This is a genomic window from Rheinheimera texasensis DSM 17496 (genome assembly GCF_000711985.1).
Classification (GTDB): Bacteria; Pseudomonadota; Gammaproteobacteria; order Enterobacterales; family Alteromonadaceae; genus Pararheinheimera; species Pararheinheimera texasensis.
On the sequence record NZ_KL544007.1, the window covers coordinates 57,672 to 219,237 of the forward strand.

A 161,566-nucleotide genomic window follows, 5' to 3' on the forward strand; every position below is an offset into this window, starting at 1 on the left:
CGTGGAAATCATATTGCACTTTGCCGCTGGCGGTTTTCAGCAGCACGTCGGCGATGCCGGCGCCTTCACTGCCCGGCAACCAGGCGGCGACAAAAGCGTCGGACTGATTCAGCTCGGGATTGACCCAAAGCGGCCGGCCACTTAAAAACACACTAACCACCGGAATGCCTTGTTGTTTCAGTGACTTTAATAACGCTAACGCCGTTTTATTACCGCGCTGGAATTCCAGATTATCGATATCGCCATTGCCTTCGGCATAAGGTTCTTCACCAAACACCACCACAGCCACATCAGGTTTTTGCTGGAAACTACCATCTTTGGATAAGTGGATTTGACCGCCGGCGGCTTTTACCTGTGCAGCAAAGCCCTGATAAATCGAGCTGCCGCCGGGGAAGTCGCTGTTCACATTACCAGTGCCTTGCCAGCTGATGGTCCAGCCGCCGCTTTGTAAACCGATGTCATCAGCCGCCGGGCCGGTCAGCAAAATATTTGCCTTGGGGGATATTGGCAGCAATGACTGATTGTTCTTCAGTAATACCAGCGATTTACGCACTGCATCGCGCGCCACAGCGCGGTGTTCAGCGGCGCCAATCAGTTCCAGTTTGCCAGAAAACGCGCGTTTGGCCGGGCCTGGCCGGTCAAATAATCCGGCGCGTAATTTCACCCGTAAAATGCGACGCACTGCATCGTCAATCCGGCTTTGCGCAATTTCGCCACTTTTCAGCTGCGCCAGCAGATTGTGATAGAGCGGCTTCCAGGCGGCTGTCGGCACCATATAAATATCTAAACCAGCGTTGGCAGCCTGGGCGCAGTTTTCGTTAGTGCAGCCCGGAATTTGGCCATGGCCGTTCCAGTCGCCAACCACTAAGCCGTCAAAGCCAAAGCGCTGTTTTAACACTTGCGTCAACAGATATTGGCTGCCGTGGTTTTTCTCGCCGTGCCAGCTGTTAAAAGACGCCATGACTGTTTGCGCGCCGGCCTGCAGACCGCCGACATAACCTTGGGCGTGAATGTCGATCAGCTGTTGTTCGCTGGCGATATTGTCGCCCTGGTCGACACCGCCTTCAGTACCGCCGTCGCCGAGGAAGTGTTTAACTGTGCTGATCACATGATGGTCGGTGAGGAATTTTCCACCCGGTTCGCCCTGTAAGCCACGGACTATGGCCGCGGCATAATCGCGTACCAGCGCCGGATCTTCGGCGTAGCCTTCATAAGTGCGACCCCAACGGTCGTCCTGTGGTACAGCTACAGTAGGTGCAAAAATCCAGTCGATGCCGGTGGCACGTACTTCCACCGCTGTCGCACGGGCGATTTGTTCAATCAGTCTGGCGTCACGCGCGGCGCCAAGGCCGATATTGTGCGGGAAAATGGTCGCGCCGATGACGTTATTGTGGCCATGCACTGCGTCTGTGCCCCACATGGTCGGAATACTGCTGCCGTCCTGACTGGCATCAATGGATGCCTGATACATGGCTTCAGCGAGTTTTATCCAGTCGGCTGGTGTCGCGTGTTTGTTATTGGCCGGGAAAGAGCCGCCACCATTGAGATAGGATCCAAAGCCATATTTGCGCATATCTTCGACGGTGATATCGCGGATCTCCGGCTGGATCATCTGGGCAATTTTTTGTTCAGGCGTCATAGCGGCAAGGATTTTTTCCAAGCGTTGTTCCAGTTTGGCATCTACCGGCACGGCAGAAGTCAGGACCGGCCAGCGCTGGATATCACGCGCTTTAGCCTGGTCTGCAGTTGACGCTGCAGCGCTGACGCTGCCCGCCGTCAAAGCCAGCGTGACCGCCAAAGTTAAAGGCGCCAGACGATGGGTTACAGAGCTCAGAGTAAAAACCGGCAATACTGACAACATAAAATAAAGTCCCCGTATTAGAGTTGGCCCGGCGCGGCGCTGTGGCGCCTGCAATACTGACGTTGCGTGGCCAAATTGATGATTTGAAAGCGCTTACAGATATAGCATCAAATGCGGCGCTGTCAAAGCGCTTTTTCCGCCAGCATGCGGAGTAGGGTGGGCAGAAGCTGTGCAGAAATCGCTGCATATGTAACCGGTTACTGAACTATAAACCTTTATAAAACATATGGATATTATGCATTACATTTTTTGTATTGACGGGTTATAAAAAATCAACTAATGTCCTGAAAGCGCTTTCAAGAGTGTGTCAGGGCAGTATCAACACCAAAGAAAAAGGCGCAACGTCTGCAGTTCAGGCAGACAAACGAAGCCAGATAATAAAAGTCGACAGGGAAACTAAATGAATCCAACTACATTTCACAAAAGCAGACTGGCCACCAGTATTGCACTGGTGCTTGGCGTCGCGATGCCGGGTTATGCAGCTGCTGATGACGCCGCAGCGGCAAAAGAAGATAAAATTGAGGTGATTTCGGTCACTGGTATTCGCGGCAGTCTGATCAAATCGATGGACACCAAACGCGAATCTGAAGGTATTCTCGATGCGATTTCAGCCGAGGATATCGGTAAGTTCCCGGACACCAACCTGGCAGAATCGCTGCAGCGCATCACCGGTGTGTCGATTGACCGCGTCAACGGTGAAGGCAGCAAGGTGACGGTGCGTGGCTTTGGTCCGGATTTTAACCTGGTGACGTTAAATGGTCGTCAGATGCCGGTGACTACAGGCTCGCGCTCATTTGATTTTGCCAACATTTCTTCTGATTCGATCAGCGGTGTGGAAGTACACAAAACCGCACTGGCTTCAAACCCAACCGGTGGTATCGGTTCTACTATCGACGTGCAGACGCTGCGCCCGCTAGATTCACCAGGCCAGAAGGCAACGGCCAGCGTTGCTGCTGTTGATGACCGCTCCACTGATAAAGGCAGTACGACGCCAGAAGTCTCAGCGTTGTATTCCAATACTTTTAACGACAATAAATTCGGTATTTTACTGTCAGGTTCTTACCAGGAACGCGAAAGCGGCAATCAGCAGGCCAACGTCGGCACTGGCTGGCGTAGCTTTTTAGGTAAAGTCGATGATAACTGGGGGGCTGGTACTGCTGAATGGGGTGGTGTACCACAGACCAATCAGGTCAACCGTCCAAGCGCCGATGAAGTCTACTCAGTCCCGCAAACCACCATCTATAAATTTGAAGAACAACAACGTAAACGCACCAACGGCCAGTTAGTGCTGCAATACAGCCCACGCGATGACATCAAAGCGACGCTGGATTACACCTACATGCGTAACGATATCGACACCCAATATAACGACGTGTCGGCCTGGTTTACGTTCGCACCTTCATCCAGCGTCTGGACTGACGGCCCTGTCTCTTCACCATTGGTCTATTCCGAAACCTACGACGCCAAACAAGATTTATCGATGGGCGCGGGTGACTACGGCGTGCGCAATGAAAGCGGTTCTTTAGGCTTTAACCTGGAATGGGAAGTCAACGACAAGCTGAGCCTGTCCTTTGACGCGCACAAATCTGAAGCGGAAAACAAACCGAACAGCCCGAATGGTTCTAACAGCACCTTAAGTACTGCTGGTTTTGTTCGTACTTATGCAGCAACTGATTTCAGCGGTGATTTACCGGTGCTGGCGGTTGGTGGTGGCAATGCCGTGACGCCGCAGGATATGCGTGTGACCGGTTCAGTGTTTGGTAGTGCCCGTAACAAATCTGAGATTGATCAGGTGCAGTTAGACGGCGATTACACGCTGAACGATGAATCGAACATCGATTTTGGTATTGCGCTGACGACAGTGGATAACCATTCACAGTCAGTCAACGTGCAACGCAACGACTGGGGTGGTGTCGGTAAAGCCGGTGATTTAGATCCAAGCTGGTTCCCGGCTGAAACTATTCATGACAAATTCACTGCCAATGGTGGCAATTTCTCGGCGTTTACCGGTAAGAACTTTGATGTGCTGAACAAAATCTTTATGTGGGATTTTGAACGGGTGCGTGCACAGGCAGAAAAACTGTACACACCAGCTGGTTATAAAGGCAAAGGTGATTGTGGCACGGATTTCTGTCCATCGACTGACTACGCCAGTGATACGGACCGTTACACCGAAGAAGAGTCACAATCAGCATACGTGCAGTATAACTACCGCAATGACTGGAAAGGTAAACCGTACGATTTGCATGTCGGTTTACGGTATGAGCAAACCGACGTGACCTCGACTTCTGCAGTGGCTGCCTATGATCGCGCTGACTGGATCGCCGATACTGAGATCGCGCTGCATGCCAGTGGTAAACGGGAATTCCAGACGCAGCAAGGTGACTACGATTACCTGTTACCAAGCATCAACTTCAATATCGAAATCGTTGAAGATGTGATGTTACGGGCCGCTTACAGCGAAACCATTGGTCGTCCGGACTATGTGTCTATCCAGGGCGGTACTGTGGTCGGCACGCTGGCGAACCGTTCAGGTGGCAGCGGCTCATCAGGGAACCCAAGCCTGTTACCACTGGAATCGCAGAACTATGACTTCTCGGCCGAATGGTACTATGCCGAGGCAAGTTACTTGTCTGCCGGTTATTTCCGTAAAAACGTCACCAACTTTATTACCAACGTCAAAGTCGACTCGACCATTTACAACCTGGCGAACCCGGCGGATGGTAAAAAGTACCGCGAAGCTTTAGCGGCGGTGGGCGCGGATGCTGCGGCGATCCGCAACTGGATCTTCGCCAATTATCCGAACGACCCGAGCGTCAACGTAGCGGGTAAAGTCATCAGCGGTAAAACCGGTGAAGACAATACGATGATCTTTAAGATCGACACGCCATCAAACGGTACAGAAGAAGAGACCATCGACGGTTGGGAATTTGCCATCCAGCACGCCTTTGGCGAGACCGGTTTTGGCACTATCCTGAACTACACCATGGTGGATTCAGGCGTTGAATATGACAACTTTATCCTGAAAGATCAGCCGGCGCTGGTCGGTTTAAGTGACACCGCTAACGCCATCCTGTTCTATGAGAACAATGGTCTGCAGGCACGGGTTGCTTATAACTGGCGCGATGAGTTCTTAAATTCACGCGGTCAGGGCACAGGCGCCAACCCGCAATATACCGAAGCTTATTCACAAATTGACGCGTCGGTCAGCTATGACCTGCCACAGGTGAAAGGCTTAACTGTGTATCTGGAAGCGCTAAACATCACTGACGAGTACATCCGTGTGCATGGCCGTGCCAAAGAGCAGGTATTGAATCTGACTGAAGCCGGTTCCCGTTATAGCATCGGTGCCCGCTACAGCTTCTAAGTGAAGCGGTTGTAGGTCAAGACAAACAGCAGGTGCACAGGAAGTGCCCTGCTGAATTGTAAGCGCTCTCTTGTTTGCAACTGTAGTTTGTTGCATGCTGCAGAGCGCTTTTTTTTCGGCTGTATTTAGCGTGATACGCCATTTTCGTTCCAATTCAAGCGGTAAAAGGTCAGGCCGATGCCAAGTTGTCCTCCTGCAAAAACTGAAGTGCTGATTGTTGGTGGTGGTGCTGCCGGCTGGCTGACGGCTGCGGTACTGAGTGCCACGCACAATCTCGATGAAGGTGTCCTGGCGGCGCAGCCGCGGGTACAAGTCATTGTGCTGGAATCGCCCGATGTGCCAACCATTGGCGTCGGCGAAGGCACCTGGCCCTCGATGCGCCAGACGTTAAAGCTGATTGGTCTTTCTGAAACCGAATTCTTCCGTTGCTGCGACGTCAGCGCCAAACAAGGCTCTTTGTTTGTCGACTGGTTAGAACCCGGCAGCCACTATTTGCACCCGTTCATGCTGCCGGCTGGTTGGCCGGAATTTAATCTGGCCGGTTGTTGGTTGCCTTTTGCTGGCGACATCGCTTTTGCCGATGCCGTCACCACGCAATATCAGTTAAGCAAGGCCGGTTTTGCGCCGCGTTTGCCCCAGGCACCGGATTATCAGCCGGTACTCAATTACGGCTACCACTTAAACGCCGGCAAATTTACTGCGTTATTGCAGCGCCATTGTCAGGACAAACTTGGCGTCCGTTATGTGCCGGCACATTTAAAAGAGGTGGTGCTGCGTGCTGACGGCGCTATCGACAAATTGCTGGCGACGCCCGCAGGCAGCGCTGAGCTTGGTGTTTATCAGGCTGACTTATATGTCGATTGCACCGGCATGCAATCTTTGTTGCTCGGAAAAGCACTGCAGACGCCGCTCACCAGCGTCAAAGATATATTATTTAACGATCGCGCTTTGGCGGTGCAGGTGCCCTATCCGGATGCCGACACGCCGATTGCCAGCAATACCATTTCAACTGCACAAGACAGTGGTTGGGTTTGGGATATTGGCCTGCCGACCCGCCGTGGCGTCGGTTTTGTGTATGCCAGCGATTATTGCTCTGACGACGAAGCCGATGCCTGTCTGCGGAATTATCTGAAAAAAACGGCAGGTAGCAGCACACAGGCGGCGCTGTTTTTTGCAGAGCAGGCAGAACCGCGTCAGCTGCAATTCAAGCCGGGCTATCGTAATGGCTGCTGGCAGCACAACTGTGTCGCTGTTGGCATGGCGGCGGGTTTTATCGAACCGCTGGAAGCCTCAGCGCTGGCTCTGGTCGAATGGAGTGCCAAAACCTTGGCCGCCGCGCTACCGCTTGATCCGGCGTTATACAGCCTGGCTGGTGCCAAAATGAACCGGACTTTCCTGCGCCACTGGCAACAAATTATCGAATTTCTGAAGCTGCATTATGTGTTGTCCAAACGCGACACGCCGTATTGGCGCGCGCACCGCGATAGCGCCTCTATTCCGCAGACGTTACAGGACCAGCTACAGCTGTGGCAGCAGCAAGTGCCGCAACCGCTTGATTTTGCTTATCAGGATTTGCTGTTTCCCGCCGCCAGCTATCAATATGTGTTGTACGGCATGGGTGCGCTGACGCAGACGTTAGCGGCCAAACCGTCGCAACAGGCACGTGCCCGCGCGTTGTTTGCGCAAAACTATCAGGATTTAACCAGGCTGCAGCAACTGCTGCCGGATAACCGGCAATTGCTGCAACAGCTGGCGCTGAAAAACCAAAACTAAAAATGAAGAGAGGGATTGCCGCATGACCAACACTGTTTTATTAAATGCCGCCGACCATGTCGATCTGCGTGTGATCACGGCGCGTGGCGCGAAGTACGGCGACAATCAATGGTTTGCCACTACATTCCCGCTGGAATTTCGTAGTTGTGCGGCCTGTTATCCGCTGTTTTTTTTCAAAGATAATCAGAGCCAGCAAACTTATCCGGTCGCGCTGTTTGGCTTTCGCCATGGCGAGAATCTGTTTCTGGCCGACGGTTGGCAGGAGCAATATCTGCCTTTGTCGGTACGTCGACAGCCGTTTTTAATCGGCCGTCAGCAAGTGCGGGAAGACGGCATGGTGCGGGAGCAACGCGTTTTGCATATTGCGTTGGACCATCCACGTGTCAGTAAAGATGAAGGCGAGCCGCTGTTTTTGCCTTATGGCGGCCAGACGCCGTTTCTGCAGGATATGGCGGGTATGCTGGAAACACTGCATTTGGGTATGCAGGATGCAAACAATTTCGTCGCGTTGCTGGAGCAATATCAGCTGCTGGAACCGGTGACGGTCAATGTCACTTTAAAAGACGGCAGCAGCCATCAGCTGGTGGGTTTTTTGACCATCGCTGAAGAGCAGCTGGCAAATCTTGATGGTGCAGCACTGGCGCAATTGCATCAGCATGGTTACCTGCAAGCGATTTATCTGATGATCGCCTCACAAGCGCAGATCCGGCAGCTGGTGACGCTGAAAAACCAACAGTTGGGGTTATAAAACGTGCAGCCGGTCGCGGAACTGAGTCTCACAACTGAGCCAGGCAAGTCGCCGGATGCGGCGCTGCTCACGGCTGTGTTAAAAAACGCCGAAGCGCCGCTGGTACTGCGTGGCCTGTGCCGCGACTGGCCGCTGACGCAGGCCGGTTTAAAAAGTCCGGCGGCCGCGCTGGACTTGTTGCAAAGCTACAGTGCCGGTTTGCCGGTGAGCGCCTGCTATTTGCCGCCTGAAACCCGGGGCCGGGTGTTTTACAACGCGGATTTTTCCGGCTTTAACTATCAGGGCGGCCCGCTGCCTTTTGCTGATTTATGTCAGCGGCTGCTGGACCCGGCGCTAAGCGCCAGCGGCGCCTCGATTTATATGGGTTCAACTGAAGTCGGCCAGTATTTCCCCGGCATCCGCGAACAGCATCAGCTGCCGCTGCAAGGCTTACTTAATGGGGGGCCGGGCGCAGCGCAGGCTTTAGTCAGTATCTGGCTTGGCAGCAAAAGCCGCATCGCGGCGCATTATGATTTCCCGCATAACCTGGCTTGTAATCTGGTTGGCCATCGCCGTTTTACCTTGTTCCCGCCTGAGCAGGTGGTGAATCTGTATCCGGGGCCGATGGAATTTGCGCCGGGAGGGCAGGATGTCAGTCTGGTGGATTTTGCCGCACCGGATTTTGACCGTTTTCCGCGTTTTGCCGACGCTTTGGCCGCTGGTTTTCAGGTGACCTTAGCGCCTGGCGATGTACTTTTTATGCCGTCGATGTGGTGGCACCATGTTGAAGCGCTGGACGACGTAAATTTACTGCTGACGCACTGGTGGCGTGACACACCGGCATATCTCGGTCGGCCAAACAATGCGTTGCTGAGTGCCATGCTCAGCATCCGCCATTTACCCAAAGCGCAGCGCAAAGCCTGGCAGGCGTTATTTGACTATTACATTTTTGCCGACGAACCGGGCGGTGGTACAGAACTGCCACCGGCGGCGCAGGGCTTGTTGCGTCAGCCGCTGGATGAAGCCACGGCGCGGGCGCTTCGAAGCCTGATCATTCAGAAATTACAACGATAAAACAACAGGATTGGACAGATGCAGATGATGAAAAAACAACGGGTGGTGATCGCCGGCGGCGGCACTGCAGGCTGGATGACCGCGGCAGCCCTTGGCAAACTGATGGGCAAACAGCTGGATGTGACGTTGGTCGAGTCTGACGAGATTGGCACTGTCGGCGTTGGCGAAGCGACTATCCCGACTTTGCATCTGTACCATCGCCTGCTCAATATCAACGAAGCCGACATGATGGCCGCGACCAACGCCACTTTTAAGCTCGGCATCATGTTTGAAAATTGGCGCGACGTGGGCAAAGACTATCTGCACTCTTTTGGCTTTTTAGGCAAAGACTGCTGGGCCTGTGGTTTTCAGCATTTCTGGCTCAAAGGCCGTGAAATGGGGTTGGCTTCCGAGATTGGCGATTATTGCGCTGAGCATCTGGCCGCGCGCGAAGGGCGTTTTGCGGCGCTGGCAGGGCAGGATCAGAACCATGCCTACCATTTTGATGCCAGCCTTTATGCCAAATTTCTGCGCGGTATCGCCGAAACCCATGGCGTTAAACGTATCGAGGGCAAAATCGCCGAGGTACAACAGCATGTGTATGAGCAACAGCATGTAAACGGACAGCAGCATCCGCAAAACGGTTTTATTAAAGCGCTGTTGCTAGAATCCGGCCAGCTGCTTGAAGGTGATTTATTTATCGATTGCACCGGTTTCCGTGGCCTGTTGATTGAACAGACGTTGATGACCGGTTACGACGACTGGACGCATTGGTTACCCTGTGACAGCGCTGTGGCCGTACAAACAGTGTCGACCGGTACGCCGGTGCCTTATACCCGCTCGATTTCGCATCCGGCCGGCTGGCAATGGCGCATCCCGCTGCAAAGCCGTGTTGGTAATGGCCTGGTCTATTGCAGCAAATATCTGTCTGATATGGATGCAAAAACCTTATTAAAAGCCAATGTGCAGGGCGAGATGCTGACCGAGCCGCGGCTGATTAAATTCCGTACCGGCACCCGGCGCAAACACTGGAATAAAAACTGTATTGCTATTGGTTTATCGAGCGGGTTTTTGGAGCCGCTGGAATCGACCAGTATCCACCTGATTCAGCGCAGTATTATCCGGCTGTTACAGATGATGCCGGCTGGCGAAGTGATTCAGGCCGATGTCGATGAATTTAACCAGCAGACCAAAATCGAAATGGAGAACATCCGCGATTTTATTATCCTGCACTACAAAGTGACGGAGCGCAGCGACAGTGCCTTCTGGCGCCATTGCGCGGCGATGGAGATCCCGCCATCGTTAGCGCATCGCATCGAGATGTTTGGTGAGGCTGGCAAGGTGTATAAATTTGCTCAGGAACTGTTCGGCGAAAGCTCCTGGATCCAGGTCATGCTGGGGCAGGGTCTGAAACCAAAACAACACCATCCGATTGTTGATTTGATGCCACAGTCGGAGCTCGCCCAGTTCCTTGCCAATATCAAAACCAATGTGGCAAGGCAGGTGCAGGCATGGCCACCGCACTATGATTTTGTGCAGCACTACTGCAAAAGTCGGATGATGTAAGGTGTATGCCTTTAATCCACATGCGCAGGTGCATTGGCTGGAATTAGGCCAAAGCCGCACGCGCGCTTTATTGATTGATGATGCGCTGACGGACCTGTCCCGGATCCGTCAGGATGCTTTAGCGGCCAGCTTTCGCGAAGACACAGCGTCGTATTACCCTGGCATTCGGGCTGAGATGCCACAGGCCTATGCCCGTGCTGTACTGGAAGCCGTGTATCCGTTGTTATTGCAGCTGGTGCAGCCACCGCCGGACTATCGGTTAGTGCCGCAACAGTGGTATTTGTCGTTGCTGACCACTCCTGCTGAAAAGCTGCAGCCGCTGCAGCGCTTGCCGCATTTTGACAAAGCTGAACCGCTGCATCTGGCGATTTTGCATTATTTGGCCGAAGGCCCGCATGGCGGTACCGGTTTTTTCCGCCACGAAGCGACCGGTTTTGACAAGATTTCGCCAGAGCAGCAACAGCAGTACTTCAGCACCTTGCAACAACAGCTCACGGCTCAAGGTGGGGCTGCACCTGGCTTTCCGTCTGCTGAAACGCCGTTTTTCTGCCTTTATCAGCAGCTTGCTTATAAACCTAACCGTTTATTGATTTATCCCGGCCATTTACTGCATTCGGCTTTAGTGGAACCGGCGACAGACTTGTCTGCAGATCCGCTGACCGGCCGGCTGACAGCCAACGTGTTTGTGCAGTTTCAGCCCAAAGCGTCCCAATGATTCTTTGTACCTGGTAATAGCTGTGTTGAAAGCGCTAACAAAGTGACATTTATTGCTGAAAAGCTAAGAAAAAATACGAAATTTCAATCTGCTCTCTTTGTCTGCTTGACCATTCGCTGAGCTGTTGTTACAGTCAATTGAAAGCGCTTACAAAATAAGATCTGTGACCTGCCCAAACCAGGCAGCGTTACAGACGAACCCGGTCAGGGGACATGACAAGACGACCTTGCAGCACAGCAAAGAGACCAGCATGACATTACAATTGCCAGCGGATTCCCGCATTTTAAACACCGATTTTGTATTTGGTGTTGCCACATCTTCCTTTCAGATTGAAGGGGGGCTGGATAGCCGGCTCCCTTGTATCTGGGATACTTTTTGCACCCAGCCCGGCGCTATTCGTGATGGCAGTCACGGTGCTGTGGCTTGTGACCATATCCGTTTATGGCGCGAGGATGTAGAGCTCATTCAGTCTCTTGGTGTGGATGCATATCGGTTGTCGTTGTCCTGGCCGCGGGTAATGCAACAAAATGGCGAACTCAATCCAACCGGCGTGGCGTTTTATCGTGACCTGCTTGGCACGTTAAAAGCGCAAGGCATCCGCACTTTTGTCACTTTGTATCACTGGGATTTACCACAATATCTGGAAGACGAGGGCGGCTGGCGTAATCGCGCCACAGCCTACGCTTTTGCCGATTATGCCGACAAAATCTCCAAAGCGCTGGCGGATCTGGTTGATGCCTGGGCTACTCTGAATGAGCCGTTTTGCAGCTCTTACCTCGGTTATGAAATAGGCGTGCACGCACCGGGTTTAAAGAACAAAGGCTGGGGCCGGCAAAGTGCGCACCATTTGCTGTTGGCGCACGGCCTTGCCATGCCTAAACTCCGGCAAAACGCGCCGCAGGCACAACATGGTATCGTGTTAAATTTCACCCCTTGTTATGCCGAAACGGATGCGCTGGCTGATGTTGCAGCAGCAGATTATGCTGACCAGTACTTTAATCAGTGGTATATCAAACCCTTGTTTGATAAAGCTTATCCGGCATGTTTCAGTCAGCTTTCGGCAGAAGAACAGCCGCAAATTCAGCCCGGTGATTTTGACATTATCGCGGCGCCGCTGGACTATCTGGGCATAAACTTCTACACCCGGCATGTCTATCGCGCCGATGCACAGCAGGGTTTTGTCGTGGTCGATCAGGTCGGCGTTGCCAAAACTGATATTGGCTGGGAAATTTATCCGCAGGCTTTTACTGATCTGCTGCTGGATTTACACCGCCGTTACCCGTTACCACCGCTTTATATCATGGAAAACGGCGCGGCCGGTGCTGATGAGCTGGTGGATGGCAAGGTGCAGGACGATATGCGGCTTGGTTATTATCAGCAACATTTGCTGGCACTGGATAATGCGATGCGGCAAGGTGTGGATGTGCGTGGTTATTTCGCCTGGAGCCTGATGGATAACTTCGAGTGGGCTGAAGGTTATCTGAAACGCTTTGGCATTGTGTATGTCGATTACGCCACGCAGCAGCGCGTGATTAAACAAAGCGGTTTAGCCTTTCGCGACCTGAGCTTAAGCCGCAAAGGCTAAGCACAAATAATAAAAAACGGCGCCAACGCTGCGCCGAATAAAACTACAACAAATCAACAACTTCGACAGGGTGGCTTATGCTCAGCAAGCGGGAGAAGATCGCATACGGTCTTGGTGATACCGCCAGTAATATCGTGTTCCAGACGGTCATGATGTTTCTGACTTATTTTTATACCGATATTTTTGGTTTAGCGCCGGCTTATATTGGTTTTATGTTCCTCGCCGTGCGCATTATTGATGCAGTGACAGACCCGTTGATGGGCGCTATCGCCGACCGCACTCAGAGTAAACACGGCAAGTTCCGGCCTTATATTTTGTGGGGCGCTATTCCTTTTGGCCTTTTAAGTGTGCTGGCTTTCACCACGCCGGATTTGTCCGACCAGGGCAAAATGATTTACGCCTTCGTCACTTACACCTTGCTGATGCTGGTGTATACCGCAGTCAATATTCCGTATTGCGCGTTAGGCGGCGTGTTAACCGCAGATCCGCAGGAGCGGGTATCGGTGCAGTCTTACCGTTTTGTCTGCGCTTTTATCGGTGGTTTATTGGTGTCGGCGCTGACGCTACCGCTGGTGGATTATTTTGGCGCCGGTGATAAAGCCAAAGGTTATCAGCTGACGATTCTGTTGATGAGCGTCGCCGGTGTGGCGATGTTTTTACTTTGTTTTGCCGGCACCAAAGAGCGGGTACAGACCGTTCTTGAACGCAAAACCAATTTCCGTCAGGATTTTAAAGCCTTATGGCAAAATGACCAATGGCGGGTGTTATCTGTGGCCGCGTTGTTTTTGCTGACCGGTAATGTGCTGAAAAACACCATGGCGATTTATTACGTCAAATATTATCTTGGCGCGCCGGATGACATCACTTTATTCATTACTTTGGGCATGTTCGGCAGTATGCTGGGGTGTATCGTTGCCAACCCACTGGCGAAAAAGGTCGAAAAAGTGAAGGCCTACATCGGTTTACAACTGGCAGCCGCGTTTTTCTGTGCACTGAGTTACTGGATTGCTGCGGATCAGCTGAGTCTCGCTTTTGCCGTCTTTATCGCCTGGAACTTCTGCTTTAATGCCGCCACGCCGTTGTTGTGGGCCAAGATGGCTGATACGGTTGATTATGGCGAGTGGAAAACCGGCATCCGCACCACAGGCATGGTGTATTCGTCGATTATTTTCTTTATCAAACTGGGGCTGGCGTTGGGTGGTGCCGCTGCCGGCTGGCTGTTGGCCGGTTATGGCTATCAGGCTGATACCGAGCAAACGGAAACGGCCCGCAATGGCATTTTATTGTCATTCAGCTTGTTCCCGGCCATTGGTTCAGTGATTGTTGCTATCGTGATGCGGCATTATCTGCTGGATACCGCCAAAGTGGCGTCGATTCAGGCGCAGTTGAAGCAAAGCGCCGGTTAAATTGTCAAAGAGGCACAGCTAAAAAGCTGATACTATTGGGTTTATCAAAGCACAGCTTGGGGGCTCATCAGACCGATGGCTACGATTTACGATGTCTCACTGCGCGCCGGCGTGTCGCTGGCGACAGTGTCCCGGGTCATTAACAAAAACAGCAATGTCAGCGAAAAAACCCGGCAAAAAGTGCTGGATGCGATGGCTGAGCTGGATTACCGGCCCAATACCATTGCGCAGTCACTGGCGTCCAATGTGTCAAATAGTGTCGGTGTGCTGGTGTCGCAACTGGACGGTCCGTATTACGGCCCGATGATGGCCGAAATTGAAGCGGCGCTGCGCGCGCAAAATAAACATGTGATCATTGCGGTTGGCCATAGCGACGCAGCAGTGGAGCAAGACAGCGTTGAATTTCTGCTCAGTCGCGGTTGTGATGCGCTCATTCTTGATGTTGAAGCGGTGTCGGATGAATATCTGGTACAGCTGAGTCAGCGTTCAGTGCCGATTGTGCTGATCAACCGCTACATTCAGGCGATGGAACCCAGCTGCATTTACCTTAATAACGAACTGGGCGGTTATCTGGCCACCCGTCATCTGGTGGATTTAGGCCATCGCAGCATTGCGTATATCTCAGGGCCAAAAAACAAACATGACGCGATGGAGCGTTTGGTTGGCCACCAGCGTGCGTTGGCTGAAGGTGGCCTGGTGTATGACCCGGCGCTTTATATCGAAGGTGATTATAAAGAAGAGGGTGGTGAAGCCGGCATGTTGGCGCTGCTACAAACCGGTAAATCGTTTTCGGCGCTGGTCTGCGCCAACGACCAGATGGCGTCCGGTGCTATTGCCGTTTGTCTGCAACGTGGTCTGGTGATCCCAAGGGATCTGTCTGTGATCGGTTACGACAACATTCCTTTTGCCAAATACATTTCACCTAAGCTGACGACCGTCAACAACCCTATCCATGAGATGGGCAAGATGGCAGCCTTGTGGGTGCTGCGTCATGTTTATGCCGACGACCAGACGCAGGTCAATAATGTGTTTGAACCTGAACTGGTGGTGCGTGGCTCTGCCATTCGCGCCCAATAAAACATTTTCGGAGACTGGATTGATGGCTCTGTTCCGCCCTTTGTGTCTGATCACTACGCTGTTGATGCCATTCGCCGGCGTGACTGAAGAACAGGCCGCCGGAGGCTGGCCGGCTGAACTGCCGCAGCAACCGGTTGAAGTGCGGGACGCTGCGCTGCTGCAGGTGATTGATGCAACAGCAAAACTGGAGATTTTGTCGACCGGCCATCAGTGGGCCGAAGGTCCGGTGGCAGAACCCGGCAACGGCGCTGTGTTGTTTTCTGACGTGCCGAAAAACCAAATCTGGCGCTGGTCAGAAGCGACAGGTTCACAGCTGTATATGTCGCCTTCAGGTGCTACCGGCTTTCAGCCATCTGCGCTGAAGCAAGGCAGCAACGGGCTGATCTTCAACAAAAAAGGCGAACTGGTGCTGGCGCAGCACGGTGATCGCCGGTTGGCCATCCGTACCGCACAGCAGGGGCAACAAGCGACGTTTCGCACCCTCATTGGGAACTATCAGGGCAAGGTGCTGAATAGTCCAAACGACCTGATAGAACTCAAAGATGGCCGTTATTTATTTACCGACCCGCCTTATGGTTTAAAAGGGGGCGATCAGGCGGCGGACAAACAACAAACACACAATGGGGTCTATCAGCTCACGCCTGATGGTGTGGTGAGCCTTATCAGTAGTGCTTTGACCCGGCCAAACGGGCTTGCTGTGTCCCCGGATGAACAGTTTTTGTATGTGGCCAATTCAGATCCCAAGGCGGCACAGTGGTGGCGTTTTCAGCGCAGCGCCAATGGCCAATATCAGCAGGGAGTGCTCTGGCTGGATGTGACGGCAGAAGTTGCCAAAGCCGAAGGCTTACCGGATGGGTTAAAAGTGCTGCCGAACGGTATTTTACTGGCGACAGGGCCTGGTGGCGTCTGGGTCATCAATGCGGCTGGGAAAGTGCTGGGACTGATCAACACCGGCGTGGCCGCGGCGAATGTGGCGCTCAGTGAAGATGGGCATTATCTTTATATCACCGCCAGTCAATATCTGCTGCGGATCAAACTCAGGCCTTAACATAAAACGTTGCCGGCCTGATCCGCGTAGTTTTTGCGCAGTAACTCTGGCATAGTGCTTTTAAGCTCCGCGGTTGTCAGGGTTTTCGCCAATGTGTCGTTTGTTCTGCACTGTTCTGTTTTTTATCGCAGGTCCGATATATGCGGCTGCCTCGCTGCAGCTGCTGACTGAACATTTTCCGCCATACAACTATCAGGATGGCGACCGAATCACCGGCATCAACGCCGAAATCATTCATCGCCTCTGTGAAATCACCAATACAGCATGCAGTATGCAGCTGTATCCCTGGTTACGGGCTTATGAATACACCTTACAGAACCCGAAAGGTGGCCTCTTTACCACATCGCGCACGCCAGAGCGTCAGGCTAAGTTTCAGTGGGTGGGGCCTTTGGCTTCATCCCGGGCATTTTTATACCGCTTGAAAAGCCGGCCAGAGGTCAATCCAAAGGATTTGCAACAAGCGCAGCAATTTGGCATCGCTGTGGCACGGGGAGACGTTTACGAAGAATTTCTGCTGCAGAATGGCTTTGTCCGCGGCAAAAACTTGTTGGATTTTCCGTCAAAGTCGGCGCCTATAGCGCTGTTTCTACAAGGAAAAGTCGATTTGATTATCGGCTCTGAACTGGTGATGCCGGCCTGGCTTGCTGCTCACAACAGCAGGGTTGAACTGGTGGAGCCGGTGCTGGAACTGGAAACCAAAGGTGATAACTATCTGGCACTGAATCTGGCGGTGCCGCCGGCGCAAGTGCAGGCGTTACAGCAGGCGCTGGATGAGATGAAACGCAGTGGCGAATATCAGCGCATTGTGGCGCGCTTGTTTGTCGAAGCCATGCCGGAAGTGCGGTCCAATAAAGTTAAAACACCATAAGTGACTAAATCTAATTATATTTTTCTGTTTCGTTGACATTTTTTGTCAGTGAATGCTGACAGTTGTGGTCCAGCCGGTTTTGTTGGTTTGGCAGCGACTTTGATCTATATCAACAATAGGCCTGGCTCTCGCCTTTATCGTGAAGTGGTTATTGAGTTTACAATATTTTCACTTCTTGAGGCCGACATGCAGCACAATCCATTGGGCTTGCGGGGTATCGAATTTACCGAATTCGCCGCCGCCGACAGCAGCTATCTACATCAGGTTTTTCAGGCTTTTGGTTTTTCCAGAACCCGGCAGTTTAAGGGGAAAGCCATTGATTATTATCAGCAAAACGATATCCACATCTTATTAAACCGTGAGCGCAGCGGCTTTTCGGCCGACTTCAGCCGCAGCCATGGCCCGGCTATTTGCGCCATGGGCTGGCGGGTTGATGATGCGGTTGCCGCAAGGCGTATTGCGCTGGAACGCGGTGCCCGCGGTGTAGATCCGGCCGCGACAGACCTGCCATATCCGGCAATTTACGGTATTGGCGACAGCCTGATTTATTTTATTGACCGTTTTCACTGCGCTGATTCGATTTATCAACGCGATTTTGAGCCGCATGATGAACCGGCTATTGTTGAAGATTTAGGCTTCAGCTGTATCGATCATCTGACTAATAACGTGGTCAAAGGCACCATGCAACATTGGGCTGACTTTTACAAAAACGTGTTTGGTTTTACCGAAGTACGCTATTTCGACATCAAAGGCCAGCAAACGGCACTGTTGTCTTATGCACTGCGCTCGCCGGATGGCAGCTTCTGCATTCCAATCAACGAAGGCAAAGGCGACGACCGCAACCAAATCGACGAATTTCTGCGGGAATACAACGGTCCCGGTGTGCAGCACATCGCTTTTCTGACCGACAATATTCTGGATTCACTCGACAAACTGGATCATCAGGTCATCGATACGCTGGACATCCACGAGGATTATTACACCAAAGCCTTTGCCCGCGTGCCGCAGGTTCGCGAAGACAAACTGCGTATTCAGCAACATCAGGTGCTGGTCGATGGCGGCGATGACGGTTATCTGCTGCAAATTTTCACCAAAAACCTGTTTGGGCCGATTTTTGTCGAGATTATCCAGCGTGTTGACAACTTAGGCTTTGGCGAAGGCAACTTTCAGGCGCTGTTTGAATCGATTGAACGCGATCAGCAAAAACGGGGGCTGTTATGACCATGCCTTCAACCAGCAACATAAAAGTCCGGCAAATCCATCATGTGGCCTACCGTTGCCATGATGCAAAAGAGACAGTGCAATTTTATCATGATGTGCTGGGCATGAATTTTATGCTGGCCATTGCCGAAGATCAGGTGCCCTCGACCAAAGCGCCGGACCCTTATATGCATGTGTTTTTAGACGCCGGGCAAGGCAATATTCTGGCGTTTTTTGAATTGCCGAATTCAGCACGAATGGGCAAAGACCCGCATACACCGGAATGGGTGCAGCATATTGCACTGCAGGTCGATGATGAAGCAGCCTTGCTGGCAGCCAAAACTGAGCTGGAGCAACGTGGTATAGCCGTTGTCGGGCCGACCAACCACGAAATTATCCGCTCAATTTATTTCTTTGACCCTAATGGCCATCGTATTGAGCTGACCTGTGTCACTGCAACTGCTGCCATGCTGCGACAGCTTGATGCAGTGAAGTGGCAGATGCTGGAGGAGTGGTCGCAAACCAAAAAGGCGCCGAAACAGGCTGCCTGGCTGCATCAGCAGGAGTTTACCGAACCTGCCTGAAACCTTGTAAAACAAAACCACAGCACCAAGGGTTGAATCCCTGTAACGGCGCGGGATAGTTCTGCTCCCGCGCTTTTCTCGTCAGAAACTGCGCCGGATCAATATTTGCGACGGGCAGAGCTGGCAAAATCATCCATACTGCAGTTCGGTGCGTAAATGTTTTGGATTTGGGCGCAAACCAAATCCCAACTGCAGTTTCTGCCAAATAAAATTCGACAGCAAACAACAAAAAATTGATATCTACCGTGCAACAGGAGCAAGTAATGTCTCAACTTGATCGTCGTTCCTTTTTAAAACTCTCTTCAGCAACTTTAATCGGCGTCACCATGGGCGGCGTCAGCCTCAATGCCGTGGCGCAGGAAGCTGTTAAAGCAGATGATCCGATGGCGGTGGCGATGAAATATGTCGCGAAATCCACCACAGCCGACCAAACCTGTGGCAACTGTATGCATTATGCCAAAGATGCCAAAGGCGAGACCGGCGGCTGTGCCATCTTCAGTGGTAAGCTGGTGGCGAAAGGCGGCTGGTGTGCGGGCTGGATGAAAGCCGCTTAATCATCACTGTGTTCTGACTGAAAAAAGCGCCGCCGGCGCTTTTTTTCTGCCCGGCAGTCAGGCCGCAGCCGATGTTTGACAACAACCACAATGCACCGGCTGATCACTCCGTGCTCTTCCTGCGTATATGCCGCGCAGTTGAATGCAGTCCGCCTCGCCGGAGCAGGTCAACATCTGGCATAATTCAGCGAAAATCTGCTCTGGAGTAACTATGACGGGAATGGTTTTGATCACCGGTGCGGCGCAGCGGGTGGGATTACATTGTGCACTAGGGCTGCAACAGGCCGGTTATCAGGTGATTGCGACTTACCGTCAGCCCAAAGCCGGCGTGGAGCAGTTGCGCCAGGCCGGGGTGGTTTGTCTGGCGCTGGACATTACACCACACAGCGATTTAGCGCTGCAGGTCGCGGACCTGGCCGCAGCCGTCGGTGATTTATGTCAGCAACAGCAATTGCCACTGCGCGCTGTGATCCACAATGCCTCCAGTTGGGCCGGTGAAGTGCAGACCAGCGGCGATCTGCTGGCGCAGCTCAGCGCGGATGCTGCGGTCTTTGATGACATGTTCCGTATTCACACCAAATTACCTTATTTACTCAGTCGCGCGCTGGCGCCGCTGTTAACCACAGAACAGCCACAGGCCGCGGACATTATCGCTATCAGCGATTTTGCCGTGAATACCGGCAGCTGTAACCATATGGCGTACGCAGCCTCCAAGGCCGCACTGGAGAATCTGGTGTTGTCGCTGGCACGCCAGCTGGCGCCACAGGTTAAAGTCAATGCGATAGCGCCGGCGCTGCTGATGTTTAATGAAGGCGACAGCGCCGAGTACCGTGCTTTTACGCTGAAAAAATCTTTGATGGAAATTGAGCCCGGGCCGGCGGAAGTGCTGCAAAGCATTCTCTACCTGTTGCAGAGCCGTTATATCACCGGCCGCGTGTTGGCACTGGACGGTGGCCGGCATCTGAAACTGCCGTGACCGCAAATGCAGCCACATGCGCCGGTGCCGCGAATTCAGCGGCCGTATTTTCGTAATGGTCCGCAGCATCGGGCCGGGGCGGATGTCAGCTTCGGTGATATCGTCAAAATCTTTGATTTTCGCCGGATAAAAATCGGCCGCTGGGTCAACGCGACCGAAACCCAGCTGGCGGCTAATTTATTTTTTGATGCGCTGTCAGACCTGCAATTGCTCTTGCAGGTGCCGCCGCAGGTGATTTCGCTCAATGGCTCATTGGCGCTTAGTTTTGGGATTGGTGGCGAGCCGGGTACTTGCGCCTTTTACCAGCCACAGGGTCGGCTTTTGGCTTTGGCTAAAAACGCCGGCGGTGGCTCGCTGGCACACGAGTGGTTTCATGCCTTTGACCATTATATTTCCAGTCGGCTTTGTATAGATCCCAAACCCGGCGATTTCGCGAGTCGCAGCTGGTTGCATGGCGCTGCTTTACAGCCTCATCCGCTGAATCAATTGCTTGCCGCAGGATTTGCGCATTGTTTACTGGCACCTGATGGCGCTCAGCCGTCGGCGTATTTTCAGCGCAGTGCAGCTGCCGACAGCAGCAAGGGGACTTTGTATTACGCGCTGCCGGAAGAGTTATGCGCCCGGGCATTCGAAAACATGCTGCAGCGCCAGAGTTTGCAAAATAGTTTTTTAGTTAGTGGGACTGTCTGGCGAAGCCAAAAAAGTCTGAAGGTAGAGCAGACCGCAGAACAACAATGGCGTGTTGCGCTTTATCCGGATGCCGCCGAAAGTAGCCGGCTGGCGGAACACTGGCTGGGGTACTTTCAGCGGCTGGGGCAAGCGCTGACCAGACCAAGACTGAATCAGGCCGGCAGCTAAAGCTGCCTGACCAACAAACTGACATAGTTTTTCATTTTATGGTCATCAAGATGTTGCCGTAATGCCGCTTCAGCCTGATCTGCATTACATAACACCTGATCCAGCAGCATCAGCCAGCGCGGCGGATTCAGCTGCAGCTGGTCCAAATCATCAAAGTAATACAGCTGACCGCTATGGCGGTAATCCAGTAGTGGTGGCAGCTTGGGCACTATGTCGCGTTGATTGACATAACGGCGATAGAATGGCAACAGCTGCGCGGTGATGGCCTGACTTAGCTGCGCGTCACCGACTTTAGGCTGGCCAAAAGTCACGACGCCGGCGAGTTTGCTGCCGGGCTTTTGACTAAACTGCAGCGCCAGCAAAATCGCCAGCGCGCCGCCTAAACTATGGCCGGTGATCCACAGCGGTCGCTCCAGTCCTGCCTGCGGCTGTTGTTGGCTCAGGTCAGCCAGAATGACATCGGCTTGTGCGCTAAACCCCTGATGGGCTTTGCTGTTGCTGCCCAAAGGCCAGTTGACCAGCGGGCACTGCGCATCGGTGCGGATATCCGCCAGTTTGCCTTCCGTGCCGCGGCAGATCAGCACATCATAGTCCATGCCACGGGCGTATAAATATTGCGTGTCCTGGCCGACGGAACGTAACTGCCCGCTGAGTAAAAATGTCTGTAATTCCAAATCGAGCTGAGGCCCATTCAGATAAACCAAATCCGATAAACGGGCGAGCTGTAAATCCATTGCTGCCACCGGGTTTGGTTTTTTGCTGATAACTGCAGACGTATTGTTGCTCATCGCAGTCGGTGCGGTCGTTGAATTGCTACTTTGTGTTTCAGCGCTGACTTCGCTGCTGGTTGCTGTGCTGGGCCGGAATTTTTGTTTGACCGCCATCAGCTTCTGCAAAATATCAAACCAGAAGGGGGCACCTAACGACAAGGCAAAACCAGTCAGCAGATAACCGAGCCAGGCAGCGGGCGCTTGCCAGGGCCATGACCAGTCGTCCTGATGGCCCAATAATGGCGCTGTTTGTGTCAGTTGTTGTTTCAGTGCCAGCGTGTCCATACATTGGGTTTTATCTTCCCGGCACAGTTCTGTTGCCAGTTGTGGATTGGCAGCCAGATTTTCTGCCAGTAAGACTGCTTGCTGGCGGGCGATCGGATCTGAGAATAATTTTTGGTACAAGGCGATGGAATCAACATTCATACCGATGGCGACAATAAGGCCAATTAACAGCTGCAGAATGCCCAGTTTGCGCTTAAACCAGCCGACAGCCCGGTCACAGCGGTCATTAAACCAGTCCTGAACTAACAGTTGAAATTGCTGCGGATCGGCGTGGGCTTGTTGCCAGAAATGCAGCAAACTGCTGCGTGTAGCTGAAGCCGGCAGGTGTTCCAGCCGCTGTTGGATCTCCAGCGGCGATTGACTGAGCTGGGACAGCGGTGCGCCGAGTTGTTGCTCCAGCAGCACTTCGGTGGCGATATCCACCGGAATATAAGAGGGCAGGCCAAACCCAAGGTGTAACCAGAGTTTGCGCAAGACATTGCCGGGGACATCATATTGCATCAGCTGGCGGATGCGTGGATGCTGATAAAAGGTTGTGGTGCGGCTTTTGCCGACAAGGCCGATGAACACCTGGCGTAAGTTGCGGCCGCGCATACCGGACGCCTGACTAATACCTTCACCAATGGCGGTAACTAATAAACTTAAGGTCAAATAAATTCCGACCAGCCCGATAAAAGCATCAAGCATTTCCAGACCAGACATAACCCATTCCCTGTGCAGCTGAACCGATGTTCGAGCTTAGCCGGAATTTAGCGGACTGCCCAGTAGGGTTTGCATTGGAGAGCTGACGCGGAGTGACCGCGTCTGTGGCATGTAAAGCCGGATTAGCAGATCCGGCAGCGAAAGTTACGGCCTTTAATGCCGGCACTGATCAGTTTCAGCGCATGTTTGGCCTTGGCCGCCGGCACTGCGACATAAGAGTGGAATTCAGTAACCTGAATTTTGCCAATCTGGTTACCGTCGATTTGCTGGTCCACCGTCAAGGCGCCAACGATGTCGCCGGCACGCAATTTGTGTTTTTTACCACCGTCGATCCAAATCGCGGCCATCGCCGGGGTGCGTGGCGGGCGCTGGCGTAATGACGCGTCCGGCAGCGGCAACAGGTGTTCGGCCTGTGGATACAAATCGGCCAGCAATGCGCGCTTATAGTCATCGGCCGGGGCGACCAGACTGACCGCAAGGCCCGATGCGCCGGCGCGGCCGGTACGACCAATGCGGTGGACATGGGTTTCAGTATCATGCGCCAGCTGCACATTGACCACTAAATCCAGCCCCTGAATATCTAGACCACGCGCGGCGACGTCGGTGGCGACCAGCACGTTGGCGCTTTGGTTGCTGAAGCGGATCAGCGTCAAATCCCGGTCGCGTTGCTCAAGGTCGCCATGCAGCGCCAGGGCAGCAAAACCCTGATCTGCCAGGTACTGCCATAAGTCATGACATTCGCGTTTTTGGTTACAGAATAACACCGCTGACACCGGCTGATGTTGTTTCAGTAACAGCTCTACAGCGGCAAAGCGCTGTTCAGGGCTCACGGCGTGAAATTGTTGTTCGATAGCGGGTTTATTGTCGGCGGTCTCAATCTGTACCCGTGCTGGTTCTCGCAGATACCGGCTGGCCAGTTGTTCAATTTGTTTTGGAAAGGTTGCGCTGAATAACAGCGTCTGCCGGCTCGCCGGTGTTTGCTGCACTATGGCATCTAAACTTGGCGCAAAGCCCATTTCCAGCATGCGGTCGGCTTCGTCCAGCACCAGCATGTTCAGATCCTGCAGTTGTAACGAGCCTTTTTGCAGATGTTCTTCAATCCGGCCCGGCGTACCGACAATGATATGCGCGCCGTGCTCCAGACTACCCAGTTGTGGGCCAAACGGCACACCACCGCATAAGGTCAGTACTTTAATATTGTGAATAGCCCGGCCCAGTTTGCGGATCTCGCTGGCAACCTGATCTGCCAGCTCACGGGTGGGGCACAACACCAGGCTTTGAATACGGAAACGTTTAACGTCGAGTAACTGCAGTATGCCAAGTGCAAAAGCGGCCGTTTTGCCTGAGCCGGTCTGCGCCTGTGCAATCAAATCCTGTCTGGCCAGGATCAGCGGCAAACTGGCCTGCTGCACCGGTGTCAGGGTGGTGAATCCAAGGTCGTTCAGATTTTGTTGCAGTTCAGGTTTCAGCTGGATATCGGTCGGATTCATCGGTCACTCGGCGCAGGGAAAAGAGCGGCGCAGTGTATAGATTTTCACCGGTTGGTCAATGTTTTTCGGTGTTGCAGTCTGCGCTTTTTCCGCTGGACAGGCGATGTGACACCATCCGAGTTGCGTGCGCTGCTAGGAGTTGGCTTTTAAGAAGCGAAAGACCGCGCTGTAATATAAATCTGGCTGATCCAACCAGCCATAATGCGCACACTGAGGCAGCAGTACGAGCTCCGCCTTGGAAAAACTGCCGGCAATAGTTTGAGCGGTCTCAGTGCTGATAATGTCATTTTCTCCCTGCAGTACCAGCACTGGCGCCTTGAACTGCTTAAATTGCGCCTTCAAATCAAAATGGTTTTTTTCCAAATCAGCAAATACCAGCTGATTAATGGTCATGTTGACTACTTTCAGCCGCGCCGCAATCAATGGTGCTTTGGATTTATCCACCACATAAGCGCGGGCGCGCAGCTGCGCTAAGGTGTCCCGGGTGCCTTCAGAATCGTCGCCACTGCGCTGGCGCAGCTGATACATCTGCATACGGATTTGCTCCTGCAGGCTCAGATTGTTAAGCAGCCGTTCGGCAATTTGATCGCGAAACTGCAAATCCAGGCCGCCCGACGATGAGAAAATCAGTTTGCGGATATGTTGTGGGTATTTCGCCGCATAAGCTGCGCCGAGCATGCCGCCAAAAGAATGGCCCAGAATGACCCATTGTTTGATGTGCAGTTGCTGGCGCAGCTGTTCGATGTCCTGCACCATCAGCGCCAGTTGAATGGTGTCGGCGTTAATGCTGCTGAGCTTGGAATGACCGGTGCCGCGCTGGTCAAACAAAATAGTCTGATAGCCTTGCGCTGCGATGGTTTTTGCTACAGCTTCAAAGCCGGCGCTATCCAGACCCGGACCGCCATTGATGATCAATACCGGTGTGCCGCTGCCAAAAGTCTGGTAATAAATGTTGCCGGCATAGCCGGACTCAGCCTGCGCCAAAGCGGCGAAACTGAGCAACACAAACACCAAGCCACGTTGGATGAACCTCACCAGAATGGAAACCACAGGCAGAACCTCAGCACGACCATTATTAAAACCGGCATTAACTTAGCAGGTTCGCCATGCGCTGACAGCGGTTTTGCAGGCACGGCTTTGTAACAGAACTTGTCTGTGAAACCAGCCCTGTTCTGGCGGGTAAAAAAAAAGCCCCCGAAAACGGGGGCAAAGAGCGGGTGTCGAGTTGCTCAAGGGTCTTACTAACGGAACATGAACTGGGAAAAATCCAACAATAAAACTTAGTTACTCATCGCTGTTCATAAAACCCAGCAGCTGCAGCAGGCTGGTGAACAGGTTAAAAATCGAGACAAACAAACTGACAGTCGCCATGATGTAGTTAGTCTCGCCGCCATGCACAATCTCGCTGGTCTGATACAGGATCATGCCGGACATCAGCAATACAAACATTGCAGACACCGCCAGGCTTAACGCCGCAATCTCAAAAAAGACGGCACCCAGGCCGGCCAGGAAAGCGACCAGGATGCCAACGGTTAGGAAACTGCCCATAAAACTGAAATTGGTTTTCTTCACTAACGCGTAGGCTGACAGCGCAAAAAATATTGCCGCAGTACCGGCCATCGCCAGCATTACAATCTCACCGCCGTTTGGCAGTGCCAGGTAGCGATTGATGATTGGACCCAGGGTATAACCCATAAAGCCGGTCAGACCAAAAACACCGACCAGCCCCATGGCGCTGTTGCGGAATTTGGTGGTGAAAAACAACAAACCAAAATAGCCGACCAGCGTGATCAAAATGCCAGGATGCGGCAAATTCATACTGGCACTGATGCCAGCCATCACTGCGCTGAACGTCAGGGTCATCGCCAGCAGGGAATAAGTGTTACGCAGAACTTTGTTGGCCTGTTCGACGCCGAGAGCGCCGCTGTAGGCCTGTTGATGATATGTGGTCATATGCACTCCGGTTTGAATTGAGCTGTTGCCAGCTGGTTTAAACTGACTGCATTAAAACAAAGATTGTGCTATTCGGTAAAATCGAATATACCTAATGTCAAATCAGTTTATAACTTAGATGGTGGTTGTATGACGCCGGTCAATTTTAATCAGCTGTATTATTTTTATCTGGTGGCGAAAGAGGGCAGTATCGCCAGGGTCAGTGAGCAGCTGCATGTGACAGCCCAGACAATCAGTGGGCAGCTGGCTGCATTGGAGCATAGCACCGGTACGGCGTTGTTTGTCCGAAATGGTAAAAAATGGGGCTTGACTGAGCTTGGCCGCGTCACATATCGCTACGCTGAGGATATTTTCCGCTTAGGCGATGAACTGCGTGCCGTGTTAAAAGGCAACCACGGCGTGCAGTGGCAGACATTCACCGTCGGTGTGACGGATGTCCTGCCGAAGGCCTTTATTTATGAAATGTTAAAGCCGGTGTTTACTTTGCCGGAGCAACTGCGGCTGATTTGTGTTGAAGGCGAACAAAGCCAGCTATTGGCAGATTTGGCGTTAAACAAGCTGGATTTAGTGCTGACCGATCAGCCATTGTCGCCGTCCAGCCCACTGAAAGCTTATAGTCATCAAATCGTCGAATCCGGCACCAGCTTTTTTGCCAGTCCGCCGTTGGCTGCCAGCTTAAAAGCCGTCAGTTTTCCCGCTTGTTTACATCAGCAGCCATTATTGCTGCAGAGCAAAAGGTCGATTATCCGTCAGCGGCTGGATGCGTGGTTTGCCCAATGTGCGGTCAGTGGCCAGATTATTGCTGAGTTTGATGACAGCGCGCTGATGAAAGCGTTTGGTCAGCAGGGACTTGGGGTCTTTTCTGCGCCGAGTCTGATTGAAGAGGCCATCTGCCGGCAATATGAAGTAGAAGTGGTTGGTCGTACCGACCAGGTTAAAGAGGTGTTCTATGCGATCTCGCCGGAGCGTAAGCTCACGCATCCGGCGGTGTTACAGTTGGTGCAGGCGCTGGCACAACGATAAACACAGGGCTAATGAGCAAAGCGGCCGAGTTGCTGCTGGGTCTCTGCAGTGGCTTTTAACAGCGTCTGGCCGGCAGTTTCAATCGACGACATCTGCTGATAAGCATCTGTGGTGCCTTGCTCAATGGCGCTCAGATGCTGGTGGGTCTGTTGGTAACTTTGTTCCAGATCCAGCACTGACCCTGTGATCTGCTGCACACCTTGTTTAGCCTGACTCAGCTGTTGTTGCAGCTGGGTAAATTCGCTGGCTGTCATACCGATTGTTTGTTGCGCCTGACCGGCTTGTTCATTCAGCCGTTCCGATTCGGCGCGGGTATCGCGCACCAGCCGCTCCATATCATTGAGAAAGCCGGAAATTTGCCGGGTCGCCTCATTGACCTTCGCTGCCAGAGTGCGGACTTCGTCAGCAACGACGGCAAAACCGCGGCCTGCGTCGCCGGCCCGTGCCGCTTCGATTGCCGCATTAAGCGCCAGCAAGTTGGTTTGATCTGAGAAGTTCTCTACCATTTGCAGAATTTGCCGCACATTTTCAGAATTTTTCTGCAGACCCTCGACTGTCGCGCCAAAGGTTTCCAGCAGCTGAACGATGCCGGACAACTGGGTTGAAATGGCTTGCATGCCGCTGCTGGCGTCTGCTGCTTTGGTGACTGTGGTCTGGGCAATCTGATTCATCTGGTCACCGGTGCTGACAATGGCGGCCAGCTGGTCCAGCACATGGTCACTTTCACTGCGGATTTTTTCGCTGCGTTGTTCTGTCGCCTGCAAATGGCTGCGGGTAGTTTTCACCGCACTGCTGACTTGTTCGTTGATTTGATGAGTGTGTTGGGCCTGATGATGCAACTGAGTCAGTAATTCAGCGAGCTGACTGACAAACTGGTTGTATTCTTCTGACAGAGTGCGGAATTCGTCATAAGTAAAAGCTGGTAACCGGTGATTTAAGTCTGTGCCTTTTTGATTGGCTTTTTGCAGCGCCTGCACCAGCGCCTGCACGGGTCTGACTATCAGGTAAATCAGATAGCCGATGGTAAAGAAAAATGCAGCAGTGCCGAGCAGCAACGTGGTCCACCAGGCACTGCTGGCGCCGCCGGTATCCGGATAAGCAAAATACAGTGCCAGCCAAAAAATGATGGTCAGGAAACCGATATTCCCGATGATTTTTTTGCTGAGGCTGTCAAAAAAGGTGCGCTCTACCGTGGTATACAGACTTGAAAACCAACCCATGCCGGACTCCCGCTAACTGATTGTGACTGTTGCAGAATCTACCATAGCAAAGTTTCAGCAGTTTGCGGTAAATCAGCCTTCGCTATGATTGGTCATAAATTTGCGACAAAAAAGGCTGCCCGGTGGCAGCCTTGTTCAGTTGACTCGTATTGAGCTGATGATTGCTCAGAGGCGCTCCAGCACCGCCTGAGTGAAATCTGTAGTGCCGTGTGTACCGCCAAGGTCGCGCGTGGTGCGGTCGCCGCTGGCGATCACATCAGTCACAGCCGCCAGAATACGCTGCGCTTTGTCCTTCATACCGAGGTACTCCAGCATTTGGATCGACGCCAGGATCACTGAACTTGGGTTGGCCAGATTTTTACCGGCGATATCCGGTGCACTGCCATGGACAGCTTCAAAAATCGCACAATCTTTACCAATATTGGCGCCAGGCGCCATGCCAAGACCGCCAACCAGGCCGGCACAGAGGTCGGACAGAATGTCGCCAAACAGGTTAGTAGTGACAATCACATCAAACTGCTGCGGGTTCATTACCAACTGCATACATGCGTTATCCACGATCATTTCGACGGCCTGAATATCCGGGTACCGGGCCGCGACTTCACGGGCTGTCTTCAGAAACAAACCAGAGGTTGATTTCAGGATATTGGCTTTGTGCACAATAGTGACTTTTTTGCGCTGCTCACGACGGGCCAGTTCAAAGGCAAATTCGACGATCCGTTCTGAGCCTTCGCGGGTCACAATACTCATGGCTTCGGCCAATTCACCTTCGTTTTTGACTACCTGACCAGCACCTGAGTACATGCCTTCGGTGTTTTCGCGCACTGTGATGATATCGATATTCTCGTAACGCGCTTTGGTTCCTTTAAAGGAGATCACCGGACGCACGTTGGAATACAGATTAAATTTCTTGCGTAAGGTCACGTTAATAGAGGTGAAACCTTCGCCAACCGGCGTGGTCAGTGGGCCTTTTAAGGTGATTTTGTTACGGGCAATAGCGTCCAGCGTGGCTTGTGGCAGCAGCTCGCCTGTTTTCTCCAGGGCTGTCAGGCCGGCATCGACATACTCATACTGAAAATCGCATCCGGCTTTGTCCAGAATCGCAATAGCGGCGTCGACAATACTTGGACCAATACCGTCGCCTTTGATAACAGTAATAACTTGTGCGCTCATAGCTAACCTTTGTGGTGGATTTGGCTGAAACAAATGCAGGAGTCTTGGGCTCTGCTGAGCCTCTGGTCTGAGGTCTGGACTCCGGCGGAACGACTCGACTATAGCATTTTTCGTTATTCGTTACCAGAATGGCAGCATGCCTGTGCTATAAGCGCTGTTTATAATGGATATAGCGGAAAATGATGAAAGAAAACTACAGTTTAGGTTGCAGTGGCCAGGATGCAGCACAGTGCTGGGTTAGCTGCAACAACCATTCACTTAGCGGAATCGCTGGTAAATCAAGGGCATGGCGAGCATTTTTATAGAGTGTTTCCAGCTGTGCCGGTGTTGTTGTACTGCCAAAGAAATACAGTTCAGTCAGAGTCCAGCCAAACTGGATGAACAGCTGGGCGCTCTGTTGCTGGCTGTAGTCGGCCTGCATACCCACAGGGCTGCGAAACTGCAGCACTGCGTCCTGCCAAAGCAAGCCAAAGCCGGTTGCCGCCAACAGTTGAGCGATTTGTTGCAGACAATCAGGCTGTTGCCACAACAGCTTACGGCATTCGGTGGACAGCGCTTGTGCCGGTCGCGCGTCGCGGTGCAACGGTTGATGCCGGAGTTCGTCATGCTGTTGCAATGTCAGGCTGACGCAGGCTGCGAGCAGACGGGTCTGCGCTATCGAGATCTCTAGTTTTTTCGTCTGTTGTGCCAACAGGCCCAGTGCTTGTTGGAATACCTGTTCGAGCTCATTGAACCATTCCCGCCACGGCTGTGCGCATAAAGCGATTTGTTGCGCCAGCCACGATTGTCGCAGCAGTGCCGGGAGTTGCTCTGTGCCAATCAAAGCCAGTGCATGCCGCACATCGGTAATGGCCGTCTGCTGGCGACTCAGTTGCGACGCGGCCTGACATAATAACTGGCAAAAGGCCGGATGCGTTTGCAGAAAACTGACCTGGCGACTGACTGACCAGTCGGGGTTCAGTTGCTGGATCAGCGCCAGAGACATAGGTTCCGGATCTGCGGTTTCCAGCACATCCCGTGCCTGGCGGACCAACAGCGTCAACCAGCCCGGGTCATGGCATACTTTTGGTGGTAACAACTGCAGACCGGAACCAGCCAGCTCAGTCGGCGTGGCACTGAGGCTTTTTAAATTCAAATCAAACAAATAACCGGTTAACTCCGGCTCTGCTGCCGTGATAAAGGCCACCACCCCGATGCTGTCACTGCAAAAACGCCCAAGCTGATGCAAGGCGGCGCCACTACGACTCAGTAAAGTCAATAGCTGTTGATTGACCGGATTTGCCTGTCGCCACTGCTGGCGAAACAAGGTTTCAAAGCCGACTTTCCCGGCAGTGGCAGGCTGAACCAGCGGATAGCTCAGCTGGTAGACCAGCACTAACACAGTTGCCAGCGGATTTTGTTGCCAGATAGCAGCCTGCTGGCGTAACCGGCAACAACTGGCAAAGAGTTGCAGCCAAACGGCAGGTAACTGCTGCTGATGACGCCGCACTGTCAGCAGCCAGGGATCCTGTAACAACTGCGGTTGGGCAAAATCTTTGCTGAACATATCTGGTGTCAGGCCGCTTAACGCCGCAAAACTGGCACTGAGCAACTGTTCCTGCGCCAGCATGGGCCAGCGGCTATGTTCCGCCAGTGTCAGGATCAGGACAGCTTGTTTCATTGCTAAATTCGCCAATGGCGGGTGGTCAGAAGACGATAGTGCTAATTGAGCATGCAATAATGCGGGTTGCTGTTGATAAAGCTGACAGAACTTCGGAGCAATTTGTTCACAAGCCAGCTGAAAACGGCCTGCGCTGAGCAGTGCCGGCGCTTGTGAATACAAACGCTGCAGGTACTGATACAGACTATTCAGCTGCTCGACGGCCTGACTCATAGGGGTCAGGGCCTGGCTGGGCGGGCTTGCCGAAACTGCTGCACTGCGTTCTCGCCAACCGCAATCAGCCGGCGATTCAGGTACAGCAGCGCAGTACATTCGGTTTTTGTCGTGATACCGTCGGAAATATCGCGTTGGGTGCGGTAATAGACCAGTTGATAAAGATCTGTACCGGCCTGATAAGCTTCTGTGATATCGGGCCCACCCAGTTTTTGCCGGATTTGGTCCTGAGTGACGGTTGCACTCAGTTGCAAGGCATTGATGAACTTACGATTGTAAGCTTCCCGATCGGTCCAGGCCATCGCATCGGGGTCGTCCTGATAGACATTCAATGCCAGCCAGGTTGCCAGTGGATAGACGGCAATCAAGGCCGCGGCAAGTAATAACCAACGCAGATATTTTTTCATCGCAGTGCCACCGCGAGAGGGGAACCAATAATCAGAAGCAAACATTTTTCTGTAGTTTCAGCTGTCATCTGTAGACCTTTTATACAAAAAATCTGCCAAGTTGGTTGGCTGCAGGTCAATACGCCGGCAATGGAGCCATCAGGCGAACCCAGACGGCCCCGATATCAGGCAATATACAGAACCGATGCCCCTCCGGCACCTGAACGCGCCGGAGAGGGAGCTGCAAACGATGGGCGTCTGTTTAGCGGCTGATTTGATAGCAGGGGATATACTTACTGCCGGGCAGTTTCATCCTGCCCTGCGCAACAAAAGCTTCCAGCAGGTTGTCCATCAGTTCCATCAACCCCGGCTCACCAGACAGAATAAATGGCCCCTGGCTGCTGATCGCTCTGATGCCTTCGTCTTTGACGTTACCTGCGACAATACCAGAAAACGCCCGGCGCAGATTCGCAGCCAACCGGGCTTTGTCCTGCTCCAGGTGCAGGTTCAGGCTTGCCATATTCTGGTGGGTTGGTGCGAACGGATGCTGGAAATCTTCGTCAATTTGCAAAGTCCAGTTGAAATGATAAGCGTCACCAACCGATTTACGGTACTGCCGGACGTCCTGACAACCTTGTTTCAGTTTTTGCGCAACCGCCACCGGATCATCAATGATCACTTCGAACAAATCCAGGGCGGCTTTGCCCAGGGTTTTTTCTATAAAGTTTTGTAATTCAGTGAAATAGGCTGCGCTTTGCTTCGGACCTGTCAGGATCACCGGCAAGACCTGCTGGCGGTTTTGCTCGTGCAGCATAATCCCCAAAAGATACAACAGCTCTTCGGCAGTACCTGCGCCCCCCGGGAAAATAATAATACCGTGGGCCGTGCGGATAAAGGCTTCCAGGCGTTTTTCAATATCCGGCAGGATCACCAGTTCATTGACGATTGGGTTTGGCGGCTCAGCGGCGATAATGCTCGGCTCTGTCAGCCCCAGATAACGGCCGTTACTGATGCGTTGTTTGGCATGCCCAATTGTGGCGCCTTTCATCGGGCCTTTCATCGCGCCCGGGCCACAACCAGTACAAATATCCAACCCGCGCAGGCCAAGCTGATATCCGACCTCTTTGGTGTACTTATATTCGGTTTCGTTGATAGAGTGACCACCCCAGCACACAATCATGTTCGGTGTGGCGCCTGGCGCTATAACCTGAGCATTGCGCAGAATATCAAACACCGTATGGGTGATGTGTTCGCTGTTGTGCAGATCCAGCCGTTTTTCATCAGCGCCAAGGCGAGTGTGATAAAACAGGATGTCGCGTAGCACGGCAAACAAATGTTCGTGAATGCCTTTAATCAGTTCGCCATCAACAAAAGCACCGGCCGGGGGGTTAAACAGCTCGATTTTGATACCGCGCTCTCTGGCAATTAAATTCACCGCAAAGTCTTTAAACTGGTCATAAATTTCTGCGGAGCTGTCGGTATGGCTGCCGACGTTCAGCACGGCCAGGCAACAATTACGGAATAGTTTAAAAGTTTCACTGTGCGCATGTTGCTTCAGCTGATCAACTTCCAGCTGTGACAACAAATCCATCGCGCCTAACGGGTTTAACTGTACATGCATCTTGCTCTCCTTGGACGGCACGGGGACCAGAATGGCGGGCTCAGGGTTTCAGAATCACCAGATCGCGTCCCTGACGTTTGGCGTCATATAACGCCTCGTCGGCCCGGTCAAAGGCTTCACGACCCTCATCTGTTGGTTTGAGTTGGGTGGCCCCGAATGATATTGAGATCACAACGTTGGTGTCTTTGAATTTAAACGGGATACGTTTAATTTTCTCCCGTATCGTATTCAGTGGTGTTTCCAGTTGTTCCAGCGGCGTTTCCGGAAACAGTAAAATAAATTCCTCACCGCCGTAGCGGGCGATAAAGTCAGCTTCGCGCATGCTTTGTTTCAGTGCTTTTGCAATCACTTTCAGCGTTTTATCACCGGCGCTGTGACCATAAGTGTCATTAATAACCTTAAAGTGATCCACATCTGCCAACACTATCGACAGTGGCGTGTTGTAACGTCTGCTGCGCTTGAGTTCCAGTTCGTAACGTTCGTCAAAAGCTGCGCGGTTGGGCAGCTCTGTTAATGCGTCCTGCAGGCTGCGGAACTTTTGTTCGGCCAGGCGTTTTTTAAATTGCCGCGCTTCTTCTTCGAGTTCTTTTAAGCGGCTATCCATTTCTTTGACCGAACCGAGCAGGATTTCGCGCTCTTGCTTTTCCAGTTGTTCTTTATCTTTCAGAGAATTGCTTAACGTAGTTAGTTTGTCGGTGACCAGCGACTGTAATTGCTCCAGCGACGTAGCGGACTGGGTGTCATGGCTTAACACACTGATTTGTTGCTCAATCTGTTGATTCAGCAGCGCCATTTTTTCGCGGATGTTATTGGTCGATTTCAGCGACGACACCAGCGAATTCTGCACGCTGTTCAGTGCGTCATTGAGTTTCAGCAGGAAATGCTGCGCCGACTGGCGCTCTTCATTGATGCTGGAGATGATAATTTCGATCGTACGCAAACAGGCTTCGAGCAGTTTTTCGATACTGAGCTCGCCAAGCAGGCTCACCCGGATGGTGTTAATCGCGTTGGCGTAGCTGCCTTCAAATGCCAGTTCACTGAGCAGATTAGTCAGCTCTACAGAGATCTGCCGACAAATGCCGTCATACCTGGTACTGTCGCTGATCTCCTGCAAATCCAGACTTTGCTTGGCATTTAACGCCAGCTGGTATAGCTCGGTCAGATGGGTTAAATGGGGGATATACGCATGGATGGTCGGAGCCGGCTCTTCGACACGTGATAATAAATCACGTAAGTCCCGTCTGAGCTGATTGGGTAAACCCCGTTGTTTCTGCAGTAGTTTTCCGGCTTCGCTGATGGTGACCTGCGCTTTGCGGACTTCTTGTTGTTGCCGGCTTTCCAGTGTTTTCAGATGCTCTGTTGTTGCATCAATTTGCGGTAGCAGTTTTTCCAAATCTGTACCATTGCTGAGTTGTTGCCGCAAACGTGCCAGCCGGTTGTCCAGCTCAACGTCAATGCCTTTACATACCAGCGACAGTCTTGCGACAAACTGCGTCAGGATCACGAACTGACTTTCGTAGGTATCTTCCAGCTGCTTACGGGCTTTTAAGGCACTGGCCAGTTGTTGTTTCAGAGCTTGTTCGGAATCCACGACTCAGATGTTCCCGTCGGTATCGGCAAAGGAGGCTGGGCTAAGTATATCGCTTGTGCGTAAAAAGCATAGTCAAAAATAAGCCGTGAATTTGCTGGTTCGACCGGCTGTTTTTTTCGCAGATTCAATGTGTTGTTCTATCAACTTCGATTAAACGCTGTTTTATTGATGACATCTTTCGAAACGAAAGATGAGGTAGGCATAAATAAATAAAGCCGGGACTTTACAGTCACCGGCTTTATTTATCTCGGCTGTTCAATGACAGCACGAATTATTTTTTTGTCAGGTAGTAGGGTAACCAGGTTTGCTCTTCAGCAGCGGTAAGCATGTTCATAACAACTTTCCTGTATCAGCATTAAGTCAAGCATTCGGTTGGGTTGATGTGTCTGGCACCAACGGATTGCATTTAATCATATTTCGATTCGAAAGTAAAAGTTATTTTGTAATGTTACATGTTGGGTTACAAAATTTTTGGCAGTGAAATTTGCCACCTTCAACGCAAAGGGCTGGTTTCGCGCTGTTTTATTGCTTAGGCTGGGCAAAAAAACGGAGTCTTTATGCGCTATTTTGCTTTTTTAGTATTGTTGTGCCCTTTATTCGCCAGTGCTGCTGTCGATTATCAGATCAGTATTACAGAGCCAGATCAACATCTGGCCGACGTCACTATCCGCTTGCCTGCAACACAAGCCGGGCCTTTTGAGCTGAAACTACCGGCCTGGCGCAGCGGCAAATATCAAATCCTCGATTTGGCCAACGGCGTGCGGCGGTTTGAAGCGCGTTTAGTGGATGGCGCACCGCTTCAGGTAGAAAAAACCGAAAAAAGTACCTGGCAACTGCAGGTGCCGGCGGTCGGGACTATCGAGGTGCGCTATCAGGTGTACGCCAACGAACTTAATCAGCGAACCCGGCATATTGACGATACGCATGCCTATATCAATGCGTCGGCTTACCTGATGTACCACGAGGCGCAGCGTAAAGAACCGGTGACTGTCAGTTTGCAGGTGCCGGCACAGTGGCGCAGCACATCCGGTATGATACGGACCGGTGCGCACAGCTTTAAAGCGGCGGATTATGACGTGTTAGCCGATTCACCAATTGAAACCGGCATCCATCAGAGTTTCAATTTTAAAGCCGATGGTCGTGATTACGAAGTGGTGTTCTGGGGACAGGGCAATTTTGACACGGCGCAAACAGTGAAAGATCTGCAGAAAATCGTGTTACAGGCCAGCAGTATCTGGCAGGGTTATCCATATCAAAATTACCTGTTTATCATCCATGCCGCCACTGGCGCACGCGGCGCCACAGAACACCTGAACTCGACCGTGATCCAGCGAGACCGCTTCAGCTTCCGTAAACGTGAACATTATCTGGAGTTCCTGTCGACTGCGGCACACGAGCTGGTGCACACCTGGAATGTAAAAGCCTACCGGCCCGCAGAGTTAGTGCCATACGACTACTTGCAGCCGAACTACAGCAAACTGCTGTGGATCTCGGAAGGTTCAACCAGCTATTTCCAGAATCAGTTGCTGTTACGGGCCGGCCTGATGACGCCCGAGGAGTTTTACACCGATCTCGCCAAACGGTTAAAACGTTTTGCCCGCACACCAGGACGTGAAATTCAGTCCGTGGCGCAAAGCAGTTTTGATAACTGGATAAGCCTGGGTGGCGACCACGCGGATAATTTCAGTGTGAACATTTACAGCGAAGGTTATTTGGTCAGCTGGATGCTGGACCATTTCCTGTTGAGTAACAGCGGTTTAAAGGCTAATTACCGCACTTTACACAATGAGTTGTATCAGCGGTTTGGTAAAACTACTGCTTTTACCGCTGCGGACGTGCAGCAGATTGCGCTGGATTTAACCGGCAAGTCGCTGCAGGAGTTCTGGGCTGGGCAGGTGGAAAGTCCGCTGGAACTGGATGCTGACACCATATTGAAAGCGGCAGGCTTGCAGCTGAGCAAACCCAAAGCCACAGAGCCGTTCACTGGCCTGACGGTACAGGCGCAGAAAGACCTGGCTGAAGTGATGAAGGTGGAACGCGGCTCACCGGCCTGGCAGGCTGATTTGTCAGTCGGCGACCAGATCATCGCGGTGAACGGCTTGCAGCTGCAGACTGAATTGGCGGAACGGTTAAAAGATTTCCCGGCTGACAGCGCTGTGACCCTGACGCTGTTCCGCGATGGCCGCCTGCTGGAGCGGATGCTGACGCCACAAACACAGCCGGCAGGTAACTGGCAAATCTTGCCAGTGGCTAAACCCAGCCGCCAACAGAAGGCTTATTATCAGGCCTGGCTTGGTATGGAACTGCCGGCAGCCAAATAATCTTCTTGTTGCAGTAAAAAGCCCGCAGTGCGGGCTTTTTACTTTTGAGCGTCAGAACTGTTATTGCCGGGTCAGACGAATATTCGGCGGCGTGTAGGGCACACTACTGCGCAGCGGATTAATATCCAGGCCACCACGGCGTGTATAGCAGGCATACACCGCCAGAAACTCAGGGGCCGCCAGGCGCCAGATATCAGTATAAATACGCTCAACACATTGTTCGTGAAATTCATTGTGCTGGCGGAAACTGATCAGATATTTAAGCAGGCTTTCGTGGCAAAGCGCCGGCCCTTTGTAGTGGATAAACACGCTGGCCCAGTCCGGTTGCGAGGTGATCAGGCAATTTGACTTCAGCAGGTGAGAATGTAACTTTTCTTCGACAATATTACCGGGCTCAGCCAGCTGCAATAAGTCGCCGTCGTACTGATACTGGTTGATTTCAATATCCAGCTCGTCGATACAACGCCCCGGGATCCAGGTCGGCTGAAACGCTACCAGTTCGTTAACATGATGAATAGTGACCACTACAGCTTTGCCGGCGCAGGCGGATAAATCCTGCTGCATGGTCTGATAGACCTGACTGATATCCCGAAACCGGGTCTGGTTAAAGCTATTTAAGTAAAGCTTAAAAGATTTGGATTCAATCAGGTTGGCGGAGTCATAAGGTACTGTCACCGTCAGCAAGGCTACCATGGGTTTGCCTTTGCTGTTAAGCCAGGACAACTCATACCCGTGCCAGATATCATGACCGACAAATGGCAGCGCAGCATCCGCCGGCAGGCCTATCGCATCCCGCGCCAGCTGGCGCGGCACCGGCTGTAACAAGCCGGCATCATATTGATCGGCATAAGCCGTCACTTTGCCAAGGCTCAGATGGGCCAGGGCGGCTTCAGTTTGTTTTGTCATGACAGATCCGAAAAGCATAAAATGATCAGAAGGCAACTTTGCCCAGTTTATCACAGGAAGCGTATATCGATGTCCGAGTTACAGCAGCAGTTACTGCAATTGGCACAACAATCCGAGGCTTTGGCACGGCAACGCGGCGAACAATGGCGGGCCTGGGCTGATCCAGCCGAATTATCACCGGCACAGTTCGGTGAAGTCATCGACGAACAAGTCGCCTGGTGGCCGGTCGTGCAAACGCAGCCTCTTGATTTTGCCGGCATTGAACAAGGCCTGGACCTGCCGCTACACCCGTCTATCAAAGAGTTCTACGCCGCTTTGTGGGGCGCGGATCTGCCGGTAGCCCATCCTCGTGGCCCCGCCAGTCTGTTATTACTCTGGCATTCCGGCGATTTTGTCCGCCTGCAACAGAATTTAATCGCCCATGTGTTGATGAAGCGCCGGCTGAAACAGCGCGAGACGTTGTTTTTTGCTGTGACGGACGAGGAAGATACAATGTTGTCCGTACTTAACAGCACAGGTGAAGTTTATCTGGAGCATACCGGGCAGGAGGTTAAGCAGCTGGTGGCCCCCGATTTACTGAGCTTTCTGCGCCAGCTGCAGCCGGTTTGACGCAGCAATTATCCCTGACACTGCCAGGCGATGTTGCTGACCAGCAAACAGCGGTCACAGCGAAAATCAAAACGGTGATGCCAGGGCTCAGGCAGTAACCATTCACCGCCACACCCCGGACAGCGACGCTGAGTCTCCGTGTCGCAGTCGGTGCTGCTGCCACGGTACAAGGCGTAATACACCGGTTTAGCGATGCGCCGGCTGATGCTGCGCGCAAAGGCACGGCCCTGACGGTTGAGCTTGCTGCCAAAGTTTTGTAACGCGCGTTCTGCGGGTTGCAGCAATATACTGTTTTGCTGCATCTGCACTTCATCCAGCGCCTGGTATTGTAACTGCCAGCGGATTAAATCCTCAAAGCCGGTGTCCACGCCAAAACGGTACAAGGGTACAGGAGCAAAGTGCTCTGCGCAGTAAAGCACCGAGTTCATTTGCGCAAAGCGGCAATACAGGATGTATTGCTCTGCACTCGGGCAGGGATCTGTATGATTCGACATCAAATCTACGCCGGCGATTTCTGCTTTGGGATACGACAGCCCGGCTTGCTGCAAGGCGTGCAGGGCTTGTCGGCCAGCATCGCTGTGATGGGCCATCAACAGGGCATCCTGAGCAGGCAGCACAACGCGGCTGACAAAATGCTCCTGCTGCAGCACAGTTGGAAATTCCCTGCCAAGGATCTGGCCCTGAAAAATCAGTGCTTCCAGATAATGACGAATGGCCGCTTCAGCGGCGTCATAGCTGGTATCTCCGATGACTCTGAAATATAAATCCGCGGCGAACATCAGTGTTTGCTCTGTAACAGCTGCAGGATTAAATCCAGCTTTTGTTCAAGCCTGGCGATATCGGCCTGCAAATCTGGTGGGGTGGCGACCACAGCTTGTTCAGCAGGGGAGTCTGCAGGTTGCGGCTGTTGTTGCATTGGGCTACCTTGCGCGCGCCAACTTTGGTAAGCGCTGAACAGTTCAGTTGGGTTGATCCCTCCACCCAGGCGGGCTCTGACCAGTGCCAGACTGGGGGATTTGCCTTCCTGCTGCAGTTGGCTGGCGATGGCACTGATTCTGCTCAGTAATGTGTTCATCAGGTTTCGTTACATTGGCTAAATATTGGTTTAATTTACCACTTTTAATTTTACGTATGCGAGTGTGCTGATTTAAGTTGTTGATATGAAATGATTTAAATGTTGGCATTCCCCTTGCTGTCCGGTTTTATCAATTCAGCTACCGAATTGTTTGTTCAAAATATAAGGAAAATATATGCACGCATTTATCAAATTAGTCACCGCAGTTGCAGTGATCAGCAGTTTATCCGGGTGTGTTGTTGCTGTGGGTAATGACGATTTTGACGATGATGACGATGGTAATAACTGGCGTAAAACTCAGCAATACAACCAGAACTACGTCAGCACGTTAAAAACCGGCACTGATATTGGTGCGGTGAGACAAAACCTCGGCACGCCGGCATTCAGCGAGTCTTTTAACAAACAAGGCGAAACCGTAGAAGTGCTGTTCTATCGCACCCACCACAGTCACAGTGATGGCATGACCAGCAAAGATGAATGTACTGCATTGATCTTTAAACGCGGCTTATTAGTTGGTTGGGGCGATAAAGCCTACCAGAATCTGTAAGCAGCAAAGTCCGTATCAAAGCCGGGCGAGTGAACAAAACCTTGCCCGGCTTTTCACATTGCGCTGATGCCGATACAAACTTGCAGTTCTGTTTTGCCCTGCTATCGTCAGTGAATTGATCACAAGGGGCGTGGCATGACTAGTAACATTTCGTTGGACCTCTCTAAGTGTCGTATTGAACAACTTAACGCCGAACAGCTGCGGCAGGCCAGTTCGATTTTATACAGTGCCTATCATGACGACCCGCTTTTTATGCAGATTTTTCAGGCCGATAAGCCTGATTTTGAAGCTCGTTTACGCGCTGCTATCCGGGAAGAAATTGCCACATTCTGGGATAAACAACAGCCGGTGCTCGGTATGTTTTTCGAGGAGCAGTTACTCGGCGTCGCCTGTCTGACTAAACCGGATGCCGGTTTCCAGGGCGAGCGTTTGTGGCATTGGCGACTGAAAATGTTGTTAACTGCAGGGTATTTATCCAGCCGCCAAATGCTGGAAAAAGAGAAAAAAGTCCACGAAGCCATGCCGGCAGCTTCTTACCATATGCTGGCGTTTATTGCGCGTAACCCCGCTTATTATCATCCTGACGCCATGAGTCACTTCCTGAACGCTATTGACTACTGGGTTGACCAGCACCCGCTTTCTGAAGGCGTTGGTGTTTTTGTCACGCTGGACAAATACCTGCCTTTTTTCCATCAGGACCAATATCAGGTAGTCGGACAACTTGACTTCCAAAAGGTCAGCGGTAAATTGCTGTTTAGAAAACGGCAACAATTGCAGGAATCCTGATGACAGGGCAATCATTCAAAACTTTTAAAGAGTTCTACCCTTATTACCTGCAGGAACATCAGCAGCCACTATGCCGTGCTTTGCACTATTGTGGCAGTACGCTGGTGTTATTGATCCTGACCTACGCCATTGTTACCGCACAGTTTCAGTGGTTGTGGCTGATGCCTGTTGCCGGATATGGCTTTGCCTGGGTTGGGCATTTTTTTGTTGAACACAACAAACCTGCGACTTTCCGTTATCCGTTTTACAGTCTGTTGGGGGACTGGGTCATGTACGCAGAGTTTCTCAGTGGCCGGCTAGCGTCCAGCCTGGCGGCGTCAGACCCGGAACGGCGGTAGTTTAAAGTCGGCCAGGCGTAAGCCCTTCATCCACAGCTCTGCCTGATAACGGCTTTCACCATCACCGCTGAAATCAATCAGATATAAAGTCCGTAAACCTTTGCGCTCATTGAGTTTTACCCAACGATGACCATCTCTGGCACAGTCCAGAAACTGTACTTGCTGCTGCTGACAAAGCTGCCGGGCCAGCGCTGTGGCGCGCTCGTCCTGTCGGCGTTGGATTAAAAACAGATAAGTGACCAGCATCAGCGCCAGTAACACAAGAATTGAACTCATAGTGGTTCCTCCTGGCTCCGATCATGTGGCTGATGACCTGCAAAAGCAAGCCTTGTGCTAAAATCCGCCGCCTTTCTTGCTGGGAGTTTCAGATGAAGTATCAACAAACTCAACACTTATTACTGGCGATCGAACGCGAACTACGCCAGTTGCAATGGTGGACGTCAACACCGCCCAGTGCCGATGCACTGGCCAGCCAGGCGCCTTTTTGTTGCGATACTATGCCACTGCAGCAATGGCTGCAGTATGTGCTGCTGCCACGAATGCAGGCACTGATTGATGCACAGTTACCGCTGCCGGCTCAAATCAGCATTTGCCCGATTGCCGAAATCGCTTTTGCCGAGTCAGGCGCTGCGGCCTGGCCATTAATTAATCTGCTTGGTGAATTGGATGAATTGCTCAGCGGCAAAAGGGAGCAAAGCATTGCAAGAGTCTGAAGCGAAGCCGCCGCTGGAGATCCTCTATCAGGATGAGTGGCTGGTTGCTGTGAATAAACCGGCCGGCATGCTGGTGCATCGTTCTTTTTTGGATAAACATGAAACCGAGTTTGTCATGTTGCGCCTACGTGACCAGATTGGAAAGCATGTGTTTCCGCTGCATCGGCTGGACAGACCCACTTCTGGGGTGCTGTTGTTTGGGTTGTCTTCTGATATCGCCAGGCAAATGGGCGAACAACAACATCTATGGCAAAAGACTTATCTGGCAGTTGTGCGCGGCCATCTGAAAGAGGCGCTGCTGCTGGACTATGCACTGAAAGAGCAATTGGATGCCATTGGCGATAAATTTTCACGTACAGATAAAGCAGCGCAATCCGCACAATCGGCCATCTGGCCGCTCGAGCATATCGAATTGCCCTACGCGGTAGGGCGTTATGCCACTGCCCGCTACAGCCTGTTAGCCTTACAACCCTTAACCGGGCGTAAACATCAACTGCGCCGGCACTGTGAACACCTGTTTCATCCGATTATTGGCGACACCACGCACGGTGACGGCAAACACAATCAGCTGTTCCGGCAGCAGTTTGACTGCAAGCGCTTAATGTTGCACGCGGCCCATTTGTGTTTTCGTCATCCGGTCACAGGGCAAGATGTAGTGATCCATGCCGGACTGCGCGATTTTGCCATGGTGTTGTCGCAACTTGGCTTTGCGTTTGATGAAGTTGCCGCAGCCAACAGTTTGACTGCGCTTAATGCCCGGTCATTGGCCATCAGGAGTGATCCGCCCTGTGATGCTGCGACATCAGGGCGCTGAATGAGGGGTTTTATCAGTTTCAGACTGAGTTTATGTTCGTTCAAACCGAATATCGCATATTTTTGTTAATTGGTCTCAGTCTGTTAACCTGAATTATGTTAATTAATGATAAATAAATGAGAAATTTAATATAAATCAATTTTTTTGTTTCACCACAGGTTATGTGTATTGGTTTATTTAAAAGCAATTTAAATACAATGACTTAATTTGGCTTTTCATGTGGGGGAAAGGTCGGATTTAAACAATTTAACGTGGCAATTTCTTACCTTATTTGTGAATCATTGTCATTTGAATGAAAATTTTACGCAGAATTTTCATTTTTTTTGCCCATTTCAGTACCTTTAAAGGGTAATTTGTTGATGTACAGAATCAGTCTGTTCGTGGTAATAGTAAAAAAGGAACGGAAAGTTCCTGGATAACAACAAATTGGAGAATAAGAAATAATGAAATCCAACAATGGAACATGGCGCTTCAAGCGCTCGCTGGCGGCCCTGGCGGTCTCTGCGATCCTGGGTGTGGCCGGTTCAGCCTACGCTGCTGATACCTCAAATTTAACTGGTAGCGTGACGGGTGCCGCTCCTGGTTACAAAGTCAAAGCTTCAGACCCAAAAACTGGCTTTAGCCGTGAAATTCAACTGGATGGCACTGGTACTTTCCGTTTCAGTCAGCTGCCGGTTGGTAGCTATGTGGTCACTATCGAAAAAGACGGCAAAGTCGTCGCACAAGATAATATCCGCTTAGCGCTGGGTTCTAACTCTGTCGCCCGTTTCGAATTAAATCGCCCGACTGACGGTACTGAAGTGATTCAGGTCACCGGCGCCCGCGTTGTCGCAGTGGATTTAAGCTCTACTGACTCAGGCCTGGTATTAGGCGAAGTTGAAATCGATAAACTGCCGGTTGCCCGCAACTTAACTGCCATTCAGCTGTTAGCGCCTGGTGCAGTGAAAGGTGATTCACGCTTTGGTAACACTGCATCATTTGCAGGTTCTTCAGTTGCAGAGAACTCCTGTTATATCAACGGCCTGGAAGTAACTAACACCCGTCAGGGTTTAGGTTGCGGTTCTGTGCCATTTGAATTCTACAAAGAATTCCAGGTGAAGACCGGTGGTTACTCGGCTATGTATGGTCGCACCACAGGTGGTGTGACTAACGCCATTACCAAAAGCGGTACTAACGATTGGGAATTTGGCTTCACAGCCTACCATCAGCCTGGCAGCTTAGCGGGCGAAGGTAAAAAATCTTACGCGCAACAAGGCAGCAGCGAAGTTTTCTACGATTCAACCCAAGACGAGCTGACGCAAACCGATTACTCGTTGTCTGCTGGCGGTGCGTTAATCGAAGATAAACTGTTTTTCTACGGCATTATTAACCCGCGTTCGACTGACGACCGCTTCACCACAGGCAATTCACGTTTTGCTGTTACAAACGGTGTGCGTGAACAGAAAGCCAGCGGCGGTGATAACCTGTTCTGGGGCAGTAAAATTGACTGGGACATCGTCGATGGCCATCGTTTGAGCCTGTTTGGTTATTCAGACCGTCGTGATGTCAGTGAGCGCAACTGGCGTTATAACGCGCAAACCGGTGTTCAGGGCGTCGAAACCGGTGCTTTCACTCGGTCTCGCGGTGGCGATATTATGAGCGCCAGCTATGTTGGTAACATCACTGACGACCTGACAGTATCTGCATTGTGGGGCAATATCGAAACGCAATATACCGATACTCCTGCTGTGACTGATTGTCCGACCATCACCGATAACCGCACTACAGGCCAACCTAAAGCTGTGCAGTGTGGTTCTGGCGGTACTATTGGCGTGAACTACGACGACAACACGCAAATTCGTTTTGACGTTGAATACAACCTGGAATTCTACGGCAACCACACGCTGAAAGTCGGTTTAGATAAACAAGACCGTCAGTCTAAACAAACTACTGCGCCAGTCGGCGGCCATGCGTATACCTATGTAACAATTGCGCCAAATGGTGCGGTGCAGGGGAATAATGGTGTGTTATTCCGTAACACCTCAGGTGCACCAAAAGATTATGTACGTGACCGGATCTTCGCTGGTGGCGGTGAGTTCTCTTCTGACTTATCTGCGTACTATCTGGAAGACAACTATCAGGTCAATGACCAGCTGATGTTAAGCATTGGTCTGCGTCAGGACCACTTTATCAATACCGGTGTGACCGGCGTTGATTTTGCTGATATTAAAACAGACTGGGCACCACGTTTAGGCTTTACCTATGACCCAACAGGCGAAGGCACTTCCAAAATCTTCGCAACCTGGGGCCGCTATTATCTGCCTATTCCAAACAACACCAACTACCGCGCGGCTGGTGGTATTTCTGACTCAACCACTTATTACACCTTCACTGGCGTAAACGCTTCCAATGGTGCGCCAACGGGCTTAACACCGGTCAATGGTACTGCTGAGAATTCGCGTGTAGTGAATAGTTTCCCGGTAGAACTGCGTAAAGAAGCCTTCCAGGCTGAAGAAGCAGAACCATTTGCCAAAGATGAGTTGATTGTGGGCTATGAAACGCAAATCAATGACGATTTGACCGGTTCAGTCCGTGGTATTTTCCGTGAAGTCAGTACAGCTCTTGATGACTTCTGTGGTCCTACAGCTCCAGCATGCGTGATTTTAAACCCTGGTAAAGGTGGTACCTGGTGGCAGGATGCGGATCACGACGGCGTACCTGATCCAGGTTCTCGCAAATACTATACTGCTGCGGAAATTGCGTTGCCTGAAGCGAAAAACGAATATTTAGGCTTACAAACTGAGCTGAAATATCGTGGCGAAAAATTCAGTGGCTCAGTGATTTATACCTGGTCACGCAGCTATGGTAACTTCGAAGGTGCAGTGAAATCAGATATCGCGCAAGCTGATGCTGGTATCACCCAAGACTTCGACTTCCCGGCTGTAATGGATGGTTCAGATGGTTACCAGCCAAATGACCGTCGCCATGTACTGAAAATGTTCGGTAGCTACGCAGTGACTGAAGACCTGGATGTTGGTTTTAACGCCACATTGTCCAGCGGCAAGCCAGTCAGCGCCTTTGGTCAGGGTTACCCAAGTGATGACCCACTGCTGTACGGTAGCTACGGTGATACCTTCTACCACTACACCAACCAATGTCCTGATGCCAATGGCAATGGCAAGTGTGAACAGTCTGAAAAAGTGTATACCTTCCATCCACGGGGTTCAGCAGGCCGTACGCCATGGACTTTCAACGTGGATATGAGTGTTGGTTATAACTTCAATGTCTCTGGCGTGGACATGCGTGCTTCTGTTGATGTGTTTAACATCCTTGATATCCAGGAAGTGACAGCAGTCAACGAGCACTATGAAAACTCCAGTTCTGAAGGTACTTTTAACCGTTTCTACGGTCAGGCGATGGGCTGGCAAGCACCACGTACTGTACGTTTTGGAATTACCGGCAATTTCTAAACGTAGTTAAAAAAATCTCCCTGAATAAAAAACCCGGCAATTGCCGGGTTTTTCTTTTCCAACATTTTTATCAATCAATACTGCGCAGCAGGGCATTAATGCCTACTTTGGCGCGGGTTTGAGCATCAACTTTTTTCACGATAATAGCCGCATACAGGCTGTGGGTGCCGTCTTTGGACGGGATTGAACCCGGCACAACAACAGCACCAGCTGGTACACGTCCATAAGTGATTTCGCCGGTTTCGCGGTCGAAAATCCGGGTGGACTGGCTGATGTAAACGCCCATCGACAACACTGCACCTTCTTCAACGATCACGCCTTCAACAACTTCAGAGCGGGCACCGATAAAGCAGTTGTCTTCGATAATGGTTGGGTTGGCTTGCAGTGGTTCTAACACACCGCCGATACCAACACCGCCGGACAAATGCACGTTTTTACCGATTTGCGCGCACGAACCAACAGTCGCCCAGGTATCGACCATAGTGCCTTCGCCGACATAAGCGCCGATATTGACGTAGGATGGCATCAACACCACGTTTTTCGCGATATAACTGCCTTTACGCACAGCAGCAGGCGGCACCACACGCACGCCTTCAGCGACAAACTGTTCATGGCTGTAGCTGGCGTATTTCATCGGTACTTTGTCAAAAAAACGGTTTTCAGCACCGTCCATCACCTGATTGTCGTTGATACGAAACGACAGCAAGACCGCTTTTTTCAGCCATTGGTGAGTCACCCATTCGCCGGAAATTTTTTCGGCAACGCGCGCCTGACCAGCATCGAGCAGGGCGATAGCGTTGTTGACGGCCTGGCGGACTTCGTCACTGACGGTGGATGGAGTGATCGACAAGCGGTCTTCAAATGCTTGTTCGATAATGCTTTTTAAATCAGACATGGTGGTTCTTCAGCCTTCTGTAACATCTGTGAGTTGTTCCACCAGCACCCGGCGTAAAATTGCCTGCTCATCGGCTGACAACGCCTGGTCCTCGCGGGTTGAAATCATAAAAAAGTCTTCGGCACGTTCGCCGATGGTGGTGATTTTTGCAGCGTGAATATTGATCTCACACTGCGCAAACACCTGACCAATAGTGGCCAGCAAACCCGGCATATCGAGTGCAGCCAATTCCAGCATCGTCCGGTGCTTGTTTTTACCCGGTAAAAACACCACTTTGGGCGGCACATGGAAGGCTTTGAGCTGTTTGTTCACGCGAACTTTGGCACTGAGTACCAAATCAGGTTGGCCAATTGCCTGTTCCAGCGCTTTTTTGATGCTTTGAATACGTGAGGTGGAGGTCACCGCATTGCCGTTTTGCTCCAGCACGACAAAAGTATCCATGGCATAACCATCTTTGTTGGTCATGATTTGTGCATCAAAGATACTGACTTTTTTACTGTCGAGTGCCGCCACCATCCGGGCGAACAGCTTTGGCTGGTCAGCGGTATACACAAAGATCTGCGTGCCGCCGCGCATTGCTGTGGGGCTGACTAATACCATCGGCTTGCTGAGATCTGTGTGCGCCAGCAGGTTTTCGCTGTGCCAGGCAATCAGTTTTGGATTATACCGGGCAAAATAATCGGCTTTAAATTTGGCCCACAGCGGCGAAACTTGCTGCTCGCTGATGCCGCTTTCGGCTAGCAGCCTTAAAGCTTCAGTCTGGTGTTCGCGGATTTGATCGCGCAGATCCATCGGTTTTTCCAGACCGCGGCGGAAGGCTTTTTGGGTGCCGAGATAAAGTTCACGCAGCAACGAGCCTTTCCAGTCGTTCCACAAGTTGTCATTGGTGGCGCGGATGTCGGCCAGTGTCAGGCAATACAGGTAATTCAGCCGGGTTTCGTCGCGGACTTTGTCGGCGAATTCGGCGATCACGGCAGGATCGTGAATATCGCGGCGCTGCGCTGTGACCGACATCAGCAGGTGCTGCTCGACCAGCCAGACAATCAGTTTGGTATCAAATTCGCTGAGTTTGTGCATCTTGCCAAACTCGCGGGCGTCGATGGCGCCGAGTTCTGAGTGGTCACCACCGCGGCCTTTAGCGATATCGTGGAAAATACCGGCTAAATACAGTAGTTCCGGTTTTTCCAGCCGTTTGACGATATCAGTGCAAAGCGGAAACTCATTGGCGAATTCCGGTTCAGTGTAACGATGCAGATTCTTCAGCAAACGGTGCGTATGCTCATCGACTGTGTAAGCGTGGAACAAATCAAACTGCATCTGGCCGACAATATTACGCCAGGCTGGAAGATATGCCGCCAGAATGCCATGGCGGTGCATCAGCGTAATAGCACGGTCCATGCCCTGCGGGTGTCGAATGATCGCCATAAACAAATCACGGCAACCCTGATAATCCTGCAAATCGCCCATCAGCCGGCGCCGCACCTGGCGCAGCAGCCGCAGCGTTTCGGAGTGGATGCCCTGGATATTCGGTTGTTCGGCGATATGCCAGAATAGTTTCAGAATGTTTTCACGCCGGGCGAATACCGCTTTATCCGAGGCATAGATTAAGTGGCCATGTTGCTCGAACACTTCATCGAGCTTTTGCACTTTAAATTTGCTGTGGCTTTTCAGGATGTTGCCTTCAAAATGCTGCAACAGCATTTCGTTCAGTTCGCTGACGCGCTGCACAGTACGGAAAAATCGTTTCATCATCCGTTCGACTGAGGCTTTGCCGTCATCGCCAAAACCGAGCCAACGGGCCACGGCCGGCTGATAATCAAACAAAATACGGTTTTCATTGCGGCCGGCTTCCAGATGCAAAGCAAAGCGCATCTGCCATAAATAAGCCTCACACTCCATCAGTTCCTGATATTCATCTTCAGTCAAATAATGGTGCGCAACCAGTTCACGCATGGTGCGGGTACGGAAGTGTTTTTTTGCCACCCAGCCAACAGTCTGAATATCACGCAGGCCACCCGGGTTGGCTTTTAAATTCGGTTCAAGGTTGTAGGCAGTACCGTGATATTGCGCATGACGGCCTTGTTGCTCGTGGCGTTTGGCCTGGAAGAAATCTTTGCTTGGCCAGAAACTGTCTTTGCTGACTTCCAGCGCCAGCTGTTCAAACAACTGTTGATTGCCGCTGAGGAAACGCATTTCCATCAGGTTAGTTGCAATAGTGATGTCTTCGCGGCCGAGCGTTAGCGTCTCTTTAATAGTGCGCACGCTGTGACCGACTTCGAGGCGTAAATCCCAAAGAATGGTGACGAACTGACCGATTTGCTCCTGCTGCTCACGGCTCAAGCGTGATTCAGTCAGGATCAGCAAATCAATGTCGGAGTAGGGGTGGAGTTCGCCACGGCCGTAACCGCCAACGGCGATTAAGGTCAGGCCTTTATGCTGCTGCAACTGATAATGGCGCCACAGCTGCTGCAGCACCTCGTCGATAAAACGGGCGCGGGCCCGCACCAGTGTCGCCACACTTTGCGTGGCAGAAGCGACTTTCAGCCAGTCGAGAAAGTCACTGAAATGTTTTTTATAACCGTCGAGGGTAAACTGGCCCGGGACTGTTTTTTCAAAGACCATAGCCGTTGTCATGCGCTGTTACCCTGTGCTGACAGGGCGCGCGCTCAGGCGTCCGCTGTCAGGATCCGCTCAATAGTGTCATCTGATCGCAACGTCAGAATTTCACAACCCGTGTCCGTCACCACGATAGTGTGCTCGAACTGCGCAGATAAACTACGATCTTTCGTTACAACCGTCCAGCCGTCTTTCAGTAATTTACTGTGGCGTTCACCAGCGTTGACCATAGGTTCAACGGTCAGGCACATGCCGGTTTTTAACACGTCGCCGGTACCAGGCCGGCCGTAGTGCAGTACTTGTGGATCTTCATGGAAGATTTCGCCGATTCCGTGACCGCAATATTCACGCACGATGGAGTAGTTGTGTTTTTCCGCATGCACCTGAATCACGTGGCCGATATCGCCAAGGCGCGCGCCATTTTTCACTTTCTTCAGGCCCAGATACAGACATTCTTGCGTCACGCGGATCAGCCGCTCCGCCAGAATACTTGGCTTGCCAACTACAAACATTTTTGACGTGTCGCCATGAAAGCCATCTTTAATCACCGTGATGTCGATATTGACGATGTCGCCGTCTTTGAGCACTTTGTCATCCGCCGGAATGCCGTGACAAATCACATGGTTGACTGAGGTGCAAATCGATTTGGGGAAACCGTGGTAGTTCAGCGGTGCCGGGATGGTTTTTTGCACATTGACCATATAGTCGTGGCAAATGCGGTCCAACTCGCCAGTCGTCACGCCCGGCTTGACATAAGGCTCGATCATTTCCAGCACTTCTGCGGCCAGACGGCCTGCAATTCGCATTTTTTCGATTTGTTCCGGGGTTTTGATCGTGGCGGCCATCAGGTTCTCTCTGCTGTAAAACTACACAATTCATTGTGTTTGCGGGGCGCCTATGGTATAAAGCGCGCCGCAATTTGGCAAATAAAGCCGACGAAATTCTGCAAAGATCAGTCAGCGTCACAATTGCACAACCAAACTTAAGTTAAACAACACACATACATCGTCACATAAACCGGGGTGCTGAAGCATGCTTCAGTCGGATTTATGGGGTGTATGGAGGCCTAACCCCTTACTAAGGAATTACTCAAATGGCTAAAGTTTCAATGCGCGATATGCTCCAGGCGGGCGTACATTTCGGTCACCAAACCCGTTACTGGAACCCAAAAATGAAGCCTTTCATTTTCGGCGCCCGTAACCGCGTTCATATCATCAACCTGGAAAAAACTGTTCCAATGATGAACGACGCACTGACTTTCATCCAGTCAGTGGCTGCGAAGAAAGGCAAAATCCTGTTCGTAGGTACCAAACGCGCTGCTTCTGAAGCAATCAAAGACGCTGCAAAACAAGCTGATCAGTACTACGTCAACCACCGCTGGTTAGGCGGTATGCTGACTAACTGGAAAACTGTGCGTCAGTCCATCAAACGTTTAAAAGACCTGGAAGCTCAGAGCCAGGACGGTACTTTCGACAAGCTGACCAAAAAAGAAGCTCTGGACCGTACCCGTGAAATGGACAAACTGGAGAAGAGCTTAGGCGGTATCAAAGATATGGGCGGTCTGCCAGACGCTCTGTTCGTTATCGATGCTGACCATGAACACATCGCGATCAAAGAAGCTAACAACCTGGGTATTCCAGTAGTTTCTATCGTTGATACCAACTCTGATCCTAAAGGTGTTGATTTTGTTATCCCAGGTAACGATGACGCGATCCGCGCTATCCAGCTGTACCTGAGCGCCGTAAACGCTGCTATCGCAGAAGGCCGTGATAAAAACATCGAAGTTCAGGCAGAAGCCGACAACTTCGTTGCAGCTGAGTAATACAGCTGTATGGGGTCTGTCATCTGATTGACCCCATTCACCTTTTAATCTGACAGGGGCATTGCCCCTGTTTGTCTAACCCGATTGAAACGAGGAATTCCCCATGGCCGTAACTGCCGGTATGGTTAAAGAATTACGCGAGCGCACTGGCGCTGGCATGATGGACTGCAAAAAAGCCTTAGAAGAGACCAACGGTGATATCGAAGGCGCAATCGAATTAATGCGTAAAAACGGTCAGGCCAAAGCTGCCAAGAAAGCAGGCCGGATCGCTGCTGAAGGTACTGTACTGACTCGCGTTGGTAACGGTTACGCAGTTGCAATCGAATTTAACTGTGAAACAGATTTCGTTGGCCGTGACGCCAACTTCCTGGCATTTGCTAATGCCGCTGCTGATCTGGCTCACGCCAACAAGCTGTTCACTGTAGAAGCCTTAAGTGCTGCTTCTCTGGGCGACGCTACTGTTGAAGAAGCGCGTGCGACGCTGGTTGCTAAGATCGGTGAAAACATCGCTATCCGCCGTATCTCTGTTGCCCAGGGCGACGTGATCGGTCAGTACACACACTCAGGCCGTATCGGCGTGTTAGTGGTACTGGAAGGTGGTAATGAAGAAGTGGCCAAAGACGTTGCAATGCACGTTGCTGCAAACAACCCTTCATTCCTGACTCCAGATTCAGTTCCGGCTGAAGTTGTAGCAAAAGAGCAGGAAATCCAGATCGAAATCGCTATCAACAGCGGTAAGCCAAAAGAAATCGCTGAGAAGATGGTTGCTGGCCGGATGACTAAGTTCACTGGCGAAGTATCTCTGACTGGTCAGCCATTCGTGAAAGACCCAGCCATCACTACTGGTGACTTCCTGAAGCAACACGGCGCGAAAGCTGTCAGCTTCATTCGTCTGGAAGTAGGCGAAGGCATCGAGAAGCAGGAAACTGACTTCGCAGCTGAAGTTGCTGCTCAAATCGCTGCAGCGAAGAAATAATCGCGCTTCAGCATGCTGCTGAAACCGACTACACTAACCGCGACTGGCTTGCCAGCCGCGGTTTTTTTTAAGTGAAACCTGTGCAAACTTCGGTGAATCCGTTAGTCCCGCCACAGCTGTTTCATTGCATTCTAAGTATTTAACTGACCAGCACAATGGGGATCCTATGAGCATCAATCCAAAACCTACCTACAGAAGAATCCTGTTAAAACTCAGTGGTGAGGCCCTGATGGGCGATGAAGGCTTTGGTATTGATCCCAAAGTGCTGGACCGGATGGCTGCTGAAATCAAAGAGCTGGTTGAACTGGGCATTCAGGTTGGTATCGTGATTGGCGGTGGCAACATTTTCCGCGGTGAAGGCTTAGCCAAAGCTGGTATGAACCGCGTGGTCGGCGACCATATGGGCATGTTGGCGACCGTGATGAACGGCCTGGCGATGCGCGATGCGCTGCACCGTGCTTTTGTCAACGCCCGTCTGATGAGTGCATTTCCACTGAATGGCGTGTGTGACAACTACAGCTGGGCTGAAGCTATCAGCCTGCTCAAATCCGGTCGTGTGGTGATTTTCTCTGCCGGTACCGGCAATCCATTTTTTACGACAGATTCTGCAGCCTGTTTACGCGGCATTGAAATTGAAGCCGACGCGGTATTAAAGGCAACTAAAGTAGACGGCGTCTATTCTGCAGATCCGGTGAAAGACCCTACAGCGACACTGTACAGTAGTCTGACTTATGACGAAGTATTGTCAAAAGAGTTAAAAGTCATGGACTTAGCGGCATTCACTCTGGCGCGCGACCACAACCTGCAAATCCGCGTGTTTAACATGAACAAACCAGGCGCACTGAAGCGCGTGACGATGGGTGAAGCTGAAGGTACAGTGATCGACCACGCTGAAAATTTACAGTAAACTACCGGCACTTTTTCGAGCCGAAAGTACGCGAAGGAACAACCAAGTGATCAACGATATTCTGCAAGACAGCAAAACCCGGATGGAAAAAAGCGTTGAAGCGCTGAAAAGCCAACTGTCAAAAATCCGCACCGGCCGTGCTCATCCGAGCCTGCTTGATGGTATTCAGGTTTCTTATTACGGTGTGGATACACCACTGCGTCAATGCGCCAACGTATCTGCTGAAGACTCCCGCACCCTGATGATCACGGTCTTTGATCGTTCTATGATTCAGGCGGTGGAAAAAGCCATTATGCAATCTGACCTGGGGTTAAACCCGATTGGTGCCGGCACCAGTATCCGTGTGCCGTTACCAGCACTGACGGAAGAGCGTCGCCGTGACCTTGTCAAAGTGGTGCGTGGTGAAGCTGAAGGCGCCCGCGTTGCGGTGCGCAACATCCGTCGTGATGCCAACGCCGACTTTAAAGCGTTACAAAAAGACAAGGAAATCAGTGAAGACGATGAACGCCGCGCAGTGGATGAAGCGCAGAAGCTGACAGACTTGTTCATCAAGAAAATTGATGAAGTTCTGGCAGCAAAAGAAAAGGAACTCATGGAAGTCTGATGACTGTCCATGGCTGATGGAAAGCGCCGTGCAGACCCCTTCGCGGCGCTTTTTTGTTGATAAAAACAGCATTTAATGCGGAAATCTCGACGGATGACAATTTCAAGCACGACGATGGATCAGGCGCTGCCCCGACATGTTGGCATCATTATGGATGGCAACGGTCGCTGGGCTGAACGGCAAGGCAAACCACGGGTTTGGGGCCACAAAAAAGGTGTCGACGCTGTGCGTCGTGCTGTCAGTTTTTGCCGCCGGCTGAATATTCCTTCGTTAACTCTGTTTGCTTTTAGCAGCGAAAACTGGCGCCGGCCGGAAGATGAAGTCAGCAGTCTGATGGAACTCTTTATGTTTGTGCTGCAAAAAGAAATCAAACTGCTGCATAAAAATCAGGTCCGATTAAAAATCATCGGTGATTTATCGCGTTTCAGCACCAAGTTACAAATAAAAATCGCTGAAGCTGAGTCTTTGACCGCTGGCAATACCGGGCTAACTCTGAACGTAGCCGCCAACTATGGTGGGCGCTGGGATATTGCTCAGGCCGCGCAACAACTTGCCCGTCAGGTCGCAGCCGGTACTTTGCAGGCCGATGACATCGACGAAAAATTACTCGCCAGCCATATCCAAATGCACGACCAACCGGAACTGGACCTGATGATCCGTACCGGTGGTGATATCCGCATCAGCAATTTTTTGCTGTGGCAGGCTGCCTATGCGGAGTTGCTTTTTATTGATACCTTATGGCCAGATTTTGACGATCAGGTGTTTGCTGACGCTATTGCCAGTTTTGTCAGCCGCGAACGTCGTTTTGGCTGCACCGGTGCGCAAATTCGCGAGCTGGCCGCAGCAACTGTACAAGGATAACGATTTTGTTTAAACAACGGGTGATCACAGCGTTAGTGCTGGCACCGCTGGCGCTTGGCGCGGTGTTTTATTTACCGCCAGTCGGCTTTGCTATTTTTCTTGCAACTGCTTTTTCAGTCGCAGCCTGGGAGTGGGCCGGCTTTTGTGGCTGGCATACCCTGAGCAGTAAAACCGCTTTTACTACATTAATCGCTGTGTTGTATGGCGTGGTATACCTCGCAACACCGGCCGCTTTGCACTGGCCGGTTCAAAGTAATTACACCGTTGAGGCGCTGTTGTGGCTTGGTGTGATCTGGTGGTTAGTTGCCGTCTTGTTGGTTTTGAGCTTTCGCAAGTCCCAACAGCTGTGGGCGCAGTCCCGATTGATTAAAATCTTCATGGGCGTGTTAACCCTCGTGCCCAGTTTCACAGCAATCTGGCTGGTGCGTCAGGTCAATTACGAACAGTCGAGTTTTACCGGTGCCTGGCTGATTTGCCTAATGTTAGGCCTGGTCTGGGCTGCGGATATTGGCGGTTATGTCATTGGTAAACCTTTTGGCAAACACAAATTAATGCCGGACGTGAGTCCAGGCAAGACGCTGGAAGGTTTTGCCGGCGGTCTGGTTTTTGTGCTGTTGTTGGTAACCGCCGTCGCCGCCAGTCAGCAATGGCCAGAGCAAACCATGCTGTGGTTCGGTGCTGCAGTGATCCTGACTATTTTGTCAGTGTTTGGTGATTTATCGGAAAGTATGTTTAAACGCGTTGCCGGTCTTAAAGACAGCGGCAGTATTTTCCCAGGCCACGGCGGCATGTTAGACCGCATCGACAGTCTGACCGCGACTGCACCGTTGTTTGCCATTTTTGTCGCGCTGTTTGGTGGCTTCTGATGCCTAAGCAGGTGGTCATTTTAGGTGCGACCGGTTCTATTGGTTGTAGCACGCTGGATGTTGTCGCGCAGCATCCTGAGTTGTATCAGGTATTGGCGCTGACCGGCGGAAAACGCGTCGATGTGCTGCTGCAGCAATGTATTCAGTTCAGACCGCGTTTTGCAGCCTTAACAGATGCAGCAGATGCCGCTGAATTGCGCCGGCAACTGCAACAAGCTGGTGTTAAGACCGAAGTGTTTAGTGGTGCTCAGGCGCTGGCTGATCTCGCAGCGCATCCGGATGCTGATATCGTCATGGCCGCTATTGTCGGTGCAGCCGGTTTGTTACCAACCCTTGCTGCCGTCAAAGCCGGCAAAACAGTGTTGCTGGCCAATAAAGAAGCGCTGGTGATGAGCGGCGAGTTGTTTATCCGTGCGGTACAACAACATGGCGCTACCTTGCTGCCCATCGACAGTGAGCACAATGCCATTTTCCAGTGTCTGCCAGCGACCTTGCAGCAACATTGTTATCAAAGCCAACTGGCGGGCGCAGGGATTGCCAAAATCCTTCTGACTGGCAGTGGTGGTCCATTCCGACAGAAGCCCCTCACTGAATTTGACCTCATCACGCCGGAACAGGCGGTTGCGCATCCAAACTGGAGCATGGGCAAAAAGATTTCGGTCGACAGTGCGACCATGATGAACAAAGGCCTGGAATTTATCGAAGCGCGCTGGTTGTTTAATTGCGCGGTCAGCGATATTCAGGTGGTTATCCATCCGCAAAGTATTATCCATTCGATGGTGCAATATACCGACGGCTCTGTGCTGGCACAGCTTGGTAATCCGGATATGCGCACACCTATCGCCCATGCCCTGGCGTTCCCCGAGCGCATCGCGTCCAACGTTAAACCGCTGAACTTCTTTGATGTGCCGGCTTTTACCTTTGAAGCGCCGGATTATGGTCGTTATCCTTGTTTATTGTTGGCGCAGCAGGCCTGTGCCGCCGGGCAGGGCGCAACCACGGCGTTAAACGCCGCGAACGAAATTGCGGTTGAAGCTTTTCTAAACCGCCAAATCCGTTTTCCGGAAATCGCTGCGCTCAACGCGCGGGTACTGGCGCATTTTTCCGCCAGTAAAGTGGCCGAACTCGAAGAGATTCTGGCGCTGGATGCGCAGGCCCGTACTTATTCGCAGTTGTTGTTGAAGGATTTCGTCTGATGCCTGATTTTCTGTGGAATTTGCTTAGTTTTGTGGTTGCGCTGGGTTTGCTGGTGACAGTGCACGAATTTGGCCATTTTTGGGTAGCGCGTAAAAACGGCATTCTGGTGAAGCGTTTTTCGATTGGTTTTGGCAAGACGTTGTTCAGCTGGCGCGATAAACAAGGCACTGAATTTGTCATTGCTGCTATTCCGCTTGGCGGTTATGTACGGATGCTGGATGGCCGCGTCGACCCGGTGTTACCGCAGTTTGCCGACTTAGCCTTTGACAGCAAAACAGTGCCGCAGCGCATGGCAGTGATAGCTGCCGGCCCTGTCGCCAATTTCCTGTTTGCCATTTTTGCGCTGATGCTGATGTATCTGATTGGTGTGCCGAGTTTGCGTCCGGTGGTGGCGGAAGTCGCCCCGGATTCGATTGCGGCCAGAGCTTATGTACCGAACCAGCAGATCATTGCGGTCAATGGCGAAACAGTACAGGACTGGCAGGGTGTGCAGCTGCTATTACTCGAACAGATTGGACGCGACAGCGTGACGCTGACGCTGGCGGATGATATCGACAGCCCTGGTGCTGATGTACAGCTGGATTTAACCGGCTGGAAGTTTGACCCTGAACATGATTCGGTGTTCGGTAGTCTTGGCATAGTGCCTGTGCAAGCCCGACCTTTGCTGGAAGTGGGGCAGGTGCAGCCGAACAGCCCTGCAGCAGCAGCCGGATTGCAATTAGACGACAAACTGCGGGTACTCGAAGGTGTTGCGTTGACCGACTGGGCCAGTATGGTCAAAGTGATCCAAAACAGCCCGGGCAAGACGCTGACGCTGCTGATTGAGCGGGGCGGTCAGCCGATGACGCTGAGCGTCACGCCGGCCTCACAACAAACCGCTGATGGTTTCCATCAGGGCTTTTTGGGGGTGTCACCGAAAGTAAAACCGGTCGACCCTCAATATATCCGCACGCTGCAATACGGCCCGTTCGAAGCAGTCTGGCAGGGCGTGCAAAAAACCTGGCAACTAGTGCGCTTAAGTTTTTCGATGGTTGGCAAACTGATTTTCGGCGATGTATCGGTGAAACATTTAAGCGGGCCAATTTCGATTGCGCAGGGCGCCGGTAGCAGTGCCGACCTCGGTTTGATTGCGTTCTTGTCCTTTCTGGCCTTAATCAGCGTTAATCTCGGCGTGGTAAATTTACTGCCGCTGCCTATTTTGGACGGCGGCCATTTAATGTATCTTGTCGTGGAACTAATACGCGGCAGGCCGGTCTCTGAGAAAGCGCAGGAGACAGGTTTTAAAATCGGAGCCTTCGTTCTGCTGATGTTAATGGGAATTGCGCTGCTCAACGATATTTCTCGTTTGTAATAACTAATCATAAGTAGTCCAAAACAATGACAATTAAACGATTAGTAGCAGCGATGTGGCTGGCCTCTGCCAGCGCGTCGGTGCTCGCTGAACAATCTTTTACTGTACAAGACATTCAGGTGGAAGGCTTACAACGCGTCGCTTTAGGTGCAGCCCTGAATAATTTACCGTTTAACATCGGTGACACAGTTACAGAATATACCTTATCTAAAAGTATCAAGACCTTATATGCAGCTGGCCATTTTGATGAAATCACAGTGCTGCGTGATGGCAATGCCATCATCTACCGGGTGAAAGAACGTCCGACCATCAATGCCGTAGAATTTGACGGCAACAAAGACATCAAAGAAGAGCAGTTACAGGAAAGTTTGACCAACCAGAAGATCATCGTCGGTGAGCAGCTGGACAAAACCATTATCCGTGAACTGGAAAATGGCCTGACCGAATTCTTCCACGGTGTTGGTAAATACAACGCCAAAGTCGAAATCAAACTGACTTATTTGCCGCGTAACCGCGTCAATCTGAAACTCGAATTTAAAGAAGGCGACGCAGCCTCGGTCCGTCAAATCAACATCGTTGGTAATGAGCTGTTCAGTGATGAAGAGATCATGAAAGACATCGAGTCGATGGTCGATTTGCCGTGGTGGCGTTTTATGTCTTCTGACCGCTATCAGAAAGATACGCTGAAGGGCGATCTGGAAAAGATCCGGAGTTTCTACCTTGACCGTGGTTACCTGCGTTTTGATATCGAAGCCAACACTGTTGCGGTCAGCCCGGACAAAAATTCGGTGTATGTCACCCTGCAGGTCAAAGAAGGCGTGCAATACACTATCAAAGGTATTGAGTTTGTTGGCGACCTGATTGGTCAGGATGAGCTGATTAAGGCCATGCTGCCGTTAAAAGACGGCCAGCTCTACAATGGCGCCCTGGTGACATATACCGAAGAAAGTATTGCCAAATTCCTGGCGAGCTTCGGTTATGCCAACTCGAAAGTCCGCACCAGCACTAACATCAATGACGACACCAAAGAAGTGGCCTTGTCGATTAACGTCGCACCGGGTAAGCGCGTCTACGTCAACCGTATTTCGGTGACGGGGAACGCGTCAACTAAAGACGAAGTCATCCGTCGGGAAATGCGCCAGATGGAAGGTTCCTGGTTATCGAACGACCGTTTGGAGATGTCCAAACTCTTTATTCAGCGTCTGCCATATATCGAAAAAGTAGAGTTTGAGACCAAAGATGTGCCGGGCGTCGATGACAAAGTCGACGTGACTTTTAAAATAAAAGAACGGCCGTCAGGCAGTTTCAACGCTGGTGTGTCATTTGGTAGCTACCAGGGTCTGGCATTCCAGTTCGGTGTTGAACAGCAAAGCTTCCTCGGCAGCGGTAACTCGGCTGGTATTAGTTTTAATACCAACAAGTACCAGAAGTCCGTCAATTTATCTTTCACTGACCCGTATTTCACGCTGGATGGCGTGAGTCTGGGTGGCTCGGTGTTCTATTCCGACTTTGACGGCAGCCGCGCTGGTCTTGAAGCATACAACCAGAAAAGCTACGGCACAGGGGTTAACTTCGGTTATCCGTTGAACGACTTTAACCGGCTGAATTTTGGCGCCAACGTGGTGTGGAACGATATCAATTCCATTCAGGAATTTGATCAAATTCGCCATTTCCGCGGTGTGTTAATTGACAACACCAATCCTGATGCGGCTTACAAGTTCACTAACTACGAACTGTTGGCCGGCTGGGTGATGAGTACCTTAAACCGCGGGACTTTCCCGACAGACGGGACTTACCTGGGTGCGAACATTAAAGTCACCACGCCAAACTCGGATTTAACCTACTTCAAAACCAATTTTGAAGCGCGTCATTATATTCCATTGAGCAGCGACCATGGCTGGTCGTTCCTCAGTAAGCTTGAACTTGGCTACGGTAACGGTTATGGCGACAACAACGGCTATGACCATACGCTGCCATTTAACGATAGTTTCTATGCCGGTGGTCAGAACTTCCGTGGTTTTGAAAACCGCGTGATAGGACCTCGCGCGGTATATCGCCAAATCAGCGCGATTCCGGGTTTACCTGATCCATTCAGTGGTACCAGTTCCGGCGGACTGCCAAACTCAGCCAATTATGACCGTTATAGTATCTCGCGGCGTTCATTTGGTGGTAATGCGATGGCGATCGGTACGCTCGAGCTCATTACGCCGACACCTTTCCTGAAAGAGGATTATGCCAACTCAGTACGGACCAGCTTGTTTGTTGATGCCGGTAACGTCTGGGATACTGAATTCGATATCAGTCGCTACAGCAAGCTGGTCCAGGTACTGGATTCGGAAGTCGGTTATGACCAGCCGGGTTTGCTGGATTATTCAGATGCAGGTATGATGCGCGTTTCGGCCGGTTTAACAGTGCAATGGATCTCTCCGATGGGCCCATTAACCTTTAGTCTCGCGAAGATCATCCGCAAATATGAAGGTGATGAGCAAGAGAACTTTAGCTTCAACATCGGTACTACATTCTAAAAAATATTATTTGAGGTAATAGGAAACATGTTCAAGTCAGCTTTTTCTAAAACAGCATTGTTAGTGGCCGGTGTGATGATGGCGGGTGCCGTCTCTGCCAAAGAAATGAAAGTCGGTTTTGTTGATGTACGTGAAGTGTTTTCGCAACTGCCACAAGCAGCAAAACTGCAGGAAACCATGAAAGCCGAATTCGGTGGCAAAATTGCTGAAGTACAAAAACTGGAAAAAGATATCGCCTTCAACGTTGAAAAATTCAAACGTGACGGTTCAACGATGAGCGAAGACCAGAAGAAAAAACTGCAGGAAGATATCGGCAAACAACAACAGCAGTATGAGCAACTGGCTCGTCCGCTGTCTGAACAAATCCGTGCCCGTGAAACTGAAGAGCGCAATAAATTACAGGCGCTGATCAAATCAGCCATCGACCAAATCGCTGCAAAAGAACAGTACGACGTCGTTCTGAATGCTGAAGCTGCGGTGTATGCCAAGCCAGAGTACAACATCTCTTCAGCTGTGGTTGCACAGGTTAGCAAAGCGAAATAATGCCAGCTTTTACCCTGCTTGAATTAGCTCAGCTGTTATCAGCTGAGCTGCACGGAGACGGCGCTGAAACCATCAGCGCCGTTGCCACTTTAGAAAATGCTGCCGCCGGGCAGATCACTTTTCTGTCTAATAGTAAATATCGCAAATATTTGCAGCAGACTAAGGCGTCTGTGGTCCTGCTGACGGCTGCGGATGTTGAATTTTGTCCGGTTGCCGCATTAGTGGTGTCTGATCCTTATGTGGCATTTGCCAAAGTAGCGCAGCTGCTGGACAACACGCCGCGTGCTGCGACCGGAATAGCACCAACAGCGCAGGTCGCTGCTGATGTGGCGCTTGGACGCGATGTCGCTATTGGCCACAATGTAGTGATTAGCGCCGGCGCAGTGATTGGTGATAACGTCCAGATTGGCCCAGGCTGTTTTATCGGCGAAGGCGCAATAATTGGTGCCGGCTGTAAAATCTGGGCCAATGTCAGTATTTATCATCGGGTACGGCTGGGCGCAGATTGCATTGTGCACAGCGGTGCGGTGCTGGGTGCTGATGGTTTTGGCTTTGCCAACCAGCGTGGCAACTGGCTGAAGATCCCACAAGTGGGCACCGTCGTCATTGGCGATCGCTGTGAAATCGGCGCCAGCACCACTATTGACCGGGGCGCGTTAGAAGACACCGTCATCGGGACTAATTGCATCATCGACAATCAGGTGCAAATCGCCCACAACGTACAAATCGGCGACCATACCGCCATCGCCGGCTGTACTGTAGTGGCTGGCAGTACTAAGATTGGCAAATATTGCATCATCGGTGGCGCCTGTGCCATCAATGGCCACATGGAGATCTGCGACGGCGTGCAGATCACCGGCATGTCGATGATCATAAAATCCATCACCGAAAAAGGGATTTACTCGTCGGGGATGCCAGCTGCGACCAACCTGGAGTGGCGCAAAAACAGTGCCCGTTACCGGCAGCTGGATCAGATGTATCAGCGTTTGCGTGAACTGGAGCAGCAAGTCGCTGCTCTGACACCTGCCGCCGGCCCGGCCGCCGAATAAGCACCGGGCGGCAACGCTTCTTTTCAGACAGAGGAATCATTTTGGCTACTGCATTAAACACACTGGAAGTCCAGGAAATCATGGCATTGCTGCCACACCGTTATCCGTTTCTGCTGATTGACCGCGTGCTGGACTATGTCCCCGGTGAAAGCCTGACGGCGGTGAAGAATGTCACGATTAACGAACCGATTTTCACTGGCCATTTCCCGAATCTGCCGATTTTTCCAGGCGTGTTGATCCTGGAAGCCATGGCTCAGGCCACCGGTTTGCTTGGCTTCAAAACAGTCAGCGAGCGCAAAGAAAACGAATTGTATTTGTTTGCCGGTATCGACGAAGCCCGTTTCAAAAAACCAGTAGTGCCTGGTGACCAGTTAATTCTCGAAGTGAAGTTCCTGGTAGAAAAACGCAATATCTGGAAGTTTTCTGCCGAAGCCAAAGTCGACGGGCAGGTGGTTTGTTCCGCCCAGATTATGTGTGCCAGAAGAGAGCTTTAATATGATCCATCCAAGTGCAGTGATTGAAGCCGGCGCCAAAATTGGCGCAAATGTCCGGATCGGACCTTTTTGTTATATCGGCGCCAATGTTGAGCTCGGTGACAACTGTATTCTGGAATCTCACGTGGTGATCAAAGGCCCAAGCCGCATTGGCACGGGCAACCATTTTTTCCAGTTCTGCAGTATCGGTGAAGCCTGTCAGGATAAAAAATACCGCAACGAACCGACCCAGCTAATCATCGGCAATGACAATGTGTTCCGCGAAAACTGCACTGTGCACCGCGGTACTATTCAGGACAAAGGCATTACGCAAATTGGCAGCCGTGGCCTGTATATGAACAGTAGCCATGTGGCGCACGATTGTGTCATTGGTGACGATGTGATTTTCGCCAGCGGTGCTCAGGCTGCCGGCCACGTCCATGTTGGTGATTGGGCTATTCTCGGTGGCATGAGCGGTATCCACCAGTTCTGCCATATCGGCGCCCATGCCTTTATTGGCGGTGGCTCTATTGTGGTGAAAGATGTCCCCCCTTATGTGATGGCGCACGGCTCCCATGCCGTGCCACATGGCATCAACAGTGAAGGCTTAAAACGCCGTGGTTTTACTTCCGAAGTGATTCTGGAAATTCGCCGCGCGTATAAAGTGTTGTACCGTCAGGGCCTGACAGTACCTGAAGCGTTGGCTGAGCTGTCGGTTAAAGCGGCTGAACTGCCACAGTTAAAAGCTTTCACTGATTTTATCGAAAACGCATCACGCGGCATTGTTCGTTAGCTGTGCAGTTCGCTGACTGAATAGTTCGCTAGCCCAGCTAAAAGTGGCGCCGGTCTGCCCCTCGGCAGTTCCGGCATTTACCTGCTGCTTGTTTCAGGATGAACTCCGTGCACAATACTCCAATTCGAATTGGCCTGATCGCCGGTGAACACTCCGGTGATATCCTCGGGGCCGACCTTATCCGCGCCTTAAAACAACGGTTCCCAGACGCGGAGTTTTATGGCATTGGCGGTGAACGCATGCGCGCACAAGGCTTCCATGCTGTTTTTGACATGGAAGAGCTGGCGGTGATGGGCATTGTTGAAGTGCTGGGTCGGCTGCCGCGTCTGCTGCAGGTGCGCCGTGAGATCCTGGCGCATTTTCAACAACATAAACCCGATGTGTTTATTGGCATTGATGCACCGGATTTTAATCTGCCGGTCGAGTTGAAACTGAAGCAAGCCGGCATTAAGACCATTCAATATGTCAGCCCGTCGGTCTGGGCCTGGCGGCAAAAACGTATTTTTAAAATCGAAAAGGCCACCAATTTAGTGCTGGCGTTGTTGCCGTTTGAAAAAGCTTTTTACGACAAATTTGCGGTGCCTTGTGCCTTTGTCGGTCATACGCTGGCAGATCAAATGCCAGTCGAGCCGGATAAAATGGCTGCAAAAACAGCTTTAGGATTTAGTGCAGAACAGCCGTTGTTGGGACTGATGCCTGGCAGTCGCACCAACGAAATTAAATTACTGGCGCCGGATTTTTTCCGTGCAGCAGCAGCGTTACAGCAACAGATGCCCGGTTTACAGCTGGTCTGTAATATGGTGACCACCCAAAAAGCTGAGTTATATCAGCAGATTAAGGCGCAGGTTGCGCCAGATTTAAATGTGAAGTTGCTCATCGGTCAGGCACGTGAGGTGCTGACAGCCGCCGATGCGGTCTATATCGCCTCCGGTACTGCGACGCTTGAAGCCATGCTGGCAAAAACGCCGATGGTGGTGGCCTATAAAACTAACTGGCTGACTTATCAGATAGCCAGACGCATGGTCAAACTCAAGCACTTCAGCTTACCGAATTTATTGGCCGAAAAAGCGCTGGTGCCTGAGTTGCTGCAGGATGCGGTCACAGTGGAAGCCTTAGTTGTACAGATGCAGCCGCTGCTCGGCAGCAAAGGGCGGGACACTTATCAGGATTTTGTCGCCATCCATCAGCAAATTCGTTGTGATGCCAGCGCCACAGCGGCCAAAGAAGTCGCTTTGTTATTAAACCGCACAGCCCCCGGAGATGTCGCATGACTTTAGAATTTAACCGGCCGCCATTTAGTCTCATTGCCGGCGTGGACGAAGTCGGGCGCGGGCCTTTAGTCGGCGCAGTAGTCACTGCTGCAGTGATCCTGGATCCGGCGAATCCGATCAGCGGCCTGAATGATTCAAAAAAACTCAGTGAAAAGAAACGTTTATTATTAGTTGATGAAATCAAAGCCAAAGCATTAAGCTGGAGCCTCGGCCGCGCCGAAGTGCATGAAATTGATCAGCTGAATATTCTGCACGCCACTATGCTGGCGATGGAGCGGGCGGTGGCGGGGCTGCTGATCCAGCCGGAATGGGTGTTGATTGACGGCAATCGCGTTCCTGATGGGCTAAAAGGCCGGGCTACTGCGGTGGTTAAAGGTGACAGTCTGGTGCCGGAGATCAGTGCCGCTTCGATTCTGGCGAAAGTGGCGCGCGATGCCGAGATGACAGCCTTGCATCAGCTGCATCCGCAGTATAATTTTGCCGGGCACAAAGGTTATCCGACAGCCGAACATCTGGCAGCAATCCAGCAATATGGCATTTTAGCGGAGCATCGCCGCAGTTTCCGGCCGGTGCGCGAGCTGTTATAACCACGGCCTTGGTTACATGGCGGAGCATTGATGGAACCGATTTTTGTCCACCTGCGGGTGCACAGCGACTTTTCGATGATCGACGGCTTGTCGAAAATCAAACCTATTGTCAGTGCCGCGAAAAAACAGGTGATGCCAGCATTGGCGTTGACCGATCAGATGAACATGTGTGGGCTGGTGCGGTTTTATTCGACGGCGCACGACGCTGGCATTAAACCGATAATCGGCTCCGACTTGTGGGCGCAGCACCCGTTGTTCCCCGGCGAAGCATGCCGTTTGTTAGTGCTGGCCGCCGATAACGACGGTTATCAGAACCTGACCATGTTGTTGTCCAAAGCCTATTTACGTGGGCATGTCGACAACAAACCGCAAATTGATCACGACTGGCTGGCCGAACACCACAAAGGCCTGATTGTGATTTCCGGCGGCAAAGACGGTCCGCTTGGCAAGGCCCTGATCAAAGGCAATCAGGCCAGTACTGATGCGCTGGTGCAGTTTTACCAGCAGTATTTCCCCGACAGCTTTTTCCTTGAGCTCATTCGCACCGGCCGACCGGACGAAGAGTTATACATTCAACATGCCGTCACGCTGGCAGAAAATACCGGCTTGCCGGTGGTGGCGACCAATGAAGTGGTGTTTTTAACACCGGACGATTTCTCTGCACACGAAATTCGCGTCGCCATTCACGATGGTTATACGCTGGAAGACAAACGCCGGCCAAAAAATTACAGTGAATCCCAGTATTTACGTTCAAGTGATGAAATGGCTGCGTTGTTTCACGACATTCCTGAGGCGCTCGCCAACTCAGTCGAAATCGCCAAACGCTGCAATGTGACTATCCGGCTTGGCGAATATTTTTTACCAGCTTTTCCGACCGGCGGCATGACCGATGCCGACTTCCTGGTGCTGAAATCACGCGAAGGCCTGGAAGATCGAATGAAAATTCTGTTTCCGGACGAAGCAGAGCGGGCGGAAAAACGTGTTCCGTATGATGAACGTCTGCAGATTGAACTCGACGTCATTAATCAGATGGGTTTCCCGGGTTACTTCCTGGTCGTGATGGAGTTTATCCAGTGGTCGAAGGATAACGATATTCCCGTAGGCCCGGGGCGGGGCTCAGGAGCAGGCTCGCTGGTGGCGTATGCGCTTAAAATCACCGACCTGGACCCACTCGAATTTGACCTGCTGTTTGAACGTTTCTTAAACCCGGAACGGGTGTCGATGCCGGACTTCGACGTCGACTTCTGTATGGACAGGCGCGACGAAGTGATTGAGCACGTCTCGGACATGTATGGCCGCGAAGCGGTGTCGCAGATCATCACCTTCGGTACTATGGCGGCCAAGGCCGTTATCCGCGACGTCGGTCGGGTACTGGGCCATCCTTATGGTTTTGTTGACCGCATTTCGAAGCTGATCCCGCCAACGCCGGGCATGACACTGGAACAGGCTTTTGTAGAAGAGCCACGGCTGCCGGAGCTGTATGCGTCGGACAGCGAAGTCAAAGATCTCATCGATATGGCGCGCCGGCTCGAAGGCGTGACCCGTAACGCCGGTAAACACGCTGGTGGTGTGGTGATAGCGCCGACCAAAATCACCGATTTTGCGCCGGTGTACTGTGACGCGGAAGGTAATAACCCGGTCACCCAGTTTGATAAAAACGATGTGGAATATGCCGGTTTAGTCAAATTCGACTTCCTCGGTTTGCGCACCCTGACTATCCTGCAGTGGGCGGTCAACATGGTGAATGCGCGCCATAAAAAGACCAACAAGCCGCTGGTGGATATCAATCATATTCCACTGGATGACCGCAAAAGCTACGACATGCTGATGAAGGCGGAAACCACTGCGGTGTTCCAGCTTGAATCGCGTGGCATGAAGGACTTGATCCGCCGTCTGCAGCCGGACTGTTTCGAAGACATGATTGCGTTGGTAGCCCTGTTCCGGCCCGGTCCGCTGCAATCGGGTATGGTGGACAACTTCATCGACCGTAAACGTGGCCGCGAAGAAATTTCTTATCCGGATGCGACCTGGCAGCATGAGTCGCTGAAACCCATTCTGGAACCAACTTACGGCATCATTCTTTATCAAGAGCAGGTGATGCAAATCGCCCAGGTGTTGTCGGGGTATTCGCTCGGTGGCGCTGACTTATTACGCCGCGCTATGGGTAAAAAGAAACCCGAAGAGATGGCGAAGCAGCGTGACACTTTCCAGAACGGCGCCGCAGCGAACGGCGTAGATCCGGAACTGGCGATGAAGATCTTCGATTTAGTGGAGAAATTCGCCGGTTACGGTTTTAACAAATCGCACTCTGCTGCTTATGCCTTAGTGTCGTATCAGACGCTGTGGATGAAAGCGCATTATCCGGCCGAATTTATGGCCGCGGTAATGTCGGCGGATATGGACAATACCGACAAAATCGTCACACTGGTCGACGAATGCGAAAACATGAAACTGAAGTTGCTGCCGCCGGATGTGAATTCCGGTCAGCACAAGTTTACCGTCAACAATGACGGCCATATTGTCTACGGCATCGGCGCCATTAAAGGTGTCGGTGAAGGCCCGATTGAAGCCATTATTGAAGCCCGCGACGCCGGTGGGCCTTTCCACGATTTATTTGATTTCTGCCATCGTGTTGACATCAAACGGCTGAATAAGCGCGTGATTGAGAAGCTGATTCTGGCCGGCGCCATGGACAAACTGGGGCCGCACCGGGCAGCGATGATGGCGAGCCTCGAAGAGGCGATGAAAGCGTCGGAACAACAAGCCAAAGCGCAGGCGATGGGGCAGGACGATTTGTTTGGTTCTTTAGCGCCTGAGCCGGAAAACTCTGCCAAAGCTTTTAAAGTGGTGCCGCCCTGGCCGGACGAAGTCTGGCTGGAAGGGGAACGGGAAACGCTTGGGCTTTATCTAACGGGACACCCGATAAATCGGTATCTCGCCGAAATCCACCATTATGCCACGGCGCGGTTAGTCGACTTTACGCCGACCCGGCGCGACCAGACGGTGCACGCCTGTGGTCTGGTTGTTAATGTGCGGGTATTGGTCAACAAAAAGGGCCGGCGCTGGGCATTAGTACAGCTGGATGATAAATCGGCGCGCTTAGATGTACGTTTTTTCCCCGAACAGTTCGAGAACTTCGAGCATCTGCTGCAAAAAGACAAAGTTTTGGTGGTATCTGGACAGGTCAGCTTTGATGATTTCAGTGGCGGCCTTACAATGACCGGCCGCGAGGTGGTTGAGATCACCCAGGCCAGGGAAAAATGCCTGAAACATTTGTTTGTCAGTATTGATGCTGACAAACTCAGTCAGGACCGGCTGCAGCAATTGCGGCAGGTACTGAACGAATTTAAAGCCGGGACAGTGCCGGTTAAATTACGTTACCAGCGCGCGGAAGGCGCGGTGACGCTGGCACTGGGCACCGATTGGTGGATCACACCCACAGACGCTTTGTTGCATCAGTTAAAACAATTAGCAACAATACAACTTGAATTTAATTAGGTAGGTAGTGACAGTCGATGATGCTGAATTATTTAGAGTTTGAGCAACCGATTGCGGAACTTGAAGCAAAAATAGAAGAACTGCGCAAAGTCAGCCGTAACGGTGAGTTTGACCTGGGCCTCGAAGAGGAGGTCAACAAGCTCAAAGAGAAAAGTCTGACGCTGACCAAAAAGATTTTTGCTGAGTTAGGTCCATGGCAGGTCGCCCAGTTAGCCCGCCATCCGCTGCGTCCTTATACGCTGGACTATATCAAACATATTTTTACCGATTTTGACGAGCTGGCCGGTGACCGGGCTTTTGCCAATGACCCGGCGATTGTCTGTGGCACCGCCCGTTTAGGCGACCGTCCGGTGATGGTGATTGGCCACCAGAAAGGCCGTGACACCGCAGAAAAAATCAAACGTAATTTCGGCATGCCAAAACCTGAAGGCTACCGCAAAGCACTGCGCATGTATGAAATGGCAGAACGCTTTAACATGCCGATCATCACTTTTATCGACACGCCGGGCGCTTATCCTGGCATCGGTGCGGAAGAACGCGGTCAGAGTGAAGCCATTGCCCGTAACCTTAAGGTGATGGCTGGCCTGAAAGTACCAGTTCTGTGTACAGTGATCGGTGAAGGTGGTTCTGGTGGCGCTTTGGCCATTGGTGTCGGCGATCAGGTTAACATGCTGCAATACAGCACCTATTCGGTGATTTCACCGGAAGGTTGTGCGTCTATTCTGTGGAAAAGCGCGGAAAAAGCGCCGCTCGCTGCCGAGGCGATGGGCGTGACAGCACCACGCATCAAAGAGCTGGGGCTGATTGATGAAATCATCAATGAACCGCTGGGTGGCGCGCATCGTTCTCACGAGCAAATTGCTCAGGGCGTTAAAGCCGCGTTGTTACGCGACTTAGCCAAGCTGGATAAGCTCTCAGTGGCCGAACTGCTGGACCGGCGTTATAAACGTCTGATGTCCTTCGGTTATTGTTGATAAAGCGCAAAGGAAAGCCGCCGTCAGGCGGCTTTTTTATCTCAATGCCACTGAGCCCTGAATTTCACTTCACACCACAATCACTGCAGCAACGGCTGCAGCAGGCGGTGCTGACAGTGTTGAATGCCGCCGCAAAGCCAAGGCTATTGCTGGCGCTCAGTGGCGGGCTGGATTCAATGGTATTGCTGCATGTGCTGGCCGGCTTGCGCGAAACTGCCGACTTTGTGCTGAGTGCTGCATATGTGCATCACGGTTTGCAGAAGCAGGCGGATGAGTGGGCGGCTTTTTGTCAGGTGCAGACCGCTGGATTGCAGGTTGATTTTCAGGTTTGCCATGTTGAGCTCACAGAACCCGGCCGCAATATCGAACAACAAGCCCGGACGTTACGTTATCAGGCGCTGGCGGCTTTGTTGGATGCCGACACTGCACTGCTGACTGCGCATCACGCTGACGATCAGCTGGAAACCATTTTACTGGCACTCAAACGCGGCAGCGGATTAACCGGGCTCAGTGGCATTGCTGCGCAGAAGCCTTTTGCCGGTACTGTGCTATTGCGGCCACTACTGGCTTTTAGCCGCGCTGAGCTTGAGCAATATGCCAGCGCCAACCAGCTGAGTTATGTCACAGATCCAAGCAATCTGGATGACAGCTTTGACCGCAATTTTCTGCGCCAGCATGTATTGCCGTTGTTGCAGCAACGTTTTCCGGCGATCAGTCAGACTACTGCGCGCAGTTGCCAGCTGTTGCAGCAAAGCCTGGACTATCAACGGCAACAGCTGGCCGTTGAATTACCGGCAGTGCTGCGACAACAACAACTGGATTTAGCCCGGCTGGCAGAACGACGGGAGCCACAACGTACATTGTTGCTGCGCAGTTTTCTGCGTCGTTATGACTTAGCGCCATCGGCCGAACAATGCCGCGAGTTTGTGCAGGTGTTCCTTGAGTCTGCGCCAGATGCACAGCCACTACTGCAATGGGGTGACTGGCAATTACGCCGTTTTAATGGTTTGTTGTATCTGCTCGATGCCAGCGAACAACTCGGTTTAAACACAGCGCCGGCATCTGGTATCAGGCTGCTGCCGGAACAACAGCAACAGTGGCAGCACTGGCAGTTCTGCTGGAGTCTGTCCGCTCAGGCACCAGCAGCAGATTGGAGCAGCCTGCCGCTGGCGCTGGATATCTCATCACAGCTGGAAATTCGCACCGGACAGCTGAATCAGCGCTTCAAACCAGCTGGAGCTAGTCACAGTAAAGCGTTAAAAGACTGGTGTAAGTTGTGGGAAGTGCCGCCCTGGCGACGTGGCTCCATGCCGTTTATCATCGCCGGACAGCAAAAACAGATAGTCGCAGTGCCGGAGTTTGCCAGCCACTGCAGCGCAGCCGAAGCGCAAAGCTGGCTGCACTATAAAAAGTAATCAGCCTCAGCCGTTCATCACATCAGCTACAGTCGTAATTTGTTGCGATGCCGTCCGCACCACATTCTTACCGTTTTGTTTTGCGTCATACAAAGCCGCGTCAGCGCGATTAAATATCGCTTTGGCGGATTCATCGTTAAGGTGGGACGCCAAACCGGCACTGGCGGACACGCCGAATTTCACGCAGATATGATGTTGGCTGATCGCCTTCACCAGCCGGTGAGCCACCAGCTCGGCGCTTTGGGCATCTTCGGCCGTTAACAGTACTGCAAATTCGTCACCGCCAAAGCGGAACAGATTATCGCTGGCGCGCAGCGTGCTGCGCATGGCGTCAGCGACTGCCAATAACACATCATCTCCGGCGTGGTGGCCAAAGTTGTCGTTCACCTGTTTAAAGTTGTCCAGATCCAACAGGATCAACACCAGCGGCTGCTGTTTGCGTTCGGTCAGTTGCAAGGCTTTATGGATCGCATCGTCAAAAAAACGACGGTTGCCAAGGCCTGTCAGGGTATCGCGCAGCGCCAGCTGTTGTAGGCGGGTAACAATCAGCGCGTTACGCAACGGAAACAACCATTGCTGCTCCAGTTCCAGCAATTTGCGCTGCTGCATCGGCGTAACAGGATGTTCGCTTTGATAAACCAACTCAGCCAGACATTGCTCATTGAGTACCAGCATGCTGCGGTATTCATGTGGGCCTGTGTAAGAACCGGCAGCCTTATATTCACCGACCGCCGTTAGCAGTGTCAGTGCCGTCACCGGCAATATTTTGCCAACAGCCATCGAAAACATCTGTAGCTGTTGAGCCAGCTCCAGTGTGGTCTGTAATTGCTCCGGCAAAGCCGCGCCCAGTTTGCTGGTCGCACCAGACCAGATTGGAGAACTGGTGATGCCAGCGTAGCTGGGTACATGTTGTAATGACATATCGGAAAAGCTGAAAAGTTCCATCAGCGACTCCCTGAAGCGAATGATAATTCAGCAAAGCAGGTTTTGTGCCATTGATAGTAAGTGATTGTTATAAAATAACTAATGTATCTTTACGTGGGCAGAAAGCTGGGCGAGGGCGGCAGCTTGCTGCCGCATCTGACTATTCTTTGGCGCTCAGAAATGCCATTAAAGAATCCATTTGGACCATTGCATCCTGATAACCCAATTCAATCAGGCGTTTGGTGAAGCTTTTTTCAAATAACAGATAACTGGCCAGACTGGAATCTGAGTGCTGTTTGATGCCAATAGTGCGCAGCAAGGAGCGGATGGCCATCGGCAGGGCCAGAAAATGTTCACTGGCCAGTGCGTTAAAATTGGTGGAGGGGTTAATCAGGTAGCTGTGCACCGGTTTCAGTTCAGAGCTGATTTGATGTTGTTGTAAGGTCTCCAGTGTTTTGTTAACCCGTTGCATCCGCTCTAAGTCGGCATTGAGCGTGTCGGAAAAGATGCTGTCGAGCAAATGGCCGGCGATAGTCGACATATTGGGGTGATGCGGCATTTGCTGCAGATGTTCACGCCGCCTTGGCTGTTCCAGCCCAACGATCAGAATGCGATCGGCACCAAGATGAATGGGGGCGCTGAGCGGTGCCAGCTGATTGACCGAGCCATCGCCGAAATATTGTTGATTGATCCGCACCGAGGGCATCACCAGCGGAATGGCCGCAGAAGCCATTAAGTGATGAATGCCTAATAAAGTTCTTTGGCCGCAGCGACGGGAACGTTGCCATTCTTTTGCCTCACGGCTTTGGAAAAAAGTGATGGAATCGCCGCTGTTGTAGCAGCTGGCGGTCACCGACACGCTGTCGAGATAGCCGCCCATGATATTGCGGTCAAGCCGTTTTAAATCGAGCATTTCGTTCAGCAGATGTTTCAGCGGCTTGCTGTCGAGCATAGACACGGGCTTATGGTTGGCATAGTCAGCCTGAAAGGCGCTCAAAAAACCGCGAACCAAATGCCAGGTGGCGCGAACATAATCGGAATAATAGACCTGGCCGGTATGAAAGTTCTTCCACACCCATTCCAGCTTTTTTACGCCAAGCTGGAAACAACTGGCATAGCAAGCAATGGCAGTGCCGTTGATAGCTCCGGCCGAAGTACCGCAGACAATCTGAAACGGGATCCTGCTATTACGCGGATATTGTTGGGCAATCGCTTTGAGCACACCGACCTGATAAGCAGCACGGGCGCCGCCGCCGGTTAATAAAATCGCTGTTTTGGCGGATTTTGTATTATCTGTCATAGAGATAACAACATACGTCTGAATTGCCTAACTATTAACGATTGATTGCTATCTTGCAATGCCCTGAACAGGCAGCTTTATAGCTTTCGATGAGAAAATTGAAACTTTTCAATATGTCAGCGCACTAAAAACAGCAAGTCTGCGGTAAAGTAAACCAGATCCGACTAAGAAGGAGTCGCCCACACTATGTCTAATCAAGCCTCGCCCAGCTCAACCGGCTGGATTGCCCCAGTCATCGTTTTAGTGATTATTGCTGCTGCAGCCTGGTATTTATTAAAGCCGGCACCACCAGCACCAGCGCCTGTGACTCCGGTGGCGACAGCGCCGGCGGTAGTCGAAACTAAAGCTGCTGAGCCTGCAGACAAACTGCTCCCACCACCAACCGCGGATGACAAGCTGGCCGAAGCTGCTGACGATGCCGGTGTCGATGTTGGTGCCGAAACTGAAGTGACTGCCGCAGCGTCGCTGCCACCATTGGACCAGTCTGATGAAGTGGTACGTGCCGCGTTTTTCGGCTTGAAATGGAAACCGGGTTTGTCGTCGCTGTTTTTAAACGAAGAGATGATCCGCCGTTTTGTCGTGCAGGTCGACAATATTGCTCAGGGCCGGTTGATTGCTGAACAGTCGTTGTTGAAAGGACTGAGAAAAGATTTTGCCGCCAAAACCAAAGGACAGGGCTATCAGCTGGATAATGCGAACTATCAACGCTATCACCCGTATCTGGATTTATTGGAAAGTGTGCCACCGCAGCAGGTCGCCGCTTTGTACAAACAGTTTTATCCGCTGCTGCAAGCGGCTTATCTGGAGCTTGGTTACCCTGACCAGCAGTTCGATGATCGGCTGCAACAGGCGATCAAAGTGTTGTTAAGTGCGCCTGAGATCACCGATGAGCCAGATCTGACGCTTTCTTCAGTGCATTATTCCTTTGCCGATGCTGAGATTGAACAGTTGGGCCTTGCGCAAAAACAAATGATTCGGTTAGGTCAGGCCAATCAGCAACGGCTGAAACTGTTGTTAGTGCAGTATCAGGCTGTGCTAAAACGGTGAGTGCTGCAATCCCGGAATTACCCGGGGCGTTACCACGCCATGATAGCAACCGAGCCCAACGTCTCGGTTGCTGGGTGTTGTTACGCCTCGGCTGGCAAATCCGCGGTGAGTTGCCAGCGGTGCCGAAACTGGTCGCTGCTGTAGCGCCACATACTTCGAACTGGGACTTTATCGTGGCTTTTGCTGCCAGTCTGGCGTTGGGTTTAAAGATTTCATTTCTGGGTAAACACAGCATTTTTGTCTGGCCCATTCGCAATTTTCTGCTGCGCTTTGGCGGTATTCCGGTGGAGCGCAGCCAACGTCACGGCATAGTGCCGCAGCTGGTGGCGACCTTTGCCCGCGAGCCGAAACTATTGCTCGGCATCGCGCCGGAAGGTACCCGCAAAAAAGTCGCGCAGTGGAAATCCGGCTTCTGGCAAATTGCTAAACAGTCAGGCGTGCCTATTCAGTTAATTGGGCTCGATTTTGCCAGCAAATCTATTGTGTTTGGGCCGTTACTGCAGCCTGGTGAGAGTTTCGAAGCCGATTATCCGTTGATGCGAGCCTTTTTTGCGCAAATGCAGCCGCGGATCCCGGAGAATTTTTGACGTTATATCTGGTTGCCTTGTGGCAGTTTGCGCAACTTTTGTCCGCTGGCGCGGCTTTTTAGCGTAGCCGGCTGATTTTCGGTTGCAGGGCATGGCGCTTTTGCGCATAATGCCGCCGCACTCATTGTTGACGCCTGTCAACAACACTATGGTGGCCTTATTGGTCCTCCCGCAATAGTAGTTCGTGAACCCGGTCAGGTCCGGAAGGAAGCAGCCGCAGCGAATGATCTATGTGCCGGGATGTGGCTGGTAAGGCTACCACCCAAATTCTCCCAGCTTTTTATGTGTTCCAAAACCAACCTTTTGCAGACTGGTGTCGGTTTATTGCTGCGCTTGTTGCTGCATTTGCAATTTTCGCTGGAAATCTTTGGTGACTATCGGTAATGCTGCCAGCACAACAGCCGGATCAAGCTGGTGTTGTTCCAGCAGCATAATCAGGTCGACCGCCAGTTTCACTGCTGGCGGTGCCTGATCTAATGGTGGATTTTTAGCATTCATGCTTCGGCAGGGGCGACCGCATCAGCTTTTTTATTATCCGGGCTGTCGAGGAAAGCGCGGGCTTTGGCCACGGCGTCTTTGACCCGGGTCACCATCTCAAAACGTTCGGTTTGTGGCAGGTAAAACGCCATATCTACTTCATAACGAATATATTTACACGGCAACTGATTGAGCACAATGCAGCACAAATCAGCCAGATATTCATTGTCGTGTTCGTCGTCGAGGCCGAGCTCGGTTAAATGGTCCAGCATCAGTTTTTCGTAATAGTTATGGATATCATCATGTAATTTCATCAACTACTCCCGTGTGTTGAGTAAATGCTGCAAAGAGGCAAAGGGTATGCAGCCAGCATAACCATTAGTTGGCAAAAACGCCACCGGACTGACCAGCGCCGCGGTACCGCTGCTACCAGCTGACAGCCGGCGATGTGCACGTTAGACTAGCCCGTCTTCCTCAGGGCCCCGGGCCGGAATTATAACAATGCAAAAAAATACCACTCCCTGCTATTACGGCGATTATCTGCAACTGGACAAAATTCTGGCGGCGCAGGCGCCGGAAAGCGCGCGTTATGGCAACGAAGCGCACGATGAAACCTTGTTTATTGTGGTGCATCAGGTCTATGAACTCTGGTTCAAACAAATCCTACATGAATTAAAAGCGGTACTGATGGTGTTTGCTGAGCCCGTCGTCCACGACCAGCAGCTGACCGGTGTGGTGCATAAACTCAAGCGGGTGATCACGATTCAGCAGTTGCTGAACCAGCAGATTGGCGTGATGGAAACGATGACGCCGCAGGACTTTATGTCGTTTCGCGATTATCTGGTACCGGCGTCCGGTTTTCAGTCGGTGCAGTTTAAAATGCTGGAAATTGGCCTTGGCCTTAAAAGCGAATTCCGCATCGATTTTGATAAAAACTCATTTTATAACCGCCTCAATGACAAAGACCGCGAGTTCCTGCAGAGCTTTGAAACCCTGCCATCGTTATTTGAACGGGTGCAGGCCTGGCTGGAGCGGATGCCATTTTTGGAATTCGGCGATTTCAGTTTCTGGCAGATGTATCAGCAGGTGACGGCGCAAATGCTGGATGAAGATCAGCAGACGGTGTTATCCATCGAAGCGCTGGCCGCCCCCGAACGGCAATTACAGCTTGATGAAATCGAACGCACCCGCGCTAAATTCAGCGCCTTATTAGACGGTGAGAAGTATGCCGAGTTACAGCAGCAGGGTAGTTTCCGCTTAAGCCAGCGCGCGATGCTCGGTGCTTTGTTTATCAGCCTGTATCAGGAAGAGCCGGTGTTTAACCTGCCATTCCAGGTGCTAACCTGCCTGACTGAAATTGATGAGAATCTGACGATCTGGCGTTACAAACACGCGATGATGGTGCAGCGCATGCTTGGAACCAAAATTGGCACCGGCGGCTCCAGCGGCCACGATTATTTAAAACGCACTACGGAAAAAAACCGCATTTTCACTGACTTGTTCCATATGGCCACCTTTTTGGTGCCAAAAGCCAGTTTGCCGGTGTTACCAGCGCCGGTGCGCCGCCAGCTGGGTTTTTACTTCTCCGGTGATCACAACTAACCAGACCAGTTCAGTGCCTGCGCCGGCGAATAAACCGCGCAGGCCGCCTGAAACAGTTGGCTGTGCACTTGTATCAGTTTGCTGATGTCGCGTTGATAACCGCCGCCAATCACTGCCGCGACCGGAGTATGCAGGTCGTGGCAGCGTTTTAAGACAAAAAAGTCACGCTGATACACGCCATCGGTGCTGATTTGCAGCAGGCCTAAATCGTCATCCTGATGAATATCCACGCCGGCGTCATATAGTACTAAGTCGGGCTGATGCAGCCGCAGCAGATAGTCGAAACTGCTGTACAGCGAATCGAGGTAAGCGCTGTCCTGGCATTGGGTTGGCAAGCCAATATCCCAGTCTGAATGCTGTTTGCGTGCCGGGAAATTTTTTTCGCCGTGCAGCGATGCGGTGACTACCCGAGGTTCGTCAGCAAATAACAACGCCGTGCCATCGCCCTGATGCACATCGCAATCAAAGATCAGCACTTTATCGACGCCTTGCTGCAAGGCCACCGCTGCAGCCACGGCCAGGTCGTTAAACAGACAAAATCCGGCCCCCTCGCCGGCAAAGGCATGGTGATAGCCGCCGCTGAGATGCAGTGCTATGCCGTGCTGCAGTGCCAGCTGCATCGTGCGGATTGTACCGCCAACCGATTGCAGGCTGCGCTTGATGAGAAATTCTGACCAGGGAAAACCAATCCGCCGCATCGATTTATCGTCGAGCGCGCCTTGGCACAAAGCTTTGATATATTCGGGTTGATGCACCAGCGCGAGCTGTGCAGTCGTTGCCGGTGCCGCATGGCAGTCGAACCAGTTGTCGGGGATGCCCGCCTGCAATAGATGCTGATACAAAGCGCGATATTTACCGATCGGATAACGATGCCGCTCCGGCAGAACTAAATCGCTGTAACAGTCGTGGTAAACCAGCGGCAGCATCAGGATTTGCGACCCCGCTGTTCATACCATTGGATCTCGGCTTCCAGCGCACTAATCGCTTTGCGGCAGCGGCCCAGACGGGCATGCAAAGCGAGCTGGACCGCCGGCGGTTGTTGCTGCTGTGCTGACTCTTGCACCATGTCCTGCAAACGGCGTTCAAAACCGCGGTACTCGGCCAGCTGCTGATGCATGGCCTGCGCGGTGCCACCGAGCTGTGCCAGCAGCTGACCGGCCTGATGCCGGTTGCTGGTGTCGGCCGGCGTTTTGCTGCGTGAGGTACGCCATTTTGGTGCTTGTTCTTTTTTTCGCACGTCCTGACTGGCAAAGGCTTGCATCAGCGCCTGCAGCTGCGCGGCCAGCTTTTCGCACAATAACTGTTGCGATTGCATGACCTGCGGCTTGCCCTGATAAGATTTAATGCGCTGGCACAGCTGCATACTTTCCTGGACATAATCAAGCAGATGGCGGGAGCGGGTCTGAAACAGTTGCGAAGAAAAACAATCGCGTTGTTGCCAGTCCGGCAGCTGTTGATCCAGCTTACCGGCGCGGGCGGCCAGTGTCAGCAGTTGCTGTTCAAGTTGTTGCAGCAGCTGCTCAGTCGCCATCATGCTGCACTCCATTGTTGCCACAATAAACGGCAGGCGATAGCCATGACCATCAGAATAAACAAGGGTTTGATTAATTTACTGCCAAAGCGAATTGCGGTATGGGCACCCAGATAAGAGCCAGCCATCAGACAGATGCCCATCGCAATGCCGAGTTGATAATGAATGTGGCCGAGCAGACCAAAAGTGACTAACGCCACGCCGTTGGAGATAAAATTCATCGTACGCGCCAAGCCGCTCGTCAGCAGCAGGTTAATTTTGTATAGCGCCATACTGGAAACCATCCAGAACGAGCCGGTGCCGGGTCCGGCGATGCCATCGTAAAAGCCCAGAACAAAACCCTGTGTTCGTTGCGTCCAGATGTGTTTTTGGCTTTGTACCGGCAATTGTTGCTGGTCATCCCGCGGTACTTTGGCAAATAAACTATAAATGGCCGCCAGTAAAATCAGTATCGGTAACACTTTTTCCAATGTCGTTTTACTGATTTGGTCAACGACCAGCACGCCAATACAGGCGCCAACTGCGGTTGCGAATAAGGCATGGCGCCAGAACATCGGGTCAAACAGTTTTTTCTTGTAATAAGTGTAAGAGGCCGTCACAGAGCCAAAAGTCGCGGCCAGTTTGTTAGTCCCAAGGACCAGATGGGGCGGCAGTCCCGCAGTGAGTAGTGCAGGGACTGTAAGCAAACCTCCGCCACCGGCAATCGCATCGATAAAACCTGCGGCAAAAGCGACGGCACACAGCAGCGCCAGTGTGACCGGGTCGAGCAGAACTTCCATAGTTATTGATCTATTTGACGTTGAAAGGGCGGCAACGCATTGAGCATGGCGCTGCCATAAGATTTTGTCACCAGGCGGCGGTCCAGAATAATGATGCGGCCGTGGTCCTGTTCTTGTCGCAGAAGTCTACCACAGGCCTGCACCAGTTTGCGTGCGGTGGCCGGTACCGTCAGTGTCAAAAAAGCGTTGCCGCCACGTTTGGTGATGGCTTCTGCCATCGCCTCTTCAAACGGCGAGGTTGGCACGGCAAAAGGCAGTTTGGTGATCACCAGGTTAGTCAGTAACTTGCCGGGTAAATCCAAACCTTCGGAAAAACTCTGGGTACCAAACAAAATGCTGCCGTTGCCACCGTCGATTTTGCTTTTATGTAAATCCAGTAGTGCCTGACGACTGGCTTCACCCTGCACCAGCAAACTATGGCCTTGTTGCCGCAGTGCTGCGGCGACCTGTTCCATTTGCCAGTACGAGGCAAATAACACCAGATTACCTTCAGACGGCCGCAGAAAATCAGCCAAGCGCCGGCACAGTTCGTCGGTAAAAGCGTCGTCAGTCGGTTCTGTTTTTAGTTTCGGAATGTGAATAAGCCCGCGTTCCCGATAGGCAAATGGCGAGGCCACTTCGAGCCGGCGTAAACCCGGGTGTTCGGTCAGACCTAAATCGCGGCTGATGTGGTCAAAACTGCCCAGCGTTTTTAACGTCGCAGAACAGAGCAACACTGCATGCGCCTGACTGAATAATAGATCTTCCAGCTGAAAGCTCACTGACAACGGGCTGGCGTGACCGGAAATATGCGGGCCGTCGGCTTCCAGCCAGCGCGCCTGACTGACATGTTGCTGACTCTGCGACCAACAGGCCCAAAGCTCTGCCTGGTTGCTGAATTTCTGCTGCAGCTGACTCAGTTCCTGCTGCAGACCAGCTAGTTGTGTGGTGCTGAGTTTGCCGTCGTTGGCGCTTTCCAATAGCAGCTGAAACAGTTTATCAATACAGTTCAGGACTTTTTGACTGCTGTCGCGCAGCGGTTCGCTCTGGCGTTGTAACAGTTCCGGCAGTACCGCGTCGGCGAAACGCAAATGCCCTTCACCTTTACTCTGCTGGCGGAACAGCTCAGCAATTTGGCGTTGCACCGGCTGAAACTGGCTGAAAAATTCGTCGGTGGCGTCGGCCAGTCTTAATAATTCACTGATGGCGGCATGTTGCGATAAGGCCTTATTTAACAATTGTTTCAGCTTTTGCACTTTGTCCTGCCACAGGCTCGCCTCGCTGGTGAGCAAAGCGCGGGCAGAGAAATAATCCCGGCCGACATCGGCCAGATGGTGCGCTTCATCAATCACATAAATGCAGTCTTCCGGTGACGGCAACACACTGCTGCCGGCGTCTAAGTCGGCGAGCAACAGTGCATGATTGACGACCAGCACCTGACTGTCATCAATTTCCGCGCGGGCCAGATGAAAAGGGCAGTTCCGGTGGGCGGCGTGCTGACGCGGGCAATGATAGGCATCCGCCTGGATCAGCTGCCAGCTTTGTTCTGGTAAGGCTTCTGACAGAGAATCGCGATCGCCGAGCCATTTGCGGCTCTTCCATTGTTCCTGCATGGCAGCAAACTGACTCACCTGAGCCTGCGCAAACAACTCCGGTTGCTGAATTTGCTGGGTCAGGCGTTGGATACAGGCATAGCGTTGGCGGCCTTTTACCAGACTGAATTGAAAGTCGAGCCCGCTATGGGTCTGAAAAAACGGTAAGTCTTTGTTCACCAGCTGTTCCTGCAACGCCACTGTTGCTGTGGCTATCACCAGCGTCTTTTTCTGCGCCAGCGCGAGTGGGATAGCCGCCATCAGGTAAGCCAGCGATTTACCGGTCCCGGTGCCAGCTTCAACCAGGCCAATCCGGTCATAGCTGTGGTAGCTGCCGGCAACAATGTTTGCCATCTCTGCCACCAACTGATTTTGCCCGGGCCGCGGCTGATAGCCAGGCAGGTTTGTTTTCATTTGTTGGTGAATAGCCCGGATTTGGGATTTTAGCGTGTCGCTCAGCATCTGAAGATCTGTATGAAATTACAGTGCTGACAGTCTAATGCGTGAGCTTGCCCGGCTGCAAACAATATCGTCGGAAAGGAAAGATCAGACCAGCTTTGGCTACGGAAATTTACTGACGTAAAAGTATTAAAAATGTAGAAAAAATGAAAATAGCCGGACTGGTTGCAGCAATTTAACTTGCTGATCTGAAATGAGTATTTTTTGTGGTCACGATAAGTCTGTCAGATGTTAACTGAAGTATAAAAACATCGGCCGACCATCGGGATGCGATGAAGTTCCCGGTAAAAGCATTGACCGGCAAAAAAAAATCCGATATTTATGCTGCCAGTATTGTGTTAAGTCCCGATACTTTTCGTTAATACGCCGGTATTAACTTTACAAATAGAATCACTTTCCTTAAGTGGTCCAGGGAGAAAATCGATGTTTACAAATACCAAAGTTACCCACGCGGTTCGTTTGGCACTGGTATTCGGTGCCGCGTCGACTGCTGCAATGAGCGCAACTGCTGTTGCTCAGGAAGCAGAAGAAGCAAAAAAAGTAGAACGTATTGAAGTGACAGGTTCACGTATCAAACGTACTGATATGGAAACTGCCCAACCAGTTCTGGCTATCAGCCAGGAAGATATTGCTCGTTCAGGTCTGGTCAGCGTTGGCGATGTATTAAAAGAAATTTCAACCAACGGTGCTGCTTTAGGTCTGCAAACTAACAACGGTAACACTACCGGTGTTAGCCGTGTCAACCTGCGTAACTGTGGTTCAAACCGCACGCTGGTGCTGGTGAACGGTCGCCGTTGGGTTGCCGATTTAGGTGGTGCAGTTGACGTATCAACAATCCCACTGGCTGCGATCCGTTCTATCGAAGTATTGAAAGATGGCGCATCTTCAGTCTACGGTACCGATGCAATCTGTGGTGTTGTCAACGTTATCACCAAAAACGATTTCGAAGGCGCAGAGGTTTCTGCTTACAACGGTCAGACTTCATTTGAAGACGGCAAACGTGAAACTTACTCTGTCACTTTCGGTACTTCTACTGAGAAATCAAACGTATTACTGAACGTCAGCTACACCAAACAAGAACCAATTATGGGTGGCGACCGTGAGATTTCTTCAGTACCAATTTATGGTCTGCCAGCTGAAGTATCAGCAGCCGGTGGTCGTGCATCTCCGACTACTCCATGGGGGCAGTTCTCTGTAGGCGGCGTGTCTTATACCCGTAAACGTGATGCTGCAGGTTGTGCACCGAATCAGGTTTGCGCTGCGTCTAAAGTGTCTGACTTTAAAGTTTATGACGGCAACACAGATGGTTATAACTTCGCACCTGTGAACTATATCCAGCAGCCGTCTGAAACATTGTCGATGTATGCGCAGGGTGCTTATGCCATCACTGATACGCTGAACTGGAAAACAGAAGTACTGTTCAACGAGCGGACTTCAGAAGCTCAGTTAGCAGCTCAGCCTTTAGGTGGCCTGGCAATTTCTGCCAACAACATCTACAACCCATTCAAAGCTAACATCGTGGGTGGTTCTTTCCGTCCAATCGTGTCGCCACGCTCTTACGGCGCCGAAGTGGACACCTGGCGTTTTGGCACCAGCTTAGATGGCGAGTTCGAATTAGTTGACCGCACTTTCACCTGGGATGCTGCAGCAACTTATTCTGACAACTCGTTAATCGCGCTGAAAAAAGGCTTCTTCCATGCAGGTCGTTTTGCTGAAGCCATTGGCCCAAGCCAAATCAACAGCTCAGGCGTTGCACAGTGTTTGACTTCTACTGGCGCAGTTATTGCCGGTTGCGTGCCGTTTAACGTATTCGGCGGCCCGGAAGGCGTAACTCAGGCGATGCTGGACTATGTAACAGTAGCTCCACGTGACCTGGCTTATGCCAAAATGTGGGACTACTCAGGCAACATCTCTACTGACCTGTTTGAACTGCCAGCCGGTATGGTTGCAGTGAACGTTGGTACGGAAATTCGCCGTGAATCAGGTTACACCAGCCCGGAACCTCTGACTGTATTAGGTCAGGTTTTAGGTGACAACGCTGCAACTCCAACTGTTGGTGGTTTCAACTTAAAAGAAGTTTACGCAGAAGCCCGTATTCCGCTGTTAGCTGATATGGACTATGTGAAGAGCCTGGATCTTGAAGTGTCTACCCGTTATTCAGACTACTCAAGCTTTGGTGACACGACCAACAACAGTTACAAACTGACTTACCGTCCAACAGATGAACTGATGTTCCGCGCCAGCCTGAACGAAGGTTTCCGCGCGCCATCAATTGCTGAACTGTACCAAGGCCAGAACGACAGCCGCCCATCAGCGACTGACCCATGTTCAGTGAATTCAACAGCTTACAAAACCATTCCTGGTGTAGCTGCGCGTTGTGCTGCTGCTGGCGTATCTGCGACTTTCACTCAGAAAGACCCGCAAATCCGTGCAAAAGTTGGTGGTAACCCGGATACACAACCAGAAACGTCAGAATCAACATCTGTTGGTTTTGTTTACAGCCCAGAGTTCATCGATGGTCTGAGCATGACAATGGACTGGTTCAAAGTTGAAATTGAAAATGCTATCGGTAGTCGTGGTGCTGCAACCATCATGAACCGTTGCTACGTTCAGGGTATTACCGGTGACTGTTCATTGATCACCCGTGATTTCACTGGGACGCTGAACGGTAACCCAGGTGAGATTTCTAATATTACTTCTCTGGGCATGAACTTCTTAGGTGGTCTGCACACTGAAGGCGTCGACGTAAACGTTGACTACCGGTTCGAAACCAATGTCGGTACCTGGCGTGTGAACTGGGATAACGCCTACATGATTTATCAGGGCGACCTGGGTAAACTGACACGTGGTGAACTGACGCGTGATGGCACTATTTCTGGCGGTAACGGTGTTGGCTTCCTGGCAGCAGGTGCATCAGGTGGTGGTACGACTTTCCGTCTGAAATCAAACCTGACCCTGAGCTGGTCAAAAGACGACTGGTCAGCATCTGTAACAGCACAGTATCTGTCTAAACAGATTGAAGACTGTTCTGGTATCGTCACAGCGGCAACAGGCCTGAAACGTCCTGAACTGCGTAACCTGTGTTCTGATCCAGACTTCATGGATTCAACATTCACTTTCGCGCCAGGTACAACCAATATTGTTCAAGGTCCGAATGCGTCTGCACCTCGTAACGAGTTAGACCCAACTGTGTACTTCGATGGTCAGATCGGCTGGACATCGCCATGGAACAGCGACATCACTGTCGGTGTGCGTAACCTGCTGGACAAAGATCCTCCACTGGCTTACTCAGCGTTCTCAAACACCTTCGACCCGAACTATCGTACACCGGGCCGTTTCTACTACGTAAGCTTCACTCAGAAGTTCTAAGTAGAGTCCTTGCCTGAAAAAGCCCGCATCGCGGGCTTTTTTTTTGTGTAATTTGGCCGGATTGTGCAGGAGCAACTGCCGGAACCCTGCGCTTTTGGTTAAAAACTGCCAGAAAGCACTGTATGAAAAAATTTACGTGGTTAAATTGTGCGCGATCAGTTCGACTGAGTAATGTTGGTTTATTACCACACTCAATTGGTGTATTTAACCTAATATGCGCTGATGTTTTTCATTTAATAAACATATTTACCTGAAGCAGTTTTCTTTTGACCAAAACATTTCCAAAGTGGCAGAAAATTGCACGACTGCAAGGGTTGCAATAAGTTCCCGGCGTTCATGCAAATGACCAGTAATTTGTGTAAAAGCGGTTGACCCATGCAAAAAAATACTCTTATTATCCAGTGGTCAGTTTCCGCACATCGCGGGAAAAATTGCCCGAACTACCGGTATTACGGGCGATGTCAGTTGACTTACAGACAACAAAATCACTGCTAAGTGGTCCAGGGAGATAATAATGTTTAGTAACAATAAAACAGCAAATGCCGTGCGTATTGCCCTTGCATTCGGTGCTGCTTCTACTGCGGCTTTTACCTCAGCCTCAGTGTCTGCCCAAGAGCAGACAGAAGAAGCAAAAGATAAAGTTGAACGTATTGAAGTAACAGGTTCGCGGATTAAACGTGTTGACGTTGAAACTGCCAGCCCGGTTCAAATCACTTCTTCTGAAGAAATCAAACTGTCAGGTTTCACCAAAATCGAAGACCTGATGAACAGCCTGCCACAAATCGAAGCTTCTGAAACTTCTTTCCAGGCAAACGGCGCTTCTGGTAACGCGACACTGGACTTACGTGGTCTGGGTGCACAGCGTACCTTAGTACTGGTCAACGGTCGCCGTCTGCAACCGGGCGGTATCTACAACGCCGGTGCTGCTGACGTTAACCAAATCCCTTCAGCCCTGGTTGAGCGCGTCGAAGTGCTGACCGGTGGTGGTTCTGCAACTTATGGTGCAGACGCTGTTGCGGGTGTTGTGAACTTCGTAATGAAAAAAGATTTCGAAGGCATGGAACTGACTTTAGGTGGTTCAGGTTACCAGCACGACAACGACAACAAATATATTCAGGGTCTGATGGACAAACGTAAGTTTGAGTACCCTACAGGCAGCTCAGGTATTGACGGTAAAACCGGCAATATCGACCTGACCATGGGTGGTTCATTAGGTTCTAAAGGTCATGTGACTGCTTATGCGACTTGGCGTCAGGTTGACGAGCTGCGTCAGTCAGCCCGTGACTATTCAAGCTGTGCGCTGAACGATCCAGGTACAGGTTGTGGTGGTTCTGGTAACGCCATCGTGCCTAACTTCTACTTCTACCCGGTAGTGGACGGTGAAACTGACTACGGTCAGGAACAGTTCTGGACTCTGAATTCAAGCAGCCAGTTCATTCCATCAGTTGGTAACATCTACAACTACGCACCAATCAACCACTTCATGCGTCCGGACGAGCGTTACACTTTAGGTGCGTTCGCCAACTATGAAATCAGTGAATATGTTCGTCCGTACTTAGAAGTGTCGTTCATGAACGACCGTACTGTGGCACAAATCGCCGAATCAGGTACTTTCTATGCGGAAGAATATCACTTAGATATCAATAACCCGCTGTTCAGCGATGCTCAACGTGCTCAGTTCCGTTCCGCATTCGGTAATGATATTGAAACTATTGCTGCATACATTGGTAAACGGAACGTTGAAGGCGGCCCACGTCAATCAGACCTGGAACACACTTCTTTCCGTATCGTGACTGGTACTGAAGGTATCATCAATGACACATGGTCTTATGACGTGTCATTCCAACACGGTGTGACTACTTCAGGCGTTTCTTACCTGAACGACTTCTTCGGTCCACGTATCGCTCAGGCGTTAAGTGCTGAAGGTGCTGATCCATGTACTGGCTCATGTATCCCTTACCAAGTGTTTAAATATCAGGGTATCACTTCAGCTCAGGCAGCTAACCTGACTGGTACTGCGGTCATGAAAGGTGTGACTTCAGAAACTATCCTGAACGGTTTCGCCTCTGGTGAGCTGGGCTTTAACCTGCCATCACACTCTATGCCGGTTGCAGCTGTAATCGGTGTTGAACACCGTGAAAACAAATTCGAACGTACTGCGGACGAAGTTTTCGCTAAAGGCTTACTGTTAGGTCAGGGCGGTCAGACTCCTTCTATCGAAGGTGGTTACACCGTGAAAGAAGTATTCGGCGAATTAAGCATTCCGCTGGTTGAAGATTTCGGTATCTTCAAAGACGTGACTTTAGGTCTGGGCGGTCGTTACTCTGATTACTCAACTTCAGGCAGTGAGCCAACGTACAAAGCTGAACTGGACTGGACACCGGTTGATGACTGGAAAATCCGCGCCAGCTACAACCGCGCTGTACGTGCTCCAAACGTTGGCGAGTTGTTCTCTCCACAAACCAACGGTCTGTGGGGCGGTACTGATGGCTGTTCAGGCGCATCGCCGAAGTATACTGCTGCACAATGTGCTAATACTGGTGTGTCTGCCGCACAATATGGCAAAATCTCTGCAAGCCCTGCTGGTCAGTACAACGGCGTGTTCGGTGGTAACCCGGAGCTGAAACCAGAAGTTGCTGACACTATGTCATTTGGTGTTGTTGGCCAGCCACTGGACAACCTGAACCTGTCAATTGACTACTGGGATATCCAGCTGGACGAAGTTATCGGTGCAGTGTCTGCTCAGTTAACTGTTGACCAGTGTGCGCTGACCGGCGTTGCAGCTTTCTGTAACAACGTGGTACGTGCCCCGAACGGCAGCCTGTGGTTAGGTACTGCTGGTTACGTTCAAGCGACGAACATCAACTTAGCCAGCCGTCACTGGCGTGGTATCGACGTCAGCTCTAACTACGAACAGGAAGTGTTCGGTGGTAAGCTGACCGTGAAGATGATCGGCTCTGTCAACATGAAGAAAGAGTACGAGTCTCTGCCAGGCAACGCATCAGCAACTTATGACTGTTCTGGTAACGTCAGTGTTGACTGTTTCGCTCAGCCGAAATGGCGTCACACGCTGTCAGCCAGCTACACTACTGGTGACTGGTGGTCAGCAACGGCGAAATGGCGTTACTACGGCAAAGTGGACTACAAAGGTACTACTGACAAGCTGATCCCGAACGGTATCAGTGCTCAGAGCTACCTGGACTTAGTTGGTTCATTTGACGTGAACGACCATGTCAGCTTACTGGCTGGTGTGAACAACGTACTGGACAAAGAGCCACCAATGGTTGGTCTGACTCTGTCTACAAACGCGAACACCGTATCAGGTTACTACGACACACTGGGTCGTTACCTGCACGCCAGCGTAACAGTTCGCTTCTAATCCGAAGTTGAACCCGAAAAAAGCCGGCTTTCGCCGGCTTTTTTTTCAGGAATTTTTATCGTCCCGACATGCGCCTGTTGCTTGCGGCGCATGTCGGGACATCAGCAATACCGTCTTTCCTCAGTTGGAATTTGTATGTCTTCAGAAGTGTTGTCGTCTTTTCTCCGTTATTTGCCGCAAGCCTATCAGGCATTACGCCAGCAGCAGTTTCAGTGGGTAGATGGTTTTTTACAGCAATATCAGCTGGACCATCCGCAGTGGCGACAGCTGGCGCTGGAATTAGCACTGCAGCGGCATGATGATTCGAGAGTTTTGCAAGTGTTTGCTTTGATTTGCCGTCATGCTGACGAACAGGGGCCGGCCGCACTGCGGCTGGCCCAGTATTATCTGGCGGAGCGGCGCCGACAGGATTGTCGGCAGGCGCTGGCTTTAGTGACAGAGACACCGGTGCAGGATGCTGGTTTTTATCGTGCGGTAGCGGCGGTCTTCAGTGGGTTGGACGACCCGGCAGCAGCTTTACCCTGGCTGGAACAGGCAGTGGCCTGGGCACCGCAACATACCGGCCTGCGATTTGATTTAGCTCTGGCGCAGTTTTTCTTAAATCAAATGACAGCGTCGCGCAGTAATCTGGCACTGGTGCTGGAACAACTACCTCTGGCCGGCAACGTGTTGCATCTGCGGTCAGCGACACAGACAGCTACTGCTGAACACAATCACATCGCAGATCTACGCCAGCGACTGGCGCAGCCTTCATTACAGCCGAAAGATGCCGTAGGCGCAGGCTATGCGCTGGCGAAGGAACTGGAAGATACTGGGCAATATGCCGCAGCATTTGCCGCCCTGCGTCAGGCAGCCACCCTAAAGCGTCAGCAGTTGCAGTACGACGCCGCGACAGAGTTCGCTACTTTTGCTGCAATGCGCCAGCATTTTAATGAAGACTTTTTTGCCCACTCCGAACCAGTCTCTGCCGCTGATACAACGTCAACGCTGCGGCCGATTTTTATTCTGGGCATGCCACGCACCGGCACGACTTTGGTTGAACGTATTCTTGGCCAACACCCTGACGTGGTGTCTATTGGCGAGTTCCCGGATTTCCCGCTGGAAGTGGCGCTGGCGGCGCGGCAGGTACAAGGCCGGCAGTCACTGGTGGAAGCCGCGCTGCAGCTGGATTATCCGGCACTCGGCGAGCGTTATCTGCACCAGGCTGCGTCAATGGCGCAGGGTAAGCCTATTTTCATCGATAAACTGCCGTTTAACTTTATTTATGCCGGCCTGATTAAAAAGGCGTTGCCACATGCGCGGATCATTCATTTAGTCCGAGATCCACTCGACACCTGTTTTGCCATTTATAAAACTTTGTTTAATCAGGTTTATTCGTTTTCATATCAGCTCGACGAACTGGCTGATTATTTTATCGAATACAAAAAGCTGATGGCGCACTGGCATCAGGTACTGCCAGGACAGATACTCGATGTGCATTATGAACAGGTTGTTGCAGCGCCTGAGCAGCAGGCAAAACGCATTCTGGATTGGTGTGGATTGCCGTGGCAGCAGGATTTGCTGGCCTTTCACCAGGCGAAATCCGCTTCCACTACGGCCAGTGCTGCTCAGGTGCGTCAACCCATTCATCAAAAGTCCGTGCAAAAGTGGCGGCAATTTGCTGATGAACTACAGCCAGTGCGCGAGCGCCTGTTTGCCGCAGGTTTGATTGATGCAGAGGGCAATCCGGTCTGACTGGATTCAGACCGGCATGATGTCGCAGGGGGCGGTCATGCGGTAACTGTTGCCTGCAGCGCTTTTAAACGGATAGGTGCCATGCCAGACAAAACTGGGGAATAACACCACCAGGCCCGGTTCCGGGCAAATCGCCTGCGCCACTTGTTCATGCTCACCAAGGTGCAGGGAAGTTTCGCCAAGTTTTAACCAGCCTTGCCGGTGCAGGTCGTCCGGCCGGATGCAGTCCGGTAAGTCGAGATAGGTACATGCTGACAACCAACCTTGCGGATGCACATGGTTGGTATGAAAGCCCTCATTGCCAAGACGCACTGACCAGCTGCCGGAGAAACGAAACTTGCCGGTGTTACGGCAAAGTAGTGGATGTTGCGCGTCAATTGGCAGCCGCCGGAGATACTCGTTGATGCGTTGTTCCAGTGCGGCGCGAAATTGCTGGATCACCGGATCAGGCTCTGCTAACAGCCTGCCGAGCGTTTGAGTTCCGCCGCGCACACTCTGATCTAAAGGCTGACGTGTGCTGGTGTGCAGTCGCCGGATCACCGGGTTTAGGACCGCCAGAAATTCTGCCAGATTTTGATAACCGGCTGGTGTCGGCAACGGCCTTGCGTCGATCAATGAAGAGTAGTTATTCAGCCAGTGGTTTTTTTCATCGCCCTGTAAGCGCCAGCATGTACCTAAATAGGCCCAGATCTCCTGGTCGTGTGGACTGAGCTCTTTAGCCTGTTGCAACAGCTGTTCAGCCTGCGCCGGTTGCTGTTGCCGGATAGCGTAATTGGCGGCGTCTATCAATGCCCGAACCCGAAATGCCGGTGGCATCTGCTGTTGTAAGGCTTCAGCGGTCAATACGGCTGCACCTGCCAAATCACCTTGTTTTGCCAGCTGAACGCCGAGTGCATGCAGCAAATCCGCCTGCCGGCCATGCAATACGATGCCATCCTGTAACAGCTGCGTGGCCGCCGGATCGTCACCAGACTGAATTAATAGTGTGGCCAGGGCGTAACGCAGGTTCAATGCTTGCGGATTTGCTGCCAGTGTCTGTCGGGTTAGTTGCAGGAATTTCGCCAGATCTTGCTGCTGCCAGTACAGCTGATTCAGTGCTTCGTGCGCACCGATATGCAGCGGTTGCAGGGTTATCGTCTGCAATAGCGCTGCTTCGGCGCCTGCGTCATTGCCTAAATCATGTTGCAGACAACCCGCCATAAAATGGAATTCGGCCTGTTCTGGTGTAGTCGTCAGCAGCTGATTAATAATGTCTGCTGAAGCCGCGGCTTGTAGACTTTCCCGCAGCAGCTGGGCTTTTTGCCAGAGTAGCTGTGTCTGTGCCGGCCAGCGTGTCAGCGCTTGGTCCAGCAGCTGCAATGCGGCATTGACCTGTTCAAGCTGTGCCAGGCAACTGGCCAGTGGTGCATAACAACGTGAGTCATCCGGGCGCAGTTGCAGTGCTTTTTGCAGTCTGTCTTTAGCCAGTTGCGGTTGTTGCTGACGCATTGCCAGCAGACCGGCATTGAGCCAGCTGTCGGCCTGATTTGGTGCAAGTTGCAGGGCCCGCTGATAGGCCTGCTCTGCGGCTTCATGTTGTTCAAGCTGTTGTAACAAATTGCCGTAATTCGACCAGACCGCACTTTGTGTGGGCGCGGCCTGCAGACTGCGTTTGAAATATTGCAGCGCCTGATCGGGCTGGCCTTGCTGCCGGGCACACAGCGCCAGCAGATGCAGCGCATCCGGCTGTTCCGGCTGCAACTGTAACGCCTGCAGCGCTAACTGCATGGCACGGGCCTGCTGGCCCTGGCTAAAAGCGGCAACTGCCGCCTGGAGGATTTGCTGAGCGTGCATCATCTACACTGAATTCAAAACAGAATGGCACTAAATTAACAGAAAAACAGCCAGAGCGGCCAGCGCGTCGCGCCGCCCTTATGCAGGATGTCAGCAACAGGCCCGGTTCCTGCTCTCCTGTTGCAAGCGTTCACAACGTGCGCAACGTTGCCGCGCCGGGTCTTGCTGCAACAGTTCGCGTTCGATCCGGGCTTCGCAGTCGGAGCACAGGCCGTATAGTCCCATATCCATTTGACTGAGCGCAGCCTGCACCAGCTCCAGCCGGCGGGTTTTCTGTTCCAGCTCTGGTGTCAGCCAATGCCTTAGTAGCTCAGGCCAGTGGCTGAGCGCCTGATGTTCTAATTGCAGTAACAGGTGGTCAAATTCGCCGGCATGGTCACGTTGCAGATAGGCAAAAATGTCCTGACGCAGCTGCTGAAGTTCCTGCTGTAACTGACCACGTAATTCCGGAACGAGCGACTTATGCATAACATCCTCAGCGGTGAAAGAAGAATGAACCTGCAGTGTGGCAAAAGCCGATGGTTGTTGTGCTGATGCAGATCAAAGCAGGTTACGGTAGCCGTAAAATTTCTGCTGTCGCCTTTCGTCACGGCCTGCTCCCCGCTGAGCGCGTGGTAAAGCTTCCTTGCATTGCAAAATTTTACTATGCTCGGCGGAAATAAATTCCACATAACCACGGTCTGGTGTGATATCGGTCGGTCATAAACCGATAAAACAAACCAAATGAGTGATACAACAAAAGGATAAAGCAGATGAATCAACAGCAAAAAGTCAAAGCAGCCTTAGGTGGTCTGATGTTGTCAGCCCTTGCCGGTTTAAGTGGTACAGCACAGGCGTTTCAGGCGACTGAACTGAGCGCCGGATATCAGCAAACGCCGGATGGTGCAGCGCAACAGGCCTCAGATCCAAAAGCAGCTGAAGAAAAAGCCAAAGAAGGTAAATGTGGCGAAGGCAAGTGTGGCGAAGGCAAATGCGGTGGCGATAAAAAAGCAGCTGCGGGTGCTGACAAAGCCAAAGAAGGGAAGTGTGGTGAAGGGAAGTGCGGCGAAGGTAAATGTGGTGGCGATAAAAAAGCGGCCACTGATAAATCCAAAGAAGGCAAATGCGGTGGCATGAATTAAGATGCCAAAACTAAAAGGGGTGGGGCTGGGGCTTCGGCGCGAGTTGCTCGCCCCTTTATTACAAAGCGGACAACAAAGTGGGCACGGCATCGATTTTATCGAAGTGGCGCCGGAAAACTGGATCCCCTTCGGCGGCTCGCTGCGCCGCCAGTTTACTGAGATTGCATCGCACTACCCACTGATCTGCCACGGTCTGTCTTTGTCGATCGCCGGGCCTGATCCTTTGGATCTGCAGTTTTTGGCGCAGCTGAAGCAGTTTTTCCGTCAGCATCAGGTACTGCTTTATAGCGAGCACCTGAGTTACTGCTCCGGACAGGGCCATTTGTATGATCTGATGCCGGTGCCGTTTTGCCCGCAAGCCATTGATTATCTGGTGCCACGCATCCGGCAGGTACAGGATGTGCTGGAACAGGAGCTGGTGCTGGAGAATATTTCTTATTACGCCACGCCAGAGTCGACCATGACTGAGCTGGAGTTTTTGACTGAGGTGTTAGAAAGGGCCGACTGTGGCCTGCTGCTGGACGTCAATAATATCTATGTCAATTCCATCAACCACGGTTATGACGCCACCGCGTTTTTGCGGGCGCTGCCAACCAAGCGCATCCGTTATGGCCATGTCGCCGGTCACCTGCAGCAAAGCTCGGATTTGTTAATTGATACCCACGGCAGCGCAGTCAATGACCCGGTCTGGGCGTTACTCGCCGAAGCATACCGCTGTCATGGCGTGTTTCCGACGCTGCTGGAGCGTGATTTTAATCTGCCGCCGCTGGCTGAATTACTAACTGAGCTCACGCAGATCCGTCAGCTGCAGCAAGAGAATGCTATGACGCTGGGAGCATGTTGATGCAGGAATTTCAGCAACAACAACTGGCGTTTATCCGCCGGATTAAAGACCCGTCAGCGCCACTGCCCCCCGGCATCAGGCCGGAACGAATGGCTGTTTACGAAGAGCTGTTTTTCAACAACGTGCAGAATTTTGTCAGCAGCGCTTTTCCTGTGTTGCGCTCCTTGTTGCCAGACACACAATGGCAAGCACTGTGCAGGCAGTTTTTCCGCGACGCACAGTTACACAGCCCGTATTTTCTCGATATTTCCAAAGCATTTTTGCTGTGGTTGCCAGAGGCGGCCTCGCAGTTGCCTGGCTTTGCGCTGCAGCTGGCCGAATACGAATGGCTGGAGCTGGCACTGGCGACAGATCTGGCAGTCGCACCTGTGGGGTGGTCATTTGATCCCGACCGTATTTTAGCGATGTCGCCACTGGTACGACTCTGTTGTTATCAATATCCGGTGCAGCAAATTTCCTTGCAGTTTCAACCCACAGAGCCTGCCGCGCAGCCGGTGTTTTTGCTGTTGTACCGCGATGAACAGGACAGAGTCCGCTTTTTGCAACTCAATGCCTGGAGCGCTGCTTTGTTGCAGTTGATCACAGCAGAGCCGGGCCAGCATCTTGGCACTTACATCGACTGGTTGCAGCCTTATGTACCAGAGTGGAACAACCAGCAGCTGTTATCACAGGCCACCCCGCTGTTGAGCGATTTTGCCGCCCGTGGCATTGTTGTCACAGCGGATGGAAAATCCTAGCCACAACGAGCGCAAGCACCGGGAGTTCCGGTTGATTTTTTTCGGCGAAAAATGCCGCCGCTGACACCTACAAGCACTGGCTATTGCCAATGTTTTTCATTAAAATCGAGCCCCCTTATTTTGCACTGGAAAGATGTCGATGGCAGACGAGAATTTTAAAGAATCCTTCAGCGTGTGGCATTTGTTAGGCTTTGTCGCTGTGTTTGTATTGCTGTTGTGCCAGCCACCACTGGTCACCTGGTTACGCATCTTAGGCTAAGCCGGCTAACCAGACCGAAAAACCGCCTGCAGGCGGTTTTTTTATCGAATTGAATAAAGAGATTTTTCCATGACGCATACCGAATTAAGCCGCGTACTTGAGCAAGTCATCAAGTCAGTACAGGACTATCCGAAGCCAGGTATTTTATTTCGTGACGTAACCAGTCTGATGCAGGACGGCGCTGCCTTTGCTGCTGTAATCGACCATTTGAAACAGCATTATAGTGGCCATGGCATTACGAAAATTGTCGGCACTGAATCGCGTGGTTTTATTTTTGGCGCACCTCTGGCTTATGCTATGGGCGTGGCTTTTGTGCCGGTACGTAAACCTGGCAAACTGCCCCGTGAAACCATTGCGGAAAGTTATCAGCTGGAATATGGTCAGGACACCCTGGAAATTCATCTGGATGCCATTACACCAGAAGATAAAGTCCTGTTAGTTGACGATTTATTGGCGACTGGTGGTACTATTGATGCCACAACCAAACTGGTACGTCGATTAGGTGGTCAGGTTGCAGACGCGACTTTTGTGGTGAATCTGCCGGATTTAGGTGGCCAGCAAAGGTTGGAAGCACTGGGTCTGACCATCCACAGCCTGGTTGATTTTCCGGGTCATTAAACCCGGCCAGGCTGCAGGCACAAAGCCGGCGCAATTTCCGACAAGGTGAACAGATGAGTTATCAGGTGCTGGCGCGTAAATGGCGGCCGCAAAACTTTGGTCAGCTGGTGGGGCAGGAGCATGTCAAAACTGCGCTGACACACGCGCTGACGCAAAACCGACTGCACCACGCTTATTTGTTTACCGGCACCCGCGGCGTGGGTAAAACCACCATAGCCCGCATCTTTGCCAAAAGCCTCAATTGCGAACAGGGCGTCACTGCGACGCCTTGTGGCATTTGCAGTGCCTGCACCGAAATCGACAAAGGCTTTTTCGTTGATTTAATGGAAATTGACGCTGCCAGCCGGACCAAAGTCGAAGATACCCGCGACTTGCTGGACAACGTGCAATACGCACCAACCCGCGGTCGTTACAAGGTTTATCTCATCGACGAAGTGCATATGCTGTCTAAACACAGCTTTAATGCGCTGCTGAAAACGCTGGAAGAACCGCCGCCGCATGTGAAGTTTTTGCTGGCGACCACTGATCCGCAAAAGCTGCCGATCACCGTGCTGTCGCGGTGCCTGCAGTTTAGCTTAAAAGCCTTATCGCAAAGCCAGATTAAGCAGCATCTGAGCTATATCCTCGGCCAGGAAGGCATTGCTGCCGAAGAAGAAGCGCTGGCCTTGCTGGCGCGTGCCGCCAAAGGCAGTTTGCGGGACTCGTTGAGCCTGACTGATCAGGCTATCGCCCAGACCAACGGCGACATCCGCCTTGGTGCCGTGCGCGAGATGCTTGGCTTCCTCGAGCAAAGCTGGGCCGAAATTCTGCTGCAGGATGTACTGAACCGCGATTTAGCCGCAATGCAGGCGCATTTGCAGCAGCTTGTCAGCAGCCACAGCCATTTTCAGGCGGTGCTGGATGACATGTTGTCCTTGCTGCATCTGGCGGCGTTGTCACAGTATCAATTAAGTGCTTCTGAGCTGGCACTGACTGAATCAGCTTTTGTCCGCGCTGTGGCGAAAACGCATGCGCCGGAAACTATTCAGTTGTATTACCAGTTATTGTTATCCGGCAAACGCGATCTGCCTTATGCGCCAGAGCCGCGCATTGGCCTGGAAATGGCGTTATTACGCGCTATTGCCTTTGTGCCGGCCAAAGCCGGTGCTGTGCCGGAGGTGAGTGCAGGGCGCGCTGCTGCGTTGTCTGCTGCAATGTCGACAGCACAGCCGACTGCTGTGCCAGAGCAGGTGACTGCTGTAGTTGCGCCGGAAGCGAGAGCTCCGCAGCTGCAGGTCGCTCAACTGCAGCCGGAACCAGCGGTGGTTCCGCCAGTAGCCGAGTTGCCACCAGTTGTGCCTGAAGCTGAGCCAGTTGTAGTTCCAACATCAGAGAGCGGCATTGATTCGGTGACCGCCAGTATTCTGGCCCGTCGTGGTCTGCAACGCGCGGCGTCGAACGAGCCAAAAAAGTCTGAGCGCCAGCAGGCGCCAGTTTCATTACCACCCAGAGCGGCCATTGCGCCGGCAGTGCAGGCACAGCCTGTTTTATCTGCTGAGCCAACTGCAGTTGTCGCTGCTGTGCCGGCCCCGGTTGTTGCCAGCCTTGCGCTGACAAGCCCTGCAGAGATCCCGCCCTGGGAGGAATTGCCGGTAGAGCCTGCCGCGAGCGATATGGTTGAACTGCTGGACGATGATGAGCCACAGCCTGCTGCACTGCTTATCGCAACCGCCACAGACGAAGACACAGATCCGGCCGACGGCAGCGAAACCACTGACAGCACTGAGCTGTGGCAATGGCAGCAGGACTATACGCCAGCACCGGTGCAGCCGATCCGCCACGCCTTGCTGGAAAGCCTGGCCGTACCGGACGAGCCGGACAATCTGGATTTTGCCAGTGAAGCCATTGCCGAAGTGGAAACGGTTGCTTCAACAGATGCTGATTTGCGGTTTGACGGCGAGATCCATGCCGGTAACTTTGCCGTACGCAGCAGCAGTCAGGTGGACGCATGGGCCAAGCGTATCGACAGTCTGCGTATCGGTGGGCTGATGCGGTTATTTTTACTGCACAGCAGCATGCAACTGACAGACGATCATTTAGTGTTACAGGTCAACGCGACACAAAAACATCTGGATTCAGAGCGCAACAGAGCCCAGTTGCAGACGGTGTTGTCCGAATCTTTTGGCAGGCTACTGACGGTGCAGGTGGAGTTTGTCGATGAAGTCCCGACCAGCCCGCAAGCGCTGCAACAACGCATCGATGCAGCGCGCCGGCGTTATGTGCACCAGCTGCTGCAGCGGGATCCGGCTTTATGCGGCCTGATGCAGGACTTTGCTGCCGAATGGCTGCCTGACAGCCTGGAAGTATTTTAATTCGACAGTCTGTGCCTTGCGTACAGGCGAAATCTTGTAATTTTGCGGCTTTGTGATTATCTTGGCCGCCATTATCAATACAGCTGAGAGTAAAGATTATGTTTAAAGGTGGCATGGGTAACATCATGAAACAGGCGCAGGCGATGCAGGAAAAAATGCAGCGTGCGCAGGAAGAAATCGCCCGGCTGGAAGTGACCGGTGAAGCCGGCGCCGGCATGGTGAAAGTCACAATGACGGGCAATCACAACGTACGCCGCATCAGCATCGATGACAGCCTGATGGCTGACGACAAAGAAATGCTGGAAGACTTAATCGCTGCAGCCATTAACGATGCGGTGCGTCGCGTCGAAGAAACCAGCAAAGAGCGGATGGCCTCTGTCACTGGCGGCATGCAGTTACCACCAGGCTTTAAAATGCCATTCTAAGCAGTTGCGGGCTGAGGTTATTGATGGGTAAACATACGCCGCTGGTGCAAAAGCTGATTGATGCGTTACGGGTCCTGCCGTCGGTCGGGCCAAAATCAGCGCAGCGGATGGCCTATCAGTTGCTCGAACGCAATCGCGAAGCGGGCCTGCAGCTGGCGGATGCACTGCAGGCGGCCATGAGTAAAGTCGGGCATTGCCAGCGTTGCCGGACTTTTTGTGAGGGCCAGATCTGCCAGATCTGCGCCCATCCCATTCGCGGGCAGAGTTCTGTGCTCTGTATCGTCGCCAGTGCCGCAGATTTGTTTGCTATTGAACAAACCGGTTTATTCGCAGGCCGTTACTTCGTCTTACGCGGCCAGCTGTCACCACTTGATGGCGTGGGGCCGGCAGAGCTTGGCCTCGATGCTTTGTCACAACAACTGGTACAAGGCAAAATCGAAGAAGTGATCCTGGCTACCAATCCGACGGTTGAAGGTGAAGCTACCGCGTTTTATATCGCCGAACTGTGCCGGAAACACAATATTCAGGTCTCGCGCCTCGCGCAGGGCATGCCGGTTGGCGGTGAGCTGGAGTACCTCGACGGCAGTACCTTGTCTTATGCGCTGAGCGGCCGCAAACCGTTTTAAATCCCCACGAATCTGATTGCAGCCTTCCGGCTGGTGGTTATTCGTTTATCCTCTGTTGTTGGGCCTTCTCAGTCAAAGCCCTTGAAAAAAAATCCCCCGACCTCATATCTGAAGCCGAATGAACAGGCTCGCTGGTGCGCGGTGTTCGCCGTTGCCAGTGCCAGGCCGAAGAATTGAGTGTGAAAGGAGCGGTAGATGACTGAAACAACACAAAAACAAACCCATGGCTTTCAGGCCGAAGTCAAACAGTTGCTGCAACTGATGATCCATTCTTTGTATTCCAACAAAGAAATTTTCCTGCGTGAATTGATCTCCAACGCGTCTGATGCTGCTGACAAACTACGTTTCCTGGCCTTATCGGACAGCAGCCTGTACGGCAATGACGGTGATTTACGCGTCCGCGTGACTCTGGATGAAGCGGCCAAAACCATTACCATCAGCGACAATGGTATTGGTATGACGCGGGATGAAGTGATCAGTCACTTAGGTACTATTGCCAAATCCGGTACTAAAGAATTTTTCTCGCAGTTAAGCGGCGACCAGAGCAAAGATTCCAAGTTAATTGGTCAGTTCGGTGTTGGTTTTTATTCGGCATTTATCGTCGCCGACAAAGTCACAGTACGCACGTTAAAAGCTGGTGCCGCGCCGGACAGCGCAGTGGAATGGGAATCAGCCGGTGAAGGCGATTACACATTGGCACCAGCGGACAAAACCAGCCGCGGGACCGACATTATCCTGCACCTGCGCGAAGGCGAGTCCGAGTTTTTAAGCAAGTGGAAAGTCGAAAGTATCATCACTAAATATTCTGATCACATCTCCATCCCGGTTGAAATGTGGGAAGAAGGCACTCCAGCGCGGGAAGAAGACGGCGAGACCATCCCGGCGACCGAAGGCAGCTGGAAAGCCGTTAACAAAGCGACTGCCCTGTGGATGCGGGATAAATCTGAAATCAGTGACGACGAATACAACGAATTCTACAAGCACATTTCCCACGACTGGACAGAGCCACTGAGCTGGAGCCACAACAAAGTTGAAGGCAATACCAACTACACCAGCCTGTTATATGTGCCGAAAAAAGCGCCGTTTGACCTGTGGAACCGCGACGCCCGTCATGGCCTGAAACTCTATGTACAGCGTGTCTTTATCATGGATGACGCCGAGCAGTTTATGCCAAGCTACTTGCGTTTTATCAAAGGCGTACTGGACTCCAGCGATCTGCCACTGAACGTATCGCGTGAAATTCTGCAGGATACTAAAGTGACTCAGAGCCTGCGCAAGGGCTGCACTTCGCGCGTGCTGAAAATGCTGGAAAAAATGGCCAAAGCTGAAGACCAAAGCGAATATCAGACGTTCTGGACTGAATTTGGTCAGGTGTTAAAAGAAGGCCCGGCTGAAGATCATGCGAATAAAGAAAGCATCGCCAAGCTGCTGCGGTTTGCTTCAACGCACGAAGACAGCGCAACACAAAGCGTTGGTTTAGAGGCTTATGTCAGCCGGATGAAAGAAGGTCAGGACGAGATTTATTTCCTGGTCGCCGACAGCTACGAAGCCGCGAAACACAGTCCGCATTTGGAAGTGTTCCGCAAAAAAGGCCTCGAAGTGCTGCTGTTATCCGATCGTATCGACGAATGGCTGATGCAGCACCTCACTGAATTTGACGGTAAAAAACTGCGTTCAGTGGCCAAAGGCGGCTTAGATCTGTCGAAGCTGGATGACGAAGACACCAAAAAAGCCCAGGAAGAGTCAGAAAAACAATTTGCCGCCGTGGCAGAGCGTTTTAAAACAGCACTGGGCGACCAGGTGAAAGATGTCAAAGTCAGTCATCGTTTGACCGACAGCCCGGCTTGCGTCGTCACCGACGAGTTTGATATGAGCACGCAGATGATCAAACTGATGGAATCTGTTGGCCAGAAAGTACCGGAAGTGAAACCGATTTTTGAACTGAATCCGGAGCATCAGCTGGTGCGCCATGTGGCGGACGTGCAGGACGAAGCACAGTTTAAGCAATGGGCCGAAGTACTGTTTGAACAGGCGCTGCTGGCCGAGCGCGGCAGCCTGAAAAACCCGGCGACATTTGTCACGCGGTTAAACAGCCTGTTGATGTCGCTGGCGAAATAGTACACAGTGCAATACTGACAAAACCCGGTTTTATGCCGGGTTTTGTTTATTTGCCGTGCAACTATCGTCGAATAGTGTTTAGCCGGCATTTTTGTGCATACTGCGGTTAGACCGGAGTTAGTACTAAAGTCGGCTTGCCGCTGGCTGCTCTGAGCAGCCGACAAATTCCTTGTCTGCTGACTGACATTATGTAAAGATCCAGCGCTTATAACATTTGGAACCGTTTCTGAAAAACCGAGGTTTTGGTATGCGAATTATTCTGTTGGGTGCACCTGGTGCCGGTAAAGGAACACAGGCACAGTTTTTGATGAACAAGTACGGTATTCCGCAAATCTCTACCGGAGATATGCTCCGTGCCGCCATCAAAGAGGGCACTGCAATGGGCCTCGCCGCTAAGCAGGTGATGGACGCAGGTCAGCTGGTCTCTGATGAAATCATCATCGGTCTGGTGAAAGAGCGTATCGCCAAGCCGGATTGTGCCAAAGGCTTTTTGTTAGATGGTTTCCCGCGCACTATTCCGCAAGCGGATGCGATGAAAGATAACGACGTGCTGGTTGACCACGTGATTGAATTTGATGTGCCGGACGATGTCATTGTTGAACGCATGAGTGGTCGCCGTGTGCATCCGGCTTCAGGTCGCGTTTACCATGTTACTTACAATCCACCAAAAGTGGCCGGTAAAGACGATGTCACAGGTGAAGACCTGGTGATCCGCGATGATGATAAAGAAGAAACCGTCCGCAAGCGTTTAGGTGTTTACCACGAACAGACTGAACCACTGGTCGGTTATTACCGTAATCAAGCCGCACAAGGTCTGACTCAGTATCACCACCTGGATGGCACGCAGGCGGTTGATGCCGTTAGCAAAATCCTCGGCGAACTGCTTGGTTAAACCCAGCGCAGCAGGATTGCAGAATACAGACAAAGCCCACGCCAGTGGGCTTTGTTGTTTTTGCCGGCAAGACGCGGTCATTTGCATGGCCGGGGTGATTGCTAAATGACGGCCTTGTTTACACGCCGGTTGGTCTGCAACGTTTTTTTCGCGGCAACTGAACGGTTTTTTCTGCTTTCTCATTGATGCGAAAATGGTAGACTTTGAGCCAATTTCGCATAATTTCCAAGAGTTTATGCCATGTTAGAACGTGCAGTCTCTGAATACGCGGTGGTTCTGGTCAATCTGGGCACGCCAGATGAACCGACAGTGCCTGCGGTGCAGCGTTATCTGAAACAATTTTTGTCTGATCAACGTGTTGTCGATTATCCGGCGATTTTATGGCAGTGCATTCTGCGCGGTATTATCCTGCCGTTTCGTGGCCGTCGTGTGGCGAAGCTTTATCAGTCGATCTGGTGGGAACAAGGCTCGCCACTGCGGGTGATCACTGAGCGTCAGACCGAAGCGCTGGCCAAACGCCTGGAATTAAGTGATACACCGGTACAAGTGCGTTACGCCATGACTTATGGCTCGCCATCGATTGCGTCGGTGCTGGATGATTTGACTGCGCACGGCGTCAGCCGTTTTGTAGTGATACCGCTGTATCCGCAATATTCGGCCACGACCACAGCGGCTATTTCCGACCAAATCGCGTTGTATCAGCAGCAACGCCGTGATATTGCCGAAATCCGCCTGGTCAAACACTATCACCACACGGCGGTCTATCGCAAAGCTCTGGCAGGTTCGGTGCAAATGTTCTGGCAGCAACATGGTCAGGCCGACAAATTGCTGTTGTCCTTCCACGGCATCCCGGAGCGTTTTGTCCGTCTGGGCGACCCCTATGAGCGGCATTGCCGCGAAACTGCCGCCAATCTGGCAGAGGACCTGGGCTTAACGCCGGAGCAGGTGCTGGTCAGCTTCCAGTCGCGTGTCGGCAAAGAAAAATGGCTGCAGCCTTATACCGATGAATTACTGGAGAAATTACCAGCGCAGGGTGTGAAACGATTGCAGGTGTTGTGTCCGGCGTTTGCGGCGGATTGTTTGGAAACTCTGGAAGAAATCGCCGTTGAAAATAAAGAAGTATTTTTGCACGCCGGTGGCACTGATTATCAATATATTCCGGCGCTGAACTCGGCGCCATGCCATATTCGGGTGTTTCAGCAACTAGTCCAACAACAATTATCGGGGTGGTAATGATCACAGCAATCTATGCGGCCATTTTGGCCGTGATGTATGTCGTGCTGGCGTTAGCGGTGGTGCGTCAGCGCTTTAAACTGCGCGTTGGCTTAGGCGATGGTCAACAACCGGAACTGATTAAAGCTATCCGCATCCATGGCAACTTCGCCGAATATGTACCGCTTTTGTTGGTGATTATGTTGATTGCCGAGCAACAGCAGGCTGCCTCCTGGCAAATACATCTGTTAGGCGTGTTGACTTTGGGTGGTCGCTTGTTGCATTTAACCGGATTAAGCCGGTCCAGCGGCACCTCAATTCCCCGCTTTTTAGGCATGATTGCGACTTTCATTGCCTTGTTGTGTGGTGCAGCATTTTTGCTGCTCAATACATGGTAAAACAACTGGGCAGCGGCAGGCCGGTTTTATTACTGCACAGTTCGATGTCCAGCCATCGGCAGTGGCTTGGCCTTGTCAGCGAACTTTCTGCCAATAGGCAGTGTTTGTTGCCGGATTTGACTGGTTATGGCGGCACTGATTTACCCCGGCAGCAACCCTGGTCTTTGGCTGCAGAAGCACAAGCTTTACTGCAAAAGGTTCCGGCAGAGCTCAGAGAACAGCCGGTTGACCTGGTGGGGCACTCCTATGGCGGAGCGTTGGCACTACATCTGGCACGTTGCCAACAGCTAAAAATCAACAAGCTTGTGCTGTTTGAGCCAGTGGCTTTTCATTTATTGCCGCAACTACCCGATGCCAGCAGTTTATGGCAGGAAGTGCGGACTCTGGCTGATGCTTTACCCAACTTGCCTGATGAGGCTGCCGCGCAGCGTTTTATCGATTATTGGCAGCAGGATGGTTTTTTCGCTGCCTTACCGCAGCGAATGCAACAACAAATGGCAGCTCAGGTCGCAAAGGTGACACTGGATTTCCAGGCGCTCAGTCAGGAACCTGCGAGCTTTGCTGACTATGCTGGCGCAATACCAGATAAAGTGTTGATGTTGACGGGGCGCAGAAGCCGGGCGCCAGCACAGCGTATTGCGCGGGCATTAGCTGACGCGTTGCCGCAGGCCGAATTAGTCACGCTCAATTGCGGTCATATGGGGCCTGTGACTGATCCTCAGCTGGTTAATCCGCTTATTTTGCAGTTTTTGCAGGGGTAAAAACAGATAAAGCCGCAGAATGCGGCTTTATCTTTTATTAAATTGTTTAATTGGTGCCGGTCGGCAGAACCACTGCATCCTGCACCAGTTCAGTGTTGGCTGCTGGTTGCTGGGGCAGCACTGCGGTTGGCTGGCCGGTCTGGATGGCAATCTTACGTGGTTTTAACGCATCCGGAATTTCGCGCAGCAGTTCGATATGCAATAAACCATGATGCACTGTGGCGCCTGTCACGCGGACATAATCCGACAACTGGAATTTGCGTTCAAAATTGCGCTCGGCAATGCCCTGATGCAGGAAACGACGGTCTTCGGTTTTGTCGCTCTTCTGCCCGCGGACAAACAATGTATTGCGCTCAGTATCAATGCTGAGTTCGTGCGGTTCAAAACCTGCCACAGCCATGGTGATGCGGTATTGATCTTCCCCGGTGACTTCAATATTGTATGGCGGATAAGCCGGTTGTTTTTCATTGCGGGCGGCTGCATCCATCAGGTTGGCCAGGTGATCAAAACCGATAAATGAACGGTAAAAAGGGCTGAAATCAAAAGCGTGCATAGTCAAACCTCACTAATTTCTTTGTTAAGCAAATCAGACAGTTAATGGCCAACCCAATTGGCGGAGGCCGGGATATAACAAGCCGCGTCGCGGCCTTGCCATATCCCTTTAATAAGGTTTGTCAGTCTTTTTTCAAGCGGTGGAATTAAGATTTTTTACCGGCAAATTGCTTCAGTGTACTCAAGGCTGCGGTGTAATCCGGCTCTTCAGACAGTTTGGGCACCAGCTGCTGGTACACCAGTTTGCCGTTGCGATCAACAATCAGCACGGCGCGGGTTAATAAGCCCATGTCTTTTATCCGCAAGCCATAACTGGAACCGAAATCACCCCAAACTGCATCGGACAACACCAACAATTTGTCGACCTGTTCTTTCTGGCAGAAGCGTTTCTGCGCAAAAGGTAAATCGTTGGAAATGGTCAGAATCACCACGTCGGCCGGTAATGCGCTGACTTCCTGATTAAATTTTTTCGTTTGAATTGAGCAGACACCGGTGTCCAGGCTTGGGACTGTACTGATCAGCACGGTTTTACCGGCAAAATCGCTCAGTTTAACCGGTTTAAAGCTGGCATCCGCCACTTTAAAATCTGGTGCCAGGGTTTGTAATGCGACTGGTGTGCCTTGCAATTCCAGTGGCCGCTCGCCGGCTTTAACTTCAGACAGCCTAACCGGCAGGTTGGCGGTTAAATCAGCCGCCAACAGCAGGGGACTACTTAGCAACAAAAATGCAGAGGCTACAGCTTTTAACATAGGAGTTCCTTTTAAAAAAGTATGGAATACAGAGACTAACAGTGAAAAATTCATCCGGCAAAAGCCGGGACAGGTTCGCATATTACGACCGTAGGCGCTACACTGGTTCATATCCCTCTGCGTTGTGAGTCTTGAATGGTAGCAGCTGTCCTAATCTGTGATGATTCAAATTTAGCCCGAAAGCAAATGGCCCGTAGTCTGCCGGCAGACTGGCAGGATAAAGTCAGTTTTGCCGGTCATGGCCAGGAAGCGATGGAGGTGCTGAAACGCCAACCCATCGATTTGCTATTCCTCGATTTAAATATGCCAATTCTGGATGGATATGGCGTGTTACAGGCCATTCAGGCTCAACAAATTCCGGTGAAAGTGGTGGTCGTCTCCGGCGACATCCAACCAGAAGCCCGCGAACGGGTGTTGGCATTTGGCGCCCTCGATTTTATTAAAAAACCCGTGTCGGCGGAAAAACTGCAGGAAGTGCTGCAACAGTTCAACGCGGTTCATACGGTGCAGGACAGCCAGAAAGTGCTGGATCGCGCCTTTGCCGCCAACCATCACAGCAGTGCCAATTTTGCATTAGATCCGGTGTTACGTGATGTGTTTCAGGAATTGACCAACGTAGCGATGGGGCAGGCTGGCGATTTGCTGGCGCGACTGCTGAAAGTCTTCGTGAAACTGCCAATCCCGAATGTAAACGTGATTGAAGTCAGTGAGTTACATATGGCGATCGCGTCAGTGGAACAAAAACAAACTACATCCGCTGTTTGTCAGGGGTTTATCGGTGGTGGCGTGTCCGGTGAAGCGCTGTTGATTTTGAATGACTCCAGCTTCGCTGACATTGCTAAATTGCTGAAATACGAAGGGAAGTTAACTTCGAAAACAGAACTCGAGTTGCTGATGGATATCGGCAATATTCTGATTGGTGCTGTACTCAAAGGCCTCGCTGAACAAATTGATATGTCGTTCAGTCAGGGGCACCCGGTGGTGCTGGGCCAACATGCACCGGTCAGTGAAATGATTAAAGCAAATGCAAGGCGTTGGAAACGCACCCTTGCGATTGAAATCAGCTATGGCATCGAGAACTACAACATCAATTGTGATTTGCTGCTGCTGTTTACCGAAGACAGTATTAAAACACTGAATTACAAAGTCGAATTCCTGTTAGAAGAGTAACTATGCAAAATATCAGTCCCGAAGTTGCCGAGGTGCATTGGCTGCTCGATATGTTCCAGACCGTGGATGTGGGCCTGGTTGTACTCACAGCTGATTATAAAATTCAGGTGTGGAACGGCTTTATGGAAAACCACAGCGGCCTGACCCCGCGGCAGGTGCGAGATCGCTATCTGTTTGATTTGTTCTCAGAAATTGATGAAGACTGGCTCAGACGTAAATGTGACCCGGTGATCCTGCTGAAAAACCGCGCTTTTACAATCTGGGAACAGCGGCCCTTTATTTTTAAATTCCGCAACTATCGGCCTATCACCGGTGTTGCCGACTACATGTATCAGAACAGCACGATTTTCCCGATCACGGACCTGCGTGGCGTGGTGACGCACCTGTGCATGATTATTTATGACGTGACCGATGTCGCCACTAGCCGCTTGGAACTGGAGTCTATGAATGGTCAGTTGCGTCAGCTGTCAAAAACTGATTTTCTCACCGAGCTGAACAATCGCGGCACCTGGGAAGAGGCGCTGCAAAATGAATTTAAGCGCTTAAAACGCAGCGGGCACCAGGGCACTTTGTTGATGTGCGATATCGATCACTTTAAGCGCATTAATGACAACTATGGTCATGCCGCCGGCGACGTGGTGATCCGTCAGGTCGCACAAGCGGTGAAAAAGAATCTGCGTGAAACGGATGTAGCAGGCCGTTATGGTGGCGAAGAGTTTGCCGTTTTGCTGGTTGATACCTCTGCAGATCAGGCGCTGTATTTCGCCGAACGCTTGCGTAAAACTGTGGAGGGGCTGTCGATGGAGTTTAATCAGCAGCTGCTGAAGGCTACCGTCAGTGTCGGGATCGCTGAATATAAAGCTGACATGCTTGAACACAGGCAGTGGATTGAAGCCGCAGACAAAGCGTTGTACACCTCTAAGGCTGAAGGCCGCAACCGGGTGACGGTTGCCGACAAATAGTGCTGCGTCAGAAAAACATAAATCAGGCCGGCGTTTGCCGGCCTGATTTATTCCGGTGGCATCATACCTAAAATTTTACTGCTGTTATCGTCGTTCAGTTGTTCTAACCGGACGGTAAAGCCCCACAACCGGTGTAAATGCTTCAACACTTGCGGAAAATTATCCGCCAGCGGCACCCGTTGATTGGGCACAAACCGCAGCGTCAGAGAACGATCTCCCGTTACATCGACGTTATACACTTGAATATTCGGTTCGATGTTACTGAGGTTATATTGCGCGGACAGCATTTGCCGCACTTTCTGATAACCGGCACTGTTGTGAATAGCGGCGACCTCAAGCTGCTGTTCTTTGTCGTCATCGACAATACCAAACAGATGAAAATCCCGAATCACTTTGGGCGACAAATACTGGCTGATAAAACTCTCGTCTTTAAAGTTCTGCATGGCAAAATGCAAAGTTTCTACCCAGTCCGAGCCGGCGATATCCGGGAACCATTCTTTGTCTTCGGCGGTTGGTGTTTCACAGATCCGGCGAAGGTCGGTAAACATGGCAAACCCGAGCGCATAAGGGTTGATACCGGAGTAATATTTTGAATTGTAGGGTGGCTGATACACCACATTGGTGTGGTTATGCAGTACTTCCAGCATAAACTTATCACTGACCAGCCCTTCGTTATACAGATGCTGCAGAATGTTGTAGTGCCAGAAAGTTGCCCAGCCTTCATTCATCACCTGGGTTTGTTTTTGCGGATAAAAGTACTGCGAGATTTTGCGCACGATCCGCACAATTTCGCGCTGCCAGGGTTTGAGCAAAGGAGCATTTTTTTCGATGAAATACAGGATATTTTCCTGCGGCTCTTTTGGATAATGTTGCTCAACTGGCTGATTCACCGATTCTTTATTCGGGATAGTACGCCACAGCTGATTGACTTGCGATTGCAGATATTTTTCCCGGTCCTGCTGGCGGCGTTGCTCTTCATCCATCGAGATTTTTTGCGGTCTTTTATAGCGGTCGACGCCGTAGTTCATCAGGGCATGGCAGGAATCCAGAATGTCTTCGACTTCGTTCAGGCCGTATTTCTCTTCACAATCACTGATGTATTTTTTCGCAAACACCAGGTAGTCGATAATCGATGACGCGTCCGTCCAGGTTTTGAATAAATAGTTGTTTTTAAAGAATGAATTGTGGCCGTAACAGGCATGCGCCATCACTAGAGCCTGCATAGTGATGGTATTTTCTTCCATCAGATAGGCGATGCAGGGATTGGAGTTAATCACGATTTCATAGGCCAGCCCCATGTGGCCGCGTTTGTAGTTTTGTTCGGTCTGGATAAATTTTTTGCCGTATGACCAGTGGTTATAACCAATGGGCATGCCTACGCTGGAATATGCGTCCATCATCTGTTCGGCTGTAATGATTTCTATCTGATTGGGGTAATAATCCAGTTTGTAAAAACGGGCGACCCGTTCAATTTCAGTCTGATACTGCGTCAGCAGCTCAAAACTCCAGTCCGGACCATCTGATAACGGCTGTACTTTCTTTTTTGCCGACATAAAAATCTCCTTCTATTCAGGCGGCCTGTTTTTTAAACAGCGTTCTGAACACCGGGTAAATATCACTGACCTGGCGAATAGGCTGGATGGCAAAATTTTCAAAACTGCTGAGCAGTTTTTCATATTCAACCCACAGGCTCTGATGTGGGCGTTGGGTGATTTCGATATAAGCGTAATAACGCACCCACGGCAGCAATTGCTCGGCCAAAAGCTGCGAGCACTGTGGGCTGTCGTCGGCCCAGTTGTCGCCGTCGGACGCCTGAGCCGCGTAGATATTCCACTCGGTCGGGTCGTAGCGTTCTTTAACGACCTCAGCCATCAACTTCAGGGCGCTGGACACAATGGTGCCGCCAGTTTCCTGCGAATAAAAAAACTCGTGTTCATCGACTTCTTTGGCCTGGGTGTGGTGGCGGATATACACCACTTCGACATTTTTATAGCTGCGGCTTAAAAACATGTAGAGCAAAATGTAAAAACGTTTGGCCATATCTTTGGTGGCCTGATCCATAGAACCCGACACATCCATCAGGCAAAACATCACGGCTTTGCTGGTCGGTTCCGGTCTTTTGGCGAAATTGCGAAAGCGCAGGTCAAAGCTGTCAATAAAAGGTACTGCGTCAATGCGGCGACGGAGCTCATCCGCCTCTGTGTTTAACAGCTGCAATCGTTGCATATCCGGCAGGGCGGATGCTTCCAGTTCGGTAATTTCCTGTTCTATCTCATGCAGTTGTTTCTTCTTGCCTGCTGTCATGGCGACCCGGCGCGCCAGCGAGCCCTGTAAGGAGCGGACTATGTCGATATTGCTGGGCACGCCCTCAGAGCGATAACCGGCGCGGACATTTTTATATTGCACCAGTTTATCCAGCTGGTTTTTGCGCAGATTCGGTAGTTCTAAATCTTCGAACAACAAATCCAGGTATTCGTCTTTTGAAATCGAAAAGACAAATTCGTCTTCGCCTTCACCGTCTACACTGGCATCACCCTGACCGGAGCCGCCGCCCTGGCCACCCAGCGGCCTTTTGATGCGGTCGCCTTCGCTGAACTGATCATTGCCCGGATGCACGCGCTCACGGTGGCCACCGCTGCCCTGATGAAAAAACGGCTCCGTGATGTCGCGCCCTGGGATTGAAACACTCTCACCTTTGTCGATATCAGTGACGCTGCGTTTACTGATCGCATCAGACACTGCTTGTTTGATTTGTTGTTTATAGCGGCGGATGAACCGTTGCCGGTTCACCGCGCTTTTGTTTTTGCCGTTCAGGCGTCGATCGATAAAATGCGCCATAGTACCTCCGCCTCAACCCCGGCCTCATTGTGACTTCCGGACCCGCAGGTACCACTCAGACAACAAACGCACCTGTTTGCGCGTATAGCCTTTTTCCATCATCCGGTCGACAAAATCGTCGTGTTTTTTCTGATCATCGGTCGAAGTTTTGGCATTAAACGAAATCACCGGCAGCAGCTCTTCAGTACTGGAGAACATTTTTTTCTCGATGACAGTACGCAGCTTCTCGTAGCTGGTCCAGGTCGGATTTTTGCCATTGTTTTTCGCTTTGGCGCGCAGTACAAAGTTGACGATTTCGTTGCGGAAATCTTTTGGATTGCTGATGCCGGCTGGTTTTTCAATTTTTTCCAGTTCAGCATTCAGCGCCGCCCTGTCAAACAACTGACCGGTTTCCGGGTCGCGGTATTCTTGGTCCTGGATCCAGAAATCGGCGTAGATCACGTAACGATCGAAGATGTTTTGCCCATATTCTGAGTAACTCTCTAAATAGGCCGTCTGAATTTCTTTACCGATAAACTCAACGTATTTCGGGATCAGATAGCCTTTTAAATGTTCCAGATAACGCTCAGCCACATCAGCCGGGAATTGCTCCCGCTCAATTTGTTGTTCCAGCACGTAAAACAGATGGACCGGGTTGGCGGCCACTTCAGTGGTATCAAAGTTAAATACCCTGGACAAAATCTTAAATGCAAAGCGTGTCGACAAGCCGGTCATGCCTTCGTCGACGCCGGCATAGTCACGATACTCCTGATAGGACTTGGCTTTGGGATCAGTGTCTTTCAGGCTTTCGCCATCGTAAACACGCATTTTGGAATACATGCTGGAGTTTTCCGGGTTTTTCAGCCGGGACAACACGGCAAACTGCGCCAGTGAAGTCAGAGTACCAGGCGCACAAGGGGCTGTTTTCAGCTCACTGTGCTCCAGCAATTTTTCGTAGATCCGTACTTCTTCCGACACGCGAAGGCAATAAGGCACCTTGACGATATAAACCCGGTCGAGAAAGGCCTCATTGTTTTTATTATTGCGGAAGGTCTGCCATTCAGACTCGTTGCTGTGCGCCAGAATTATGCCTTCAAATGGCAGCGCGGCCAGGCCCTCTGTGCCGTTGTAATTGCCTTCCTGCGTTGCAGTCAGCAAAGGATGCAGCACTTTAATCGGGGCTTTAAACATCTCGACGAATTCCATCAGACCCTGGTTGGCGCGGCACAAAGCGCCTGAGTAGCTGTAAGCGTCGGGGTCGTTTTGAGCAAAATGCTCAAGCATGCGGATGTCGACTTTACCAACCAATGAAGCTATATCCTGATTGTTTTCATCGCCGGGTTCGGTTTTAGCGATGGCTACCTGATCGAGAATGGACGGATACTTTTTCACCACGCGGAACTGACTGATATCGCCGTTAAATTCGTGCAGGCGTTTACTGGCCCAGGGCGACATAATGGTTTTAAGATAGCGTTTTGGAATGCCGTATTCCTGCAACAGGATGTTGCCGTCTTCATTGAGGTCAAACAGGCACAGCGGGTGATCGTACACCGGTGAGCCTTTCAGGTAATAAATCGGCACTTGTTGCATTAAAGATTTGAGTTTCTCTGCCAGCGAGGATTTACCGCCACCGACCGGGCCGAGCAAATAAAGGATTTGCTTGCGCTCTTCGAGGCCCTGCGCCGAATGTTTCAGATAAGAGACGATTTGCTCAACCGCGTCTTCCATGCCGTAAAATTCGGAAAACGCCGGATAACGTGCGATGACACGGTTGGAGAATAACCGGCTGAGTTTAGGGTCTTGCGCGGTATCAGTCAGTTCCGGCTGACCTATCGCCATTAGCAACCGCTCGGCGGCACTGGCGTAACAACTTTTGTCGTTTTTGCACAGCTGGAGATACTCCGAAATGCTGTATTCCTCTTCGCGTGCTGCTTCGTAACGAGACTTGTAGTGCTCAAAAATGCCCATCATGCACCTCCACAAACAAACTCATATAAAAACGGGTCGCAATTAAAGGTTAGTCAGGAAAAAATGAACTCGCCGCTCTAATTACAAGAATTTTCAGCAATTTTCGACGAGATACATTTGCCTGTTTGATTCGCTGCGCTAAGCGTAGTTCAGCAATACGGGCAAATGGGCGGGGCAGATGGAAAAGAAAAACCCGGCGAAAGCCGGGTTTTCAGTAACTGGCAAGGAATCGTTACTTGGCAAAGTTTGCGCTGGCGAATTCCCAGTTTACCAGAGCCCAGAAGGCATTCAGGTAAGTTGGGCGCGCATTGCGGAAATCGATGTAATAAGCGTGTTCCCACAGGTCAACGGTCAGCAGAGCAGTCACGCTGCTGTCGGTCAGCGGTGTGCCGGCATTTGACGTGTTGACGATATCCAGAGTGCCGTCCGCCTTTTTCACCAGCCAGGTCCAGCTTGAACCGAAGTTGTTAACTGCTTTGTCGTTAAAAGCGGTCTGGAAAGCTGCAAATGAACCCCATTTGGCGTTGATAGCATCAGCTAATGCGCCAGTTGGTTCACCGCCACCTTGTGGTGACAGGCAGTGCCAGTAGAAAGTGTGGTTCCAGATTTGTGCCGCGTTGTTGAACACCGGGCCTTCTGAAGTTTTGATGATGTCTTCCAGTGATTTGCCGGCAAACGCAGTGCCTTCAATCAATGAGTTCAGTTTGACCACGTAAGCGTTGTGGTGCTTGCCATGGTGGAATTCCAGAGTTTCAGCGGAAATGTGCGGTGCTAAAGCGTCTTTAGCATATGGTAATGCTGGTAATTCAAAAGCCATTCTATTTCTCCATCGGCGTTGTTTAGTGGTTCTGCATCGCGTAGACTACAAAACCCGAGTAAATTACTCAAGTTTTACCAGCGGATTGTCTGCACAAATACCCGATGGCCAGCCTCGCGTTGAGGTTTTGTTCTGCAGCCAGAGTTTTTGGGGCAAATCGGCAGATCTCAAGTGGCGACCGGCAATTCCTTTGGTAAAATGTGGCAAATTTTTTAGCGCTCCTGCAGAGGTCCTGATGGAAACTATCGACAAAATCAAACAACAACTGGCGGATAACCCAATCATCATTTACATGAAAGGTTCGCCAAAACTGCCAAGCTGTGGTTTTTCTGCGCAGGCTTCACAAGCGCTGATTGCTTGTGGTGAGCCGTTTGCCTTTGTAGATATTCTGCAAAACCCGGATATCCGCGCTGAATTACCGGCGTACGCCAACTGGCCAACGTTCCCGCAACTGTGGGTAGAAGGCGAGCTGATTGGCGGTTGCGACATTATGCTGGAGATGTTCCAGCGCGGTGAGTTACAGCCGTTGATCAAAGAAACGGCGGCCAAATACAAAAAAGACGACGGCGCAGAATAATTTCTAAAGCTGATAAAACAAAACCGCCGCGGCGGTTTTGTTGTTTCTGCAGGTTATTCGGTGTCAGCGTCCTGCGCTTCGGTGTCGGTATCCAGAAACGGCGGCGGCCAGCCGCCAAGTGTCTGCCAGCGATTGACGATATGGCAAAATAACTCAGCGGTCCGTTCTGTGTCATAAAGCGCGCTGTGCGCTTCTTTGCCGTCGAACGGAATACCTGCAGCCTGACAAGCTTTGGCCAGTACCGTTTGCCCCAGCGCCAGCGCGGCCAACGTGGTGGTATCAAAAGACACAAAAGCGTGGAATGGCGAACGTTTGATGTTATTGCGCTCGACCGCTGCGTTGACAAAGCCCTGATCAAAAGCGGCGTTATGTGCAACCAATACGGCGCGCTGACAGCCAGCATCTTTCTGGCCTTTACGCACTACTTTAAACATTTCGGTCAGCGCTTCCCGTTCATGCACGGCGCCACGCAGCGGGTTATAGGGATCGATACCATTAAACGCCAAAGAGCTTGGATTGAGCACTGCACCTTCGAAAGGCTCCACATGAAAATGCACCGTCTGATCAATGCTGAGCAAACCTTGCTCGTCCATTTTCAGTGTGCAGGCGGCGATCTCTAACAAGGCGTCCGTTTGTGCATTAAAACCGGCCGTTTCGACGTCGATCACAACCGGAAAATAACCGCGAAAACGTTGGGCGAATAAAGTGGTAGTCTGGCTCATGAACCGCATTCAGTCAGAAAAAAGAGCCGCAGTATGCCAAAAAAAATGCAACTCGTCTTGCCGTCGGCATAAGCTTTGCTAATTGTTTTGACAGAGAAGGTGCTGTGTTCTTGGTTTGCAGTGATGCACAAGCAAACAACAAACCACAAATTTGTAGGCAAAGTGCTTGGATCCTAAGCAGTTAATGGTCATTGAATGATGAAAACAGCCATACAACTAGCCGCTTTGTGCTGTGCGCTGCTACTGAACAGTGCGGGTGAAGCGGCAATAAACCGGCAAGAAATGCGGCAAAGTGTGCGGCAATATGCTGCCACCCTGGACAATTCTGCCTGGTCGGTGAAAACGTCGACGGCCCTGCGCTGTGAATTGGTCCATGCAATTCCGCAATTTGGTGAAGCCCGTTTTGTCAGCACTGCCAGTAAAGAGTCTAATCTGTTATTCCAGCTGAAAATGCAGCGTCAGCCGGACGGGTACAGTCTGGCCGAAGTGTTGTCAATACCGCCGGGCTGGCGGGCCGGTGAACAAGCTAAAGCGTTGGCCGATATGAAGCTGTTAAAACAATTTGATGGCGACTTACCGAAACAGCAGGCCTGGACCATGCTGACTGAACTGGAGCAGGGCTTTAGTCCGACTTTCTATTTTGACGACTGGCACAGTCCTTATGACAAAATCGCAGCTCAGCTCAATCCAATCCATTTCGGCCTGCCTTATCAGCAATTTAATGCCTGCATGGCCGGTTTGTTGCGGTTTACTTTTGACGATATTGCGCTGACTGTGCTGAATTATCAAAGTAACAGCGATGCGCTGACACGGGAATCTGAGGCGCGTTTACAACAAATTGCCGAATACCTGAAACACGACAAAGCTATTGCTTCGGTTGATATTGATACCTACACCGACAGTTATGGCGGTCGTTGGATCAACGAAGAGTTATCGCGCAAAAGAGCCAAGGCACTTAAAGCATTTTTAGTCAGCGCCGGGATTGATGAAAAAGTGATCCGCACTGAAGGTTTTGGTGAAAAGCGCCACGTGGCACCGAATGACACCTTACGCGGCCGCGCGACGAACCGTCGGGCTGTGGTGCAGTTGGTGCGGGCGGAAGCGCCCAGGCTAACAATCCAATAAATCGTAAAAGAGCCCTGAATGTCAGGGCTTTTTTGCTTAACTTTGGCGTAACTTATCAAAGCGTGACGCACTGACGAGCTGTTCGAGCTCGTCTTGCAGCGGTGACGGCTGCTGACACAATACTGAGGCTAAATGTTCTGCCAGCAATGGCGCGAACAGCAGTCCACGGGCACCAAGACCGCCCAGCACATACAAATCTTCGGCAACACGCCCGGCAATAGGCAGATGATCCGGTACCGTTGCGCGCAGCCCGGTTTTTGATGATTTTACTGTCGCATCAGCAAACCAGGCTGGTTGCTGCAGCGCTGCATTCACCAATGCCAGGTTGGCGGAGTCGTCTGTTGCAGTACTGATGGTATTGCGATTGTCCCGGTCAAAAGTCGCGCCGACACAATGCTCACCATTAAATTCCGCCGTATCGGCCGGCGTGATATAGCCCTGATGACAAACCACGGTGCGCAGTGCCGCCATCTGCGGTGCATGTACATGGGACACCTGACCACGCACCTGATTGAGTGGCAAATGCTGGGTGGGTGCGAACTGCGTCAGATCGACACCATTACAAAGCACCAGCTGGCTGCTGCCTATTGGGCCGGATGATGTAGAAAGCTCCCAACCATTGGAGCCACGTTGTAACGCCGTCACTTCGGTATTGGCACAAAATTTAAAACTGGGCTGTTGTAAAAGCCAGTCAAGCGCCGCCTGACAAAAACGCTGAGGTGCGACCCAACCACCATCCGGGTAAAACAAGCCGCCGTACGGCATAGGCAAGCCCGCCAGTTCACTGCTCTCTTTTGCGTCCAGCACCTGAAAAAAGCCCGACGGCCAGGCGCTTTCCTGCTGGATTTTACTCTGGCGCAGCGCCAGGGCTTCGGTGCAAGCTAACGTCAGCACACCGCAAAACTGCTGCGGGAAATCAAATTGCCGGGATAGTTCCCGGTAGCGGCGACAAGCAAAACCATAAGCGGAGGCGTGAAAACGCGACACCGGGCTAAAGCTGGTTTGCAGCTGCGGGTACAAGGCACCTTGTCGGTTGTGCGAGGCACCCAAGGCGACGGTATCGTCTTTACATAGCAAACGCACCTGGCGGCCACGCTGCACCAGGGCCAATGCGGTTAAGACCGCTGCGATACCACCGCCGACCAGCGTGACGATGTCTTCGGGGGCGGAGGACGTAAAGGCAGACGGCTCTTCAGGGATAACACCCACCGCCATCTCGCGTTTGCGGCCAAAACCTTTGACCTTCTTTACCAAAAAACCAGCGCTTTGCAGGCCGCGCCGCACGATGCCGGCACTGGTAAAAGTGGCGACTGTGGTACCGGGGCCGCTTAACCGATCCATACCTTCGAACAAGCTGTCCTGCCACATATCCGGATTTTTACTGGGGGCAAAACCATCCAAAAACCAGGCATCGGCGCGGTTCGGCAGCGGCAACGCCGGCAGATTGTCTTTGATATCCCCGAGCCATAAGTCCAGCGTCACCGCGCCCTGGTCAAACTGCAGTCGATGACAGCCAGCAAAAGGCCGTGGATATTGCGCCAACAGCTCAGCGATGAGTGGCTGTAACGTTGGCCAGGCGGTTAATGCCTGCGTCAAATCATTGAGAGTTAACGGGAATTTTTCGAAAGTGGAGAAATGCAGCTGCTGGCAAGTTGCGTCAGGCTGCGCCGCCCGAAACTGACGAAACGCCTGCCAGCACACCAGAAAGTTCAGCCCGGTACCAAAACCGGTTTCGATCACATGAAAACAACGTTTGGGCAACTGCAGCCAGCGTTCTGGTAATTGATTGTTGTGCAAAAACACAAACTGCGTCTCGTCGAGGCCACTTTCATTAGAAAAATAAACATCATCAAAAACGTTCGAAACCGGCGTGCCTTGTTCGTTGTAACGCAAGGTGGCGGATTGGATCTGACTCATCAGCAAGTCCGTATTAGAAAAAAATTGCACAAAGTTGCGCATTTTAACTTGTTTGTCATGCTGGCGGCTAATAGTGTGAGCAGGTGAGTGTACAACTGTGCGCTGAAATTGGACCAGTTGACGGGAAAAAGCCCGTACAATGGCCGCGAACACTATTTTTTTACGCTGGAGTCAGAATGAAAAGAGCGGTAATCACCGGATTGGGCATAGTTTCAAGTATCGGTAACAACAAAGCAGAAGTATTGGCCTCCCTGCAGGAAGGCCGTTCCGGTATCAGCTTTGCGCAGGAATTTGCCGATTTTGGGCTGCGTTCTCAGGTCTGGGGTCAAATCAACATTGACACTGCTGCTCTGATTGATCGTAAAGCGTTGCGTTTTATGGGCGACGCCGCTGCTTATGCGTACATCTCAATGGCCCAGGCCATTGCAGATGCAGGTTTGACGCCAGAGCAAGTCTCCAATCCACGTACCGGTCTGGTCGTGGGCTCTGGCGGTGCTTCGTCAAAAACACAAATTGAAGCCGCAGATATTCTGCGTGAAAAAGGCGTCAAACGCGTTGGCCCTTATGCTGTGCCAAAAACTATGTCATCGACTTGTTCTGCCTGCTTAGCAACGCCGTTTGAAATCAAAGGCGTGAACTATTCCATCAGCTCTGCCTGCGCCACCAGCGCGCATTGTATTGGCCATGCGGTGGAACTGATCCAGCTCGGTAAACAAGACGTGATTTTCGCCGGCGGCGGTGAAGAAGTGCACTGGACACTGGCAATGGAATTCGACGCCATGGGCGCGTTGTCGAGCAAATACAACGACACGCCAACTCAGGCTTCACGCACTTATGACGCGAACCGCGATGGTTTTGTTATCTCCGGTGGTGGCGGTATTCTGGTGATTGAAGAGCTGGAACATGCCTTAGCCCGTGGCGCGAAAATTTATGCCGAAGTGGTGGGTTACGGCGCGACTTCAGATGGTTACGACATGGTGGCGCCAAGTGGTGAAGGCGCGGTGCGTTGTATGCAAATGGCGCTGGCCGATGTGAAAGCGCCAATTGACTACCTGAACACTCATGGTACCAGTACACCGGTCGGTGACGTCAAAGAACTCGGTGCTATTCAACAAGTGTTTGGCGGTAAGAGCCCGGCGATTAGCGCGACTAAAGCGATGACCGGTCACGCTTTGGGTGCTGCGGGTGTGCATGAAGCGATTTATTCATTGCTGATGATGGAACATGGTTTTATTGCACCGTCTATCAACATCGGTGAGCTGGATGCGGCGGCAGAAGGCCTGAACATCATCACCAAGCCAACCGCTGCGAACTTAAACACTGTAATGTCGAATAGCTTTGGTTTTGGTGGCACCAATGCCACGCTGGTGATGCAAAAATTTAACGGCTAAGCCGGTCAGACCATTGAAATAAAGCCACCTACGGGTGGCTTTGTCGCTTCTGGCACGATGAAATCTGCCGACTACATGGCGCAGAGTTGGTGTTCTGACATAGAATGCGGCGCAGTTTGTTATGCCTGTGCTGACCGGAGTTGCCGATGAAAATTTATGCCGATGACAATATGCCGCTGGCCCGGGAGTTTTTCGCCGATTTAGGCGACGTCACCTTGTTTTCTGGTCGCAATGCCGAGGCTGCGGAGTTGGCAGATGCGGATATTCTGCTGGTGCGCTCTGTGACCAAAGTCAATGCTGCGCTGCTGGATGCCAATCCCAATATTCGTTTTGTCGGGACCGCCACCATCGGCACTGATCATCTGGATCTGGCGTATTTGCAGACGCGTGGCATAACCCACACCAACGCGCCGGGTTGTAATGCGCAGTCGGTGGTGGAATATGTACTGAGCTGCCTGTTTATCCTGGCGGAGCAACAAGATAAACCACTCACTGAATTCAGCGTTGGTGTCGTTGGCGTCGGTCAAATCGGTAAACGACTGGTGGCGGCGTTGCTGGCGCTAGGCGTCTGCGTGCTGCAAAATGACCCCTTGCGGGCGGCTGAAGCTGATTTTCCTCATCTTGACCTCGATACTTTATTAGCAAGCGCCGATGTGGTCAGTTTGCATGTACCGCTGGTGCGTAGCGGCGCTTATCCGACTTTTCATTTATTAGATGCCAAACGGCTGGCGGCCTTACCGGCCACAACAGCACTGATTAATGCCTGTCGCGGTGAAGTGGTTGATAACCAGGCGCTGTTGGCGCAAGCCCGTGCCGGCGTGCGCCGGCCTTTGTTTCTCGATGTCTGGGAAAACGAGCCGGCGATTGAACAGGCGCTGCTGCCGTATTGTGATATTGCCACTGCGCATATTGCCGGTCACAGTGTTGAAGGCAAAGCCCGCGGCACTGAAATGTTGTATCAGGCGGTGTGCCAGTTGCTGGGCGTGACGCCAACCAAGACCCTGGCCGAGTTTTTACCGGCCGCCGCCATTGAAAAGCTGCAAATTTCGCCAAATTTTAGACTTTTAGATGTCCAAAATCTCTGCCGTATGTTATATGATGTCCGGCGTGACGATGCATTGTTCAGACGGCATCTGGTCACGCATGGGTTTGACTGGCTCAGAAAAACCTACCCGCCGCGGCGGGAATTCAGTTCAGTGTGCCTGCAGGGGCAGGTGCCAGATTATTTAATTCGTTTAGGTTTCAGCCAGAAATAAAGGGGAACAAACCAAATGGCTCAGCAATTTGACGTCGCAGTATTAGGCGCTACAGGTTTGGTCGGTCAGCATTTGATCGAAATTCTGCAGCAGCGCGATTTTCCGGTACGCAATCTTTACCCATTGGCCAGTAAACGCTCTGCCGGTGGCACAGTGACATTTCATGGTAAACAGGTAGAAGTGCTGGATGCTGAGACCTTTGACTGGACCAAAGCGCAAATTGGTTTGTTCTCAGCTGGCGGCAGTGTGTCGGCAGTTTATGCGCCAAAAGCGGCCGATGCTGGTTGTATCGTCATCGACAACACTTCACATTACCGCTACGAAGCGGATATCCCGTTAGTAGTGCCTGAAGTCAATGCCCATGCGATTGCCGATTACCGCAACCGCAACATCATCGCCAACCCGAATTGTTCAACTATCCAGATGCTGGTGGCGTTAAAGCCAATCCATGATGCCGTTGGTATTACCCGCGTCAACGTGGCGACCTATCAGTCAGTGAGCGGCGCCGGTCAGCAGGGCATTGAAGCTTTAGCATCTGAAACAGCACAGCTGCTGAATGGTCGTCCGATTGAATCGACCGGCAAGTTTTCACGTCAGATCGCTTTTAACGTTATTCCGCAAATCGATGTCTTTATGGACAACGGTTACACCAAAGAAGAAATGAAAATGCACTGGGAAACCCAGAAAATCATGGGTGATGACAGCATTTCGGTAAACGCCACCGCAGTGCGGGTGCCGGCGTTTTATGGCCACGCCGAAGCGGTGCATATCGAAACCCGTTCGCCAATCAGTGTCGAAGAAGTTAAAGCACTGCTGGCGCAAGCGCCGGGCGTGGTGTTGTTAGAAGACAACGCCGAATTCCCGACCCAGGTCAGCCATGCCCAAGGTCAGGATGATGTGTTTGTTGGCCGTATTCGCAAAGACCTGTCGCATGAACATGGGTTAAATCTCTGGGTAGTGGCCGACAACGTGCGTAAAGGCGCCGCGACGAACAGCATTCAAATTGCTGAACATCTGATCCGCGATTATTTGTAAATTCCGCTGATGTTAACAAAGGCCCTTAGGGGCCTTTTTTGTTTTTGCTGAGCCTGGTTCTGGCGCCATATTAATCAAGTGCCTGACTGTCGACAGGGTGTGACAGGCAAGTTGGAGCCTGTCGCAGCATCAATTCTGCACCTTTTGGCTAATCTGGTTTAGAATCTGCTGAAAGAGCCGCAAATTGTGGAACATTGTTTGCAGAGCGACTATATCCAATGGCGGATACAGCACTCAGGCGTTCAGTCCGGATGCAATGGGCATCCAGCTGGATCCAATGGTTGTTAGGGAATATTGCATGCTTCTGATGCGAATTTTGCTCATTCTGTTTACCGTCAATTTTATGACGGCAGCCTGGGCTGAATCGACGGCGCGCTTACGCGGTCCAAAAGAATTTGATACACCGGCAGTGACCCGGCTGGGACCATTGTCGGCGCAGGACACTTTGTGGCGCCTGGCAGAACAGGCGAGACCAGATAAACGCGTCAACATGTATCAGATGATGTTTGCGCTGTATCAGCGCAACCCTGACGCCTTCCTCGACGATAACTTTAATCATCTGAAACCGGGCGCTTTCCTCGAAGTGCCCGGCATTCGCGACATTCTGGCAATTGACCCGGTGATGGCACAGCGTAAGTCTGAAAATGACGACCGTGTCTGGGCAGAAAAAATCCGCAAAGCTGCGCAGTTGAAACCGGAAGACCATTCCGCCAAACAGGTTGATATCGCTAAAGCGCAACAAGAAATTACCGATGAGTTGAACCGGGTGGAGGCGCAGCAGACCGAGCAAATGTCTGATTTGCGTGACCGGCTCGGTGCATCTATGGCCAACGTCGAAACCATAGTGCAGGAAAATACCGCGCTGAAGAAACAGCTCGACACTGTGGTTTCAGAACTGTCGAATGTGAAGCAGCAACTGGACAAAGACAGTGAGATCCAGACCCAGCTGCAACAGTTGCTGCAGCAACAAACCGAAATGCTGGAACAGCAGCGTGAACAGATCCGCAAACAGCAGGAAGGGTTTAACTTTGCCGAGACCTGGCAAAATCTTGCCAACAGCCCGGCCGGTTGGATCCTGGCGGCGGCATTGCCGGCTGCGCTGGTGTTGTTTGGGGTGGTGTTACTCATTCGCCGTAAGAGCAAAAAAGCTGCCGCAGCAGTGTCAGCAGCCACTGCCAGCCCGGCGCTGGATCCAAATTATAAATCGCCATTGCCACCGCTCGATGACAGTCTTGATTTTGATGAAAGCAGTCTGATTAACCTGGATGATTCTTTACTCAATGACAATCTGAGCAGCGGCATCCGGCTGGACGACGATTTCGACCGGACGCCTGCCAGAAAACCGGCGATGGCCAGTTTTGATGATGATGATTTGCTGGATGATCATTTGGATCTGGGCTCCGATAACAGTAAAACTGCCGGCGCTTTTGGCCTGGACGATTTACTGGACGATCCACTGGAGCCGCCGCCGGCACCAGCGAAGGCAGAACCTTTTGACCCGGACAATATTTTATCCGGCGATGCGCTGAGCAACTTACTGGATGCTGACGAGCCAGCCTTTGAAGCCAAGCAGGCCTTTGATCCAAATAATATTCTTTCTGGCAACGAGCTCAGTTCGCTGTTTGATAATCTGGCAGACGATGATGATGATCCGGATGCGATTTTTAATCAGGCTTTAGCGGCACAACAGGCCAAGCCTGAGGTGACAGCTGAAGCTGAGCCTGAATCCGACTTGTTGACGGACCCGCAGGTGTCGGCAGCAGCGCTGGCCTTTGCAGCAGCGGAAGCCGCTGAATCAGACGAGTTGCTGGAAGAAATCGAGTTGGATTTACCTGGCGAAGAGCCAGTCGCTACCTCGGCTGTGGCATTAGATGATGATGACTTTGATATTGATGCGCTGGTCGCTCAGACTCAGGCTGGCGCCGGTGCAGCGGCCGCCGAGCCTGTTGCGGCAGCGCCGTTACCGGCTGATGACAGCGACGACTTTGATATCGACGCATTATTAGATATGACACAAGCCACTGAAGCCACAGTGCCAGTTTCGGCTGAAGTTGAATCGGAAGCGCCGCAACAGGCTTTCGACAGCTCTGAATTAGAAGCATTTGCTGAATCGCTGGCCGAAGAGCAGCTTGCTGTAGAGCAGACAGTTGAAGATTTACCGGTCACTGCGTCGGAAGAGGAAGCACTGGAGGCCGCAGAGGCCTTTGAGTCTGACGAGCTGCTGGCGGCAGACGACGAATCAGGTCTGTTGGATGAACTGGATGAGATCCTCAACGAAGTTGCCGAGATCCGGGCACAATCACAACAGGCGAAACAATCACTGCAAGAGCTTGAATTACCTGAAGATGCAGTGACGCAGGCGTCTGCCGACATCGCAAATGCTGAGCTTAGTCTGGCCGATTTCAGCGCTATGTTAACAGAGCCATCTGCAGAGGATGAACCCGCCGAAGCTGAACTGGCGCCGGCGGCAGTCGCAGCAGCTGAAGCAGACGCTGCGCCAGCCGATGATTTTATCGATATCGAAGAGCTGATGCTCGAGGATGGTGCCGGCACTGAAATTGAGGCAGAGCTGGCGGCTGAAACTGCGGCAGAAACAGAATATTTGTCCGAATTCGCCGGTTTGGAAGAAATGGCAACAGAAATGCCGGACCTGGGCCTGTCGGACGATAACTCGGTCGCCCGGGTTTATGAAGGCATTTCGTCGGTAGAGAGACCAAGCAAAGTGCTGGACGAGTATCCGGATTTACAACTCGACGATGCGGAACAGGCGGCGATTTTTCCGGAAGAGTTGATCGATACCGCTGAAGAGCCAGCCCTGACTGCTGAACAATCTGAGTTACATCAGCTGGATGATGTGAACTTTGATGAGTTGTTGTCGGGCCTCGATGAATTCGCATCACCAGTTGCAGATCCGTTGGCGGATCAGCATAAAGCCGCAGAAGTGCTGGCGGAGCTTGAACAGTTACAACAAAGCCAAAGCCGTTATAGTCCCGAAACCGAGCCAGTTGAATTGCCGGATTTTGTCAATATCGACAAGTTACTGGCGGCGACGGAAGACCAGCTTGAGCCTGATGCTGAACTAAAAACGCTGAATATCGATGTAGGTCTGGCCGATTTTGAAGATTTGATTGCTGCTGACGAGGTTGGTGATGTCGACCATGCTGACGGCGGATTTGCCGGACAACTGGATTTAGTCCGCGCCTATATCGAGATTGGTGATGCGGACAGCGCTAATCATCTGATAAAAGAGATTATGGCGTCCGAAGCACCGGCGCATGTAAAACAAGAAGCTGCGGCTTTGCTGTCGTAAGTCGCACTTCCCTCTGACACAAAGCGCTTTCGGGCGCTTTGTTGTTTTCTGTGGTCTGGCTTTTGCCGCAGTACGGCGGCTTTGTTATACTCGCCGCCGCTGAATGAGTGGTGCCCTTGGAGTCAGAATGCGTATTGCGATGGGGATTGAGTACGACGGAACCGGCTATTTCGGCTGGCAACGTCAGCGGGAAGTGAACAGCATTCAGGGCGAGCTGGAAAAAGCCTTGAGCCAGGTCGCTAACGCGCCGGTGGAGATTTTTTGCGCCGGACGTACTGACGCCGGCGTGCATGGCACCGGTCAGGTCATTCACTTTGATACTGATGCAGTGCGCGATATGCGCGGCTGGATCATGGGCACCAATTCCAACTTGCCGACTGGCATTGCGGTGCGCTGGGCACAGCCGGTACCGGATGACTTTCATGCCCGTTTTTCTGCCACTGCGCGACGTTATCGGTACGTGATTTATAACCGAAAATTCCGCCCGGCGATTTTAGGTGCAGGTCTTAGTCATTATCATCAGGAGATTGACGTCAGCCTGATGCAGCAGGCGGCGCCGGTGCTTTTGGGCGAGCAGGATTTTTCGTCCTTCCGCGCTATTCAATGCCAGTCCAACACACCATTTCGCAACGTGATGCACCTGCAAATCAACAGGTTTGGCGACTACATTGTGCTGGATATCAAAGCCAATGCGTTTTTGCATCATATGGTGCGCAACATCACCGGCAGCTTATTAGAAGTTGGCATGGGGCGCCGGTCACCGCAGTGGATTGCCGAATTGCTGGCAGCAAAAGACCGGACTCTGGCCGCTGCGACTGCCAAAGCTGAAGGCCTGTATTTGGTTGATGTCGATTATCCGGCACATTTTGCTATACCAAAATCGCCGTTAGGCCCGTTATTTTTACCTGATTAACCGGTGGAACTCTGGCGTTCTGGCCTTGTCGTATCTGCCGGGCGCACAGTTGCTGCGCGCAACTACTAAGACCAGTTTTTGGTATTCTGTGTTTGGGCTTTGTGTTTTAATAACCGCCGTTTGCGTCAATTTCGCTGAAATTCTGTTATTTTCAGCAGAACTGCACAGAAAATAATCGCAGTCAGATATAGGAATTCTTATGAGTTGGTTAGAAAAAATCCTGCCCCGCACTTCGTCATCTGCCCGTCGCAACATTCCGGAAGGGGTCTGGACCAAATGCACCGCTTGTGACGCAGTCTTATATAAAGCTGATTTGGATCGCCAGTTAGGTGTCTGTCCAAAATGTGACCATCATATGCGGGTCAGTGCCCGCACGCGCTTAACCCAATTCTTTGATGTCAACACCACTGTTGAACTGGCGGCAGAGCTGGAACCACAAGACGTGCTGAAATTTAAAGACAGCAAACGTTACAAAGACCGGATTGTCGCCGCACAAAAAGACACCAATGAAAAAGACGCCATGGTGGTGATGCGTGGCTCGCTCAAAGGCATGCCGGTAGTCGCGGCCAGCTTTGAGTTCGAGTTTATGGGCGGTTCTATGGCGTCTGTGGTCGGTGCCAAGTTTGTCAAAGGCGTCGAGTTTGCGCTGGAGCACAAAATTCCGTTTATCTGTTTCTCCGCTTCAGGCGGCGCGCGGATGCAGGAGGCCCTGTTCTCGCTGATGCAAATGGCGAAAACCAGCGCCGCGCTGGCAAAACTGAGCGAAGCCGGCCTGCCGTACATTTCTGTGCTGACTGACCCGACGATGGGTGGGGTGTCGGCCTCACTGGCGATGCTCGGTGATATCAATATCGGTGAACCAAAAGCGCTGATCGGTTTTGCCGGTCCACGCGTCATTGAACAGACAGTGCGTGAAAAGCTGCCGGAAGGCTTCCAGCGCAGTGAATTCCTGTTAGAGCATGGTGCAATCGACATGATTGTTGACCGTCGGCAAATGCGCGATACAATTGCGCGATTAGTAGCAAAATTCATGCGGCTGCCGGCTCCGGACCAGGAGCATCGCGTCGCTTAAGGCGTTATGACTTCCACTGCGTTACTGCAAAGCCAATCGTGCCACAGCCTGGCAGATTGGCTTTGTTACATTGAACAATCCCATCCTATTGAAAAAATTGAACTTGGCCTTGGCCGGGTGCAGTCGGTTGCCGAACGTGCTGCGCTGGCGCAATTGCCAGGCATAGTGATTTTGATTGCTGGCACCAACGGCAAAGGCACCACAGCCCGCACGCTGGAGCAATTATTGCTGGCGCAGGGCCTGAGTGTTGGTGTCTACAGCTCACCCCATTTGCTGCGGTTTAACGAGCGGCTGCGCATCAATGGCGTCGATGTCGCCGATGAGCTGTGGGTTGAAGGCCTCAAGCAAGTCGAGGCCCTGCGCGCGGATATTGCGCTGACGTATTTTGAATTCACCACTTTGGCGGCCTTTGCCATCCTGAAATCGCAGGCACCACAGATTTGCCTGATTGAGGTGGGGTTAGGCGGCCGGCTGGATGCGACCAACATTGTCGATCCGGCGCTGAGCATTATCACTACAGTCGATTTGGATCATCAGGACTGGCTCGGCAATGACCGGGAAACCATAGGCCGGGAAAAAGCCGGGGTATTCAGAGCGGGTCGGCCGGCAGTGGTGGGGGATTTACAGGTACCGCAGTCAGTTCGGCAGGTCGCCACCGATATTGGTGCAAACCTAAGCTGCGCCGGTAGCGACTTCCAACTTGATCTGCAGGCACAGACTTTTGCCTGGCATTTTACTGACCAACATTATGAGCATTTACCATTGCCGGGTGTGCCGGTGCAGAACGTCGCCACTGCCTTGACCGCGCTGGCGCTGCTGGATTTACTGCCGGATGAAAACATTTGCGCACAGGTGCTGGCACAGCTTAGTTTACCGGGGCGGATGCAGTGGTTAAGCCGCAAACCAGCTGTGCTGCTGGATGTGGCGCACAATCCGCAATCGGCCGCTTATCTGGCTTCACAGCTGACGCAATTAAAGAACGGCTATCGCAGAGTTCAGCTGGTGGTTGGCATGCTCAAAGACAAGGATATCCGCGAAGCGCTGAGCTGTTTTACCGGCCAGGGTTATCACTGGCATCTGGTGTCTTTGCCCGGTGTGCGGGGCGCCAGCAGCGATCTGCTGCAACAGGCCTTGCCTTCAACTGAACAAAGCTGTCAGTATCCGCAGATGTCCGACGTGTTGGCAACTATTGCCAGCGCGCCGGCTGATGAATTATTTGTAGTATTTGGATCTTTTGTCACGGTCAGCAGTGTGCTGAGTCTGTGGCCACAGGAAAATGTATGACTGCAGTTTTTACCAATCGCCTGATCGGCACCGCTATTCTGATTGTCGCTGCTGTGGTGTTTTTGCCGGATTTACTCGATGGCCGCAAACAGGTCAGTAAAGATGATTTTAAAGCCATTCCGGAGCGGCCGGAGTTTGCCGAAGTGGCACAACCTGCGGTCTTTAGTCAGGATCAACATCAGGCAGCACAAACCGCTGCGATGACGCCGGTGACGGATAATAGCCCGGTGCTGGATGCGCCGTCTGCGGTAACACCGGCTGAGCAAACGGCCACTGAGCCGGCTGTGCAAAACGCTGCAACGCCTGCTGGCACGGGCACAGATCCGGATCCAATGACGGATACAAAACCAACGCTGACAGAACAGGCAGTACAAGCGCAGGCCGACATTAATCAGGCAAAGAATGTGCAGACAGCAACTTTACCGGCCGAGCCTTTACCTGCTGAGAAAACCACCACTGAACAGCCAGCCCCGGTCAAAGTGGAAAAACCTCTGTCACAAGCTGCTTATGTCGTCAAAGTGGGTTCATTCAGCAAAGAACAAAATGCCAATGCACTGGTCAGTAAACTCAAAGCTGCCGGACATAACGCTTTTACCCGTAAAATCGTCAATAGTCAGGGCACCACTATGGTCAGTGTATTAGTCGGTCCGGATCTGAAAAAAGACAAACTCGAAGCAAAATTAACCGAGTTACAACGGTTGGCGCAGGTGCCGAAGTTGAAGGTCAGCAGTTATCAGCCGGTCGAGAACTAATAAAATGGTGGGGTTGGCAGCGTGCTTTGGCTGCTGCCCCGCTTGATATCGCAATGCCGGCCGGTAGCAGCCGGCGGTCACACCAGCGTAAAATTAATGGCGGAATGGCAATTGTCGCTAGGCAGTTCTACACCGTATTTGATAGAATGCGCGCCGTCCTCAAGCGTCCTGTTTTGGTAGCAAATGGTTTGGGTTGATTACGCCATTCTGGCAATCATCGGATTATCGACATTGATCAGTCTAATCCGCGGCTTCGTGAAAGAAGCCATTTCGTTGATCATCTGGGTACTGGCGTTTTTTGTGGCCAGTCATTATTATCCCTATCTCTCCCCGTTTTTTTCTAATATAGACAATGCTTTAATCCGTAACGCTGTTGCGATTGGTATCCTGTTTGTGTCCTGTCTGCTGCTGGGCGGCCTGCTGAATTTTCTGATTGGTAAGCTAGTGCAATCCACCGGCTTAAGTGGCACCGACCGGTTGTTAGGCCTGGTTTTTGGCGCCCTGCGTGGCGTGCTGGTGGTCAGCGCCTTATTATTTTTCCTCGATGCATTTACACCATCGGCCAGCGCCGAGTGGTGGAAAGCGTCAATTTTGATCCCCGAATTCGATTTTATCATTGAGTGGTTTTTCACTTATCTGAAAGACAACTCGAGTTTTATGCAACAGACATCTGTTCTGACGAGGTAAGGTTCCATGTGTGGTATTGTTGGTATCGTAGGTAAATATCCGGTCAATCAGGCGTTGTACGATGGCCTCACCGTCTTACAGCATCGCGGCCAGGACGCTGCCGGCATCGTCACGGTGGACCAGAATCGTCTGCGTCTGCGTAAAGCCAATGGCCTGGTTAAAGACGTGTTTGAAGCCCGTCATATGCAGCGCCTTGCCGGTAACATCGGCATCGGCCATGTGCGTTACCCAACGGCCGGTTCTGCCAGTACTGCCGAAGCGCAGCCGTTTTATGTCAACAGTCCTTTTGGTATCGCTTTGGCGCACAACGGTAATTTAACCAATGCCGACGAAGTCAAAGATCAGCTGTTTAATGACGCCCGCCGTCACGTCAACACCAATTCAGACTCTGAAGTGCTGCTCAATGCTTTTGCGCATGAGCTGCAATGCGACAATGCCTTACATCTGATGCCGGATGCTATTTTCCGTGCCGTTTCCAGCGTGCACCGTAAAGTGCGAGGCGGCTATGCTGTGGTGGCCTTAATCATTGGTCATGGCCTGGTGGCGTTTCGCGATCCAAATGGGATCCGTCCACTGGTGATGGGCAAACGTGAAACTGAACTCGGTACCGAATATATGGTGGCCTCTGAAAGTGTCGCGTTGGATGCGGATGGTTTCAGTGTGCTGCGAGACGTGATGCCTGGTGAAGCGGTCTACATTACTGAAGATGGTCAGTTGTTCAGCCAGCAATGTGCAGAGAACCCAACTTACACGCCGTGTATTTTTGAGTATGTGTATTTCGCCCGGCCGGATTCGACCATCGACAACGTGTCTGTTTATGCGTCCCGCGTCAACATGGGGAAAAAGCTCGGTCAGAAAATCAAAAAAGAATGGGCGCATCTAGATATTGATGTGGTGATCCCAATTCCGGAAACCAGTAACGATGCCGCGCTGCAAATCGCGCACGAGCTGGGCCTGCCGTATCGTCAGGGTTATGTGAAAAACCGTTATATCGGCCGCACCTTTATTATGCCAGGGCAGGGCGAACGCAAGAAGTCCGTCAAGCGTAAACTGAATGCGATTAAGCAAGAATTTAAAGGCAAAAACGTGCTGCTGGTGGATGATTCTATTGTGCGTGGCACGACTTCTGGTCAAATCATTGAAATGGCGCGTGAAGCCGGTGCCAGCAAGGTGTATTTCGCCTCCGCCGCCCCTGAAATTCGTTTCCCGAACGTGTATGGTATTGATATGCCGTCTGCTAACGAACTGATTGCGCATGGCCATGATGTGGAAAGCATCTGCAAAATCATCGGTGCTGATGGTTTGATTTTCCAGTCATTAGAAGATCTGATTGGCGCAGTTCGTGACGAGAACCCGGCAATCAAGAAGTTTGAAACTTCAGTGTTTGATGGCGTGTATGTTACCAATGACATTTCGCAGGAATATCTGAACCGTCTGGATGCCGCGCGCAGCGAAGATTCGAAAGCGCTAAAAGCTGCGGCGATGGCTGCTAATCTGGAGCTGTATAACGAAAGTTAATACGGTTTTCGGAAAACAAAAAAGGAGCCTCGGCTCCTTTTTTGTTTTTGGCACAACCTAATGGGTAAACATCGGTGCGAAACCGGAACTCCAGAGGATCGCCGTAGCAGTCAACACACAAACCAGCAGGATCAAACCGCAGGTGACCACTGAACTGGCATAAATAAAGCCGCGTTCTTCGGGAATGTGCATCAGGATAGGCACGCCGACGTACAGCAGATAAATCGAATAGGATAATCCTGCTAAGCCTACCAGCATGACAAACCAGAGTTCAGGGTACAAAGCCGCTAATCCAACCATAAACAACGGGGTCGACGTGTAAGACGCTAACTCCAGCGTTTGGGTGTAGGTCGGTTCAGAGCCGAAGGTATGCGCCATCCAGTGTGCCAGATAGGCCAGCGCAAAAACACCGCCAATCAACGCGACATACATGGCCACAGCCAGCATCGACGCACTTTCAGCGGTCAGGCGGATAGGTTCACCGACGCCGATACTCCAGCCTATGTTGACTGCGGAAAAATATGCACAAATGGATGGGATGAGAGCGACCAACAGAATGTGGGTCAGACTATATTTTAAACTTTCGTGGCGGTTATCGATGGTGTGCCATTCTTCTTTCGGATGAGCGTATAAGCCCCATAAGTGGTTTAGAATCATTTTCGTTATCCTTGTCTACTGCTACAGGTGAGGTCTCAGAGTGACAACGGAACACTCATAAATAAGGTATGGCTAACAGACGTAAAGTCGTCAAGTTTGCCTGCAGAGATTACGGATAAAGCACGATTATCGGATCAGATTGGGCTGCCGCTGTGGAATTTAAAATCCGCATCTGGGCTTTGAATCAGCTCAGCTTCAATTTGCAGAAAATGCTTTAGGCGCGGCTGAATATCTGAGGTGGAGATCTGCTGTGCCAATGTCAGATAATCCTCAAAATGCCGCGCTTCGGAGCGCAGCAACGATAAGTAAAATTGCCCCAGTTCGGCATCTACTACTTCGGCGAGTGCGGCAAAACGTTCGCAGGATCGGGCTTCAATCAAAGCGCCGCAAATCAGCTTGTCGACCAGAATTTGCGGTTCATGGGTTTTGCAGGCGCTAATCAGACCTTTGGCATAACGGCCGGCGCTGATGTTGGTGTAAGGAATGCCCCGCGCCTGCATAATTTCCAGCACCTGATAAAAATGATGCAGTTCTTCGCGAATAAGCAGCACCATTTTCTCAATAATATCATTGCTGTACGACACATCCGGCCGGCCGGCCAGATTGCGGCTTAATTTAACGCTGTTACGTAACGACCCGGCATCGCCAATAAAACGATAGGCAAAATCTTCAAACGGCTTTAGCCATTCCAACAGAGCCAAAGAGCCTTCTTTATCAACGGCATATTTGCGCAGCAGCAACATCGCGGTTTGCGCTGCTTTTAATTCACACAGCAGGTGGTCCTGCAATAACACAGGCAAATTCGCCGGCTCTTTGGCTTTATCAATCCAGGCCTGTGGTGTACGGCATAATAAAAATTGATGGACAGGCGTCAGCAGTTCGGCGTAATTCATCTTTTTAATCTGTGTTCTGAGCGTCGGAAAGATTTGGCAGGGCGGCAAAATGCAGTTGCCAGCCGGAAGGTTTTATTTCGAGATAGGCACTTTGCTGGTACCAGTCGCCGAGCACGTAACGCCAGGCGGGTCTGTCGTCTGGTAGTTGCAGTTCGTGTACGGCTGGTCTGTGGGTATGACCATGGATCAGGTGCTGTACCTGATGCAGCATCAGTACTTTTGGCACTTCTTCCGGTGTGACATCCATGATAAGCGCAGACTTGGCCATTTTGTCGCTGGCGCTGACGCGGCGGGCTTTACGGCCGAGATGCTGGCGATACCACAGTGGCGTATGCAGGATGAGCCATTGCCACCAGGGCTGATCCCACCAGCGGCGGAATTTCTGATAACCAAGGTCTAAGGTACAGAGGCTGTCGCCATGCATCAACAGGGTCGGTGTGCCATAAAAATCAACGACAGAATGCGGGGATAACAACTGCATGCCCGCACGTCCGGCATAACCTTGTTTCAGCAGGAAATCCCGGTTGCCATGGCAGAAATAGACCGGAACGCCGAAATCAGTCAGTTGGCGGATAGCCGTGGCGACTTGCTGCAATAATGGCTCCGGATTGTCGTCGCCAATCCAGACTTCAAATAAATCGCCAAGAATGTACAGCGCATCTGCGTTTCGTGCCGGTCCGGCCAGAAAATGCAGAAAGGCCTGAGTAATATCAGGCCTGTCCGGACTTAAGTGCAGATCAGCGATCAGCAGGGTCGAGCGTTCAGCCATGTAATTCGGCTTTTTCGAGGACAACATTTTCAACCGGCACATCGGCGTGGCCAAATTTGCGGCCGGTCGCGACAGTGCGGATCTTGTCAATCACGTCCATGCCTTCAACCACTTCGCCAAACACACAATAACCCCAACCACTGGCGTTTTTACCACTGAAGTTCAGGAAACTGTTGTCTGCGACGTTGATAAAAAACTGGCAGGTGGCTGAGTGTGGGTCATTGGTCCGCGCCATGGCGATAGTGCCTTTTTTGTTGGCAACGCCATTGTCGGCCTCGTTCTGGATTGGGCTTTTGGTTTCTTTTTGTTCCATGTCCTGAGTGAAACCGCCACCCTGGATCATAAAACCGTCGATAACGCGGTGGAAGATGGTGCCGTCGTAGAAGCCTTCAGCCACATAAGACTTGAAGTTTTCAACGGTTTTTGGCGCTTTGTCAGCAAACAGGTTCAGTTTGATCACGCCAAAATTGGTGTGGAAAGTTACCATATTCATATCTCCGGAAAAAATGTCGGCATAGTTTACCTGAAGCCCCGGCGAACACAAAGCAAGGATAGCCCGGCATCAAGGCTGATGTTACACTGTCACTTTTTAACGGCGATCGTTTAATTTGATTTCGCGGCGCCCGGTTGCCACCACTCAGAGGACATTATGTTACAGATTTACAATACGCTGACCCGCCAGAAAGAAACCTTTAAACCTTTGGTCCCCGGTAAAGTCGGCATGTATGTCTGTGGCATCACTATCTACGATTTCTGTCATGTCGGTCACGCCCGCACTTATGTTGCTTTTGATGTGATGAACCGCTATTTACGTTTTTCCGGTTATGACGTCACTTATGTGCGCAATATCACCGACGTGGACGACAAAATTATCCGCCGTGCCAATGAAAACGGCGAAAGCTGTGATGCGCTGACCGCGCGTTATACGGAAGCCATGCATGCTGATTTTAACGCGCTTAACCTGCTACCGGCTGATATTGAGCCGCGGGTTACTACACATATGCATGAAATCGTTGAATTAATTCAATCGTTGCTGGCAAAAAAACATGCTTATATCGCCGCTGATGGCGACGTGTTATTCGATGTCAGCACTTTCGCCGAATATGGCCAGCTCAGTCAGCAGAACTTGGAAATGCTGCAGGCGGGCGCCCGGGTCGAAATTGACCAGGCCAAAGACGACCCGCTGGATTTTGTGCTGTGGAAAATGGCAAAACCAGGTGAGCCTAGCTGGCAGTCGCCATGGGGCGCAGGTCGGCCGGGCTGGCATATCGAATGTTCGGCGATGAGCGCCAAACATTTGGGCGCGCATTTTGATATCCATGGCGGTGGTTCTGACTTGCAGTTCCCGCATCATGAAAACGAAATTGCACAAAGCTGCTGTGCGCATGGCACCAAATACGTCAATACCTGGATCCATACCGGTATGGTGCAGGTCGACAAAGAAAAAATGTCCAAGTCATTGGGTAATTTCTTTACTGTGAAAGACGTATTAGCCGAATACAACCGCGAATCAGTGCGATATTTTCTGATCTCCAGCCACTATCGCAGTCAGCTGAATTATTCGGCGGAAAACCTGCTGCAGGCTCATGCGGCGCTTGGTCGCCTCTACACGGCACTTCGTGGCGTGACTCCTGCAGCAAACGTGGAGCTGGATAACGATTATGTCCGCCAGTTTAACGCGGCGATGGATGATGACTTTAATACCGCGCTGGCGTTGCCAGTGCTGTTTGAACTGGCCCGCGAAATCAATAAAGCCAAAGACGAAGACAGCAGCAAAGCGGCGCAGTTAGCCGCCTTGTTAATCAAACTGGGAGAAATCTTAGGTATTTTGCAAGGCGACGCTGAGGAATTCCTCAAAGCCGGTGGGTCGGATGACGATGTTGCTGAAATAGAGGCGTTGATCGCCAGTCGCAATGCGGCGCGTGCAGCCAAAGACTGGGCTGCTGCAGATGCTGCGCGGGCGGCGTTAACCGCCAAAGGTATTATCGTGGAAGATAAAAACGGCGTGACGAGCTGGCGGCGCGGTTAACTCTCATCCGATAACATAAAAAACGCGGCAAAAGCCGCGTTTTTTATGTCCGGAAACTTGCTTTACATATCGTGGAACTGCTCACAGGCTTCCAGCGTATTTTCAATCAGGCAAGCAACCGTCATAGGGCCAACGCCGCCAGGCACCGGTGTGATAAACCGGGCATGTTGCACTGCTTTATCAAACTCTACGTCGCCGACTAATTTGCCTGAATCCAACCGGTTAATACCAACGTCAATCACCAGCGCGCCCGGTTTTACCCAATCTCCCGGGATAAATTCAGGCTTGCCGACTGCAACGACCAGCAAATCGGCGCGGCGTACCTGTTGCTCGAGATTTTTTGTGAACTTGTGGCAGACCGTCGTGGTGCAACCGGCTAATAACAGCTCCAGCGCCATCGGGCGGCCGACAATGTTCGAAGCGCCAACGACCACTGCGTCCATGCCGCGGATTTGCACACCGGTCGATTGCAGCAGCTTAATGATGCCCTTCGGTGTACATGGCCGCAGCGCAGGCATGCGCTGCGCTAAACGGCCAATATTGTAAGGGTGAAAACCGTCGACGTCTTTGAGCGGGTTGATGCGTTCCAGAATGGTGGATGCGTCTAAGCCGGCCGGTAATGGCAGCTGCACCAAAATACCGTCAACACTCGGGTCGGCATTTAACTGGTCAATTAAATCGAATAATTGCTGTTGGGTGGTGTCTGCCGGTAAATCATGGGAAAACTGCACAAAACCAACTTCTTCACAGGCTTTGCGTTTACTACCGACATAGACCTGAGAGGCCGGATCGGCACCGACTAATACAACGGCAAGGCCTGGCGCCCGTTTGCCGGCTGCGAGCCGTTGCTGCACGCGTAACGCGACCTGATTGCGGGTCGCCTGGGCAATTGCTTTACCATCGATAATTTGAGCTGCCATTTGTTCTGCCTGTGATCTGAAAAATATACTGTGGCGTATTTTCTCACAGGCGAAGGGCAGCGCCAAGCCAAATGCCAGAAGCGTTTCATTTTGTTGATAATTCCAGCGGATCGCCGGCGATTTATCCGGAAAATTCGCAGAAGGTTCAAATAATAAGCAAACGATTCGAAACGGCAAAAAATCGTTTGACGCTGCCTGAGGTGGGTTGTAATATTGCGCCCCGTTGCAGTAGTGTAACGAAGTCGGTGATTAGCGCAGCTTGGTAGCGCACTTGGTTTGGGTCCAAGGGGTCGCAAGTTCGAATCTTGCATCACCGACCATCTTTAAGTAGAGCGCTTCTGTGGCCGCGAGTTCTGCGTCCGTAGCTCAGCTGGATAGAGCAACGGCCTTCTAAGCCGTGGGTCATAGGTTCGAGTCCTATCGGGCGCGCCATTTACTTAAAGAGAACGTTGAAGTCAGCGGTGGCTGTAGCTCAGTTGGTAGAGCCCCGGATTGTGATTCCGGTTGTCGTGGGTTCGAGCCCCATCAGCCACCCCAATTCAGCGTGTTAGTTGGTAAAGAAGTAAAATGTCGGTGATTAGCGCAGCTTGGTAGCGCACTTGGTTTGGGTCCAAGGGGTCGCAAGTTCGAATCTTGCATCACCGACCATCTTCTCAGAGCCCGCAATAGCGGGTTTTTGCTTTTCTGCAGTTCTGCATTTTCCTCCGTCGTTTATCCGGTTATGCCTGTCACTCATCCTAAACGTTGTTTGTCGCCATAGAGCTTCGGCATCAAAGCCGCGCTGTAACTGGTATTTGACGGCATACGGATATTGCGGGCAATAAAAAGCCGGCTGAGTAGCCGGCTTGATAGTACAGAGTTGCTGAGGCTTATGCGGCTTGTTCAGCCACTTTAGCGTCTGATTCCAACAGTGACTTGTCCGCCATCAGATCAATAGGGTCAAAGTCATCGACATTGATGGTTTTTAACCGGCCCACTTCAGCCACACGCAGTTTCTCGGCTTCTGTCTGACTCAGGACACCAAGGCTTAAGCCTAAATCCGCCACTTCATTTAAGCGATAGAACGGCAGCTTTTTGTTGGCAGCGTGCATGACTTTGTCAAACAGTGGCTCTGCAGCCAGAATATCCGCCAAAGCCTTTTCCAGCTGGCCGAGCAGGTTGTTTGGCTCGTCGGTCAGATACAAATGGGTACCTAAGCGTGAACGGGCCTCGCAAGGCGTTTGCATGATCCGTGCAACCTGATGCTCAACCTGGTCGCTTGGACGGCGTAACGAGCGGCCAAACGGGAATACCACACGTTTAAACACTGCACCAACAATCCGGTTCGGGAAGTTATCAAATAACTCATCCAGCGCTAGCTGCGCACGGAACAGGTTATCTTCACAGCCCCATTGCACCAGTGCTAAGTCCTGCGCCTGACGGCCTTCGTCGTTGTAACGCTTCAGGATAGCGGAAGTGATGTACAACATACTTAAGATGTCACCAAGGCGCGCCGAGATACGCTCGCGACGTTTTAAATCACCGCCCAGTGTCGCCATGGCGATATCCGACATCAGCGCTAAAGCCGAACTGAAGCGGTTCATCTGCTTGTAGTACTTCGCGGTTTCATCCTGTACTGGTGCGTGGCTGAAAGAACTGTTAGTCAGTGACAACCAGAAAGTACGGAAGAAGTTACTGATACTAAAACCGATGTGGCCAAACAGCGCCCGGTCAAAGGCTGTCACTGCCGCGCGTTCATCATCAAGCTGTGCGGCCTGTAGTTCAGCTAGTACATAAGGATGACAACGGATAGCGCCCTGACCATAGATGATCATGTTACGCGTCAGGATGTTGGCACCTTCAACTGTAATCGCCACAGGAGCGCCCTGATAACCACGGGCTAAGTAGTTGTTTGGCCCCATACAAATGCCTTTACCGCCATGTACATCCATCGCATCGATGATGGCCTGGCGCATCCGCTCAGTCATATGGTATTTGGTAATAGCTGAAATGACTGATGGTTTTTCGCCAAGGTCGATAGAGCCAACTGACATCGTGGTGGAGGCATCAGCCATATAGGCGTAACCGCCAATACGGGCCATGATTTCTTCCACGCCTTCCATTTTACCAATAGGTAATTTGAACTGACGACGAATGCGGGCATAAGCGCCGGTGGCTAAAGCAACAGACTTGATGCCGCCGGTACTGTTGGACGGCAGGGTAATAGCGCGGCCAACCGACAGACATTCAACCAGCATGCGCCAGCCCTGACCTGCCATTGATGGGCCACCGATGATGTAGTCGAGTGGGACAAATACATCCTGACCTTGCGTCGGGCCATTCTGGAACGGCACGTTCAGCGGGAAGTGGCGACGGCCAATTTTCACACCTGGCGTCGTGACCGGGATCAGCGCACAAGTGATACCTAAATCTTCTTTGTCACCCAGCAAATTGTCCGGGTCTTGCAGTTTAAACGCCAGACCTAAGACGGTCGCGATAGGCGCCAGCGTGATATAGCGTTTGTTCCAGGTCAGGCGCATACCGATGATTTCTTTGCCTTCCCATTCGCCTTTACACACCACGCCAAAATCCGGAATAGCACCGGCGTCAGAACCTGCTTCCGGTGAAGTCAGCGCGAAACAGGGAACTTCTAAACCTTTGGCAAGACGCGGCAGGTAATAGTCCTGCTGCTCTTTGGTGCCATAGTGTTGCAGCAGTTCGCCGGGGCCTAACGAGTTTGGCACACCGACTGTACTCGACAGCACCATGCTTTTACTGGTGAGTTTCTGTAATACACAAGATTGCGCGTAGGCAGAGAACTCAAGGCCGCCGTATTGTTTTTTGATGATCATGGCAAAGAAGCCCTGATCTTTTAAGTAGTTATAGACTTCTGGCGATAAGTCGGTGCGCTCGTGCGTGACATGCCAGTCGTCGACCATTTTCAGCACAGTTTCAACCGGGCCATCTAGAAAAGCTTGCTCTTCTGCACTTAAGCGGGGTTTCGGGAAATTATGTAATTTGTGCCAATCCGGATTACCACGGAACAGATCGCCTTCCCACCAGGTAGTACCGGCATCAATGGCTTCTTTTTCCGTGCTGGACATTTCCGGCATAATTTTGCGATACAGTTTCAGCAGCGGTTTAGTGATGTGCTGCTGACGAATACTGGCGATGTTAAGCGGCAATGCGACGGCGGCAAACAGGATCCAGCCAACCAGACCAACAGTGCCAAAGAAGCTGCCAAGCACTAACAAACCGCCAATGGCGGCGGTAAACAGCGTCAGACTGGCTCTGTGATAGGCGAGGATGCCGACCAGCACCAGTAATAAAGCAATAAAAACGAGTAATTCCATCTTGTTCTCCTGATAAGAGGTCTGACCACTAACTGCGATAGGGTATAAGCCTTACCGTTAAGATGCAAGCAGTTCCTGAATCAGCGGATACCGATCTCGCCAAGTGTAGCTGAACAACTGTACAGTTTTGTGGATAGTACTTTGCTTCTGCCTAAGAACCCTTTGGTACTGGCCAGATCCGCAGCGCGCTGGTAGGCTGACCGCATCTGGATTTGAGATTGTGTTATGTGTGAATTATTAGGTATGTCGGCCAATGTGCCGACCGATATTTGTTTTAGTTTTAAAGGCCTGCGTGAGCGTGGGGGGAATACCGGGCCACACAAAGACGGCTGGGGCATTGCCTTTTATCAGGGCAAGGGCGTGTCGACATTCAAAGATGCTGCGGCTAGTCATCATTCCCGCGTGGCAGAGCTTATTACGGACTATCCGATCAAAAGTAATGTGGTAGTAGCACATGTGCGTCAGGCCAACCGGGGCAGGGTTGCGCTGGAAAATACGCATCCTTTTACCCGCGAATTATGGGGACGTTACTGGACTTATGCGCACAATGGTCAGCTCAGCGACTACAAAAAACTGCCATGTCGCCAGTTTCAGCCGGTCGGCACCACCGACAGTGAGCGGGCTTTTTGTTATCTGTTATCAGCGCTCGCCGAAAAATATCCGCAGGGGCCGAAAAGCCGGCCGCAGCTGTTTGCTTATGTGAAAAAGCTATGTGATGGTCTGCGCCGCCAGGGCGTGTTTAATTTATTGCTGTCGGATGGGGATTATCTGTTTTGTTATTGCAGCACTAAATTACATCACATCACCCGCCGTGCGCCTTTTGGTTTGGCGCGCTTATCTGATGTCGATGTCGATATCGATTTTGCCCGCGAAACCACCGAGCGTGATGTGGTGACTATTGTCGCGACAATGCCGCTAACTTGCAACGAAGCCTGGCAGCCGATGGCGGTGGGGGAAGCAATGTTGTGGAAAGCGGGAGAGATGGTGCGTCGGTTTTAACCAACGCACCGCATTTCTAACTTAATTAAACTGATAGCTCTGCAGCTGGACGTCGAATTGCTCGACTTTGTCCTCGGCCTGCCACAGTTTCACCAGCAAATAATCCAGTTCAGGCGCCACCCAGGCCACGACTTGTTTATCCAGATCTTTTCCGACGCGCTCAACCCGGATGGTTTTTAGCTGGCCGGCGGGCAGGGACAATAATTCTTCACCAGTCACTTTGTATTGATAGCTACGTGGATCGCCATGCCGGGTCAGTACATCAAAGCTGAACTCAGTTTTACCGGCAGCCAGTTCCAGTACAAGCTGACTGTGATAACTCAGCTGATCCAGCCATTGTTTATCCCATTCAAGTGGTTTTGCGGCTTTTTCTTTGCCAGTCAGCAGCTCTTGTTTAGTCCAGTCCAGATTCAGCTCGTAGTGCCGGCCCGGGCCTGTACCCCAGCGTTTTAACTGATAATAAAATGGCTGCAGATGGCCGTCTTTCAACACAAACCGCGAGCGCTCATGGCGTTCATCTTTAAAAATCAGCCAGCTGATTTTACTTTTATAGCCGAGTTCAAAGCCCTGGCCCCAGGGTTTTAAGTAGCGTTCTGCCTCGCCGTGGACTTTACCAGAGCGGAGCACCTGATATTTGGCGCTGAATGGCTTGAGTCCAGCAGGAGCTTGACTGACTGCTGCCGCAGGGGCGGTTACTGTTGTTTGTTGCGCCTGAGCTGGAATGAGCAGGCTCAGGCAAAAAAATGACGCCAGAAGGCGCCATTGTTTATTCATCATCATCGGCATATCCGTGTGGTGAAAGAATGTGGCCGTCTAACAATGCCTTATCAGCTTGTTGTTGTAAACGGTCCTGGCAAAACCAACGCACGACTAGCGGATAAATGCGGTGTTCCTGTTCATGCACGCGGGCGGCAACTGCTGCCGCGTCATCTTCCGGGAATACCGGCACTTTGGCCTGCAAAACAACAGGGCCACCGTCCAGTTCAGCTGTGACAAAATGCACGCTGCAGCCATGCACCGCATCGCCGGCATCAATCGCGCGCTGATGCGTATTCAGCCCCTGATATTTAGGGAGCAGCGATGGATGGATATTCAGCAGGCGGCCACTGTAATGCGCGACAAACTCAGGCGTAAGAATACGCATAAAACCGGCCAGGACCACCAAATCCGGTTGATGCTGGTCAATCAGCTGGCACAGTGCTAAGTCATAGCGGGCGCGGTCAGCATATTGTTTATGATCGAGTACCAGTGCCGGTACGCCGGCGTCAGCGGCCCGGTTTAAACCAAATACACCGGCTTTATTGCTGATCACAGCGCTGACACGACCGGCAATAAAGCCGGCCTTGCAGGCATCCAGAATGGCTTGCAGATTTGAACCGCTGCCTGAAATGAGCACAACGATGGATTTCATCGTTATGCGTTCACACCAGGGATAATCACTTGCGCATCACCACTGACGGCAGCCTGGATCTCGCCGATGTGCCAGGCTTTTTCGCCAGCTTGTTGCAGCAGTTCCAGAGCTTTGCTGAGGTTGTCCTGACTGACAACAACAATCATACCCACACCACAGTTAAAGGTGCGGTACATTTCGTAGCGGGTCACGTTGCCTTGCTGTTGTAACCAGTCAAAAATCGCCGGCCACTGATAGCTTTGCTCGTTCACCACGGCTTTGGTGTGCTCAGGTAATACGCGTGGGATATTTTCCCAGAAACCACCGCCGGTGATGTGACACAGCGCATGCACTGGCAGTTGTTTGATTAAATTCAGCAGGTTTTTCACGTAGATGCGGGTTGGCGCCAACAAATGATCGGCCAGAGTTTTCTCGCCCAATAAAGTATCTGGTGACTGGCCGCTGACTTCGAGAATTTTGCGTACCAGCGAAAAACCGTTCGAGTGTGGGCCAGAAGAGGCGAGTGCGATCAGCTGATCGCCTGGTTTCACCAGACTGCCGTCGATAATGTCGGCTTTTTCCACCACACCAACACAGAAACCGGCGATGTCATAGTCATCACCGTGGTACATGCCCGGCATTTCAGCGGTTTCACCACCAACCAGCGCACAACCAGAGAGTTCACAACCACGGGCAATGCCTTCAACGACAGTGGCGGCCGTATCGACATTCAGCTTACCGGTGGCGTAATAATCGAGGAAAAACAGCGGCTCTGCGCCTTGCACCACGATGTCGTTGACACACATAGCGACCAGGTCGATACCGACACTGTCATGACGGCCTAAATCCATTGCCAGACGCAGTTTAGTGCCGACACCGTCGGTGCCTGAGACTAACACCGGTTCTTTATAACCGGCCGGAATTTGACACATAGCGCCAAAACCACCGAGACCACCAATCACTTCTTTGCGGGTAGTGCGTTTCACCGCACCTTTGATACGATCAACCAGTGCTTCACCGGCATCAATATCGACCCCTGCGTCTTTGTAACTTAATGAAGTTTTTTGCTCGCTCACGGTTATCCTCGATGGCTTTGAGTTAAAAAGGGGATAAAAAAACGCGCGCATTTTACCTTGTTTGCCGGCAAGACAAAAGGTTTAATCAGCGCGCTCTTACACAGGACTGAGCAGTCGGGCGCCTGGCCCTTATTGCATGGCGTTGCTGATCGCCTGCCGGACATAGTCGTTGACGCTTAAATCCGGGTTTTTGGTCACTTTGTGATAAACCAGCGAAGCCAGCGGAAACTCTTTATTGTTATAATTCAGGCTGACATAAGGTGCTGATTCGTCCGCAGTTTGATGCACCCATTCCCCCCCAACCACGCTGATAAACACCTGGCCTAAATAAGCGCCGAAGATGTTACATAAGGCGAACATGTGGGCGTCGGACAAACGTTGTTTTTGTTGTTGATGAGCAATGTTGCTGAGTAGTACGTCGACCAGTGGCAGCGACTCCAGAGTTAAATCCAGTTCGACCTGATGTTCATCTTTGGCAAAAGCTACAGCGTCCTTTGCACTTTGTTGCATCAGTTCAGTCAGTTCAGTGTTTAGCATGTTAAGTTCCTGATTTGCCATGAGCGGCGAGGATGATCTGGCGCAGTTGCCGGCCACCCGGGCCTAATTTGTCTTCTTTCGGGATCACCAGCGACAGCGGAATTTGTCGTTCAGTGCTTTGTCGCAGTTGCAGTCTTACCAGGCTGCCATCCTGCAGAGCCTGCTGCACAATAAATTCCGGTAACCAGCAAAACCCCAGGCCACGTTGTAGAATGATCATGGCTTCATAAAAGTTGCCGACAGTCCAGCGCTGTTCGGCCTTGAGCCAGCCGGCATTTTCGGCTGGTTTTTGCCCGGTATCGCGGATCACAATTTGCAGATGCTGACTCAGTTCGTCGGCATCAAGCGCTGCTATGGCAGTCAGTGGATGGTCTGGTGCACAGACCAGCACCATCTGGGTAATGCAAAGCGGCTCACTCAGATAACCACGGGGGATGATGGGGGTCGCTGCGATGACTAAATCTGCCTTGGCTTCGAGGATCATCTCTGCACTACCGGTGATGACGGTATCGATAATCTGAATTCGGCTGCCGCGGCTTTGCGGGTAAAACTGCGACAAGGCCTGATACAGTTTGTCGCGTGGATAGATAATTTCGACGGCCAGGCGCAGCTCCGGCTCCCAACCCATATCGATATTGGCGGCCAACAATTCCAGATCTTCAATTTGCTGGGTCAGCAGGCGGGAGCGGCGCAGCATCACTTCACCGGCTGGCGTTAAAAACGCCTTGCGACCGATCACTTGCAGCAATTCAACGCCAAGTTGATTTTGCAACTTTGCTACGGCGTGGTTCAGACTGGACTGGCTTTTATTCAGTAATTCCGCCGCCTGCGCGTAACCGCCTGCGTCCACCACTGCCTGCAGGATCCGCCATTGTTCCAGCGTCGATTTAGGGCGGTAGCGCATAAATTTCCTCTTAGGATCAGGCAGTTGCCACAATCACCGCCCGCAGCGGTGCCGGGTAACCTTCAATGGTCTTACTATGATCAGTCGGGTCAAGAAAATCAACCAGACTTTCATTTTGCATCCATTCAGTAGCGCGCTGTTCATCCAGACTGGTCTGATTCAGGTCGACAACACGGACATCGGTAAAACCGATGCGCTGCAGCCAGAGTTCCAGCGCAGCGGTGCTTGGAATAAACCAGACATTGCGCATTTTGGCGTAGCGGTCAGTCGGCACCAGCACGGTCTGGGCATCACCTGGCACCACCAGCGTTTCCAGCACCAATTGGCCGCCCGGCCGGAGCTGGTTTTTCAGCTGCTGTAAAAAATCCAGCGGCGAACGGCGGTGGTACAGCACGCCCATTGAAAATACCGTATCAAAGCTTTTCAGCTCCGGCATGTCGTCGATGCCGATTGGCAGTAAATGCACAGCCGGGTCCGGATGAAAATGTTTAATTGCCTGAAACTGGCAGAAAAACAACTGACTGGGGTCGATGCCTACTACAAGTTCAGCGCCGGCACCGCGCATTCGCCATAAATGATAACCGCTGCCACAGCCGACATCGAGCACAGTGCGATGCTGCAGCGGTGCCAGATGCGGCAGCACCCGGTCCCATTTCCAGTCGCTGCGCCACTCGGTATCGATGTGCAGGCCGTGAATGTCAAACGGGCCTTTGCGCCAGGGCATCAGTTGTTTAAGCAACACTTCCAGACGCTGACGGGCACCGTCGGATAATTCATCCGCTGCGCCAATAGCCACGGCGCTTTGCAGATTGACCTGCGTAGTTTGCGTCTTGGGCAAGTGGTCCAGCACTTTTTGCCATTGCTTAAAATCGCCGTGCAAAGCGTCTTTATACCAATGGCTGAGTTGTGCCGGCAGCACATTAAGCCAGGGCGCCAGTTTGGTTTTGGCTATCAAGGCATAAAAATCATTAAACCACTGCATCTGCGGCTCCTTGTTGCCCGGTGGCTCCTTGTTTGACCGCCACCATCGAACAGAAATTAAAACACTGGAACCACACGGTCGCACTGGCAAAGCCAGCCGCATTGAATCTTTGTTGATGCTGGGCAATGGTGTCGGGTTTCATGACGTTCTCCAGCGCTGTGCGTTTTTGGCTGATCTCCAGTTCGGAATAACCGTTGGCCCGCTTAAAATCGTGGTGTAAATCAATCAGTAATTCGTGAGTCAGTGCGTCTTCGAAAATGACTTTTTCTGACAGAATAAAAATACCACCAGGTTTGAGCCCCTGGTAAATGCGTGTCACTAAGGCGTCGCGGTCGGCTTTGGGCAAAAACTGCAGGGTAAAATTGCTGACCACCATCGCCGCATTGTCAATGGCTAGTTCGCGAATATCACCGAGTTGTACCTCCAGCGGCACTTCGCTGCGGAACGCCTGCAAATGCAGCCGGCAGCGTTCGACCATCGCCGGACTGTTGTCGACGGCAATGATCCGGCTGCTGCTGTCGCTGAGCTGACGCCGCATCGCCAGACTGGCCGCGCCGAGCGAACAACCCAAATCGTAGTAATTGCTGTTTTGCTGCTGATAACGCTGTGTCAGTTTGCCAATAGTCTGAATAATGGTCTGATAACCGGGTACTGAGCGCTGGATCATATCGGGGAAAACTTCGACCACATCGGCGTCGAAGCAGAAGTCCTGTACCTGAGCCAAAGGCTCGGCATAAATTGCATCTTTTTGCGTCATGGGCTGCATCACAAAGCGGGATTAAGACTGGCTGAAACAGCCGGCATAGTAGCAAAAACTACCTGACTTGGGCAGGCTTTCAAAACAGCGTGTTTTGCGAAGGGGCTAAATCTGCTGGCCAGGGCTTAAGCACCGGATGCGAAACACCAGTCAGCGTTGCCAGCTCGCTGGCAAATTGTCGGGCTAACAAAGGCGCGCTTTGGTTATCTTCGGTGTGGAAAAACGCATAGGGTGTGCGGCCTTCGCTCAGCCACTGCGCCATTTTATGTAGCCAGGGTTGATAAAACGGCCGGTTGGCGGCGAGGTCTGAGACGCCGATAAACCGGAACATTGGATTTGGCCCTAATGCACAGACATGCACCGGTAATCTCGGCTTTTTCTGTTGCGCGTCCTGTAAAGCTACACTTACCGGTGGCTGCGCAAATAAAGCGCGGCTATCCAGAATAACCCGTTCACAACCGGATTGTCTTAACAGCTGATGGAGTTGCTGTTCTGCCGGTCCTTTATTGAATAGGGCAGGATGACGGACTTCCACAGCAACAGGGCTAAACTGGCGTAGTTGCTGTAATAACCCCGCAAAATCTGCATCGGTAGTCACCAAATACTGGCCGCTTAACTGTAAATGGCACAACCCAATCTGTGACTGTAACGGCGCCATCAAACTCTGCCATTGGCTCAACGCATCGGCCCTGGCCTCGCCACGCAACTGATGACTGATCAGCTTCGGGATTTTCAGCGTGAAACGAAAATGAGTCGTCGCCTGACTTTGCCAGCGCAAAATAGTGGCAGGTGATGGATCAGCATAGAAAGTGGTATTGCCTTCTACTGCATTGAAATATCTGCTGTATTGGGCTAAAAAGTCAGAAGGGCTGCAGTGGTCATCAAACAGACTGCCCCGCCAGTGTTCATGTGCCCACATCGGGCAGCCAAGATAATACATCATAATAAGTCTGGTCTGACTGACAGCACCTGATGAGAGTACATTTTGTTGAAGCATATCATATTGCTGTTTTGTGTTTTGGTCAGCGGCTGGCTGCACGCTGCAACCGAAGATCGGGCTCTACAGTCTGGTCGTCTCATCGTTGGCACGAATGCCGACATCTACCCTTATGTATATCTGGATAATCAGCAACGGCCGGTTGGGCTGGTGGTTGATTTGTGGACACAGCTGGCGAAAAGCGCTGGCTTAACGCTGGATCTGCAAATTCTGGACCGGACTGAATTAGCCAGGGCGTTGGAGCAAGGCAAAATCGATGTGGTGGCCGGGCTTAATCGCAGTGAAGAACGTGAAAAGCAGTATCTGCTCGGGCCTACGCTGGTGGATGTCTACAGCAATGTCTTTGTGCACCGTGACTTAAATAACGTCAATCAACTGGCACAGCTCAAACCCTATATCGTCGGCTCCCTGCGACAGTCGGCAAATGGCACCGCACTGGCACAGGCTGTGCCGGGCGCAACTATCCGTGAATTTGCATTGCAGGACAGCCTTTATGATGCGGCGTTACAGGGGGAGATTAAAGCCTTTACCGCGCAGGACAGGTTAAGTCCACGTTACGCACGTTATAAAGAATTGCAGGAGCAATTCCCGCTTTTTCGTAAATTGCCGCTACAGAAAATGGAATTAACTTATGCGGTACAGTCTGGCCGGCCTGAGTTAGCCGCGCACCTGCGTCAGGCCTTCGCTGCAATGCCAGGCGGTTTCACCGAAAAGCTTGAACGGCGCTGGCTCAGTGGTATCAGCGACGAAAATACCGTGCTGGTCGCGATGGCCGAAGGTAATCCTCCGCTGATGAATGTCACACCAAACGGCTTGCCGCAAGGGCTGTTAGTTGATTTGTGGCAGTTGTGGTCTGAACAAACTGGTATCCCGATAGCGATGGTGCCCGAGACCACCACACAAGGATTAAAAACGTTACGCCAGGGCCGGGTCGATGCGCATATGGGCTATCCCGTGGGACCGCAGGCACCGGCCGACGTCCGTCCGGTTTGGCCTGTTTATCGCCTGATGTCGTCTTTTTACTACAGCAGTGGCAGGCAGTTGAGCACTTTGCAGCAGGTTAGCCTGCCGGTTGGTGTCTTTGCGGCAGCCTCTTATCTGGATAAATTGCGCCAGGATTTCCCCGCGCTGCAAATCCGCAGTTTTGAAAAGCTGGAAGAAATGCTGCGCGCTTTTGAACGCAATGAGATTGCCGGCTTTTTTATCTCTGATTTAGTGATGCAGCATAGGGTATTGCAAACCAATGCCAATGCGTATCAAAAGTTAGATCAACCGCGTTACCAGACTGAATTGCAAGTGTTGGTTGCGGAAGACGCCGGAAAGCTCGCTGAGCAGCTGAAACAAGGTTTTCAGGCTATCACACAGGATCAGCTGGAAGCGATTGAGAAACGCTGGTTGACGCGGCCTGAGACTGGCTACTTCAACAGTTTTCGCCAGCAAGTGCCGCTCAGCGATGAAACTCAGCAATGGCTGAAGGAGCATCACGTTATCCGGGTCGGTGTGATGGCCAATTGGCCGCCGATGGAGTTTGTCGATGCTGATGGTCAGTTTAAAGGCGTGACCCAGGATATCCTGACCAAGCTTAATCAGCGCTTGGGTGTAGAGCTTACAGCGGTACCCTACACAGACTGGAAGCAGCTGGTGGACGATTTTCTGGCGAAAAAGCTCGACATGATTGCAAATATGGCTGACACCGAAGAGCGCAAGCAACAAGCAGATTTCAGTCTGAACTTCTGGCCCTCGCAGTGGGCGGTGTTAAGTCTTGGGCAGACGGCAGCAATCAGCTCGATGCGTGAATTGAGCGGCAGTACAGTGGCCGTCGAAAAAGACTACGATATCAATCTATTACTCGAACAGCAGTTCCCGGATATCAAATTAGTGCCGACCTCACATTACGACGAAAGTCTGGAGATGTTGCAGCAGGGGCGCGTCAATTTTGCTATTGACACGCTGATGGTCGCCGGCGGCACTTTGCGAAAGCCAGAATACAGTAATCTGCGCATGCACTTGCCGCCAGACATGCCAGTGACCCCTTCATTGTTTGCTGTGCGTAAAGACTACCCCTTGCTATTGCAGGCCATTGATCAGGGCTTACGTACTTTATCGGAAGCGGACCGGGCGGAGATCCGCAATCGCTGGTTCCTGCTCGATGTGGACCCAGGCCTGGCGCAGGACCGGATTTATACTCTGGTGCTGCAGATTGTTGGCGCGGGTTTATTGCTGTTTGCCGTGGTGTTTTTCTGGAATATGTCATTGCGCCGCGAGGTTGGGCTTCGGCGTGAAATGGAACAGAAAATGCGCTTTATGGCCACGCATGACGACCTGACCCAGCTGGCGAACCGCGCACTGTTACAGGAACGCCTGGAGCAGGCCGTGTTACAGCATGCCCGGCATCAGGAGAAGCTGGCGCTGTTGTTTATCGATTTAGACGGTTTTAAAGCGGTTAATGATAACCATGGTCACCATGTCGGCGATGAGTTACTGACCCGTGTTGCGGCTATGCTGAAACACTGCGTGCGTAAAAGTGACACTGTGGCGCGGTTTGGTGGTGATGAATTTGTCGTGTTGTTAACTGGACTGCTTGACCGCGATGACGCGGCGCTGGTCGCTGAAAAAATCCTGATGCATCTGGCGCAACCGGTGCAATTGTCGGTGTGTCAGGCCAAAGTCGGCGCAAGCATTGGTATTGGCATGTACCCGGATGATGGTACGGATCCACAAAGTCTGCTCAAGGCTGCCGACGGTCTGATGTATGAGGCGAAACAACAGGGTAAAGGTCAGTACCGCTTTAGCCGTGACGCCTAAAATCAGCGGTTCTGGCCACAGCAACAATCAGCGCGACGAGCGCAGTCACTCAATTCTGCGATGTTCGCTGCTTGGGGCCGTGACATTAGCAGTCATTTCTATATAATTGGCGCTCATTTTTCCGCTGTCATTTCAGCTCGGCCGGTTTAAAGGATAAGTTCATGCGTAGCCATTATTGCGGTGCCTTGAGTGCACAACACGTAGGTCAACAGGTTTCATTGTGTGGTTGGGTCAATCGTCGCCGCGATTTAGGCGGGTTGATTTTTGTTGATTTACGCGACCGCGAAGGCTTAGTGCAGGTATTCTTTGATCCCGATTTAACCGATCTTTTTGCTCAGGCCGCTGAATTACGCGCTGAATTTTGCGTAAAAATCGAGGGTTCAGTGCGCGCCCGTCCAGATTCACAAGTGAATGCTGAGATGGCAACAGGCGCTGTGGAAGTGTATGCCTCCAGCCTGACCATTCTGAACAAATCACCGGCGCTGCCATTGGATTTTAATCAAAACAACTCAGAAGAACAGCGTCTGAAGTATCGTTACCTCGATTTACGTCGTCCGCTGATGAGCGATCGGCTGAAATTCCGCGCCAAGGTTACCAGCTTTGTGCGTAACTTCATGGACAGCCACGGTTTCATGGATATCGAAACCCCAATCCTGACGAAAGCAACGCCGGAAGGTGCCCGTGATTATCTGGTGCCAAGCCGTACGCATAAAGGCCAGTTCTTCGCGCTGCCGCAATCTCCACAGCTGTTTAAACAACTGCTGATGATGGCGGGGATGGACCGTTATTATCAGATCGTCAAATGTTTCCGCGACGAAGATTTACGTGCCGACCGTCAGCCGGAATTCACCCAAATTGATATCGAAACCAGCTTTATGACGGCAGTTGAAGTGCGTGCTGTGACCGAAAAAATGGCGCGTCAGCTGTTTAACGAAATGCTGCAGGTCGATCTCGGCGAATTCCCTCAAATGACGTATAACGAAGCGATGCGCTTGTATGGCTCAGACAAGCCGGATCTGCGTAACCCGATGTCGTTTGTCGACATCGCTGATTTAGTCAAAGATGTTGAATTTAAAGTGTTCTCTGCACCAGCCAACGACCCGAAAGGCCGCGTGGTGGCATTAAAAGTGCCAGGGGCAGCTGAGAAGGTCTCACGCAAAGACATCGACGGTTATACCGCTTTTGTCGGCATCTATGGTGCCAAAGGCCTGGCCTGGCTGAAGGTTAATGACATCAATGCTGGCTCCGAGGGTATCCAGTCGCCGGTGGCGAAGTTCCTGACACCGGAAATCATCGCGGAAATTCTGCGCCGCACCGGAGCCGAGAATGGCGACCTGATTTTCTTTGGCGCTGACCGCTATAAAGTGGTGTGTGAAGCCATGGGCGCGCTGCGGCTGAAACTAGGCGAAGAGCTTGGTTTGACTGTTCAGGGCTGGCGTCCGCTGTGGGTGATCGACTTCCCTATGTTTGAAGAAAACGATGATGGTAGTTTTTCTGCTGTGCATCACCCGTTTACCTCACCACTGGATACAGATGCGTTCCTGAATACGCCGATGGCCGAGTTAGATTTAGGCAATTTGTTGTCCAACGCCTACGATATGGTGTTAAACGGCACCGAATTAGGCGGTGGCTCCGTGCGTATCCATACTGCGGATGTACAGGCCAAAGTGTTCCAGTTGCTGGGGATTAGCGATGAAGAAGCCGCCGAGAAATTCGGCTTCCTGTTAGAAGCGCTGCGTTACGGTGCGCCTCCGCATGCAGGTTTGGCGTTTGGTCTGGACCGTCTGGTGATGTTGATGACTGGCGCTACATCCATCCGTGATGTGATGGCGTTCCCGAAAACTGCCACGGCTGCTTGCCCGCTGACTGATGCTCCAGGGTTTGCTAATCCACAGCAGCTTGCTGAGCTCAGCGTGCAGGTCGTGATAAAAGAACAGAAATAATGGTCAACAAGACCCAAAGTCAGTAACAGCGGCGACATCAGTCGCCGTTTTTTCTGTTGTTGAAGTTGCATACCGCAGCGCTGCTGCTGTTTAAACCATGGAGTACATGATGGCCGGACATAGTAAATGGGCCAATATGAAGCACCGCAAGGCGCGTCAGGATGCCAAAAAAGTCAAAATCTTCACCAAACTGATTCGCGAACTGACAGTTGCGGCCAAACAAAGTCCTGATCCGGATGGCAATCCACGTTTACGCACTGCTATTGCCAAAGCTTTAGTGAATAACCTGTCGCGCGATGTGATTGACCGGGCGGTGAAACGCGGTGCCGGTGACAGTGACGGCGAAAACTTCGAAGAGCTGGTGTATGAAGGTTATGGTCCAAACGGTGTAGCGATTATTGTCGAAACCCTGACCGATAATCACAAACGCACAGTCCAGGACGTTCGCAGCGCCTTTACCAAATATGGCGGCAATCTGGGCACCAACGGTTCAGTGTCTTACCTGTTCAGTCGTCAGGGCATGTTGAGTTTTGCGCCGGGTGTTAATGAAGATCAGCTGATGGAATTAGCATTGGATGCCGGTGCTGACGATGTGGTGATGCACGAAGACGGCTCAGCCGAAGTGCTGACCACGCCGGAGGCCTTTGTTGATGTGAAAGAAGCTTTGGAGCGGAGCTGCCTGACTGCTGAACATGCAGAAATCAGCCTGGTGCCGTCTACCAAAGCCGAGATCGGTGCAGACACTGTGGTCAAATTCTTTAAGCTGATTGATATGCTGGAAGATTTCGATGACGTGCAGAACGTTTATCACAATGCCGAGATCGCTGACGACGTGCTGGCGCTGGTGGAATAGTGCAGATTATTCTCGGCATTGACCCTGGCAGCAGGCTCACCGGTTACGGTGTGATCCGACAGCATGGCAGTAAATTTGAATATATCGCCAGTGGCTGTATCCGCATGACGTTGACGGAGATGCCGGACCGGCTGAAACAGATTTTTGACGGCGTCAGCCAAATTATTCAGCAAACCCAGCCAACCGTCTTTGCCATTGAACAAGTCTTTATGGCGCGTAATCCGGATTCTGCTTTAAAGCTCGGGCAGGCGCGTGGTGCTGCGATAGTTGCAGCGAAGTTTGCCGGGTTAGACGTTTACGAATACTCAGCACGTCAAGTTAAGCAGTCGGTGGTTGGCACTGGTGCTGCAGCAAAAGAGCAGGTCCAGCATATGGTGAAATCGTTGCTGAAATTGCCGGCAAACCCGCAGGCCGATGCTGCCGATGCGCTTGCTGTTGCACTGTGCCATGGGCATACTCAGCAAAGTTTATTGCATTTGGCCGGCCAGGCCAGCAAAACAGTGCGTGGGCGTTTGCGCCGTTAGGGCGTGTTAGTTTGTTCCGCAGTTTCAGTTCTTCAGGCAGGTATTCATGATTGGGCGTTTACGCGGTGTGGTGCTGGAAAAACAAGCGCCGGAAATTCTGCTGGAAGTCGGCGGTGTTGGTTATGAAGTGCAATTGCCGCTGACCAGTTTTTATAGTTTGCCGGCCACCGGGCAGGAAGCGATTATTTATACCCATTTTGTCGTGCGTGAAGACGCGCAGCTGTTATACGGTTTCAGCTCGGTGGCTGAACGCAGTTTGTTTCGTCAGTTGATAAAGGCCAACGGGATAGGGCCGAAAATGGCGCTGACCATTTTGTCAGGTCTGACGGCCAGTCAGTTTGTCCGTTGTGTCCAGGCCAACGATATCAGTACGTTAGTGAAGCTTCCCGGCGTTGGCAAAAAGACCGCTGAACGTCTGCTGGTTGAAATGCGTGACAGGTTAAAGGACTGGGGACTAAATATTGATACACCGGTGACTGACCATTTAGTGCTCGGTGACGACGAAGTGCAGCAGTTTGCCTTACAGGACAGCCCGGAGCAGGATGCAGTCGGAGCTCTGCTGAGCCTCGGTTATAGCCACTCACAGGCCGCTACTGCCGTGAAGAAAATATTTAAAGCGGATCTAAGCAGCGAGCAGCTGATAAAAGCCGCATTAAAATCTATGATTTAACGATAAGGCCGGTAACATGATTGAAGCTGATCGCTTAGTGGCCCCGACAGCCCGTATTGAAGAGGAAGTGATTGACCGGGCTATCCGGCCGAAATCGCTGGCTGACTACACCGGGCAGGACCATGTACGTGCGCAGATGGCGATTTTTATCGAAGCTGCACGAGGCAGGGGAGAGCCATTGGATCATTTGTTGATTTTCGGTCCGCCTGGTTTAGGTAAAACCACGCTGGCGATGATTGTCGCCAATGAAATGGGTGTCAATATCAAACAAACCTCGGGTCCTGTGCTGGAAAAAGCCGGCGATTTAGCGGCGCTGCTGACCAATCTTGAACCAAACGATGTCCTGTTTATCGATGAAATTCACCGTTTGAGCCCGGTCGTCGAAGAGATCCTGTATCCGGCGATGGAAGATTATCAGCTGGACATTATGATTGGCGAAGGGCCGGCTGCGCGCTCTATTAAATTGGATTTACCGCCATTTACGCTAGTCGGCGCCACCACACGGGCTGGTGCACTGACTTCACCGTTACGTGACCGTTTCGGTATAGTCCAGCGCCTCGAATTCTATAAAACCGAAGAATTGGCCACAATTGTGCAGCGCTCGGCTGATTTCTTAAACCTGCCTCTGGATCTGGCCGCAGCCACTGAGATTGCCCGCCGTTCTCGTGGCACACCGCGGATTGCAAACCGTTTGTTGCGTCGGGTACGCGACTTCGCACAGGTAAAATCTCAGGGTAAAGTCGATGTTGATATAGCCAATCAGGCTTTGCTGATGGTAGACGTCGATGCGCAGGGCTTTGATTACATGGATCGCAAGTTAATCCTGGCCATCATTGAAAAGTTTATGGGCGGTCCGGTGGGGCTGGACAATTTAGCTGCGGCCATTGGTGAAGAAAAAGAGACCATCGAAGATGTGATAGAACCTTATTTGATTCAACAAGGTTTTATTCAGCGCACGCCGCGTGGCCGGATCGCGTCACAACACGCCTATCGTCACTTTGGTTTTGATTTACCGTTATCATCAAACTAACCACGACAGTCTGTATTCTCCCGGTCTGATGCGGGCATGCTCAGTTTTGTGGTTATTAAGGCAAAAAAAACCCGCTCAGGGAGCGGGCAATGCAACAAGTTGAAGTAAGACTTCAAAAAATCCAGGGAACATGTTGAGCAACCCGGTCTTTGTTTCCAAACACCCAATCGCTCTGTGATCTTCACTACAATTCAAAACCCTCGGTATGAATCGTTGCGCTAGTGCAGAACACGCTGCGCATTCTAGGGATTTAGAATATTTACTTCAAACGAGAAAAATTGCCCTTAATCATTACTAATACTAATGCGAATATTCATGCATTATTCATGAATATTAAGTTGTAACCTCTGAGGTTCTTATTTGACGGTGTCTGTAGAAGCTATTGAAATTGGTCTTACCAATGACTGCATTAAAAAAAATACTGCAGCATTAGGCTTAGGAAAACAGCGTTTCATCGTTTCTCTATATCTGTTCATCGCGAATTCAGGAACTTTTGGCAAAGCTGACCGTACACAGTGCTGGATAAACCAGCAATTGCGGTAAAGTTCTGAATTTTTTTTACAAATGCCGAGCAGGTGCTGTTGAGTTAAATCCGGGTGTCCAATATCATAGCGCCCAAATTTGTGGCCTTTTTTCAGATGTTCAGAGGTGTATTCCGGTGGCAGGTCAGCTTTCAGTCCTAAGTCTAATTCTCGAAGCAAGTATCGTGGTGAAAATCGTCATGTTGATCCTGATGTCTGCTTCTATCGTGTCTTGGGCCATGATCATCCAGCGTAACAAAGCCCTGAGCCAGGCGCTTGATGACAGTCGCAAATTTGAAGACCGTTTCTGGTCTGGCATTGATTTATCCAAGCTGTACAACGAAGTTAGCGCCCGTGCCAACGTATCAGGCATGGAAGCTCTGTTCAAAGCTGGCTTTAAAGAATTTGCCCGTCTGCACAAAACCTCAGCACGTTCGCCGGCGGCCGTGATGGAAGGAACTCAACGCGCGATGCGCGTCGGCTTATCCCGTGAAGTTGAACGGTTAGAAACGCACTTGCCGTTTCTAGCGACAGTTGGTTCTATCAGCCCATACATTGGTCTGTTTGGTACAGTCTGGGGCATCATGAATGCATTTATGGCGTTAGGCGCTGTACAGCAAGCCACCCTGGCGATGGTTGCTCCGCCGATAGCAGAAGCTCTAATCGCCACCGCTATCGGTCTGTTTGCCGCAATTCCTGCAGTTATCGCTTATAACAAGTTTTCTCATAGCGTTGAGCAGCTGGAAAATTCTTACGCCAACTTCGTCGAAGAGTTTTCAAACATCCTGCACCGTCAGGCCGTCAGCAGCGGAGACAATCACTAATGTATGTTCGGAAGAAACGCCGGATGGTGGCGGAAATAAACGTAGTCCCATACATCGATGTGATGTTGGTACTGATGGTTATTTTTATGGTAACGACGCCCATTATCACCCAAGGTGTTAAGGTTGAACTGCCTAAATCTAAAGCCGAACCTATTGAGCAGATGAAAGACAATAAAACTCCTATCATCGCCACAGTAGATGAAGCTGGTTTGTATTATTTCGAAAAAGACAGCCTGCAAAAAGGGCCATTTAATGCCGAAGCGCTGCAGGCTGAGGTGATGAGTACTCTGACGATAGAGCCGGGTACTCAGGTTATTATCAAAGCGGACGGCCGGGTTGATTACAACTCTGTGATCCACTTGCTGAATATGTTAAAGGAAGCTGGCGCCCCCGCGGTCGGACTGATGACTGAAGACGTGGAGTCTAAGTAAGATGGATCCGGCGTTTAAAAAGGCGCTGCAGATATCAGCGTCTCTTCACCTGGCATTGCTGTTAGCGCTCTTTGTTAATTTTAGTTTTTTTGATAACAACGAAGTGATCATCGTGCCGTTATATTCGGCTTCCAATGCGCCTTTGCAGGCCAGCGTGGTTGAAAATCCGAACCTGAAAGAGGCTGATAAGCCAACCCGCAAAAAACCTGAACCTAAGCCTGAACCACCAAAGCCTGAACCTAAGCCAGAGGAGCCTGAAGAGGATCCGCAGGAAGAACGAAAAAAGCTTGAGGAAGAGCGGAAAATACAGGAACAAAAAGAAATTCAGGTCAAGAAAAAGCAAGAAGAGGCCAAAAAGAAAAAAGAAGAAGCAGATCTGGCATTAAAGAAGAAAAAAGAAAAAGAGAAACTGGATAAACAGAAAAAAGAAGAAGAGCGTAAAAAAGCCGAAGCAGAAAAGAAAAAGAAAGAAGAGCTGGCCAAGAAAAAGAAAGAAGAAGAGCTGAAAAAGAAAAAAGAGGCTGAAGCCAAGAAAAAAGCTGAAGCGTTGAAGAAGAAGAAGGCAGAAGAGAAAAAACGTAAGCAGGAATTAGACAAAGCAGCAGAAGAAATGATGCTGGAGGACGAGTTGGCAGAAGAAGCTGACGAGGCACGTCGTGCCGCCAGACAGGGACAACTGCTGACTGAAAAACAACGATATGTTGCGATGATTGTTGAACGTGTTCGTCAGAGCTGGTTCACTGACGATACGATGAACGGCAAAGAGTGCGTAATCGAGCTGAAACTGGCCAGTAATGGTTTTGTAACCAGCCTGAACGTGGTTGGTGGTGATCAGGGTGTTTGTAATGCCGCGGTCAATGCAATTAACCGGGTTGGTCGTTTCCCGATGCCGGAAGACCCTGAGTTAAATCAGCAATTCCGTGAATTGAAATTACCGTTTAAGAAATAACACAGAGACGAGACTATATGAATTTCAGATGGATAACGAAGTCCGTGATTGCCGCTGCGGCACTAATCGCCAGCTGTGCTCAGGCTTCATTGGAAATTATTATTACTGAAGGTGTAGACAGCGCCCGCCCTGTGGCAATTGTACCTTTTGCTTTTGTCGGTGCGACTAAACCGAATCAGGATATCAGCCAGATTGTTTCTGCGGACCTGATGCGCAGCGGTAAATTCAATCCAATCAATGCAATGCGGATGCCGCAACAACCGCAAAACAGCAGTCAGTTTAACGCTTCGGTTTGGGATCGGACCGGTGTTGAGGCTGTCGTGATGGGGACAATTAAAGAAGTCGGGATGGACCGGTATACTGTCAGCTATGAACTGGTGGACGTTGTCAAGGCCAAGGGCGGTGTCGGTCAACCAATGATGAATGCTGCCGGACGCATTGTTGGCGGTACAAATCATATTTTACATGCCAGTGAAATTACTATCACCGGAAAACAATTCCGCCAGTATGCGCACCGCATGAGTGACGTGATTTATGAAAAATTAACCGGCGAGCGTGGTGCTTTCTCAACAAAAATCGCTTACGTGTTAGTGCGTGACCGTCAGGAATATCGTTATCAGTTAGTTGTTGCCGACTACGATGGTGAAAACGAGCAGGTTTTATTAAGAGCTAAAGAGCCGTTAATGTCGCCGAGCTGGTCTCCTGATGGTACAAAGCTGGCTTATGTGACCTTTGAGCGTAAACAATCTCAGATCTATATTCAGGACGTTTATACTGCCCGCCGCAGTATCCTGACATCTTTCAAAGGCATTAATGGCTCGCCGGTTTGGTCGCCGGATGGCCGGAAGATGGCGATGACTTTGTCAAAAGATGGCAATTCAGAGATTTACGTGATGGATATCGCGACAAAAGCCCTGACTAAAGTTGCAGCACATCGTGCAATTGATGTTGAACCAACCTGGGCTCCTGATGGTAAAAGTATTTTGTTTTCTTCAGAACGTGGTGGACGGCCGCAACTTTATTCTGTAGAACTGGCTTCAAACCAGGTTACACGCGTGACTTTTGAGGGTGAAATGAACCTGGCAGGCAAATATACGCCAAATGGTCAAGCAATAGTTATGGTAAACCGGACAAACGGTCAGTATAATATCGCCCGCATGGATAGAACTACAAAGTTTATGCAAGTGCTGACACGGACTTACCTGGACGAGTCACCAAGCATTGCGCCAAACGGCTCAATGATTATCTATAGTACTTTGCATGGTAGTAATACCCAAGTACTGGCACTGGTGTCCATGGATGGTCGCTTTAAAGCAAGGCTGCCAGCTACCAACGGCCGGGTTAAATCACCGGCCTGGTCGCCGTTTTTATAAAATACAAAAATTTGGTTAAATCGTAATACTAAGGACAACATCATGAACTTAAATAAAGTTTTAAAAGGTTTGTTAGTTGCTGTGCCAGTGCTGACTTTAGCTGCATGTAGCTCTAACAATGAAACTGACGCTGGCGATGCAAACGCAAACGCAAACCAGCCAGTAGTAGCAGACCAAGGTCTGAGCGATGCTGAGCAACTGCGTCAACAGTTAGAAGCTCTGCGTCAGCAAAACACTATTTACTTCGACTTCGACAAGTCTGACATCCGTTCTGAATTCGCTTCAGTTCTGGACGCGCACGCTGCATTCCTGCGCGCTCGCACTACTATCTCTGTAACTATCGAAGGTCACACTGATGCTCGTGGTACTCCAGAGTACAACATCGCCCTGGGCGAGCGTCGTGGTCAGTCAGTTCAGAAATACCTGGAAAACCTGGGTGTTGCTGCTGGTCAGATGTCAGTAGTAAGCTACGGTGAAGAAAAACCAGTTGACGCTGGCAACACTGAAGAAGCTTTCGCTAAAAACCGTCGCGCTGTTCTGGTTTACTAATTTAAGTTGTGAGTTTGCATGACCGTTAAGAAGTCGCTTGTAACTGTATTATCGTTGTTCGCGGTTGCTGTGGCCGCAGATCCTGCTCCGGTAGCAGATCTGAGTCGCAGCAGTAGCCAGGGTATTTCCACTCAGACAACTGCTCGCAGTGGGTCTGTTTCAGAGCGGCTTGCCGCACTGGAGCGGGTAGTGGACGCTCGGGCCGCCGCGCAGCTGGCAATGCAGCAACAGCTCGAGACTCTGTTAACAGAAGTCAGCGAGTTACGTGGCACGACGGAAGAGCACTCCTACAAATTAGAACAGATATTACAGCAACAGCGGGATATCTATCAGGAAATTGACCGCCGGCTCGGTGGCGCTGTAGCAGGTTCTGTGTCTTCCCAGGCGACAGGACCGGCTCAGCAAGAAGCCGTAGTGCCAGCGGGCAATCCTGCAGCCGTTGTAGCAGCCGATGAGGCTGCTGCAGCGGAATCTGCAGCATCTACCCCACAGATTGCTGCGACCGGTCAGCTCAACGAAGCGCAAGCTTATGAGCAGGCTATCAATTATGTCGTGAAAGACCGAAATTACGCGGCCGCTATTCCGGCATTTGAAGATTTCATTAAGAACTATCCAAATTCTGAATACACCTCGACCTCACATTATTGGCTGGGGCAGTTGTATTACCAGAAAAACGAATTCGCCAAAGCCAAAACGCATTATGAGCGTGTGGTAAAACAGTTCCCGAACTCAAGTAAAGTTCCGGATGCCTTATTAAAGCTAGGGTTAGTCGCAGATAAGCAGAATGATGCTGCTGCAGCGAAAAAATACTATAACCAGCTGATAAAAAGCTTCCCTAAATCCAAAGCTGCGGCAACTGCTAAAGCTAAACTGGAATCCCGTTAAAACCGCGTTTACGCGGTTTTTTCTTATTTGCGTTTCCTGAAAGCCTATTTCGAGCAATCTGGTCCGATTCTGTAGTGTTGTGCTTTACAAAGTACTGCTATTAATTCAAAACATTCAATAAAGTCGCTTTGCGACAGAATCAGTTACTAATTCGCCATAGTGCCGTTCTTTTAAGCAGTCAGCAGGCTAAAACGATGTTTTTGCCAGATTTTGGTTGCACTGCGCGTGTAAATAAGTAAGATATGCGTCCGCGAGAGGGGTCATTAGCTCAGCTGGTAGAGCAGCGGACTTTTAATCCGTTGGTCGATGGTTCGAATCCATCATGACCCACCA

Annotated in this window: 139 protein-coding genes, 5 tRNA genes and 1 other RNA gene (1 of these 145 running past the window's edge); 95 read left to right on the forward strand and 50 right to left on the reverse strand. The window is 51.6% G+C overall.

What is annotated here, in order from left to right; all coding sequences use genetic code 11:
* On the reverse strand, window positions 1-1,861 hold the 5' portion of the coding sequence (locus Q399_RS0119445; RefSeq protein WP_031571530.1) for a glycoside hydrolase family 3 protein. 695 nt of this gene lie to the left of the window's left edge; 1,861 of the gene's 2,556 nt are visible here — the first part of the coding sequence; it begins with the start codon at window positions 1,859-1,861; its stop codon lies beyond the left edge, outside the window.
* 400 nt (window positions 1,862-2,261) lie between these two features.
* Between Q399_RS0119445 and Q399_RS0119450 the strand changes: the two genes are divergently transcribed.
* From Q399_RS0119450 to Q399_RS0119535, 16 genes are all read left to right on the forward strand, one after another.
* Window positions 2,262-5,228, forward strand: a complete 2,967-nt coding sequence (locus Q399_RS0119450) for a TonB-dependent receptor (RefSeq protein WP_031571532.1) — start codon at window positions 2,262-2,264, stop codon at window positions 5,226-5,228.
* A gap of 177 nt (window positions 5,229-5,405) precedes the next feature.
* Window positions 5,406-7,001, forward strand: a complete 1,596-nt coding sequence (locus Q399_RS0119455) for a tryptophan halogenase family protein (protein ID WP_031571534.1) — start codon at window positions 5,406-5,408, stop codon at window positions 6,999-7,001.
* A gap of 22 nt (window positions 7,002-7,023) precedes the next feature.
* On the forward strand, window positions 7,024-7,749 hold the full coding sequence (locus Q399_RS0119460; protein ID WP_031571538.1) for a SapC family protein: 726 nt from the start codon (window positions 7,024-7,026) through the stop codon (window positions 7,747-7,749).
* 3 nt (window positions 7,750-7,752) lie between these two features.
* Window positions 7,753-8,802, forward strand: coding sequence for a cupin-like domain-containing protein (locus Q399_RS0119465; RefSeq protein ID WP_084164542.1), 1,050 nt, complete (start codon window positions 7,753-7,755; stop codon window positions 8,800-8,802).
* Window positions 8,803-8,820: 18 nt separating this feature from the next.
* A complete protein-coding gene (locus tag Q399_RS0119470; RefSeq protein ID WP_211253415.1) occupies window positions 8,821-10,347 on the forward strand; it encodes a tryptophan halogenase family protein in 1,527 nt (508 codons plus the stop codon).
* A 1-nt stretch (window position 10,348) separates the two neighbouring features.
* Complete coding sequence (locus Q399_RS0119475) at window positions 10,349-11,062, forward strand: DUF6445 family protein (RefSeq protein ID WP_031571546.1); 714 nt, start codon at window positions 10,349-10,351, stop codon at window positions 11,060-11,062.
* 250 nt (window positions 11,063-11,312) lie between these two features.
* Window positions 11,313-12,647 (forward strand): GH1 family beta-glucosidase, encoded by a 1,335-nt coding sequence (locus Q399_RS0119480; protein ID WP_031571548.1) that lies wholly within the window; start codon window positions 11,313-11,315, stop codon window positions 12,645-12,647.
* Window positions 12,648-12,724: 77 nt separating this feature from the next.
* Entirely contained in the window at window positions 12,725-14,053 is a 1,329-nt protein-coding gene (locus Q399_RS0119485; protein WP_031571550.1) for a glycoside-pentoside-hexuronide (GPH):cation symporter, read from the forward strand.
* Window positions 14,054-14,128: 75 nt separating this feature from the next.
* Complete coding sequence (locus Q399_RS0119490; protein WP_031571552.1) at window positions 14,129-15,130, forward strand: LacI family DNA-binding transcriptional regulator; 1,002 nt, start codon at window positions 14,129-14,131, stop codon at window positions 15,128-15,130.
* Between the two features lie 22 nt (window positions 15,131-15,152).
* A complete protein-coding gene (locus Q399_RS0119495; RefSeq protein ID WP_245612938.1) occupies window positions 15,153-16,178 on the forward strand; it encodes an SMP-30/gluconolactonase/LRE family protein in 1,026 nt (341 codons plus the stop codon).
* 91 nt (window positions 16,179-16,269) lie between these two features.
* Complete coding sequence (locus Q399_RS0119500; protein ID WP_084164544.1) at window positions 16,270-17,046, forward strand: substrate-binding periplasmic protein; 777 nt, start codon at window positions 16,270-16,272, stop codon at window positions 17,044-17,046.
* 186 nt (window positions 17,047-17,232) lie between these two features.
* A complete protein-coding gene (gene hppD, locus Q399_RS0119505; protein ID WP_031571556.1) occupies window positions 17,233-18,267 on the forward strand; it encodes a 4-hydroxyphenylpyruvate dioxygenase in 1,035 nt (344 codons plus the stop codon).
* A complete protein-coding gene (locus Q399_RS0119510) occupies window positions 18,264-18,830 on the forward strand; it encodes a VOC family protein (RefSeq protein WP_245612939.1) in 567 nt (188 codons plus the stop codon). Before hppD ends, Q399_RS0119510 begins: the two co-directional genes overlap by 4 nt.
* Window positions 18,831-19,093: 263 nt before the next feature.
* On the forward strand, window positions 19,094-19,384 hold the full coding sequence (locus Q399_RS0119520; protein ID WP_031571560.1) for a high-potential iron-sulfur protein: 291 nt from the start codon (window positions 19,094-19,096) through the stop codon (window positions 19,382-19,384).
* A 211-nt stretch (window positions 19,385-19,595) separates the two neighbouring features.
* The gene (gene folM / locus Q399_RS0119530; RefSeq protein WP_031571561.1) at window positions 19,596-20,360 is read left to right on the forward strand and encodes a dihydromonapterin reductase; all 765 of its coding nucleotides are present in this window, start codon (window positions 19,596-19,598) and stop codon (window positions 20,358-20,360) included.
* Between the two features lie 6 nt (window positions 20,361-20,366).
* Window positions 20,367-21,218, forward strand: coding sequence for a CLCA_X family protein (locus Q399_RS0119535; RefSeq protein ID WP_031571562.1), 852 nt, complete (start codon window positions 20,367-20,369; stop codon window positions 21,216-21,218).
* On the opposite strand, the gene Q399_RS21775 is transcribed toward Q399_RS0119535, so the two are convergent.
* The 4 genes from Q399_RS21775 to Q399_RS0119555 all read right to left on the reverse strand — a co-directional run bounded on the left by Q399_RS21775 (window position 21,215) and on the right by Q399_RS0119555 (window position 26,418).
* Window positions 21,215-22,975 (reverse strand): lipase family protein, encoded by a 1,761-nt coding sequence (locus tag Q399_RS21775; RefSeq protein WP_031571564.1) that lies wholly within the window; start codon window positions 22,973-22,975, stop codon window positions 21,215-21,217. The genes Q399_RS0119535 and Q399_RS21775 overlap by 4 nt on opposite strands.
* 122 nt (window positions 22,976-23,097) lie before the next feature.
* A complete protein-coding gene (gene dbpA / locus Q399_RS0119545) occupies window positions 23,098-24,465 on the reverse strand; it encodes an ATP-dependent RNA helicase DbpA (protein ID WP_031571567.1) in 1,368 nt (455 codons plus the stop codon).
* A 132-nt stretch (window positions 24,466-24,597) separates the two neighbouring features.
* Entirely contained in the window at window positions 24,598-25,515 is a 918-nt protein-coding gene (locus Q399_RS0119550; RefSeq protein ID WP_157836358.1) for an alpha/beta fold hydrolase, read from the reverse strand.
* A gap of 234 nt (window positions 25,516-25,749) precedes the next feature.
* A complete protein-coding gene (locus Q399_RS0119555; RefSeq protein ID WP_031571571.1) occupies window positions 25,750-26,418 on the reverse strand; it encodes a Bax inhibitor-1/YccA family protein in 669 nt (222 codons plus the stop codon).
* Between the two features lie 129 nt (window positions 26,419-26,547).
* On the opposite strand from Q399_RS0119555, the gene nhaR reads away from it, so the two are divergent.
* Window positions 26,548-27,441: a transcriptional activator NhaR gene (nhaR, locus tag Q399_RS0119560; RefSeq protein ID WP_031571573.1), complete on the forward strand. Its 894-nt coding sequence runs from the start codon at window positions 26,548-26,550 to the stop codon at window positions 27,439-27,441.
* 8 nt (window positions 27,442-27,449) lie between these two features.
* On the opposite strand, the gene Q399_RS0119565 is transcribed toward nhaR, so the two are convergent.
* The 6 genes from Q399_RS0119565 to Q399_RS0119590 all read right to left on the reverse strand — a co-directional run bounded on the left by Q399_RS0119565 (window position 27,450) and on the right by Q399_RS0119590 (window position 35,305).
* A complete protein-coding gene (locus tag Q399_RS0119565) occupies window positions 27,450-28,661 on the reverse strand; it encodes a methyl-accepting chemotaxis protein (RefSeq protein ID WP_031571575.1) in 1,212 nt (403 codons plus the stop codon).
* 165 nt (window positions 28,662-28,826) lie between these two features.
* The gene (locus tag Q399_RS0119570) at window positions 28,827-29,834 is read right to left on the reverse strand and encodes an isocitrate dehydrogenase (RefSeq protein ID WP_031571577.1); all 1,008 of its coding nucleotides are present in this window, start codon (window positions 29,832-29,834) and stop codon (window positions 28,827-28,829) included.
* 193 nt (window positions 29,835-30,027) lie between these two features.
* Window positions 30,028-31,707, reverse strand: a complete 1,680-nt coding sequence (locus tag Q399_RS0119575) for a hypothetical protein (protein ID WP_031571579.1) — start codon at window positions 31,705-31,707, stop codon at window positions 30,028-30,030.
* A gap of 5 nt (window positions 31,708-31,712) precedes the next feature.
* Window positions 31,713-32,114 (reverse strand): DUF3192 domain-containing protein, encoded by a 402-nt coding sequence (locus tag Q399_RS0119580; RefSeq protein ID WP_031571581.1) that lies wholly within the window; start codon window positions 32,112-32,114, stop codon window positions 31,713-31,715.
* A 241-nt stretch (window positions 32,115-32,355) separates the two neighbouring features.
* Window positions 32,356-33,714 carry a nucleotide 5'-monophosphate nucleosidase PpnN gene (gene ppnN / locus Q399_RS0119585; protein WP_031571583.1) on the reverse strand — a complete coding sequence of 453 codons (1,359 nt, stop codon included), beginning with the start codon at window positions 33,712-33,714 and terminating at the stop codon, window positions 32,356-32,358.
* A 40-nt stretch (window positions 33,715-33,754) separates the two neighbouring features.
* Window positions 33,755-35,305, reverse strand: a complete 1,551-nt coding sequence (locus Q399_RS0119590; RefSeq protein WP_031571586.1) for a sensor domain-containing diguanylate cyclase — start codon at window positions 35,303-35,305, stop codon at window positions 33,755-33,757.
* A 557-nt stretch (window positions 35,306-35,862) separates the two neighbouring features.
* Here Q399_RS0119590 and Q399_RS0119595 point away from each other — a divergent pair.
* Entirely contained in the window at window positions 35,863-37,626 is a 1,764-nt protein-coding gene (locus Q399_RS0119595) for a M61 family metallopeptidase (protein WP_031571588.1), read from the forward strand.
* Between the two features lie 60 nt (window positions 37,627-37,686).
* Here the strand turns inward: Q399_RS0119595 and queF are convergent, their stop codons facing one another.
* Window positions 37,687-38,532 carry an NADPH-dependent 7-cyano-7-deazaguanine reductase QueF gene (queF, locus tag Q399_RS0119600; protein WP_031571591.1) on the reverse strand — a complete coding sequence of 282 codons (846 nt, stop codon included), beginning with the start codon at window positions 38,530-38,532 and terminating at the stop codon, window positions 37,687-37,689.
* A 69-nt stretch (window positions 38,533-38,601) separates the two neighbouring features.
* On the opposite strand from queF, the gene syd reads away from it, so the two are divergent.
* Window positions 38,602-39,141 (forward strand): SecY-interacting protein, encoded by a 540-nt coding sequence (gene syd / locus Q399_RS0119605; RefSeq protein ID WP_051686194.1) that lies wholly within the window; start codon window positions 38,602-38,604, stop codon window positions 39,139-39,141.
* Window positions 39,142-39,149: 8 nt separating this feature from the next.
* Here syd and Q399_RS0119610 read toward each other — a convergent pair whose 3' ends face one another.
* Together Q399_RS0119610 and Q399_RS0119615 are read right to left on the reverse strand one after the other, a co-directional pair.
* Window positions 39,150-39,920, reverse strand: a complete 771-nt coding sequence (locus tag Q399_RS0119610) for a DUF2310 family Zn-ribbon-containing protein (protein ID WP_031571595.1) — start codon at window positions 39,918-39,920, stop codon at window positions 39,150-39,152.
* The gene (locus tag Q399_RS0119615) at window positions 39,920-40,216 is read right to left on the reverse strand and encodes a DNA-binding protein (RefSeq protein WP_031571597.1); all 297 of its coding nucleotides are present in this window, start codon (window positions 40,214-40,216) and stop codon (window positions 39,920-39,922) included. The genes Q399_RS0119610 and Q399_RS0119615 overlap by 1 nt, the downstream gene beginning before the upstream one ends.
* A 175-nt stretch (window positions 40,217-40,391) precedes the next feature.
* On the opposite strand from Q399_RS0119615, the gene Q399_RS0119620 reads away from it, so the two are divergent.
* From Q399_RS0119620 to Q399_RS0119630, 3 genes are all read left to right on the forward strand, one after another.
* A complete protein-coding gene (locus tag Q399_RS0119620) occupies window positions 40,392-40,763 on the forward strand; it encodes a DUF3192 domain-containing protein (RefSeq protein WP_031571599.1) in 372 nt (123 codons plus the stop codon).
* A 135-nt stretch (window positions 40,764-40,898) separates the two neighbouring features.
* Window positions 40,899-41,549, forward strand: coding sequence for a hypothetical protein (locus Q399_RS0119625; protein WP_031571600.1), 651 nt, complete (start codon window positions 40,899-40,901; stop codon window positions 41,547-41,549).
* Window positions 41,549-41,887 carry an Mpo1-like protein gene (locus Q399_RS0119630; protein ID WP_031571603.1) on the forward strand — a complete coding sequence of 113 codons (339 nt, stop codon included), beginning with the start codon at window positions 41,549-41,551 and terminating at the stop codon, window positions 41,885-41,887. The genes Q399_RS0119625 and Q399_RS0119630 overlap by 1 nt, the downstream gene beginning before the upstream one ends.
* On the opposite strand, the gene Q399_RS0119635 is transcribed toward Q399_RS0119630, so the two are convergent.
* On the reverse strand, window positions 41,867-42,163 hold the full coding sequence (locus tag Q399_RS0119635; RefSeq protein ID WP_031571605.1) for a DUF3301 domain-containing protein: 297 nt from the start codon (window positions 42,161-42,163) through the stop codon (window positions 41,867-41,869). The two genes, Q399_RS0119630 and Q399_RS0119635, sit on opposite strands and share 21 nt — an antisense overlap.
* 92 nt (window positions 42,164-42,255) lie before the next feature.
* On the opposite strand from Q399_RS0119635, the gene Q399_RS0119640 reads away from it, so the two are divergent.
* The 3 genes from Q399_RS0119640 (at window position 42,256) to Q399_RS0119650 (ending at window position 46,863) form a co-directional block, all read left to right on the forward strand.
* Window positions 42,256-42,600 carry a YqcC family protein gene (locus tag Q399_RS0119640; protein ID WP_031571607.1) on the forward strand — a complete coding sequence of 115 codons (345 nt, stop codon included), beginning with the start codon at window positions 42,256-42,258 and terminating at the stop codon, window positions 42,598-42,600.
* Window positions 42,587-43,414 carry a tRNA pseudouridine(65) synthase TruC gene (truC, locus tag Q399_RS0119645; RefSeq protein ID WP_245612940.1) on the forward strand — a complete coding sequence of 276 codons (828 nt, stop codon included), beginning with the start codon at window positions 42,587-42,589 and terminating at the stop codon, window positions 43,412-43,414. The genes Q399_RS0119640 and truC overlap by 14 nt, the downstream gene beginning before the upstream one ends.
* A gap of 443 nt (window positions 43,415-43,857) precedes the next feature.
* Window positions 43,858-46,863: a TonB-dependent receptor gene (locus tag Q399_RS0119650; RefSeq protein WP_031571611.1), complete on the forward strand. Its 3,006-nt coding sequence runs from the start codon at window positions 43,858-43,860 to the stop codon at window positions 46,861-46,863.
* A 70-nt stretch (window positions 46,864-46,933) separates the two neighbouring features.
* Here the strand turns inward: Q399_RS0119650 and dapD are convergent, their stop codons facing one another.
* From dapD to map, 3 genes are read right to left on the reverse strand one after another with little or no spacing between them, the layout of a single operon-like run.
* The gene (gene dapD, locus Q399_RS0119655; protein ID WP_031571612.1) at window positions 46,934-47,758 is read right to left on the reverse strand and encodes a 2,3,4,5-tetrahydropyridine-2,6-dicarboxylate N-succinyltransferase; all 825 of its coding nucleotides are present in this window, start codon (window positions 47,756-47,758) and stop codon (window positions 46,934-46,936) included.
* Window positions 47,759-47,767: 9 nt separating this feature from the next.
* Window positions 47,768-50,392 carry a [protein-PII] uridylyltransferase gene (glnD, locus tag Q399_RS0119660; RefSeq protein ID WP_031571613.1) on the reverse strand — a complete coding sequence of 875 codons (2,625 nt, stop codon included), beginning with the start codon at window positions 50,390-50,392 and terminating at the stop codon, window positions 47,768-47,770.
* A gap of 32 nt (window positions 50,393-50,424) precedes the next feature.
* A complete protein-coding gene (gene map, locus Q399_RS0119665; RefSeq protein ID WP_031571615.1) occupies window positions 50,425-51,219 on the reverse strand; it encodes a type I methionyl aminopeptidase in 795 nt (264 codons plus the stop codon).
* 248 nt (window positions 51,220-51,467) lie between these two features.
* On the opposite strand from map, the gene rpsB reads away from it, so the two are divergent.
* The 18 genes from rpsB to tilS all read left to right on the forward strand — a co-directional run bounded on the left by rpsB (window position 51,468) and on the right by tilS (window position 72,086).
* Window positions 51,468-52,196 (forward strand): 30S ribosomal protein S2, encoded by a 729-nt coding sequence (rpsB, locus tag Q399_RS0119670; RefSeq protein ID WP_031571617.1) that lies wholly within the window; start codon window positions 51,468-51,470, stop codon window positions 52,194-52,196.
* Window positions 52,197-52,299: 103 nt separating this feature from the next.
* Window positions 52,300-53,172, forward strand: coding sequence for a translation elongation factor Ts (tsf, locus tag Q399_RS0119675; protein WP_031571619.1), 873 nt, complete (start codon window positions 52,300-52,302; stop codon window positions 53,170-53,172).
* A 166-nt stretch (window positions 53,173-53,338) separates the two neighbouring features.
* Complete coding sequence (gene pyrH, locus Q399_RS0119680) at window positions 53,339-54,079, forward strand: UMP kinase (RefSeq protein ID WP_031571621.1); 741 nt, start codon at window positions 53,339-53,341, stop codon at window positions 54,077-54,079.
* 46 nt (window positions 54,080-54,125) lie between these two features.
* Complete coding sequence (gene frr / locus Q399_RS0119685; RefSeq protein ID WP_031571623.1) at window positions 54,126-54,683, forward strand: ribosome recycling factor; 558 nt, start codon at window positions 54,126-54,128, stop codon at window positions 54,681-54,683.
* A 93-nt stretch (window positions 54,684-54,776) separates the two neighbouring features.
* Window positions 54,777-55,544 carry a polyprenyl diphosphate synthase gene (uppS, locus tag Q399_RS0119690; RefSeq protein WP_106389015.1) on the forward strand — a complete coding sequence of 256 codons (768 nt, stop codon included), beginning with the start codon at window positions 54,777-54,779 and terminating at the stop codon, window positions 55,542-55,544.
* 5 nt (window positions 55,545-55,549) lie between these two features.
* Complete coding sequence (locus Q399_RS0119695; protein WP_031571627.1) at window positions 55,550-56,410, forward strand: phosphatidate cytidylyltransferase; 861 nt, start codon at window positions 55,550-55,552, stop codon at window positions 56,408-56,410.
* Window positions 56,407-57,606: a 1-deoxy-D-xylulose-5-phosphate reductoisomerase gene (ispC, locus tag Q399_RS0119700; RefSeq protein ID WP_211253421.1), complete on the forward strand. Its 1,200-nt coding sequence runs from the start codon at window positions 56,407-56,409 to the stop codon at window positions 57,604-57,606. Before Q399_RS0119695 ends, ispC begins: the two co-directional genes overlap by 4 nt.
* Window positions 57,606-58,958, forward strand: coding sequence for a sigma E protease regulator RseP (rseP, locus tag Q399_RS0119705; RefSeq protein WP_031571630.1), 1,353 nt, complete (start codon window positions 57,606-57,608; stop codon window positions 58,956-58,958). Before ispC ends, rseP begins: the two co-directional genes overlap by 1 nt.
* Before the next feature lie 26 nt (window positions 58,959-58,984).
* Window positions 58,985-61,483 carry an outer membrane protein assembly factor BamA gene (bamA, locus tag Q399_RS0119710; RefSeq protein ID WP_031571631.1) on the forward strand — a complete coding sequence of 833 codons (2,499 nt, stop codon included), beginning with the start codon at window positions 58,985-58,987 and terminating at the stop codon, window positions 61,481-61,483.
* 27 nt (window positions 61,484-61,510) lie between these two features.
* Entirely contained in the window at window positions 61,511-62,026 is a 516-nt protein-coding gene (locus Q399_RS0119715) for an OmpH/Skp family outer membrane protein (protein ID WP_031571634.1), read from the forward strand.
* Complete coding sequence (lpxD, locus tag Q399_RS0119720) at window positions 62,026-63,075, forward strand: UDP-3-O-(3-hydroxymyristoyl)glucosamine N-acyltransferase (RefSeq protein ID WP_031571635.1); 1,050 nt, start codon at window positions 62,026-62,028, stop codon at window positions 63,073-63,075. Before Q399_RS0119715 ends, lpxD begins: the two co-directional genes overlap by 1 nt.
* Window positions 63,076-63,116: 41 nt before the next feature.
* Complete coding sequence (fabZ, locus tag Q399_RS0119725) at window positions 63,117-63,569, forward strand: 3-hydroxyacyl-ACP dehydratase FabZ (protein WP_031571637.1); 453 nt, start codon at window positions 63,117-63,119, stop codon at window positions 63,567-63,569.
* A 1-nt stretch (window position 63,570) separates the two neighbouring features.
* Window positions 63,571-64,341 (forward strand): acyl-ACP--UDP-N-acetylglucosamine O-acyltransferase, encoded by a 771-nt coding sequence (gene lpxA / locus Q399_RS0119730; protein ID WP_031571639.1) that lies wholly within the window; start codon window positions 63,571-63,573, stop codon window positions 64,339-64,341.
* 107 nt (window positions 64,342-64,448) lie between these two features.
* The gene (gene lpxB / locus Q399_RS0119735) at window positions 64,449-65,612 is read left to right on the forward strand and encodes a lipid-A-disaccharide synthase (protein ID WP_245612941.1); all 1,164 of its coding nucleotides are present in this window, start codon (window positions 64,449-64,451) and stop codon (window positions 65,610-65,612) included.
* Window positions 65,609-66,199, forward strand: a complete 591-nt coding sequence (rnhB, locus tag Q399_RS0119740; protein WP_031571641.1) for a ribonuclease HII — start codon at window positions 65,609-65,611, stop codon at window positions 66,197-66,199. The genes lpxB and rnhB overlap by 4 nt, the downstream gene beginning before the upstream one ends.
* Before the next feature lie 30 nt (window positions 66,200-66,229).
* Window positions 66,230-69,697 (forward strand): DNA polymerase III subunit alpha, encoded by a 3,468-nt coding sequence (gene dnaE / locus Q399_RS0119745; RefSeq protein ID WP_245612942.1) that lies wholly within the window; start codon window positions 66,230-66,232, stop codon window positions 69,695-69,697.
* Window positions 69,698-69,714: 17 nt separating this feature from the next.
* The gene (accA, locus tag Q399_RS0119750; RefSeq protein WP_031571644.1) at window positions 69,715-70,671 is read left to right on the forward strand and encodes an acetyl-CoA carboxylase carboxyl transferase subunit alpha; all 957 of its coding nucleotides are present in this window, start codon (window positions 69,715-69,717) and stop codon (window positions 70,669-70,671) included.
* Window positions 70,672-70,715: 44 nt separating this feature from the next.
* Complete coding sequence (gene tilS, locus Q399_RS0119755; RefSeq protein WP_051686195.1) at window positions 70,716-72,086, forward strand: tRNA lysidine(34) synthetase TilS; 1,371 nt, start codon at window positions 70,716-70,718, stop codon at window positions 72,084-72,086.
* A 6-nt stretch (window positions 72,087-72,092) separates the two neighbouring features.
* On the opposite strand, the gene Q399_RS0119760 is transcribed toward tilS, so the two are convergent.
* The gene (locus Q399_RS0119760; protein WP_051686196.1) at window positions 72,093-73,031 is read right to left on the reverse strand and encodes a GGDEF domain-containing protein; all 939 of its coding nucleotides are present in this window, start codon (window positions 73,029-73,031) and stop codon (window positions 72,093-72,095) included.
* 139 nt (window positions 73,032-73,170) lie between these two features.
* Window positions 73,171-74,310, reverse strand: coding sequence for a patatin-like phospholipase family protein (locus Q399_RS0119765; protein WP_031571649.1), 1,140 nt, complete (start codon window positions 74,308-74,310; stop codon window positions 73,171-73,173).
* A 186-nt stretch (window positions 74,311-74,496) separates the two neighbouring features.
* Here Q399_RS0119765 and Q399_RS0119770 point away from each other — a divergent pair, with 186 nt between their 5' ends.
* From Q399_RS0119770 to ffs, 3 genes are all read left to right on the forward strand, one after another.
* Window positions 74,497-75,357, forward strand: a complete 861-nt coding sequence (locus Q399_RS0119770; protein ID WP_031571651.1) for a DUF3014 domain-containing protein — start codon at window positions 74,497-74,499, stop codon at window positions 75,355-75,357.
* Window positions 75,354-75,944, forward strand: a complete 591-nt coding sequence (locus tag Q399_RS0119775) for a 1-acyl-sn-glycerol-3-phosphate acyltransferase (RefSeq protein WP_031571653.1) — start codon at window positions 75,354-75,356, stop codon at window positions 75,942-75,944. Before Q399_RS0119770 ends, Q399_RS0119775 begins: the two co-directional genes overlap by 4 nt.
* A 158-nt stretch (window positions 75,945-76,102) precedes the next feature.
* Window positions 76,103-76,199: signal recognition particle sRNA small type (ffs, locus tag Q399_RS21980), an RNA gene on the forward strand.
* A gap of 66 nt (window positions 76,200-76,265) precedes the next feature.
* Here ffs and rsmS read toward each other — a convergent pair.
* Together rsmS and Q399_RS0119790 are read right to left on the reverse strand one after the other, a co-directional pair.
* Complete coding sequence (rsmS, locus tag Q399_RS21985) at window positions 76,266-76,442, reverse strand: pleiotropic regulatory protein RsmS (protein ID WP_084164550.1); 177 nt, start codon at window positions 76,440-76,442, stop codon at window positions 76,266-76,268.
* Window positions 76,439-76,735, reverse strand: coding sequence for a late competence development ComFB family protein (locus Q399_RS0119790; protein ID WP_031571655.1), 297 nt, complete (start codon window positions 76,733-76,735; stop codon window positions 76,439-76,441). The genes rsmS and Q399_RS0119790 overlap by 4 nt, the downstream gene beginning before the upstream one ends.
* A gap of 187 nt (window positions 76,736-76,922) precedes the next feature.
* On the opposite strand from Q399_RS0119790, the gene Q399_RS0119795 reads away from it, so the two are divergent.
* Complete coding sequence (locus Q399_RS0119795) at window positions 76,923-78,023, forward strand: tryptophan 2,3-dioxygenase family protein (protein WP_031571657.1); 1,101 nt, start codon at window positions 76,923-76,925, stop codon at window positions 78,021-78,023.
* On the opposite strand, the gene Q399_RS0119800 is transcribed toward Q399_RS0119795, so the two are convergent.
* Genes Q399_RS0119800 through dinG form a run of 4 tightly spaced genes read right to left on the reverse strand, consistent with a single transcriptional unit; the run spans window position 78,020 to window position 82,366 of the window.
* Window positions 78,020-78,949: a histone deacetylase family protein gene (locus Q399_RS0119800; RefSeq protein ID WP_031571659.1), complete on the reverse strand. Its 930-nt coding sequence runs from the start codon at window positions 78,947-78,949 to the stop codon at window positions 78,020-78,022. The two genes, Q399_RS0119795 and Q399_RS0119800, sit on opposite strands and share 4 nt — an antisense overlap.
* On the reverse strand, window positions 78,949-79,557 hold the full coding sequence (gene priC, locus Q399_RS0119805; RefSeq protein ID WP_031571661.1) for a primosomal replication protein PriC: 609 nt from the start codon (window positions 79,555-79,557) through the stop codon (window positions 78,949-78,951). Before priC ends, Q399_RS0119800 begins: the two co-directional genes overlap by 1 nt.
* Window positions 79,554-80,333 carry a sulfite exporter TauE/SafE family protein gene (locus Q399_RS0119810; protein ID WP_031571662.1) on the reverse strand — a complete coding sequence of 260 codons (780 nt, stop codon included), beginning with the start codon at window positions 80,331-80,333 and terminating at the stop codon, window positions 79,554-79,556. Before Q399_RS0119810 ends, priC begins: the two co-directional genes overlap by 4 nt.
* Window positions 80,334-80,335: 2 nt before the next feature.
* Window positions 80,336-82,366, reverse strand: coding sequence for an ATP-dependent DNA helicase DinG (gene dinG / locus Q399_RS0119815; protein ID WP_031571663.1), 2,031 nt, complete (start codon window positions 82,364-82,366; stop codon window positions 80,336-80,338).
* A 420-nt stretch (window positions 82,367-82,786) separates the two neighbouring features.
* Between dinG and Q399_RS0119825 the strand changes: the two genes are divergently transcribed.
* The 3 genes from Q399_RS0119825 (at window position 82,787) to Q399_RS0119840 (ending at window position 90,845) form a co-directional block, all read left to right on the forward strand.
* The gene (locus tag Q399_RS0119825) at window positions 82,787-85,732 is read left to right on the forward strand and encodes a TonB-dependent receptor domain-containing protein (RefSeq protein WP_031571665.1); all 2,946 of its coding nucleotides are present in this window, start codon (window positions 82,787-82,789) and stop codon (window positions 85,730-85,732) included.
* Between the two features lie 514 nt (window positions 85,733-86,246).
* Window positions 86,247-89,111: a TonB-dependent receptor domain-containing protein gene (locus Q399_RS0119830; RefSeq protein WP_031571667.1), complete on the forward strand. Its 2,865-nt coding sequence runs from the start codon at window positions 86,247-86,249 to the stop codon at window positions 89,109-89,111.
* 135 nt (window positions 89,112-89,246) lie between these two features.
* On the forward strand, window positions 89,247-90,845 hold the full coding sequence (locus tag Q399_RS0119840) for a tetratricopeptide repeat-containing sulfotransferase family protein (protein ID WP_031571669.1): 1,599 nt from the start codon (window positions 89,247-89,249) through the stop codon (window positions 90,843-90,845).
* Window positions 90,846-90,851: 6 nt separating this feature from the next.
* Here the strand turns inward: Q399_RS0119840 and Q399_RS0119845 are convergent, their stop codons facing one another.
* Both Q399_RS0119845 and Q399_RS21780 read right to left on the reverse strand, forming a co-directional pair.
* Window positions 90,852-92,678 (reverse strand): tetratricopeptide repeat protein, encoded by a 1,827-nt coding sequence (locus Q399_RS0119845; RefSeq protein WP_169739333.1) that lies wholly within the window; start codon window positions 92,676-92,678, stop codon window positions 90,852-90,854.
* Window positions 92,679-92,768: 90 nt separating this feature from the next.
* Window positions 92,769-93,146 (reverse strand): hypothetical protein, encoded by a 378-nt coding sequence (locus Q399_RS21780; RefSeq protein WP_051686197.1) that lies wholly within the window; start codon window positions 93,144-93,146, stop codon window positions 92,769-92,771.
* Window positions 93,147-93,430: 284 nt separating this feature from the next.
* On the opposite strand from Q399_RS21780, the gene Q399_RS0119855 reads away from it, so the two are divergent.
* The 12 genes from Q399_RS0119855 to Q399_RS0119915 all read left to right on the forward strand — a co-directional run bounded on the left by Q399_RS0119855 (window position 93,431) and on the right by Q399_RS0119915 (window position 105,040).
* Window positions 93,431-93,799: an HvfA family oxazolone/thioamide-modified RiPP metallophore gene (locus Q399_RS0119855; protein WP_051686198.1), complete on the forward strand. Its 369-nt coding sequence runs from the start codon at window positions 93,431-93,433 to the stop codon at window positions 93,797-93,799.
* Window position 93,800: 1 nt separating this feature from the next.
* Window positions 93,801-94,643: an HvfB family MNIO-type RiPP peptide maturase gene (locus tag Q399_RS0119860; protein WP_031571676.1), complete on the forward strand. Its 843-nt coding sequence runs from the start codon at window positions 93,801-93,803 to the stop codon at window positions 94,641-94,643.
* Window positions 94,643-95,380 (forward strand): HvfC family RiPP maturation protein, encoded by a 738-nt coding sequence (locus Q399_RS0119865; RefSeq protein WP_031571678.1) that lies wholly within the window; start codon window positions 94,643-94,645, stop codon window positions 95,378-95,380. The genes Q399_RS0119860 and Q399_RS0119865 overlap by 1 nt, the downstream gene beginning before the upstream one ends.
* A 328-nt stretch (window positions 95,381-95,708) precedes the next feature.
* The gene (gene apt / locus Q399_RS0119875) at window positions 95,709-96,257 is read left to right on the forward strand and encodes an adenine phosphoribosyltransferase (protein ID WP_031571680.1); all 549 of its coding nucleotides are present in this window, start codon (window positions 95,709-95,711) and stop codon (window positions 96,255-96,257) included.
* Window positions 96,258-96,310: 53 nt separating this feature from the next.
* Window positions 96,311-98,608, forward strand: a complete 2,298-nt coding sequence (gene dnaX, locus Q399_RS0119880) for a DNA polymerase III subunit gamma/tau (protein ID WP_031571682.1) — start codon at window positions 96,311-96,313, stop codon at window positions 98,606-98,608.
* Window positions 98,609-98,706: 98 nt separating this feature from the next.
* A complete protein-coding gene (locus Q399_RS0119885) occupies window positions 98,707-99,033 on the forward strand; it encodes a YbaB/EbfC family nucleoid-associated protein (protein WP_031571683.1) in 327 nt (108 codons plus the stop codon).
* Between the two features lie 23 nt (window positions 99,034-99,056).
* A complete protein-coding gene (gene recR, locus Q399_RS0119890) occupies window positions 99,057-99,659 on the forward strand; it encodes a recombination mediator RecR (protein ID WP_031571685.1) in 603 nt (200 codons plus the stop codon).
* A 195-nt stretch (window positions 99,660-99,854) separates the two neighbouring features.
* Entirely contained in the window at window positions 99,855-101,777 is a 1,923-nt protein-coding gene (gene htpG, locus Q399_RS0119895) for a molecular chaperone HtpG (protein ID WP_031571687.1), read from the forward strand.
* Window positions 101,778-102,024: 247 nt separating this feature from the next.
* On the forward strand, window positions 102,025-102,669 hold the full coding sequence (adk, locus tag Q399_RS0119900; protein WP_031571689.1) for an adenylate kinase: 645 nt from the start codon (window positions 102,025-102,027) through the stop codon (window positions 102,667-102,669).
* A 240-nt stretch (window positions 102,670-102,909) separates the two neighbouring features.
* Window positions 102,910-103,902: a ferrochelatase gene (hemH, locus tag Q399_RS0119905; RefSeq protein ID WP_031571691.1), complete on the forward strand. Its 993-nt coding sequence runs from the start codon at window positions 102,910-102,912 to the stop codon at window positions 103,900-103,902.
* Window positions 103,902-104,279 carry an MAPEG family protein gene (locus Q399_RS0119910; protein ID WP_031571693.1) on the forward strand — a complete coding sequence of 126 codons (378 nt, stop codon included), beginning with the start codon at window positions 103,902-103,904 and terminating at the stop codon, window positions 104,277-104,279. The genes hemH and Q399_RS0119910 overlap by 1 nt, the downstream gene beginning before the upstream one ends.
* Window positions 104,273-105,040 (forward strand): alpha/beta fold hydrolase, encoded by a 768-nt coding sequence (locus Q399_RS0119915; protein WP_031571695.1) that lies wholly within the window; start codon window positions 104,273-104,275, stop codon window positions 105,038-105,040. Before Q399_RS0119910 ends, Q399_RS0119915 begins: the two co-directional genes overlap by 7 nt.
* Window positions 105,041-105,086: 46 nt before the next feature.
* Here Q399_RS0119915 and Q399_RS0119920 read toward each other — a convergent pair whose 3' ends face one another.
* Both Q399_RS0119920 and tpx read right to left on the reverse strand, forming a co-directional pair.
* Complete coding sequence (locus tag Q399_RS0119920; RefSeq protein WP_031571697.1) at window positions 105,087-105,593, reverse strand: Hsp20 family protein; 507 nt, start codon at window positions 105,591-105,593, stop codon at window positions 105,087-105,089.
* Between the two features lie 145 nt (window positions 105,594-105,738).
* On the reverse strand, window positions 105,739-106,341 hold the full coding sequence (tpx, locus tag Q399_RS0119925) for a thiol peroxidase (RefSeq protein ID WP_031571700.1): 603 nt from the start codon (window positions 106,339-106,341) through the stop codon (window positions 105,739-105,741).
* Between the two features lie 186 nt (window positions 106,342-106,527).
* On the opposite strand from tpx, the gene Q399_RS0119930 reads away from it, so the two are divergent.
* Together Q399_RS0119930 and Q399_RS0119935 are read left to right on the forward strand one after the other, a co-directional pair.
* Window positions 106,528-107,511: a response regulator gene (locus Q399_RS0119930; RefSeq protein WP_245612943.1), complete on the forward strand. Its 984-nt coding sequence runs from the start codon at window positions 106,528-106,530 to the stop codon at window positions 107,509-107,511.
* Window positions 107,512-107,513: 2 nt separating this feature from the next.
* On the forward strand, window positions 107,514-108,473 hold the full coding sequence (locus Q399_RS0119935) for a sensor domain-containing diguanylate cyclase (RefSeq protein WP_031571704.1): 960 nt from the start codon (window positions 107,514-107,516) through the stop codon (window positions 108,471-108,473).
* Between the two features lie 47 nt (window positions 108,474-108,520).
* Here Q399_RS0119935 and Q399_RS0119940 read toward each other — a convergent pair whose 3' ends face one another.
* The 4 genes from Q399_RS0119940 to Q399_RS0119955 all read right to left on the reverse strand — a co-directional run bounded on the left by Q399_RS0119940 (window position 108,521) and on the right by Q399_RS0119955 (window position 114,075).
* Window positions 108,521-110,026 (reverse strand): SpoVR family protein, encoded by a 1,506-nt coding sequence (locus Q399_RS0119940; protein WP_031571706.1) that lies wholly within the window; start codon window positions 110,024-110,026, stop codon window positions 108,521-108,523.
* Window positions 110,027-110,042: 16 nt separating this feature from the next.
* Window positions 110,043-111,311 (reverse strand): YeaH/YhbH family protein, encoded by a 1,269-nt coding sequence (locus tag Q399_RS0119945; RefSeq protein WP_031571707.1) that lies wholly within the window; start codon window positions 111,309-111,311, stop codon window positions 110,043-110,045.
* Window positions 111,312-111,335: 24 nt separating this feature from the next.
* Complete coding sequence (locus tag Q399_RS0119950) at window positions 111,336-113,258, reverse strand: PrkA family serine protein kinase (RefSeq protein ID WP_031571708.1); 1,923 nt, start codon at window positions 113,256-113,258, stop codon at window positions 111,336-111,338.
* Window positions 113,259-113,490: 232 nt separating this feature from the next.
* Window positions 113,491-114,075: a Fe-Mn family superoxide dismutase gene (locus Q399_RS0119955; RefSeq protein ID WP_031571709.1), complete on the reverse strand. Its 585-nt coding sequence runs from the start codon at window positions 114,073-114,075 to the stop codon at window positions 113,491-113,493.
* Between the two features lie 235 nt (window positions 114,076-114,310).
* Here Q399_RS0119955 and Q399_RS0119960 point away from each other — a divergent pair, with 235 nt between their 5' ends.
* On the forward strand, window positions 114,311-114,652 hold the full coding sequence (locus Q399_RS0119960) for a Grx4 family monothiol glutaredoxin (RefSeq protein ID WP_031571711.1): 342 nt from the start codon (window positions 114,311-114,313) through the stop codon (window positions 114,650-114,652).
* Between the two features lie 53 nt (window positions 114,653-114,705).
* Here Q399_RS0119960 and rnt read toward each other — a convergent pair whose 3' ends face one another.
* A complete protein-coding gene (gene rnt, locus Q399_RS0119965) occupies window positions 114,706-115,374 on the reverse strand; it encodes a ribonuclease T (protein ID WP_031571712.1) in 669 nt (222 codons plus the stop codon).
* Between the two features lie 195 nt (window positions 115,375-115,569).
* Between rnt and Q399_RS0119970 the strand changes: the two genes are divergently transcribed.
* Window positions 115,570-116,499 carry a flagellar protein MotY gene (locus tag Q399_RS0119970; protein WP_031571714.1) on the forward strand — a complete coding sequence of 310 codons (930 nt, stop codon included), beginning with the start codon at window positions 115,570-115,572 and terminating at the stop codon, window positions 116,497-116,499.
* 36 nt (window positions 116,500-116,535) lie between these two features.
* On the opposite strand, the gene mnmC is transcribed toward Q399_RS0119970, so the two are convergent.
* On the reverse strand, window positions 116,536-118,416 hold the full coding sequence (gene mnmC, locus Q399_RS0119975; RefSeq protein ID WP_031571716.1) for a bifunctional tRNA (5-methylaminomethyl-2-thiouridine)(34)-methyltransferase MnmC2/FAD-dependent 5-carboxymethylaminomethyl-2-thiouridine(34) oxidoreductase MnmC1: 1,881 nt from the start codon (window positions 118,414-118,416) through the stop codon (window positions 116,536-116,538).
* 176 nt (window positions 118,417-118,592) lie between these two features.
* Between mnmC and fabB the strand changes: the two genes are divergently transcribed.
* The 10 genes from fabB (at window position 118,593) to purF (ending at window position 131,634) form a co-directional block, all read left to right on the forward strand.
* On the forward strand, window positions 118,593-119,807 hold the full coding sequence (fabB, locus tag Q399_RS0119980) for a beta-ketoacyl-ACP synthase I (protein ID WP_031571718.1): 1,215 nt from the start codon (window positions 118,593-118,595) through the stop codon (window positions 119,805-119,807).
* Window positions 119,808-119,953: 146 nt separating this feature from the next.
* On the forward strand, window positions 119,954-121,063 hold the full coding sequence (locus Q399_RS0119985) for a 4-phosphoerythronate dehydrogenase (RefSeq protein WP_031571720.1): 1,110 nt from the start codon (window positions 119,954-119,956) through the stop codon (window positions 121,061-121,063).
* Between the two features lie 15 nt (window positions 121,064-121,078).
* Window positions 121,079-122,098 (forward strand): aspartate-semialdehyde dehydrogenase, encoded by a 1,020-nt coding sequence (locus tag Q399_RS0119990; protein ID WP_031571721.1) that lies wholly within the window; start codon window positions 121,079-121,081, stop codon window positions 122,096-122,098.
* Window positions 122,099-122,396: 298 nt separating this feature from the next.
* Window positions 122,397-125,408, forward strand: a complete 3,012-nt coding sequence (locus Q399_RS0119995) for a FimV/HubP family polar landmark protein (protein ID WP_031571722.1) — start codon at window positions 122,397-122,399, stop codon at window positions 125,406-125,408.
* Window positions 125,409-125,547: 139 nt separating this feature from the next.
* Window positions 125,548-126,321, forward strand: a complete 774-nt coding sequence (gene truA / locus Q399_RS0120000) for a tRNA pseudouridine(38-40) synthase TruA (protein ID WP_211253424.1) — start codon at window positions 125,548-125,550, stop codon at window positions 126,319-126,321.
* A gap of 199 nt (window positions 126,322-126,520) precedes the next feature.
* The gene (accD, locus tag Q399_RS0120005) at window positions 126,521-127,393 is read left to right on the forward strand and encodes an acetyl-CoA carboxylase, carboxyltransferase subunit beta (RefSeq protein WP_031571724.1); all 873 of its coding nucleotides are present in this window, start codon (window positions 126,521-126,523) and stop codon (window positions 127,391-127,393) included.
* Between the two features lie 6 nt (window positions 127,394-127,399).
* On the forward strand, window positions 127,400-128,677 hold the full coding sequence (gene folC, locus Q399_RS0120010) for a bifunctional tetrahydrofolate synthase/dihydrofolate synthase (protein WP_031571725.1): 1,278 nt from the start codon (window positions 127,400-127,402) through the stop codon (window positions 128,675-128,677).
* The gene (locus Q399_RS0120015; protein WP_031571726.1) at window positions 128,674-129,429 is read left to right on the forward strand and encodes an SPOR domain-containing protein; all 756 of its coding nucleotides are present in this window, start codon (window positions 128,674-128,676) and stop codon (window positions 129,427-129,429) included. The genes folC and Q399_RS0120015 overlap by 4 nt, the downstream gene beginning before the upstream one ends.
* Window positions 129,430-129,612: 183 nt before the next feature.
* Complete coding sequence (locus tag Q399_RS0120020) at window positions 129,613-130,116, forward strand: CvpA family protein (RefSeq protein WP_031571727.1); 504 nt, start codon at window positions 129,613-129,615, stop codon at window positions 130,114-130,116.
* A gap of 6 nt (window positions 130,117-130,122) precedes the next feature.
* Window positions 130,123-131,634, forward strand: coding sequence for an amidophosphoribosyltransferase (gene purF, locus Q399_RS0120025; RefSeq protein ID WP_031571728.1), 1,512 nt, complete (start codon window positions 130,123-130,125; stop codon window positions 131,632-131,634).
* Between the two features lie 57 nt (window positions 131,635-131,691).
* On the opposite strand, the gene Q399_RS0120030 is transcribed toward purF, so the two are convergent.
* From Q399_RS0120030 to Q399_RS0120045, 4 genes are all read right to left on the reverse strand, one after another.
* Window positions 131,692-132,291: a Yip1 family protein gene (locus tag Q399_RS0120030; protein ID WP_031571730.1), complete on the reverse strand. Its 600-nt coding sequence runs from the start codon at window positions 132,289-132,291 to the stop codon at window positions 131,692-131,694.
* Between the two features lie 134 nt (window positions 132,292-132,425).
* Window positions 132,426-133,184, reverse strand: coding sequence for a tRNA isopentenyl-2-thiomethyl-A-37 hydroxylase MiaE (miaE, locus tag Q399_RS0120035; RefSeq protein ID WP_031571731.1), 759 nt, complete (start codon window positions 133,182-133,184; stop codon window positions 132,426-132,428).
* Between the two features lie 4 nt (window positions 133,185-133,188).
* Window positions 133,189-133,953 carry a UDP-2,3-diacylglucosamine diphosphatase gene (locus Q399_RS0120040; RefSeq protein WP_031571733.1) on the reverse strand — a complete coding sequence of 255 codons (765 nt, stop codon included), beginning with the start codon at window positions 133,951-133,953 and terminating at the stop codon, window positions 133,189-133,191.
* Complete coding sequence (locus tag Q399_RS0120045) at window positions 133,946-134,440, reverse strand: peptidylprolyl isomerase (protein ID WP_031571736.1); 495 nt, start codon at window positions 134,438-134,440, stop codon at window positions 133,946-133,948. Before Q399_RS0120045 ends, Q399_RS0120040 begins: the two co-directional genes overlap by 8 nt.
* Before the next feature lie 162 nt (window positions 134,441-134,602).
* On the opposite strand from Q399_RS0120045, the gene cysS reads away from it, so the two are divergent.
* On the forward strand, window positions 134,603-135,982 hold the full coding sequence (gene cysS / locus Q399_RS0120050; protein WP_031571738.1) for a cysteine--tRNA ligase: 1,380 nt from the start codon (window positions 134,603-134,605) through the stop codon (window positions 135,980-135,982).
* A gap of 62 nt (window positions 135,983-136,044) precedes the next feature.
* Here cysS and folD read toward each other — a convergent pair whose 3' ends face one another.
* On the reverse strand, window positions 136,045-136,902 hold the full coding sequence (gene folD / locus Q399_RS0120055; RefSeq protein WP_031571740.1) for a bifunctional methylenetetrahydrofolate dehydrogenase/methenyltetrahydrofolate cyclohydrolase FolD: 858 nt from the start codon (window positions 136,900-136,902) through the stop codon (window positions 136,045-136,047).
* Between the two features lie 243 nt (window positions 136,903-137,145).
* On the opposite strand from folD, the gene Q399_RS0120060 reads away from it, so the two are divergent.
* The 4 genes from Q399_RS0120060 to Q399_RS0120075 all read left to right on the forward strand — a co-directional run bounded on the left by Q399_RS0120060 (window position 137,146) and on the right by Q399_RS0120075 (window position 137,550).
* Window positions 137,146-137,222 (forward strand) — tRNA-Pro (locus tag Q399_RS0120060).
* Window positions 137,223-137,257: 35 nt separating this feature from the next.
* Window positions 137,258-137,334 (forward strand) — tRNA-Arg (locus Q399_RS0120065).
* 29 nt (window positions 137,335-137,363) lie between these two features.
* A tRNA-His gene (locus tag Q399_RS0120070) sits at window positions 137,364-137,439 on the forward strand.
* A gap of 34 nt (window positions 137,440-137,473) precedes the next feature.
* A tRNA-Pro gene (locus Q399_RS0120075) sits at window positions 137,474-137,550 on the forward strand.
* A gap of 221 nt (window positions 137,551-137,771) precedes the next feature.
* Here the strand turns inward: Q399_RS0120075 and fadE are convergent.
* Complete coding sequence (gene fadE / locus Q399_RS0120080) at window positions 137,772-140,234, reverse strand: acyl-CoA dehydrogenase FadE (protein WP_031571741.1); 2,463 nt, start codon at window positions 140,232-140,234, stop codon at window positions 137,772-137,774.
* 225 nt (window positions 140,235-140,459) lie between these two features.
* On the opposite strand from fadE, the gene Q399_RS0120085 reads away from it, so the two are divergent.
* Entirely contained in the window at window positions 140,460-141,233 is a 774-nt protein-coding gene (locus Q399_RS0120085) for a class II glutamine amidotransferase (protein ID WP_031571744.1), read from the forward strand.
* 21 nt (window positions 141,234-141,254) lie between these two features.
* Here the strand turns inward: Q399_RS0120085 and Q399_RS0120090 are convergent, their stop codons facing one another.
* From Q399_RS0120090 to Q399_RS0120125, 8 genes are all read right to left on the reverse strand, one after another.
* On the reverse strand, window positions 141,255-142,013 hold the full coding sequence (locus Q399_RS0120090; RefSeq protein WP_245612944.1) for a DUF3108 domain-containing protein: 759 nt from the start codon (window positions 142,011-142,013) through the stop codon (window positions 141,255-141,257).
* Window positions 142,000-142,644, reverse strand: coding sequence for a phosphoribosylglycinamide formyltransferase (gene purN / locus Q399_RS0120095; RefSeq protein WP_031571748.1), 645 nt, complete (start codon window positions 142,642-142,644; stop codon window positions 142,000-142,002). The genes Q399_RS0120090 and purN overlap by 14 nt, the downstream gene beginning before the upstream one ends.
* Before the next feature lie 2 nt (window positions 142,645-142,646).
* The gene (gene purM / locus Q399_RS0120100) at window positions 142,647-143,699 is read right to left on the reverse strand and encodes a phosphoribosylformylglycinamidine cyclo-ligase (RefSeq protein ID WP_031571751.1); all 1,053 of its coding nucleotides are present in this window, start codon (window positions 143,697-143,699) and stop codon (window positions 142,647-142,649) included.
* A gap of 129 nt (window positions 143,700-143,828) precedes the next feature.
* The gene (locus Q399_RS0120105) at window positions 143,829-144,236 is read right to left on the reverse strand and encodes a hypothetical protein (RefSeq protein ID WP_031571753.1); all 408 of its coding nucleotides are present in this window, start codon (window positions 144,234-144,236) and stop codon (window positions 143,829-143,831) included.
* 1 nt (window position 144,237) lies between these two features.
* Window positions 144,238-145,140: a LysR family transcriptional regulator gene (locus Q399_RS0120110; RefSeq protein WP_031571755.1), complete on the reverse strand. Its 903-nt coding sequence runs from the start codon at window positions 145,138-145,140 to the stop codon at window positions 144,238-144,240.
* A gap of 16 nt (window positions 145,141-145,156) precedes the next feature.
* Entirely contained in the window at window positions 145,157-146,122 is a 966-nt protein-coding gene (gene cmoB, locus Q399_RS0120115; protein ID WP_031571757.1) for a tRNA 5-methoxyuridine(34)/uridine 5-oxyacetic acid(34) synthase CmoB, read from the reverse strand.
* A complete protein-coding gene (cmoA, locus tag Q399_RS0120120; RefSeq protein WP_031571758.1) occupies window positions 146,109-146,879 on the reverse strand; it encodes a carboxy-S-adenosyl-L-methionine synthase CmoA in 771 nt (256 codons plus the stop codon). Before cmoA ends, cmoB begins: the two co-directional genes overlap by 14 nt.
* A 79-nt stretch (window positions 146,880-146,958) precedes the next feature.
* The gene (locus Q399_RS0120125) at window positions 146,959-147,876 is read right to left on the reverse strand and encodes a DUF72 domain-containing protein (protein ID WP_245612945.1); all 918 of its coding nucleotides are present in this window, start codon (window positions 147,874-147,876) and stop codon (window positions 146,959-146,961) included.
* Here Q399_RS0120125 and Q399_RS0120130 point away from each other — a divergent pair.
* From Q399_RS0120130 to Q399_RS0120190, 13 genes are all read left to right on the forward strand, one after another.
* Entirely contained in the window at window positions 147,868-150,681 is a 2,814-nt protein-coding gene (locus Q399_RS0120130; RefSeq protein WP_157836360.1) for a transporter substrate-binding domain-containing protein, read from the forward strand. The two genes, Q399_RS0120125 and Q399_RS0120130, sit on opposite strands and share 9 nt — an antisense overlap.
* Window positions 150,682-150,842: 161 nt before the next feature.
* Window positions 150,843-152,624 (forward strand): aspartate--tRNA ligase, encoded by a 1,782-nt coding sequence (gene aspS / locus Q399_RS0120135; RefSeq protein ID WP_031571764.1) that lies wholly within the window; start codon window positions 150,843-150,845, stop codon window positions 152,622-152,624.
* Between the two features lie 109 nt (window positions 152,625-152,733).
* Window positions 152,734-153,477 (forward strand): YebC/PmpR family DNA-binding transcriptional regulator, encoded by a 744-nt coding sequence (locus tag Q399_RS0120140; RefSeq protein WP_031571765.1) that lies wholly within the window; start codon window positions 152,734-152,736, stop codon window positions 153,475-153,477.
* Window positions 153,477-154,001 (forward strand): crossover junction endodeoxyribonuclease RuvC, encoded by a 525-nt coding sequence (ruvC, locus tag Q399_RS0120145; RefSeq protein WP_031571766.1) that lies wholly within the window; start codon window positions 153,477-153,479, stop codon window positions 153,999-154,001. The genes Q399_RS0120140 and ruvC overlap by 1 nt, the downstream gene beginning before the upstream one ends.
* Before the next feature lie 46 nt (window positions 154,002-154,047).
* Window positions 154,048-154,671, forward strand: a complete 624-nt coding sequence (gene ruvA / locus Q399_RS0120150) for a Holliday junction branch migration protein RuvA (protein WP_031571768.1) — start codon at window positions 154,048-154,050, stop codon at window positions 154,669-154,671.
* A 16-nt stretch (window positions 154,672-154,687) separates the two neighbouring features.
* A complete protein-coding gene (ruvB, locus tag Q399_RS0120155) occupies window positions 154,688-155,701 on the forward strand; it encodes a Holliday junction branch migration DNA helicase RuvB (protein ID WP_031571770.1) in 1,014 nt (337 codons plus the stop codon).
* A gap of 658 nt (window positions 155,702-156,359) precedes the next feature.
* The gene (gene tolQ / locus Q399_RS0120160; RefSeq protein WP_031571772.1) at window positions 156,360-157,046 is read left to right on the forward strand and encodes a protein TolQ; all 687 of its coding nucleotides are present in this window, start codon (window positions 156,360-156,362) and stop codon (window positions 157,044-157,046) included.
* Window positions 157,046-157,477, forward strand: a complete 432-nt coding sequence (gene tolR, locus Q399_RS0120165; protein WP_031571774.1) for a protein TolR — start codon at window positions 157,046-157,048, stop codon at window positions 157,475-157,477. The genes tolQ and tolR overlap by 1 nt, the downstream gene beginning before the upstream one ends.
* A gap of 1 nt (window position 157,478) precedes the next feature.
* The gene (gene tolA / locus Q399_RS0120170; protein WP_051686201.1) at window positions 157,479-158,426 is read left to right on the forward strand and encodes a cell envelope integrity protein TolA; all 948 of its coding nucleotides are present in this window, start codon (window positions 157,479-157,481) and stop codon (window positions 158,424-158,426) included.
* Between the two features lie 17 nt (window positions 158,427-158,443).
* A complete protein-coding gene (gene tolB, locus Q399_RS0120175) occupies window positions 158,444-159,799 on the forward strand; it encodes a Tol-Pal system beta propeller repeat protein TolB (protein WP_031571778.1) in 1,356 nt (451 codons plus the stop codon).
* A 42-nt stretch (window positions 159,800-159,841) separates the two neighbouring features.
* Entirely contained in the window at window positions 159,842-160,348 is a 507-nt protein-coding gene (gene pal, locus Q399_RS0120180; protein ID WP_031571780.1) for a peptidoglycan-associated lipoprotein Pal, read from the forward strand.
* An 18-nt stretch (window positions 160,349-160,366) separates the two neighbouring features.
* Window positions 160,367-161,233, forward strand: a complete 867-nt coding sequence (gene ybgF / locus Q399_RS0120185) for a tol-pal system protein YbgF (protein WP_031571782.1) — start codon at window positions 160,367-160,369, stop codon at window positions 161,231-161,233.
* Window positions 161,234-161,490: 257 nt separating this feature from the next.
* Window positions 161,491-161,566 (forward strand) — tRNA-Lys (locus Q399_RS0120190).

Excerpts from the sequence above, each read along its gene's own strand:
- Q399_RS0119885 (WP_031571683.1), top strand. The coding sequence starts at position 98,707 with ATGTTTAAAGGTGGCATGGGTAACATCATGAAACAGGCGCAGGCGATG.
- aspS (WP_031571764.1), top strand. The coding sequence starts at position 150,843 with ATGCGTAGCCATTATTGCGGTGCCTTGAGTGCACAACACGTAGGTCAA.
- Q399_RS0119640 (WP_031571607.1), top strand. The coding sequence starts at position 42,256 with ATGAAGTATCAACAAACTCAACACTTATTACTGGCGATCGAACGCGAA.
- Q399_RS0119620 (WP_031571599.1), top strand. The coding sequence starts at position 40,392 with ATGCACGCATTTATCAAATTAGTCACCGCAGTTGCAGTGATCAGCAGT.
- purF (WP_031571728.1), top strand. The coding sequence starts at position 130,123 with ATGTGTGGTATTGTTGGTATCGTAGGTAAATATCCGGTCAATCAGGCG.
- Q399_RS0119930 (WP_245612943.1), top strand. The coding sequence starts at position 106,528 with ATGGCCCGTAGTCTGCCGGCAGACTGGCAGGATAAAGTCAGTTTTGCC.
- Q399_RS0120110 (WP_031571755.1), bottom strand. The coding sequence starts at position 145,140 with ATGCGCTACCGCCCTAAATCGACGCTGGAACAATGGCGGATCCTGCAG.
- Q399_RS0119765 (WP_031571649.1), bottom strand. The coding sequence starts at position 74,310 with ATGACAGATAATACAAAATCCGCCAAAACAGCGATTTTATTAACCGGC.
- Q399_RS0120085 (WP_031571744.1), top strand. The coding sequence starts at position 140,460 with ATGTGTGAATTATTAGGTATGTCGGCCAATGTGCCGACCGATATTTGT.
- adk (WP_031571689.1), top strand. The coding sequence starts at position 102,025 with ATGCGAATTATTCTGTTGGGTGCACCTGGTGCCGGTAAAGGAACACAG.
- Q399_RS0119945 (WP_031571707.1), bottom strand. The coding sequence starts at position 111,311 with ATGGCGCATTTTATCGATCGACGCCTGAACGGCAAAAACAAAAGCGCG.
- hppD (WP_031571556.1), top strand. The coding sequence starts at position 17,233 with ATGCAGCACAATCCATTGGGCTTGCGGGGTATCGAATTTACCGAATTC.
- glnD (WP_031571613.1), bottom strand. The coding sequence starts at position 50,392 with ATGACAACGGCTATGGTCTTTGAAAAAACAGTCCCGGGCCAGTTTACC.
- Q399_RS0120030 (WP_031571730.1), bottom strand. The coding sequence starts at position 132,291 with ATGATTCTAAACCACTTATGGGGCTTATACGCTCATCCGAAAGAAGAA.
- ppnN (WP_031571583.1), bottom strand. The coding sequence starts at position 33,714 with ATGCATGTACAGTTAAACCCGTTAGGCGCGATGGATTTGTTGTCACAG.
- Q399_RS0119580 (WP_031571581.1), bottom strand. The coding sequence starts at position 32,114 with ATGAAAAAATATCTGCGTTGGTTATTACTTGCCGCGGCCTTGATTGCC.
- Q399_RS0119995 (WP_031571722.1), top strand. The coding sequence starts at position 122,397 with ATGCTTCTGATGCGAATTTTGCTCATTCTGTTTACCGTCAATTTTATG.
- Q399_RS0119455 (WP_031571534.1), top strand. The coding sequence starts at position 5,406 with ATGCCAAGTTGTCCTCCTGCAAAAACTGAAGTGCTGATTGTTGGTGGT.
- Q399_RS0119865 (WP_031571678.1), top strand. The coding sequence starts at position 94,643 with ATGCAGGAATTTCAGCAACAACAACTGGCGTTTATCCGCCGGATTAAA.
- ruvB (WP_031571770.1), top strand. The coding sequence starts at position 154,688 with ATGATTGAAGCTGATCGCTTAGTGGCCCCGACAGCCCGTATTGAAGAG.
- map (WP_031571615.1), bottom strand. The coding sequence starts at position 51,219 with ATGGCCGCCACGATCAAAACCCCGGAACAAATCGAAAAAATGCGAATT.
- Q399_RS0119650 (WP_031571611.1), top strand. The coding sequence starts at position 43,858 with ATGAAATCCAACAATGGAACATGGCGCTTCAAGCGCTCGCTGGCGGCC.
- Q399_RS0119480 (WP_031571548.1), top strand. The coding sequence starts at position 11,313 with ATGACATTACAATTGCCAGCGGATTCCCGCATTTTAAACACCGATTTT.
- Q399_RS0119470 (WP_211253415.1), top strand. The coding sequence starts at position 8,821 with ATGCAGATGATGAAAAAACAACGGGTGGTGATCGCCGGCGGCGGCACT.
- Q399_RS0119985 (WP_031571720.1), top strand. The coding sequence starts at position 119,954 with ATGAAAATTTATGCCGATGACAATATGCCGCTGGCCCGGGAGTTTTTC.
- Q399_RS0119500 (WP_084164544.1), top strand. The coding sequence starts at position 16,270 with ATGTGTCGTTTGTTCTGCACTGTTCTGTTTTTTATCGCAGGTCCGATA.
- rsmS (WP_084164550.1), bottom strand. The coding sequence starts at position 76,442 with ATGAATGCTAAAAATCCACCATTAGATCAGGCACCGCCAGCAGTGAAA.
- Q399_RS0119610 (WP_031571595.1), bottom strand. The coding sequence starts at position 39,920 with ATGTTCGCCGCGGATTTATATTTCAGAGTCATCGGAGATACCAGCTAT.
- Q399_RS0119825 (WP_031571665.1), top strand. The coding sequence starts at position 82,787 with ATGTTTACAAATACCAAAGTTACCCACGCGGTTCGTTTGGCACTGGTA.
- Q399_RS0119490 (WP_031571552.1), top strand. The coding sequence starts at position 14,129 with ATGGCTACGATTTACGATGTCTCACTGCGCGCCGGCGTGTCGCTGGCG.
- Q399_RS0119910 (WP_031571693.1), top strand. The coding sequence starts at position 103,902 with ATGATCACAGCAATCTATGCGGCCATTTTGGCCGTGATGTATGTCGTG.
- Q399_RS0119840 (WP_031571669.1), top strand. The coding sequence starts at position 89,247 with ATGTCTTCAGAAGTGTTGTCGTCTTTTCTCCGTTATTTGCCGCAAGCC.
- Q399_RS0119760 (WP_051686196.1), bottom strand. The coding sequence starts at position 73,031 with ATGGAACTTTTCAGCTTTTCCGATATGTCATTACAACATGTACCCAGC.
- rpsB (WP_031571617.1), top strand. The coding sequence starts at position 51,468 with ATGGCTAAAGTTTCAATGCGCGATATGCTCCAGGCGGGCGTACATTTC.
- Q399_RS0119565 (WP_031571575.1), bottom strand. The coding sequence starts at position 28,661 with ATGGGTTGGTTTTCAAGTCTGTATACCACGGTAGAGCGCACCTTTTTT.
- Q399_RS0119635 (WP_031571605.1), bottom strand. The coding sequence starts at position 42,163 with ATGAGTTCAATTCTTGTGTTACTGGCGCTGATGCTGGTCACTTATCTG.
- Q399_RS0120015 (WP_031571726.1), top strand. The coding sequence starts at position 128,674 with ATGACTGCAGTTTTTACCAATCGCCTGATCGGCACCGCTATTCTGATT.
- Q399_RS0120040 (WP_031571733.1), bottom strand. The coding sequence starts at position 133,953 with ATGGCTGAACGCTCGACCCTGCTGATCGCTGATCTGCACTTAAGTCCG.
- folC (WP_031571725.1), top strand. The coding sequence starts at position 127,400 with ATGACTTCCACTGCGTTACTGCAAAGCCAATCGTGCCACAGCCTGGCA.
- Q399_RS0120020 (WP_031571727.1), top strand. The coding sequence starts at position 129,613 with ATGGTTTGGGTTGATTACGCCATTCTGGCAATCATCGGATTATCGACA.
- tolB (WP_031571778.1), top strand. The coding sequence starts at position 158,444 with ATGAATTTCAGATGGATAACGAAGTCCGTGATTGCCGCTGCGGCACTA.
- Q399_RS0119800 (WP_031571659.1), bottom strand. The coding sequence starts at position 78,949 with ATGCTGCCGCTGGTTTACCACGACTGTTACAGCGATTTAGTTCTGCCG.
- dnaE (WP_245612942.1), top strand. The coding sequence starts at position 66,230 with ATGGAACCGATTTTTGTCCACCTGCGGGTGCACAGCGACTTTTCGATG.
- ruvA (WP_031571768.1), top strand. The coding sequence starts at position 154,048 with ATGATTGGGCGTTTACGCGGTGTGGTGCTGGAAAAACAAGCGCCGGAA.
- rnt (WP_031571712.1), bottom strand. The coding sequence starts at position 115,374 with ATGAGCCAGACTACCACTTTATTCGCCCAACGTTTTCGCGGTTATTTT.
- recR (WP_031571685.1), top strand. The coding sequence starts at position 99,057 with ATGGGTAAACATACGCCGCTGGTGCAAAAGCTGATTGATGCGTTACGG.
- folD (WP_031571740.1), bottom strand. The coding sequence starts at position 136,902 with ATGGCAGCTCAAATTATCGATGGTAAAGCAATTGCCCAGGCGACCCGC.
- Q399_RS0119860 (WP_031571676.1), top strand. The coding sequence starts at position 93,801 with ATGCCAAAACTAAAAGGGGTGGGGCTGGGGCTTCGGCGCGAGTTGCTC.
- Q399_RS0119795 (WP_031571657.1), top strand. The coding sequence starts at position 76,923 with ATGCAAAAAAATACCACTCCCTGCTATTACGGCGATTATCTGCAACTG.
- Q399_RS0119810 (WP_031571662.1), bottom strand. The coding sequence starts at position 80,333 with ATGGAAGTTCTGCTCGACCCGGTCACACTGGCGCTGCTGTGTGCCGTC.
- Q399_RS0119770 (WP_031571651.1), top strand. The coding sequence starts at position 74,497 with ATGTCTAATCAAGCCTCGCCCAGCTCAACCGGCTGGATTGCCCCAGTC.
- fabB (WP_031571718.1), top strand. The coding sequence starts at position 118,593 with ATGAAAAGAGCGGTAATCACCGGATTGGGCATAGTTTCAAGTATCGGT.
- Q399_RS0119855 (WP_051686198.1), top strand. The coding sequence starts at position 93,431 with ATGAATCAACAGCAAAAAGTCAAAGCAGCCTTAGGTGGTCTGATGTTG.
- truA (WP_211253424.1), top strand. The coding sequence starts at position 125,548 with ATGGGGATTGAGTACGACGGAACCGGCTATTTCGGCTGGCAACGTCAG.
- tilS (WP_051686195.1), top strand. The coding sequence starts at position 70,716 with ATGCCACTGAGCCCTGAATTTCACTTCACACCACAATCACTGCAGCAA.
- Q399_RS0120090 (WP_245612944.1), bottom strand. The coding sequence starts at position 142,013 with ATGATGATGAATAAACAATGGCGCCTTCTGGCGTCATTTTTTTGCCTG.
- Q399_RS0119790 (WP_031571655.1), bottom strand. The coding sequence starts at position 76,735 with ATGAAATTACATGATGATATCCATAACTATTACGAAAAACTGATGCTG.
- folM (WP_031571561.1), top strand. The coding sequence starts at position 19,596 with ATGACGGGAATGGTTTTGATCACCGGTGCGGCGCAGCGGGTGGGATTA.
- dnaX (WP_031571682.1), top strand. The coding sequence starts at position 96,311 with ATGAGTTATCAGGTGCTGGCGCGTAAATGGCGGCCGCAAAACTTTGGT.
- dinG (WP_031571663.1), bottom strand. The coding sequence starts at position 82,366 with ATGCTGAGCGACACGCTAAAATCCCAAATCCGGGCTATTCACCAACAA.
- htpG (WP_031571687.1), top strand. The coding sequence starts at position 99,855 with ATGACTGAAACAACACAAAAACAAACCCATGGCTTTCAGGCCGAAGTC.
- Q399_RS0119495 (WP_245612938.1), top strand. The coding sequence starts at position 15,153 with ATGGCTCTGTTCCGCCCTTTGTGTCTGATCACTACGCTGTTGATGCCA.
- Q399_RS21775 (WP_031571564.1), bottom strand. The coding sequence starts at position 22,975 with ATGTCTGGTCTGGAAATGCTTGATGCTTTTATCGGGCTGGTCGGAATT.
- Q399_RS0119845 (WP_169739333.1), bottom strand. The coding sequence starts at position 92,678 with ATGCACGCTCAGCAAATCCTCCAGGCGGCAGTTGCCGCTTTTAGCCAG.
- Q399_RS0119570 (WP_031571577.1), bottom strand. The coding sequence starts at position 29,834 with ATGAGCGCACAAGTTATTACTGTTATCAAAGGCGACGGTATTGGTCCA.
- accD (WP_031571724.1), top strand. The coding sequence starts at position 126,521 with ATGAGTTGGTTAGAAAAAATCCTGCCCCGCACTTCGTCATCTGCCCGT.
- queF (WP_031571591.1), bottom strand. The coding sequence starts at position 38,532 with ATGACAAAACAAACTGAAGCCGCCCTGGCCCATCTGAGCCTTGGCAAA.
- Q399_RS0119625 (WP_031571600.1), top strand. The coding sequence starts at position 40,899 with ATGACTAGTAACATTTCGTTGGACCTCTCTAAGTGTCGTATTGAACAA.
- bamA (WP_031571631.1), top strand. The coding sequence starts at position 58,985 with ATGACAATTAAACGATTAGTAGCAGCGATGTGGCTGGCCTCTGCCAGC.
- lpxD (WP_031571635.1), top strand. The coding sequence starts at position 62,026 with ATGCCAGCTTTTACCCTGCTTGAATTAGCTCAGCTGTTATCAGCTGAG.
- Q399_RS0119615 (WP_031571597.1), bottom strand. The coding sequence starts at position 40,216 with ATGAACACATTACTGAGCAGAATCAGTGCCATCGCCAGCCAACTGCAG.
- mnmC (WP_031571716.1), bottom strand. The coding sequence starts at position 118,416 with ATGAGTCAGATCCAATCCGCCACCTTGCGTTACAACGAACAAGGCACG.
- Q399_RS0120125 (WP_245612945.1), bottom strand. The coding sequence starts at position 147,876 with ATGCTTCAACAAAATGTACTCTCATCAGGTGCTGTCAGTCAGACCAGA.
- Q399_RS0119955 (WP_031571709.1), bottom strand. The coding sequence starts at position 114,075 with ATGGCTTTTGAATTACCAGCATTACCATATGCTAAAGACGCTTTAGCA.
- rnhB (WP_031571641.1), top strand. The coding sequence starts at position 65,609 with ATGACTTTAGAATTTAACCGGCCGCCATTTAGTCTCATTGCCGGCGTG.
- accA (WP_031571644.1), top strand. The coding sequence starts at position 69,715 with ATGATGCTGAATTATTTAGAGTTTGAGCAACCGATTGCGGAACTTGAA.
- Q399_RS0119555 (WP_031571571.1), bottom strand. The coding sequence starts at position 26,418 with ATGACCACATATCATCAACAGGCCTACAGCGGCGCTCTCGGCGTCGAA.
- dbpA (WP_031571567.1), bottom strand. The coding sequence starts at position 24,465 with ATGAATCCGACCGATATCCAGCTGAAACCTGAACTGCAACAAAATCTG.
- fadE (WP_031571741.1), bottom strand. The coding sequence starts at position 140,234 with ATGGAATTACTCGTTTTTATTGCTTTATTACTGGTGCTGGTCGGCATC.
- ybgF (WP_031571782.1), top strand. The coding sequence starts at position 160,367 with ATGACCGTTAAGAAGTCGCTTGTAACTGTATTATCGTTGTTCGCGGTT.
- miaE (WP_031571731.1), bottom strand. The coding sequence starts at position 133,184 with ATGAATTACGCCGAACTGCTGACGCCTGTCCATCAATTTTTATTATGC.
- Q399_RS0119520 (WP_031571560.1), top strand. The coding sequence starts at position 19,094 with ATGTCTCAACTTGATCGTCGTTCCTTTTTAAAACTCTCTTCAGCAACT.
- Q399_RS0119950 (WP_031571708.1), bottom strand. The coding sequence starts at position 113,258 with ATGGGCATTTTTGAGCACTACAAGTCTCGTTACGAAGCAGCACGCGAA.
- Q399_RS0120045 (WP_031571736.1), bottom strand. The coding sequence starts at position 134,440 with ATGGTAACTTTCCACACCAATTTTGGCGTGATCAAACTGAACCTGTTT.
- rseP (WP_031571630.1), top strand. The coding sequence starts at position 57,606 with ATGCCTGATTTTCTGTGGAATTTGCTTAGTTTTGTGGTTGCGCTGGGT.
- nhaR (WP_031571573.1), top strand. The coding sequence starts at position 26,548 with ATGACGCCGGTCAATTTTAATCAGCTGTATTATTTTTATCTGGTGGCG.
- apt (WP_031571680.1), top strand. The coding sequence starts at position 95,709 with ATGACGCATACCGAATTAAGCCGCGTACTTGAGCAAGTCATCAAGTCA.
- lpxA (WP_031571639.1), top strand. The coding sequence starts at position 63,571 with ATGATCCATCCAAGTGCAGTGATTGAAGCCGGCGCCAAAATTGGCGCA.
- purN (WP_031571748.1), bottom strand. The coding sequence starts at position 142,644 with ATGAAATCCATCGTTGTGCTCATTTCAGGCAGCGGTTCAAATCTGCAA.
- Q399_RS0120105 (WP_031571753.1), bottom strand. The coding sequence starts at position 144,236 with ATGCTAAACACTGAACTGACTGAACTGATGCAACAAAGTGCAAAGGAC.
- Q399_RS0119990 (WP_031571721.1), top strand. The coding sequence starts at position 121,079 with ATGGCTCAGCAATTTGACGTCGCAGTATTAGGCGCTACAGGTTTGGTC.
- priC (WP_031571661.1), bottom strand. The coding sequence starts at position 79,557 with ATGATGGCGACTGAGCAGCTGCTGCAACAACTTGAACAGCAACTGCTG.
- Q399_RS21780 (WP_051686197.1), bottom strand. The coding sequence starts at position 93,146 with ATGCATAAGTCGCTCGTTCCGGAATTACGTGGTCAGTTACAGCAGGAA.
- dapD (WP_031571612.1), bottom strand. The coding sequence starts at position 47,758 with ATGTCTGATTTAAAAAGCATTATCGAACAAGCATTTGAAGACCGCTTG.
- tolA (WP_051686201.1), top strand. The coding sequence starts at position 157,479 with ATGGATCCGGCGTTTAAAAAGGCGCTGCAGATATCAGCGTCTCTTCAC.
- Q399_RS0119460 (WP_031571538.1), top strand. The coding sequence starts at position 7,024 with ATGACCAACACTGTTTTATTAAATGCCGCCGACCATGTCGATCTGCGT.
- tpx (WP_031571700.1), bottom strand. The coding sequence starts at position 106,341 with ATGTTAAAAGCTGTAGCCTCTGCATTTTTGTTGCTAAGTAGTCCCCTG.
- Q399_RS0119940 (WP_031571706.1), bottom strand. The coding sequence starts at position 110,026 with ATGTCGGCAAAAAAGAAAGTACAGCCGTTATCAGATGGTCCGGACTGG.
- pyrH (WP_031571621.1), top strand. The coding sequence starts at position 53,339 with ATGAGCATCAATCCAAAACCTACCTACAGAAGAATCCTGTTAAAACTC.
- cysS (WP_031571738.1), top strand. The coding sequence starts at position 134,603 with ATGTTACAGATTTACAATACGCTGACCCGCCAGAAAGAAACCTTTAAA.
- Q399_RS0119510 (WP_245612939.1), top strand. The coding sequence starts at position 18,264 with ATGACCATGCCTTCAACCAGCAACATAAAAGTCCGGCAAATCCATCAT.
- Q399_RS0119960 (WP_031571711.1), top strand. The coding sequence starts at position 114,311 with ATGGAAACTATCGACAAAATCAAACAACAACTGGCGGATAACCCAATC.
- Q399_RS0119715 (WP_031571634.1), top strand. The coding sequence starts at position 61,511 with ATGTTCAAGTCAGCTTTTTCTAAAACAGCATTGTTAGTGGCCGGTGTG.
- Q399_RS0119970 (WP_031571714.1), top strand. The coding sequence starts at position 115,570 with ATGATGAAAACAGCCATACAACTAGCCGCTTTGTGCTGTGCGCTGCTA.
- Q399_RS0120140 (WP_031571765.1), top strand. The coding sequence starts at position 152,734 with ATGGCCGGACATAGTAAATGGGCCAATATGAAGCACCGCAAGGCGCGT.
- hemH (WP_031571691.1), top strand. The coding sequence starts at position 102,910 with ATGTTAGAACGTGCAGTCTCTGAATACGCGGTGGTTCTGGTCAATCTG.
- cmoB (WP_031571757.1), bottom strand. The coding sequence starts at position 146,122 with ATGCAGTGGTTTAATGATTTTTATGCCTTGATAGCCAAAACCAAACTG.
- uppS (WP_106389015.1), top strand. The coding sequence starts at position 54,777 with ATGACAATTTCAAGCACGACGATGGATCAGGCGCTGCCCCGACATGTT.
- Q399_RS0119915 (WP_031571695.1), top strand. The coding sequence starts at position 104,273 with ATGGTAAAACAACTGGGCAGCGGCAGGCCGGTTTTATTACTGCACAGT.
- syd (WP_051686194.1), top strand. The coding sequence starts at position 38,602 with ATGTCCGAGTTACAGCAGCAGTTACTGCAATTGGCACAACAATCCGAG.
- Q399_RS0119935 (WP_031571704.1), top strand. The coding sequence starts at position 107,514 with ATGCAAAATATCAGTCCCGAAGTTGCCGAGGTGCATTGGCTGCTCGAT.
- Q399_RS0119595 (WP_031571588.1), top strand. The coding sequence starts at position 35,863 with ATGCGCTATTTTGCTTTTTTAGTATTGTTGTGCCCTTTATTCGCCAGT.
- Q399_RS0119485 (WP_031571550.1), top strand. The coding sequence starts at position 12,725 with ATGCTCAGCAAGCGGGAGAAGATCGCATACGGTCTTGGTGATACCGCC.
- Q399_RS0119575 (WP_031571579.1), bottom strand. The coding sequence starts at position 31,707 with ATGAGTCAGGCCGTCGAGCAGCTGAATAGTCTGTATCAGTACCTGCAG.
- tsf (WP_031571619.1), top strand. The coding sequence starts at position 52,300 with ATGGCCGTAACTGCCGGTATGGTTAAAGAATTACGCGAGCGCACTGGC.
- Q399_RS0119830 (WP_031571667.1), top strand. The coding sequence starts at position 86,247 with ATGTTTAGTAACAATAAAACAGCAAATGCCGTGCGTATTGCCCTTGCA.
- Q399_RS0119535 (WP_031571562.1), top strand. The coding sequence starts at position 20,367 with ATGCAGCCACATGCGCCGGTGCCGCGAATTCAGCGGCCGTATTTTCGT.
- Q399_RS0119450 (WP_031571532.1), top strand. The coding sequence starts at position 2,262 with ATGAATCCAACTACATTTCACAAAAGCAGACTGGCCACCAGTATTGCA.
- Q399_RS0119920 (WP_031571697.1), bottom strand. The coding sequence starts at position 105,593 with ATGCACGCTTTTGATTTCAGCCCTTTTTACCGTTCATTTATCGGTTTT.
- Q399_RS0119630 (WP_031571603.1), top strand. The coding sequence starts at position 41,549 with ATGACAGGGCAATCATTCAAAACTTTTAAAGAGTTCTACCCTTATTAC.
- tolR (WP_031571774.1), top strand. The coding sequence starts at position 157,046 with ATGTATGTTCGGAAGAAACGCCGGATGGTGGCGGAAATAAACGTAGTC.
- pal (WP_031571780.1), top strand. The coding sequence starts at position 159,842 with ATGAACTTAAATAAAGTTTTAAAAGGTTTGTTAGTTGCTGTGCCAGTG.
- cmoA (WP_031571758.1), bottom strand. The coding sequence starts at position 146,879 with ATGACGCAAAAAGATGCAATTTATGCCGAGCCTTTGGCTCAGGTACAG.